General features: G+C 51.2%; 221 protein-coding genes, 1 tRNA gene and 2 pseudogenes (2 of these 224 cut by a window edge). 35 read left to right on the plus strand and 189 right to left on the minus strand.

The features are described from left to right. The 4 genes from MHH82_RS20190 to MHH82_RS20205 form a co-directional block, all read right to left on the minus strand. Window positions 1-665: the 5' portion of a DUF4166 domain-containing protein gene (locus MHH82_RS20190; protein ID WP_340967643.1), read on the minus strand. It extends 13 nt beyond the left edge of the window; the window shows 665 of its 678 coding nt (coding positions 1-665); the start codon lies at window positions 663-665; its stop codon lies beyond the left edge, outside the window. Next, entirely contained in the window at window positions 649-1608 is a 960-nt protein-coding gene (locus tag MHH82_RS20195; RefSeq protein WP_340967644.1) for a DoxX-like family protein, read from the minus strand. Before MHH82_RS20195 ends, MHH82_RS20190 begins: the two co-directional genes overlap by 17 nt. A gap of 184 nt (window positions 1609-1792) precedes the next feature. After that, window positions 1793-2431, minus strand: a complete 639-nt coding sequence (locus tag MHH82_RS20200) for a response regulator transcription factor (protein WP_340967645.1) — start codon at window positions 2429-2431, stop codon at window positions 1793-1795. Continuing rightward, window positions 2428-3789, minus strand: a complete 1362-nt coding sequence (locus MHH82_RS20205) for a sensor histidine kinase (protein ID WP_340967646.1) — start codon at window positions 3787-3789, stop codon at window positions 2428-2430. Before MHH82_RS20205 ends, MHH82_RS20200 begins: the two co-directional genes overlap by 4 nt. A 248-nt stretch (window positions 3790-4037) precedes the next feature. Between MHH82_RS20205 and MHH82_RS20210 the strand changes: the two genes are divergently transcribed. The 3 genes from MHH82_RS20210 to MHH82_RS20220 are packed head-to-tail and all read left to right on the plus strand — an operon-like array spanning window position 4038 to window position 7541. Next, window positions 4038-4751 (plus strand): polyphosphate polymerase domain-containing protein, encoded by a 714-nt coding sequence (locus tag MHH82_RS20210; protein WP_340967647.1) that lies wholly within the window; start codon window positions 4038-4040, stop codon window positions 4749-4751. A 3-nt stretch (window positions 4752-4754) separates the two neighbouring features. After that, window positions 4755-5465: a DUF4956 domain-containing protein gene (locus MHH82_RS20215; RefSeq protein WP_015736180.1), complete on the plus strand. Its 711-nt coding sequence runs from the start codon at window positions 4755-4757 to the stop codon at window positions 5463-5465. Window positions 5466-5483: 18 nt separating this feature from the next. Continuing rightward, window positions 5484-7541, plus strand: coding sequence for a CotH kinase family protein (locus MHH82_RS20220; protein WP_340967650.1), 2058 nt, complete (start codon window positions 5484-5486; stop codon window positions 7539-7541). Between the two features lie 103 nt (window positions 7542-7644). On the opposite strand, the gene MHH82_RS20225 is transcribed toward MHH82_RS20220, so the two are convergent. The 9 genes from MHH82_RS20225 to MHH82_RS20265 all read right to left on the minus strand — a co-directional run bounded on the left by MHH82_RS20225 (window position 7645) and on the right by MHH82_RS20265 (window position 12777). Further along, window positions 7645-7962: a hypothetical protein gene (locus tag MHH82_RS20225; RefSeq protein ID WP_015736182.1), complete on the minus strand. Its 318-nt coding sequence runs from the start codon at window positions 7960-7962 to the stop codon at window positions 7645-7647. 105 nt (window positions 7963-8067) lie between these two features. Beyond that, on the minus strand, window positions 8068-8712 hold the full coding sequence (locus tag MHH82_RS20230; protein WP_015736183.1) for a TVP38/TMEM64 family protein: 645 nt from the start codon (window positions 8710-8712) through the stop codon (window positions 8068-8070). A 25-nt stretch (window positions 8713-8737) separates the two neighbouring features. Beyond that, window positions 8738-9208, minus strand: a complete 471-nt coding sequence (locus tag MHH82_RS20235) for a DinB family protein (protein WP_340967652.1) — start codon at window positions 9206-9208, stop codon at window positions 8738-8740. Next, window positions 9201-9800, minus strand: coding sequence for a DUF4269 domain-containing protein (locus MHH82_RS20240; RefSeq protein ID WP_192571357.1), 600 nt, complete (start codon window positions 9798-9800; stop codon window positions 9201-9203). Before MHH82_RS20240 ends, MHH82_RS20235 begins: the two co-directional genes overlap by 8 nt. 15 nt (window positions 9801-9815) lie before the next feature. Further along, window positions 9816-10643 carry a GNAT family N-acetyltransferase gene (locus MHH82_RS20245; RefSeq protein WP_340967655.1) on the minus strand — a complete coding sequence of 276 codons (828 nt, stop codon included), beginning with the start codon at window positions 10641-10643 and terminating at the stop codon, window positions 9816-9818. 103 nt (window positions 10644-10746) lie between these two features. Then, complete coding sequence (locus MHH82_RS20250) at window positions 10747-11466, minus strand: DsbA family oxidoreductase (protein ID WP_340967656.1); 720 nt, start codon at window positions 11464-11466, stop codon at window positions 10747-10749. Between the two features lie 131 nt (window positions 11467-11597). Further along, complete coding sequence (locus MHH82_RS20255; RefSeq protein ID WP_009590685.1) at window positions 11598-12179, minus strand: AAA family ATPase; 582 nt, start codon at window positions 12177-12179, stop codon at window positions 11598-11600. Window positions 12180-12315: 136 nt separating this feature from the next. After that, entirely contained in the window at window positions 12316-12576 is a 261-nt protein-coding gene (locus tag MHH82_RS20260; RefSeq protein WP_015736189.1) for a YqkE family protein, read from the minus strand. A gap of 128 nt (window positions 12577-12704) precedes the next feature. Continuing rightward, a tRNA-His gene (locus MHH82_RS20265) sits at window positions 12705-12777 on the minus strand. A 193-nt stretch (window positions 12778-12970) separates the two neighbouring features. On the opposite strand from MHH82_RS20265, the gene MHH82_RS20270 reads away from it, so the two are divergent. Then, a complete protein-coding gene (locus tag MHH82_RS20270; protein ID WP_340967659.1) occupies window positions 12971-13822 on the plus strand; it encodes an alpha/beta hydrolase family protein in 852 nt (283 codons plus the stop codon). A gap of 43 nt (window positions 13823-13865) precedes the next feature. Here MHH82_RS20270 and MHH82_RS20275 read toward each other — a convergent pair whose 3' ends face one another. The 8 genes from MHH82_RS20275 to MHH82_RS20310 all read right to left on the minus strand — a co-directional run bounded on the left by MHH82_RS20275 (window position 13866) and on the right by MHH82_RS20310 (window position 22647). After that, a complete protein-coding gene (locus tag MHH82_RS20275) occupies window positions 13866-14381 on the minus strand; it encodes a GNAT family N-acetyltransferase (RefSeq protein WP_036661483.1) in 516 nt (171 codons plus the stop codon). Between the two features lie 2 nt (window positions 14382-14383). After that, window positions 14384-14839, minus strand: coding sequence for a RidA family protein (locus MHH82_RS20280; RefSeq protein WP_015736192.1), 456 nt, complete (start codon window positions 14837-14839; stop codon window positions 14384-14386). Window positions 14840-14967: 128 nt separating this feature from the next. Beyond that, a complete protein-coding gene (locus MHH82_RS20285) occupies window positions 14968-16572 on the minus strand; it encodes an S-layer homology domain-containing protein (RefSeq protein ID WP_036661484.1) in 1605 nt (534 codons plus the stop codon). A gap of 100 nt (window positions 16573-16672) precedes the next feature. Further along, window positions 16673-18625 (minus strand): type I pullulanase, encoded by a 1953-nt coding sequence (gene pulA / locus MHH82_RS20290; protein WP_015736194.1) that lies wholly within the window; start codon window positions 18623-18625, stop codon window positions 16673-16675. A gap of 12 nt (window positions 18626-18637) precedes the next feature. Continuing rightward, complete coding sequence (locus MHH82_RS20295; RefSeq protein WP_015736195.1) at window positions 18638-19942, minus strand: DUF4129 domain-containing protein; 1305 nt, start codon at window positions 19940-19942, stop codon at window positions 18638-18640. Beyond that, a complete protein-coding gene (locus tag MHH82_RS20300; protein WP_015736196.1) occupies window positions 19939-21045 on the minus strand; it encodes a DUF58 domain-containing protein in 1107 nt (368 codons plus the stop codon). Before MHH82_RS20300 ends, MHH82_RS20295 begins: the two co-directional genes overlap by 4 nt. Before the next feature lie 12 nt (window positions 21046-21057). Then, window positions 21058-22038: an AAA family ATPase gene (locus MHH82_RS20305; protein ID WP_036661486.1), complete on the minus strand. Its 981-nt coding sequence runs from the start codon at window positions 22036-22038 to the stop codon at window positions 21058-21060. Window positions 22039-22263: 225 nt separating this feature from the next. Further along, the gene (locus tag MHH82_RS20310; RefSeq protein ID WP_015736198.1) at window positions 22264-22647 is read right to left on the minus strand and encodes an antibiotic biosynthesis monooxygenase family protein; all 384 of its coding nucleotides are present in this window, start codon (window positions 22645-22647) and stop codon (window positions 22264-22266) included. A gap of 148 nt (window positions 22648-22795) precedes the next feature. Here MHH82_RS20310 and MHH82_RS20315 point away from each other — a divergent pair, with 148 nt between their 5' ends. Continuing rightward, the gene (locus MHH82_RS20315) at window positions 22796-23098 is read left to right on the plus strand and encodes a hypothetical protein (protein ID WP_145037720.1); all 303 of its coding nucleotides are present in this window, start codon (window positions 22796-22798) and stop codon (window positions 23096-23098) included. 165 nt (window positions 23099-23263) lie between these two features. Here MHH82_RS20315 and MHH82_RS20320 read toward each other — a convergent pair whose 3' ends face one another. The 9 genes from MHH82_RS20320 to MHH82_RS20360 all read right to left on the minus strand — a co-directional run bounded on the left by MHH82_RS20320 (window position 23264) and on the right by MHH82_RS20360 (window position 34372). Further along, window positions 23264-24196, minus strand: coding sequence for an NAD(P)/FAD-dependent oxidoreductase (locus MHH82_RS20320; protein WP_145037718.1), 933 nt, complete (start codon window positions 24194-24196; stop codon window positions 23264-23266). A 171-nt stretch (window positions 24197-24367) separates the two neighbouring features. Further along, on the minus strand, window positions 24368-25597 hold the full coding sequence (locus tag MHH82_RS20325) for a chromate transporter (RefSeq protein ID WP_251497132.1): 1230 nt from the start codon (window positions 25595-25597) through the stop codon (window positions 24368-24370). 283 nt (window positions 25598-25880) lie between these two features. Further along, window positions 25881-27110: a CynX/NimT family MFS transporter gene (locus MHH82_RS20330; RefSeq protein WP_340967669.1), complete on the minus strand. Its 1230-nt coding sequence runs from the start codon at window positions 27108-27110 to the stop codon at window positions 25881-25883. 143 nt (window positions 27111-27253) lie between these two features. Continuing rightward, entirely contained in the window at window positions 27254-28633 is a 1380-nt protein-coding gene (locus tag MHH82_RS20335) for a helix-turn-helix domain-containing protein (protein ID WP_015736203.1), read from the minus strand. Between the two features lie 302 nt (window positions 28634-28935). Then, entirely contained in the window at window positions 28936-30324 is a 1389-nt protein-coding gene (locus MHH82_RS20340) for a helix-turn-helix domain-containing protein (protein ID WP_015736204.1), read from the minus strand. Window positions 30325-30624: 300 nt separating this feature from the next. Further along, window positions 30625-31419: an ABC transporter ATP-binding protein gene (locus MHH82_RS20345; RefSeq protein WP_015736205.1), complete on the minus strand. Its 795-nt coding sequence runs from the start codon at window positions 31417-31419 to the stop codon at window positions 30625-30627. Continuing rightward, window positions 31419-32339, minus strand: coding sequence for an ABC transporter permease (locus MHH82_RS20350; protein WP_015736206.1), 921 nt, complete (start codon window positions 32337-32339; stop codon window positions 31419-31421). The genes MHH82_RS20345 and MHH82_RS20350 overlap by 1 nt, the downstream gene beginning before the upstream one ends. A gap of 58 nt (window positions 32340-32397) precedes the next feature. Beyond that, window positions 32398-33438: an ABC transporter substrate-binding protein gene (locus tag MHH82_RS20355; protein ID WP_041622025.1), complete on the minus strand. Its 1041-nt coding sequence runs from the start codon at window positions 33436-33438 to the stop codon at window positions 32398-32400. Window positions 33439-33733: 295 nt separating this feature from the next. Next, the gene (locus MHH82_RS20360) at window positions 33734-34372 is read right to left on the minus strand and encodes an SGNH/GDSL hydrolase family protein (protein ID WP_015736208.1); all 639 of its coding nucleotides are present in this window, start codon (window positions 34370-34372) and stop codon (window positions 33734-33736) included. A 200-nt stretch (window positions 34373-34572) separates the two neighbouring features. Here MHH82_RS20360 and trhO point away from each other — a divergent pair, with 200 nt between their 5' ends. Then, entirely contained in the window at window positions 34573-35478 is a 906-nt protein-coding gene (gene trhO, locus MHH82_RS20365; RefSeq protein ID WP_015736209.1) for an oxygen-dependent tRNA uridine(34) hydroxylase TrhO, read from the plus strand. A gap of 99 nt (window positions 35479-35577) precedes the next feature. Here the strand turns inward: trhO and MHH82_RS20370 are convergent, their stop codons facing one another. The 3 genes from MHH82_RS20370 to MHH82_RS20380 all read right to left on the minus strand — a co-directional run bounded on the left by MHH82_RS20370 (window position 35578) and on the right by MHH82_RS20380 (window position 38031). Continuing rightward, window positions 35578-35826, minus strand: coding sequence for a DUF1450 domain-containing protein (locus tag MHH82_RS20370; protein ID WP_015736210.1), 249 nt, complete (start codon window positions 35824-35826; stop codon window positions 35578-35580). Between the two features lie 90 nt (window positions 35827-35916). After that, a complete protein-coding gene (locus tag MHH82_RS20375; RefSeq protein ID WP_340967676.1) occupies window positions 35917-36708 on the minus strand; it encodes an SDR family oxidoreductase in 792 nt (263 codons plus the stop codon). Between the two features lie 240 nt (window positions 36709-36948). After that, a complete protein-coding gene (locus MHH82_RS20380; RefSeq protein ID WP_015736213.1) occupies window positions 36949-38031 on the minus strand; it encodes a lactonase family protein in 1083 nt (360 codons plus the stop codon). Window positions 38032-38205: 174 nt separating this feature from the next. Between MHH82_RS20380 and MHH82_RS20385 the strand changes: the two genes are divergently transcribed. Continuing rightward, on the plus strand, window positions 38206-38373 hold the full coding sequence (locus MHH82_RS20385) for a hypothetical protein (RefSeq protein ID WP_015736214.1): 168 nt from the start codon (window positions 38206-38208) through the stop codon (window positions 38371-38373). Window positions 38374-38450: 77 nt separating this feature from the next. On the opposite strand, the gene odhB is transcribed toward MHH82_RS20385, so the two are convergent. The 4 genes from odhB to MHH82_RS20405 form a co-directional block, all read right to left on the minus strand. Then, entirely contained in the window at window positions 38451-39725 is a 1275-nt protein-coding gene (gene odhB / locus MHH82_RS20390) for a 2-oxoglutarate dehydrogenase complex dihydrolipoyllysine-residue succinyltransferase (protein ID WP_015736215.1), read from the minus strand. 5 nt (window positions 39726-39730) lie between these two features. Then, entirely contained in the window at window positions 39731-42607 is a 2877-nt protein-coding gene (locus MHH82_RS20395; RefSeq protein ID WP_096774433.1) for a 2-oxoglutarate dehydrogenase E1 component, read from the minus strand. A gap of 247 nt (window positions 42608-42854) precedes the next feature. Beyond that, complete coding sequence (locus MHH82_RS20400; protein WP_340967681.1) at window positions 42855-43754, minus strand: DUF72 domain-containing protein; 900 nt, start codon at window positions 43752-43754, stop codon at window positions 42855-42857. Window positions 43755-43870: 116 nt separating this feature from the next. Continuing rightward, window positions 43871-44380 (minus strand): metallophosphoesterase family protein, encoded by a 510-nt coding sequence (locus tag MHH82_RS20405; RefSeq protein WP_036661540.1) that lies wholly within the window; start codon window positions 44378-44380, stop codon window positions 43871-43873. Between the two features lie 242 nt (window positions 44381-44622). On the opposite strand from MHH82_RS20405, the gene MHH82_RS20410 reads away from it, so the two are divergent. After that, on the plus strand, window positions 44623-45258 hold the full coding sequence (locus tag MHH82_RS20410) for a LysE family transporter (protein ID WP_009590653.1): 636 nt from the start codon (window positions 44623-44625) through the stop codon (window positions 45256-45258). Here the strand turns inward: MHH82_RS20410 and MHH82_RS20415 are convergent. Continuing rightward, complete coding sequence (locus MHH82_RS20415; protein ID WP_340967683.1) at window positions 45255-46643, minus strand: amino acid permease; 1389 nt, start codon at window positions 46641-46643, stop codon at window positions 45255-45257. The genes MHH82_RS20410 and MHH82_RS20415 overlap by 4 nt on opposite strands. A 226-nt stretch (window positions 46644-46869) precedes the next feature. On the opposite strand from MHH82_RS20415, the gene MHH82_RS20420 reads away from it, so the two are divergent. The 3 genes from MHH82_RS20420 to MHH82_RS20430 are packed head-to-tail and all read left to right on the plus strand — an operon-like array spanning window position 46870 to window position 50521. Continuing rightward, window positions 46870-47982: a GerAB/ArcD/ProY family transporter gene (locus MHH82_RS20420; RefSeq protein WP_340967685.1), complete on the plus strand. Its 1113-nt coding sequence runs from the start codon at window positions 46870-46872 to the stop codon at window positions 47980-47982. After that, window positions 47979-49385 carry a spore germination protein gene (locus tag MHH82_RS20425; RefSeq protein ID WP_015736222.1) on the plus strand — a complete coding sequence of 469 codons (1407 nt, stop codon included), beginning with the start codon at window positions 47979-47981 and terminating at the stop codon, window positions 49383-49385. Before MHH82_RS20420 ends, MHH82_RS20425 begins: the two co-directional genes overlap by 4 nt. Then, entirely contained in the window at window positions 49382-50521 is a 1140-nt protein-coding gene (locus MHH82_RS20430; RefSeq protein ID WP_340967688.1) for a Ger(x)C family spore germination protein, read from the plus strand. Before MHH82_RS20425 ends, MHH82_RS20430 begins: the two co-directional genes overlap by 4 nt. Window positions 50522-50600: 79 nt before the next feature. Here the strand turns inward: MHH82_RS20430 and nagE are convergent, their stop codons facing one another. The 4 genes from nagE to MHH82_RS20450 all read right to left on the minus strand — a co-directional run bounded on the left by nagE (window position 50601) and on the right by MHH82_RS20450 (window position 56772). Continuing rightward, window positions 50601-52070, minus strand: a complete 1470-nt coding sequence (gene nagE / locus MHH82_RS20435; protein WP_015736224.1) for an N-acetylglucosamine-specific PTS transporter subunit IIBC — start codon at window positions 52068-52070, stop codon at window positions 50601-50603. A gap of 354 nt (window positions 52071-52424) precedes the next feature. Beyond that, on the minus strand, window positions 52425-52922 hold the full coding sequence (locus tag MHH82_RS20440; RefSeq protein ID WP_015736225.1) for a PTS sugar transporter subunit IIA: 498 nt from the start codon (window positions 52920-52922) through the stop codon (window positions 52425-52427). Between the two features lies 1 nt (window position 52923). After that, complete coding sequence (locus tag MHH82_RS20445; protein WP_015736226.1) at window positions 52924-53811, minus strand: BglG family transcription antiterminator; 888 nt, start codon at window positions 53809-53811, stop codon at window positions 52924-52926. Window positions 53812-54090: 279 nt separating this feature from the next. Beyond that, a complete protein-coding gene (locus MHH82_RS20450; protein WP_340967691.1) occupies window positions 54091-56772 on the minus strand; it encodes a CHASE3 domain-containing protein in 2682 nt (893 codons plus the stop codon). 251 nt (window positions 56773-57023) lie between these two features. Here MHH82_RS20450 and MHH82_RS20455 point away from each other — a divergent pair, with 251 nt between their 5' ends. Continuing rightward, window positions 57024-57590 carry a cupin domain-containing protein gene (locus tag MHH82_RS20455; RefSeq protein ID WP_340967693.1) on the plus strand — a complete coding sequence of 189 codons (567 nt, stop codon included), beginning with the start codon at window positions 57024-57026 and terminating at the stop codon, window positions 57588-57590. A gap of 67 nt (window positions 57591-57657) precedes the next feature. Here MHH82_RS20455 and MHH82_RS20460 read toward each other — a convergent pair whose 3' ends face one another. After that, window positions 57658-58035 (minus strand): DivIVA domain-containing protein, encoded by a 378-nt coding sequence (locus tag MHH82_RS20460; protein WP_009590687.1) that lies wholly within the window; start codon window positions 58033-58035, stop codon window positions 57658-57660. Between the two features lie 234 nt (window positions 58036-58269). Here MHH82_RS20460 and MHH82_RS20465 point away from each other — a divergent pair, with 234 nt between their 5' ends. Further along, entirely contained in the window at window positions 58270-58833 is a 564-nt protein-coding gene (locus MHH82_RS20465; RefSeq protein WP_036661551.1) for a TraR/DksA C4-type zinc finger protein, read from the plus strand. A 66-nt stretch (window positions 58834-58899) separates the two neighbouring features. Here MHH82_RS20465 and MHH82_RS20470 read toward each other — a convergent pair whose 3' ends face one another. The 7 genes from MHH82_RS20470 to hrpB all read right to left on the minus strand — a co-directional run bounded on the left by MHH82_RS20470 (window position 58900) and on the right by hrpB (window position 67358). After that, a complete protein-coding gene (locus MHH82_RS20470) occupies window positions 58900-59460 on the minus strand; it encodes a winged helix-turn-helix domain-containing protein (protein ID WP_036661653.1) in 561 nt (186 codons plus the stop codon). A gap of 82 nt (window positions 59461-59542) precedes the next feature. Beyond that, window positions 59543-60820 (minus strand): MFS transporter, encoded by a 1278-nt coding sequence (locus MHH82_RS20475; RefSeq protein ID WP_036661553.1) that lies wholly within the window; start codon window positions 60818-60820, stop codon window positions 59543-59545. Between the two features lie 188 nt (window positions 60821-61008). Beyond that, window positions 61009-62013, minus strand: coding sequence for a Gfo/Idh/MocA family protein (locus MHH82_RS20480; RefSeq protein WP_015736232.1), 1005 nt, complete (start codon window positions 62011-62013; stop codon window positions 61009-61011). Between the two features lie 38 nt (window positions 62014-62051). Next, complete coding sequence (locus MHH82_RS20485) at window positions 62052-62411, minus strand: helix-turn-helix transcriptional regulator (protein WP_009590710.1); 360 nt, start codon at window positions 62409-62411, stop codon at window positions 62052-62054. A gap of 322 nt (window positions 62412-62733) precedes the next feature. Next, window positions 62734-63930 (minus strand): acyltransferase, encoded by a 1197-nt coding sequence (locus MHH82_RS20490; protein ID WP_015736233.1) that lies wholly within the window; start codon window positions 63928-63930, stop codon window positions 62734-62736. A gap of 287 nt (window positions 63931-64217) precedes the next feature. Further along, a complete protein-coding gene (locus MHH82_RS20495) occupies window positions 64218-64769 on the minus strand; it encodes a general stress protein (RefSeq protein WP_015736234.1) in 552 nt (183 codons plus the stop codon). 78 nt (window positions 64770-64847) lie between these two features. Further along, entirely contained in the window at window positions 64848-67358 is a 2511-nt protein-coding gene (gene hrpB, locus MHH82_RS20500) for an ATP-dependent helicase HrpB (RefSeq protein ID WP_340967698.1), read from the minus strand. Between the two features lie 170 nt (window positions 67359-67528). On the opposite strand from hrpB, the gene gluQRS reads away from it, so the two are divergent. Continuing rightward, window positions 67529-68506 (plus strand): tRNA glutamyl-Q(34) synthetase GluQRS, encoded by a 978-nt coding sequence (gene gluQRS, locus MHH82_RS20505; protein WP_340967700.1) that lies wholly within the window; start codon window positions 67529-67531, stop codon window positions 68504-68506. Between the two features lie 69 nt (window positions 68507-68575). Here the strand turns inward: gluQRS and MHH82_RS20510 are convergent, their stop codons facing one another. The 13 genes from MHH82_RS20510 to MHH82_RS20570 all read right to left on the minus strand — a co-directional run bounded on the left by MHH82_RS20510 (window position 68576) and on the right by MHH82_RS20570 (window position 82157). Next, window positions 68576-68956, minus strand: a complete 381-nt coding sequence (locus tag MHH82_RS20510; RefSeq protein ID WP_009590658.1) for a DnaJ family domain-containing protein — start codon at window positions 68954-68956, stop codon at window positions 68576-68578. 121 nt (window positions 68957-69077) lie between these two features. Further along, window positions 69078-69875: an SDR family oxidoreductase gene (locus tag MHH82_RS20515; RefSeq protein ID WP_009590728.1), complete on the minus strand. Its 798-nt coding sequence runs from the start codon at window positions 69873-69875 to the stop codon at window positions 69078-69080. Window positions 69876-69988: 113 nt separating this feature from the next. Beyond that, the gene (locus tag MHH82_RS20520; protein WP_145037678.1) at window positions 69989-70582 is read right to left on the minus strand and encodes an ABC-2 transporter permease; all 594 of its coding nucleotides are present in this window, start codon (window positions 70580-70582) and stop codon (window positions 69989-69991) included. Continuing rightward, window positions 70554-71474 carry an ABC transporter ATP-binding protein gene (locus MHH82_RS20525; protein ID WP_015736238.1) on the minus strand — a complete coding sequence of 307 codons (921 nt, stop codon included), beginning with the start codon at window positions 71472-71474 and terminating at the stop codon, window positions 70554-70556. Before MHH82_RS20525 ends, MHH82_RS20520 begins: the two co-directional genes overlap by 29 nt. Beyond that, window positions 71471-71866 (minus strand): GntR family transcriptional regulator, encoded by a 396-nt coding sequence (locus tag MHH82_RS20530; RefSeq protein WP_015736239.1) that lies wholly within the window; start codon window positions 71864-71866, stop codon window positions 71471-71473. Before MHH82_RS20530 ends, MHH82_RS20525 begins: the two co-directional genes overlap by 4 nt. A 184-nt stretch (window positions 71867-72050) precedes the next feature. Further along, complete coding sequence (locus MHH82_RS20535; RefSeq protein ID WP_015736240.1) at window positions 72051-72893, minus strand: hypothetical protein; 843 nt, start codon at window positions 72891-72893, stop codon at window positions 72051-72053. Between the two features lie 11 nt (window positions 72894-72904). Beyond that, window positions 72905-73657: a vWA domain-containing protein gene (locus MHH82_RS20540; RefSeq protein WP_036661656.1), complete on the minus strand. Its 753-nt coding sequence runs from the start codon at window positions 73655-73657 to the stop codon at window positions 72905-72907. 42 nt (window positions 73658-73699) lie between these two features. Next, a complete protein-coding gene (locus MHH82_RS20545) occupies window positions 73700-75787 on the minus strand; it encodes a hypothetical protein (RefSeq protein ID WP_340967704.1) in 2088 nt (695 codons plus the stop codon). 189 nt (window positions 75788-75976) lie between these two features. Then, complete coding sequence (locus MHH82_RS20550) at window positions 75977-76252, minus strand: WXG100 family type VII secretion target (protein ID WP_006211202.1); 276 nt, start codon at window positions 76250-76252, stop codon at window positions 75977-75979. Window positions 76253-76409: 157 nt separating this feature from the next. After that, entirely contained in the window at window positions 76410-76922 is a 513-nt protein-coding gene (locus MHH82_RS20555) for a WXG100 family type VII secretion target (RefSeq protein WP_015736242.1), read from the minus strand. 27 nt (window positions 76923-76949) lie between these two features. Beyond that, window positions 76950-77756, minus strand: a complete 807-nt coding sequence (locus tag MHH82_RS20560) for a hypothetical protein (RefSeq protein WP_015736243.1) — start codon at window positions 77754-77756, stop codon at window positions 76950-76952. Between the two features lie 16 nt (window positions 77757-77772). Then, entirely contained in the window at window positions 77773-81756 is a 3984-nt protein-coding gene (essC, locus tag MHH82_RS20565) for a type VII secretion protein EssC (protein ID WP_340967706.1), read from the minus strand. Between the two features lie 89 nt (window positions 81757-81845). Beyond that, window positions 81846-82157, minus strand: a complete 312-nt coding sequence (locus MHH82_RS20570) for a hypothetical protein (protein WP_009590697.1) — start codon at window positions 82155-82157, stop codon at window positions 81846-81848. 364 nt (window positions 82158-82521) lie between these two features. On the opposite strand from MHH82_RS20570, the gene MHH82_RS20575 reads away from it, so the two are divergent. After that, entirely contained in the window at window positions 82522-82761 is a 240-nt protein-coding gene (locus MHH82_RS20575) for a hypothetical protein (RefSeq protein WP_006211206.1), read from the plus strand. Between the two features lie 36 nt (window positions 82762-82797). On the opposite strand, the gene MHH82_RS20580 is transcribed toward MHH82_RS20575, so the two are convergent. Continuing rightward, window positions 82798-82932 (minus strand): hypothetical protein, encoded by a 135-nt coding sequence (locus MHH82_RS20580; protein ID WP_015736245.1) that lies wholly within the window; start codon window positions 82930-82932, stop codon window positions 82798-82800. Window positions 82933-83199: 267 nt separating this feature from the next. Here MHH82_RS20580 and MHH82_RS20585 point away from each other — a divergent pair, with 267 nt between their 5' ends. From MHH82_RS20585 to MHH82_RS20600, 4 genes are all read left to right on the plus strand, one after another. Next, window positions 83200-83529 carry a PadR family transcriptional regulator gene (locus MHH82_RS20585; protein ID WP_009590638.1) on the plus strand — a complete coding sequence of 110 codons (330 nt, stop codon included), beginning with the start codon at window positions 83200-83202 and terminating at the stop codon, window positions 83527-83529. Continuing rightward, window positions 83522-84082 (plus strand): DUF1700 domain-containing protein, encoded by a 561-nt coding sequence (locus tag MHH82_RS20590; RefSeq protein WP_340967709.1) that lies wholly within the window; start codon window positions 83522-83524, stop codon window positions 84080-84082. The genes MHH82_RS20585 and MHH82_RS20590 overlap by 8 nt, the downstream gene beginning before the upstream one ends. After that, complete coding sequence (locus tag MHH82_RS20595; RefSeq protein ID WP_340967711.1) at window positions 84079-84927, plus strand: DUF4097 family beta strand repeat-containing protein; 849 nt, start codon at window positions 84079-84081, stop codon at window positions 84925-84927. The genes MHH82_RS20590 and MHH82_RS20595 overlap by 4 nt, the downstream gene beginning before the upstream one ends. Before the next feature lie 78 nt (window positions 84928-85005). Beyond that, window positions 85006-85632, plus strand: coding sequence for an FMN-dependent NADH-azoreductase (locus MHH82_RS20600; protein ID WP_009590690.1), 627 nt, complete (start codon window positions 85006-85008; stop codon window positions 85630-85632). Window positions 85633-85724: 92 nt separating this feature from the next. On the opposite strand, the gene MHH82_RS20605 is transcribed toward MHH82_RS20600, so the two are convergent. Beyond that, window positions 85725-86030 carry a DUF2087 domain-containing protein gene (locus tag MHH82_RS20605; RefSeq protein WP_015736249.1) on the minus strand — a complete coding sequence of 102 codons (306 nt, stop codon included), beginning with the start codon at window positions 86028-86030 and terminating at the stop codon, window positions 85725-85727. A gap of 218 nt (window positions 86031-86248) precedes the next feature. On the opposite strand from MHH82_RS20605, the gene MHH82_RS20610 reads away from it, so the two are divergent. The 7 genes from MHH82_RS20610 to MHH82_RS20640 all read left to right on the plus strand — a co-directional run bounded on the left by MHH82_RS20610 (window position 86249) and on the right by MHH82_RS20640 (window position 91582). Continuing rightward, entirely contained in the window at window positions 86249-87226 is a 978-nt protein-coding gene (locus MHH82_RS20610; RefSeq protein WP_340967715.1) for a YpdA family putative bacillithiol disulfide reductase, read from the plus strand. A gap of 130 nt (window positions 87227-87356) precedes the next feature. Further along, window positions 87357-87800, plus strand: a complete 444-nt coding sequence (locus MHH82_RS20615; protein WP_015736251.1) for a DUF441 domain-containing protein — start codon at window positions 87357-87359, stop codon at window positions 87798-87800. Window positions 87801-88001: 201 nt separating this feature from the next. Then, entirely contained in the window at window positions 88002-88928 is a 927-nt protein-coding gene (locus MHH82_RS20620; RefSeq protein WP_176502425.1) for a decaprenyl-phosphate phosphoribosyltransferase, read from the plus strand. 29 nt (window positions 88929-88957) lie between these two features. Further along, the gene (locus MHH82_RS20625) at window positions 88958-89590 is read left to right on the plus strand and encodes an HAD family hydrolase (RefSeq protein ID WP_340967719.1); all 633 of its coding nucleotides are present in this window, start codon (window positions 88958-88960) and stop codon (window positions 89588-89590) included. Next, on the plus strand, window positions 89578-89919 hold the full coding sequence (locus MHH82_RS20630; protein ID WP_145037666.1) for an EamA family transporter: 342 nt from the start codon (window positions 89578-89580) through the stop codon (window positions 89917-89919). Before MHH82_RS20625 ends, MHH82_RS20630 begins: the two co-directional genes overlap by 13 nt. Beyond that, window positions 89909-90229, plus strand: a complete 321-nt coding sequence (locus tag MHH82_RS20635) for an EamA family transporter (protein ID WP_036661597.1) — start codon at window positions 89909-89911, stop codon at window positions 90227-90229. The genes MHH82_RS20630 and MHH82_RS20635 overlap by 11 nt, the downstream gene beginning before the upstream one ends. Before the next feature lie 60 nt (window positions 90230-90289). Continuing rightward, complete coding sequence (locus tag MHH82_RS20640; RefSeq protein ID WP_251497205.1) at window positions 90290-91582, plus strand: DUF6080 domain-containing protein; 1293 nt, start codon at window positions 90290-90292, stop codon at window positions 91580-91582. Between the two features lie 80 nt (window positions 91583-91662). Here the strand turns inward: MHH82_RS20640 and MHH82_RS20645 are convergent, their stop codons facing one another. After that, entirely contained in the window at window positions 91663-93408 is a 1746-nt protein-coding gene (locus tag MHH82_RS20645) for an ABC transporter ATP-binding protein (protein ID WP_285857329.1), read from the minus strand. A 250-nt stretch (window positions 93409-93658) separates the two neighbouring features. Between MHH82_RS20645 and MHH82_RS20650 the strand changes: the two genes are divergently transcribed. Beyond that, window positions 93659-94171, plus strand: coding sequence for a hypothetical protein (locus tag MHH82_RS20650; RefSeq protein ID WP_009590651.1), 513 nt, complete (start codon window positions 93659-93661; stop codon window positions 94169-94171). A gap of 139 nt (window positions 94172-94310) precedes the next feature. Here the strand turns inward: MHH82_RS20650 and MHH82_RS20655 are convergent, their stop codons facing one another. Together MHH82_RS20655 and MHH82_RS20660 are read right to left on the minus strand one after the other, a co-directional pair. Then, on the minus strand, window positions 94311-94760 hold the full coding sequence (locus tag MHH82_RS20655; RefSeq protein WP_009590665.1) for an NUDIX domain-containing protein: 450 nt from the start codon (window positions 94758-94760) through the stop codon (window positions 94311-94313). A gap of 46 nt (window positions 94761-94806) precedes the next feature. Next, window positions 94807-95112, minus strand: a complete 306-nt coding sequence (locus MHH82_RS20660) for a HesB/YadR/YfhF family protein (protein ID WP_009590696.1) — start codon at window positions 95110-95112, stop codon at window positions 94807-94809. Window positions 95113-95697: 585 nt separating this feature from the next. Here MHH82_RS20660 and MHH82_RS20665 point away from each other — a divergent pair. Both MHH82_RS20665 and MHH82_RS20670 read left to right on the plus strand, forming a co-directional pair. Next, entirely contained in the window at window positions 95698-97455 is a 1758-nt protein-coding gene (locus MHH82_RS20665; protein ID WP_015736258.1) for an ABC transporter ATP-binding protein, read from the plus strand. After that, window positions 97456-99561 (plus strand): ABC transporter ATP-binding protein, encoded by a 2106-nt coding sequence (locus MHH82_RS20670; RefSeq protein ID WP_340967726.1) that lies wholly within the window; start codon window positions 97456-97458, stop codon window positions 99559-99561. A 198-nt stretch (window positions 99562-99759) separates the two neighbouring features. On the opposite strand, the gene MHH82_RS20675 is transcribed toward MHH82_RS20670, so the two are convergent. The 7 genes from MHH82_RS20675 to MHH82_RS20705 form a co-directional block, all read right to left on the minus strand. Further along, complete coding sequence (locus MHH82_RS20675) at window positions 99760-100686, minus strand: S-layer homology domain-containing protein (protein WP_340967728.1); 927 nt, start codon at window positions 100684-100686, stop codon at window positions 99760-99762. 67 nt (window positions 100687-100753) lie between these two features. Beyond that, on the minus strand, window positions 100754-101218 hold the full coding sequence (locus tag MHH82_RS20680; RefSeq protein ID WP_015736261.1) for a hypothetical protein: 465 nt from the start codon (window positions 101216-101218) through the stop codon (window positions 100754-100756). 79 nt (window positions 101219-101297) lie between these two features. Beyond that, window positions 101298-102029 carry a hypothetical protein gene (locus MHH82_RS20685; protein ID WP_145037656.1) on the minus strand — a complete coding sequence of 244 codons (732 nt, stop codon included), beginning with the start codon at window positions 102027-102029 and terminating at the stop codon, window positions 101298-101300. After that, on the minus strand, window positions 102026-102916 hold the full coding sequence (locus MHH82_RS20690) for an ATP-binding cassette domain-containing protein (protein ID WP_340967734.1): 891 nt from the start codon (window positions 102914-102916) through the stop codon (window positions 102026-102028). Before MHH82_RS20690 ends, MHH82_RS20685 begins: the two co-directional genes overlap by 4 nt. A 5-nt stretch (window positions 102917-102921) precedes the next feature. Continuing rightward, window positions 102922-104163 carry an ROK family protein gene (locus MHH82_RS20695; RefSeq protein ID WP_340967736.1) on the minus strand — a complete coding sequence of 414 codons (1242 nt, stop codon included), beginning with the start codon at window positions 104161-104163 and terminating at the stop codon, window positions 102922-102924. A 168-nt stretch (window positions 104164-104331) separates the two neighbouring features. Further along, complete coding sequence (locus MHH82_RS20700; protein WP_009590455.1) at window positions 104332-104670, minus strand: four-helix bundle copper-binding protein; 339 nt, start codon at window positions 104668-104670, stop codon at window positions 104332-104334. Between the two features lie 128 nt (window positions 104671-104798). Then, window positions 104799-105863 (minus strand): CobW family GTP-binding protein, encoded by a 1065-nt coding sequence (locus MHH82_RS20705; protein ID WP_340967738.1) that lies wholly within the window; start codon window positions 105861-105863, stop codon window positions 104799-104801. Between the two features lie 108 nt (window positions 105864-105971). On the opposite strand from MHH82_RS20705, the gene MHH82_RS20710 reads away from it, so the two are divergent. Next, window positions 105972-106490 (plus strand): MogA/MoaB family molybdenum cofactor biosynthesis protein, encoded by a 519-nt coding sequence (locus MHH82_RS20710; protein ID WP_015736266.1) that lies wholly within the window; start codon window positions 105972-105974, stop codon window positions 106488-106490. 64 nt (window positions 106491-106554) lie between these two features. Here the strand turns inward: MHH82_RS20710 and MHH82_RS20715 are convergent, their stop codons facing one another. Beyond that, window positions 106555-107082, minus strand: coding sequence for a hypothetical protein (locus MHH82_RS20715; protein WP_340967741.1), 528 nt, complete (start codon window positions 107080-107082; stop codon window positions 106555-106557). Between the two features lie 89 nt (window positions 107083-107171). Further along, window positions 107172-108170 carry an NADPH:quinone oxidoreductase family protein gene (locus tag MHH82_RS20720; RefSeq protein ID WP_340967743.1) on the minus strand — a complete coding sequence of 333 codons (999 nt, stop codon included), beginning with the start codon at window positions 108168-108170 and terminating at the stop codon, window positions 107172-107174. 213 nt (window positions 108171-108383) lie between these two features. Here MHH82_RS20720 and MHH82_RS20725 point away from each other — a divergent pair, with 213 nt between their 5' ends. Further along, complete coding sequence (locus tag MHH82_RS20725; RefSeq protein ID WP_036661616.1) at window positions 108384-109184, plus strand: hypothetical protein; 801 nt, start codon at window positions 108384-108386, stop codon at window positions 109182-109184. 78 nt (window positions 109185-109262) lie between these two features. On the opposite strand, the gene MHH82_RS20730 is transcribed toward MHH82_RS20725, so the two are convergent. The 27 genes from MHH82_RS20730 to uxaC form a co-directional block, all read right to left on the minus strand. After that, complete coding sequence (locus MHH82_RS20730) at window positions 109263-110717, minus strand: nicotinate phosphoribosyltransferase (RefSeq protein WP_015736270.1); 1455 nt, start codon at window positions 110715-110717, stop codon at window positions 109263-109265. Between the two features lie 57 nt (window positions 110718-110774). Further along, window positions 110775-111332 carry a cysteine hydrolase family protein gene (locus tag MHH82_RS20735; RefSeq protein ID WP_036661618.1) on the minus strand — a complete coding sequence of 186 codons (558 nt, stop codon included), beginning with the start codon at window positions 111330-111332 and terminating at the stop codon, window positions 110775-110777. 67 nt (window positions 111333-111399) lie between these two features. Further along, on the minus strand, window positions 111400-112185 hold the full coding sequence (locus MHH82_RS20740; protein WP_015736272.1) for an NUDIX hydrolase: 786 nt from the start codon (window positions 112183-112185) through the stop codon (window positions 111400-111402). A gap of 160 nt (window positions 112186-112345) precedes the next feature. Further along, window positions 112346-112795 carry a RicAFT regulatory complex protein RicA family protein gene (locus tag MHH82_RS20745; protein ID WP_015736273.1) on the minus strand — a complete coding sequence of 150 codons (450 nt, stop codon included), beginning with the start codon at window positions 112793-112795 and terminating at the stop codon, window positions 112346-112348. 101 nt (window positions 112796-112896) lie between these two features. Next, window positions 112897-114456: a tRNA (N6-isopentenyl adenosine(37)-C2)-methylthiotransferase MiaB gene (gene miaB / locus MHH82_RS20750; RefSeq protein ID WP_015736274.1), complete on the minus strand. Its 1560-nt coding sequence runs from the start codon at window positions 114454-114456 to the stop codon at window positions 112897-112899. Window positions 114457-114757: 301 nt separating this feature from the next. Further along, window positions 114758-115330, minus strand: a complete 573-nt coding sequence (gene pduL, locus MHH82_RS20755; protein ID WP_009590461.1) for a phosphate propanoyltransferase — start codon at window positions 115328-115330, stop codon at window positions 114758-114760. 163 nt (window positions 115331-115493) lie between these two features. After that, window positions 115494-116465: a dipeptidase gene (locus tag MHH82_RS20760; RefSeq protein WP_036659266.1), complete on the minus strand. Its 972-nt coding sequence runs from the start codon at window positions 116463-116465 to the stop codon at window positions 115494-115496. An 89-nt stretch (window positions 116466-116554) separates the two neighbouring features. Then, window positions 116555-116815 (minus strand): stage V sporulation protein S, encoded by a 261-nt coding sequence (locus tag MHH82_RS20765; protein ID WP_006211249.1) that lies wholly within the window; start codon window positions 116813-116815, stop codon window positions 116555-116557. A gap of 129 nt (window positions 116816-116944) precedes the next feature. Continuing rightward, window positions 116945-117739 carry a TIGR00282 family metallophosphoesterase gene (locus MHH82_RS20770; RefSeq protein ID WP_176502442.1) on the minus strand — a complete coding sequence of 265 codons (795 nt, stop codon included), beginning with the start codon at window positions 117737-117739 and terminating at the stop codon, window positions 116945-116947. Window positions 117740-117887: 148 nt separating this feature from the next. Then, on the minus strand, window positions 117888-119429 hold the full coding sequence (gene rny, locus MHH82_RS20775; RefSeq protein WP_009589303.1) for a ribonuclease Y: 1542 nt from the start codon (window positions 119427-119429) through the stop codon (window positions 117888-117890). 365 nt (window positions 119430-119794) lie between these two features. Further along, the gene (locus MHH82_RS20780; RefSeq protein WP_340967753.1) at window positions 119795-120532 is read right to left on the minus strand and encodes a regulatory protein RecX; all 738 of its coding nucleotides are present in this window, start codon (window positions 120530-120532) and stop codon (window positions 119795-119797) included. Between the two features lie 139 nt (window positions 120533-120671). Continuing rightward, window positions 120672-121733: a recombinase RecA gene (gene recA, locus MHH82_RS20785; protein ID WP_015736279.1), complete on the minus strand. Its 1062-nt coding sequence runs from the start codon at window positions 121731-121733 to the stop codon at window positions 120672-120674. A gap of 288 nt (window positions 121734-122021) precedes the next feature. Beyond that, window positions 122022-123284, minus strand: coding sequence for a competence/damage-inducible protein A (locus tag MHH82_RS20790; RefSeq protein ID WP_015736280.1), 1263 nt, complete (start codon window positions 123282-123284; stop codon window positions 122022-122024). 102 nt (window positions 123285-123386) lie between these two features. Then, window positions 123387-123974 carry a CDP-diacylglycerol--glycerol-3-phosphate 3-phosphatidyltransferase gene (pgsA, locus tag MHH82_RS20795; RefSeq protein ID WP_009589313.1) on the minus strand — a complete coding sequence of 196 codons (588 nt, stop codon included), beginning with the start codon at window positions 123972-123974 and terminating at the stop codon, window positions 123387-123389. 264 nt (window positions 123975-124238) lie between these two features. Then, window positions 124239-124730, minus strand: a complete 492-nt coding sequence (locus tag MHH82_RS20800; RefSeq protein WP_009589306.1) for a YajQ family cyclic di-GMP-binding protein — start codon at window positions 124728-124730, stop codon at window positions 124239-124241. 151 nt (window positions 124731-124881) lie between these two features. After that, complete coding sequence (locus MHH82_RS20805) at window positions 124882-125055, minus strand: hypothetical protein (protein ID WP_009589315.1); 174 nt, start codon at window positions 125053-125055, stop codon at window positions 124882-124884. Between the two features lie 76 nt (window positions 125056-125131). After that, window positions 125132-126154: a helix-turn-helix domain-containing protein gene (locus MHH82_RS20810; protein ID WP_251497230.1), complete on the minus strand. Its 1023-nt coding sequence runs from the start codon at window positions 126152-126154 to the stop codon at window positions 125132-125134. A 49-nt stretch (window positions 126155-126203) separates the two neighbouring features. Then, window positions 126204-126971, minus strand: coding sequence for a DUF3388 domain-containing protein (locus MHH82_RS20815; RefSeq protein WP_009589314.1), 768 nt, complete (start codon window positions 126969-126971; stop codon window positions 126204-126206). 204 nt (window positions 126972-127175) lie between these two features. Further along, window positions 127176-127430 carry a DUF3243 domain-containing protein gene (locus MHH82_RS20820; RefSeq protein WP_009589302.1) on the minus strand — a complete coding sequence of 85 codons (255 nt, stop codon included), beginning with the start codon at window positions 127428-127430 and terminating at the stop codon, window positions 127176-127178. Between the two features lie 108 nt (window positions 127431-127538). Beyond that, on the minus strand, window positions 127539-128309 hold the full coding sequence (gene ymfI, locus MHH82_RS20825) for an elongation factor P 5-aminopentanone reductase (RefSeq protein ID WP_036659259.1): 771 nt from the start codon (window positions 128307-128309) through the stop codon (window positions 127539-127541). Further along, the gene (yfmH, locus tag MHH82_RS20830) at window positions 128309-129589 is read right to left on the minus strand and encodes an EF-P 5-aminopentanol modification-associated protein YfmH (RefSeq protein ID WP_251497232.1); all 1281 of its coding nucleotides are present in this window, start codon (window positions 129587-129589) and stop codon (window positions 128309-128311) included. Before yfmH ends, ymfI begins: the two co-directional genes overlap by 1 nt. Before the next feature lie 3 nt (window positions 129590-129592). Continuing rightward, window positions 129593-130873, minus strand: coding sequence for an EF-P 5-aminopentanol modification-associated protein YfmF (gene yfmF, locus MHH82_RS20835; protein ID WP_145037639.1), 1281 nt, complete (start codon window positions 130871-130873; stop codon window positions 129593-129595). A 123-nt stretch (window positions 130874-130996) separates the two neighbouring features. Beyond that, entirely contained in the window at window positions 130997-131809 is an 813-nt protein-coding gene (sleB, locus tag MHH82_RS20840; RefSeq protein WP_009589318.1) for a spore cortex-lytic enzyme, read from the minus strand. Between the two features lie 193 nt (window positions 131810-132002). Further along, window positions 132003-133115 carry a glycoside hydrolase family 88/105 protein gene (locus tag MHH82_RS20845; protein WP_340967763.1) on the minus strand — a complete coding sequence of 371 codons (1113 nt, stop codon included), beginning with the start codon at window positions 133113-133115 and terminating at the stop codon, window positions 132003-132005. A 45-nt stretch (window positions 133116-133160) separates the two neighbouring features. Next, window positions 133161-134675, minus strand: coding sequence for a UxaA family hydrolase (locus tag MHH82_RS20850; protein WP_340967765.1), 1515 nt, complete (start codon window positions 134673-134675; stop codon window positions 133161-133163). Then, complete coding sequence (locus MHH82_RS20855) at window positions 134672-136186, minus strand: tagaturonate reductase (protein WP_340967767.1); 1515 nt, start codon at window positions 136184-136186, stop codon at window positions 134672-134674. The genes MHH82_RS20850 and MHH82_RS20855 overlap by 4 nt, the downstream gene beginning before the upstream one ends. Before the next feature lie 3 nt (window positions 136187-136189). Further along, window positions 136190-137614: a glucuronate isomerase gene (gene uxaC / locus MHH82_RS20860; RefSeq protein ID WP_340967769.1), complete on the minus strand. Its 1425-nt coding sequence runs from the start codon at window positions 137612-137614 to the stop codon at window positions 136190-136192. A 190-nt stretch (window positions 137615-137804) separates the two neighbouring features. On the opposite strand from uxaC, the gene MHH82_RS20865 reads away from it, so the two are divergent. Continuing rightward, on the plus strand, window positions 137805-138668 hold the full coding sequence (locus tag MHH82_RS20865; RefSeq protein ID WP_015736289.1) for a helix-turn-helix transcriptional regulator: 864 nt from the start codon (window positions 137805-137807) through the stop codon (window positions 138666-138668). Between the two features lie 81 nt (window positions 138669-138749). On the opposite strand, the gene MHH82_RS20870 is transcribed toward MHH82_RS20865, so the two are convergent. The 77 genes and pseudogenes from MHH82_RS20870 to sucC form a co-directional block, all read right to left on the minus strand. Further along, on the minus strand, window positions 138750-141395 hold the full coding sequence (locus MHH82_RS20870; protein WP_340967771.1) for an FtsK/SpoIIIE family DNA translocase: 2646 nt from the start codon (window positions 141393-141395) through the stop codon (window positions 138750-138752). A gap of 61 nt (window positions 141396-141456) precedes the next feature. Next, a complete protein-coding gene (locus MHH82_RS20875) occupies window positions 141457-141699 on the minus strand; it encodes a YlzJ-like family protein (RefSeq protein ID WP_340967773.1) in 243 nt (80 codons plus the stop codon). Then, complete coding sequence (locus MHH82_RS20880) at window positions 141696-142472, minus strand: ClpP family protease (RefSeq protein ID WP_340967774.1); 777 nt, start codon at window positions 142470-142472, stop codon at window positions 141696-141698. The genes MHH82_RS20875 and MHH82_RS20880 overlap by 4 nt, the downstream gene beginning before the upstream one ends. 269 nt (window positions 142473-142741) lie before the next feature. Further along, the gene (locus tag MHH82_RS20885) at window positions 142742-144421 is read right to left on the minus strand and encodes a ribonuclease J (RefSeq protein WP_009594732.1); all 1680 of its coding nucleotides are present in this window, start codon (window positions 144419-144421) and stop codon (window positions 142742-142744) included. A gap of 225 nt (window positions 144422-144646) precedes the next feature. Then, window positions 144647-145528: a 4-hydroxy-tetrahydrodipicolinate synthase gene (gene dapA / locus MHH82_RS20890; RefSeq protein ID WP_096774494.1), complete on the minus strand. Its 882-nt coding sequence runs from the start codon at window positions 145526-145528 to the stop codon at window positions 144647-144649. 109 nt (window positions 145529-145637) lie between these two features. Continuing rightward, entirely contained in the window at window positions 145638-146852 is a 1215-nt protein-coding gene (dapG, locus tag MHH82_RS20895) for an aspartate kinase (RefSeq protein ID WP_015736294.1), read from the minus strand. A gap of 161 nt (window positions 146853-147013) precedes the next feature. Continuing rightward, window positions 147014-147190, minus strand: a pseudogene (locus MHH82_RS20900) (Asd/ArgC dimerization domain-containing protein); the annotation flags it as partial. After that, window positions 147183-147773, minus strand: coding sequence for a dipicolinate synthase subunit B (locus tag MHH82_RS20905; RefSeq protein WP_009594715.1), 591 nt, complete (start codon window positions 147771-147773; stop codon window positions 147183-147185). The gene MHH82_RS20905 and the pseudogene MHH82_RS20900, both read right to left, overlap by 8 nt. After that, window positions 147774-148670, minus strand: a complete 897-nt coding sequence (dpsA, locus tag MHH82_RS20910) for a dipicolinate synthase subunit DpsA (RefSeq protein ID WP_015736295.1) — start codon at window positions 148668-148670, stop codon at window positions 147774-147776. Between the two features lie 246 nt (window positions 148671-148916). After that, entirely contained in the window at window positions 148917-149363 is a 447-nt protein-coding gene (dut, locus tag MHH82_RS20915) for a dUTP diphosphatase (RefSeq protein ID WP_015736296.1), read from the minus strand. Continuing rightward, window positions 149338-150606 (minus strand): M16 family metallopeptidase, encoded by a 1269-nt coding sequence (locus MHH82_RS20920; protein WP_009594719.1) that lies wholly within the window; start codon window positions 150604-150606, stop codon window positions 149338-149340. The genes dut and MHH82_RS20920 overlap by 26 nt, the downstream gene beginning before the upstream one ends. Window positions 150607-150700: 94 nt before the next feature. After that, on the minus strand, window positions 150701-151693 hold the full coding sequence (locus tag MHH82_RS20925) for a polysaccharide deacetylase family protein (RefSeq protein WP_340967782.1): 993 nt from the start codon (window positions 151691-151693) through the stop codon (window positions 150701-150703). Between the two features lie 216 nt (window positions 151694-151909). Next, window positions 151910-154015 carry a polyribonucleotide nucleotidyltransferase gene (gene pnp, locus MHH82_RS20930; protein ID WP_015736299.1) on the minus strand — a complete coding sequence of 702 codons (2106 nt, stop codon included), beginning with the start codon at window positions 154013-154015 and terminating at the stop codon, window positions 151910-151912. Between the two features lie 405 nt (window positions 154016-154420). Beyond that, a complete protein-coding gene (gene rpsO, locus MHH82_RS20935; RefSeq protein WP_006211281.1) occupies window positions 154421-154690 on the minus strand; it encodes a 30S ribosomal protein S15 in 270 nt (89 codons plus the stop codon). A 166-nt stretch (window positions 154691-154856) separates the two neighbouring features. Continuing rightward, complete coding sequence (locus MHH82_RS20940; protein ID WP_015736300.1) at window positions 154857-155810, minus strand: bifunctional riboflavin kinase/FAD synthetase; 954 nt, start codon at window positions 155808-155810, stop codon at window positions 154857-154859. A gap of 35 nt (window positions 155811-155845) precedes the next feature. Beyond that, complete coding sequence (truB, locus tag MHH82_RS20945) at window positions 155846-156757, minus strand: tRNA pseudouridine(55) synthase TruB (protein WP_009594709.1); 912 nt, start codon at window positions 156755-156757, stop codon at window positions 155846-155848. Then, on the minus strand, window positions 156754-157731 hold the full coding sequence (locus tag MHH82_RS20950; RefSeq protein WP_009594706.1) for a DHH family phosphoesterase: 978 nt from the start codon (window positions 157729-157731) through the stop codon (window positions 156754-156756). Before MHH82_RS20950 ends, truB begins: the two co-directional genes overlap by 4 nt. Window positions 157732-157761: 30 nt before the next feature. Further along, entirely contained in the window at window positions 157762-158115 is a 354-nt protein-coding gene (rbfA, locus tag MHH82_RS20955) for a 30S ribosome-binding factor RbfA (protein ID WP_009594729.1), read from the minus strand. Window positions 158116-158134: 19 nt separating this feature from the next. Continuing rightward, a complete protein-coding gene (gene infB, locus MHH82_RS20960; protein WP_145037619.1) occupies window positions 158135-160816 on the minus strand; it encodes a translation initiation factor IF-2 in 2682 nt (893 codons plus the stop codon). Next, window positions 160809-161132, minus strand: coding sequence for a YlxQ family RNA-binding protein (locus MHH82_RS20965; protein ID WP_175320809.1), 324 nt, complete (start codon window positions 161130-161132; stop codon window positions 160809-160811). Before MHH82_RS20965 ends, infB begins: the two co-directional genes overlap by 8 nt. Then, window positions 161125-161436: an RNase P modulator RnpM gene (gene rnpM, locus MHH82_RS20970; protein ID WP_009594698.1), complete on the minus strand. Its 312-nt coding sequence runs from the start codon at window positions 161434-161436 to the stop codon at window positions 161125-161127. The genes MHH82_RS20965 and rnpM overlap by 8 nt, the downstream gene beginning before the upstream one ends. A gap of 25 nt (window positions 161437-161461) precedes the next feature. Continuing rightward, window positions 161462-162559, minus strand: a complete 1098-nt coding sequence (gene nusA, locus MHH82_RS20975; RefSeq protein ID WP_009594773.1) for a transcription termination factor NusA — start codon at window positions 162557-162559, stop codon at window positions 161462-161464. Between the two features lie 32 nt (window positions 162560-162591). After that, a complete protein-coding gene (rimP, locus tag MHH82_RS20980) occupies window positions 162592-163053 on the minus strand; it encodes a ribosome maturation factor RimP (RefSeq protein ID WP_009594781.1) in 462 nt (153 codons plus the stop codon). A 179-nt stretch (window positions 163054-163232) separates the two neighbouring features. Beyond that, window positions 163233-167549 carry a PolC-type DNA polymerase III gene (locus MHH82_RS20985; RefSeq protein WP_340967787.1) on the minus strand — a complete coding sequence of 1439 codons (4317 nt, stop codon included), beginning with the start codon at window positions 167547-167549 and terminating at the stop codon, window positions 163233-163235. Between the two features lie 249 nt (window positions 167550-167798). Then, window positions 167799-169256 (minus strand): proline--tRNA ligase, encoded by a 1458-nt coding sequence (gene proS / locus MHH82_RS20990; protein WP_340967789.1) that lies wholly within the window; start codon window positions 169254-169256, stop codon window positions 167799-167801. Window positions 169257-169477: 221 nt separating this feature from the next. Continuing rightward, the gene (gene rseP / locus MHH82_RS20995) at window positions 169478-170746 is read right to left on the minus strand and encodes an RIP metalloprotease RseP (RefSeq protein ID WP_397359625.1); all 1269 of its coding nucleotides are present in this window, start codon (window positions 170744-170746) and stop codon (window positions 169478-169480) included. A gap of 137 nt (window positions 170747-170883) precedes the next feature. Continuing rightward, window positions 170884-172023 (minus strand): 1-deoxy-D-xylulose-5-phosphate reductoisomerase, encoded by a 1140-nt coding sequence (locus tag MHH82_RS21000; RefSeq protein WP_340967791.1) that lies wholly within the window; start codon window positions 172021-172023, stop codon window positions 170884-170886. 17 nt (window positions 172024-172040) lie between these two features. Next, on the minus strand, window positions 172041-172841 hold the full coding sequence (locus tag MHH82_RS21005; RefSeq protein WP_340967792.1) for a phosphatidate cytidylyltransferase: 801 nt from the start codon (window positions 172839-172841) through the stop codon (window positions 172041-172043). 20 nt (window positions 172842-172861) lie between these two features. After that, window positions 172862-173629 carry an isoprenyl transferase gene (locus MHH82_RS21010; protein WP_009594721.1) on the minus strand — a complete coding sequence of 256 codons (768 nt, stop codon included), beginning with the start codon at window positions 173627-173629 and terminating at the stop codon, window positions 172862-172864. 73 nt (window positions 173630-173702) lie between these two features. Continuing rightward, window positions 173703-174257 (minus strand): ribosome recycling factor, encoded by a 555-nt coding sequence (gene frr / locus MHH82_RS21015; RefSeq protein ID WP_009594750.1) that lies wholly within the window; start codon window positions 174255-174257, stop codon window positions 173703-173705. Further along, window positions 174257-174985 (minus strand): UMP kinase, encoded by a 729-nt coding sequence (gene pyrH / locus MHH82_RS21020; protein ID WP_006211297.1) that lies wholly within the window; start codon window positions 174983-174985, stop codon window positions 174257-174259. The genes frr and pyrH overlap by 1 nt, the downstream gene beginning before the upstream one ends. A 297-nt stretch (window positions 174986-175282) precedes the next feature. After that, a complete protein-coding gene (gene tsf / locus MHH82_RS21025) occupies window positions 175283-175933 on the minus strand; it encodes a translation elongation factor Ts (protein WP_009594741.1) in 651 nt (216 codons plus the stop codon). Between the two features lie 235 nt (window positions 175934-176168). Then, window positions 176169-176867 carry a 30S ribosomal protein S2 gene (gene rpsB, locus MHH82_RS21030; RefSeq protein ID WP_009594753.1) on the minus strand — a complete coding sequence of 233 codons (699 nt, stop codon included), beginning with the start codon at window positions 176865-176867 and terminating at the stop codon, window positions 176169-176171. A 238-nt stretch (window positions 176868-177105) separates the two neighbouring features. Beyond that, a complete protein-coding gene (locus tag MHH82_RS21035) occupies window positions 177106-177720 on the minus strand; it encodes an endolytic transglycosylase MltG (protein ID WP_145037611.1) in 615 nt (204 codons plus the stop codon). Continuing rightward, on the minus strand, window positions 177717-178262 hold the full coding sequence (locus MHH82_RS21040) for a DUF6115 domain-containing protein (RefSeq protein WP_340967800.1): 546 nt from the start codon (window positions 178260-178262) through the stop codon (window positions 177717-177719). Before MHH82_RS21040 ends, MHH82_RS21035 begins: the two co-directional genes overlap by 4 nt. Window positions 178263-178287: 25 nt before the next feature. Further along, complete coding sequence (locus MHH82_RS21045) at window positions 178288-178599, minus strand: hypothetical protein (protein ID WP_015736311.1); 312 nt, start codon at window positions 178597-178599, stop codon at window positions 178288-178290. Window positions 178600-178657: 58 nt separating this feature from the next. Continuing rightward, on the minus strand, window positions 178658-180067 hold the full coding sequence (locus MHH82_RS21050; RefSeq protein ID WP_015736312.1) for a DUF342 domain-containing protein: 1410 nt from the start codon (window positions 180065-180067) through the stop codon (window positions 178658-178660). Between the two features lie 30 nt (window positions 180068-180097). Continuing rightward, complete coding sequence (locus MHH82_RS21055; protein ID WP_009594718.1) at window positions 180098-180886, minus strand: FliA/WhiG family RNA polymerase sigma factor; 789 nt, start codon at window positions 180884-180886, stop codon at window positions 180098-180100. Between the two features lie 15 nt (window positions 180887-180901). Continuing rightward, the gene (locus MHH82_RS21060) at window positions 180902-181306 is read right to left on the minus strand and encodes a hypothetical protein (RefSeq protein ID WP_009594747.1); all 405 of its coding nucleotides are present in this window, start codon (window positions 181304-181306) and stop codon (window positions 180902-180904) included. Between the two features lie 2 nt (window positions 181307-181308). Beyond that, on the minus strand, window positions 181309-181806 hold the full coding sequence (locus tag MHH82_RS21065) for a chemotaxis protein CheD (protein ID WP_015736313.1): 498 nt from the start codon (window positions 181804-181806) through the stop codon (window positions 181309-181311). Further along, on the minus strand, window positions 181799-182392 hold the full coding sequence (locus tag MHH82_RS21070; RefSeq protein WP_285857496.1) for a chemotaxis protein CheC: 594 nt from the start codon (window positions 182390-182392) through the stop codon (window positions 181799-181801). Before MHH82_RS21070 ends, MHH82_RS21065 begins: the two co-directional genes overlap by 8 nt. Before the next feature lie 36 nt (window positions 182393-182428). Next, window positions 182429-182890: a chemotaxis protein CheW gene (locus tag MHH82_RS21075; protein WP_009594767.1), complete on the minus strand. Its 462-nt coding sequence runs from the start codon at window positions 182888-182890 to the stop codon at window positions 182429-182431. A 51-nt stretch (window positions 182891-182941) separates the two neighbouring features. Further along, complete coding sequence (locus MHH82_RS21080; protein WP_145037609.1) at window positions 182942-185011, minus strand: chemotaxis protein CheA; 2070 nt, start codon at window positions 185009-185011, stop codon at window positions 182942-182944. 23 nt (window positions 185012-185034) lie between these two features. Further along, window positions 185035-186369 carry a protein-glutamate methylesterase/protein-glutamine glutaminase gene (gene cheB, locus MHH82_RS21085; protein ID WP_015736315.1) on the minus strand — a complete coding sequence of 445 codons (1335 nt, stop codon included), beginning with the start codon at window positions 186367-186369 and terminating at the stop codon, window positions 185035-185037. 38 nt (window positions 186370-186407) lie between these two features. Continuing rightward, window positions 186408-187298 carry a MinD/ParA family protein gene (locus tag MHH82_RS21090; RefSeq protein ID WP_015736316.1) on the minus strand — a complete coding sequence of 297 codons (891 nt, stop codon included), beginning with the start codon at window positions 187296-187298 and terminating at the stop codon, window positions 186408-186410. Next, window positions 187295-188734: a flagellar biosynthesis protein FlhF gene (gene flhF / locus MHH82_RS21095; protein WP_015736317.1), complete on the minus strand. Its 1440-nt coding sequence runs from the start codon at window positions 188732-188734 to the stop codon at window positions 187295-187297. Before flhF ends, MHH82_RS21090 begins: the two co-directional genes overlap by 4 nt. Further along, window positions 188731-190764: a flagellar biosynthesis protein FlhA gene (flhA, locus tag MHH82_RS21100; RefSeq protein WP_015736318.1), complete on the minus strand. Its 2034-nt coding sequence runs from the start codon at window positions 190762-190764 to the stop codon at window positions 188731-188733. Before flhA ends, flhF begins: the two co-directional genes overlap by 4 nt. A gap of 24 nt (window positions 190765-190788) precedes the next feature. Continuing rightward, on the minus strand, window positions 190789-191877 hold the full coding sequence (gene flhB, locus MHH82_RS21105; protein ID WP_015736319.1) for a flagellar biosynthesis protein FlhB: 1089 nt from the start codon (window positions 191875-191877) through the stop codon (window positions 190789-190791). 20 nt (window positions 191878-191897) lie between these two features. Next, window positions 191898-192686 carry a flagellar biosynthetic protein FliR gene (fliR, locus tag MHH82_RS21110; protein WP_145037606.1) on the minus strand — a complete coding sequence of 263 codons (789 nt, stop codon included), beginning with the start codon at window positions 192684-192686 and terminating at the stop codon, window positions 191898-191900. 11 nt (window positions 192687-192697) lie between these two features. Further along, on the minus strand, window positions 192698-192967 hold the full coding sequence (gene fliQ, locus MHH82_RS21115; RefSeq protein ID WP_009594725.1) for a flagellar biosynthesis protein FliQ: 270 nt from the start codon (window positions 192965-192967) through the stop codon (window positions 192698-192700). Between the two features lie 40 nt (window positions 192968-193007). Next, window positions 193008-193760 (minus strand): flagellar type III secretion system pore protein FliP, encoded by a 753-nt coding sequence (fliP, locus tag MHH82_RS21120; RefSeq protein ID WP_009594726.1) that lies wholly within the window; start codon window positions 193758-193760, stop codon window positions 193008-193010. Beyond that, window positions 193757-194281 (minus strand): flagellar biosynthetic protein FliO, encoded by a 525-nt coding sequence (locus MHH82_RS21125; protein WP_096774511.1) that lies wholly within the window; start codon window positions 194279-194281, stop codon window positions 193757-193759. The genes fliP and MHH82_RS21125 overlap by 4 nt, the downstream gene beginning before the upstream one ends. Window positions 194282-194292: 11 nt before the next feature. Continuing rightward, on the minus strand, window positions 194293-194658 hold the full coding sequence (locus MHH82_RS21130) for a response regulator (RefSeq protein ID WP_006211317.1): 366 nt from the start codon (window positions 194656-194658) through the stop codon (window positions 194293-194295). Window positions 194659-194687: 29 nt separating this feature from the next. Then, window positions 194688-195950 (minus strand): flagellar motor switch phosphatase FliY, encoded by a 1263-nt coding sequence (gene fliY / locus MHH82_RS21135; protein ID WP_340967805.1) that lies wholly within the window; start codon window positions 195948-195950, stop codon window positions 194688-194690. Beyond that, window positions 195940-196938, minus strand: coding sequence for a flagellar motor switch protein FliM (gene fliM, locus MHH82_RS21140; protein ID WP_009594751.1), 999 nt, complete (start codon window positions 196936-196938; stop codon window positions 195940-195942). The genes fliY and fliM overlap by 11 nt, the downstream gene beginning before the upstream one ends. A gap of 35 nt (window positions 196939-196973) precedes the next feature. Next, the gene (locus tag MHH82_RS21145; protein ID WP_340967806.1) at window positions 196974-197438 is read right to left on the minus strand and encodes a flagellar basal body-associated FliL family protein; all 465 of its coding nucleotides are present in this window, start codon (window positions 197436-197438) and stop codon (window positions 196974-196976) included. Beyond that, window positions 197435-197659 carry a flagellar FlbD family protein gene (locus tag MHH82_RS21150; protein ID WP_340967807.1) on the minus strand — a complete coding sequence of 75 codons (225 nt, stop codon included), beginning with the start codon at window positions 197657-197659 and terminating at the stop codon, window positions 197435-197437. Before MHH82_RS21150 ends, MHH82_RS21145 begins: the two co-directional genes overlap by 4 nt. 51 nt (window positions 197660-197710) lie before the next feature. Next, complete coding sequence (locus tag MHH82_RS21155) at window positions 197711-198535, minus strand: flagellar hook-basal body complex protein (protein ID WP_145037602.1); 825 nt, start codon at window positions 198533-198535, stop codon at window positions 197711-197713. 74 nt (window positions 198536-198609) lie between these two features. Then, a complete protein-coding gene (locus tag MHH82_RS21160; RefSeq protein WP_145037600.1) occupies window positions 198610-198999 on the minus strand; it encodes a TIGR02530 family flagellar biosynthesis protein in 390 nt (129 codons plus the stop codon). Continuing rightward, entirely contained in the window at window positions 198996-199556 is a 561-nt protein-coding gene (locus tag MHH82_RS21165; protein ID WP_145037598.1) for a flagellar hook capping FlgD N-terminal domain-containing protein, read from the minus strand. Before MHH82_RS21165 ends, MHH82_RS21160 begins: the two co-directional genes overlap by 4 nt. A gap of 20 nt (window positions 199557-199576) precedes the next feature. Beyond that, complete coding sequence (locus MHH82_RS21170) at window positions 199577-200923, minus strand: flagellar hook-length control protein FliK (RefSeq protein ID WP_015736326.1); 1347 nt, start codon at window positions 200921-200923, stop codon at window positions 199577-199579. 46 nt (window positions 200924-200969) lie between these two features. Further along, complete coding sequence (locus tag MHH82_RS21175; protein ID WP_145037594.1) at window positions 200970-201902, minus strand: MotE family protein; 933 nt, start codon at window positions 201900-201902, stop codon at window positions 200970-200972. A 38-nt stretch (window positions 201903-201940) separates the two neighbouring features. Next, window positions 201941-202384, minus strand: a complete 444-nt coding sequence (gene fliJ / locus MHH82_RS21180) for a flagellar export protein FliJ (RefSeq protein WP_009594763.1) — start codon at window positions 202382-202384, stop codon at window positions 201941-201943. A gap of 9 nt (window positions 202385-202393) precedes the next feature. Next, window positions 202394-203713, minus strand: coding sequence for a flagellar protein export ATPase FliI (gene fliI, locus MHH82_RS21185; RefSeq protein ID WP_009594717.1), 1320 nt, complete (start codon window positions 203711-203713; stop codon window positions 202394-202396). After that, entirely contained in the window at window positions 203697-204551 is an 855-nt protein-coding gene (locus MHH82_RS21190; RefSeq protein ID WP_015736329.1) for a FliH/SctL family protein, read from the minus strand. Before MHH82_RS21190 ends, fliI begins: the two co-directional genes overlap by 17 nt. Then, window positions 204544-205560, minus strand: coding sequence for a flagellar motor switch protein FliG (gene fliG / locus MHH82_RS21195; protein WP_015736330.1), 1017 nt, complete (start codon window positions 205558-205560; stop codon window positions 204544-204546). The genes MHH82_RS21190 and fliG overlap by 8 nt, the downstream gene beginning before the upstream one ends. Window positions 205561-205571: 11 nt before the next feature. Continuing rightward, window positions 205572-207152, minus strand: a complete 1581-nt coding sequence (gene fliF / locus MHH82_RS21200; protein ID WP_009594716.1) for a flagellar basal-body MS-ring/collar protein FliF — start codon at window positions 207150-207152, stop codon at window positions 205572-205574. 34 nt (window positions 207153-207186) lie between these two features. Further along, window positions 207187-207495, minus strand: coding sequence for a flagellar hook-basal body complex protein FliE (gene fliE, locus MHH82_RS21205; RefSeq protein WP_009594713.1), 309 nt, complete (start codon window positions 207493-207495; stop codon window positions 207187-207189). 44 nt (window positions 207496-207539) lie between these two features. Next, a complete protein-coding gene (gene flgC, locus MHH82_RS21210; RefSeq protein ID WP_009594707.1) occupies window positions 207540-207989 on the minus strand; it encodes a flagellar basal body rod protein FlgC in 450 nt (149 codons plus the stop codon). A gap of 6 nt (window positions 207990-207995) precedes the next feature. Beyond that, on the minus strand, window positions 207996-208403 hold the full coding sequence (flgB, locus tag MHH82_RS21215) for a flagellar basal body rod protein FlgB (protein WP_015736331.1): 408 nt from the start codon (window positions 208401-208403) through the stop codon (window positions 207996-207998). Window positions 208404-208860: 457 nt separating this feature from the next. Continuing rightward, window positions 208861-210267 (minus strand): ATP-dependent protease ATPase subunit HslU, encoded by a 1407-nt coding sequence (hslU, locus tag MHH82_RS21220; protein ID WP_015736332.1) that lies wholly within the window; start codon window positions 210265-210267, stop codon window positions 208861-208863. Window positions 210268-210316: 49 nt separating this feature from the next. Further along, window positions 210317-210859: an ATP-dependent protease subunit HslV gene (gene hslV / locus MHH82_RS21225; RefSeq protein ID WP_006211334.1), complete on the minus strand. Its 543-nt coding sequence runs from the start codon at window positions 210857-210859 to the stop codon at window positions 210317-210319. 29 nt (window positions 210860-210888) lie between these two features. Then, window positions 210889-212223 carry an FADH(2)-oxidizing methylenetetrahydrofolate--tRNA-(uracil(54)-C(5))-methyltransferase TrmFO gene (gene trmFO / locus MHH82_RS21230; RefSeq protein ID WP_445661977.1) on the minus strand — a complete coding sequence of 445 codons (1335 nt, stop codon included), beginning with the start codon at window positions 212221-212223 and terminating at the stop codon, window positions 210889-210891. Between the two features lie 15 nt (window positions 212224-212238). Then, entirely contained in the window at window positions 212239-214338 is a 2100-nt protein-coding gene (gene topA / locus MHH82_RS21235) for a type I DNA topoisomerase (RefSeq protein WP_015736334.1), read from the minus strand. A gap of 36 nt (window positions 214339-214374) precedes the next feature. Then, window positions 214375-215550, minus strand: coding sequence for a DNA-processing protein DprA (dprA, locus tag MHH82_RS21240; RefSeq protein ID WP_145037589.1), 1176 nt, complete (start codon window positions 215548-215550; stop codon window positions 214375-214377). A 128-nt stretch (window positions 215551-215678) separates the two neighbouring features. Continuing rightward, a complete protein-coding gene (gene sucD / locus MHH82_RS21245) occupies window positions 215679-216608 on the minus strand; it encodes a succinate--CoA ligase subunit alpha (RefSeq protein WP_009594770.1) in 930 nt (309 codons plus the stop codon). Window positions 216609-216704: 96 nt separating this feature from the next. After that, window positions 216705-217865, minus strand: coding sequence for an ADP-forming succinate--CoA ligase subunit beta (gene sucC / locus MHH82_RS21250; protein WP_009594712.1), 1161 nt, complete (start codon window positions 217863-217865; stop codon window positions 216705-216707). Between the two features lie 499 nt (window positions 217866-218364). Between sucC and MHH82_RS21255 the strand changes: the two genes are divergently transcribed. Next, a complete protein-coding gene (locus MHH82_RS21255; RefSeq protein ID WP_015736336.1) occupies window positions 218365-220605 on the plus strand; it encodes a helix-turn-helix domain-containing protein in 2241 nt (746 codons plus the stop codon). A 21-nt stretch (window positions 220606-220626) separates the two neighbouring features. On the opposite strand, the gene MHH82_RS21260 is transcribed toward MHH82_RS21255, so the two are convergent. The 3 genes from MHH82_RS21260 to MHH82_RS21270 form a co-directional block, all read right to left on the minus strand. After that, window positions 220627-221490 (minus strand): carbohydrate ABC transporter permease, encoded by an 864-nt coding sequence (locus MHH82_RS21260; RefSeq protein ID WP_015736337.1) that lies wholly within the window; start codon window positions 221488-221490, stop codon window positions 220627-220629. A gap of 12 nt (window positions 221491-221502) precedes the next feature. Then, window positions 221503-222396 (minus strand): ABC transporter permease, encoded by an 894-nt coding sequence (locus MHH82_RS21265; protein ID WP_235201591.1) that lies wholly within the window; start codon window positions 222394-222396, stop codon window positions 221503-221505. Window positions 222397-222570: 174 nt separating this feature from the next. Beyond that, on the minus strand, window positions 222571-224106 hold the full coding sequence (locus tag MHH82_RS21270; protein ID WP_340967811.1) for an ABC transporter substrate-binding protein: 1536 nt from the start codon (window positions 224104-224106) through the stop codon (window positions 222571-222573). 374 nt (window positions 224107-224480) lie between these two features. On the opposite strand from MHH82_RS21270, the gene MHH82_RS21275 reads away from it, so the two are divergent. Further along, the gene (locus MHH82_RS21275) at window positions 224481-226091 is read left to right on the plus strand and encodes a YifB family Mg chelatase-like AAA ATPase (protein ID WP_340967812.1); all 1611 of its coding nucleotides are present in this window, start codon (window positions 224481-224483) and stop codon (window positions 226089-226091) included. Between the two features lie 20 nt (window positions 226092-226111). Continuing rightward, window positions 226112-226918: an N-acetyltransferase gene (locus MHH82_RS21280; RefSeq protein WP_340967813.1), complete on the plus strand. Its 807-nt coding sequence runs from the start codon at window positions 226112-226114 to the stop codon at window positions 226916-226918. 91 nt (window positions 226919-227009) lie between these two features. Here MHH82_RS21280 and MHH82_RS21285 read toward each other — a convergent pair whose 3' ends face one another. The 5 genes and pseudogenes from MHH82_RS21285 to MHH82_RS21305 form a co-directional block, all read right to left on the minus strand. Further along, the gene (locus MHH82_RS21285) at window positions 227010-227393 is read right to left on the minus strand and encodes a YraN family protein (protein ID WP_036659194.1); all 384 of its coding nucleotides are present in this window, start codon (window positions 227391-227393) and stop codon (window positions 227010-227012) included. Next, entirely contained in the window at window positions 227390-227704 is a 315-nt protein-coding gene (locus MHH82_RS21290; RefSeq protein ID WP_015736344.1) for an EscU/YscU/HrcU family type III secretion system export apparatus switch protein, read from the minus strand. The genes MHH82_RS21285 and MHH82_RS21290 overlap by 4 nt, the downstream gene beginning before the upstream one ends. Further along, entirely contained in the window at window positions 227701-229731 is a 2031-nt protein-coding gene (locus MHH82_RS21295) for a hypothetical protein (RefSeq protein ID WP_015736345.1), read from the minus strand. The genes MHH82_RS21290 and MHH82_RS21295 overlap by 4 nt, the downstream gene beginning before the upstream one ends. An 80-nt stretch (window positions 229732-229811) precedes the next feature. Beyond that, window positions 229812-230429, minus strand: coding sequence for a ribonuclease HII (locus MHH82_RS21300; RefSeq protein ID WP_009590921.1), 618 nt, complete (start codon window positions 230427-230429; stop codon window positions 229812-229814). Window positions 230430-230678: 249 nt separating this feature from the next. Then, window positions 230679-230686, minus strand: a pseudogene (locus MHH82_RS21305) (GH32 C-terminal domain-containing protein) (it continues 3798 nt past the right edge of the window).

Consider the following 230686-nt stretch of genomic DNA (forward strand, 5'->3'; position numbering starts at 1 on the left):
TCGACCCGCAGCGGTTTGACATGGGGCGGGACATCCCGTTCGCCCGCAGGAACGGTCCGGGCCTGAAAGCTTCCCTTATACCGGAAGACAGGCCCCCATATCGGGTTGACCACCTCAACGGATATCCGATATAACTGATATTCGTCATCATACCATTCGCATACATCGGCCGTTCCGGTGAGCCACCGGGGAAATCGAAACTGCAGCCGCCCTTCATAAAACCTCTGCTCCCCCGATTGAATGCGAATTCCGCCATGCTCCGCGGCAGCGATCCGAAGATCGACTGCCAAGTGCTGTTTGTTTCCCAAATAATCCACGACCCGGCTGCGCTGTGCGCTATAAATCATCGTGGCGTCAAATCGTCTTCGAATGCCAGGAAAATCAAAACTTCGGCACCACGTCACCGTTTCCCTTCCCCAGTCATCCCGATAAGCGTAGTTCTCAATCCGAAACGGGATCCCTTTCCCCCGGTTAGGAAACATGATATGCCGCATCGTACCTATATACAGCGGCAGCGCAGCCCATCGAGCGTACCAGATTTCTTCCATGATGCCTTCGCCGATCGAAGCGACGTTATCCTTGCTGTCAAACCCGAACCGCTCCTGGATTTTAGGATGAAGCTTGTGAAACTGGCTTCCAAGCGCCTGCTCATAGATCGAGGTCATGTTCATTCACTCCTTTGCCGGATGTATGCCCACGGACAGTTCTTTGTCTTCGAACCGGACGGTAAGCGCTTGGCAAGTCCGATGCGGACAGCGAAGCCATGAAGCAGAATCCAATCATCGATCCGCTAAGCGTTAACGGATTGAACGGGGCTTTCATTAATTCGGCATCCGTCATCCATGCTCCAAGCATCAAGATCGCAAGCAAGATTATGATCAGCCTGTACCACAACCGGTTCTTGTGAAAGAGCAATGTCAATAAACCGACGCCGATCTCGGTGATGCCGAGCAAGGTCAGCACTACCCCTTCCCGACCGGCTGCCAAACCCGACTGCCTCAGCAGATCAAGCTCTCCCGCTTCCGGGAACAGAAGCTTCGGAACCAGTCCTTCATAGCACCATAGAACAACCAGCATAAACACACTTAAAGCGTGGATGATTGCCTTCCGGATCGTGACCGTAGGCGGAATATCCTTCTCGGCCCATAATCGGAGCACATCGAAGCTCCAAGCCGTCGCTGCGCCGAATAAAGGCCGAAACAGCAGGCGGTCAAACCAGGCCCCCGGCATGCCGAACCGCGTCCTGTAATCGTATTGGGTCGAGAAACGGATGACGCCGTTGCCGCTGTCGGCGTATTTCCAATAGCCGCTCCCCTCCTTAACCAGGGAAATGCGCTGATCCGAGCCGAATCGCAGCACCGAGATCCGGTTCCCGGTCCTCGGGTGCACGGCCGTTTTCGTAGCGCCCGTTCCCGTAACTTCCAGTCCGAATCCGATGCGGGTTTTGTATAAAAACCGCTGGACGTCCGAATCAGCCTGCGGCAAATCATGAATCTCGGAAAAACGCAAATCCCATTGTTGATGCAGCTCGGGTCTCTGTGTCAATGACCACAATGTTTCCATATCCGTGTTGATGTCGAGTTCAACATAGATCGGATTTCTCTTCATGCGCACTCAGCTCCTAATGGATAACCCTTCTCGCTGACAGCCGGGCCCCTCTATTTACAAGTCATTTTACCGCTGAGGGGGATTCCCTGTTAGACCTCACTTTTATAGAACAAACGAAGAAGAGGTACTACGTTTCGTAGTACCTCTTCCATTTCTTCCATATGATCCGTCTTCCGTCCCGAAGCTAGTTGTCGTTCTCTCTTACGATCCCTTTTCGGCGGACCTTCTCTACGGCCTCCCTGCTGCTCCTCACCCCGAGCTTTTTCAGAATTTTATTGATCTGATTCTTGAGCGTGCTCTCGGTTTTGAACAGCTTCTTCTCCATTTGGGAATGGGTGTAACCCTCATCCAACAGATCAAACACTTCACGTTCCGCCGGAGTCAAGCTCCGCAGCTGTTCTTCCCGCTTGAGGCGGGCAAATTCCTTGAGCAGCACCTCCATTGATCCCGGTTGACGTACGGCGCTTCGGATTGCGGTCGGCAATTCCTCGAAATTCGATTTCTCAATGTAATTGACGGCTCCGGCCGTATAGGATTGCGTGATCACCAACTCGTCATCCAGCGAGGTCAGCATGATAACCTTGGCCTCGGGCTTTCGTTCAAGGATTTCTGCAGCCGCGTAGATGCCGTCGAGTCGGCCCGCCGTCAGCTGAATATCCATAAGCACGATATCGAAGGACAGGACTTGCGCCATCGCAATCGCTTGTTCGGGGGACTCGGCCGCGCCGACCACGATCATATCCTCCTGCGCATTCAGAAAAACGGTCATTGATTTAATCCAATCCGGATCGTCCTCGACCAGAAAGACGTGTATTCGATTCAAGGCTCTTCCCTCCCGGATAAACGAATGATTTTGCTGCGGGGAAAATACAACGTGATCTCGGTACCGACCGATTCGCGGCTCTCCAATCCCACGGAGCCGCCGCTTTTCTTCATCACGTTGTACGCATAAGTAAGGCCAAGTCCGAAGTTTGACTTCCTGTGGCCCTTGGTGCTGTAGAACGGTTCAAACACAAGCGGCTGCTGCTCTTCCGGAATGCCCATGCCGTTATCCTTGACGGAAATCGCGGCACCCTTGCGGTCTGCCGTTACCGTCAACGCGATCACTCCTCCATCAGGCATCGCCTCGACGCTATTGCTTATGAGATTGCTGATCGCTTCCTTCAAGTGGACGGCATCCGCAAGCAGCCAGGGACGCTGTGTGCACAGCACCTTTAATTCGATGCCATGACTGCGCAGCCGTTCCTGTTCGCGAAGCTGCAGTTCAGCAAGCAGCTGATCCGCGCGGACAGGCTGTTCCACCAGCTTAAACGCCTTCATCTGCTGCTGCATGCGCCCTGTCATCGCTAACAAATGCTTGGAAGCGTTAGCGATGACATCAAGCTGCTCCAGTGCCGTTTCGTTATCCGGCGACAGCAGCCGTTTCACGTTATCGGTGCTCATGGCGATTTTCCCGACCTCGTTCTTGATGGTATGATTCAGCATCGTTGTACCCGAGCTGACCGCTTGCATCGTGCGATCCAGCGGATCGCGCTCGAATTTCAGGCGAACGCCCAGGACGCCGTACACAAAGGTACAGATGACGGCAACGCCCATCGAATACAGAATAAACAGGGACACGTACCGGAATGAATCGTAACCGGGCCAGATGACATTCCCTACATTTATCAACAGCATCACACCGAGCAAGGTTGGCACCATAATCCAGGTGGTAATCCACATGCTTTTGCGTTTCTGCGGGTTCTTCTCAGAGGATAAGGCTCCAATGAGCAGAGCGCATGCAGCAACATAATACGGGCCGGTCCATACGAACAGCCATCCGTAATGAATCCGGTAATCTTTCGTAAGGAGCACCTGGACCAGCATCGCGAACACAGGCAGCAGCAGGCCTATTTTGAGATCACGTTTTCTCCTATGGTGCCGGGGCCTGCCGGTATACACCATGCAAAATATCAACACGCCGTAAGGTGTCAGGGTATGGTTGAGGAATTGAATCCACGGCCCGTACGCGGCCGCAATAAAACCGGAAGGCGCAAGCCAGTCCGTCAACCCTCCGATCCCTGCACTCCACAGGAAAAAAGCCGCCCAGCGGTTCACCTCGCTTCGAGGCTGATTGAACAGCAGCAAGGCCGCTGCACTCCAAAGCGCGAACACATAATACATCAAGACGCATCGTTCCATTCTCTTCCCGAATATAGTTTCATCCTACCATAAATGCGCCAGCAGGGGGACCTCCCTCCTTACCTATGCCGAGGAAATAAAGACCACTGATATATGAAATTGTTTCTTTCTTCAATACCTTCATTTTACATTGCGAAAACATTCAGTTTACATTCAGCCGCGCTTAAGAAAGATATCAGGAACGATTGATAGGATAGATCTCGTAAGCAAACAAGCATACGAAAGACAGAGAGAAACGAGGTGGAAACATGACAACCCCATTAAAATACCGGAACGAGCTGAAGTTCTTCGTGAATCTTCACCAATATCGGATCATCAGCCAACGATTGAAAAATCTGGTGACCTACGATCAGCATGCCGGACCCGCCGGGGAATATCACATTCGAAGCTTGTACTTTGATGATATCAACAATAAAGCCCTATACGAGAAGCTGGCGGGCGTCCGGGATCGGGTGAAATACCGCATCCGTATTTATAACGTAGCCGACGACACGATCCATTTTGAGAAGAAAATCAAATTCCGGGATTACATCGCCAAGCTGAAGGAGCCGCTCACAAGGGAAATTACCGATCAGATCATGGCCGGACAATACGACTGTCTCTACCAGCCGGATAAGCCTTTGATGATGGAGCTGTACCACGAGATGAAGCATAAGCTGCTGCGGCCCAAGGTCATTGTCGATTATGTCCGCGAGCCTTACGTCTGCGCTAACGGAAATGTGCGGATTACGTTTGACAAGGAGCTGAGAACCGGCCTGCACTCCACGGAACTGTTCAATCGAAACCTGCTGCCGATCCGGGCGATCGATGAGAATCTGATCATACTCGAGGTCAAATACGACGAGTACATTCCGGATTACATCAAAATCGCGCTGCAGCTGGAAGGCCTCAACCGGCAATCGGCATCCAAATATGTAATGTGCCGTAAATTTCTGAAATATAACACATGGGAGGATCAATAGTTCATGAACACCACATCGACTTCAAGCAATACGAACACCACCAATTTTTCGGACATCGTCAAAAAATCCGTCATGGAAAATTTCGTATCCGACATCAGCATCGCCAAAATTTTGATCACGCTCGCCGTTGCCTTTGTGATCGGGCTGTTTATTTATCTGCTCTATAAAAGGGTCTTCAGCGGCGTTCTGTATTCCAAGAGCTTTAACGTGTCGCTGATTGGGATGACGATGATCACGGCCGTTGTCATCATTGCCATCAATTCGAATCTCGTGCTCTCGCTCGGTATGGTCGGCGCGCTCTCCATCGTCCGTTTCCGCACGCCCATTAAGGACCCAACCGATCTGATCTTCCTGTTCTGGGCCGCGGTTGCCGGGATCGTAACCGGAGCCGGATTCTACACGCTGGCTGCCATCGGCTCCGTCGTTGTCGGTCTTATCCTGTTCTTCTTCATTAAGAAAGCGACGGTCGATACCCCTTACCTGCTGGTCGTCCATTGCGATAACGAGCAGGCCGAGCAAGCCGTTCAAGGACAAGTCGGTCAGGCTGTGAAGCGTTACAACCTGAAGCAAAAAACCGTGACGCCAGGCAGCATCGAGCTGACGCTGGAAGTACGGCTGCGCGATGCCGAAGGCCAATTCGTGAACAAGCTGTCCCAGCTGCAGGGCGTTCAACATGCGGTTCTGATCAGTTACAGCGGCGATTATGTATCCTAAGTCAGGCGGTGGTCAGAAATGATGAAGAAAAGAACGACAGTCCTGCTGTCCCTTGCGCTGGCCATAATCCTTCTGCTAACAGCCTGCCAATGGACAACCCAGGTTGCCGGGACGGCTGGAAGCTCTGAGAATGATGGCCTGCAGGAGCAAATCGATTCCGCGGTTTTTCCGAAGGACAAGGTCATTGACGTTAAAATCACGATCGACGAAGCGGATTTCCAGGATATGCTGGACAACGCCAGCGCTGAAGAATACAAAGAAGCGTCCGTCAATTACAACGGCATGCAATTTGATCATGTCGGCATTCGCACCAAAGGCAATTTAAGCCTGCGCAGCGTGGTCAATTCCGATTCCGACCGCTACAGCTTCAAGATTTCCTTTGACGAATATCTCAATCAAACCTTGAACGGGATCAGCAAAATCAATCTGAACAACAACTACAGCGACGCCTCGTATATGCGGGAATTCCTGACCTACGAGTTGGCGGAATCCGTCGGTCTGCCGACACCCGGCTTCTCTTACGTCAATGTATACGTTAACGATGAATTATGGGGCTTCTACCTCGCAATCGAACAGATTGGCGATTCTTATCTGCAGCGTCATTTCGATCATTCGTACGGCGCATTATACAAAGCCCAGATGACAGGCTCGGGCAGCGATCTGTCTTGGCTCGGCAGCGACCCCGATTCGTACACCGGGCTTGTCATGAAATCCAAGTCCTCCAATGACGATGTGTTGATCGACATGCTCGACGAGCTGAATAACGGCACCGATTACGAGAAGGTGCTGAATGTCGATAACGTGCTCAAGTACGTTGCCTTGAACGTCGTTGCCTCCAATATGGACAGTTACTTGGGGATGAACAAACAGAACTACTACCTGTATGAGAACAACGGCATTTTCTCCGTCCTGCCCTGGGATTATAACATGGCGTTCGGAGGGTTTGGGGGCTTCGGCATCCTGATTGACGAGCCCACTCAGGGTGCTTTGGCGGAACGTCCCCTGATTGCCAAGCTGCTCGAGGTTGACGAATATAAGGAACGTTACCATGCCATCCTCTCGGAGATGCTGGAGGGATACATGCAGCAGGACCATTTCGAGGAACGGGTAGCGCAATTGCAGGAATTGATATCCGATCACGTCAAGCAAGACCCCAGACCGTTCTACTCCTATGAGGAGTACGAGCAATCGCTCCCGACATTGACCTCATTCGCGGAAGAGTCCATGGATAATATCCAGCAGCAGCTGGATGGGACGATCCCTTCGTCCGGCGACGGAAGCGGCAGCGGCGGCGGGATGGGGCCTGGTGGCGGAGGAGGTATGAGGCCTGACGGCGCCGGCGTGCGACCTGGGGGTGACGGGATGGTACCTGGCGGCAATACGAATTCCAATGATGCCGCCCAGGAGAGCTCTACCGGCACCGGGACAAGCACGGCACCGGATGGAACAGCCGGCAGCGGGACTAACGGGACTGACGGGACTGGGATCGTTGTCCCTAACGACGCCCCGGGCGGAGGCATCTCTGGCGAAAACACGCCCGCCAACAACGACGGTGCCGCTTTTGCTCCTTCCAGCAACGCGGATGTTACTTCCAGCGGCATTGGGGAAGGCTCTGGCGACGCTCCTGACGTGGATGAATCTGTCTCGTCGATTGTATCGGCGGTTGGACCAGGCACAAGCAGTTCCGACGAAAGAACAGCGATGGATGCTGCTTCTGCCGTTAATCCAACAAGTCATGCAGAGGAAAGTAACGCAGAGGAAAATTCTACAGATTCAACGCAAGCTCCGAACCAGCCCTCTACAGGCGGCAATCAACCGACCATGCCGCAAGCGCCGGCTCAGAATGGTCAAGGGCAGATGCCGGATTTCCCTCAAGGCCAGATGGGGAACGGGTTCGGCGGCGAGTTCGGCGGTCAAATGCAGGGAGGACGCGGAATGGGCCGGCCTGGCGATTGGTCGTACGAAGCAGCCCAGGAGCAAGGTAGCACCCAGGAAGCCTTGTACGCAGGAGTTTCCCTCGTACTGCTGCTGCTCTCATGTCTTTTTGTGACTCTATATAAACGAAAAAGATTGTAATCAGCAAGCAAGGGACAGTTCCGAAGGCATCGACCTTTGGAACTGTCCCTTTTATATGCGCTAATCGTTATTAGCCGATATCCGTTACATAATCATGCAACTATTAAGCGGTGATCCACGTTAAAATAACCGGTGCCGCGATGAGGAGCGCGCCGAGCGCTACGATGGTTCTCGTCGCATTTCCGGACAGTTTGCGCTGCGTCTCCGCCGAACGATACCAGCCGCTGAATTGCAGGCGATTGCGATAGAGGACCAGGAACCAACATACATTTCCCGCAAACAGAAACAGGAAATATAACCCTTCCCATGGAATCCAGGACTTCAGGATCTGATGCTCTATGCTGCCCAGAACCGCTGTCACGACCATCAGAATGATCATCATTCGAATGATTTCCAGAATGGATGAGGCCAATTTGGTCATAAATGCTTCCTCCTTTCATTCATGCCGATACTGGATATTTTACCATTATACAGCAAATACAAGGACTCCGCATCCATTCCCGTAGAACGATCAGGAACGGGGAGCTCAATTGGAGTTGAGCTCAGCTTCTTGATCGTGAAACGATTGTTTTCTTACAAAGTATGAATCCAGCTTCCGACTGCCCCATAGGGACAGCAAGATAAAAGCTAGGACACCGAGCAATTTGAAGGGCTCCGCCATAAAATCCGAGAGATTAGCCCCGATGTATGAAACGCAAAACACCATAATGCCCTTGCCCAAGGTTACGGCCATGAGATAGGACATGACGTTCATTCTCGCCAGACCGGCGGCCACGTTGACAGCGACAAACGGCCCGACGGGAAGTATGCCCAGCAGAAAAACATAACTGAAGCCGTTGCGTTGAATCCAGCGCATGCCGCGCTGAACCTTCGGTTTTTTCGCCCAGCGTTCGATCAGGGGAGTACCGGATATTTTCCGCACGAGGAGAAACGTCGTCAAGCATCCCGCCACCATTCCGATCCAGGAGTAAAGAAATCCCGCCCACAGCCCGTACACCGCTGCATTAACGCCAACGATCACGATCGTGGGCATCGGAGGAATAAAGGATTTCAAGAAAGTCAGCAGTATGCCCGGCAGAGGGCCTAAGGCTCGAAACTGGTCAAGAAACCATTCCAGATTGCTCTGTGTAAAATAAGACATGATGTCCAAGTAGCCATTCAATGACTTCACCCATTTCCGCTAAGTATTGCTTGTCCTAACCGACTTGCACCACCTGATTCAGCTGAGCCAGATGGTGATTATCGTGCCAGATGAAATCCCGCATAAATTGCGCCACTTCAAAGGGATGTCCGTCTCCGTCCGCGTACCGCTCCTCATACTTCGTTTCCGGCAACGCTTCAATGGTCCGAATCAGCTGTTCCCTTGCGGTTATCGTCCGGTCCACCAGCGCTTCCGTCGATAACGTTTTGGCATATTGCTTGGCCTCCTCATTGAAGGCGTCATAATCCAGATGCCGGACGGTCAATGCATCTCCCGTTGAGATTTTGGCGATAGCCTCATTAAAAAAATACTCATCCCATCGCATGATATGGCACACCACATCGCGCACGGTCCATTTCCCATCCGCAATCGGGGAATTCCAATAGTCCTCATCCAGGACACCGAACTCCTTCACCTTGCCGATCCATTCCGAATACTCGTTTAACAGCTGCTGTTTGTCATTCATATACATTCTCCTTGTCCATATATGATTTGATATAAGCGTCCAGTCGAGCCTCCGGCCAGCGATACATCTCCAGCAGCTCCTCATAAGGATCGCCCGGTAAATGCAGCAGCTTCGCAAAGGCAGGTTCCGTCTTATACCCCGCCTTCTTCAGCTCAATGATGGTTTCTCTTGCAGCTTCGCCGAGCCGCTTCAACAGCTTGTATTCCACTACCATATGGCGGTAGCCATTCTGCTTCACGGAAGGCACCGGCTGGGCAAAAATCTCGAATTCCCAGCCTTTGTACCGAAATCGCGCTACTGCTCGCTCTACGTTCCCCACACTTCGGAAAGAGTATGTGAAATCCGAAACAAGTCGGTCGTATGACGCTCTGAGTTCTCGCTCGAACCGGTCAAACTCCGTCACATGACATATGATATCGAGATCGCTTGAAGCGATGTCAATCCCTATAGGGATCGTGCCCACCAATATAGGACTGCAGGATTTCAAATGCTCCCATAGTTCCAGTTCATCTATGACCGAAGCTGCCTGCCTCTGCTTGGCCGTGCCTTCACGTAAATACTCCAGGTTTAAAAAATCCGACTCTGCTTGCATCGCTTCCCACCTGCCCTATTCCGCTGAACTTTCAGGTTGACGCTCGGTCCAGGTCGTCCGGACATAGCCCAGCTTCATGCCGACGGCTTCCATGTCGCGATGGCTCTGGGATAAGAAGGCGCATTGACCGACAACCAGATTGCACCCCTCCCGCTTCGCGTCCCGTATTCTTCTGCGAAGCAGCTCCTGATGCAGCCCCCGTCGACGGTATTCCGGCAGCGTAGCGGCAAATGTAAGCGAAGCCGTGGAATGGTTCATATGCATGACACCGGCCGCAGCCGGCTGCTCATCCACATAAGCCATATAGAACCTCCAGCCCGGCCTTGCATGCAATACGCGATTGTTCAATGCTACGGATGGGATCCCTTGCACCGGCAGTCCTGTTCCCAGGCAATGAACTTTAGCATAATCTTCAAACTCGTCTTTGTCTATTCTTTTGATCACAATTCCGTTATCCGGCATATCCACCAGTTCTTGCGGGTTCATATACATGGAATTATGAAAGGCGGATTGGAAGAATCCGCGATCGGCAAGCGCCGAGAGCAATGCCTGATTCAACATGGCGGGCACGATCTCGAACTGGAATTTGCGGTCCCGCGATTGATAGAAGTCGATGATTGCGTCCAGATCCTTCAGATTCTCCGAACGGAGTCCTTTGACCGTGTTAAAAGAAAGCCAAGGCATCGTTTTGCTGTACAAGCACAGCGCTTGGCCGAAACGAACCATCTCGATCCCTTCGGGATTTCCGGTCCGCCCTTCGATGGCTTGCATTCGATCATACATATACTCCGTTTCCGAACGCTGAATGCGATGGATTAGCTCCTCGGATGGAAGATGCGGCATGGTTACCTCCTATGCATTATGTATTCAATTTTAAAGATCCGTGATAAATAGAGCCCGAAGATCGTGTACGGATGCTTCGGGCTCTAGGCTTGCTGTGTATGGTTTATTTCGCGCTGCCCGGCAGATCGCAAGATCCGTTGGCACACATGCCGTCGTTGCTGTCGGACTCGTTCACCATGACCAGGGGATTCGCTTCACGATAGGCTTTGTCCAGTGCATCCGTGAAAACTTCCAGCGGTTGTGCGCCGGACACGGCATATTTGCCTCCGAGCACGAAGAACGGCACTCCCCGAATTCCAAGATTCGTCGCTGCGGCTTCATCTGCGCGTACCTCGGATTGGAAAGCATCGCTTTCAAGCACCGCCATAGCCTGCTCCCGCTCCAGTCCGACCTCCGCCGCCAGATCGGCGAGCAGGTTCTTATCTTCCAGATTCTCGGCATCCGTGAAATAGGCGCGGAACAGCCGCTCCGTCATGTCTTTCATTTTACCATGCTGCGCAGCAAAATGAACCAGTCGGTGAGCATCAAATGAATTGGCAGGGATCACGCGGTCCATGTGGTAGGTAAGTCCAACACTGGCCGCTTGTTGAGTCACGTTGGCATTAGCTGCCTTGGCCTGCTCTATGCTCATGCCGTATTTCGCCGCCAATAACTCGTCCATGGACACCCCGGGCTTATACGACGCATTCGGATCAAGCTCAAAGCTGCGATATACCACTTCAACCTGATCCTTATGAGGGAACTGCTCCAATGCCGATTCGAACCGGCGCTTTCCAATATAACAGAACGGACACATAAAATCCGACCAAATTTCAACTTTCATTTCATTCGCCTCCTAGCGAGCAGGAATACTAACTTACTAATTGTAACCCGCTTTCGCCCTGATATCAACACTCATATGAAAACGGCAATGCTGCACGGTAATCCATGATATGAGCACCCGGTAAACAGCCTTCAGCGATGCTTCCTGCTATCTTGTATCCTGGCCTGAATCCAGTCCATCACAACCGCACAGCCAAGCTTCCCCTCCAGGGAGCCGTTCATCACCAAATCCGCATGCCAACGGGTAGGCTCGACATATTGATCATGCCTGTATCGCACAAGCTGCAAATATTCCTGTATCACGCTTTCCTCGCGATGACCCTTCTCCATGAACCGTCGGTTTCTGCGAAGCATTCTTTCATCCGCGGGACAGTCGACGAACAGCTTCAGATCCAGGGAGTTTCGAAGATCCTCGAATTGATACAGAAGAAACCCTTCAATGACGATGACATCATGGTCACCGCAACGGGCGGCTTGTTCTATCTCATCGGTCAGACGCTGGATGTTGACGGCGTCCGGATGGTTAAAATCCTCAAAGATCGTATTCGTAAAGGGCGCTTTAGACATAGGTCTGACGGACTTATAATATTTGTCCATATGAAAGAGCGCCACCCGATACTCGACAAGCTTCTCCTTGAGTTGGAGGCTTAGCGTCGTTTTGCCGCTGCCCGTCCCCCCGCCAATCCCGATCCTTATAGCACGGCCATGATTCATGTTCTCGTTCTTCCTCCGCATTTGGTTCACTGTGTAGACTTCAGTCGTTTATATTGCATTACCAGATAGGCCTGGTTTATTAAACCTATCCTTATCTGATGTCTATATTAAAAAACAGACAGCGTGCCGCCGCCTGTCATTTGTACTTTTTCCAATCCATCTCGCTGTGTTCCAGCAGATATTCAAAATCGTTATCGCGACGCTTCTGTTCCGCCTTGCGTGCAGCTTCCCGTTCCTGCCGCTCCTTCTCCAGCCGCTCGGCTTCAGAGGCCTTTAAGGACTCGGTTGTCGCCTTCAGCTTTGCCAAAACTTGAGGGTCCAGCATATCTTTTAGCGTTGCGGGTTTATCGGCAGTTTCCGTCCGCGGCGCCGGGGACGTTCGTTTCTTTTTTGCCATAAATACTCACCTCGATTTCAATCCATTATACCATCTTAAATGTCGTCTGACATCCGTATCTATTGAAGAGGATTTACAAAAAAGGAGAGCCTCTCGGCTCTCCTTCTCGTTATGTATACTTACTTAAGGGCGATCGATGGGACTTGAACCCACGAATGCCGGAGCCACAATCCGGTGCGTTAACCCCTTCGCCACGACCGCCATGACAATGGACATATCATCATGCCCGAGATCATAATATATCAGATATTCAGCCGTTTGGCAAATTGTAATTTCTTACATCGTCCCTTGATTTCAACGACGAGTAAATACTATACTTACTTGAACTCCGTCGTCTGACCAAGAGTCCACATACGCTACAACATGATGATTCAGCATAGGGGGTAAGACATTCATGATCTATCATATCGATTACGTCTCAGAGGGATTGCATGTGAAAGGATATCTGGGTCTGCCGCCGCTATTGTCCCTTAATCGCAGCCAGGAGATGTCCGAAACGGTCGACGCCATACCCGGCGTTACGGTAACCGGCACGCTTGCATGCTCCTTGTATAAGGACCCTGTTCCGGAAGGAGCCTCCGGGTCGATCGAACCGAAGCTGCCGCTGGTCCTGTATTGCCGCGGAGGCATAGGCCGGATCGGCGCGGTCAGGTTGAAATGGGTCGAAGAATTCGCGGCGCAAGGCTATGCCGTGTTTGCTCCGGCCTATCGCGGAAACGAAGGCAGTGAGGGCAGGGATGAGTTTGGGGGCGCCGATACGATGGATGTGATCACCGCCTTGGAATGGTTATCCCGCATTCCATGGATAGACAACAGCCGTATGCATCTGCTGGGCTTCTCCCGCGGGGCGATCAATGCTGCCGTGGCAGCCGCCCGGTCATCTCATGTATCCAAAATGATTCTATGGAGCGGCGTCTCCGACCTGGCGCAGACCTACGAGGAACGGATCGATCTGCGCAGAATGATGAAACGCGTCATTGGCGGTACGCCGACCAAGTTTCCGGAACGATACCTTCTTCGGTCCCCGATTCACTATGCGGATCGAATCCGATGTCCTGTCCTGATTGTGCATGGTACGCGGGACGAGCAGGTCCTGGTTGAACACAGCTTCCGAATGCTGGACAAGCTTCAAGAGCTGGGACATCACCCCGAAGCTCACCTGTACGAAGGGCTGGGACATCATTTCCCGCCGCCGCAGCATGCAGCGGCGATCAACCGGATGTTCGACTGGTTGAAGCGAAGTTAAGGCGTAATTAATCTCAAGCTCATGAGGATCGGTATCTACACCCCTATTCCAGCCTAGCAGCCGTATCGATCCAGTATTTGCAATTCCCGTCCGCAATGGAACTGAGTTCCCCATGGTTCCATTCTATGATGCGACGGGAAGCCAGATTGGTTTCATCGCAGGTTAGAAGGACCCGGCTTATGTTCTTCTCACAGGCTTTCTTAACGAGCCCCGCCAGCATCTGTTTGCCATATCCTTTCCCCCGCTCCGACGGCCTGATGACATACCCGATATGCCCCCCTGACTCCAACAGCTTCTCATTCAAGCGGTGTCTGAGCTTGCCGTAACCTACAGGCTTGCCGTTATGATACAGCCAATAAATCGTCTGGGGAACATACTCATCCGGCAGATTGATGCTTCGTGCTATTTCGTAATTGCGACGAACCATGGAGGAGAATTCCTCCATGCTGCTGCTATTTAAGCCGTTAACAAAGCCGTTCTCGCCGGAGCCAATCTCCTGGACCATAAACAGCAGACTCTCATCCTCCTTCTCCAGCAGCTCCCTTAATGTTAACGTCAAGGCTATCCCTCCACTTGAAAAATCGAATCCACAATGACAGGCAGCTGATCCCGCAAGGATACCGCGCCGAATACGGATCTGGCATGGATCCCTTGATCCCCGAACACCTCAAGCATCAAATCTGAGAATCCATTCAAAACCATATGATGCTCTTCGTAATCGGTTGTTGCGTTAATGAAGCCCTGAACCTTAACCACCCGCTTCACTTTATCAAGCGATCCAAGGCCTTCCCTCAATACGGCCAAGACTTCGATTCCGGTCAGCCGAGCATATTCGTATCCCTGCTCCGTTGTGTAATGCTCGCCCAATTTACCCCTTGGCTGCCCGGATGGACCCTTGCCGGAAACATACATCAACCCGTTCACGATGACGTAGTTGGCATACTTGGCTGCCGGCGATCCGGCTTTTGGCAAGCTGATGCCCAGCTGCTGTAAACGTTCCTCCGCACAAACGGTCATTTGATCACTCCTATAGGAAAATCATTCAAATTAAATTTCAATTATTGTATCACGGAATAACCGTTTTACAAGCAAAAAAAGACCAACCCCATTCATCGGGATTGGTCTTGGATGTAACCTGTCTGCTCTTAGATCCGGAACGAATACGAAGCATAACGCTCCGCATTGTCAATCGCCTGCCACACGTCCGTCGTTTCTGCTCCCGGATACCAATAGGCATACCCGGCAATTCGGTATTTGGCGGCCATGAGATGTTTCCATGACAGGGAGCGGGAATCCTCGGTCCATATGCGATGCTGGATGCCTCTGCTGCTATAAGCTGCTTCATATTGCGCCACGCTGGCATTCCAAGTTAAGGAAGCCCGGGTCAGACGGATGCGATGTCCCTGTTCAATCAAACTGATATCCGACGAGGACACCGATGAAGCAATCTGCCAATCCCTCGTATAGAGCGGATACGCAATGATGCTCTTCTTAGCCGGCACTTGGGTCAGCAGCTTGCTCAGCGCGGATTCGCTCCATGGCAGCGAGGATACGGAGCCTGCTTTCGGCGAACCGCCCCAGTGCTGATCATAACTCATGAGCACCATATAGTCCACTTGACTCCCAAGCGCCGCATAATCGAAGGCAGCCGTCCAATCCGTATTCAGATCAGGTGAAACATCAATGGATAACTTGGCTCCAAGCCGTTTCATTTCCATGGATAACTGCGTGATGAAGGCCGTCAGATTCTGCCTGTCCTCAGGCATGACGTTTTCAAAATCGATATTGATCCCATCCAATCGGTAGCGGGATACGCTCGCAGCGATGCTGTCTACGACAGACTTCCGGGACTGCGGACTGCTTAGAACCTGGTGGGTTCCTTCCGCATTCGCGCGGTTGCCCACCATAGCCCACACCTGCCGGCCATTGTTATGTGCCCAATTCAGCAGCTCGATGTCGGTGCTGTCCGACAGCTTCCCGTTAGACTCCATGTAATACCACCGCGGCACCAGCACATTCAACCCGGCCCGTTTGGCATAGGAGATATATTGCTTGGTCGAGCCATTGTACAACCAGCCCATATGAATATTCGCAGCCGGCTGGCTGTCGATCATGGATTTCACGTTTCCCGATTGAAGGACCCTGTCCAGCAGCATCGCCGTTTCTTCCCTGGTGATCGGGTCCAGCGGTCTGAATTGGCCTTGGCTTCCTTGCAGCCAGCCTGTATTCGTCGCTTGGCCGACCGCACGCCAAGCCCATGCCGCGATCGATTCCGAATCCGTATAGTAGCCGGCGGTATATCCGTTATCGTATCCAATATCCTTCATGGCACGAATAACGATGACCGCGGCTTCCTGTCTTGTTATCGAAGCATTCGGAAAGAACTTGTAGCCGTTCCCCTCCACGATGGATAAATTAAGGCCTGCATGAACCCAGCCGTAGTACCAAGCTGAACGGGATACGTCCTGAAAGGCGGGCAGATCGTTCGGAACAGGCTCCATGTTCAGCATTCTGGCAACCATAGCGATAAATTCGGCCCGCGTAACCGGATTTCGCGGCAAAAAAGCTCCTGTGCCATCCCCGCTTACGATGCCTCGCTTGGCCAGACGGTAAATCGCGTCTTTTGCAAAGCTGGACGAAATATCGTGAAAAGCGGTCGGGCTAGGAGCTTGAGCTGCTGATGCCTGAAGGGGGCTTATAAACGCTGTAAAAGACAAAAGGAAACAAAGTGACAGGATATATTTCTTCAAAGGGGCGCCTCGATTCTATCATCTGATATTCTCAGCATATCAGATGATGATAGAATCAGGCATTATGCATTTCTTGGCAATGTGGGCAACGGTTAAGGATTTAACAAGTTAAAACGACCGCGCCTATACCTTCGACTACAAGGGAATCCCGGCTCAATCCCTTCACATGCTCTTCGCCAAACAGAACCTTCCAGTCGCCCAGCTTGGGTATCGTCAGGGAGGACGGTTTGCGTCCGGCATAATAGAGCACATAGATATTCTCTGCCGGGTCGCCGCCCGCATGATCGCGAAGCGTGAAAGCAACGGTATGCTCCGGGCACGGCTCGAAATGAAGATGCTTGCGGATCGACGCTGCATCCCTCATTCTGAACGCCGGATGATTCCTGCGCAGCTGAACGAGCCGCTGGATGTACTTCACCCCGTCCTGGTGTTCCGATGCCATTCCCCAATCAAGCCGGTTCACCTCATCGCTGGCATTGTAGCTGTTCTCCACACCGTTCTTGGAGCGATAATACTCTTGGCCGGCGTGCAGGAAAGGAATGCCTTGGCTGGTAAGAATCATGGCCGATGACAGCCGGTGCATATCGCGGCGAACGGCATCCGACTCCCCATCCGTAGACAGCATGATTTTATCCCAAAGGGTATGGTTATCATGACACTCCACATAATTCACGCACTGATCCGGCTCGGAAGCAAACGCCTTGATATCTTGGGAATACGGAATGCCGCCCACGATGCCTTGCTTCACCTTGTTTTGATATCCGACGCCGCCGCTCACAAAGCCTTTATAATCAAAATGAAAGATATCCCCTTTAACTGCATCACGGAAACCATCGTTAAAGTGCGCGATTCGCGGCATCAAGGCCGCTTGCTGCTGATTCGCCCGTTTCTTCTCGTCCAGCTCGGTATTCATGACCCAGCCTTCGCCGATCGTCATGATGGAAGGATCGATTTCGTCCAGGCGCGCACGGATTTCATTCATCGTCTGCACATCCAGCAATCCCATCAGGTCAAAGCGGAAACCGTCCACCCGATACTCCTTCACCCAATGCAGGACGGATTCCACAATGAACTTCCGCATCATCGGACGCTCGGATGCCGTGTCATTGCCGCATCCGGATCCGTTGGAGAATTTGCCGTCTTTCGTGTAGCGGAGATAATATCCCGGCACCAGTTTCGTGAAGTTGACCAAATACCCGTCATAAACGTGGTTATACACCACGTCCATGATGACCCGCAGGCCATGTTCATGGAAGGTCTGAATCAGCTCCTTCAATTCACGGATCCGAATCTCCGGCACATACGGATCGGTAGCATACGAGCCTTCAGGAGCATTATAGTTCTTCGGGTCGTACCCCCAGTTGTACTGAGGCTCATGCAGCCTGGTCTCATCCACGCTTTCCGTGGCAAAATCATAAATCGGCAGTAGTTCCACGTGCGTGGCCCCAAGCTCCACGATATGATCAAGTCCTGTACGAATCCCTCCCGGCCCCCGGGTACCCGTCTCCGTCAGGCCTTTAAACTTGCCCTTAAACTCCACTCCGCTGTCCGGATGAATGGTGTAATCACGAACATGCAGTTCATAGATAACGGCATCCAGCGGGCTTTGGAACGGAGGTTTCTCGTCTGTCCAACGCTCGGGATCGGTCCCTGCCATATCCACGATGTAAGCCCGATCGCCATTGACGCCTACGGCTGCCGCGTAGGGATCGACTGCTTCATTCCATTGATCCCCGATCAGCACCTGGTAGGTGTAAAACATCCCATGAAGATTCTCTTCTACTTTCAGCAGCCAGGTTCCCTTCACGTCGCGCGTCATCGGGAAACGCCGGGCTTCTGACGTCTGCCAATCCGCGTACAGCAGCACGTAGGCCTCGCTGGCCGTGGGTGCCCACAGGCGAAACTTGGACTCTTGGGTTTGGTAGGTTAACCCCAGGTCGGTTCCGTCATAATAAAACAGCTTGTCAAATTCCTTATCAAAAACGGAGACGCCCCCGGTTACCGCGGGATCCCCGTAGTGAATAACAGCGTTGCTTTCTTTTTGTACCGACAAGATGTTCACTCCTCATTTAGGCTTCCGGTCAAGTTGCAGTCCTTCCACTTCTTCTTTTGTAATGGTACGGTTTCCGTAGCGGGCTTCCTCATACAGCTCGATCAAGGACTGCGGAATGCGATCCTTCCGTCCGTCCCATTCCTTAAGATCGTTTTCGGTCTCCCGCGGTGTAAATGACGCTTTCCAATTATAGCCTTCCCTGATGCTTCGGGAAAGTATCAAACGATACATTTGGCGGATTTTCTCATTGAGAAACTCCGAGCCCTCTCCTTCCCGATGCCTTCCGCCGATACGCACGCCGGACAACAGCCGTCGCAGCCGCTTGGATGCCGGGTCATGCTCTATATTCTCCACTTCGTCCTCATAGCCCAGTTGGGGCTGGACGTTCTGCCTGTTCATCATCCTGTTCATCCACGCGGAGAATTTTCTGTAGAGGCTGGGCAGCACTTTGCCAAACCGGAACAGAACGTATAGCATACCGATCCCGATCACGGTGAATACGCCATAAATCAGCACTTGCTCCAGGACTTTCATCCATTGGCTAGGCGGCTTGGTTTCTTCATCGAGATACGGCATCTCGGGAGGAGGCTCCGACATTGAAGGAGGCTCCGGCGCTTGCTCTGCACCCGAACTGAACCACCCGGAGATCCAGGCAGCGATCCCCCTCGCCATATCGGAGACCCACTGCTGCAGCTGCGGAAGAAAAGCGACCAGCGCAATAAGGATCAGCAAAAGGATGATAAACCAGCGATTGTAGCGCAGCACGCGCCGTTCCAGCACGGGCTGGTCATTGCCCGGCAGCGTTTCGTCCAGCACGTATTGCCGGTTGACGATCAGCAGGGTCAATCCTAACGCAGCCGCTCCCATCCAGGTCAGAGACGATATTCCGCCGCGGAAGGAGTCCGTGAAACTGAGAAAAAAACTGCTGACCCCGTACAGAATCAACCCGATCAGAAAGTATGTTCCCGGGAACATCAAATTCCAGTTCACCTGCTCCATTCGGCTTCCGCGAATACTGGCAATAAACAACAGCGGGATCACGTAAGCAAGGATGATATCAACCCCTACAAAGGCAACGGATACAGCAACGGATACCAGGCAAGACCATACGAAAGCTTTGAACTGACGATCCATGTTGAACCAATGTGCACCTGCGTAGCCCAGGACGTACCCGCCTAAGACCAGGGCGGGCCATATCCATCGGTACGATTCAGGCAGCAGATAGAATGCCGGGATGAAGAGCACCGGGAAATACAATACGCACTCCACCAATCCCTGCAAAAAAGCCCTTATAAATCCGGGTCCTCGACTGGTCATGCGGACACCTCCTTCGCGGAAGACGGCACGTCGCGGAGAAGGAATACCTGGATCGTGTGCCCATTATCCCGGAATCGCTGAAACATCTCTTCCAGCCTGGGACTGACGTAAGTGCTCAGAATGAGGATATCTTTAGCTTCTTCATGCCGCGACAGCTCATGGGCCAAATAATCATGAAAAGAAAGCCGGCGGGTCAGCTCCAGTCTGGCCAGCATTTCGAATATCAGCTCCTGCTGCATCATGCCGCCTGCAACCGGAACGAATGCTTCATCGCTTGAATCCTCGCCAAGGGTTCCATTGGTCCCCATCCCGATCTCCATGCCCAGTGACAATAAATGCGCCGTAATGCCGGCAGCCAGGCGGATGCCATACTCAATCGCCTCCGGCCGCGTTGCCTTGCTCCACATCTGCTCATGATCTTCAATATTCAAATAGATGAAGAGCCGGCTGTCCGCGGTCGTATCCCGCCTGTGAACCTGCAGGCTTCCCGTCCGTGCAGTCGCTTTCCATTGGATATCCTTCAGCGGATCACCGTCCCGATATTCGCGAACGCCCGATATCAGGAATGGATCCTCCATGATCCATCTTCGGACCAGCATCTCCCCCATCCAGGTCTGAACCGGCAGCTCCATGTCCGACGCATCCATCGGCATCGGATACACGATAATTCCGCCGGACAGGGTCTTGCTCTGGACAACCGATTCCATGCCGACCAGATCCCCTGTCGTCATCGATACCGTTCCCAGCTTGTACAAACCTCTTCGTTTCGCGGTAATCCGATGCCTTCGAAGAATCTTGGTCCAAGGCAGCAGACTGAAGAAGCTCTTATGGTTCTGATTGTATTGCCCCTCGCTGATGTCCAGGTTCAATTGGTTATCGAACGCCAGGCCCGAGCGGAACTGAGATTCTACCCGAAGCCAGGGCACCGGCAGCGCTTTACGGTTCTCGATGATTTCGATCAATTCCACGGAATCTCCCTCATAGCAGGTCGATACCTTGAAGGAACGGCTGTAGTTCAGCTTTTGGAGTGCCGTCCGTTTGAAAATCTTGCCCTGCACGACCACAACCACCGCAGCGATCAACAATATCCAGTAGGCTCCCATCGCCATCGCCCCCTACGACGAAATGCCTTCTTCTGTCGGCACGGCAACCTGCTGCAGCAATCGTTCGATCACTTCTTCCGAGGCGGTCGCGCCGCCGCGGTTGTGGAGCGTCCCCCGCAGCTTCAAGCGGTGCGCCCACGTCGGCACGGCCAGCTCCTTCACGTCATCAGGCGTAACGAACTCTCTCCCGTTCAGGACGGCCTGTACCTGCACCGCCTTCAATAATGCCTGGCAGCCCCTCGGGCTTACGCCAGAGGCGACGGCTTCATCCCGTCTCGAATGCTCGGAAAGTTCGACTATATAAGCCAACATCTCATCGCTGACATGTACTTTGCTGACGATATGCCTGGCTTGTACGATGCGGTCGGACGCTGCGATGGCCGTCAGGGATTCCAGCGGCTGTTCGTCTTTGAAGCGCTTCAAAATATTCACGCTTTCCTCCGAGGTAGGATACCCCATGTTCAGTTTGAATAAAAAGCGGTCCAGCTGTGCCTCCGGCAGCGGAAACGTTCCTTGCTGCTCCAGCGGGTTCTGCGTGGCGATGACCAGAAACGGTTCTTTCAGTTGATGGGTTACTCCGTCGATGCTGATCTGGCGCTCCTCCATGCACTCGAGCAGACTGGACTGCGTACGAGGCGTCGCTCTGTTGATTTCATCGGCGAGCAGGATATTGGTGAACAGCGGACCGGGACGGAATTCAAACGTCGCGGACTGTTGATTATAGAAATAAATGCCGCTCAGATCGGACGGCAGCAAATCCGGCGTAAACTGTACTCGCTTAAACGTGCAATCAATCGACCTGGAGATGGATTTGGCCAACAGCGTCTTCCCGGTTCCCGGAACATCTTCCAGCAGTACATGTCCCGATGTGACCATGGCAATAAACAATCTGTCAATCAGCTGCTCCTTGCCTACCATAACTTTGGAAACGTTTGCCCGAATGTCGTCGGCAAGACGGCGGACGTCATGATAATCTGTAATGATTGTAACCACCCCTTATGTAGTTTAACTTAACAACAAAGTTCGTCACGCCATCCCATAATTCCTGTTATTCGGGACAAAATAAGACCGATTAGCCAAGTTTGGCCAAGCCTTCACTGACCAGGGCGCGCCTCTTCCAATAACGCCAAGAAGCCGTCCAAGGACGGCTCCCGGGGAATCACCCTCAGTAGGGGATACTCATCCCGTGTTGTATTAGCCGATAAAATGAAGCCCATATTATTCTGACGGCCTGTTTTCCTCGGCGGAATCCGAGCCGCTTTCCGGAATCAACAGTTTAGCCAGCTCCGATTCCGCCTGCTCTCGGCTGTCGATCCGGATGTCGATATAATGCTTGACCTCAGGCGCTTTTGCATAAAACGGTTCTAGAGAGGCAACCCATTTCTTATAGTCCGGGTGCCCGCGGAAGCCGATCAGGTGATCCTTAATGCCGCTCCAGCGGACAAGGAATATATATTCATCCCGGTTCTCCACGCACTTGTGAAGTTCATGGCCTACATACCCCTTTTTGGATAACAATACGCCGGAAGCCTCCCGAAAGGCACTTTCGAATTCGCTTGCCAGCCCAGGTTTAATATAAAGAATGGCTGATTCCAGTATCATAACGTTCCCCCTCTTTCGACATCGATCCGATCAACGGTAAGGCAGCGCTTCAGGCTTCGCAGCACCAGGCTATGAAAACAAGTAGGTGCAGTCAAGTATATGCTGGTATAATGAGAAGAATGAATATACGAATGAGGATGAGACTAACATGGCATTCGGCATCTCGAAGCAGGAATTACAGCAATGGAAACAGAAAGTCGCCAAAGGCGATATCGCGTTTTTAACCCATTATTGGTACGATAAGCGGTTTCCGGAGTTTCATACCGTAACCAAAGTAGGCTGCTCGGATATTCAGCGCCTGAAGGACTGGTGCATATCCAATGGATTAAATCCGCAGTATATCCATCACCGCCAGCCATACCCGCATTTTGACCTGATCGGTCCCAAGCAAACGGAATTGCTGCACAAATATAAACTCGAAGATCATATCACGAGATTCGGTCTGTCATAACGTCTAGTCTCTCGACTTGAATTCAAGGTGACAGTCCGCTGATAGCACAGAAAACCCGCCTTGATCCACGGTATCGCTCCTTACATTCCGTGCCCGATCAGGCGGGTTCTTTAGTTATCATGTCATGGCCTGGACCATGCGAATATTCCAGCCTGACTCATAACATTATGTTACGGCTTGGCTTGTCATCTTTTTCAGCGTTTTATGGATCCAGATCGCAGCCGTTGCGCCTTCCCCCATCGCTACAGTCGTTAATTCGGAATGGACGCCAAGGTCGCCTGCAGCCCACAGCAGTTCGACACTTGTCATTTTGGATCGGGGATCGGTCTTCACATGCCGGTTGTGCTCCAGTTCCGCCCCCAACTGCTCGGCCAATTCGGAATAGATCATGTTCCCGCCAAAGGATATGAAACCGCGCTCCGCGCGTATGATGCTGCCGTCTTCCAGCACGACAGCCGATAGGATGCCCCCTTCCTCCTGAATTTCGGTTACTCTTTTCTCTATATACGGAATCCCAAGATTCGCTAACTGCGTCATGTTCTCGGACGAAGCCGGCTGTCCCTCATGGTTGACATAGATGATTTCCTTCGCCCGCTCGGATAACAAAATGGCCATACTGGCACCGGGATCCCCCGATCCCAGCACAACGGTTTTTCGATCCTGAATTTCATATCCATCGCAATCGGGACATACAAAAACGGATGTGCCCAGCGTAGACATCAGGCCCGGCAGCTTGGGAAAGCGGTCCATCAAGCCTGTTGCAAGCAGCATGCTTTTTGCCCTGTACCTGGTTCCGTCTTTACCGGTTAACACAAAACACTTCGCTTCATCCCGTTCGGCCTTCCGTATATCATCGGCTGCAAACGCAACGCCCACGGCCTCCGCCTGCTTCCGCCCTCGCTGTCTGAGCTCTTCACCGGACACCCCTTCCGGCCATCCTAGTATGTTGCGGTAGCTCTTGCAGATGGTGGAACGCCCCGTTCCCCGGTCGATGACCAGTACATCGTAGGCCGAATACCGTCCCAGTTGTATAGCTGCCTGCAGACCTGCAATTCCGCCGCCAACAATAATGCAATCTTTCACGTCGCTGTCCATCATGTAGGTTTATCCACTCATTTCTGTATCGAATTAAGAGCTAAAAACTCTTGTGATCAACGCATGCTTCCCGAATAGAGATACACCCTAATATTTAACCAATCCGATGCGATTTACTCCTGATCAATCAAATAACCCCCGGCACATCATGCCGAGGGCTATTCAATAAGGCCTTTACAGGAGAAACTGTCCTGCTAATGCGCCAATGATGACAACAAGCCACGGGGGACTCTTCCAGAACATCAGCATCCCGAACAGTCCTGCGCCGATCACAAATTCAAGCGGACCGTGGATGGAGGAAGTCCATATGGGATGGTACAAAGCGGCCAGCAGAATTCCGACCACAGCCGCGTTCATGCCTGTCAGCATGCCCTGCAGCTTCGGGCTTCTTCTGATGCCGTTCCAGAATGGCATGGCTCCTACCATGAGCAGAAATCCGGGCAGAAAGATGGCAAGCGTAGCAACGATGCCACCGGGTATTCCCTGAATCAGGACCCCAAGATAAGCGGCAAATGTAAACAACGGGCCAGGAACCGCTTGTGTCGCCCCGTAACCGGTTAGAAAATCCTCTTTAGACATCCATCCGTTCAGTACCGTCTCGCTCTCCAGCAGCGGAAGAACAACATGCCCTCCGCCGAATACAAGCGATCCGGCACGGTAGAAGCTGTCCACAATGGCTACCCATCCATTATCGGTTATTCCTTTAAGGAGCGGGAGACCTACCAACAGAACGACAAACGCTCCCAGGCAAAAGAGTCCGGCTCTCCGTCCGATCGGCATTTTCATATCGGGTGTTGACTCTTCGTTTGCTTGACGCTTGAACAGCCACAATCCCGATAAGCCGGCTAGAGCGATCACCGTCACTTGAGACACGGGACTCTGCCACAGCAACACGACGGCCATGGCGATTAACGCTACAGCCGCCCGGACAGGGCCTGAGGCCAGCTTCCCTGCCATTCCGAGCACCGCTTGCGCTACGATGGCTACCGCGACGATTTTAAGTCCCTGAATCCAGCCTGCCGAGCCGGGATCGAAGGTCTGCATCAGATAGGCAAAAATCATAAGCATGAGCACGGACGGCAGCGTGAAGCCGAGCCAAGCGACAAGTCCGCCCCAGAGTCCGGCTCTCATAACCCCAACGCCAATGCCTACCTGGCTGCTGGCAGGTCCGGGAAGGAACTGGGCCAAGGCCACCAGATCCGCGTAGCTTTTCTCATCCAGCCATTGTTTCCGCCGTACATAGGTCTGGTGGAAGTATCCGAGATGGGCAATCGGCCCGCCAAATGAAGTAAGTCCCAGCTGCAGAGCAGTCCACCAGGTTTCGCCGAGCGCACGCCACCTTCCGGACGGTTGTCTGTTGCCAACTTGAGACTGTGTTTGCTCTTTATCTGTCTGTAGATTCAAGATACCATCGCTCCCCGTTTGCTTGGTGTAATGTGATAGAACTCTTAACCCGTTCAGTCTTAAGTATATAGATCATCTTTATCAAATTTCAGAGTATACCATATTCTCATGATCAATCTACCCATTTATGTAAACGCAATGTAAATTTTTCAGACTTGAATGCTTCGCGTGAATGTCCGCACATGCATTAAAAAAAGAGCGATCCAACTGGAGTATCTCCATGGATCGCTCTTCATATCGTTCTAATAGCATGATGCATCACCAGATGCTGACTTCTGCAGCTTTAAGCCTCCGTCTTCGTTTCGTCCGGAACGGACAGATAACCTGGCTTCGCTGCCCCAAAACCAAAGATGAACAACACCACGACAACGGCGGACAGCACCGTCAGAGGCACCTTCCACCCTCCCGTTGCGTCATGCAGGAACCCGATCAGCATCGGACCGACGGCAGCCAGCAAATAACCCAACGACTGGGCCATGCCCGATAACGCGGCGGCTTCGTGGGCTGTTTTGGTACGAAGGGTGAAGAACATCAGGGACAAACTGAAATTCGCCCCGCCCGAAATCCCTACCAGCATCACCCATAGGAGATTCAACGAAGACATGCCGGATAACAAACCGGCATAACCGATCAGCATGGACAATGCAGAGATCGTTACCAGTACGCGCTGGTTCGGATTCCGGCCGGCCAGGACTGGAATGATGAAGGAAAATGGCAGGCTGACAAATTGGAGAATCGAGAGCATCCATCCTGCGGCACCGTAATCCATGCCTTGGCTTCTCAGAATCTCGGGCAGCCATGAGATGTTCACGTAGAACGTAAATGATTGAAGCCCCATAAATAAAGTAATATACCAAGCAAGCGGCGACTTCAGCACGCTCTGCTGCTTTCCGGCTGCCGAACTGATCTCAGCGGTTTTTCCGGAACTGCGGCGCTGGATCAGCCATACGATCATCGCCAATATGGACAAGGATCCCCAAATTAACAGGGAGCCCTGCCAACCAAGCCCGGCTTGGGTAGCCAGCGGAATGCTCACCCCCGATGCAATCGCGGCGAGCAGGTTCATCGAGGCGGAGTAGGTGCCTGTCATCAAACCGATATGGCGCGGGAAGTCCCGCTTGACCAGACTCGGGAGCAGCACGTTCCCTACGGCTATGGCCATCCCTAGGAATGCGGTACCTATCAACAGCGTATAGGGAGACGATATCGAGCGTATGCCGATGCCGAAAGTCAGCACGACCATACTCAGCAGAAGGGTCGTCTCCAGTCCCCATTTTTTGGCCATGGCCGGCGCCATCGGCGACAGTAAAGCAAAGGCTAATAGCGGCAGCGTTGTCAGCATGCCTGCCAATGTGTTTGAAATTCCCGTATCCTCACGAATGATTCCGATCAGCGGACCTACCGAAGTAATCGCCGCCCTGAGGTTAATGGCAATAAGGATGATGCCTGCAAAGATCAACCATGTGCGCCCTGTGGAATTGGTGTTTGGATCTTTCGATGTTCTTGATGTCATGACATGGACTCCTTACTTTTCATGCGATATGTAAAAATAAACTTATCCGAGTTTATCACAAACCCGGACTTTAGGCCATAGCCCCGGGAGGTCAACATCCTGGCGGCATGTCATGTAATAACGCATGGACGCACCGAAGAGCCCTACACAACCGGGCTCCAGGCATACACGGATAATTTTTGGACATCGCGAATCAATTCATTATACCGGTTCAGGATATCCTCGGTTGAAGCATGGCGGAACTGCTCAAAGATCCCCATGCACCGCAACATCCCGTTATCGCTTTTGATTCTGATCGAATACTCGAGACTGTCCAGGATATAGGATAAACCGCGATTTTGCTGTTTGGCATTCAAATAGTATATCCCTAATTCGGCGAGAAGGCGGGTGTAACGGTTTATTGTGACCTGATCGCTTATCTTTCCAAGCTCATTTTGCTGCGATCTATAATGCAAATGCTCTTTAAAACGGTCCAAAATCGGATCAACATGAAGTTGATAACGATTGGCTGCGACCATGATATTGCATAGAGCAAGAAAGATCTCATGTTCTCTCGATTCAACGTAATCTACATACTGATGTAGGGCACCTGGTTGTCCGCTCATTAAACTAAACATATAGCGATTTGCTTCAGCCCATTCTTTGAATTGATTCATAATGAGGGATTCTTCATTACTGGCGTTAGTTATCCAGTCTGGTTTTTCATACAAGGATACGTAGTAGAATGCATTATCGTAATCCCCACGCTCTTGATATAAATATGCCTGAATTAAATATGAATACAAAATATAAAAAATAAGGGGCTTCCTTGGATTTCCACTTCCCTCGAACCAGCTCCTATTTTGCTGATAATGAATTCTGGCATGATGTTCCATTCTTTTGGCAAGAGCTTCGATTTTATCCATACGCTGCAAAGATATATTCAGATTAATAAGCTTAACATACGCATCCAACTGATACATTTCATCCAACCTATCAATATAAGGCTCGAAATATACGGCAGCTTGTAAATTTTCCTCTTGGTTCTCACCTAACCTGATTAAGAATAATCGATATTGGCAAAGTGCTAACCGTTCGGAATACTGCAATTTTTCGCATTCGGCTACGCATTCGTATAATAACGCAGCCGCTTTATACTTTTCCTCGATGAACAATTCTTCTGCCATTTCGAAAAGCATTGGTACGTAATTGATATTTTCCAACGTCATTCGTGCAGTTCTATGCAAACAGTCCAATTTATCCAGTTCAGCACATCGCTTAAGAAAAGGCCTCAGTCTCCGCCAATCCGGAGTGGTGTGGAAAATACTTTCCGTTATGTAAAGATTGTAGAAGTGCCCCTCTTCCAGACCCATTCCTTCGGTAATCCGGTCTAACTGGTGCATGGACATGGGACGATTACCATTCAAGATATTACTAAGTGTTCCGCTGTTGATGCCGGATATCCTCGCAAACTGGTTAATCGTCATACGATGATTCTGCAAATATCTTACTATTTCTCCGCGAATCGTGGCTGTCGTCTCCAAGTAACCACACCCCCAGATGGAAAACCAAATATTAGTTTTGTAATTAATTAATTTCATGCTATTATTTTACATTCTTTAGGTCAATAGTAGATGAACTGAACATACCTAAAATATTTCTATAAGATACAATAAAAGACGCCTCCGAGGAATCGGAAGCATCTTACTATGGCCCACCTATTCGAGTTTAAGATAATTATGAACCGCCAGATCCAAATCCATGAGTTAAAGTTGAAAATACCGCTATTTGTTCGTTATTGTCAGCATGAATCGTTAAAGCTGGAACTGCAAATGTCCAAACGATACTAAACATAACTAATAGAGAAACCAATTTTTTTCTCATTTAATTTTTGCACCTCGCTAACTAAATTAGTATACCTTTTTTGTGATTCTAATGATGAAAAATGACGATACTGTTCGAATAACCCCATGCATCTTAGCATGCCAGTGTTACTATTAATTGTAATGGAACTTCCCAAACTTTCCAATATAAATTCTATTCCTTTATCATATTGTTCCGAATTTATATAGTAGATCCCTAATTCGGCCAATAAACGCGTATGTCTCTCTAATGTTACTTGATTACTAACTTTGCCTATTCGATTTCGTTGTTGCTTATAGATTAAATAATCATTGTAATCTTCCAAAATATGATCTACCTGAAATTTATGTCGATTGGCCGCTATCATTATGTTACACAAAGCCACAAAAATCTCGTCTTCGCGAGTCGAGACGAATTCCATATACTCAGAAAGGACTTCAGCTTGCCCGACCATTAACTGGTACACATATTTGTTTGCAACTGCCCACTCTTTAAACTGGTTAATAATTTGTAGTTCTTCATTATTAGCGTTATTACCCCATGAAGGATCAGCATATTGTGATACATAATATAGTGCCTTTTCGTATTCTCCACGCTCACTGTAGCTATATTCTAATGATAAATGTCCGTATAGTATATAAAAAATAAGTGGATTCTTCCTCTTTACTTCAATATGATTTTTTGTCTCAATATACTTAAACTCAATCATTGCTTTATGCAGCATTAGCTCAGCGAATTCCTCAACTTTATCCCAACGATGAATAGATCCATTTACATTGATCAAATCAACTAGCGCATCCAATTGATAAACTTCATCTAAACGATCAATATAAGGTTCGAAGTATACTGCTGCCCGCGAATTCATTTCCTGATCATCCGTAAGCCCGAGCGTAAACAACCGGTACTGACAAAGGGCCAGCCGCTCCGAATGCTGGAATCTTTCGCTCTCAGCCACACTCCTGTAGAGCAGCACGGCCGCCTCATGCTTTCCCTCTTTGAAAAAAAGCTCGGCTGTTTCAAAGAGCAGCGGGGAGTAAGAAATATTATCCATCGTCATTCGGACAGCCTTGTCCAAACAATCCAGCTTCCCCAGTTCCGCGCACCTGTGAAGAAACGGTCCCAATCGACGCCAATCCGGCGTAGCATGAAAAATACACTCATCTATGTACAACTCGTAGAAATAACCCTCTTCCAGACCCATGCCTGACGTAATTCGGTCCAGTTGCTGCATGGAAATCGGGCGGTTCCCATTCAGAATGTTGCTGAGTGTGCCGCTGTTGACCTCCGATATTTCAGCAAACCGATTAATCGTCATTTCGTTCTTATGTAGAAACTCTTCCATTTGTTCGCGAATCGTGGCTGTCATTTCCAAGCTAACACCACCCTCCAGGATCAGAACCCAAATATTAGTATATTTCTCTATACAGTAATCATATTAATTAATATTCCAGCGGTCAATACTTATTTACGTCATTTTTTTACATAAAATACCCAATAAGATTTAAAAATCCCAATTTCCTTGTAAATCCTATTCTATTTATATATCGTCAAATGAAATGACACGATGAGAAAAAGCGCTCCGAAATTTTCGGAAGCGCTTTTTTTGATGAATTCTATGAAGAACTTTCTAATCAATCTTCAGTCCAAAAATTCCTTGTCTTGAAGTAAAATTTTACCCCAGCACCAAACGATCATCGGACAGCTTATGGCCGCTAATCTGCTCAAATTCCCCAAGCAGCTGCTCCACCGTCAGGGATTTCTTGCGCTCTTCGTCCACATCCAGAATGATGCGCCCCTTATCCATCATAATGAGACGATTGCCAAGACGGATGGCTTGCTCCATGTTATGCGTGACCATGAGCGTGGTCAACTTCATGTCGCGTACGATGTCATCGGTTATTCGGGTAATCAGCTCCGCACGAGCCGGATCGAGCGCTGCCGTATGTTCATCGAGCAGCAAGATTTGCGGCTGCGTGAAGGTTGCCATTAGCAAGCTTAGCGCTTGACGTTCTCCTCCCGACAGCATTCCTACTTTGGCTCGGAGCCGATCCTCAAGTCCAATGCCAAGCCGCTCTAGATGTTTGCGGAATCCGGCCCGCTTGGATGCTGTAACGCCTATGCTGAGCCCGCGGGACTGGCCGCGACGATATGCCATCGCCAGATTCTCTTCAATGGTCATATGCGGCGCCGTGCCCGCCATCGGATCCTGAAATACCCGGCCGATCCAACGGCTGCGACGGAATTCCGGCAGATGGCCGATCGAAGTGCCGTCAATGCGCACTTCACCCGCATCCGGCTTCATTACCCCGGAAATGATATTCATTAGCGTGGACTTGCCCGCACCATTACTCCCGATAACCGTCACGAAATCCCCCGACTTCAAGCGAAGATTGATATCCATCAAGGCGATTTTCTCATCCACCGTCCCCGGGTTAAACAGCTTGGACACATGGTTCATTTCCAGCATCAGAGGGCACCTCCTTTGGTCTTCCCTTGCGTAGCTAACAGTTCGGTTGAGCGCCTCCGTGCCTGTGAACGCTGCTTCATCGCCCGGTTGATGGTCGGAACCACGAGAGCGATAATGACGATGATCGCCGTGATCAATTTTAAATCCGAAGCTTCGAGCCATGGAATCTCATAAGCAGCGGCAACGACAATCCGATAGATAATCGAACCGCAGACGACAGCCAGCGTCGTCCGGAATACCGAGCCGGTTCCAAGAACGGCTTCGCCGATAATAACGGATGCCAAACCAATGACAATCATTCCAATACCGGAGCCGATGTCCGCAAAACTGGATTGCTGGGCAACCACTGCTCCGGATAAGGCCACCAGCCCGTTCGAGATGCTGAGTCCCAGAATGGTTGTTGTGTCCGTGTTGGCACCAAAGCTGCGGATCATCCGCTTGTTATCGCCTGTCGCGCGCAGCGCAAGACCAAGATCCGTCCGGAAGAATGCATCCAGCAGCAGCTTGCCGATGATCACAATCACTAACATAATATAAATCGGATCGATCGATCCGAAGATATTCGCTTCCTGGCTCAACGATATATTAGGCTTGCCCATGATCCTCATATTGATCGAATACAGCGCAATCATCATAATAATGCCCGACAGCAAACCGTTGATTTTACCCTTGGTGTGCAGCAGGCCTGTACAGATACCGGCTAACATACCTCCGGCAAATGCGGCAAGCGTGGCAAGCCATGGGTTCACACCGTTGGTAATCAGAATCGCTGCAATCGCTGCGCCTGTCGTAAAACTTCCATCCACCGTCAGATCCGGAAAATCCAGAATCCGGAACGTAATATACACGCCAAGTGCCATCAGCGCATACAGCAGCCCCAATTCAATCGGACCATCCAGCTTCATCACGAAATCCAGCATGTCTTTGACCTCCTTTAGGATTAAGCAAGGCGCGGGCTGTTACCTCCGCGCCTTACCGTTACTCGATGATGTTGTTGTCCGGGTCTTTGACTTCTTGTTTCATGGCGTCGGTCACTTCAATTCCATATTCAGCCGCAGCCTTCGTGTTCAGGATCAGATCCAGTTTATCCGGCTTCGTGATTTCCATGTCTGCCGGATTTTTGCCGTTTTTCAGGATCTCTACGGCCATCTGTCCAACTTGATATCCATGATCGTAGTACTTGAATCCAACCGTTGCAAAAGCTCCCTTCTCCACCGTATCGCGGTCACTGGAAAAGAACGGTATTTTGTTTTTTTGTGCTGTCTGAATAATTGTCTCGACTCCACTTACCACGGTATTATCCAGCGTGATATAAAAGGCATCGACTTTACCGACTAGCGATTCCGCTGCTTGCTTCACTTCCGAAGTATTGGTAACGGCAGCTTTCACAAGCTCGATTCCATGCTCCGAAAGCACCTCTTCTGCCGTGTTGGCCATAACAACCGCATTTGCTTCTCCTTCATCTAAGACCAAACCAATCCTCTTAACATTTGGAAAATGAGTATTTACAAAATTCATCAATTGTTTGGTTGCTTCCGGGTTCGTGTCAGATGCCCCGGTGATGTTGCCCCCTGGTTTCTTCAAATCGCTGACCAGCTTCGCATCGAGCGGATCTGTTACAGCTGCGAACAAGACCGGCTTCTCCTTCACGTTCTGCGCCACAGCCTGTGCCGAATCGGTTGCAATTGCGATCACCAGATCCGCTTTCGTATCCTTCAACTTCTGTCCAATCGAGAGGTTGTTCGCCGGGTCACCTTGTGCATTGTTGTAATCAATCTTCAGCGTTTTGTCATCCTCCGAGATTCCAGCGTCCTTCAATGCTGCCAGAATACCTTCCCGCGTTGCATCCAAGGATGGATGCTCAACGATCTGTGAAATCGCGATGCTGTAGGATTTCTTCTCGGCATCTCCGCCGCTGCCCGTTTGAGTCGTGCCGCCGCCTTCCGGCTTGTCCCCGCAGCCTACTGCCGTAACCAGCAGTGCGGAGAGTGTAAGTGATAACCACATTTTTCTCTTCATCATGAATCCCCTCTCAATTTGTTAACCGTTTTGCTTTCCAAACCATAATTTTCTACATAAAGCGACAACGCTTCCCCGCTTTCATAGACGAAAGCATTAAAGTCAAAAAACAGGTCGTTCCTATTGAACAACGGTCTATTATGAACATTTTATATGTACCCAATTGTATTCGTCAATCAAGATTTTCTATTGGAGGATGCTTTCCATAAAGAACATCCCCGGATCTCATACGTCTCCGGGGATGCCAGTATAACGAAACCATATTTATATAGTAGAAAAAATCTTATAATAACCTCTACAGAATGGAACGGCCCTGCATGGTCGCAAGCCACGCATCTGCCATAAGAGCATGCCCTGCCGGCGATGGATGCACGCCATCGGGCGCCCAATAACTCATCTCAATCTTGGCGCTGGCTGCAGCGAATATGCCGTCAAGCGGAACGTACAAGGTTTCAAATTCGCGCGACAATTCGCGAACGGCCTGAATTTTTGGGTCCAGATCTTCCCGCCACTCCTTCTTCGCTTCCGTAACGGGCAGCAGGAAGGGCTCCATGAGAATGAAACTGGCGCCGGTCAGCTCGCGGGTTTGGATTAGCAGCTCCCTGTAGCCTTCATAATAAGCTTCCACGGACGTGGTTTCGCCGCGATTAAACCTCCTGCCGGTTTCATTGATGCCGACCAGGATGGATACCCATGTCGGATCCAGATCGATGCAATCTTCCTCCCAGCGCCCCCGCAGATCGACGACCCGGTTGCCGCTGATTCCCCGGTTTACAAAACGCAGCCTTTTCAATGGCAGCTCCATACCAAGCCGGGCAGCAGCCATCAGCGCGTATCCATGCCCCAAACTGTCCGACTCCTCGTAATTTCGCCCGCAATCGGTGATGCTGTCGCCTTGAAACAATACGAGTGCATTTTGCTCGATATGTACCATGCTGTTCAACGCCTCCAATAATGAAAGTGTTCACCTGCTCACCCCTTCATCATAACCGCTTTCAAGCATTCGTGAAACCCCTTAAATTCACATATCATGGCAAACTTTCTATACATTTAAGTTGACTATGTGGAATGAATTCACTACAATTCTATAGGTATACGTATGGCTGAATCTTAAAAAGAACAGGTGATTAAATCATGTCAGAGCAACAGAACTATCAGATCCTTCTCTATTATAAATTTGTTCAAATCCCGGACCCTGAAGCGTTCAAAGACGAGCATCTGCAATACTGCAAAGATCTCGGGCTCAAAGGACGCATCCTGGTTGCCTCCGAAGGCATCAATGGTACGGTATCCGGTACGGTTGAACAGACTGAGCAATATATGCAGGATATGCACGCCAATCCGCTATTTGCGGATATGGTGTTTAAGATTGACCCATCCGAAGGGCATGCCTTCAAAAAAATGTTCGTGCGTCACCGCGAAGAACTCGTTACGTTCCGTGTCGAGGATGAACTCGACCCTAACGTGATCAGCGGAAAACGCCTATCGCCCCAGGAATTCTTTGAACACTTGCAGCGTGATGATGTCATCGTCATCGACGGACGGAATGATTATGAGTACGACATCGGTCATTTCCGCAATGCGATAAGACCAGAGGTGCAATCCTTCCGGGAGTTTCCGGAATGGATTCGCGAGAACCTGAGCGAGCACAAGGATAAAACCATCCTGACTTACTGCACAGGGGGCATCCGATGCGAGAAACTGACCGGCTTTATGCTCAAGGAAGGCTTCAAAGACGTTGCCCAGCTTGAGGGCGGCATTGTCACCTACGGGAAAGATCCTGAAGTACAGGGCCGTCTATTCGACGGAAAATGTTATGTGTTTGATGAGCGCATTTCCGTTCCGATCAATCAAACGGACGAGGATGTTATCGTGGGCAAATGCCACCATTGCGGAAAGCCCGAAGATCGGTATATCAACTGCGATAATGACGCTTGCCACCTGCAGCATGTGTGCTGCGAAGAGTGTGAGGAGCTTCATCATGGCTGCTGCTCAGCGGAGTGCGAAGAAATTGTTGCTGCAAGCCACAATGCTTCCTAATCCAATCAAGGCATATATTAATAACCAAACGAAAGGGCAAGACGCGAATCACTCGCGCCTTGCCCTTTTACTATACATTCTCGTCTGCATTCAGACGTATTAAATATCGTGGAAAACAGCCAATTCAGCTTCGATGGCAGCTTTGATCTTCTCGACGCATTCTTCCGTCGTTGCCGCGAATACACGTTTACCATTCACCAGTGCATATGGACGCAGCTTGCATAGACCGCAAAGATTCATGCAATCCGCCCGCAGGACAGCGATTTCGGGATACAATTCCTCAAGATGCTCAAGTTCCAAAGCACTCATCAAGTTGCTGTCGCAAATTTCCACAACAACAATCCCCATCCCCATCTTTATCACCACTATTCATTTGACGATTCGTTCATTCATTATGAGGAAAACGCATGAATTTGTCAAATCGATCGTAGGGGTTGATCAATGGATGAGGGATTCCGCACCATCGATATAAATTTCCGTACCGGTAATATGGGAAGCATCATCCGATGCTAGAAAGGCTACGAGCTGGGCAACCTGTGATGGCTGTCCCGGTCCGTCCGCCAACGGCTGGTCTCCCTCCGGATATTCAATCGGAATCGTCACCTCGTCCAGCTCCGGCTTCGCAATGGTGCTCTCATCAATATTCGTTGCAATCGCGCCTGGGCATATGGCGTTCACCCGGATTTTGTAGCGGGCGAGCTCCAGCGCCGCCATCTTCATGAAAGCCACCTGTCCCGCCTTCGTGGTGCTGTATGCGGAGAAACCAAACCCGGTAAATACCCGGTTTCCGTTTATGGAGCTCGTAATGATGATGCTGCCGCCATGATCCTTTAAATAAGGAATCGCGTATTTTACCGTAGCAAACGTTCCTCTCAAGTTCGTGTTAATGGTAGCATCCCATTCATCCAGCTCCATGATCTCGATCGGAGCCTTGGTCCCATTAATACCGGCATTCGCAAATACGATATCAATCTTTCCCCACTGCTCGGCGGCTTGACTGAAGCAATCCTTCAGCGATTCCGCTTTGGAAATATCGCAGTTGCCCGTGAGCACTTCGCCCCCGCCATTTTCTATGGTCTTCTTCACATTCTCTACGCGTTCACGATCGATGTCGATCAACAGGAGTTTAGCTCCTTGCTCTGCCATAAGAAGGGCTGCGGCCCGGCCGATTCCGGAACCAGCACCGGTAACGATGGCTACTTTACCATCCAAACGTTGATTTGTTGTCATTGCCACAACCTCCTCGTTTAAGTTTTCATGATTATAGATAACCCAACGAGTCCTTGTCTGAATCTTGGCAATCCCGGCCTGCCATGCAGCAAGCAGTAATCAACCATACCCCAGCGGTAATGCTAACCTGATACAAAAAAAAGAAATCGCCCCCCGCCTCATGGTAAACCAACTCACCATTCGAGCCGCAAGAACGATCTCTCTGCATTCATTTCCTATGGAGGATCGGGTCTTCCAGGCCTATCGTTGGAATACCGCAGGTTTAACGCATACCGGCTTGGATTGCGAAACCGTATATCCGGTGAAATCAAGCTTGCCGTCTTCCGGATTCACGTTAAACAATACCAGGTTATTCCCGTCCCGATTGGCAACGATGAGGTATTTCCCCCCCGGCATGAGCGTAAAATGACGCGGATGGCCGCCCTCCGTCGAAATATATTGAACCGGACTTAAACGACCGGTATCTTCATGCACGTTAAATACGACAATGCTGTCGTGTCCGCGATTCGATCCGTATACCGTTTTGCCATCTGCGGATACGGCGATTTCGGCACAATAGCTCTCACCGTCAAAATCCGCAGGCAGTGTCGATACCGTTTCCAGCACCTCTAAACGTCCCGCTTCTTGATCGTAGCGAAGCACCGTGACACTCGAATTCAGCTCGTTGATGACATAAGCATAGGCACCGCTTGGATGGAAAGCCAAATGACGGGGTCCTATGCCCGCGTCCAGCTGGGTTTCGCCGTGAAAGCTCAGCTCTTGCTTATTCTCATTTACCGTGTAGGCGAGAATTTTGTCCAATCCCAAGTCCTGTACGAACACATATCGACCATCCGGACTGTAAAACGCCGAGTGCGCTCTGGATTGCTGATCTTCGCGCACTGTCACTAGATCCGCATGTTTCTTCTCATCCAGCAGTTTGCCGGCTTGTCCATTCTCATCGATCGAATGAAGACCTACCAGGCCTCCATGATAACTCGAAACAATCAGATACTTGCTGGATTCATCACGCTGAATGTGGCAAGTGGAACTGCTGACACTGCGGGTACGATTCATTTCGGTCAGTTTGCCTGCCACAGGGTCAATTTCAAAGCTGATGACCTCGGCTGCTTTGCTGCCTTGATCTGCAATTTCGCCGATGGCATACAAACGTCCGTTATCCGGATCGACGTTCAAGAAAGTGGGATTCTTAATGCCGGATACTTCATCAAGCAGCTTCAGTTCGCCGCTGTCCTCGTTAAATTCATAAACACATACCCCGCTTTGATTATCTTCCGCATACGCACCTGTAAATAGCAGTGTACGCTGTGATGGATTCGCCATAAAATCCGATCTCTCCTCTCGTATATCTATCATTTCATGTCCTATGTAGTGATGCTTTCAGTTACCATGTTAACTTCAACCCTGATGAAAATCAAATGACTTGCCGTTTGCAGCCTGTTTGTCTTTTGCCATACCGGGTATGTATGTATTACATTGACTGAAGGAGGTATTCCCATGAAACAACCGAACAGCGAAGAAGTACGCAATCATCAGGACACGGAGAACGACTCCCAGGAACAACGCGACAAGGTGAAGAACCATCAGGATGTGGAGCCTCAGGCTGAGAATTGGAATCCCCGGGATCTTCCCGATCCAGACGATAAAAATCAATCTAAATCCTAATCGGGCAATAAAAGAAAGGCCGCATGGACACTGCCATGCGGCCTTCTTATATAGGTGAGTCTCTTTGCCTTGGATGATTATCCTTCCAGCAGCAGCGACTCCGGATCTTCGAGGAGCTCTTTCACGGTTACCAGGAAGCGAACCGCCTCGGAACCGTCAACGATCCGATGATCGTAAGACAATGCGATGTACATCATCGGACGATTTTCCATGCGTTCAGCATCAATCGCTACCGGGCGAAGCTGGATTTTGTGCATGCCGAGGATACCCACCTGAGGCGTATTCAGGATCGGCGTAGACAACAGCGAGCCGAAGACGCCGCCATTCGTAATCGTAAACGTACCGCCTTGCAGCTCAGACAAGGACAGCGCGTTATTGCGGGCTTTGGCAGCCAGATTGCCGATTTCCTTCTCAATCTCGGCAAAACCAAGACGATCGGCATCGCGAACGACCGGAACGACAAGCCCTTCTTTGGCGGATACCGCAATACCGATATCATAGAATTTCTTCACGACGATATCGTCGCCGTCGATCTCGGCGTTCAGATGCGGGAATCTCTTCAACGCACCCACGACCGCTTTGGTGAAGAAGGACATGAAACCGAGCCCTACGTCATGCTTCTCTTGGAATGCTTGCTTACGACGCTTGCGCACGTCCAGGATCGCGGTCATATCCACCTCATTGAAGGTCGTCAGCATGGCAGCCGTATGCTGCGCTTCGACCAAACGATTCGCAATCGTTTGACGACGGCGGGACATGCGGGTACGTTCAACCGGTTTGCCATACTCGGCAGCAGGTGCTTGTGCTGCCGGTGCAGGCGTTGAAGCTGCCGGCTTGCTAGGCGCCGCAGACGGTTTAGCTTCGTTATGATTCTTCACATCATCATGGTAAATCCGACCGATCGGGTCGCGGCCCTGTACCTGGTCCAGATCAATCCCGCGTTCACGAGCCAGTTTGCGTGCGGATGGCGATGCAGTCAGACCTGCTCCTTCCTCGTTCTGAGCCGGTACCGGAGCTTGTGGTTTCGGTGCTTCTGCGGCGGGTGCCGAAGCAGCTTCCGTTTGCACGGAGGCAGGAGCTTCAGCTGCCTTCGGCGCCGATGCGCTTGCAACGCCTTCCTGCGGAGAAATTTGACCGATCACTTCGCCGATCGTTACGTTCTCCCCTTCTTGACGAAGGATTTTTTCCACAACGCCTTCAGACTCTGCGCTAATTTCAAGATTAACCTTATCCGTTTCTAACTCGAGCAGCACATCACCGATGTTGATGCTATCCCCTTCTTTTACGTGCCATTTGAATATCGTTCCTTCGGTGATGGATTCGCCCATAGCTGGTACAGTAATTTCGCTCACAGCCGCTACCTCCCCAATGAGATCTCTTGATTTATAGTTTTACGATTAAGGGCAAAAGAAATGATGGTCTGTTGCTCATAAGCATGAACATCCTGATATCCGCTAGCAGGGCTCGAACGCTCAGGACGTCCGCTGTAACGGACCTCTGTGCCTTTAGGTGCAATTTCACGAATTCTCGGCTCCATGAAGCTCCAGCCGCCCATGTTCTGAGGCTCTTCCTGAACCCACAAAATCTCTTTCAGGTTCGGATACTTCTGCATCACACGGGAAATTTCTTCTTTAGGGAAAGGATACAGCTGTTCCACACGAAGAATGTGGATCCAGGATTGGTCCTCACCCTTCTGCTTATCCAGTGCGTCTTCCAAGTCGATCGCGATTTTCCCCGAGCACAATACAAGGCGTTCCACCTTCTTAGGTGTTTGACCTAGACCCGGCTGTTCCATTACCTTCTGGAAACCGCCCTCGCTGAACGCGTTCACAGGCGACGCGACACGCGGGTTACGGATCAAGCTCTTCGGAGCCATAACCACCAGCGGCTTGGCATCGTCCGTGTTGGTCAGGGAAGCCTGTTTGCGCAGCAGGTGGAAATATTGGGCGGCCGAAGTCAGATTCGCAACCGTCCAGTTATCCTCGCCGCTCAGCTGGAGGAACCGTTCCAATCTGGCGCTGGAGTGCTCTGGGCCGTTTCCTTCATAGCCGTGAGGAAGCAGCATCACCAAGCTGGACTTCTGTCTCCACTTCGAACGTCCGGCCGTAATGAACTGGTCGATGATCACCTGTGCACAGTTGACGAAATCGCCGTACTGCGCTTCCCAGATCACCAAAGTCTCGGGAGAGTACACATTGTAGCCATATTCAAATCCAACGACCGCAGCTTCGGTCAGCGGGCTGTTATGGATCGCGAACGATGCCTTGGCTTGCGGCAGCCGGTGCAGCGGGCAGAAGGTTTCTCCATTAACCGCATCGTGAAGCACCAGGTTTCGATGGGCAAACGTTGCACGTTCGGCATCCTGTCCCGTGATCCGGATCGGCTTGCCGTCAGCGAGAATCGTAGCGAAGGCCAGCGTTTCGGCATGCCCCCAGTCCACCTTCTCGCCCTCGTCAAGCGAGTTGCTGCGCCGCTCGAGGATGCGTTGAAGCTTTGGATACACCGTAAAGCCTTCAGGCCACTGCAGGAGCTCGCGGTTAATGCCGCGCAGCACCTCTGCAGATACATTCGTCGCGGCTTCCGTCTTGGATTTGCCGTCCGTAGGGTTCAGTCCGAGCAGAATCTGATCAACCGGATCCTTCGTCTTCACGTTCTCGTAAGAGTTCTTCAAGACCTCCACGACGCCGTTCTTCAAACCGTCCACTTGTTCTTGGGTCAGAATGTTTCCATCCACCAGTTTCTTCATATAAATCGTGCTGACGGTTGGATGGTTCTTCACCTTCTGGTAGATCAGCGGCTGGGTCGTTTCCGGATCGTCCGTCTCGTTGTGGCCATATTTCCGGTAGCCGACAAGATCGATCAGAATGCTCTTCTTGAACTTGTTGCGGTAATCGCTGGCAAGACGGGCCACTGCGATACACGCTTCCGGATCATCCGCGTTCACGTGGATAATCGGAATCTCATAGCCTTTTGCCAAATCGCTCGCATAATGGGTCGATCTGGAATCCTTGCCTTCCGTCGTGAATCCGATGCGGTTGTTCACGATGATGTGAATCGATCCGCCCGTACGGAACGCCGGCAATTTATTGAAGTTCAAGGTTTCCGGCACGATGCCTTCGCCAGGGAACGCGGAATCGCCATGAATCTGAATGCTCAGCGCTTTGTTCACATCCTGCTTCGGATAACCCGCTTCGCTGCGATCCTCCTGGGCGGCACGAGCAAAGCCCTCTACTACCGGATTGACGTATTCCAGGTGACTCGGATTGTTCGCAAGCGTGATCCGAACCTGTCGGGCCTCATCCTTCTTCAGGTAACGGTCCGCGCCCAAATGGTACTTTACGTCGCCCGTCCAGCCGTAGTTGATGCCCATGGAGCCTTCGGACGGCACCAAATGTTTATTCGGAGAGTGCATGAACTCCGAGAAAATCTTGCCGTAATCCTTGCCCAGCACATGAGCCAGAACGTTCAAACGTCCGCGGTGCGCCATACCCACGAGAATGGAGTTGACATCCGCTTCGGCCATTTGGCGAACGATCTCGTCGAGCAGCGGCACGAGTGCCTCGTTGCCCTCAACCGAGAAGCGCTTCGCGCCTACGAACGTGCGATGCAGGAATTCCTCGAACTGCTCGGCTTCGAGCAGCTTCTTCAACAATCCCCTGCGCTCTTCAACGCTCATGTCGGACAAGTAGCGGCCTGATTCGGCCTGCTGGTTGAGCCACTTGCGTTCTTCTTCATCGTGGACGTGGCTAAATTCATAGGCAATGGAGCCTGTATATAGTTGCAACAGCCGCTGGATTGCCTCTAAGCCGTTCTTGATATCGCCAGGAGCCTCCTCCCAGACGATCTCTGCAGGCAGGGCGGCCAAATCCGCTTGGCTGAGTTGGTAGCTTTCCGGTTGAAGCAGACGCGTGTCGGCTTCGTTTCCGATTCCAATCGGATCAATGTCTGCGGCCAGATGACCGTAGGTTCTAATGTTCCACACCAGTTTGCCGGCAGCTACCCCTTTTTTCATCAATTGCGGGTCGTAGCTTACACCTTGTCCCTGCGAATCCGCTTTCTTTTCATTGTTTTCCAAAGATGGAGGCGGTCCCCAGCTTGCGAACAGCTCGCGGTATCCTGGCTCCACAGATTGCGGGTCTTGCAAAAACTTCTCATACTGATCTTGAATGTACCCCAAGTTCGGACCGTGATATTTCTGCCATGGTCCCTCTGTCATTCTGTCAAGGGTCTTCATCGCTGACTCCCTCCGTCAGATTATTTTGATTGCTCAAGGACGGAATTTCTAATTTTACATTTTGCATACTACATTTTACATTAAATAAACGTTTTCTTACGATTACATTATAATACACTTGGCCTCAATACCGAAAATACCCTTTATATATAATAATGATCTCAGAAACAGATGAATTTGCGTCAATTTTTTGACGATTTGTCCGCTCGTTCACCAGTTCCCTGTATGGGGTTCCATTTAAACCCATTTATTCGGAAAAAATATCCTCTTCCAGCCAGTCCATCTGCCGCAGCGGCTCGGGGCCGGTGTCCATCCCCAGCAGTTGAAGAAGCTGTTTGGCGTTGTCGGAAGCATCGCCTCCCGAATTGTTGTTGAAGATAATCCAGCACTGCTTCGCTTTCTTTAGCAATTGCTCTATCCATCCTCTCAGCTGTTCCAATTCTTCCGGACTGTAACGGTACAAATACCGTACCTCTCGCCAGTTGGGCAGACCGCTGGATTGCCACCCATCGGCGTTTCGTCCGTGCATCCGGATCATCACGGCCTCCGTGCCCGATGTCTCGAGCACGACCGGCACCGATCCGATACCGGCTTGCGGCTCGTCGGCTATGCTGTGGATCCAACCCTCGCTTCGCATAAATTCGAGGGTCTTCTCGCGAAACTCCGGCGCATACCAGCTCTGATGGCGAAACTCCAATGCTACCGGAACGTCCTTCATCCATTCCCGCGTACGCTTCAGCGTGTCCACATGCTTGCGTTCGCAACCAAACCATGGCGGGTATTGGAAAAGCACGGTCCTTAATTTGTCAGCCGCTCGCAATTCTTCGACCGATGCAAGCAAATGATCGAACATCGCTTTTACGCTGGGGTATCTGTCCTTGCCCTGTCCGCGGGCATGTCCTGTCATGCCCTGATAGGCCTTTACAATAAAACCGAAATGCTCCGGGACGGCTGCCGCCCATTTTGTCATTTGTTCCGGCGAGGGTATGGCATAGAACGAATTGTCCATCTCCACGATGGGAAAATGCCTGCTGTACATTTCCAGTTTATCTGCAGGCCTTGCCCCTTCGTCATACAGCTTGTCATGATCTCCCCACCCGGACAAACCTACCTGAATCACATCTTTTTGTTTATCTTCCTTTGACATAACAATCCTCTCATCCACATGATTTACCATATCGGGGACTTCTATTAATTAACCTGATACGGGTGATTTCAAAAGCAGGCAGCCCCATACTGATTTTACCAATGCCTTGATTTCGTTCACTTCCGATCATAAAAAACATGATGGGCTTCCAGGTTTCCGTCCAGGATCTCGATCCTTCCATGCGAATAACGGGGCTGCCGCCTTTTATCCGTAGCGGAACCGGGATTGAACAGCAGGACCCCCTGTACATCTTCTTTAAAGGGAATATGGGAGTGGCCGAACAAGATGCAGTCCACCTCCGTATCTGCAAAAGCTTTTCTTGCTCGCGTTGGCGTCGTTCCGCCTTGACCGTGTCCGTGCACAATCCCGATGCGCTTGCCTTCGATTTCAACCAGTCTTTTATACCCAAAGCGTTCCACGATCCGCGCGTCATCCACATTCCCGGCCACGCCCTCCACGGGAGCATATTGACTTAACAGCTCGTAGAGCTCCCAATCGGACCAGTCTCCGGCATGAACAATAAGCTCCGATTGCCGTAAATCTTCAAGCAGCGGGTCTGGCAGTTCCTTCGCCTTTTTGGGCATATGGGTGTCTGACAATACCGTAATCCGATATGGGCGACTCATTGGGATGCACCTCTTCTTATGGTTATGTAATGCTGCAATACCAGCCATCTGACATTCATCTATATCCTACCAAATAAACGAAATCAAATAAAACCGCGCAGGGAGCTGCGCGGTTTTTCATGTCTTTTTTAAGGCAGAAAAAATTCCCAATCCAGTTTTAGTTTGTCCGCCTTCCGAATACAATGTACGAGCAAGCAGGTACAAGCTGTGTTATCCATGTTCCAGACGAGAGGTGGAAGTTGATGAGTATTCTAATTAGCTACATGATCCTTGGCCTTTCCCTATCAGCCCCCGTTGGTCCGATTAATGCGGCGCAGCTTGATAAAGGGATCAAGAAAGGGTTCTGGCATGCTTGGCTGTTCGGCATTGGTGCGGTCCTTGCGGATATCCTGTATATGGTCCTCGTCTATCTCGGCGTTGTTCATTTTCTGAATACGCCGTTCATGCAGACATTCCTCTGGCTGTTCGGCGCTTTTGTCCTTATCTATTCCGGGCTGGAAAGCATCCTGAACGCCAATAAAGTGACGATCAGTCAAGAAAAAAGCGATGATTCGTTATGGAAAAGCACGCTCTCCGGGTTTCTCATGTCCGTCTCGAATCCGATGACGATTCTGTTCTGGCTCGGCATCTACGGCTCCATCCTGGTCAAAACGGCTGCGGACGAAGGGTCCGGGAACCTGTTTCTCTACAGCGTTGCCGTCATCGCCGGGGTCGTGCTGTGGGACTTGTTCATGGCCGCGCTCGGCAGCGTATTCCGCCGATATTTAAACGAGCGGGCGCTTTCTCTCATTTCGGTGCTTTCCGGGATCTCGCTAATCGTGTTTGGCGTTTATTTCGGAATTCGAGCTCTGGCATTACTTTATCCGCTCGTATTCTAACGGGCCGGTTTGGGGCTAAGCTTGCGCTTTTCCCTCTCCATCGCGCGGCCCTGACCGGATTTCTTCCACACGGAGCGCATGCATAATACGACCAGTCCGATTAACAATATGAACCCGAGACTGATCCAGAGTCCCGGCCGACTCGTCGGGTGCAGGGCGGTTCCGCTGACGGCAGCCGCTATGAGTATCATTCCGATGTATCTTTTGACCTTGCCCCATCCTGTAAGCTCCATCAGCCGGCCTGCCGATATCAGGATAAAAAACCAGTTATACAGCAGCATAAGGCCTGCCGCAGTTGTCAGATACTCGTAAATCTTGCCGGGCATGAGCAGAGACAGCACGATGGATACAATCAACCCGGCGGCGGTAAGGGAAAGCGAGAAGATGGGCGTATCCCGCTTAAACATTTTTCTGGAAAACAGCTTGGGCGCATCCTTATCCTCGGACAACGTGACCAGCATCGTGGTTACGGCATACAGCGAGGCAACCATCGTCGAGAAGCCGGCAATGATTAAGACCGCATTGAATAGATGGGGGATAAAAGGCAGTTGATACGAGTTAAGCGCTACAACGAAGGGGCTTTTCGTCGTGGAGAAGCGATTCCAGGCTACCATCATGACGGCCATCCCAATAGACAGCACATATACGATGGACAGCAGGAGAATCATCACCTTGCCCGATTTCGGCGCTTCCTTCGGATTCTTCAAGCGGACGGCCATGACTCCCATGACTTCAATTCCGCCGAAAGCATAAAACGCAAAGATCAAGGACGACCACACGCCTTTTCCGCCCGTCGGAAATAAGGCGTTCATGCTGCCCGGAACATGGGGCTTAGTCCCGCCTTTCAACCATCCCATCCAAGCGGCGGCGGCAATGACAAGAAACATGACGATGGCAGCAACCTTAATAACAGCCAGCACATTCTCCAGGCGGTCGAAGCCCTTGGTGCCGATCCATATGACAAAAAGCCCCAGTACGGCATAACCTGATGCGAATATCCACATTGGAACGCCAGGAAACCAAAAACGGGAGAAAATCGCCAGCGCCGTCATCTGGCTTCCCATGATCAATACTTCGGAGCACCAGTACATCCACCCTGTTGAGAAGCCTGCCCACCGTCCGTAGGCTTTTTTGGCGTAGGTTCGGAACGAGCCTTTTTGCGGATCCTCCGCCGTCATTCGCGCCAGCACATCAAACACGAAGTAGGTGGCCGTCGCCGCCAATATAATAGAAAGAAGAAAAGCCGGTCCGCCAAGCCGGATACCCAGCGCGGATCCGAGAAAATACCCCGTGCCGATCGTTGATGCAACTCCCAGCAGCGATAGCTGCCACCACTTCAGATTCCCTTTTACTTTCCCTGCCTCGGTCTTCGCTCCTCTGTTCACGGTTATGTCCTCCGGATGTCGTGATGTATTCGTTCAAAACTTTCCTTATTATGAAGGGATTCTCCGTGATTTATGTACCGTGCCGCCCAGCCTAAAAATGCCTTTAAAGTTCCATGAAGAGAAGACAAGCAAGCGGATTATGCAGCCCGGGGGCTGGATGCTCTCGCATATTTTGGCTGTTCCCCGAGAAGTATAAACGGAAGAAAGCAGAATTGGGGGATCACACATGTCATTAGCTCGCGGTATTCCAACGAATCAGGCGTTTATGATTATGATGCTCACGGCAGGTTTGACCAATCATGTCATGATCATCCCTGTGCTTCTGGAGAAGTCCGGACGGGATGCCTGGATCACCATTCTAGTGTCAGCCGTGTTATTTATGCCCTGGGTTCTGCTGGTTTACGGAATCATCAAAAAAGTCGGCCCCCGTTCGATCAAGCAAGCGTTGGACGAGAGCAGCGGCAGAGCGGCTCGCATGCTTGCAATGGGCATGTCCGGCTTGTATTTTTTCGCTTTTGCCTTCTATACCTTGAAGGAAGTCATCGATTGGACGAAATCGACCTATATGGTCCAAACCCCTGTCATTGCAACGGCCTTCGTGCTCATGATGCTGTGCCTTATCAGCATTAACCATGGAATCAAAACCATCGGCGTTGCCGCCGGCATCTTGCTGCCTTGCGTTGTCTTGCTTGGCATATTCGTGTCCGTGTCCAACCTGAAAGTAAAAAACTACAGCTACTTGCTGCCTGTCCTTGAGGATGGCTTCATGCCGGTGCTTGGCGGAATCCCGATCATGTTCGGGGGATTGTCCCAATTTATCCTGATCTTATTTCTGCGGCCTCACCTGCAGAAAAAGCCCGGTTTCTTGACGTTCCTGCTCATCCATCTGGTTCTCATCTTCCTCACGTTTGGACCCACGATCGGCGGCATTGCCGAATTTGGTCCGGAAGAAATGAAGCTTCAGCGGTACCCCGCCTATGAGCAATGGCGTCTCGTGAAGCTGGGCAAATTCGTGGAACACGTCGATTTTTTATCCATCTTCCAGTGGCTTAGCGGAGCTTATGTCTCCATTTCCATTTCGATTTTTTTGCTCTGCGAAACCCTTCTTCCCAAGTCCAGACAGAGCGTTGGCGTATTAGCCGCCACCACGCTGCTCATCATACTGTGCGCCTCACCGATCAGCAATTTGAAAATGTATTATGCCATGGCCGACTATTTCTTGCCCGCATCCGCCGTTTATATCACCATCCTAAGCCTCCTGTTATTCTTCCTGATCCGCAAACCGAATCAGCAGGAGCCGCAGGATGCCAGTTCCACGAAAGGAGATACGCCGCAATGAACATGACCGAACAGCAGCTGCGCGATCGTTATGCCGATTCCGATGACGTCTATATAACGTCCTACCCGGGAATGGATGAAGAGCCTTGGGCGATTATGGTTTACAGCCCGATGATGTGCGATTCGAAAGTGTTGTCCGAGGTCTTTTTGCCTGTCATCAGCAAGGAATGGAATACTTCCGTTTCGCAAAAGCATCCGTTTGACCCGACCAGCCTTGAATATTATCTTACGCTGGATGTCGCCGATGCCGATTTGGAGTCCGTCGATGACATTGTTTATTCCGGCTACGTTGCCTTGTATTTTCCCAAGGACGATAAGCTGTATTCGTACAGCGCCGGCAAAACCATCGGCCGAACGCCGGAAGAAAGCGCCACGGAAACCTCGGTCAAAGGACCTCGCGACGGGTTTGTCGAGGAATTGGATATCAATGTAGCACTTATCCGCAAAAGGCTGAAATCACCGGGACTTGTCTATTCCTCCTTTAAGCTTGGAGACAAAAGCAAAACCACCGTCGGCATCATGTATTTAAAGGACAAGGTCATACCGGAGACCGTCACGGCCATCGTGGACAAGCTAAACCATTACGCCGGGGATCCTCCCGTAGGGATCGGCGAGCTTGCGGAGCATCTGACTCCGTACAGGTTCAGCGTGCTTCCCATGTTTGACTACACGGGGCGGACGGATCTGGCATACGACTCTCTGACTCGCGGCCGTTTGGTCATTATTATGCAGGGAAGTCCCGTCCTATTGATCGCGCCTGCGAGCTTCATGCAACTGTTGTTCGCTGCCGAAGACCCCCAAATGCCGTTCTATTTCGTGATGCCCTGGAGAATTCTGAGAATGTTCGGGTTCCTGATTTCCATTTTCCTTCCCGGCTTCTATATAACGCTATTAGCCTTTCACCAGGATCAAATCCCTTTTCCGCTGCTGGCAACGGTTGCGAATACCCGGCTCGGCCTTCCGATCCCGACCGGGTTTGAGATGCTGATCATTCTGTTTCTCCTCACTCTGCTGCGGGAAGCCGGCATGCAGATGCCTTCTCCGATCGCGTCAACCATTACGGTGGTTTCCGGTATCATTATCGGCGATGCGGCGATTCGGGGCGGTTTTTTCTCCCCGACGATGACCGTCATCGGCGCCCTATCCTTTGTGGCGGGGTCTACCCATTCCAATCAGGATTTTGTTGTCAGCCAAACGATCTTGCGTTTCTTTGTCCTTACCCTGTCCTCGATGTTCGGGTTATTCGGTTTCTTCATATCGGTCTTCATGATCGTTCAATATGCAGCAAACCATAATCCGTTCGGGCAGCCGTACCTTGCCCCCTTCTCGCCCTTCTCCATATCCAAAATCCTGGGCAATCTCTTGCGATTTCCGGGGAAACGGAAAAAGGGCGGCGCGTTATGAAGCGGGTATGGATACTTGTATGCCTAACGTCTCTGCTGCTCTCAGGCTGCTGGGACAACAATGAAGTCCAGGATATCAACTATATCACGGCGCTCGGCGTGGATTACAAAGACGAGAAATATATCATCTATGTGCAGATGCTTGACTTTGCCACGATTGCCAAACAAGAATCCAACAAACAGACGGAGAAAGCGCCTATCTGGGTTGGCCGAGGTACCGGGACCACGTTGACTGAAGCCCTCGTTGATCTGTACACGTCGAGTCAGCAGCGGGTCTCCTGGGGGCATGTGACGGCTTTGGTGCTTTCGGAGGCCGTGTTAAAACCTAAGCAGTTGTCCCAAGTGTTCGACCTGACCAACCGTTCGCAGGAAATCCGGTATACGAAATGGATATACGGGACCAAGGATAAGATGGAGGATCTCTTTACGGTGTCGCCGTTCTTTCAGCTCTCCCCCCTGCACTCGCTGCTTCATGAACCCAGGGAAAGCTATGTCCAATTCTCGTTTATACGTCCGATCCAATTCGTGAACTTTATTCGTCTCTATCGGGAAAAAGCCGCCACCGTTCTACTTCCCTCCCTTCATATTTCGACCCAGAACTGGTCGGAAAATTTGAAGCAGCATCCGATATTGGAAGTGAACGGTGGATTTCTGATCAAGAACAAGGAATTGATGGGCTGGCTCCCACGATCCGATCTGCTGGGGACCCGCTGGTTAGCATCGAATAATACTCACGCTGCCGTCGTCGTTCAGGCGGACGGTGAAGCCGTCGGGAGCATTCGGCTGGAGAAGCCCCAATCTACCATCGAAGTCATCCGGAAGCCAAACGATGCGTCGTATCGAATCAAGCTGAACGTCATAGGGACGGTACAGAATATATACAAGCAGGTGGGGATTAAGGAAATGAAGCGATTAACGGAAGATACCCTGCGTAAGGAATTGCAGAACACCTTTCATAAAGCAGCATTGATCCACGCGGATCCTTATGAGCTATGTCTCCAATTGTACCGAACCGATCCAAAACTATGGAAGAAACTAGTGGAACAGAAAAAGGAAATCTACGACGAAACGCCGCTTGAGCTTGATGTCAATGTCAACATCCGGTATTGGGGACAGCGTAAAAGCCTGAACCGATAATGAACCTATGCAAAAAAAGAGAAACCCTGTGCTTGGAATAGCACAGGGTTTCTCTCGTTAGTAGCAGCTGCCGCCACATTTACATCATTTTTTTGATTTCGTCTTTAATGGATTCGGCCTGCGGTCCGAATACGACCTGGACCGCACCTTGACCCAGACGCATGACGCCCGATGCGCCTAATTTTTTCAACTCCGAATCCTTAACGGCCTTCTCGTCTTTAACGACGAGGCGCAGACGCGTGATACAAGCATCGATGCTGGTAATATTATCCGCGCCGCCGATGTTTTGCAGAACCTTGGCCGCTTTGGATTCATTGGATGCCGCTCCGGATGGAGCCGGGGCAACTGTATCGCCATCGTCAGAAATCGGATCCATGTCGTCGTCATCCTCGCGTCCAGGCGTTTTCAAGTTCAGCTTCACAATGAGGATTCTGAACAGCAGATAGTAAACGACTCCGAAAGCCAAGCCGACCGGCAGGAGCAGCCAAGCATTGGTAGACAGCTTCAGATTCACCAGGTAGTCGATCAGGCCCGCCGAGAACGAGAAGCCCAAATGCACATCCAGGACATACATGATCAATCCGGAAAGACCTGTCAAAATCGCATGAACTACATACAGTACCGGAGCAATGAACATGAACGCGAATTCAAGCGGTTCGGTGATCCCCGTCAGGAACGACGCCACTGCCGAACCGATAAAGATGGAGCCGACGAGCTTGCGTTTGGACGGCTTGGCGGTATGCATAAAGGCCAGCGCCGCAGCCGGCATCGCAAACATCATGATCGGGAAGAAACCGGACATGAACATGCCTGCCGTCGGGTCTCCCGCAAAGAAACGCCACAGGTCGCCGTGAACGACTTCGCCCGCGGCATTCGTGTAATCGCCGATCTGGAACCAGGCGATGGAGTTTAATACGTGATGCAGACCCAGAGGGATCAGCAAGCGGTTAGCCGTACCGAAGATGAACGAACCGATGCCTCCCAGACCGACAACCCAGTTGCCGAAGGCGGAAATGCCATCCTGGATCGGGCTCCAAATCATGCCGATCAGCACTGCCAGCACCATCGTGGAGGCTGCCGTGATGATCGGTACGAAGCGTTTACCCGCAAAGAAGCCCAACCAATCCGGCATCTTAATGTTGTGGAATTTATTATACAGGTAGGCGGACCATAGACCGACAAAGAAACCGCCAAGAACGCCCATATTCAGCTTTACGTCATCCGGTATAAACGGCATTTGCAGCGGCACTTGCGCCAGCACTCTTGTAAGCACCATGTACCCGATAAGAGCGGAGAGACCCGCAACGGCATCCCCGGCGAATCCGATCGCAACGCCGATCGCAAAAATAATCGGCAGATTATCCAGAATGGCAAGGGCGCCGGAAGTCATGAACGGAGTTACATATTGATTCAGAAAAGCTCCGAGAGCTCCCAATGGTATGTCTTTTTGATAGTCGATCAATCCAAGCCCCTGCAAGATACCTGCCGCAGGCAATGTGGCCACCGGCAGCATAAGGGACTTACCCAGCTTTTGCAATTTAGCCAGCATGTCAATCATCCTTTCAACTTCAATAATTTAGCTTTTGCTGAAACCGTTTACATAATGCGTCGATATAATAACCATTTCTTCCCATTCACTCCGGAACAGAAATACCTCAGAAAATCCTCCTCCTTGCGGGCTCTTGTATTCATCATTTTAAGGCGGCATGGATACCATCATCATTCGAAGTCAACAAAAAAAGCCAAGAAGAACGGCGACTATGCATTAAATAGTCCGTTTCTTCTTGGCTCATGCCCATGTTTATGGTAACACGCCTTAAACGTATTCATTTGATGTTGTTATCTTAATTCACGTCTTCCCGTTTTGTCAATAACCAATATTTATTTCCTTATCGAATGAAAACTATTTCAAATCGATGGTCAAAACAGGATTTTGGCCGGACACGACGTCACCGGTCTGACCGTCCACCTTGGAAGCCACTTCATCCGCATTGGTTACGATAATCGGCGTAATCGTCGGATAACCGGCGGCCCGGATCGCAGCCATGTCGAATTCGATGAGCGTCTGACCCGACTTCACCTGGTCACCGGCTTGAACATGGCTTGTAAAGCCTTCACCCTTCAAACCGACCGTGTTAATCCCGATATGGAACAAATACTGCAGGCCGGTTGCGGGATCCTCGAGCATGACGGCATGCTTGGACTTGATGACATGCGCAACGGTCCCGTCAAAAGGCGCGATTAATTTGCCCTCGGAAGGCTCGATGGCGATGCCTTGGCCCATGTGCCCGGCAGCAAACGCCTCATCGGGCACTTGCGATAAAGGCACGGCTTTACCCGACAATGGGGCTGTTAGTTGAATGACAGTAGCTGTTTTTTTCTTTTTCCAACGATCGAACATGTTAAGATTCCTCCCTGGGTTGATTCTTTTGCTGTAGTCGGCCTGTGAAGAGCCGGTATAAATGCATAGCTAGAAAGCAGACCTCCGCTTCGGGCACTTTCTTGCCAAGTTCTTTCTCCATCATGCCTGAGAGACGTGTTGCCAATCCGTATTCCTGCGTGAACTTGGAGCGGATCTGTTCCGCGAACGGATTATCGACATGGATTTCCTGATTCAGAATGCGGTCTACCGAGAACCTTAAATGCATGAGCAGACGAACATAATCCATGCTTCCCCGGTCAAAGGCGACCTGCCGCTCCTCTTCAATATACTTCACCAGGCTTCCCACCACGTTGGATGCCTTGACCAGATGGCCAACGGGTACATGACTGACGGCCGAATACACATGGTAGGTCAAGAAGCCAATCTCATCCTCGGGAACCTCTATATCGAAGGTCTTGCCGATCAATTCCGCTGCCTTGGCTGCGATATCATATTCTTTTGGGAAGCTGATCCGGGTTTCTTCAAGGAAAGGATTGATAATATCCATGCCTTTGCGGATTCTGTAGATCGTAAACTGGATATGGCTTGGAAGCGCCAGGTATACCTTATCATTTAATGTGCCCGGAAATTCCTGTCCGATGAGATTCAGTATCTGATCCGTAATCTCCATCACCTGCGGATCAAATTCTTCCAGCAGATGGTGAGCTTGGCTCCACTGCTCCCGATCCTCCAGCCTGAACAGCTTTTCAATCCGCTTATCGTCCGAAGCGATCGTACCGCCTATTTTTGCGCCGAAGCCAATGCCTTTGCCTAAGATGACATATTCCGATTCTTTTTTGCCGCCAGTAACCATCACGACATTGTTACCAATAACACGAACGACTGTAAACAACTCAATCCCGCTCATTAACTTCCCCCTTTCCTTTAAGTTTAAACAGTGTTCCGCCATAGGATTCATTTGCGGAGAAATACTCCTACCGCATGAACATTGAAAAAGCCAAGAAAAGACCCCCTTTAAAAAGATGTCTCTTCTTGGCTCATGCCCTGCTTCAGGTAACACGCCGTTTTATGTTTCTACTATGATTCCATCATAAAACAACCCGCTTGCTTTCGTCAACTTACGACATGCCCTTGCAAGGAACAGCACATTAGCGCCGTCATATCCCGGACTTGACTTGATCGCTTATTACCCTATCCATTTCTGAAGGGTAAGGATGACTTCGCGGAGTTGGAGCGGCTTGTGAAGATAGCCGTTCGCACCTTCTCCAAGGAATTGATCCGAATCCCTCATCGCATTCGAGCTCATGACGATCAGTGGCAGATCGCTCCACTCCGGGTTCTCCCGAATCCGCTTCATCGTTTCGACGCCGTCCATTTCAGGCATGACCGTATCCAGCAATACCGCATCGATGGATGAATGTTTGCTTAACAGCTCCAAGCACTCGAAGCCGTTCTGGGCTGTGTGCACGGTCAACTGGAGTTTCTCCAGCGCATTGGTCAATGCGTAAACATTCCGTATATCATCATCGACAATCAATACGGTTTTGTTCTCCAACCGGCTAAGCTCCTCCTGTTCGTACTCTTCCATCCGGATATCGCTCAAGCTGTTGTCGCTTGCCGTGGCAGCCACTTCGGGCAGCATAAACAGGCTGTCGACTGCACCGCCCTCCGTAACGAGCGGCAAATATAATATAAAGGTGCTGCCGATTCCTTCTTCGCTCTCCACGGTTATATACCCGCCAAGCAGTTTGGCTAAATGCAGCGATATGGATAAGCCGAGACCCGTGCCTCCGAATTTTCTGGCGGTGGTTTCTTCGCCTTGCTGGAATGCTTCGAAGATCGGCTGTAGATGCTCTGCCGCAATCCCGATGCCGGTATCCTCAACGGAAAAAGCAATGACGTCGCCGCTGATAATGAAATCCGAAGTGACAATCGAAGTCATTTTCTTTACCTTCAGCTTCACGCTGCCGCTCTCCGTAAACTTAATCGCATTGGAGAGCAGGTTGCGCAGAATTTGATGAAGGCGCATCCCATCGCTGTACATCATGTCGGGCAGGTCATCCGCCATCTCGATATCAAATTCCAGATTTTTGGATTCCGCGCTTTTGGAGAAGTATCCTTCCATCAGCTCCGGCAGCTCCGTCAAGTTCACCAAGTCCATTTCGATCTGCATCTTACCTGCCTCGACCTTGGACAGATCCAGGATATCATTGATCAAATTCAACAATTCACTGCCTGAATTATGAATGACGGTAGCATAATGTTGTTCTTCCTCTGTCAAATTCCCCTGCTTATTCTCCGCCAAAATCTGGGAGAGAATGAGCATGCTGTTCAGCGGCGTCCGCAGCTCATGGGACATATTGGCCAGGAACTGCGATTTATATTTAGAGCTCTTCTCCAGCTCCTTCGCGTATTTTTCCAACTCGCTGGCTGCGATTAAAGCCGCTTCCTTCTGGGCTCCCAACCGTTCATTCAGCAGATGCATTTCCACGGAGTGCGTTTGAAGCTCCTCGGTCTGCGCTTGCAGCTCTTCGGTCTGGCTCTGCAGTTCCTCGTTCAGCGTTTGTGATTCATGATACAGCTGCTGGATTTCCATTTTGCTTTGAATCGAATTCATGGTCACTCCAAGCTGAAAATTCAACTGTTCGATCAGCTGAATCTCCAGCTCATCGAAGGGTTGGAATTTGGCCAACTCGATCACGCCGAGAACTTGTCCCTCGAACATCACGGGTGCCAGCAGCAGCGTCGAAGGCTCGGCATCGCCGAGTCCCGATTCAATCCGAACATAGTTGGGCGGTATATCGTCCAGTATGATCATACGCTGCTCCAGCATGCACTGCCCCACCAAACCTTCGCCCGGCAGGAAACGATCCCGAACCTTGTTCCAAGGCTCGCCGTCCGGGTCGGCAAAAGCAGCAGCCTTAACCAGTTCCGATCCTGACCGGGTAATAAACACCGCCCCGTACGGAAGCTTCATGATCAAAGCGAGCTTATGGATGAAAAATTGCACGGCCGTCTCCACGCGATCGGACGATTGAAGAATCGTCGACATGACCGAAACATGGTCCTTGGCCCAGTTCTGCCTGCCAACCTGTGCGAGCAGTTCGTTGGTTGTATCCGCCAACTGGCGGACCTCGTCATTGGAATGTACATGGATGCGTTGGGAGATGTTCCCTCCATTTACAATATCGGAGATGACGTTGGTCACTTGGTTGATCGGCTTTACGATGCTTTTCGAAATGACCCAAGCCGCACATATGGTGATCAGTGCCGCACCGGCCCATAACAGGTACATCGTGTACAATAAACGGGCATTGCTTTCTTTCATTTCTTCGATTCTGCTGGTTGTCAGTTCACGTTCCTTGCTTCGAAAGGAGAGGAACAGCTCATGAATCGAATTCATCGCTTGCTTTCCGGGATCGTTAATAAAGAAATGAAGGGCCTCTTCATCCTGTCCCAGCTGCATGAGTTGAACCGCAGGCTGTCCGGCGTTGGTAATCCACTCTTTGATATTCTCCTTAATATTTTCCAGATGATTGGCTTGCTCCGAGTTATCGCTCACAAGCTTGTACAGCTTGTTATAATTGATCTGCCAGGACGACAGCGCTTGGTTGAACGGCTCCAGGTAGGTTTCATCGCCCGTAATGACGTACCCTCTCTGGCCGGTTTCCATCTCCAGCATATTCTTCTCGATTTCATGCGTGAGATTATGTACTTCGATATCATGTTTCTCTATAAAATCCGCTTCTTGCTGCAGGGAAGAGATACGGTCGGAGACAATCCAGAGAAAAGCTCCAAGACACATTAATATCAATAAATAGCCGATGACAATCTTGCTGCGGATGTTGAATTTCAGGTTGTTAGACATACGGCTAACCTCCCTTGTTATCGATCAGTATAAGTCTGCTCATATTCTCATAGTAATTGTTATGAAAATGGTTTACAAGCAAAACCAGTTTTCATGACATTCAATGATTCTTTAGTCGTAGGCAGTCAGATTTATAAACGTTTGGGCATATATTGTTAGGGGACGTGCTTGTCACATTTTTAATATATTCCAGCTTAAAAAAGGAGGACCGCTCATATGAGGAACGTCACAGCGTTTGCGGAGACACTGCGTTGACAAGGCATGTATATCATTCCAGGAAACAGGCTGTACGTACTGCCGGTCGAGGAGCAGCGAACGTGTCGTCCCTGGAGCTGCCCCTTCTGCAGGGCATGTTCATGTCGGAAATCCATCTCGGCCGCGGTGAGGGCCTCCCGCCTCACGGCCATCCGGATACCGATGAATTGTGTTACATCATTCAAGGAGACATCAGTTATTCCCTGGTGGATCCGGAAAGTCACCGGAATCTCGTGTTTCAAGCCGTACCCGGTCAGGTGGTACATGCCCCGATCGGTTGGTGTCACTGGATTACATCGCTATCCCCCGGGACAATCCTGCTCTTGATCTATCGGACCGGGCATCCGCACCAAATCGATTTTGCACCGTTATGGCCATATTCGATTTACGAAGAAGATACCTATGAAGGTAACGACCTGAACAAGCAGCTTTACTCGAAGACACTCCTTACGCCCGTCCCGCTGCAAAACAGGATCGAGAGCGAGACTCCGGAGAAGCCCGTGCCGGGGCCGCCATGGCTCAAAGCCGGGCACCTAAACAACAAAACCACACGCAGCCGGTGATCGGCCACGTGTGGTTCTTGTTGCTGGGACACTTCTTATGTAATGATTTCGCTCGCATCGTATGGCATTAATCAATATAGAATCTTTGTTCAGGGCGTATCTGTTTCTTCAGAAGCCGCAAGTCGGCTTCCAGTTTCGCCACCGTCTCTTCGATCTCTTCGGGATTCAGTGCCGGACGCTCAGCTTCTGGCTTAACGCCAGCCCTCAGATCGCGAATGGTGATCTGCTGCTCCTGCCATTTATCCATCAGATCGGAGATGGTGGCATAGAACCGCTCATAATCTTGAATCACTTCGTCCAGAAAGGAATCCACTTCCTCCTGATCGTAACCCCTCAGTTTATTCGAAAAATTCTTTTCATGGATAGACAAAGCGTCCAGTTGAATGCCTAGCTGACGAAAAAGCTTTTTCTGTTTATCCAATCGGCGTTTCATGTGTTCATCCATAATGATTTACCTCCAGATATTGGTGCAGCCCTTCTTCTTAGCCTTCTCTCTATCATTGTTTATATCATATTAAGCACCGTGATTAAAACACTCCGGGGCTTTTTTGGAGAATGTTCCAAAAACGGCAGGCCATCATTCCCATGCTTCATGTGATTGTTACCAATCCATTTCGGGTATTGAATTTACATAAGAAGTTCTATTGTGCACATAACCCAGAGAGGAGCGACTATTCCTATGACCAGCATGACAAAACAACAATACAGTGAACTAAGACAACGGTTGCTCAGTGATAAAGAACGGTTGGAAAATCAATTGGAGTCCCGGGAAGACACCAACAAGGATCTTTCCCTGAGAGACTCCACGGGAGAGCTGAGCGCTGCCGACAACCATCCCGCTGACGTGGGCACCGAAGTTTTCGAACGCGGTCGGGATTCGGCCATTCAGGAGACGCTCGAGCGTGAATTGGAGCAGATTGATGCTGCCCTGCAGCGTATGGACCAAGGCGAATACGGAACCTGCGCCGAATGCGGACGGGAAATTCCGTATGAACGGCTGGAAGCTTTGCCTTATACGGCCTATTGCCTCGAGCATACTCCGCGAAAAGACATCAACGACAACCGTCCGGTTGAAGAGGATGTCATGACCCCGCCCCCATCAGGCGCCGGCGTCAACCGCCAAGCAGCCGACGGTAAATTTGATGACGCCGGCGCCTGGGATGCCGTGGAAGATTACGGAACCTCCACATCGCCCGGCATGTCCATTAAACCAGGACAAGACGATTATAAGAAGAATGTATGAATTGATTTGGCAAATTAGAAGGGAAAGCTGGTACCTGACGTTCGGGTACCAGCTTTTTTTGCGTAATCAAGATTCTTTATGGTTCCGAACATTGGAAGCAAAAAACTCGTATTCGTCAAACTCTTCCCCGCGCTTCTTTTTATAAGGGGTCAGCATTTTATCCAGCTCAACAAATAACTCGCGCGCTTCATCTTTGCTCATATACAAGGTGGTATTGGTCAACATGGACGTCGCTTCGCCATCCTGGCTCATATTTTTAAAGAAACGGTCTCGATTCTGGTCGAACAGCTCGGATAATAATTTGTTCGTTTCGGTCCGAATCAATTCCTTGATGACCGGCTCGTCGGAATCCGCCCCACGCTTGATCTTTACCGTACCGACAAAAGGCTCGTAATATTTAGCGATAATTCCGTTGATCTCTTTCGTCGATACGATCTTGACCAGGCCGATCCGCTCCAGCTTCTTCATATGATAATGAACCTTCGCAGGCACATCCCCGATCTTGTCCGCGACCTCCTTTACGGTTGCCGGACGATCCATCTTGTTTAATTCATTCAAAATCTGGAGCCGATATGGATCTGAATATATTTTGATCTCTTCCAGTGTAGTCAATTCCTTCGTTTCCACACCGTACACCTCAGCTTCACGTTTAATTTTCACCTTTTCATTATAGGCCGAGAATGTCGAAATTACAAAAACAGCGATGGGTTCAGATGGCACGGAAACTCTTCTTTCGAATCAGGAACAGCACGGGCACCAGCATGACAAATCCCATCAACGAGAAGAGCACGGGAGGGGATTGATATTCTGCCACGACTCCCGTTATCAGGCTTCCGACAGGAATTGCAGCCGTGCACAATACCGTCATCAGTGCGCCAATTCTGCCCAGCATATGCCGCGGCGTTACTTCCATCAGATACGTCGAGATCGGGGCATTCAGCATGGAGACGGCAAAACCGGCAACGAACATGCAGACCGCCGCGGACTCCACGCGCCACGCCGGGAGATGTCCTGGAATCCCTAATGCAAAATATCCGATCCCGAGCATGATCGATCCTGACATGATCAAGGTACTCTTTTTGAAACTCTTGCCGTAGCGACCAATCCATAGCCCGCTGCAAATCATACCGATCAGAAGAGCCGTTCCCATTACGCTCAGACCTCCCGCTCCGGCACCCAATGTCTCCTTGACGTAGACCGGCTGCAGCACGTTCAACGGTGCCAAGCAGAAATTATTGATCATCGCCAGAACCGTCGTGATGAGAAGCAGCGAATGCTGCTTCACAAACAGAAGCGCCTCTTTGATGTCGCCGAGCACCGTTCTGTTCTTCTCAGGCACCGGACCAGGGAAATCGGACTTGTCTTCGGCCTGTTCGGCCGCTTCCGGATTCGGCATGAATGCAATAATAACCGCGGCAATTAGAAACGTCACGGCATCGATCAGGATCGTTCCCGAGATTCCGATCAAGGCGATCAGGGCTCCGGCAATGGACAGACCGATTAATTCGGCGCTGCGGCTAACGGATGTGGAGAAAGAATTGCCCGCGAGCAGCTGTTCCTTGGGGAGCAGCCGGGGAACGATGGAGGTTTCGGCGGGTCTGGAGAAACATTCGAGCGTTGAATTCAGGAACGTGAAAACAAACAGATGCCAGACTTGAAGAGAACCGATCGCATACAGAAAGGCCGTCAGAGACACCACGATGCCGCGGCTGAGGTAGGTTAAGGCGAGGACTCTTTTCTTAGGCCAGCGGTCTACAAAGGTTCCCGTAAACAAACTGAAAAGCAATCCCGGCAGAAAGTTAAAAGCGAACAAGGTCCCCATTAACAGCTCTGAGCCTGTGAGCATATAAACCATCCAGCTGTAAGCGATGGAGTCCAAGGAATCCCCTAATCGGGTAATGGCTTGAGCAGATAAATAAATCAGGTACGGGCGGATTTTCAACAGTTGGCCAAAGCCTTGTTTTTCCAAAACGGCGGCATTTTGCATGTTACTTTCTCCTCTTCGTTATGAAATGGTTTCATTAAACTTTTTTATTCGTTAAAATTATGATTACGTTAAATATTTTTTAACGTTAAGTTTATTTTAATGATTTTGAAGAGGAATGCAATAGGCAAAAAAAATAAATCGCCATGTTGGCGATTTAAGGTATAGGGTTAATATTTGATAGCGCAGCTTTATTTAATTTCCACCCGCGACGAAGATCTCGCAGCTTGAAGGCATGCTTCGATGGCTCTGATATTGCTGATGGCATCTTCCGGACCGTATGGCAATGGTGCGCCATCCATCACGGCAGCAGCCATGGCGTCCGCTTGCAGGGCAAAATGGTTGTAAATCCCCACTTTCTCCTCGCGGGTTCCCTTGGCCGTATGAACGAATATCTGGGCCATATCCTCCATTCTCTCCCAGCCGAAGGCGGAGGGCAGCTCGATCCTGCCGTCGGTTCCCGCAATCTCTAACGAGCATCTGGAGTAGGTCCACATGCCGCAGTCAAATGTCAGGCCCAGTCCATTGTCAAATTCCATCATTCCATGGACCATCATGTCCACGCCGTCATGCTCCTCGGAGAAAAAAGCGTGGGCCGTCACGGCTTTAGGCTCCTGTCCGTATATCATTCTCGCCGCCGAGATGGGATAACATCCCACGTCGTAGATCGAACCTCCGCCCATGTCCTTGCTGTAGCGGACATTGCTTTTATCCTCCGCATTGTTGAAGGTGAACGACCCGTGTATTCCGCGAAGATGGCCGATTTCGCCGCTTTCGATGATTTCGCGGACGCGCGCGTGCTTCGGATGGTAGCGGTACATGAAGGCTTCGGCGAACAGCACGTTGTGTGCTTTGGCTGCCTCTGCCATCTCACGGACATCCGTTTCCGTCAGGGCCGCCGGTTTCTCGCACAGGACATGCTTTCCGGCCTCAGCGGCTTTGATGGTCCAAGGTTTATGCAGGTGATTCGGCAACGGAATATACACCGCATCAATGTCGGGATCCGCCAGAAGCTCATCGTAAGAACCATAGTATGTTTTAATATGGTATCGTTCCGCGAGCTCCCTGGCTTTATCGGCATTGCGGCTTGCGACGGCCCCAACCTCACAGCGTTCCGATTTCAATATGCCGGGTATCATTGAATTTCTTGCAATTCGAGCGGTACTCATAATCCCAAAGCGCAGTTTCTTGCTCACGAGGTCATTCCTCCTTTGGCTGCATTCCGGATCGATTTTTAATAATTGTCGTTTACGGCTTTATGAAGGATCCCCAAGCATCGATCCAAATCGGTCTTAACCTGTTTTTTATAGAGTTTGGCCTTCTCGGCACCTTCGTCAGTAAAATGATAAAGTACGATTTCCTGGAAATCGACCCGCGGATCGTTTCCTTTCAGCTGTTTGGTACGGTATAGAACCCCCTCCTGCACCAATTCATGCAGCGCACGATAGATTTCGCTTTGCGGCGGCGAATATCCATGGCTCTTGAATTCCTGCCGAAGTTCTTCGAGCATCTGATATCCATATCCGCGCTGCTGCTCCACCATGGTAATAAGATATACTTTGATAAAAGCGCGCTGCGCGATCATAAATGCCATTCGGACGCCTCCTCCTTCACGAGCTACTTGTCCCATAATATACCTTATTATAACCCACAGTTTCCCAGTTTGCACAATAGGAAGCATCCTTCTCTTTTTAAACCAAGAAGGCGTGGATTGAAACGTTGGCAGGTGATGGTCGCATGGGAATGAGGCAGGGATGCGCATGTTTTTTCTATTATGAATTTTTCATATGTTGCAATTGTATAATGTTTAGTTTTTCAACTGTTGTTGGTTCGGTCGTTTGGTTCGTTTGGGTCTTAGGAACGATGGCGCGAGCCCACGAAAAAGCCCACCCTAAAGGGTGGGCTTCATTTTATTTTCACATGCCGGTGGTTGTCCCGGCGGATGGATGCGATTTGCCGTATGGCCGAATAGAGCGAGGGTTCCGTGCACCCGCGATGCCGACGAGCCATTTTCCGAACGGCAGCTTTGCAAGCAGGCGCGTTGCGGCGTACGCTATCGCCACGCTGATGATCCATGAAGAAAGGATCCTCACCAGAGATGGCATGCCGATCAGCAGATACTCATCGACTGCGTAGCTTATCCGGAGCGTTAATAAATGCATCAAGTAAGCACCGTACGAATAGACTCCAATGGAGGTTAGGAGCGCATTCGTCCGCGCTCCGGCATGGCGGGTAATCCAGCCGGCCGTATCGTACATGACCATGATGGAGCTAATCAGGAAAAGCGCCATCATCGGCCGCAGCAGCGACAAGGAATAGAACGTGATCGCTCCATTCTCCGCTGAACGGATTTCATTCACGGCCTGCATGAGCATCCAGCCGAACGTAAATGCAAAGACCAGCCATATGGCCGGCCGGGCCTTCTCCAGCCATTTTATCCAAGAGGCATGATATAAGCCGGCTGCTGCCCCAAGCGCAAAATAGAAGAAATAATAAAGTGCATTCCGATCCGCATAGGTTGTGAACAGCTCGCTCCACACCGGTATGCTCAAACTTCCCATCCAGTGTCCGATATCGTTGATCACTCCCGTTAATCCCACGTACAGAAGCCCGGAAAGAACCAGTATCGTAAGCTGCGTCCGTATGCCGCATCGTTCCTTGATTCCCAGTATGGCGGATCTGAAGAGTGGATACAGCAAATAAAATTGGAACAGCATAATAATATACCAAAAATGCGAGCTGGCTTTTCCGGTTAACCATACTTCCCCAAGAAATTTCCAGTCCCCGATCAATGCGGGATTAAACTTATGATTGATTAATAACGTGATCAGGGTCCATAAGGCAAAAGGAACATAAATGTCGCCGAATCGTCTTTTGATGAACCTGCCGTATTGTAAACGGCCTTTATCATTATAAAACAGCACCATGCCGGTAATAAAAATAAAGACGGGCACAGCGAATTTCGTCGCCATCAGGAGGAAGCCCATCATCAGGCCATCGTTTGCCGTCATCCCCGGCGCTACCGAATAATGCGCGATGGAGTGCTGCAAAACCACAGCCAGGAAGGCCATTCCTCGGAGGCGCTCGATTTCCGGAATTCTTTGTTTGGACATACTGCTCCCCCTTCATGCTGGCTTCGTATAATCAACCTCATTGTAAGGGACTTCTCCCTTGACGGGCTAATCCAATTATTTACTGGGCATGACGGCTGACTCCATAACCTAGCATTCATCCGTATGATTATGTATATATTGAAAACTTCTATCGGCGTGCGTTCACGGAAGACTTACCGCGGGTAGCGACCTCGTTTCTAAACGAATATCTACAAGGCACAAATGAGGAAGTGTTACTTACTGACCACAAAAAAACCGGTTCCGAATCGGAACCGGTTCACGCGCCTTTACAGCAGCGTAGTTCCTCGAGGCGGCAATGTGTCGTCCCGGTCTGGATCAGCCGCACCGTATCGCCCCTCGTTTCTGTAATCGTAATCGCGGAATATATCGTAAATGCCGGTATTCTCTTGATCGGCGTCAACCATGACGAGAATCCGTCCCTGCTCGACATAGGACTCATATTCCTTCGCCTCATCTTCCGGGATGCCAAGGCCGATAAAACCTCCGACCAGCCCGCCGGCTCCCGCACCGACTGCTGCGCCCGTAAGCGTCGCTGCTATCGGTCCGGCCGCAAGAATCGGGCCGATGCCGGGAATGGCGAGGGCTCCCAGTCCAGCCAGCAATCCTGCCGTGCCTCCAAGTATGCCGCCTGTTGCTGCACCCGCAGCTACTCCTTCGGGAGCCATCGTTCCCGTCTGCTCGGCTATCATGTCCGCCTCGCGTTTGTCCTTCGCTATAATGGAAATGGCATCGTTCGGAATTCCGTGCCGCTGCAGCTGCTCTATAGCTTGAGCGGCCTCCTGTTCCGAACGAAATACCCCAACAACTTTCTTCTCCATGATAAACCCTCCTCATCGGTGGTCGTTCATATTTAACATTACCCGACGGGAGGGGAAATTAAACGTGGCGCTGCCTTGTTATGCCTTGGGTCTGGTCCGATTTGTTGCGACCGCCTCCAGCGGATCATCAGGCCAATAATGCTTAGGATATCTACCCTTTAGATCCTTTTTCACCTCGTAATACCCGTTTGCCCAAAAGCTCGACAGATCGGAGGTAACCTGGACCGGTCTCTGCGCAGGCGACAACAAATGTAAGGTCAGCGCAACGCGCCCGCCGGCAATCCGCGGCGTGTCCCGCATCCCGAACATCTCCTGCAGACGAACGGCCAGAAACGGCTGTTCAGGGTTGCTGTAGTTGATCGGGATCTGCGACCCGCTCGGCACCTTGATATGCGTCGGCGCTTCATTCTGAAGCTGCTGCTTCTGCTCCCAGCTGAGCATATGCTCCAAGAGCGTTCCGGGTGCCAGTCGCCTGATATCATTACGATTCCGCAGCCCGTCCAAATAAGGAAGCAGCCACGCTTCCGCACGATCCAGCAATCCTTCGTCCGATACATCCGGCCAGTCCCCTTCGGCTTCGTGCCGGAACATAAAGGCCATCCGTTCTCTCAGCTGCATGGCCGCCTTGCTCCACTGAAATAAGCCAAGGCCCTCCTGCCTGATCCCTTGCAGCAAGGCGCGCGCTATTTCCTCCCCTGTCGGATTGGGATAGGCTTGTTCCTTGACAACGATGGCTCCCAGCATCAGCTTCTGCCTGGCCCTGATGCTGCCGGAAGCTGTATCCCATGCGACTTCTTTCTGCTGTTCCATCTCGTCAAGATAATACTGCTCAAGCCAGACTTCATCCATTTCGGAAGCTAGCTGGATATTCCCGTCTGCACCTTGATCATCTACGGCTGCGGCCACAATGTACCGGGCACGGCTCATAGGCTGAACCGCAGCCAACTTCACGCCCCTGCCGCTGCGCATGAGAAACCCGCTACCTCCCCTGTTCTTCGCGATCCGATCCGGATAGGCAAACGACAGCAGCAGGCCGCAGAGGTTCAAGTCACCGTCAGCTGCATATTCGATATTCAGCTGGGCATGGAGCTTCCGAATCTCTTGTTTCATCCGCTGCAGCACGGCTTCGTTCGCCGTGTCCTGCTGGGCGGATCGCTGTCCATGCTGTTCAAACAAGAGAAGCCATTCCACGCGCGAACGCAAATCCTGGTCCCGAAGCGCTTCGCTTCGGCTCAGTATATCGCGCTCCTGAAGCAGAACGGCGATTCGGATGGCTAGCGGGGCCTCGCCGATTTCCTGTGCCTTCAGCAGCATGTGAGCCAGCCTCGGATGAACTCCAAGCAGCGCCATCTCACGGCCGTGCCGGGTGATGCTGCCCGTATCATCCAGAGCCGATAGCTGCTTCAATAACGCTTGACCTTGCGTATAGGCCAGCCGAGGCGGCGCGTCAAGCCAAGCGAGCTGCTCCGGATCACGCGCACCCCATACGGCCAATTCCAAGGCCAGCGGCGCGAGATCGGATTCGCGGATCGCCGGAATGGTACTCTCCGGCAGATGGCGGTGCTCTTCCTCACTCCACAAGCGATAACACACGCCGGCCGAGACGCGGCCTGCCCTGCCCCTTCTCTGATCGGCGGACGCCCTGGACAGCCGCCTCGTGATCAATTGCGGCAGTCCCGTTCTCGGGGAGAATACCTCTGTTCGCATATAACCGCTGTCCACGACGGTTTTGATCCCCTGAATGGTAATGCTGCTCTCCGCGATGCTTGTGGACAGAACAATTTTACGCCTTCCGTTCACATCGCGTTTTATGGCTTCATCCTGCTTCTCCGCTGAAAGCGAGCTGTATAATTCACGAATGACGACTTCTGCGCTTAAGCTCGTTCTTAATAATTCATTCGCGGTCCGCCTGATTTCACGAGCACCTGGCAAAAATACGAGTATGTCGCCTTCCTGTTCGGAGAGCGCGCGCGTAATGGCGTTTGCCGCACCTTTATGTATCTCATCCAGTGGGAACGAGCGCAGATAGCGAGTCGTTACCGGAAAAGCACGCCCTTCGCTGACGATGACCGGTGCGTCTCCAAGGAGCTTTGCAACCGGCTCGGCCTCAAGGGTAGCGGACATGACCAGCAGCCTTAAATCCTCCCGCAGCACCGCTTGGGATTCCATCGCAAAAGCCAGTCCGGCATCGGCCTGCAAATTCCGCTCATGAAATTCGTCGAATATAATCATGCCGATGCCGGTCAATTCCGGATCATCCTGCAGCATCCGCGTCAAAACGCCTTCCGTGACGACCTCGATCCGGGTGTCCCGTCCGATCTTGCTGTCCATCCGGACCCGGTACCCGATCGTTTCTCCTATCGCTTCTCCCAATGAGGACGCCATATATCCCGCCGCTGAGCGGGCCGCGATCCTTCTGGGCTCCAGCATGATGATCCGTTTGCCGGCAAGCCAAGGTTCATTCAGAAAAGCAAGCGGCACTTGCGTCGTCTTCCCTGCACCCGGTTCAGCGATCAACACGGCATGAGTTCCTGTTGATAAAGCCTTTTTCAATTGCGGTAATACTCGGTGAATCGGTAGTTCAGTCATGGATATCTCTCCGTCATCCTATCGAATATCAATATAATCCCTTAATTATATTAAACAGCCGATTTACGTCAAGTAGGCCATTGGCTGGCGAGAATCGATGCATATGCGCTACAATATGAGTATCATTCCCATGGAAACATCAAGATTCAATTAGTCGGAAGGTGAAATGTATGGAGCAGCAAGCCACATTTCGCGGCCGCTTTGCCCCTACGCCATCAGGTAAGATGCATATCGGCAATGCCTTGACCGCTTTGCTTGGATGGCTGCAAATGAGGAGTATGAACGGTCAATATATACTCCGAATCGAAGATATCGATGTGCAGCGTTCCCGCCAAGAGCTCGCAGACGAGATCATGAGAGATCTGGAATGGCTCGGATTGGATTGGGATGAAGGCCCCGGCGTTGGCGGAGCCTGCGGGCCGTATCATCAGGCTGCTCGCCACGCGTTGTACGAACGGGAAATCGCCAAACTGAAGGAATTGAATATGTTGTACCCCTGCTATTGCAGCCGGGCGGATATAACGGCAGCAGCCAGCGCACCGCATGGCATTGCATTGGAGGGCTTTCGCTATCCGGGAACCTGCCGAGAGCTGACCCGGGAGGAAGCTGCCCTGAAAGAGCTTCATAAGAAACCTTCGCTGCGCATGAAGGTGCCGCACAGAATCGTTTCCTTTGTTGACGGCATTGCCGGGGTGCAGCGCTACCGGCTATCCGACGGCGGAGATTTTGTCGTGAGGAGAGCCGACGATATCATTTCGTATCAGCTCGCGGTGGTGGCGGATGACGCGCTAATGGGCATAACCCATGTGCTCCGTGGAGCTGATCTTCTGGACTCCACCCCTCGTCAGCTGCTATTGTATGAAGCGCTGTCCTATCAGCCGCCGCAGTTTGCGCACACACCGCTCATGGTGGATGCGGAGGGCAAACGGCTGGCCAAGAGAACCCGCGGGCTTAGCCTCTCCTTTCTGCGCGGCCAGGGCATCGGGCCGGAACGCTTAACTGGCTGGCTGGCATGGACAGCCGGGCTCCTGGATCACCCGGAAGCAGTAACTCCTGCGGAATTGATCCCTGTTTTTGATTTATCGAAAGTTTCTTCATTCCCCATAAAAATTACGGATCCTGTCAAAAACCGGCTGTTCGAGCTTTAACTTTAGCGAAAAACAATCAGCGCCAGCCCTTTCATTCTCGAGGCGAGAAGAAAGACTGGCGCTGTTATGTTATTCCTTACCGGTCAATCGTTCCCTGACCTTGGACTCATACTGCGTAAACGCGCTGTTACCGCTTAGCCCCCGCTGTTCCAGCAGCAACTGCAGCCTAAGGTGCTTTTCGTTCAGCTTGCGTTTGAGCTGCTCTTGCTCGCCCTCGTTTCGGGTAGCGCCGAGCAAATCATAGAGCTGGACGCATTCCTTCCGAAGCGTGACTTCTTCAGGAACGTAACCCGCGTTTTTCATGATGCGGTAGGACATCCTCAAATCTTCCGGGATGTGCGAAAGATCGTCGATCGGGAGTTTTTTGCCGGCAAGAGGCAGGTTATCGAATTCTCCGTTTCGGATCGCTTCCTCGATCTTCTGCTCAGCCAATCTGGAAAAGATGCTCATGTAAGTCCAGCCTCCTCCTGTTCCTTCGTCCTCTCATCATAAATCAGCCCGCGGGATATTCCAAGTTCTAAATGTAGGGGATCACACGCAGGTACATCCGATCCCTTACAACATTTCAACATTACAACAGCGATTCCGCTCCATCTATGAAGATCTGCGCCCCTGTAATATGTCTCGACTGGTCGGAAGCGAGGAACGCCACCAAATCGGCGACCTCTTCCGGCGTCCCCGGTCCGTCTGCCAGCGGCTGACTTCCTTCCGGATATTCAACCGGTATCACGATTTCCTCCAAATCCCCTTGCTTCTTCGTGCTTTGGTCGATGTTGGTGGATATCGCGCCGGGACAAATCACGTTGACTCTGATCTTGAATTGAGCCAGCTCCAGCGCAGCCATCTTCGCAAAAGCGACCTGTCCCGCTTTGGTTGTGCTGTAGGCGCTCATGCCAAAGTTGGAGAAGGTTCGAGTGCCATTGACGGAGCTCGTAATGATGATGCTGCCCTGCCCCCTCTTCTTGAGATGCGGAATTGCATATTTGACCGTCAGGAACGTCCCGTTCAAATTTACGTTCAGCGTCTTGGCCCATTCCTCCAGCTTCATTTCATCGATCGGCGTCATGACGCCGTTGATCCCTGCATTGGCAAATACAATATCGACGCCGCCAAATATCTCAACCGTTTCAAGGACTGCCTTTTCCACCCGGTCGGGATCGGTTGTATCCACGTCGAATGCTCTGGCCGCCCCTTCGCGAATGGAGTTGATCTCCGATTCCGCTTGATGGGTCCGGTCATCCAACAGATCGAATAAGGCCACATTCGCGCCTTCCTTTGCCAGCTGAATGGCAGCCGCCTTCCCGATGCCTGATCCGGCACCGGTAATGATCGCCGTTCTCCCATGAAAACGTCCGTGTCCTTCATTCATGTCCAACACGCTCCTTTTGTCGTTATCCGTTATGCGTTCATCTGTCACAAGATTACCCAAAAGGAGTTGTTTTATAATCATGATTTCTAATTTTTTGCAAGATCCGGTTGGACTTACAGGTCCGTTCGCGAAAAGATATAGGCTGAGAGCTGATATGAAGCGAAAACCACCAGGCAGGATATGCCGAGTCCATACCAAAGATAATCCGTTTGCAGGCCATCCGACCACAGCGTATTGATAGCCATCGTAATCGCGAACAACACCGCTACCAGCACTAGCTTCAGCGTTTGTCCGCCCTTGGGCCCCAGCCAATAATAGAGAGGATAGTACACGGCTATAAACAGGATCAAGGAAATGCCGGACACTATATTTTGATAAAGAACAGCGCTTTCTCCATCCCCGCCTAACCAGATATAAGCGACTTGGATCAGGAAACCCGCTAATAACCCGATCAACATAAACAAGAGGGAAGAGACATACTTGCTCAACACAATGTCCCGGCGACGTATCGGCAAGCTCATGGAATATTTATGGAAAGGATGCAAATCGGTATTCGATATGACGATGATCATCATCCCGGCCACCATATAACCTAAGATGCCGACGGCATTGCCAAACGAAAACAACGCCAGCCAGATCGCAAAGAGCCAAGCATACTTACGGATGACCATCCAATCCTTATGAATGAGGGGAACGATATGACTCATGAACAGCGTCTCCTTTCGAAGTGTAATACATAATATCCTCCAGGGCAGGCCGCTCGTATAACACGCTGTCTCCGAACAGCTTGTGCGCGGATTCCCGGTTTGCCGAGAGAGCCTCGAACCCGTATGGCGTTTCCTTGAGGCCGGTAAACTGCTTGCGGACATCCGGGTCCAATAGGTCGCTGCTGCCTTTGACAATGACATATTTGTCGATAATTTCATCCTTGCCTTCACTGAACACGATGCGACCCCGGTGAATAAAGGTGATGTAATCCGCGATTCGATCCAGATCATCCGTATTATGCGTCGAGAACAGGATGGTACGGGTCTCATCCTGTATAAAATCGCTCAGCAATTGCAGCAGCTCTCTGCGAAATACCGGATCAAGACCCGCTGTCGGCTCATCCAAAATCAATATTCGCGGTTCATGGGCCATGGCCATCGCAATGGAAAACTTCATTTTCATGCCTTTCGAGCAATCCTTTAGTTTCTTTCTGCCGGGAAGCTCGAACATCCGCATCAGCTGATCCATTCTGGTGCTGTTCCAACGCTTATAAAAAGGGGACGTCATGCGGATAATTTGATTCAGCGTTAAATACTCATAAAAAATATTCTCGTCCGAAACAAAACCGATCTCTTCCTTATAACTTGCATCGTCCGAGCGAAGCCGCCGGCCATTCACGACGATTTGGCCTGAATCCGGAACAACCATCCCCATGATGGAACGGATGAGCGTGCTCTTGCCGGCTCCGTTGGGGCCGATCAATCCGGTAATGTATCCCTTAGGGATAAGAAGCGAAATGTCATTCAGCGCAAACGATGGATATTTCTTGCTCAGATGGTTGATTTGCATTGCAGGTTGATCCTGATCCTCTATTCCGTCCACATGCTTCATTCGGATTCCTCCTTGTTTATTGTATGGATCATCTCAATCAATTCCTCGGTCTCTATAGGAATGCTCCGGCATTCCTCGAGAATGTCCCTGATTTTATCCTCGATCAGGCGCAGGCGCTGCTCCCGAATCATATCCTGATTGCCTCCCGATACGAAGGAGCCTCTGCCCACCATCGACTCGATCAAGCCCACGGCTTCCAGCTCGCTGTATGCCCTCTTCGTCGTAATAACGCTGATTCCCAAATCCTTGGCTAGCTGCCGGATGGAAGGAAGCGGCTCTCCCGGCTTCATCTCTCCGCGCATGATGCTCTGCCGGATCTGTCTTTCAATTTGCAAGTAAATCGGCTCGCCGCCGGAATGGGATAGAATAATCTGAATCATCGCAATAATCATTCACCGCCTTTTCTGTGCCTGATATTAGGGTTTTGTATGTTAATGATGTGTATATAAAGTATTTATTGTATATATACAATATACACATTAAATAATGCCGCGTCAATTCCGTTTATCTTCGAATCCAAGTAAAAAAAGCCGGACCTCATGGGTCCGGCTCGCGAAATAATCGGTCATTTCTGTATTACCATACGATCTCCAGAAAGGAAGCATCATCTTCCAGGCCGCCTGTATGGCGGGCATTCATTAATACTTGCACTTGCTCATCGGGAATCGGCTCCTTCATCGGGTCCAGATCCGTAAGCCCGTCGCTGTATAATTGAAGGCGATAACCGGTCTCCGGTTCCAGCTTGCACGTAAACACGTGAGGACTGCCTCCGATCGGTCCGGTGCGGGAAGACCAGCGTTCGGCCGTTCGGAAGCGGTCTCCGAATATTGAAGTAATCTCGTCCTGCTGACGCCATAATCGTACCCTGGAGTCTCCCTGCCAGGCAAGCCACAGCCTTCCTTTTCGACGAAAACCCGATGACCGCTCGATGCGTCCGCATATGTACATGGCTTCGCTTCCCTTGCGCTGCTTCTCCTCCAGCACTTCACGCAGAAGCTTGGGGGTTTCGGAGCTCAGCGAGTGCGTGCGCATTTCCCGATCTGCTTCATGCGTTAGTTCCTTCAGCTTGCGCTCCAGCGATGAGGACGTGGGATCTTCAACCGTATCCAGCCAGTTCATCAAGCCCTGACCGAGCAGGCGCGAAGCCACATCGCCTCGATAACTCAAGCCGACGCCGTCACACAATACAAAATGGCAGACCTCTTCATCCATTTTCAATGCAATGAAATCCTGGCCCGTCTCGGAGAGCATGACGGATTCCGCCGCTCTGCCATACGCATAACGACATGTGAACAAATCCCTAATCTTCGTAAGCGGCTCTTCCCCGGTCTGCTTGCTCTCGTAATAAAACGACGCTGCTTGAGCCTTCCGCTTGCGAATCCCCAACGTTTCCATGCTTCTAGCGTATGATCGCTTCATGCTGTGACCTCTTACCTTACCGGCGTGGCGGCTGACATCTGGAACCCGATGGACACCAGCTCGGAGCATGTGCCAGGGAGCATCATCAAGGCCCCCGGACTCAGCTGATAATCCGCCTCAACCAGCATTTCTCGATAGCTTTCGGGAAGAACGGAAGACATCATCTTGAGTTTGCGCGCGTGTTCATCCTCAAGCTGCGTATCAGCCAATATCCCCTTCCAGCGGCGTGGTTCGGAGATCGGCTGGTTCATCAGATGGTCGGAGATGAAAATATTCTCCACCAGTACGTTTCCGTCCGGAACGCTCATATTCATGATACGGCGGGCAATCGGTTCCGGGTCCTCTCCCGTGGCCACGCCATCCGTCATATGGCATACGAGCGGCGCAGGGCAATCCTGCATGTTGGGAATCTCCGATTGCAGAATTTTCTCGGCCTGAAGAAACGCTTTGGCCGAATCGGAGAAACGCTTCGGCGTCAAATCCGGAAGCGAGCCGATCGCCGCAATTTCGTCAATGCCCTTGATCCCGTTTAACAAATCATATACGTCGTCGCTGTATGCAAGGATGGCGATCCGGTACCTCGGCGTCAGCCGGTTCCCCTTGGTGGAACGAAACACCATTTGCCGAATGGCTAAGGATAATGCTTCGTAAACAACATCAATCCTTCTGCGATCCTCCATCAGCATATTCATGGACGCGCTGATATCAATCAGATATATAATGAGCGCTGGCGTGCGCTGTGATGCTTGAATGGTATAGTTCATCGTGAATAACATTCACCCCTGCAATTTGTCATGTTTACTTCTTTACAGTTTAGGTATCCAGTGGCTGTCGTCACTGATGAATTGCTGCAGATTGTTAAGGCGGCTGCTCATTTTGCCAACCGTCTTGTAATAGGATTTGTCCTTGTTATATAGCGCTATGAATTCACGCGCGGCATTCTTCGCGCGGTCCTTGTTCCCGGCCACCTGCGCATTATACGCCTTGTTATACAAGGCAACCAGTTCGACAACGTTTTGGGACCGCTGCTTCTGAAGCTGTGCGGCTTGCGCTTGCTGAGCGGCCCGCGCTCGAGCCTGTCGTTCCGCCTCCGCCTTGGCCGCTGCCTTAGCCGCTGCCTCTTCCTGAGCCTGCCTTTTCTTCTTCTCTTCCAGCTGGGCTAAATACGCCTCGTATTTTGCCTGATTATCATATTTCTCCTGCAGCGCCTGCTTTTTCTTTTTCTCCTCAAGCGATGCCAGATAAGCTTCATACTTCGCCTGCTTCTCATACTTTGCCTGAAGCTCGGATTTCTCCTGCTCCTTGCGCGCCAACTCGGCTTCCTCGGCCTTCTTCGCCTCTTCCGCCTTCAGGCGTTCCTCTTCGGCTTTTTTGGCCTCAGCTTCCTTCTTTGCAGCCTCTTCCTGCTGCTTCCGCGCTTCTTCCTCCTGCTTGCGCGCAGCCTCTTCTTTCTCCTGGGCCTGCTGCTCCGCTAAACGCTGGGCATCCATCTGGCGGCTTTCGGCCTTCTCAGCCAATATCTGATTCACCGTAATCGCGGAGCCCGCTAAGATCACGATGGCCGCAGCGGTAGAAAGCATGAATTTGCGGGATGACAACAAAGCTTTAATCCCTTTGTTGGATGATTCTTCAGCGGGACGCAGTTGTTCCTCCAGCCCCTGTATGGCGGCGGCAAGCTCCACTTCAAGCGGACTGTCCTTCTTTACGAAGTGATACGCCGAACGGAATATCTCCAATGCTCCGGAAAGATTGCCTGCCTTCTCCAAATCGCGTGCCTGATGAAACAAGCGTCCTACTACATTGTCGTTAACCTCTCGCGTGCCCGGCTCGATTCCAAGCGATGCCATGATGTCAGCAGGCACCTCCCGGGAACGTTCAGATCCGGATTCATCCGAATCGTCATCCTGGGCAGCCGCAGCGGCAGTGGCGGCGGCAGCCGGAGCTTCTTCCACCACTTCTTCCTCACTTACCGAGGATAAAGCGATAAGCCACTCGCCAAAGGTAGGGCAGCTGCTCAAATCCTGACTGTCCCAAGCTCTGCCGAACAGATCCGAAATCCGTGTGCCCCAACGCTGACCCAGCGATTTTTTAAGCAAAAAATAACGTTCGCATGGAGTCTGCATTTCATGCTGATCAAAATAGCTTTCGCCCCATGCCCGATTCACGATAGCCGGATCGCTCCACCCCAGCATCTCGGCAATGATGACGGCCCCTGCAAAACGATCGGCATACGCACTCCATAAACCGCTGTGCACCGTTCGATGCGCCGCATATCCCGGCGAGCCGGCGAGCAAAACGTCGGGACGGTCCATTTTTGGACTGTACATCTGCTCCACATCGACAAGCTCCACGGCGGCAGCGCCTTCCGGCAGCTTCACTTCCGAAAAAAACGGAAGCATGACATTAGGCGCAGACAGATCGCAATGCGCCAATCCGCGCTGCTCCATGCTTGAGCCGATGGCTGCCAAAGCCTTGGCCAGCATCAGGCTTTCGGAACGTCCCAGATTACGCTGATCGCTTATAACGTCAAACCAAGTACATCCATGAATCCATGGCATGATGACCGCGTAGAGCAAATCCGGATATTCCGCTATCAAATCTCCGTTTCTTTCGGGAGTGAGCACCTCTCGACTGCTTACCTGCAAACCCGGTATCTCGCGATAATTCCCCATATGCTCGGATTGATAAACCATAGCCGGAATTCTGAACTTAGGAAAAAACACTTTAAGTGCTTTGGCTTCATGCAGCTCCCCATTCACGGGGATCAGCTGGTAGACGATCCCTTGCCTCCCAGCCTGGGCATAAGCTACGCCCGGTGCCGCCGGATGCTGTCCTACCGTATAAGCCGTTCCATTAACAACGATCCCATCGCCCGGGTTTGGCTGAAATGTCATGAACTTCACCCTCTCTTAACTCCATTACCTTGCTATATAACTCTATTAACCGATTGAACCGCGATTGATTCACGATTAACTACATTCTAAATATCCAAAATTGCAAGAAAACCGGGTTACCTACCACCCGGTTTATTTTGCCTATTAAACTATTATAATGCATCAGAAAGCAAAAGTCTCCGAATGATATTAACGGGATTCGTCAGCCATACGGAATTTCTGAGCGATCGCCTTCAGCTCATTGCTGATGCTGTCAAGCGTTTGTACGAAGGAGTTCATCAAGCGGCTTGCTTCCTGGAATTCCTGGAAGAAGCGCTGCTTCGTCATACCATCCCATTGACCTTCCATTCCGTTGATCGATTGCGTCAGGCTGTTAACGATTTGCTGACTTTGATCACCGCTCTGTTTAAATTGGTTCGCTACTTGCTCCACTTGTTCTGGCGTAATTAAAATACGTCCTGCCATTTATGTAACCTCCTTGAAATTCGTTTTCTGGTGACACTTGACATCTTAGCCCAGAAGACTCGGTTTATCAAAATGTCCTCAGACCTAATTTCGAGTTACCCTATACGTCCCAATTTGAAACATTTTCCATCCCGAATTTCCCAAATGGAATAGGGATTTAGTTGGCAATCCCAAACGAAGACGGATCGGTAAAGGTCCAGCTCTGCCCGGCTAATGCGGCCTGTTTAGCCGCTCCCCCGTTGTCTCCGCTGGTCATGCCCACGGCTGCGGCTGCCGAACTCGGGTTCGATATAACCGTGCCGGAGTTACCATATTCCGGAAGTATGGACGAGCGCCCATCCATCCCGGAAGCGGCGAACAGAGCCGTCGGTGATACGGTGCTTACGATAGCATGCTCCAAAATCGTATGGTATTGATGATCCGTTTCTTGAAATTGATCGGCTTTGCTTTGAAGATGCTTGCCCAGCTGAGCAAGAAGAGCTCCCAGATGCTCTCCAAGACTCCGGGCAGACTGCCATTCATCAATAACCGCCGCTTTGAGAGACGTCTCCCAAACAAGGGATTCCATGGCTTGGTTGAGCGTTCTCGTTATCGCTAAATATTCATCGCCACTATGCTGCAGCTGACGGCTTAACGTCCGGAGAGACTCCGGCTCGACAGAAATACGCATTGGTCCTCACCTTTCATACAGGCTCTGTTACTGTTTCAGCCACATGAGTAACATATGACGAAACTGCTCTTTGGTCGCTGGCGCTGCGGTTAGCCAGTCCTGGTCTCCCTCCAGGCTCATACGCAGCAGCCAATTCATGGACTCGTTCACTATAAATGCTGCATTTTGACTTTCCCAGCTGATTCCGTTCCAAATCGACAGCTGGAGTTCCCCCGAAGATACCTTGTTCTTCATGCATTTCGCCAAAGCGATTGAACCCTCCGCATCGTCCGTCAATCTGGCCAAACGATCGCCGATATCGTCGCAATTATGCTCGGTAACCGAGGTATAGATATCGCCGAATTCCTTCCGGCTAAGCAACAGTGCCGGAATATCTCCCCAGTTTTGGTCGCTGAGGGCCAGATCCTGCACCAGTTGATCGCAGGTTTGTTCGATGGTACCGAGTTCGCTAAGCATGTAACACCGGTTGTCTTCATCGCTTCTGCATACTTGTATTACCCGTTCGTCAGTAACATGCAAATATCCTTCAAACGCCGAATCCTGATTTTCATATTTCAACCAGCACGCACGTTCCGCAAGACCGGCAATAGCCACTCGTGAGAAGACTTCGGGTGGAATCGACAATTCCCCGCCTTCCTCTTGAATCAAATATTGCTTGCTTAGGAGCGATTGTTTGGTTTTCTCCCACTCAACCGCGATTTCTTCCGTTAAATATCCTACAAAAGGATCTTCAACACCAAGTAATCGGTCCGATCCGATAATTCCAGCCAAGAAGAAAAATTCCTTGTCATTCAGCGTGATCGTTTCTTGTTTGGAAGCATGAATTGTCAACATTATGAGCCACCTCCCCTCAAACTACAACATGCCATCGGTCGCGAATTTCTGTGACCCATCTTTGGGCGTTCCATTCCTCATCGAACGGAACTGCGCCTTTTATTCTGGAAAATTTACGTTTTACGTAGTACCCTTGTCCCGGCGGAAGTATTTTTAGTCCTCCAGGACTATTAGAAGATTCGGAAAAAGGAATCCGGAAGAACGATAAATCGTTGGAATCCAAGGTCCCGAATAAAAATCCGTTTTGAGCAGCTTTGATATCGGTAAACCAGTCGACGCCATACGTCGGGAAATCCGCCGGCACGCCGGCAATGACGACATGAACCCTGCGGTCCCTTCCCTGTCTGACGATGGCCGACAGCTGGTCCTTCAAGGTGAAATCCGAAAGCTGCTTGCTGAGAACGTCGGCGTCATCAATCATAAGCAGGATGGCCGGGTCCTCGCTCTCCTTCGACCGGGTCTGTACCCGTTCATAAAGGCTCGTAATAAGCGGCCCCAGATCCTCCTCATTCTCCGCGTGGCCGCGGACATGCGGGAGATGGTTCATCCGGCTCAGGCCGCTGCTTCCATAGCGCGTATCCACCGTATAGATCTCCAGCTCATCCGGAGAAGTATGATATGCGAGCGAAAGCATCCAGCTAAGAAGGAATGACGTCTTACCGCCTTCCATCGGACTGGCCACGATAAAATGCGGCCCATCTTCGAGATTGATCGCAAAAGGAGTCAGATCATCCGTAGCCACCCCGACGGGCACCTGATACTTCACCGTTGCGGCCGCTTCATAAGGCTTTTGCACCTTAAGCAGCTGATGGAGCGGAATCTTGTCCGGCAGCGATTCGATCCGCGGGGCTTCCTCGCCATGCCATGATTCATGGTGTACCCGAATCTTGTCGCGAAGGGCTGCCGAACGGTCCCCCTCCTCCTGGCCGGGAGCCGGAAGTGCCGTCTGGAATTCAAGCGGAGGCACCTGGCCTTTGACCAGCCCTCTTCCTGGCGGAAGCTGGCTCGGGGCTCTCGTGGGACGACCCACCGCGTAATAATAGTCGGCGGGATCGGCAAGCTCGTACGATACCGCTTGCGAGATATTGCTCCGGACCTTCTCGAACATATCCGAAATCCGGTTCGCCGTGATGATAAACGTGATGCCCAGACTGCCGCCTTCCCGCAGCAGGTATTCCAGCATATCATTCTCGTCCGGATAGGAATTCCTAAAGTTCAGATAACCGTCAATAACCACGACCAGCTGCGGAACCGTCACCGTACTGCCACGGCGGTAGGAAGCAACGGTCTTCACGCCAGCCTCGGCGACCATGTCTTTGCGTATAGCGGCCGTTTTCGCAAGAAAACGGAACAGGCGCTTGATCCGATCATCTTCCTCTGCTGTCATGACTCCTCCGATATGGGGCAGTCCTGCAAAGTCCCGCATCATTCGGCCCATATCCACGATATATCCATGCCAAAAGTCCGGGGTATATCGACTCGCCAACGACATGAGCATCGTTTGAATAAAGGTCGTCTTTCCGAGCCCTGGCATCCCATATACGGCCCAGTGGCCCTGCTCCAGGTTGAGCACGAGCGGCTTCTGGCATTGGTTAGGCAAATCGTCAACCATTCCGACATAGGATACGAGAGCCGAATCGCCGAACGTAACCGGCTGCTCGATGCCGGATTGTACTGTCTCTAAATCCAGACTCTCCGGAAGCGGCGGAAGCCAAGGGCCCTGCAGCCGTTCGATTCCTTGCGCCTTAGCCACTTCCGCTACATGGTCGATAAACACCTGCAGCTGTTTGGGCACTTCCAGATGCGCACCCAGGGATGGAGTCGACGCAAGCAGCGGTTCCGTCTTCCCGTTGATCCGGACCTCGCGGATGGAAACAGCGCCAGGCGTATCCTTCTCTTCAATGTAAGGAGCGCCGCTCCAAGCAAATTGCATTTCTTCAAATACTTCATCGCTGCCCACCTGGAAGTAGCCTCGTCCGGGCTTGTTGATCCAGGCTGCATTCGGAATCTTCAGCATGTCGCGGCTGTCGCCTTCGCTTTGTACCCGAAGACAGATGCGGAAGCGCGAGTTACTCCAAATTTTATCGTCCACGACGCCTGCCGGCTTCTGGGTCGCCAAGATCAAATGGACACCCAGCGTTCGCCCGATTGCGGCGATGCTGATCAATTCATCCATAAATTCCGGCTGATCTTTCTTCAGCTGTGCAAATTCATCAATGATAATGACGAGATGCGGGAGCGGCTCGCCATGGCGATTGCGCAGCAGCTTGTAATACTCGTCAATGTGCTGCAGGTTTCCCGCATCGTTCAATATTTTCTGGCGGCGGACCAATTCGGCTTTGAGCGACACCTTCGCCCGCTCGATCAGATTATTGTCCAAATTCGTTATGGTGCCCACGACGTGCGGAAGGTTCACAAACGTATTGGACATGCCGCCGCCCTTATAGTCGATTAGCATGAATGCCAGATCATGAGGGTGAAACTCCGATGCCAGGGAAGCCACGATGGATTGGATAACCTCGCTTTTCCCGGAACCGGTCGTTCCCGCGATCAGGCCATGCGGACCATGACCTTGACGCTCTATTTTATCATGAAGATTCAAATTAATCTTCTTTCCGCCCGCTCGCACACCCATGGGAACGGGCAATGAATCCGGATATCGGTTCTGCTGCCAGCGTTTATATACATCCAAATCGTTGATTTTCTGAATATCCATCATCTCGAATAGTGCCAAAACGCTAGGAATATCGGATGCAGAAGACCGTTTCAGCCGAATCGGCGCCATATACCGGGCCAATGCTTCGACCTGTTCCCTGCTGATATGATGGGATTGGAAGGATTGCCTGGAGACGGTGCCGTCCGGTTTCTTAATCGTGTACGCCGCCTGCTCCCGATCGACTTCGACGATAAGCTGGCAGTGCATCGGCAAGCTTTCTTTCCGGTCGGACAAGATGATGGTGACGGCGTCAGCCGCATCGGCATCTTCCATCAACAGAGGCAGCAGAGGTTCTTCCTCAATCAATTGGGCTGCGGATAGGATCACGACGTAAGCCGGCGTCTCAATCGATTTTTTTCCATGTTCGGAGCGATTGTTTTTACGCCGGTATAAATGGGTAAATATTTCATCAGCAAGCTGATGCGCATTGCTCCGTCGGTCCGCAAGATAGCGGCTGGAACGGTCATCATCCCAGGTATGGGGCAGCCAGCGCAGCCACTGCCATTCGCTCGCTTCCCTCTCCTCGTAGAAGGCGGCGATTTTCACTTCGTCAGGCGAGTGCCTGACGGCGGTTTGGGCCATCATGACGCGAAGCATGTTTAATACGCGTTCTCTTCCGCCGACGATCCCGATGACCTTGGATTCGAATAACGGCAGTGCAATCGAGGCATCGTCGACCGTCTGGAACTCGGATGACAGCAATTCGGCCGCTTCGATTAACGGGTCCTTATCATACCCGTCCGCACGGGGAGGCTTCACGTTAATGTGAAACGGAACTTCCCCCTTGCCCACGCAAATCTCCAAAAAATCCTTATCTTCCGGGGAACGTTCCCATAAGCTGCTGCTCCGGTTCTTCACAACGTTGTAACAGACGTCCGGATCCCCATGGATGTCAAACAGAATATGGACCTGATCCTCCTGCCGCTCCTTCAGTTCTTCCCGATGCACATCAAGCTGAGCCCGGTACTTCTGATTGCGTTCGGCCAGGTTCTTCTGATAGGTCTTCTTGTTGCTTAAATACATGAAGAACGGCAGCGTGTAGGATGTCAGCATCATAAAGATGGAAATCATCTGAAACATCATGAAATTGGAATTCCCCATCTTACCGCTCACGTTCATATAGACATAGAAACCGATCGTCACCGCCGTCATAATAATCGGAATGATGATGGCAATCATGGAAAACGACGGCTTGCTTGGCTCGGACGGGGGTCTCAGAATTTCCAAGTCTTCATTCGGTAAAGCCGGTCTAATGCGCGGCGAACGTTGGTACAACACGTTCATATGTCACTTCCTCCTAATCCAAAGCATCTGAAATGTACAATTATGTATTTTGCTGTTTCAGTTAAAACCAATGGGTTACTTACCCAATTTCAACTCTCTTGAAACAACGATCTTCTGCCATAGACAGGAGCTTCATCGGTGGTTGTCGAGAATGCGCGCTGCAACCGAACGTAGGAGCCTTCCCTCAATCCCGCTTCAACCAGGTTAGAGTGGCCGCCTACCGTAAACCACAAGCCTTCCGGGAATTTCGCTTCTAATATATATTGAATCCCTTCACTCGAGGGTTCGCGAAAAAGACGTAATCCCAGCAGCTCGTTCAACCGTTCAATAGAGCATTCATCGGGTACGTCGATATCAAACCAATCATCTTCGTTTCGACCGCTGATCACGGTGAGTATCATCTGGTCAACCTGCCTTCCTCAAAATGGTAATCCTATGTTTATTCCATATTGAAAGCCCAATCACCTATTTCAATAGTTGCAAAAAATAGTTACATTATTGTAACTATATCATTCCAGGGTCTGTTCTGTCAATTTGTGTCATATTTCCTATTTCCTATTTCCGATGCGGATTTGTTGGTTCCGAGGAACTATTTATGTATTGATTATAGGGGAAATCCGGGTTTTTCGACGGTAAAATCCCGTCGTTCACAAAAATGTCACGCTCATAAAAATGATGCTGATTAATTCTATGAATTTAAGGTTATTTTAAGATTGGCAATTTATAATGCAAATATCATGAAAAAACTTTCGTGAGGTGATTGATATGAAAACACTGATCATGTTCCAAAACAAGCCGGTTCCCGTTTATTTTACTACGGATAGCAAGCAGCCGGTTCAAAAGGTATTGAAACTGCTAACCAGCGCGCTTGACCATAAAATCCAAACCGGCAAAAAGGCGCTGCAAAAATGCCTCAACTCCCTCATCAGCATTGAAATCGAGGGATCCGAGGCAATTCTACACAGCAAAAGCGAAAACGACTCTCTTGCGCTATCTCTCTTTTAATAAAAGAGGGGTAGCCCTTTTTTTTGTTTGTCTCCATTATAACCCGTAATAACGATCCTCGGCTATCTGCGCCCGCTGAATTCGGATCTGGAACAATTTCACGAGATTTCTCCGCGTTGTGATCTCCTGGCAATTATTCAGCTTTTTTAATATAAACCGATCGATGGACATACTGTTCATCCCTCCATTCTTGTCTTGGAAAAACGACCCTATGTTCTGATAACTTCTATTAACCGTGCCTTTTCAAGATTAAACGAGACTTCCGCCCTTATACAAAGCTTCTCACGGTTCGACGTTTTTTGATGCTTACCCATTTTATGATCAGTACCTTGCATTATTCAGTACTAAGTGATATCTTATTGTAGATCACTACTGAATATTAATTACTACCTCGTGATAACAGCATGAACATGGACTTACGAAAGGAGGTCTCGCCGTATGAATGTCAGTATTCAATTCAAAAAAGGCGTTCTTGAACTCTGCGTGCTTGTGCTGATCCATCGCAAGGACCAATATGGCTACGAGCTGGCTCAAGCCGTCTCCCGGCATATCGAAGTAGCCGAAGGCGCCCTGTACCCTCTCCTTCGCAGGCTTGTTAATGAAGGCTACTGCACCACCTACCTCCAGGAATCGAGCGAGGGTCCCCCCCGTAAATATTATAAGCTGACGGACAGCGGAGTGATTTATATGCGATCTATGGTGAAGGAATGGCAAGCATTTGTAAGCAACGTGACCAATTTGATAGAGGAAGGAAATTTGTATGACTAAAAAACAGTTTATTTCGATTTTGGAATCTCGCCTTGCCGCGCTTCCTCCGGGTGAACGCCGGGAATTCATTCAGGATGTAGAGTCCCATTTTGTCATCGGCATGCAGAATGGGCGTTCCGAAGAGGAGATTGCCCGGGAGTTGGGAGATCCTTTTGAAATGGCGAAGGAAGCGTTAGGCGACCGGTACGTGGATATGGAATCGCCTGCTCCCGCGGCGGTCAGAAGGCCGTCTGCCATAGGCAAATATGCGGTGGGAACCGGTTTGTTCTTCTGTGCATTAGTGACCGTCCCGTTCCTTGCGGCATTATGGTCCGGTGGCGTCGCCATCGCTCTGGGAGCCCTGGCAACCTTGCTGAGCCCGGTGCTCGTTCTGCTCGATTACATCCTGAATGGAACGTTTTATCCGGCTAAATTATTCTTATCGATCTCCTTGATCGGAATCGGCATCTTCCTTGGATATGCCACACGCTTGGCCATGGTTGGATTGTTATCGTTAACCTTGAGGTACTCCAGATGGAATACACGTTTGTTGAAGGGTCGTGACGCACAGTGAACAGAAAATGGTTGTTCAGCTTAGCAATCGCACTTATATTGGTAGGAATCATCGGCATGGCTGCGAACAAGTTTAAATTCGGGGAAGAACTGGTCAGCTACCAGAACCGATGGGATCTGCAGGATGCCGTAAATTTGAAGAAATTAACAATCACCAGCAATATGAATGTCAGTTTCGCTTTTGAGGACAGCGGCGATGATAACGGGTATATCGCTTTTGACGGCAAATTAAAGCCGGAGCATGTCGATATCCTTGAAGCTTTTAAGCCTGCAGGTCAAGAAATCGATTTGGATCTGACTACGTCTGATTCGTTTCAGTTTATGAGCGTGGACTTTCATTCGCCGAAAGGGAAAATAACCATTGTCCTTCCTTCAAGCACATTACTCGAGGAGCTCGATTTATCAACGTTATCCAATAACATCCAGGTAAGCGGAGCTTCGTCCAAGTCGATTGCCATTTCCGTAAAGTCAGGCAACATCAACATGAACGGAATCGTAGCTGACCAGTTGAACGTAGAGAACATTTCGGGCAGTATTCGCGGCTCCGACATTCAGGCCTCCACTCAACTCGTCAATCATTCAGGAAACGTCGAATTGAAAGATATGGAAGGCCCCGTGGACATCGAGGTCACTTCCGGCAATGTAAACGTAGGATTGCTCGGCGTTTCGTCGGTGAATATCCTGTGCAGATCAGGCAACGTGAAAGTGCAGCCTGACCCTTCATTCCGCGGTTTCTATGACCTTAAGTCGCTCACCGGATCGATATCGGCGCCGGAGTCATTTAAGGAAACAACCGATACCATCCAAGTGGAAACCTACTCCGGTAATATCGATATCGTACACTAAGGCATTGTTGACAAACCATAGAAATGAAATATACTATAATTTATAAAGTAAACTATACAACAAGGAGAGTCTTCATACATGTCGAATGTACTATTCATCAAAGCAAACAACAGAGCGATCGAGCAATCGGTCAGCGTAAAAATGTACCATGAGTTTCTGGAATCCTTCAAAGCAAGCCATCCGGAAGATCAAATCACGGAGCTTGACCTGTTCGCAGAGAATCTTCCATATTACGACGGAACAGCCATCAACGGTATGTTCAAAGCCGCCAAGGGTTTGGAAGCTACTCCTGAAGAGCAAGCGGCTGCTGCCAATGTCAGCAAATATCTTGACCAGTTCCTTGCCGCAGACAAAATCGTGCTGGCTTTCCCACTGTGGAACATGACCGTCCCTGCCGTTCTTCATACCTACATCGATTACCTGAACCAAGCAGGCAAAACGTTTAAATATACACCGCAAGGCGTGGTAGGTCTCGTGACCGGCAAAAAAGTCGTCATCCTGAATGCACGCGGCGGCAACTATTCCGAAGGTCCTATGGCTGCAGCAGAGATGGCTGTCAACTTCGTTATGGGCAATCTTCGTCAATGGGGCGTGCAGGATATCGAAACCCTCATCATCGAAGGCCACAACCAGTTCCCTGACGAAGCGGAAATGATCGTTCAGAACGGTCTTGAGCTTGTTAAAAAGGCCGCTGCCGGATTTTAATTGAACTTATACGTATTCATTCATATAGCACTTCGCAAAAGCTGCCTTCACTGACCAAATCAGTGAAGGCAGCTTTTTTGTTTTGCTTTCGTTTAAAGCGCATCCCACTGCGTCCATTCCTCGCGCGGGTTAAGAATATAGATTTCCTGATCCCGGCTCATATATCGATGATTGATAAATTCTCGCCGAATCGTCGCATAATCCTCGTGATAGCGCTTGATAAACGCATTGATGTCCTTTTCCGGATATTCCCTCCCCGTCTCCAACTGCTCCACCAAAAATTCCATAATGACAAGCTTCTTTTTATACTGTGCCGGGATGGACCGCAAGGATCCGTCCTTAGCAATAAAACTGCGAAGAACGGATGCTTTGTAAGCTTCTCGGGCAGTCTGTTCCATGCTGGACTCCTCCTTTTCGACAAACAATTTAACGAATTTCTAATTTAACGCTTATCTAATTAGATATTAATTAAATTACAATTGTTTGTCAATCTCTTTCTGCATCAGGCCCGCTCGGGCGGGAGTGCGATAGCCTGCATTCTGGATTTATCGCGATAATTGCTGTAGGATTATAATGCTGATAGATAGCGTAAGGTTAATACATAAGGAGGTTCATCATGCTCGACGTCTTAATTATCGGCGCAGGCCCATGCGGTCTAGCAGCTGCCATTGAGTGCGGCCGCCAGGGCCTCAGCTGCGAGATCATTGATAAACACAACGTAGTCCATTCCATTTATCTCTATCCGACCCATATGCAGTTTTTCAGTACGGCTGAAATGCTTGAAATCGGAGAAGTTCCGTTCGCCATATCGAACGATAAACCGTACCGGCACGAGGCCCTGGCCTATTATCGCCGGGTCGCCAAACATTTTAACCTGAATATTTCCCCATACGAAGAAGCTCTCACCATTGCCAAGCAGCCTGACGGCAGCTTTCAAGTAAAGACGCGGCGACGCGGCGGTGAAGAGACCCTTCGACAAGCCAAACACGTAGTCATTGCTACGGGTTATTTTGATCATCCGAATTATATTGGCATTCCTGGTGAAGACTTGGAGAAAGTAACCCATTATTTCCGGGAAGCCCATCCTTATGCCGGCATGAAAACGGCGATCATCGGCGGCAGCAATTCCGCGGTGGACGCGGCCATGGAGCTGATCCGTGTCGGGGCCGAGGTTACGATGGTCTATCGGGGCGAGGAAGTCTCGCAGAACATCAAACCTTGGGTTCGGCCCCTGTTCGACAGCATGGTTCAAAAAGGGCATATCCAGCTTCATCTGAACTCCCGCGTCGTTCAAATCGCGGAGTCCTCCATTACCGTGCTTTCGAATCAGGGACAGGAATCGATCATCGAAAACGACTTTGTATTGGCATTGACCGGGTTCCGTCCTGATCGCAAACTGCTCGCCTCTTCCGGCGTTCAGCTCGACGAAGATATGGAGAAACCAATCTATAATCCGGATACGATGGAGACCAATGTTCCGGGACTGTACGTCGCCGGCGTAATTGCGTCCGGCCGCAATGCCAATGAGGTGTTCATTGAAACCGGCAGGCTGCACGGCCGATTGATCGCGGAGCATCTGGGCACAAAGGTGTAACCAACGTCTTCCAAAGCTTACATTCCGGGAAGACAACCCGCGTGTAATTGATGTTTATTGCGATATCAGGAAGGCTTGCTCATCGGTAATTCATACTTTCTGATATCTAAATCATAAGGAGTGATCTCCATTGGACGTAACCTCGCTCATTCTGCTGGCAATGGCGGGCCTGGGCATTATCAGCAGCAATTCCGCCGTGACCATAGCCATGCTGGCATTGCTGCTCATCCGCGTCACCGGCTTCCAGCAAGCCTTCCCATGGCTTGAGAAATACGGGCTGACCCTCGGCATCATAATTCTCACCATTGGCGTGATGTCTCCGCTGGCGAGCGGCAAAATGAGTCTCCAAACGATCGGTGAATCCTTCCTGAATTGGAAGTCGCTTCTGGCCATCGCCGTCGGCATGCTTGTCGCATATCTGGGCGGACGCGGAGCCACGCTGATGGGCAGCAACCCTACGGTAGTCGCCGGCCTGCTCGTCGGCACCGTGCTCGGGGTAGCCCTATTCCGCGGCGTGCCCGTTGGCCCGCTTATTGCCGCCGGCCTGCTGTCCTTACTTATCGGCAAATCGTGAATTCTCACGGAACAACTGTTATTTATATAGGTAAATAGGATAAAGGCCAAAAACCTCCCTGCCGGTTTCATGAACCTTAAGGGAGGTTTATTTGTTCTATTAAGTACCATGCCGGACGGGCCGTTACCATATATAGTCTATTTTATGGTATGATAGCTATCGTATTTTAACGGCTTTTCCCGTATTCCCCTAAGAATTAGGATGTATCAGGAGGTAACACAATTGTCTTCAACGAATACCGAATCGGCCGCTGCCCCGTTAAAGCAGCTTCCCATGCTGCTCTTCAGGCAGCTAAGGCCGAAGCAATGGACCAAAAATTTGTTAATATTTGCAGCCCCCCTCTTCTCGTTTGAAACGGTAAATCCGGGGTCGCTTGTTGAAACCTTGATCGGTTTCTTCCTGCTGTCCTTCGTTTCGGGCTGCGTCTACATTGTGAACGATTATGCCGATCGCGAAGCGGATCGCAACCATCCGGTGAAGAAATACCGGCCCATGGCCTCGGGAGCACTCCCGCCTAAGCTGGCCGTCGTGTTCGGCATACTGCTGCTGATCGCTTCGCTGGCCGTCTCTTATCTGCTCAATCCGCTGTTTACCGCATTACTGCTGCTCTATTTTGCCATGAACGTGGCTTATTCCTTCAGGCTGAAACATGTTGTCATCATCGACATCATGATTATCGCGGCCGGGTTTGTGCTGCGCGCGATCGCAGGCGGGCTCGTCATTCACGTCCCGTTCACGCCCTGGTTCCTTTTATGTACCATGCTGCTATCGCTCTTCCTGGCGATCGGCAAGAGACGGCATGAGCTTCATCTGCTGCAGCATGACAAGGGCTCTCACCGCAAGGTGCTTGATCAATACTCGTTTGATCTGCTCGACCAGATGAGCAGCATCGTCACAACGGCAACCATCATCAGTTATTCGCTCTTTACCTTTACGTCCGGCAGGACCGTTCATCTTATGTGGACCATTCCGCTCGTCATCTACGGGATGTTTCGGTATCTTTATCTGATTCATATCGAGAAAAAGGGCGGAGCCCCGGACCGGGTGCTCCTGGAGGACTCGCACATCCTGGTCACCGTGATCCTCTATGTCATCAGCGTTATCGGTATATTGATCTATTTTGAGTAATTAAAAAAACGGCAATTGAGGGAAATTTCATGAATCAGAAATTCGCTATTTTTGACATCGACAAAACGGTCATCCATACGGACTCCATGTTTCGATTTTTGAAGTACGGCATACGAAAACACCCGGCCACGACACCGGTCATCCTGAAAGTCGTGCTGCATACCGTGCTCTACAAGCTCCGTCTCCTGGAAGCCGAAAAGGCAAAAAGCGCTTATTTTCATGCGATGCGCCATATGGATGACGCCGACCTGAAGCATTTTTACGAAACGGAATTGAAGCCTGCCATCTTCCCGGATGCGCTGAAGGAAATGCAGCTGAAGAAAAGCGAGGGCTATCATGTCCTGCTCGTAACCGCGTCCCCCGACGCTTACATGAGATATTTTGCGGAGCTGCCCTGCGTCGACGCGGTCATTGCCACGAAATTATCCGTTCGGGATGGGCGTTTCACGTCGATGATTGAAGGAAACAACTGCAAGGGGGAGGAGAAAGTGAACCGGATTCAGGAATACTTAAGCGAGCAGCGGCTGGCCATTGATTACGACTCTTCCTGCGCGTACTCCGATTCCTTATCCGACCTGCCGATGTTTCGGCTTGTTAAGCACAAATATTTGATCAATCAAAAGTCCGCCCATGGATGCGAGGGATTAACATGGAACAAGTAAAAGCGCAGAGCGCCCCGCGCCACCTAGGCAAGCTGTTTATGGTCTTATCGGCTTTTTTGACGGCGACCGGCCAGCTGTTCTGGAAATGGGGACACGCCAATTTGGTGTATATGGGAATCGGATTTGTGTGTTACGGCCTGGGAGCCATCCTCATGATCAAATCGTTTTCCCTGGAGAAGCTGTCCGTTGCTTATCCCCTGATGTGCATCAGCTATATCGTGGCTTTGTTTTATGGGGATTTCTTTCTGGATGAGCCGTTAACCTTGAAAAAGCTGGCCGCCGTGGCCCTGCTTGGAATCGGGGTGACATTAACCTCCTATGAAAAGTGACGTGCCGCTGTACTTGCTTCTGCTCCTAATGACCTTGCTGGGCTCGCTGGGCAGCGTATTCTTCAAAGGATATACTGCGGGTAAACAAATCAAGCTGCTGCTGATCGGTTTTCTTAGCTACGGTTTGGGAGCCTTGTTAAACATTTATTTGCTTGGAAAACTACCATATACGCTGGTGATGCCGGCCAATGCCCTTACGTTCCTGTGGGCGCTGCTGTTTGCCAAACTGGTGTTCAAGGAAACCATCGGCATTCGAAAAATCGCCGGCGTTGCCTTTATCATATCCGGATTGCTGCTGCTGATCTGGTAAACGAATGCCGCCAGGCCGAATCTCAATACATATCACGGATAGATTGGTGGAACGAAAAACATGACTTTTTTCAGTTATTTATTTGGAAATAGAAAAGATAATTACACGGCGGTCGGGCTAAGCGTCTGCCTTGCCTTATGGTATGTGTTCATGAACCTTCCTTTCGTGACATATATCAAGGATCACGCAGCCGAATTGATTCCTCACAGCCCCTTCTACGGTGCGCCCTTTACGCTGAATCTATTTAACTTCGACCCTTCGATGGAGTATGGACCGGAAAATATTTCGATCATCCATCCGTTCATTAATTTCCTGACGAGTCCGCTAACAACGATGATCGGGAGCTCCAACCTCCCTTATCTTCTGATTCAATCCGTCTTGAACGCCTTTAGTGCAGCCTTGGTTTATTACATCGTTCGACGAAGCGGAGCCGGCTGGCTGCTGTCCTTCGTAACGGCGGCTTTCTTCGGTATCAGCTCATATTCGCTGTTCACGGCATTCATTCCGGATTCATACGCGTATGCCCAATTCATGATCATTTTGTCGGCCGCTTATTTGCACTACAGCCGGTTGGAGGACCGGTATGCCGTCATGCCTAATGCCTCCCTGGCCCTGATTAATTTCGGGATCACGTCCACGAATGTGGCAACGTTCGCTGGAGCGCTGCTGATCAGCCTGTTCGATCGACGCCGAATGGATACTTTCAAAAGGTTTATCATCATTATGCTGATTTTTCTGGGAATGGTGGTGATCGTCACCCTGCTTCAGCACTTGCTGTTCTCCGGTAAGTCATGGATCGCGAACGTGTTTTCAAGCGTGCAGAATGGTGCGCTCAGCTATGTTTCTCCCTTCTCATGGGAGCATCATTCCCGGGTCTTCTACATGCTGTTTGTAAGCCCGATCCTGTCGCCTGAGCTTGCCATGATCGATCCGGGAATCGCAGCGTTCGTGACAGATCTGGCCAAACCGTATCCGATCCATGTCCATATCGTCGGGATCGGGGTACTGCTCCTGGCTGTTCTGTCCTTCATCAAGGGCATCCGTTCCCGGGATACCTGGGCATTTTCCATCTATATTCTGTTTGCCATTCTGCTGCACATCATCGTAGGGTTCGGATTGGCCACATATGCTTACGATCTCTACCTCTACGCAGGACATTATCTGTTTGCGCTGTTCGTGCTTGCTGCGCTGTTCATTGCCAAGACGAAGAGCCTTCGGCTTCAACAAGTCCTCACCGGCATCATGGCGCTATTCCTGCTCATCACGCTCGTCAACAATATCGTGCTGCACGGTCAGTCGCTGGACTATATTCAGACGACCTATGACACGGTGTTCAAACATATCGAGAAATAAGACTGTAAAAAAAATCAAAAGACCCGTCCCCTGAAGCATGGCCGAATACCATGCCTAAGAAGGACGGGTCTTTCGTGTAATTAAGTCTCCAAATGCTGCACGTTGTACAGTCTGGCATAGCTTCCATCCAGAGTCATCAGCTCGCCGTGCGTGCCCTGCTCCGTAATTCTTCCATTCTCCAGCACAACGATTTGATCGGCGTGCGTTATGGTCGAAAGACGATGGGCGACGATCAATGTGGTGCGGTTGCTCGCTAGGGATTGCAGCGCCTGCTGGATCAAATGCTCGGACTCCAAATCCAGCGCCGAAGTCGCCTCATCCAGCACCAGAATGTCCGGATCCTTGAGAAAGACGCGGGCGATCGCCAGTCTTTGCTTCTGACCTCCCGACAGCTTGACGCCGCGTTCGCCTACTTCCGTGTCATAGCCTTGCGGCAGCTGGGTAATGAAGTCATGGGCATTGGCGGCTTGGGCAGCGGCGACGATCGCGGCTTCATCCGCCTCCGGATTGCCGAACAGAATATTTTCTCGGACGGTGCCGCTAAACAGGAAGTTGTCCTGCAGGACCATGCCCACCGATCCGCGCAGGCTGTCCAGCGTCAAATCCCTGACATCGTGGCCGTTAATTTTCACCGCGCCCTGCTGCACATCGTAGAATCTCGGAATCAGTCCGATCAGGGACGATTTGCCGCCGCCGCTCATGCCGACGAACGCAATCGTCTGTCCCTGCCGAATGGTCAGGTTAATATCTTGAAGCACCCATCCCGCATCGTCATTGTATTTGAAGGAGACACGGTCGAATTCGATCTGTCCCGCGGTCTTAAGCGTTTTGGCATTCGGACGGTCCACGATGTCATACGGCTCGTCCATGAGCTCCTTGACCCGCTCCAGGGACGCTGAGGCCTGCGTCAGCACCGTTGAAGAGTTAATCAGGCGGCGAAGGGGCGCATACAATCTGTCGAGATAACCGAAGAAGGCAACAAACGTACCTAATGTCAGATCTCCCTGGATCACCCGGTAGCCCCCGTACCCGATAACCAAAATAGGCGCAATATCGGTCAGCGTGTTAATCACCGAGAAAGTCAGCGCATTCCAGCGCGTCTGGGCCATCGCTTTATTCAGGAAATTTCCGTTGATGCCTTCGAATTTCTTCTGATCATAACGCTCCAGGGTAAAGCTTCGGATGACCGAGATCCCTTGAATCCGCTCATGCAGGTATGCCTGAATGCCCGCGAGAGCCTGCGACCGGTCTTTGGTCAAACGCTTAAGCCGTTTATAGAGTAAGTTCACCGCTAGTCCGTAGAGAGGCAGAATCGAGATGGCAACCAGCGTCAAAACGGGATTCATGAAGAGCATGACCACTAATACGAACAGCAATGTGAACATATCCAGCCAGATGTTCATCATGCCGACTTCCACCAGGTTTTTCGATTGCTCCACATCATTGATAAAACGCGATATCGCCTCGCCTACCTTGGTATTCTGGTAGTAACGGAGGGACAACCGCTGCAGATGCGCATACAGCCGGTTACGCATGTCAAACAAAATACGGCTCGTAATGAACTGCGCAAAATACTGCCGCAAGTATTCCACCGGACCGCGAACGATGACAAACAGCACCAGCGTCCCCCCGAGAATCCACATCAGATCCTGGATTTTCTGCTCGATGCTCATCTGCTGATTGATCAGCAGATCATCCACGACATATTTCATGATCATGGGCAGCAATAACGGGATCGCGAATTTGATCATGCCGATGATGAGGGTGAGAATGATCCACTTCATATACGGCTTAACGAACGGATAATAGATTTTCCATGACTTCAAAGGTGAATCACAGCCCCTTTCTTCAGATTATAGAATGCACAAAGTTTTCTGCGAAGGTGAACTCCTTCGATAATCGCAAGAAAAACGCCCTTCTAAACACTGTCTGCCTTCAGTAAAGGTACATCGATGGAGGTTTTTCTCAAGGGACATCCATCTTGTGACAGACGAAGAGCAGTTGACATTTGAGAGCTTCAATGCTTTATTAGTTCTAAACTCATGAAATGTATCATGTCTGCAGGAGGATTTAGTCATGACCAGAATTTTCGTGACGGAAGCGGTCATGCTGGCCATTTACGGTCAGCTGTTAGTACCACCCAAACCCGTCGAATACATCATTCCATACACCACGATTTTGGAATTATATGAGCTTCATACCACGGAGGAACATCTCATGAATAGCAGTGCTGATGACCAGCACGTCAAAATAAAGATCGGCGAATTGATATCATATTTCGAAGAGCCGCTGAACAAAAAGAAAATCGAGCGGGCCCTCCAGGTTCCCTGGTCCAAAAGCCCGACCATTCCCGTTAGCGAAACCACTCGGGTCTCGGTCATGAACACCATGGACACCGCACCGTACGGAGAGTCCTTCGATCCTATTGAGACCGAACTGCTGCTGGCTTCCCAAAAAGCGGAGGCTCCCATATTGACGGATCAATACGAGTTGATTCAGCGCATCGTTGAAAGCGCTCTTCCCGTACAGGTCTATGATATCGACGATTTTGACTTTGCACTGGAGGTCCCGTTATCCGGGCAGCCGTAAGGCTCCTGTGTACATGCATACACAAGGCAAAAGGAGTCCCTTCCCCGGTTTGAATGGGGCAGGGACTCCTCATGTTGACCGAAAAAAATTCCCCGTGCGGGGAATTTAAAGCATGCACATCTGCCTCCACGAACGAGCCTCAGCTCTTCTTTTTTATCTTATCGAGCAAGCGGATCGTGATCGCATCCATAGCGGGCAATGCCTGGAAATCAAAATATTTAAGAGATACTTCCGTATTCGGGGACAAATGAATGGCGCTGTGCAGACCGGTTGCCGCGTAAACGCCGATTACATAATATACCTCATCTCCACCAAGCTGCTTCTTCATATACTCCGGACCTGATACAAGGTCCAAGAGTCGCATATCGTCCGCGGTCAGGCCGCTCTCTTCCCACAGCTCTCTGGAGGCTGTGTCTTCAAGAGCTTCGCCGGGCTTCAGGTTTCCGATCGGGAGTCCCCACTCGTCCCTGTTCTGACGTTTCAGGAGAAGTATCTCTCCGTTATCGTTCAGCACAAGCACCGCCGCTTTCACACGGACCACCGAACGTTTGCCGATATACTGGCGAATATCACGGTGATATACGCTCATCTTGGGAACCTCCTTTCCCTAGATGGCGCTGCAGTCTCTCATCAGGTTAATTTACTGCGCCCTCTTCTTCATAAATATACGAAATGTCATCCAAGGATTCCTCATATTTCACGCGTAGCGTATACCCTTTCAAATACCACAGATCCTGCTCTTCCATATAGAAAGTTACCTCTTCCGAACGCTCCGTCAGTCCTGCTTCCCTTGGCTCTTCTACCGAAATACCGAGCGAAAAGCCGGGATGGAGCCCGCCGCCTGAGCTATAGCGTGGAAAGAAGCGAACGAACGTGCCGGCTTGAAGGTCGAGTTCCTTCTTGTACCAACGTGCTGCCTGATCGCTGACTTGAATTTGCATGTGTCGTGCACCCTCCTTAGACGTTATTTTATGTTGATCCCTATCTTTTTGGCAGACCGGAGATCATAGGGACGGTATCCATATTTAGCTGCAATATTATCATAACGCATACGCACGTTAGGATACAAATCATTTTGATAATTAAATAGTGACATAAGGTTCCGGCCTTCCTTCACTATAAGAATAACTCGAGGTGATCTAAAAAAATAAGTTTGACACATTCCAGTTCATGGTGATAAAATTCAGTCCATACGAGATCGATTTGAATAAAATGTAAAATGACGAAGAAAGGGTGAGTGACATGCTGAAATTGTTTGCGATGGATAAAGATCATCTGGATCATCATTCCCTACAATTCAATATGGATCGACTCCCCGCTGGTGCTGTCTCATCATCATCAAGCCTCGTTCGTTCGTTGTCGGAATGAATTAGAACGAAGCTGCTGACCTTTGCGCGGAAGTCATGATCACCGTGCGTATGATAAGTTCAAAATTAATGAAGCATATCGTCCGTCGTCGGATGATGTGCTTTTTTTGGTTTTTGCGGATGATATGATGCCAGAACGATACGAAAGGAAGGGTTAATGTGTTTGCCGTACTTAAAAATTTAGGCTGGTTTTTCAAGCGTGAGAAAAAACGTTATTTGATCGGCCTGGCGTTGCTCATCTTTTGCGGATTGGTTGAGCTTCTGCCGCCGCTCCTGCTCGGAAACGCCATTGACGATATCGTCAGCAGTTCCATAACCTGGGCGTCCCTCGTCCAATACCTGCTCATGATTCTCGGCATCGTTGCTGTCGTTTATTGTGCCACGTACATATGGATGCACCGTTTATTCGGAGGCGCAAACCTCGTGGAACGCCTGCTCCGTACCCGGTACATGAACCATTTGCTGCGGATGCTTCCTCCGTTTTTCGAGCGCAACCGTACCGGGGACTTGATGGCCAAGGCGACGAACGACCTTCGCTCCGTGGCTGCAACCGCCGGCTTCGGCATGCTCGTCATGACGGACTCCACCATCTACTTGATCGTCGTCCTGTTCGCCATGGGTTTCATCGTCAGCTGGAAGCTGACGCTGGCGGCGATTCTGCCGATGCCGATCATTGCCATCGGCATGGTGATCTACGGAAGAGCCATTCATAAACGCTACACGCTGGCTCAAGATGCCTTTGGAGACATGAACGACCAGGTGCTGGAGTCCGTAGCCGGCGTACGCGTCATCCGGGCTTATGTGCAGGAACGCGCCGATCAACAGCGCTTCCAGGATATTACGGATGACGTATATCGCAAAAATCTGGCGGTTGCCAAAGTGGATGCCTTATTCGAGCCGACCATCAATTTTTCCATCGGTCTCAGCTACGTCATCGGTTTGGCCTACGGGGTGTACCTCGTGTTCCAAAATCAAATCACGCTCGGAGATCTCGTATCGTTCAATATGTACCTCGGGATGATGATTTGGCCGATGTTTGCGATCGGGGAATTGATCAATATCATGCAGCGGGGTAACGCCTCGCTGGATCGGGTCAACGAAACCTTGAAGACGCCGCCGGATGTTGCCGACGTCGCGGATCCCGTAGACGTGAAGGTTCCGGACACGATTCAATTTAAGGATGTCACCTTCCGTTACCCGACTTCAACGATCGAAAATTTGCAAAATATCAGCTTTACGCTGCAAAAAGGGCAGACGCTAGGCGTTGTAGGACGCACGGGCAGCGGCAAATCGACGCTGCTGAAGCAGCTTCTGCATGAGTATCCGACCGGAACCGGGGATATCCTCATATCCGGCGTGCCGATGGAGAGGCTCGCGACCGATCAGCTCCACAGCTGGATCGGGTATGTGCCGCAGGAGCAGATCCTGTTCTCCAAGACGGTGCGCCAGAACATCCAATTCGGCAAGAAGGATGCCAGCGACGAATTGATCATGGAGGCGATTACGACCGCTGCGTTTGACCGCGATCTGGTCACCCTGTCCGATGGTCTTGATACCATTGTCGGCGAAAAAGGCGTGGCGCTGTCCGGCGGGCAAAAACAGCGGGTATCCCTGGCTCGGGCTTTCATCGGCGACCCTGAAATCCTGATTCTGGACGATTCCTTGTCCGCGGTAGATGCCCGGACGGAAGCCAGAATCATCGATAATATCCGGAGCAAGCGCGCCGGTAAAACGACCCTGATTTCCACCCATCGCCTCTCGGCGGTCCAGCATGCCGATCTAATCGTCGTCTTGGAGGACGGCCGAATCACGGAGCAGGGAACCCATGACGAACTGCTGGAACTCGGCGGCTGGTACCGCGAGCAATTCGAACGCCAGCAGGTGGAAAACAATCTGACCTCGGAGGAGGTGTCTTAATTGACTCCAAGCGATACAACCATCTCGAATGAATCCGGAATTGCCAAACGGCTCTTCCGTTATGCCTTAACGGCTAAGGGCACCTTCATCACCGCCCTGATTCTGCTGGCCATCGGCGTTGCCGCCGAGCTGGCAGGACCCTTCATCGCGAAAACGATGATCGACGAGCATATCCTGGGCATCGAGCGTCCCTATTATGAGACGACGCAGGCTCAGGGTGCCGCATCCTATAATGGAACTTATTATAAACGTGAGGATCGCTTTCAGGAAAGCGAGACGCGAGGTCAGGAAGTGCGCCTCGTTCAGGCAGGCCGCAGCTTCTATTTCATTGATGAGCCGGTAACCCGAACCGAGGGAAACCGTTCCTTCCAGAATGGCGTATTGACGATTTCCTACGCCTCGGAAGAGCTGCAATACCCGGCCGTCAAATTAACCAAGGAACAGCTGTTTGAATTTTACAAACCCGAGCTGCCCAGCATTTATAAACTCGTCGGCCTGTTCCTGATCTGTCTTCTGATCTCCATGATAACGGTATTCGGCAGAACGTACTGGCTCCAATCGGCAGCCAATCGGGTCATCCAGAAGCTGCGTACCGATGTATATGCCCATATACAGCGCTTGCCCGTCAACTTCTTCGATAATCTGCCGGCTGGCAAAGTCGTTTCCCGGGTAACGAATGACACCGAAGCAGTTAAGGACCTGTTCGTTGCGGTATTATCCAACTTCAGCTCCGGCGCCGTCTATATCACGGGTGTTTATGTCGCCCTGTTCCTTCTGGACGTCAGACTGGGCTTGATCAGTTTGTTTGTCATCCCGATGCTGATTGTATGGACCATCCTGTACCGTAAATTCGCAACCAAATACAATACGGTTATCCGCTCCCGTCTGAGCGAGATCAACGCCATTATCAATGAATCCATCCAGGGTATGGCCATCATCCGTGTATTCCGCCGCCAAAAAGCGACCCAGGACGAGTTCGAGGCACTAAACGCGGATTACATGGCCCATCAGAACAAAATGCTGAATCTGAACTCTTTCACCACCCACAACCTGGTCAACGTGCTGCGTAACGTTTCCTTTGTGGTCGTGCTCTGGTATTTCGGTTCGGCATCGCTGAACGGTGCCGGGATCGTTTCGATCGGCGTGCTGTACGCCTTCGTCGATCTGCTCGGCCGCATGTTCCAGCCGATTACGGGCATGGTCAACCAGCTGGCCGCGCTCGATACTTCCATCGTCTCCGCCAAGCGGGTATTCGAGCTGATGGATGAAACGGGCGAAAAAGTAACGGACGGCTCCATGCCGCGATATTTGGGGAATGTGGAATTTCAGGACGTATCGTTCGCTTACAAGAAGGACTACGTGCTGAAGAACATTTCGTTTGAAGCGAAGCAAGGACAGACGGTGGCGCTTGTCGGGCATACGGGCTCGGGCAAAAGCTCCATCATCAATCTGCTGTTCCGTTTCTACGACCCGCAAAAAGGCACCATCACGATTGACGGCCAGCCTGTCACCGATATTCCGAAGCAGTGGCTCCGCAAGCATATGGGAATCGTGCTGCAGGATCCGTACCTGTTCACCGGCACCATTGCATCCAATGTCAGCCTGGGCGATCCGGACATTACCCGGGAACAGGTAGAGCAGGCCCTTCGCGACGTAGGTGCCGATCGGCTCCTGGCCCATCTGCCGCAAGGCTTTGATGAGCCGGTGCTGGAGAAAGGCAGCACGCTTTCCGCCGGTCAGCGCCAGTTGATCTCGTTTGCCCGTGCATTGGCGTTCAACCCGGCCATACTGATCCTTGATGAGGCCACCGCTAACATCGATACCGAGACGGAAGCCTTGATTCAAGACGCGCTGGAGGTTCTGAAGCGCGGTCGTACAACGTTTATCATCGCTCACCGCTTATCCACGATCCGCAGCGCCGATCAGATTCTGGTCCTTCACCGCGGAGAAATCGTGGAACAGGGTTCCCATGACGAATTGATGGCCTTGGGCGGAAGGTACTTTAAAATGTACCAGCTCCAGCAAGGAAGCTCGCCTTCGGTTCCCGAGAATAAGGAAACGGTGCTGGCCGCTTCCAACAGCAACTTGGCCGGAGGGCATTTATAGATCAAGTTAGGCAAAGCTAACGCAGTCATATGAAGACAGACCTAGGTTAATCGTAGTTTTTCTTGCGATATCCGGAAGTTCCAAGCTTCGAAGTTTATACTTTCTGACACTATAAAAAGGCTGTCCCCTGTCGAATGTAACATTCGCTTGGGGACAGCCTTCTTTTTTACATCGGATTCTGGCGGCACATGACAAGAATTACTTTGCCGAATCAAGAGTACCGGCTGCTTTGACCGTGATTTTGGTGTATTTGGACGGCACGACCACGTCATCGGACGATTTTGAGATGACCTGCGGGTACATTTTGTCCGGATCGGGTTGCACCACCTTGAAGTAGATTACGGCTTCGGTGTCGCTAACATAGTCGACCGAAGTAATTTTAATGCCATACCCCGGATTCGGCAGGTCTTCCTTGGTTACCGTGACTTTGTTCTGCGATTCGTCCACCTTGACGACGCTTGTGCTTACATCCGGTTCGGATTGCCCCGGCTCTTCAGGTGTCATGTTCTTCTGATGCTCCTCAATGAATCGAATGGAATTGTATACGAGCTCTGCGGCTTCGATTCGCGATAAACTCTTCGTTGGATGGAACTTGTCGTTCGCGTCCAGCTTCGCGATTTTGGTTAACAGCAGGAATTGCACGGCCCCCCGGCTCTCCTCTTTCATCAGATCCTCGTCGGCCACATGCAAATACATCATGATCACGGGATAATTCCCGGTCTTCTGAATCGCTTCCGAGAGCAAGGTCGCGAACCCTTCGCGCGTGATCGGCTCATTCCATTTCATGTCCGCGGATACAGACAATCCATTCTGAGCCGCAATGTTCACGGCTTCGGCAAACCAAGCATCCTTCGGAACACTGTCGAACGAGCGGCCCGTAAAGTTCGGCTGCACCTCCAGGCCGGCCGCATTCACGATCATCTGCACCGCCTGAGCGGTCGTTATCGTCTTGGACGGAGCGAATTTGTCGGCGCTGATGCCCTGGATAATCCCTTTCGATTGCAGTTCCTTCACCATTTGCAATGGCTTCTCCTCTTGTATATCCGTAAAAGCAGAGGCGGCGCCGGCACCGAGCAATGACGAAGTGACAAGCATAGCGGTTAATAATTTGGTTGTTTTTTTCATAGTTACACCTCCTATTATTCCTGACGCAGAGGTGCTGGAATATGTTTCATCTGAAGCGCATTTTCTTCTACACGCTTTTTTCGCTATCCAGCCCCAGCTTTATATACATCTCGCGGGAGTAACCTTGAAGCTTCTGCTCCAGCGCTTGGGCTTGGTCCTTAAATGCCGTCAGCTCCCGAATCATTCGGGAACGGCCGGCCGGGCTAAACGTCTCATGGATCCGTTCTTTGAAATAATCATGAACGATATAGTTTCGCTGCTTCCATACTTCTTTTAATTGAAGCGTCTCTTCCTCGGAGAACGGAAAGTAATGCTGGATCTCATGGACCAGCTGGCCCAAGGAGCTGCTTAGTTTCCGCTGATATAATTGGGTGAAATCTTCCTCTGAAGGCACATTCCCTTGAGAAAGCTTGATCAGCATCAACAAATTCGCGAGCTGCTGCTCAAGGGCCTGTGAATAATACACCGCTAATCCGAAATAGGCAAACAGCTCTTTGGAGTGGTCACTGTCCAGCAGTCGAGTTTGTTTCATGGTATCCTCCTCTAGTATTGGCTGTCTTTACCGTTTCTATTTGTGTATATTCCTATGGTAAAGGAAGACTCCTCCTACTTCAACCTACTTTTCGGATCATGGACGCTGCATCCTTGCGGGAAGCCGTCCATAGATAAACAGCCAGTAATATAAATCCGTAGATGAAGGAATAGGCGATCGTCAGGAGTTTGACGGCCACTGACCGCTCGTCGGCATGCATGAACAGGTCCATCATGACGGAGACAGGCGGCAGCAAGTAAGGGATGATTCCCCAATAAGCATGATCGAACTGGACAATGGATTGACCGGCCAAGGAAACAATGATCACGATGAATAGTAACCCTGCCGCTCTTCCCTGGTTCTCCATGAAGCCGAACTGAAAGAAAACGGACAGCGAAATGCCCAGCAAGGACATTGCGACATGTCCCACATAACCAAGAGCAAGCTCGTAGAATGTAATCGGCTTATCGAACATCCCGAACATGACGGGATAAAGGACAGCGAATGCACTGAATAGGATGGACAGAAGACTTACCGTGATATATTGGGCGGCATAAAACCGTAGGGCCTTGCCGCTGTGTACAATCAGGAGCATCGTTTGACGCCCTTGATCGTGATTGTGGAAATTCAACCCCAGCCAAGCTGAGCCGACAAACAGAAAGGCTGCCGTCACGGCATAACTGTCCATGATCGGGTTAGGCCGGTAGGAGTAGAGGAACACCACCGAGATCAGCATGAATGCAATCGGAGCGAAGTATCGATAAGATCTTGTGTAACTGGCAAGCAAGTAACGAATCAGGGATCCCATCATGCTCCCTCCCCCTCCATAGGCTGGCCCGAACCCGGGCGCTCGGGCTCTTTCATCTCCCCGCGCCAAGGCTCAAGCCGTATCAGCGAACCGCCAGACTGCAAAATATCCAGCAGCATGTCGTCCGTTGCCTGCCGCGTAACCATCATCGATGCCGGGTTGCCTCTGGATATCCAATAGAGAAACCCGGGGCGGCGTTCAAGCTCCAGCATGTTGTCTGGCGAAACGTGCGTGAATTCCAGCTTCATCCGCTCTAAATGCGGACTCCTTTCAAGCAATCCGTCCCGCTCGATCCGCCCCTGCCGCAGCCGCGTCTCCCGATCAGCCAGCGATGCAATAAGCAGCGGCTCGTGAACGGACATCACGATAGCCGTTCCTTGTCTTTTGATCTCGCTCAGAATGCCGATCATCTCCATCTGGGAGGACTCGTCCAATCCCGAAAGCGGCTCATCCAGAAGCAGCAGATCGGGCTGGCTAAGCAAGGCCTGCATGATATTGACCTTTTGCAGCATTCCCTTGGAGCATAGCGTCATCTTCATGTCCTGCAATTGAAACACATTCAGCATGGCATCGATCCGCTTCGCGGCTTCTTGTTTGTCCATGCCCTGAATGCCGGCCATATGGCGCAAATATTCGGAAGGGCGAAACCGCAGCGCAGGAAAACGTTCCGGTACATAGCCGACGAGCAGCGATGTTCCATATTCGATCCTGGACCCTTCCGACGGGTTAGCAAGCCCCGCTATCACATGCAGCATGGTGCTCTTGCCTGCGCCATTGCTTCCCGTTATCGCAACGCACTCAGCGCGGGAGATGCTCCAGGTGATGTTATGCAGGACGGCATACTTGCCGAAACGCTTATGTACTCCGTTCAATTCCAGCAGCTCCTGCAAACACTTCAACTCCTGTTCACATATTCTGGTGTTTGTATTTCGTTCAGGTATTTTTCGAACACGATCGTGCCGGCGCCTATGACGCCCGCATACTCTCCCAACTCGGATGGCTGAAGCACGATTTTATCGTGAAAGCTGGACAAGCTTCTGTTATATGATGTTTCTCTTACATATGTGAAGTAATCCGGGTACCGGTTCGCAAGGACTCCACCGATGATAATCGTTTCCGGGGTTAGCAGGTTAATGACATTAGCCAGGGATATACCGACATAACGAGCCGATTCGTTCAGCATATTGGCAGCCAATGGATCTCCGTCCACACCGGCTGTGATCACATCGGTGATGTCCAATCCGTGATCATTGCCATCGAACGAGGATTGAAGAGAACTGCCAGCTCCGCGCCGCAGCTCTTCTCCGACCCTGCGGACGATGGCCATACCGGATGCGATCGCTTCCAGGCAGCCGGTATTGCCGCAATTGCAGCGCGGACCGTCAATATCGATCGTGCAGTGTCCGATCTCACCGGCTCCAAAAGGGCAACCCTGATATATTTTCTGGTTGAAGATCAATCCGCTCCCGATCCCGATATCCGCATCCACGTATACCAAATGGTTGAAATGCCTGCCGTTTCCATACCATAACTCACCGAGTGCCATCACGTTAGCGTCCTTCTCGATTTGGGTCGGAAGCTCCGTATTCTCCTCGATCAGTCCCTTTAACCGTACCTGATGCAGCCCGGGAAGGTTCGGCGGAGACAGGATCTTGCCTTGGACCGGATCTAGCGGTCCCGGAGCTCCCACCCCTATGCCGATGATTCGGGACTTCAGGCCCGACTCGTCCAATACGGCTTGGATCGTGGAGATTATGACATTCACCACGCTGCCGCGATTGGCGTTATCTTCAAAGGGGGAATATTTATCCATCATCGCTTTCCCCTGCAAATTAATGACTGCCGCTCTTACGGAGGAGGCGCTGATATGAACGCCAACCGTGTAAATATCACCGGAATTCAAGGAGAGGAGTTTGGGCTTCCTGCCCCTGCTGGACTCGTCATAAAACCCGGCTTCAGCAATCAATCGATCCTTCATCAGCTCATCCGTCAAATTGTTCACGGCGGTAAACGTCAAATTCATCTTGGCTGCGATTTCCGCCTTCGTCAAACTGCCGTAGTCACGGAGCAGCGCGATAATGCCGATACGATTCAGGTTTTTGACATGCCGATTGTTCTTGCCAACGGAACTGTTCATCTTACAACCTCATTCTTTTTACCCATATTGTTCTTCCCTCTCACACATCTATCATAGGGGAAAATTCGGAGTTAGTAAAATCCATTACTCAACGAACTGCAAATGAAAAGCCTGACCTCCTATTCGGAAATCAGGCCTGGTTATATCACACAATAGAAACTTGTTAGATTAAACGTGGCTCAGCATCTCGCGGCATGCTTCGGCACATTTCCGGCATGCTTCCGCACATTGTTTGCAATGCTCATGATCATGCTTCTCGCACTCTTCCGCGCAAGCCAGGCATGCCTTGATGCACAGCTCGCAAATCTCCTTAACGTAAGGGCTTTTGCGGGACATGGCTTGAGCCGCAAAAGCGCAAATATCCGCACACTCTCTATCGAGTGTAATACAATCGCGAAGCATGGCCAGTTCATATTCTTTCAGGCAGGATACATAGCATACATTGCAAGCGTTCATACATTGGAGACATGCTTCGATGCATTCTTTATATTTGAGTTCATTTAACATTGGATAGATCCTCCTTGTAGTTATTACGCTATGCCTTTGTATTAAACGTTCGACTGCCCTCTGAATCAAACCCGGCCAGAAAGTCCCAAGGTACAATTGCCCAGATTGATCAGGCAAAAATGGCTGAGTTATGCCCGGCTTGTCTTCCCCTCCAGCTGTTCAAGCTGCTCCCTTAGCAGCGATTTCTGAAAATGCTCCCCGATAAACACCACCACATCCGGCACTTGGCCCTGGGGCGTTATCTTCATAAAATCGGATTCGCGAAACGCGTACTGGAACAAAAAACGGCTGTTCGTATCGCTGAAAGTGAGAATGCCCTTCGCCCGGTATACATCCCTTGGCAGCCCGGCTATCAATCGTTCGAACTCCACGCTGTTTACCGGATGGCTGAAGTAGTATGTGTACGACATTACATGATCATGGGAGCCATGATCATGTGTTTGGTCGTGGTTGTGGTTGTGGTCATGCTCGTGGCTGTGGCTGTGGTCATGCTCATGGCTGTTGGCTTGCTTGTTTTTGTCTCTGTGCTCATGGGCATCCCCGGCCTCTCGATGATGTACAATCGAATGCTCATTCCGATCCCCGGGATCGCTCTGCAGCAAATCTTCAACATTCAAGTCGCATCGCACCGAAGGAACAATCGAGGCATGCGGATTCCACCGCTTCACCAACTCTCGAATCGTCTCTCTGTCCCGGTCCTCGACCAGGTCCATTTTATTAAGGACGAGCGCGGAGGCTGCGCGAATCTGCTCCTGCATCAACCGGTAGGTCTTTCCCTTCTGCTCTATGTTCAAATGCAGCAGATGCGCGGCATCCACGACAGTGATCAGTTTTTTCACGTCAATTCTCATATATAATGAGGCTTCCGCTGTCGCGTCCAGAATTTCCATCGGATTGGCGATTCCCGTCGCTTCGATAACGATGACATCCGGCCGCTCCCGCTGGATCAGCAGCGCGATTTCGGATGATAAATCGGAACGAATGGTGCAACAGATGCAGCCGCTCAGCATCTCTGCCGTCGGCACCGCTTCATCGGCTGCCAGCCCTTCAATGTTAACCTCGCCGATCTCGTTCATGACAATGGCTGGCCGCAATCCCTGCTGCTTGGAGGAGGCAATGAGGCGGCTAAGCAATGTCGTTTTTCCACTGCCGAGAAAACCTGATAAAATATAAATGGGTGTTACGTGCTCCACGTTCCATACTCCTTTGCGCACATTGTTTATTATGCTAGCGAGTGTACTACATTTCATCCGTCTACCGCAAGCGTCCCGCCATTAACTGAACAGGAGTTGTCATAACGCATGAATTCGACGCAAGAACATAAACAGCAATCCCCCGCTTCCGTGAACTGTATGGTGATTACGGTTTCGGACACGCGGACGAAGGACACGGACAAGAGCGGCAAACTGATGATCGGCTTGCTTGAAGAAGCCGGACATGCCGTCGTGGCATACAGCATTGTTCCAGACGACTACGAAACGATCCGTGAAACGATTTATTCCGCGGCCAGCGCTCCGGAGATCGATATCGTGTTACTAACCGGCGGAACAGGCATCTCGAGCCGGGATACCACCTATGAAGCGGTCTCTTCGCTGCTGGATAAAGAACTCCCGGGATTCGGAGAAATCTTCCGCTTCCTTAGCTTCACCGAAGATATCGGGTCTGCGGCTATTTTAAGCCGCGCGATCGGCGGCACGATAAGCCACACGGCCGTTTTCTCGATGCCGGGTTCCAGCGGTGCCGTAAAACTTGCCATGAACCGTATCCTCCTGCCTGAGCTGCGGCACGTCAAATATGAGCTGGATAAACACCGATCATAACCAACTAACGCCGGGCACCATGCAAAAGGCCGGATGCATATGGGCATCCGGCCTTAGCTGTATCCTAACTGCTGGCGCGTCGTTGATGTTTGGCAAGCAGGGAGGGCGCTATTTTTTTGACCTGGTCATAATAGTTATCCGTTTTGTCGCCTGTCGACGTATAGACGATGGACGTTTCCTTGTCACTTATGATCAGATTATGCCCGCCGGCCGCATTGGCATCCCCTTCTGTTACGCCATAGATTTCCTTAAGCCCTTTTTCCCGTGCCGCTTGATTCTGATAGACGTACACGGTAATAAACTGGCTTGCATCATAATTGATCCGGTATTGATACGTGATATTGCCGACGTTGTCCTCTACATAGGTTTCGTTGGTCAACGGCATATTGGCCTGGTTGAACGAGGCTTGGAGATCCTCAAGGAATTTTCCGTTCATGCCCCGGCCTGATATCCGGGCCTCTCTGGAGCCTTCCTCGTAAGCCCTCATGTTATATAGGCGCATCTCGTCCCTGGCCACCTGCCTGGAGCAACCGACCGATATGGCAAAAATGGAACAGAGCAATAACACGGTAACGATTTTGCGGTATTTCATATTCACTCCCCCTTCCTTAGGTGTCAAAGGCTAGCTTCCCTTAGAATGCCTGTGGGAGAGGAACATTATTCGATAAAAACGGCCAAATATTATAAGGCGATGACGCTTCGTCCTACCGCCCCGCCCTGCAGGATGGTATTCAGCACTTCGGGCAAATCGGTCAATCCGTATTCGGCAATTCCTTCTTGAAGCACGGTTGTCGGCTTCCACTCATTCGCCAGCTTGGTCCATAACGCTCGACGGTAGGCCATGGGGCAGTACACCGAGTCGATGCCAAGGAGATTGATTCCCCTCAGTATGAACGGAAACACCGTCGTTTCAAACGCACCGCCGCCCGTCATGCCGGAAACGGCGACGCTTCCGCCGTATTGTACGCTTTTCAGGATGGCGCCCAAGTGATTACCACCGACGGGATCTACCACGGCTGCCCATTTCTCAGCGGAGATGGCCCCCTTGGAGGCTGCTGCAGCTTCTTCTCTGGAGATCACCTCATGGGCTCCCAGCTTCAAGAGCCAGTCGGTCTGGCTGGATTTGCCTGTCGATGCCGTTACCCGATAACCTAACTGGTTAAGAATGGATACCGCGAAGCTGCCCACTCCCCCGGTCGCGCCCGTAACCAGGACGGAACCCTGCTCCTGCCGCAACCCATTCCGCAATAAAGCCTCGATCGATAATGCTGCCGTGAACCCTGCGGTACCGATGGCCATCGCATCGCGCGGAGACAAACCCTGAGGCAAGGGAACGAGCCATTTTCCCTTAACCCGTGCATATTGGCTGAACCCGCCTTCATGGGATACCCCTAACTCATAACCGGTACAGAGGACGGAATCCCCTTCCTTGTAATCCGCATGAGCGGAATGCACGACCGTCCCTGCCAGGTCAATGCCTGGTATGAACGGATACCTGCGAACGATTTTTCCACCCGGTATGCTGGCCAGCCCGTCTTTATAGTTAACCCCGCTGTATAACACCCGCACGATAACGTCGCCTTCGGGCAGCTGATCCAACCTCATGTTCTCCACGCTGCCGCGAACCCCTTGCTCATCTTGGCGAAGCACATAGGCTTGAAAATCGGTTTCGTTGTCCACACATATCACTCCTTGGGTTAGTTTAGGTGCTGCAAAGCAATCTGGATTTGCACGAAGAATATGTCGAAGCTTTATGCATGCTCTCGGAATATGGCGACTTATGCGCTTTCCTGAGAAATGATCCTCCACTCGGCTTAATTAGTCAAAATTATGTTATCATGGAAAAGGAATACTTTTATACAAAAATCACCAGCAGGAGTTGAAATCTAAGTTATGACTCATTCTGAATATAGATCTGAACGTTCATCCTTCCGCTTCTCGTACTTGCTCACTTTGGTGACCTTAGTTCTGTTACCGGTCGTCTATAAACCGATCAGCCAGTTTTTTGGAGCCCTTGGTATTCATACACAATCAGGGGGCGTTGCCGGCTCGTTTCTCGTGTTCTTTCTAAGCTTGGGTCTCATTCTTACACTGTATCGGCTAATCTTCAGAGTATTCCCCATCATTACCCGGCCTGGTCTCAAAGTATACGTATTAATCGGTCTACTCTTCCTATTGATTACCGGGATCTATGAATACATGAGCACACACCGCTCGGTTGAAGCAGCCGTATTCAATGGGAAACATGCTTTTCTTGAGGCACCTTTCAGCGTTGAACATGCTGAAATCATACAATCAGAATTATCGCCGAAGAAGGCTTATGCTTTCTTGGTTACACCTGGAACGGGATTGCATTTATCAACCTATACCAAGGGATGGTTCGGATGGAACACTTCATTTGCAACAATATTGTACCCTCCTGCTGAAGATTCCTCTTCTCACTCCGTATTCTCGGAGACAGGCAAGTATTCATCACTTGTCATTGGCGTATATAGAAGCCAGGAACCCTTTCAGGTCCGAGTAAATGGTCAGCCGGTCCATACCATACCTTATCAGCAACTCAAGCCATATGTCAGTGAAGATTTGTACATTTGGTACTACGAACGCCAGCCCGACATGCTAGAGAACAAGGACAAGGTTCATCTCACCGCGCGTGACGTCAACGGAAGTATAGTGGATCGACTTGACCTATAGGCCAAGTACAAAAAGACGCTCCCTTCTCCTGCCAAGCGGCAAGATTGGGGAAGCGTCTTTTTCATTGGTGTGTATATTCTAATCTTCATGCTGTTCCATGAACTCGGCCATCATCCGCTGTTTCACTTCCCAGACCTCTTCGCTCAGGTTCACGCGGTATATCTCCGGATTCAGCTTACGCAAATACTCGGGCCAGAACTGTCCCAGCTGTGCGTCATGATAGCTGCGGATTTCCTCCAGCTCCGGCAGTTCATACACCAATTCGCCATGCTGGAATATCGGTTCCAGCATGGACACCGCTTCAAAGTTCTTCACGTTTTTGCGCATGTAAGGATGCAGCGGATTAAACAGCTTCAGCTTACCGCTTTCCGGCGGCATCTCCTCTTCCGGGAAACAGATGTAATCGGCGATTGCTTTGCCGCTGCCCTTGGATATGATGCGGTACACGTCCTTTTTGCCGGGGGTGGACACTTTTTCAGGGTTGCCCGAGATTTTGATGGTCGGTACCATTTTCCCGTCAACCTCCCGCTCCACCAGCTTGTAGACCCCTCCGAGCGCAGGCTGGTCGGCCGCCGTGATCAGCTGGGTACCGACGCCCCAAGTATCGACCTTGGCACCCTGTGCCTTGAGATCCAGAATCGTACCCTCATCCAGATCGTTGGAAGCTACGATGCCTACATAGTGAAGACCGGCCTCATCCAGCATCTTCCTTGCCTGAATCGACAGGTAAGCCAAATCCCCGCTGTCCAGACGAATGGCATTCATCCGCTTTCCTTGGGCCTCCAGCTTCTTCGCCGTTGCGATGGCGTGGGGAATCCCGCTCTTTAACGTATCGAAGGTATCCACCAGCAGCGTCACTTGATCCGGCATGACCTCGGCAAAAATATCAAATGCCTCCTGCTCGCTCCGGAAGGTCTGCACCCAGGAATGCGCATGCGTGCCTTTGGTCGGAATACCGAATTTCTCGCCGGCCAGCATGTTCGAGGTAGCATGGAAGCCGGCCAGATACGCTGCACGGGCTCCCCACACGGCCGCATCCGCTTCCTGCGCGCGTCTTGTGCCAAACTCCAGCAAGGTATCGCCGCCGGCCACCTGACGGATGCGGGAGGCCTTGGTCGCGATCAAGGTCTGAAAGTTCATGAAGTTCAGGAGCGCGGTTTCGACCAGCTGCGTCTCGAAAATGGTGCCTTCCACCCGAATGAGCGGTTCGTTCGGGAATACCAGCGCCCCCTCCTTCATGGAATGAATATTCCCTTGAAACCGGAAGCGGCGAAGCTCCTCCAGAAATTCAGGCTTATACTTCTCTTCCTGTTTGGCCAGATACGCGATATCCTCATCCGAGAAACGCAAGGACTCGATATAATGCACGATCCTTTCCAGTCCGGCAAAAACGGCGTACCCGTTACCGAACGGCAGCTTGCGGAAATATCCCTCAAACACCGCACGCGTACGATGAGAGCCGTTAATCCAATGCGCATACATCATGTTGATCTGGTATTTGTCCGTATGTAGTGCTAATCCTGCTGTCAGCATCACGATCATCCTCCAGTATGACCCGGTTCATCCATGCTTCCGGGTAGTTCGAGCTGTCTATCGATTAAGAAATTCTTCGCTTCGCACAACGGCTGCCCCGAGACTGCCCTGAAAGTGGCTTAACGCCCACTTATGCCCCTCCGGATTGAAGCTGGCAACGCCATCTTCATACACCGTTATTTTGTACCCGTAATTATACGCATCCACGGCAGTATGCAGCACGCAGATGTCGGTGCATACCCCGACAAGATCGACTTCGGTAATCCCGCGTTCCCGCAGCTTCTGGTTCAGATCCGTGCCGCAAAATGCGCTGTATCTCGTTTTATCCATCCAATAGATCGTATCCTTGCGATCCTCATAGACCTGTTGTAACTCGCCGTATAATTCCCGCCCCTGGGTTCCCCGGATGTTATGCGGAGGAAACAGCTTGGTTTCGGGGTGAAAAGCGTCGTCCTGCTCATGCAGGTCCACGGCCATGACGACAAAATCTCCGCGATCGCTGTATAATCGGGTCAACTCCGCAATGGTCTTCTGAATGTCGATGGCGGGTTTCCCTACCGGCAGGTTACCATCCACGAAATCATTCGTGAAATCTATCACGATTAAGGCTTTCATCTGACACACTCCTCTACGATATGATTAATGTGATCGATAAAATAACAGCGGTTGAATCATAGACCTGCTATGTATAAATCGATAGCAGCGGCGCATGATCCGTAAATCGGTACAATTGGGCCGGACGCTGCGAATATTGGTTGGAGCTTAGCGGCTTGCCGTTCTCATCCCGCGCTTCTTCCAGTATCCCTTGTCTGCTCCGGGTCGATGTGATTTTACGGATAAAGTTGGGTTCGTTGAACTCGGGCACAACCGTCTGGATGACCTGGTATAACTCGCTCAGCGTAAAATGCTCCGGCAAAAACTGCCTGGCAATCGTCGTTTGCAGCATTTGCAGCTGAATCTTGCGGTAAGCATCCATAATAATATCCCTGTGGTCAAAAGCAAGCTCCAGCTCCTCCAAAGCTTCCGCGACCGTAAACAGGCCAACCTCTTCCGCGTCATCGGCAGCCTGGCGGTGCTCCAGCATCCACTCCTCTACGAGCGCATAGAAGGCATGGCTGATAATCCAGCCTCTTGGATCACGTCCCGGCGCGCTATACACGCCCAAGTACTCCAAGTGTCCGCCGTCCACCCCGGTCTCTTCCTTCAGCTCCCGTTTGGCGGCATCGTAAATCGACTCGCTTTCACGGCAAAAACCGCCGGGAAGCGCCCACATGCCGGCACAAGGCCATGACCTGCGCCGGATCAGCATCACCTTAAGCTCCCGAATGGGCAGTGTCTTGGTAAAGGTCTTCCGTTCCCGCTTCGTCAAGGTAAACATCACGATATCGGCGGGCACACCGTCCGGTGTTCTGTATTTCTTGGCACTGCTCTTTGGCGCCTGTTCGCGATCCGTCATTTCCATCACCATAACTATTAATTTGATAATTTCATTATGACATATTTAAAAATGATGTCAAGGATTTCCTAGCCCAATCTCTATATAGTTTACTATGCCCTATACATTCTCATTCTGTGCATGCCTTAACAAGAACAGAAAAGGTGCGGAACCATTCCGCACCTCGTTTCCTCTATCCGCAGCTGCTTGGCGGCGTATCTTTACCTGTTTCCACGTTCACTTTTTCCGAAACGGTATCGTGAATCACGGATACGACCAGCTGAAGAAGATAATTAATGTCGCTTTGACTTTGCTGGAACTCCATCACGAGCGGGATGCTGTCAATCTCCTCCTGCAGCTCTTCGATCTCGCGTTCGATTTTTGCTACCATGTCCTTGTTCTGGAACGTTTCAAAAGCTACGATTTCTTTTTGCTTTTTCTTAATGGTTTTGATCAGGTTTTGGACCCGTTCGTGATTCTGGATCTTCTCTTCCGCTTGCTTAAACATCTGAACTTCTTCGCTTGTGGATATTAAATTCGCCAGCTCGCCGGCTTTCGCCAGAATATCGTCGCGTATAATCAATTCACGCGTATTGTAAGTGGACATACCGTAGGTGTTGGTACGAACATGATCATGTGCCAAGGTTCATCGCTCCAATTCTTCATCATCTATATGGGTATATGCAGGCATGGATCCATTGCGGTAACGGTCTATGCTGCATTGGCATGCTTCTTGCCCCTCCATTATACCGCATCTGAGGCAGGAATCGCGTCCGGGATCATATCCCCTTTGATATACCAGGTCTTCGTATCCGTGATCCTTACATTCACAAAGCTGCCTACGAGTTCCGTTGAACCTTCAAAATGCACCAGCTTGTTCGTGCGCGTGCGTCCGGACAGCATGGAATCATTGTTCTTGCTGACTCCTTCTACCAGGACCTCCACCGTAGATCCAAGCAGCCTGTCGTTGCTCTTGCGGCTGTATTCATTAATGGCGGCGTTCAAGCGCTGCAGACGCTCGCTCTTAACCTCCATCGGCACATTATCCTCCATCACCGCTGCCGGCGTTCCTTCGCGCGGAGAATAAATAAAGGTATACGCAGAGTCATAACCTACTTCCCGTACCAGGGACAGCGTCTCCTCAAACTGCTCATCGGTTTCGCCGGGGAAACCGACAATGATGTCGGTGGTGAACGCTACATTGGGAATCGCCTTCTTAATCTTATGGGCCAGTTCCAAATACGTCTCGCGGGTATATTTCCGGCTCATTTTCTTGAGCACTTGCGAGCTTCCCGACTGCACCGGCAGATGAATATGCTCCACCAGGTTGCCGCCCTTCGCCAGCACCTCGATCAGATGATCGTCGAAGTCCCTTGGATGGGATGTCGTGAAGCGAACGCGCGGGATATCGATTTTGTGAATATCATCCATCAGATCGCCGAAGCGATACTGTATATCTTCAAAATCTTTGCCGTACGCATTCACGTTTTGACCGAGGAGCGTAATTTCCTTATACCCTTGACGGGCCAATTCGCGAACCTCGGCAATGACGTCCTCCGGACGCCGGCTGCGTTCCTTGCCGCGAGTGTAAGGGACGATGCAGTATGTACAGAATTTATCACAGCCGTACATAATGTTGACCCAGCCGCGGAGACCTTCCCTTTTCTTCGGAAGATTCTCGACAATGTCGCCTTCCTTGGACCACACTTCAACCACCATTTCCTTGCTGAAGAGCGCTTCCTGAATCAAGTGAGGCAGACGATGTACGTTATGCGTGCCGAAGATCAGATCCACGAAGCCGTGCTTTTGGAGAATTCGATTCACGACCGATTCTTCCTGCGACATGCAGCCGCAAACCCCAAGCAGCATATCCGGTTTTTCCGTCTTCAGATGCTTCAGGTGGCCGAGTTCGCCAAACACCTTGTCCTCCGCATTCTCACGAATGGCACATGTGTTGAGCAAAATGATGTCCGCCTGCTTGCGATCCTCGGTTGCCCGGTAGCCCATCTGCTCCAGCAATCCCTTAATCGTCTCGGAATCATGCTCATTCATCTGGCATCCGTACGTATACACGATGTAATGCTTGCCAGCCCCGATGCTTCGGAACTCCTCAGGCAGCTCGGTATCGTACAGGACTTCGACACTCTGTTTGCCGCGTTGTTTTTCCTGTCTATGATTAGGCTCCGAAAGAATGTTGATTTCCCGGCCATTGATGCGAATTCTCTTCCCGTGTTCGTCTTCCGAGAGAACTTTGGCTCCTGAAAAATCAAAATACTTGGAGTAGTCCTTACTTTCTTTCGACATGCTAGGTCACTCCTTAGATCCGCAAAATCTCTGGTTTACATGACAATATTGCTTAATAGGCACTGTTTTAAATTATATCATGATCTTTATGCCTAAGCTACCACCCTGGTGCTATTAGAGCGTTCCTTGGCCGTTGATTTCTTCTTCCACATGTTCTGCAGCACGCCGACCCTAAACTTGAATTCCCAAAAAAGAGCCTGGCATCGATGAATCGATCCAGGCTCTTCTTGACTGCGAACTTGTAAAAGTTGCGCATGCGTGACACATACAGTATGTTCTTATGGCTTTCTAAAGCCGCGGATTAATCAATAATTTCAGCAGTGTCTCCGTTTTTGGCGCCGGCCGCGTTGGCCTCATCGGTGTCGATGTGCATGTCGAGCGCAAAATTGTCGGATACGCGGGCAATGACGTTCTCCAGCACGAGGCCGCGTTCGCCGCCTAGGCGCACTTTGAGCAGGTCCTTGTCCTTGATGCCCCACTGCTCCGCATCGGATGTATGGAAGTGAATATGACGAGCGGCCACGATGACGCCTTCGTCCACCGTTACTTCACCTGCCGGGCCTTTAATCGTGATTCCCGGGGTTCCGGCAATGTTTCCGGATTCGCGCACGGGTGCTTTCACGCCGATGGCAAAGGAATCCGTACGGGAAATTTCCAGTTGGGTTGCAGGACGCGCAGGTCCCAAAATTCTTACTTTATCGAATTGTCCCTTCGTTCCAATGACCGCTACCGTTTCGTTGGCCGCGAATTGTCCTGGCTGGGACAAAGGTTTGAACTCTGTAAGTTGATATCCAGGGCCGAACAATGCCTCAATATGCTCTTGGGTTAAATGAATATGGCGGGCGGATACACCCACAGGTACAGTTTTACTCATCTGTCTCACTCCTTGTTTTTCTCTATATGCTGTACATGCCATCACCTATTATACTCTCTATTACCCAAAAATAAAAAGGCAACCCGCGTGTTTCAGGTCGCCTTCTTTCGTTTCTTGCGCGATCTGCAACAGGATTGTCATAGTTATCCTCGAATCCAGGATGTTATGCGTCATGTTCATATTCTTGAACCGGCGATGCAGGCAAATGCTGTTCAAGAAAACGCAGCGGATTATCCGACATCCAGCCTTTGACCGTCGATTCGGGATAAAACTTGAGCAGCAGCTCCTGAAAATCCGGATACCGGCCCGGATGCTCCAGCCCTTCGATCCACTGATCGATTCCGTCGAAATCCGACCCGAACATGATGTGCTTCTCTCCGCCCAGCTCACAAATCTTCTCGATGTGCGGCAGGACGTCCTCCGGCGTCACGCGCTGGACACCGCTGCGGATAAACCAGGGCACAAACGTGATGCCGATCATGCCGTTTAACGCTATCAGTGCCCGTATCTGTTCATCGCTCAAATTCCGGGGATGCGGGCAAATGGAGTAGGCATTGGAATGCGAAGCAATGACGGGCCGCTGAGTCAGCTCCGCCAGTTCCCAGAAACCGGCCTGGGACAGATGGGACACATCCAGAATGATGCCTGTTCTATGACATTGCTCGATCAGCTGACGTCCCCGTTCCGTAAACCCGCCGTTTCGCTGCTCCAGCACGCCATCCGCTGCCCAGTTGGCATAATTCCAGGTAACTCCCATCAATCGTACGCCCATATCAAATAAAAGCTGAACGTAATACAGATTGCCCTCCAGCCCGTCAACGCCTTCCAGCGACAGCACGCCGTACCGCTCCGTCTTGCGTTGTCTCATCTCTCGGACTTGTTCCCGCCAAAGCAAGGGCTTGAGATGACCCGCGTTCACGATGCGGCTTCGGTATACATCCAGTTGGGCCAATACGCGTTCAAAGGAGGGCCTCCCGAATTTCTCCGACAAGAACACAGCGAACACCTCAAGCGCCAGATCCCCCTGCTCCAAACGCTGCAACGTTACGTCCAAATGCGGGCCGTCCACAAAAGAGGCTTTGGGATCTTCCCACATTTTGCTCAAAGCATCGCAGTGAAAATCAACCGTCCGCATCGCGGCGCTCATCTCCCTTCTGACCTGTCACAGCAAAAAGCCTGTTTACGCTTAGCAGAGTAAACAGGCTCATCCTCAACATTCGAAATTTATCTAGGTTCCACGATCAATTTAATTGCCGTCCGGTCTTCGCCATCAATCACAATATCCGTAAAAGCAGGGATGCATATCAAATCCACCCCGCTCGGTGCTACAAATCCCCGGGCAATCGCTACCGCTTTAATGGCCTGGTTCAGTGCTCCCGCCCCAATCGCTTGCAGTTCCGCTCCGCCCCGCTCCCGAAGAACTCCAGCGAGCGCCCCTGCAACCGAATTAGGATTGGATTTTGCTGAAACTTTTAATACTTCCATGGTAAGTACCTCCCCTGGGAATGTTGAGTGATGGTTTGCTTCCGCTTACTAGATGTTATTCGTGAGAGGGGAAAAAATTCCTGCTTTTTACCATCCGTACCTAATTTAATTAAACGGATTTTGACGCTTTTAATCCATCCGCCATTCATCTTCGTACATGCGGATTTTTTGGATCTTCCGGGCTTTTCCCGTCTCCTCATCCATGTCCACGCATACGGCGTGGAACTGCCATTTGCCTTCGTCGACCTGGAAACGGGCAGGAAGCTGGGTCTTGAATTTATACATGACCGCATCGCGCTGCATGCCGAGGATGCCTTCCTTGGAGCCCACCATGCCGGTATCCGTAATGTATGCCGTTCCTCCCGGGAGTATGGTATCGTCATTGCTCTGCACGTGGGTGTGCGTGCCGACCACCATCGAGGCACGGCCTTCCAGATGCCATCCCATGGCAATTTTCTCCGAGGTCGCTTCAGCATGAAAATCCACAAGGATGCATTTGTGCTTCTGGCGCAGTGTATCCACGATGTCATCGGCGGCCCGGAACGGGCAATCGATGGCTGGCAGGAATGTCCGTCCCTGCAGATTCACGATCGCCAGCTGTTTGCCGTTCGCTTTAATGACGGTGTATCCGCGGCCGGGCGTGCCGGGCGGAAAGTTCGCCGGGCGAACCATGCGGGGTTCGTCGTCGATAAATTCAAATATATCCTTGTTATCCCACGTGTGGTTTCCCAAGGTGATGCCATGAATGCCCCAATTGAAAAATTCATTGGCGATGGCCGAGGTGATGCCGCGTCCTGAAGCCGCGTTCTCCCCATTGGCAATAATGATGTGCGGATTATATTTGGACTTCAGCTCCGGAAGGGAAGCTTTCAGCGCCTTGCGTCCTGTGCTGCCGACAATGTCTCCGATGAATAATACTTTGATGTCAATCACTCCTTCAGGGGGAGCCTGTCCTGTCCTGACTTGATCCCAGGCAGGTCGGTTCCCGATTCATGGATAGTCCGATATGTATTTTCGGATATCTTAAAGATAAAAAGTGGCCGGAATGCGGCCACTTTTTAAGGTCCAAACTCTATTTCGCGTAATCGACCGCACGGGTTTCCCGGATAACGGTGACTTTAATATGACCCGGATAGTCCAGTTCATTTTCAATCGTTTTGGTAATGTCGCGTGCCAAGCGGAATGCTTCGGCATCGTCGATTTTTTCCGGCTGTACCATGACGCGAACTTCACGTCCTGCTTGAATGGCGTAGGATTTCTCAACGCCTTCAAAGGATTCGGAAATTTCCTCGAGCTTCTCAAGACGACGGATGTACGTCTCAAGCGTCTCTCTGCGTGCTCCCGGTCTGGCAGCGGACAATGCGTCGGCTGCGCCCACCAGCATGGCGATAACCGAAGTTGCTTCGCAGTCACCGTGATGAGAGGCAATGCTGTTGATAACCACCGGATGTTCCTTATACTTCTTCGCCAGCTCCACGCCGATTTCAACGTGCGATCCTTCCACTTCATGATCCAGCGCTTTACCGATGTCATGCAACAGTCCTGCCCGTTTCGCAAGCACGATGTCTTCGCCCAGTTCGCCGGCCATCAGGCCAGTCAAATAGGCCACTTCCATGGAGTGTTTCAACACATTTTGTCCATAGCTCGTACGGAATTTCAGTCGACCCAAAATTTTGATCAAATCCGGATGCAAACCGTGTACGCCAACCTCGAAAGTGGCTTGTTCTCCATACTCGCGAATGCGTTCGTCCACTTCCTTGCGGGATTTCTCCACCATTTCTTCGATACGAGCCGGATGAATCCGTCCGTCCGCCACGAGCTTTTCCAAAGCCGTACGGGCAATTTCACGGCGAATCGGATCAAATCCGGACAGAATGACAGCTTCCGGAGTATCATCGATAATAAGGTCAATCCCTGTAAGGGTCTCAAGCGCACGAATGTTTCGGCCTTCACGTCCGATAATCCGGCCTTTCATTTCTTCGTTCGGCAAGGTGACAACAGAAACCGTGGTCTCAGCTACGTGATCAGCCGCACAGCGTTGAATAGCCAGCGTGATGATCTCGCGTGATTTCTTATCTGCTTCTTCCTTCGCCTGCTGCTCGATTTCTTTGATCATCTGAGCGGTTTCATGACGAACTTCTTGCTCAACATTGCTGAGAATGATGCTGCGGGCATCCTCCATCGTCAGGTTGGAGATGCGCTCCAGTTCTGTCGTTTGCTTCTTGTAAATGGCATCGATTTGCTGCTGGGTTTCCTCTATTCGTTTCTCTTTGTTCGCCACTTGTTCTTCTTTACGTTCCAAAGATTCTATTTTTTTATCCAGCGACTCTTCCTTTTGCAACAATCTGCGCTCCTGCCGTTGAATTTCATTCCGGCGCTCGCGAGTGTCTTTTTCAGCTTCGGCTCTGATTTTATGAACTTCGTCTTTAGCTTCGAGAACCGTTTCTTTCTTCAATGCTTCTGCTTCCTTCTTCGCACTTTCGACGATCTGCAAAGCGGCATGCTCGGCACTGGAAATTTTAGCTTCTGCAAGGGATTTGCGAATAAAATAACCGAACCCAAAGAATATAGCGGCTACAGCGAGAACGATTATGATCCAGATCCAAGTTTCCATCTGTTCACCTCCTCGTTGTTTCCTCCAAGGCATTCCTTGGGAAAATGTGCAATTGTCAGGTTACTCATTCATACATAAAATTTTCCGGCAGTGGAAGCTGCCGTCCATACTGCGCACGCCATAATGACCGTACGCAAATCCCGCCTTAGCCAGCGGAATACATTTCACTATGAATTGGCGATTTAAGAATCTTTCACAAAGTAGTCACTTTTTTGGAAGGAAAAAGGATTCTAATTTATGATAAAAAGATTCATATTTATTTTAGTATTTATAAAAAGATATTGTCAAGGGAAAGCAATGGGTAAACGTCAGTTTCATCCAGTGAAACGATTTCTTTAGCGAAAAAATGCACAACTGCTTGTGCTTTATTCAAAATCATACGGCTCTTCGTCCCATTCGCCTTTCTCCTGCTCCTCTTCGATCAGAATTTTGAGTGCCTGGCGCACAGGCTCTCCCCCAAACCCTCTACGCATTAAATATGCTCCGGTTTTACGTTTGCGATCCAGCAGCTCCCCCTGGGTTTGCTGCCATTTTTTTCGTCCCACGGCCAAGCAGCTCTCCAATTCCGATTCTGCGCTGATCTCGCCCAAAGCCTCCGAAATCAGCTCGGTGCCGATCCCCTTCTGCCTCAGCTCCTGCTTAACCCACAGCCGTCCCTTTTTATGGCTGGTCATGCGCTGCTCTGCCCACATCTTAGCGTACAGCGCGTCATCCAACAGCTTGTCCTTCTCGAGGCGTTCTAGCGTCGTCTCCACGCTGCTGGGCTCGAACCCCTTTTGCTGCAAACGCTGCGTGATCTCCTGAGTCGTCCTAGGTTTCCGAGCCAAATGATTCAGCGCTTCCACGTAAGCCCGCTGCCGCTCATCTGCCACGACAATCTCCTGCAGCTCTTCCTTGCGAAAAACATTTCCCTTTAACATGCGATATTTAAGCATCACGTCTTCATGAACGGTCATAAGGTACGGACCGAACGCGATTTGATACCGGTGTTTGGGCTTTTTCAGCATTTCGACAGAAGTTATGACCAGATCCTCGTCTTCCGGAAAATGTCCAATTCCCGAGGAATCCGCCTGCCCCGACATTTCTTTATTCTCTATATCCATACGACGCTCCCTTCACTGCTGCACGCTTCTCGACACATCGTCAAGACCAATGATTCGGCAGAAATAAATGCAAAGAAGACCGTCTGGCGTTACCCACACCGGACGGTCCCAAACACTGTCATCGTTAACCAGCGATTTATTACTCTACCTTAAACAACTCTTGCTCTTCCAATTGCTCTTGTTCCTTCTCCTTGTCGGAAGGCTCAGGAACAGCCGTCGTCAGATTACTCGCTTCACGGATCTTGTTCTCGATCACGCTTGCGATCTCCGGATTCTCCTTCAAGAACTGCTTCGCATTCTCGCGGCCTTGACCAAGACGGTCACCGGCATAAGAATACCATGCTCCGCTTTTATCCACGATATCCAGCTCCGTACCGATATCGATCAGGCTTCCCTCTCTAGAGATGCCTTCGCCGTACATAATATCAAGCTCGGCCTGTTTGAAAGGTGGAGCTACCTTGTTCTTAACAACCTTAATCCGTGTGCGGTTACCCACCACATCATTGCCCATTTTGATGCTCTCAATTCGACGCACGTCCAAACGAACCGTGGAATAGAACTTCAGAGCACGTCCGCCTGGGGTTGTTTCAGGGTTACCGAACATAACGCCAACCTTCTCGCGAAGCTGGTTGATAAAGATGGCAATCGTTTTCGACTTATTGATGGCACCCGACAATTTACGAAGAGCCTGGGACATCAGACGGGCTTGCAGACCTACGTGGGAATCACCCATGTCGCCTTCGATCTCGGCTTTCGGTACAAGCGCGGCAACCGAGTCAATAACGATGACATCGACGGCTCCACTCCGTACCAGAGCTTCCGCAATTTCCAGCGCCTGCTCGCCCGTATCCGGTTGGGAGAGCAGCAATTCATCAATATTAACGCCCAGTTTGTTTGCATACGATGGATCCAGAGCATGCTCGGCATCGATAAATGCAGCTTGTCCGCCAGCCTTCTGAACCTCTGCGATGGCATGCAGGGCTACTGTTGTTTTACCGGAGGATTCCGGGCCGTACACTTCGATAATCCGGCCTCTAGGCAAGCCGCCGGTTCCTAAAGCTATATCCAATGCCAACGATCCGCTTGGCACAATCTCAACTTGCATATGGGTGGATTCACCCAGTTTCATGATGGAACCTTTTCCGAACTGTTTCTCTATCTGACGAAGCGCCATTTCCAGCGCAGCACGACGATCTGACAATTGTTCCACAACCCTTCACTGTTGATAGTCTTATCATACCTTGTTTTGACACGTTTGCCAAGCTTTTTTTCGAACATACATTCGTTTTTTTTATTCAACTCCCCTTCCCGTTCATGCTCCGAACCCTATGTATAAAGAACAAGAACCGTGGCAACATCAATCGATATGCCACGGTTCTTCCGTATTTCCCATTATACTTGGAACGGTTCCTAAATTCAAGAACAGCTATTTAGCAAGGTGTAAATTTTTTACTTTTCCAAATGCTCGGTCCCTTTTTCTCCACGAAGCCTAAGCCTGCTCAGACGCTACGAGACGCTGCCAAAGCCGGTATAGCAGCGCTTTGGTTGCGCGGAGCCGGATCGTTTCGCGGTTGCCTTGGAGGTTCAGCTCATGCACTTCCGTTTCTTTGCCCCTTTGGGACAATCCGATGTAGACCAGCCCTATAGGCTTGCGTTCCGCGTAACCCGGACCTGCCACGCCTGTCACCGATAAACCGAAGTCGCTGTCGGTTACCATCCGGACATGATCCGCAAGCGCTTCTGCAACCTCCGCACTGACGGCCCCCGGCGCATCGTCGCCCTCCAGCAGCGCATGCGGGATATGCACAAGCTTCTCCTTGATCTGGTTGGTGTAACAGATGATCCCCCCAAGAAACATCGATGCGCTTCCGGGAATGGAGGTCAGGGTCTCCGCTACAAGTCCTCCCGTGCAGCTCTCCGCCGCGCTCAGGGTCCAGCTTCGATCTGCCATCATGTCCACGATGACCTTTTCGATAGGCACATCCTCGTTGGCATACATAAATTCAGGCCCTCTCTCCTGGATCCTGGCTTCCAGTTCATTCAGTCGGACCATCGCCTCAGACTCGCTGGAGGCCTTCGTGGAGATGCGGACGGTGACCTCCCCGTCCTTGGCATACAAAGCAATCGTCGGATCGGTCTGGGCCGTAATCAGGTCCTCCAGACGCTGATCCAGCGCGGACTCCCCAATGCCCGCGAATTTAAGCATCTTCGAATAGATGGGAAGCTCATCCGTGAGCACATGCTGCAGAAGCCAAGGCTTGGCCTCCTGCTCAAACATCGGCATCAATTCTTTGGGCGGCCCCGGCAAAACGATATAATGAGTGCCTTCATAGGATACCGCGTTCCCAACGGCGAGGCCTGTCTCGTTCGGAAGCGGGGTGCCTCCCTCGATGGCGAGAGCCTGGCGCCGATTGTTCTCGGTCATGACGGATCCCCGCTCATGAAAGAAGCGTTCAATCCGGTCCATGGCCATCCGGTCGATATGCAAGGAACGATTTAGAAAGGAAGCCAGCGCATCCTTCGTCAGATCGTCCTGCGTGGGACCGAGACCGCCGGACAGGAGTACAATATCGGCTCTGCTGCTGGACAGGCGCAAGGCCTCCTTGAGCCTCTCCAGGTTGTCCCCGACAACGGTTTGATAGTACACGTCGATCCCCATTGAAGCGAGCTGTCTGGACAAATACTGTGCGTTGGTATTCACGATCTGTCCGAGGAGAAGTTCTGTTCCAACTGCAATGATTTCTGCTTTCATGATTCATCGATCCTCCCGTATCTTCTATCTCTTCGTTAGTAGCTGCCTTCGTTATTCCTTACCCGGCGGAAGAAAAAAGCAATAGGATGGCTCCTATTGCCGTTATGCCCCGGTACCTTTGAGAAGGTGCCTGTTCTGGACAAAATATTCGATTCCCGAATAGATCGTAATCAGCGCGGCAGCCCAGATCGCAATGACATCAAACGGAATCCCCAAAAATACAAACGGGAAATTGTTGATCAGAAGCGCGACAATCGCCACGATCTGAATCACCGTCTTGATTTTTCCGGATTGACCTGCTGCGACTACCGAACCTTCCAGAAGCGCAATTTGTCTCAAGCCAGTCACCGCAAATTCCCTGCTGATGATGACAACAGCAATCCAGGATTCGCATTTTCCCATCTCTACAAGCGATATGAGTATGGCCGCAACCAGCAGTTTGTCCGCCAGCGGATCCAGAAGTTTACCCAGATTCGTCACCATATTGTTTTTCCGGGCCAGATACCCGTCAATGCCGTCCGTGCTTGCAGCAAGTATGAATATCAGTGCCGCAATCAATTGGTTATAGGGCAGGACAAAATCATTCCACACAATGGGATCCGGATAAAAATCAAAATCCACCAGCAGGAAAATCATCATGACAGGGATCAAGCAAATGCGGGCCAACGTGATACGATTGGGTAAATTCATGGGGCAACCTCCCTTGCAACGGGTTGTCTTGTTAACTCGGCAGACCCTGCAGCGGTTATCCTTCTGCGTGTCATCAGGGTCGCTCTTCCCAAGAGCCTAAAGGGTTTGAAGCGTGCATCGCTGTCTGTCATTTTCATCCCCCAGTAATCTATGTATACGTTAATCCTTATATATCGTTTTTTAGTATAATATTTCCGTTGACGCCCTGTCAAAAGAAACAAACCAGCCGAGCCCACCCCTTATTGCTTGGAGGGAGAGGAGCGTTTATTTAAAATTGGTGAATTGCAGATCCAAGGAAAGGTCCGCTTTGCGAAGCAGCTGCATGATCTGCTGAAGATCATCCTTGCTTTTTCCGGTTACCCGAATCTGGTCGCCTTGAATCTGGCTCTTGACCTTCAGCTTGGAATCACGGATCAAAATATTGATCTTTTTGGAATTCTCCTGGTCGATTCCTTGCTTCAAGGTCAGACGCTGACGGACGGTACCCATGGAAGCCGGCTCGATCTTACCGTACTCCACATTTTTAAGCGACAAGCCCCGCTTCACCATCTTGGTCTGCAAAATATCGATAACGGCGTTGAGTTTGTACTCGTCATCGGAGGCAATGACCAGCGCGTCCTTGTCCAGCTTCAAGCTGCTCTTGCTGCCCTTGAAGTCAAAACGGTTTTCGATCTCGCGCTCCGCTTGATTAACCGCATTGGTAAGTTCCTGCATATCCATTTTGGATACGATATCAAATGAGCTTTCTGAAGCCATGGTGAATCCTTCCTTTCATTTGGCGATAATGCTTCTATTATAGGTAAAACCGAGAGACAAGTCTAATCCTGTAAGGAATCCGCGATGGATCAGGAACGAAAAAGACTCCGCTTATCGCCAACATCATCCGGCGAAAACGAAGCCCGCTCCCTCAACTGCTAGCTTTCTCATCATGCACCGGACGGCGGAACATACTCAGTATGCCGAGTAAAATATGTGCCAGCCCAAAGCCTAATATGCCATACCCCCAGCTGCTCGGAATCAAATAATAGCCCAAGAGGCTGACGATAACGCCTAATCCGAATATAATCCAATTGACCGTCACAGAGCATCACCTCTTTCGGGAAGTGAAATAACAGCATGCAGCTGCATGCTGTTATGATGACCTGGAGGACAGGCAATTATTCGAAGTCGGTGGTATCCGATGTATCTGATGTATCCCCGGTACCCGCGTTATCCATGGTGCTTGCGGAACCATCGGCCGGCTCCAGCACGATTCGCGACGTGGACTTGCCATCCGTTACGGGCTGGCCGCCAACCGTAATGGTCGTTGCAGCGGAATTCCCCGATTTCACGAAGAGTCCCTGGCTGTCCATGTCAAAGCTCAGCGAAGCACCGTTCTCGAGCATTTGGAATGCCAGCTTCTCCCCGGAAGAATTGTTGCCGCGGTATACCTCTACCCAGCTCTTGCCTTCGCTCGTGGCCACGATCTCAACCTTAACGGACGAGCCCGTTACCTTAAAAACGGTGTTTTTGCCTTCCGTCCGGTCCTGCGTCACCGTAGCCGCTCCAGGCGTTGAATCACCCGGTTCATCGATGTCCGTTCCATCCGTTCCGTCTGTGCCATCTGTTCCGTCCGGGGCGTCTGTTCCTTCTCCGTCGGTGCCTTCGTTAACCGTACCGTCCGGGGTGTTTTCGCCGCCCTGCGCTCCGTCGCCTGGCGTCACGGGATCCGTGTTATCCGGAGTTTGCGGGTTCTGCGCCTGATCGGTCTGCGTCTGATCATTGTTGCTGACCGGCGGTTCGTCCTTAGGCTCATTCGAATTGATGGCCACCAAATATATGACAACAACGATCAGGATCGGGAACGTCCACATCAGCAGCGTAGGCAGCCATTTCATGTTCCGTTCGGCTGTCGGTCTGCTGGCGCGCTTTTGAATAACCGGCTCCATGGTCGCTTCCGGTTCGGATTTAGGCACATCCTGTTTGTGCCCTTCAAGCAGTTCGTCCGGGTCAATCCCCACCGCTTCCGCATAGGTTTTGATGAATGCCCGCACGTAAAAACTGCCGGGAAGTACTTTGTAATCCCCTGCCTCGATGGCTTCCAAGTATCGCTTGCGTATTTTAGTCATTTCCTGCACATCATCAAGGCTCATCCCTTTTTGCAGACGCGCCTCCCTTAATTGCTGTCCCAGTTCGGACATGCCATCACCTCCTACTTTAGAATTTCGTGGTCAAAGTCAAACAAAAATATTACAAATCGTCACTATAAGAGCCCGTGAACGTATCATAAACGATTTCCTCTTCCGGATTGTTTCGCAATTCGATGATAATGTCGAAATCATCGTAGGAATATTCGGATTCGCGAACAAAGATATCGGGATGCTCGATCACCTTCGTGCTCTCCATTCCCATGATATCCTGCAGGAGCTGATAGTGGCGTTCATTGGATCGGATCGTGCTCACAATGCCGTCAATGATAAAAATGTTGTTCGTATTCATCTCGTCCTCGGAGAGTTGACTGCGAATGGTTTGACGGAGCAGCGTAGAGGAAACGAAGGTCCAGCGCTTCATCGCGCAGACGCTGCCGGCGATAATGGATTCGGTTTTGCCCACGCGGGGCATTCCACGGAGGCCGATGACCTGATTACCTTCCCTTTTGAACAATTCACCCAAAAAATCAACAAGTAAACCGAGCTCATCACGCGTAAAACGAAACGTTTTACGATCATCCGAGTCCCGGTCGATATATCGTCCATGACGGACAGCCAGAATATCCACCAGTTTCGGGGGCCTCAAGGCTGATACCGTAATATTTTTCATTTTGTTTAACATTTTACCCATCAGAACAATTTTTTCTTCGTCATCCGTCTCGAGCAGCATTCCGCGGGTTTGGCCTTCCACGCCGTTAATGGTTAGTATATTCACTTCGAGCATACCCAGCACGGATGCAATGTCACCGAGCAAACCTGGCCGGTTCTTATGTATCTTATATTCCATGTACCATTGATTCGATTCCACAAAGACACCTCTTTGCACTTCTTTTCCATCAATATTCGACAAATTCCAGCGAAAATTGCACGCAAAAACAGGTCAAATGAAAAATGGGTCACGTTAATGATATATAAAATAAAAATGAAAGGCAAGTATTAACGGTGACATGAAAATTACATTCTTTTTTCTTGACAAAAAGCCCCCATTGTCGGGGGGCTTTTTGTTAATGGATTATGCGTTGTTCTTGGCCAATTTCACCATCAGACGCGCGATAACGTGGCGTTCTTCCTCGTTACCTACATCCCACAATTCTTTCAGTGCCCGGTTGGATGAGTTTTGCGGATCAACCTTCTCATCGAGGAAATCACCGATCTCATAAGCCAGCTGGGAAATGGTGTCTTCACTCATACCCGCTTTCTCGGCTTGAACGACGCGCTCGCCCAGGAATTTCTTCCAGGAATCAAAGTTTTTGATTACGGATGACATGAATTAAATCCTCCTTTTGCGTGGTGGCAATTCAGATTTAAAGTAACAATAGTAATATGTCCCCGTAACCAATACCTTATGAGTGGTGAATTGCACCACGAACGAGATCTAGGTCACCCATCCTCCGTTCGGGCTGATCACTTGCCCGGTAATGTAGCCCGACTCGGGCAGCGCCAAAAAATACACCAGCGACGAAATCTCATCCGGCTGCGCCAATCGGCCGACCGGAATTTCATCCTCCAGCATGCGAATTTCATCCGACTCCAGATGCCCCAGCATGGACGTATCGACCGCACCGGGCGCCACGGCGTTCACCGTTACGCCTGACGGGGCAAGCTCCTTCGCGAGAGCCTTCGTAAAGGCGTTAACGCCGCCTTTGCTTGTTGAATACAATACCTCGCAGGAGGCTCCGGATAACCCCCAGATCGAGGATACATTGATGATCCTGCCAAAGCGCTGGGAAACCATGCGCCCCATAAAAGCCTGGGAACACAGAAACATCCCACGCAGGTTAATGGACATCAAAGTATCCCACTGCTCTTCCGTCACGTCGGACAAAAGCCCGTAATGGGACACGCCCGCGTTGTTAACCAGAATATCCGGCTCCATACCATGACTCTGCAGTTTCTCTTTCATCCGTAATATCTGCTCTTTGTCGCGCAGGTCGGCGGATACGGTTAATACCTTGGCTCCATAAGCCATGCAGCGGCGGGCTACTTCGTTGGCCGCTTCGTGCGAATTCATGTAGTGGATGACCACATTCATGCGGACCGAGGCAAAGCGTTCGGCGACAGCCGCCCCTATGCCTCTGCTCGCACCCGTAATCAATACCGTCATTTCCCCGATCGGCTTCAATTCTCTTCCCATGCCTTGCTTCATTACGGACTCACAACGATCGATACAGCCAGCTGGTTCCAATCGACATGCTCCTGCAGGCGGCGGTTGACATCCTCCAGGGTGATGGATTCATAAACCGGCAAAACGTTGAAGAAATCGGCGCCGCGGAACTGATAGCGAGTAAATTCATGGGCAATGTTTTCCGGGGAATTGAGCATACGCAAGTATCCGCCCATTTTCTTCTTGCGGGCCCGTTCAAAGTCCGAGGCTTGGAATCCGGCTGCCTTTAGCTTATCCACCTCGGTACGGATGCGCTCCAGCAGTTGATCCGGATCCTTCGTGTCCCCGCCAACCGCGGAGAACGCATACTGGGGCGAGCTGTTATATTCATGACCGAAGCTGTCGGAGATCAAATCCTCATCGTACAGCTTCTGATACAACTCCGTACTGGAGCCAAACAGGAGATCCATCATCAGCTTGGTCGTCAGGTCGCGGCGCAGCTGCTCATCGGCCGATAAACCCACCTGCTTCTCCTTGAAGCCGAACAGGCATTTCGGCAGCGATACGGCCAGGCGGCTCTCCCTCCGCTTCTCTTCGACTCCCTGCGGCTCCGGATCGAATAAACGCTCAATGGAGCCTTGTTTGTCGTACGATTTTCGGGCTTGGTTCGATCGGATCAGGTTCATCGTTTCCTCGGGATCGACGCCGCCCACCACGAACAGCAGCATGTTGCTCGGGTGATAGAACGCATTGTAGCACGTATACAGATCTTCCTTCGTAATCGTCCCGATGGATTCCACCGTGCCGGCGATGTCGATATGCACCGGATGCACCTTATACATCGCTTCGATCAGTCCGAAGTACACGCGCCAATCCGGGTTGTCTTGATACATGTTGATTTCCTGGCCGATGATCCCTTTTTCCTTCTCCACGTTCTGGTCGGTAAAATAAGGATTCTGCACGAAATCGATCAGCGTCTCCAAATTTTCATGAATGTTCTCCGTGGCCGAGAAGAGGTACACGGTCTGGTCAAAACTGGTAAAGGCGTTCGCCGAGGCGCCATTGGAAGCAAACTTGGCAAAAATGTCGCCTTCCGGCTCCTCAAACATTTTGTGCTCGAGAAAATGCGCAATTCCGTCCGGAACCCGGGTCTCGGACTCGCCTTGGACCTTGAAATGGTTATCGACCGAACCGTACTTGGTTGCGAAGGTCGCATAGGTTTTCTGGAAGCCGGGTTTAGGCAGCACATACACGTGCAAACCGTTATCCATCACTTCGTAATACAGCTTTTCCTGCAGGTTGTCATAATGAATGCTCTCCACCGGCTATTCCTCCTTTTGACCTTTCAGGAAATAGATCGTATCCAGGGAAAATGCCGAAGCCGCCTGCTTCACATCGTCCACTGCAATGCCCTCGACCTGCTTCAGCAGCTCATCCGGCGTACGTTCCCGTCCCGACAGCGTGCGGTTAAAATCATACGCAATCATCTCGAAGGCCGAATCCTGCATTTCTTTGATCACATTGCGGATCATGGCTTTCGTCTGGGTCATTTCGATGTCCGAGATGGCACCCTTGGCCATGTCATCGAGCTGTTGGCGAATGATGTCGACCGCCTTCTCGAAATTTTGAACCTCGATCCCGGACTGGATGGTAGCAATCCCTTTATGACCGTCATATCGGGAGGAAGCGTAATACGCCAGACTTTCCTTCTCCCTCACGTTAACAAACAGCTTCGAATGCGGATACCCTCCCAAAATCCCGTTATACAGGAGCGCAGCGGCATATTCATCATCTCCGTACGTAATCGTGCTTCGAAGGCCCATGTTGAGTTTGCCTTGATTGATGTCCAGCTTCTCCACGACTGTCTGCGTCTCGTTAGCGGCCGTCCGCGTGATCGAAGGAACATAATCCCGGCTTTCCTTCCGATTCAGTTTAAAATGCTCCTCGACGAGCGTCTTCACCTCATCCAGACTCGTATCGCCAACCACGTACAAATCCAAAACGGACTCTTGGAGCCATTTCTGATAAGACTCATACAAGCCCTCCGGCGTGATGCCGTCAAGGTCCTTCCGCTCTCCGAGCGGATGCAATCGGTACGGCTCGTTCTTGCACATAACCTCAATGCAGCGCTCGGCGGCATAACGGATCTTATCGTTTACGATAGACTCCAGCTTCTTGCGGACCGTGTCGCGCTCGGTCTGCACGTAAGATTTGCGGAATGCGCCATTCTCCAGCACAGGCTGGGTGAATGCCTCGCCCAGAAAAGCAAATGAGGAGCGCAGCAGGCTCTCAGGGCTCTTAACAAAAGAGTCATTGATCGTGTCCATGCGGAAGTGCACGATCTGATAATCGCCGCGCTTATACACGTCAAAGCCAAACCCGGCGCCGTACAGCTGCTCCAGCTGCTCGCGGAATGCTCTGGTTTCCGGGTAAGAAACCGTCCCTCTGCGCAGTACAAAAGGCGTAAGCGCGGTCGAGGTCACGGTTTCCTCCGCTAACGGGCTTCCGGCGTAAAGCGATATCGCAAATGTCTTGAATCGGTTTGTCGGCAACACGTGAATCCGTATCCCTCCGGCAGTACCGTGTTCAAATTCCGTTTTCGTCAAGGTCCATATCCCCTTACATCATGGATTGTCGTTGCCATAATTTACTTCATAGATAACTTACATTCTAACCCATCGCAAAGTGAAGAAGCAACCGAAGACAGGCCCCGGTTGCCGTTGGTTGAGCTACATACAGAAGATATGTTGACCGATGGTTTTGACTTGAGGACGCGTCCAAATCCATGGCGAGGTGGCTGTTTTCGGATTGAAGTAGTACAAGCATCCTCCTGTAGGATCCCAGCCGTTCAGCGCCTGCTCCACCGCTTTTCGAGCCTGGGCGTTCGGCTCCAGCCATATTTGGCCGTCAGCGACCGCGGTAAATGCTCTCGGCTCGAATATAACTCCATGCGGCGTGTTCGGGAAGCTTGGCGATTTCACCCGGTTGAGAATAACGGCCGCTACGGCGACCTGTCCTTCAAACGGCTCTCCGCGCGCTTCACCGTAAACGGCATTCGCCATGATTCTCAAATCATTGTCGGACAGGCCCATAGTATTCGATGAGGCTAAGTTGTTATTCCCTTGATTAGTACCGCCGCCGTTTCCGCCAGCACCGGCCGCAGCACCTCCGCCTTCATGAAGCTTCGGAGCGGTCGGACGGAAATCCTTGGTGGCGTTATACAGTTTCAGTTTGACCTTCGGCCCCACGATGCCGTCCACCTTCATGCCGAACTCGGATTGGAACCACTTGACGGCGCCTTGGGTCTTGGAACCGAACACGCTGTCGATTTTGCCGTGATAAAAGCCTAGGTACTTCAGTCGCCCTTGCAGCTCATACACGTCTTCTCCGGTGGAACCGAATTTGATGGTCTGCTGGCTAAAGGTCGGCAAAGCTTCCTGTAGACTCGAACTGTGATCCGCTTTCAGCCTTCCCTGGGCGAAGACGACGGCAGATAACAGTATCGCAATGCTGATCAGAATCCAGATTCTTGAGTTTTTCATGCTGCGCTCTACCTTTCTCTTGTGGTTTAACAAGCCTCGCTACCGTTATTATGACAAGCCTGCCAATATCCTATGCACCTATTCCCTGAGGACGGCATAAGCGCAGAAGATCCTATAAGCGCAAAGAGAGCTGCTCCTATGAGGGAACAGCTCCTTAGATGTTCTGTATCAGTTGCAGCGTTCAAACTCGCTTTCATCCGTCGCTTCTGCCTAGCTCTACGCACGCCATGACCAACGCTCCGACGCCATGAAGGTCATTTTCGCATTGCTGCCTTTCCACATAATGCTTGTAATCGCCTACCCCCGTGCCGATGCAGATTTGGGGCATGACCAAATGTCCCTTGTCATTGCGATATACGGATTGGACCAGGGCTTGATATCCCTGTCTTGCATACGTCATAAAAGCAGGATCCAGATAACCCAGACGGACTCCTTTTGCCAAGGTATAGGTGAAAAGACTGGAGCAGGAGGTTTCGAGCCAATTGTCCTCCCGCCCCCCTTTGTCCACAACCTGATGCCACAGACCGGTAGCCGGATCCTGATAACGCACCAGCGCTTCGCTTAGTTCACGTAGCGCGGCAGCCAGCTCTTCCCTCGCCGAATGATGCTCAGGCAGTAAATCGAGGAACTCGACAAGCGACAGCGCATACCAGCCTATGGCGCGTCCCCAAAATTCCGGAGATTGCCCGCTGACCGGATCCGCCCAGGGCATCGTTCGGCTCTCGTCCCAAGCATGATAATACAAACCGGTAGCCTCATCCTTGGTATGGGAGCGCATCAGCTTCTCCTGGAACAATACCTCGTCAAATAAATGCGGCTCGTTATACTGCCTCGCATAGTTCATCGTAAATACGCCGCCCATATACAGTCCGTCCAGCCACATCTGGTATGGATACCGGTCCTTATGCCAATATCCGCCTTCGGTGGTCCGGTTCAGCGTGGACAGCAAGCGGAGCAGTTTATCCGCTGCGGCCCTGTAGCGGTATTCGGGAAACACAGCATCCAATTCCATCAGGAGCAGGCCCGCTTGAACGGAATCCAGCTCCCCCCGCTCCAGCAGCAGGTTGCCGTTAGCGTCCACCAGATGATCAACATAGCCTTTGATATAATTCAAAAACTTGGCGTCCCCGTTAAATTTCCACAATTGAGACAACCCAACCAAAAATACGCCCTGATGGTAATGCCACCTGCCTGCAGGCGGAAGCTGCTCGGGCGAATACGTTTCCATGATCGATTGGCACGCCTTCGCGGCGAGTTCTATTGGTGACAAAGCGGACTGTGCCTGCTGCTGTACGGGATTGGACATACGTGCTCCTCCTCTTTCTAATCAATTACTAAAAAGCGATTGAATTTATAAAATAACGCCATCCTTGAAAATGGATATTTCCCGGAAGCCGTTCCGTTCATTTTGCGTCTTCTCAACGCCTGAGGCCAAATGAACGATGACCTCCAAAAGTTCCGCATGAAGCTCATCCATGCTTTTGCCCTCCAGCAGAGCTCCCGCATTATAATCGATCCAATGCTTTTTGCGTTTGGCCAGCTCGGAATTGGTCGCGATTTTGACGGTTGGTACAGGCCCCCCAAACGGCGTCCCCCTTCCGGTCGTGAACAGCACGAGGTGGGCGCCGGCTGCAGCGAGTGCCGTAACCGATACGAGGTCATTGCCCGGCCCCTCGATCAGGTTCAGTCCCGGCTTCGAAGTTCTTACGCCGTAACGGAGCACATCGGATACGGTTGCAGTCCCCCCTTTTTGGGTGCATCCCAGCGATTTCTCCTCTAAGGTCGTGATGCCGCCGTCTTTATTCCCGGGAGACGGATTTTCATAGATTTCCTGTCCATGCGAGACGAAATATTGTTTAAAGTTGTTGATGAGCAAGGTGATATCCTGGAACACCTGCTCGTCGGCAGCCCGATCCATCAGGATCGTTTCGGCTCCGAACATCTCCGGCACCTCCGTTAGAAGAGCGGTGCCTCCATAGGCGGTAATCGTATCCGCGATGCGGCCCGCCAGCGGATTGGCTGTAATGCCCGAGAGTCCGTCCGACCCGCCGCATTTCAGCCCGATCTTCAGTTTGGAGAGAGGAACCTCCGTTCGTTTGAAAGTCTCCGCATATTCCACGAGCTCGGATATAAGGGACAACCCTTCCTCCAATTCGTCCTCCATGTCCTGGGCACGCATATATTTGATCCTATTCCCGTCCTGCTCCCCGATCATGGCCTGCATTTGATCGATCTGATTGTTCTCGCAACCGAGCCCGATAATGAGCACGCCTGCGGCATTGCCATGCTGAGCCAGGGAGGATAATAGGCGCTGGGTATGGCTCAGATCATCTCCGAGCTGTGAGCAGCCGTAAGGATGCGGAAAATGATAAATCCCATCAATCCCTCTCCCTTGAAACTGCTGACCTGCCATTCGTGCCAGCAGCTCGCAGGTTTTATTAATGCAGCCGACGGTGTTGATGATCCAGATTTCGTTGCGGATTCCAACCTCGCCGTTCGGTCTGACATATCCTTGGAAAGTTGACGAGCCGTGGCTGGCAGCTGAAGGCTCAAGCCCTTGATTCGCGTTTGGCTTATACTGATACTCCACTTCACCGGAGAGACCTGTTTTCAAATTGTGGGTATGAATCCAGGTCCCCGGCAAAATGGCTTCCTTCGCCAGACCGATCGAATAACCGAATTTGAAAACATGGCTACCCGCCTCAATCCACCGCAGAGCCAACTTATGACCCTTCGGGACGTCCTCCGTTAATTCGATGGCATGCTCCTTCCCGTTCAAGATCCCGATGGCATGTTCACCTGCCGACAAAGGACGAAGCGCAATGCCGACATCATCCTTGCTGTGAAGTATGACGATGTCACTCATGTGTTGTTCAGCTCCATTTCTTCGATATAGCTGCTTACCGTTTCATGAAGAGCGGGAATTCGGTTCAGATCCTCGCCCCATATCCTCTGGTTACCAAGAATGGAGGCCACAAGCTGACGTATAGTCCACTCCCCGCCGTCTACCTTTTGCCAAGCTTGCTGCAGTGTCATCAGGTTATCCGGATCATCTCTTAACGGCAGCTCTTCACCATCAAGTCGCGTGCCGTACCATTGCCCCTCTTTAGTGCCGATATGATACAGACGGATCAAGGAAGCCAATCCAAGAGTAATGGTGCTTGGCAGCTCATTATGCATTCTGATATATTCCTTTAAGCTCGGCAGAACCCGAACCCTAAATTTGGACATGCTGTTCATGGCGATGTCCTGCAGCCTGTGCCGAATGAAGGGGTTGCCGAACCGCTCCCACACGGTTTCGGCATATGCTGCAACCTCTTCCGGCGGGAGGGGCACCCCCGGGACGATTTCCTCGAGCATCGCGTTTCGGATGCGGCCACCCCATTCAGGACTTTCCGTCATCTCCTTCACTTCGTTCAAGCCATGGAGCAGGCCTATCGAAGCCATAAGGGTATGCGTTCCATTCAAGATCCTTACTTTTCTAACCTGATACGGAGTCAGATCGGATACCCAGCTTACCTGAAGGCCCGCCGACCGTAGAGGCAATCTGGACTCCAGTGACGGATCGCCCTCAATCGCCCAGAAATAATAGGGCTCGGCCGTGTTGAGCAATCGGTCTTGATGACCCCATTTGTCAAAATAACGCTCCGCTTCTTCCGGATAACCGGTTACGATCCGGTCTACAAGAGAGTTCAGAAACAGATTATGCTCCGCCACCCAGCTCTGAAAGGCGGGCGAAAGCCCCCAATCCTGGGCATGCCGCAAAACAATGGATCGCAAGATGTCCCCGTTTCGCTCCAGAAGCTCGCAGGGCAATATCATCAAGCCCTTGTCCGGCGAGCCCTCATAATGCTTATAACGCCGGTACAGCAGCATGGTCAGCTTGCCGGGATACGACAACACCGGTTCGTCCGGATTCCATTCACTGCGCTGATAATCGAGGCCCGCCTCGGTGGTATTGGAAACGATGATGTCCAGGGAATCCAACTCGGCGATCCTTAAGAAGTTCTCCCATTCCGCATAGGGATCCACGATCTTCGAGAACACCGGAATCCACTGCTCCTCCTCAACTTTTCGTCCATCCTGCAGACCTCGGGTCAGCAGGCCGTATATCCCTTCCTGGTCCCGCAGCTGCTCCAGCTTGGGCCTTCCGCCGGGTCTTGGCTGACTGACCGCGACGCTCCCTTGAAACAGCCCCTGCCGGTTGCATTCATAGATCATCCAATCGAAAAAGCCCCTGAGAAAATTACCTTCGCCGATTTGCAGCACCTTCACGGGGAAGTCCAACATCTCCGAGTCCTGGCGTATATCCTGCCGCTGGAGAAACTCCCGTCCGACCAACTTCAACGACCCGCTTCGGTCCGTGCTCGTACCCATGGTTTATCTCCCTTCCGTCTGGCCAAACCGGAAATAACGCTCGGCGTTGTTGTAACAAATATCCTGCACGATGCCTCCGAGCCACGGAAGATCATCCGGCGCTTCGCCCCGCGTAACCCACTCGCCGAGAAGATTGCAAAGAATACGGCGGAAATACTCATGCCGGGTGTAAGACAAAAAACTTCTGGAATCGGTCAGCATCCCGACGAATTGGCTCAACAGGCCCATATTGCCGAGTTTGCTCATCTGCTCGACCATGCCGTCTTTGGTGTCGTTGAACCACCACGCCGAGCCGAACTGGATTTTGCCCGGAATGCCGTCCCCTTGAAAACTCCCGATTAGTGCAGCAAGGATATCGTTATCGCTGGGGTTGAGCGAATAGAGTATCGTTCTCGGAAGCGCTGACTCTTGATCGAGCCGATCCATCAGCTTAACGAGCGGTACGGCGATCGGACTATCGTGAATCGAATCATAACCGGTATCCGGACCCAATTGTCGGAACATCCTTGTGTTGTTGTTGCGTTGGGCATTGATATGGAACTGCATGACCCAGCCGAGCCTGGCGTAGACACGGCCGAGATGAAGCAGCGTATGCGTCTTGAACTGTTCCTCTTCTTCCCGGGAAACCCTCTCCCCTTGAAGCGCTTTCATGAAAATGTCGCCCGCCTCCGCCTCGCTGACCTCTCGATAAGGCACGTAATCCAGCGCATGATCGGATACCCTGCCGCCAACCGAATGGAAAAATTCCGCCCGCTGCTCCAGCGCTGCCAGAAATGCCGGATAATCCGCTATCTCGATCCGGCTTCGCTCGGCGAGCAACTTCACCCAAGGAACGAACGTCTCCCGGTTAATCTCCAGCCCCTTGTCCGGACGGAACGACGGGAGCATCTGAAATCCGGCATCGCCTTCCTCTGCCAGCTTGATATGATATTCCAGGCTATCCGCCGGGTCATCCGTCGTACACACGACCTTCACGTTGCTTGACGTAATCAACCCCCTGGTCGTAAAATCATGTTCCTGGAGACGCTTGTTTGCCGCCTCCCAAATTCGCGGAGCATTCTTTTCCTGAATGATATCCGATATGCCGAACAGCCTTTGCAGCTCCAAATGCGACCAATGGAATAAGGGGTTGCCAATCGTCATGGGCACGGTGCGGGTCCATGCCAAGAAGCGGTCATAATCGTTCACGCCCGGCTCTCCCGTGATGTAGGCCTCTTCCACGCCTGCAGCACGCATCGCCCGCCATTTATAGTGGTCACCGTTAATCCAGGCTTCCGTTAAGTTCTCGAACCGGTGATTGTCAACGATCATTTGCGGACTCAAATGACAGTGGTAGTCGATGATTGGCATGGCTTTAGCATAATCGTGGTATAAGATGCGAGCAGTCTCGTTATGAAGCAAAAAATGTTCATCCATAAAAGGTCTCATGATTTCACCGTCCGTTTCTGTAGATTATCTACTATGTTACGGCATCATCAGTTGGATTTCTTCACGTTTATTGCGAATATCGAGGATTATTCAACATATCTTGCTTTGTTTAGCAAGAAGAAGTTGATACAATATAGCTGTATATATTGGAATAGCTCCAAAATGTTATGATCTGAACGAAGCGGGGGCGATTGTCATATCCAGCGAAACCCACACCGTATCCTACGGAGAAGAAGAAGGAGAATTTTACTATCATCGCATTCACCGCACGAAGCCCTTTGAACGGAATAACCATTATCACGGAACTTACGAAATCTACTATTTGGTTTCGGGAGAACGCCATTATTTTATCAAAGAGAAGCTGTACTCCATACGGGCGGGGGATCTGATTCTCATCAATAAATTCGATGTCCATAAAACCTCGGGCCATGGAGACCCGGAGCATGAGCGTATCGTCATTAATTTCAGCGATTCCTTTCTCGGCAAAGGCCATCCCTTGCTGGCATCGGGATTGCTCGGCATGTTTAACCAGGATCGGCCGCTGCTGCGTTTAACCGTGCCGGAGCAGGCCATCATCATGCAAATTCTGAATAAAATGGCCGATGAGATCCGGGAACGCTCCGCTTCGTATGAGCATATGCTCCAGGTGCTGCTTACGGAGTTATTAATCAAAACCTATCGATTAACCCATTCCGCCTCGCTGCCTGCCAACGTCTCCATGAATCCGCTCCATCAGAAAATCACGGACGTGGTGAAGTTTATTCACGTCCACTACGCAGACAAAATCACGCTGCAGGGATTATCCGAAACCTTCTACATCAGTCCGTTCTACCTGTCCCGGATCTTCAAAGAGATTACGGGATTTACCATCATTAATTACCTCAACCTCACCCGGATTCGCGAGGCGCAGCGCCTTCTGACGGATACGGATCTGAAAATCGTGGACATCGCCGAATCGATCGGCTTCGAAAGCCTCACCCATTTTGACCGGACCTTCAAAAAAATCATGAACATGACGGCAAGCCAATATCGCAAAATCAACAGCGTCCCCTGAACATGCAAAAAAGGAAGCGAGCCACCAGGAGTCCAGGGTTGTTCGCTTCCTTTTTTAGTTGGTGATCATACAATGAGCCGCTTAGCTGATTCGATTCTGCTGCTGCTGATATTGCTCAATGGACATCAGCACTTCCCGCGGCTTGCTGCCCTCATAAGGACCGATCACCCCGCGCGCTTCCATGGAATCGATGAGGCGGGCGGCGCGGGTGTAGCCTACACGCATTCTCCGCTGCAGCAGCGATACGGATGCCTGCTTAGCTTCCAATACGATGGTCACCGCCTGTTCATACAACTCATCCAATTCTTCTTCGTCCGCGCCTGCAGATTCCTCTATTTCAGGCACCAACGACTCGTCATACTCCGCCTGTCCTTGATCCCGGACGAAATCCACGATGTTCTCAACCTCATGATCACTCATAAAGGCTCCCTGAACGCGGATCGGCTTGGAGGAGCCCATCGGCATAAACAGCATGTCCCCGCGGCCTAGCAGCTTCTCGGCGCCCGCCATATCCAGAATGGTTCGGGAATCGACCTGGGAAGACACGCCAAAGGCAATACGCGACGGGATGTTCGCTTTAATGACCCCGGTGATAACGTCGACCGACGGACGCTGCGTCGCGATAATCAGATGGATACCGGCTGCACGCGCCATCTGGGCCAATCGCGTAATCGCATCCTCCACGTCGTTGGCTGCAACCATCATCAAATCGGCCAACTCGTCCACGATGACAACGATATACGGCAATACCGCAGGCAGATTATCCTTCATCAGATTGTTGTAGCCCTCAATATTCCGCGTTCCCGACTTGGAGAACAGCTCATACCGCTTCTCCATCTCCACGACGATTTTCTTAAGCGCTAAGGAGGCCCGCTTCGGGTCGGTTACCACCGGCGCCATCAAATGCGGAATCCCGTTATAGACATTGAGTTCGACCATCTTCGGATCAACCATCAGGAACTTAACCTCATCCGGCTTCGCTTTATACAGGATGCTGGTAATAATGCCGTTGATGCATACGGATTTACCGGAACCCGTGGCGCCTGCAACCAGGAGATGGGGCATCCGTGCCAAATTACCGACAATCGTCTGGCCCGAAATATCGCGGCCGAACGCAATCGACAGCTTCGATTCCGCGTCCTGGAACGTCGGCGTTTCCATAACCTCTCGCATGGTGACGAGCGAAACTTCATTGTTCGGCACTTCGATCCCGATGGCGGACTTGCCTGGAATCGGCGCCTCCATCCGAATATCCTTGGCCGCAAGCGCGAGTGCGATATCATCGGTCAGATTCACGATCCGGCTGACCTTGACGCCGATGTCCGGCTGAATTTCATAGCGGGTTACCGACGGACCCCGGACAACCTCCAGAACCTTGGCCCGAACGCCAAAGCTTTCCAGCGTGGCCTCCAGCTTTCGCGCTGTCTGCATGTAATCGTTCTGGTCTCCACCCTTGCCGCCGTTGTTCGGTTTGGACAGCAGCCGGAACGGAGGCAGCTTGTACGGCTTGGGCGGCTGAGCCGGAGGCGCTGCCGGTGCCGATCCTTCTTGCCCCCCAGTATCCGCCATAACAGCTGAATTCGTCCCGCCGTTCAGCGTCTCTGGGTCAACCATGGCATCCGAACTTGATGCCGCGTTCCCCGAAGGGTCCTCATGTGCCGGAGGCATCACCGCTTCGTGATCGTCTTGATCGTCATCCAATCGACCTTCTTGCTTCACCTGCTCAAAGAAATCGCGAATAATCGGCGAAGAAGGCACAGGATCCGGTGCAGAAAATGCAGCATCCGTCCCCTCCTCCGATTGATCCGCTCGGCTGAACAGGACGACCTCGCCCTCATCATGCTCACCATGTCCGTTGCCAACCGTAAATAGCGGAGCCGACTCATCCATAACATCCTCTGCCTCTTCTGCGGCTTCGTTCCGCTTGTTGCCCTTGGAACCAAACAGTTGGAAGAATTGCGGCGCTTTACGCTTCGGCAGCCGCATGCCTTCCATATCGTCGAGGTCATCGTCTTCATCCAGATCCTCCGGCAGCTGTATGCGTTGCTCCTTGGCGCTTGCCTTCGCCGCCGCCTTTGATTTCGTCTGCTGGCTGTTCATTTTCTTTTGGATTCGTTCCCCGGCTTTCACAACCCTGACGCGGAACATCCGCATTAAATCAACATAGGACAGATTCGTAATCAGCATGAAGCTGATAAACAGCATGACAATCACAATCAACTTTGCCCCGATGCTGCCGAACAGCATCAACAAGAGGGCAAACTGCAAGGCTCCAACATAACCCCCGCTGATATCCCGGCCCATGACGGGATGACGTCCGTCATCCGCCCCGGCATGAAGGAGCTCGCCCTGCAAATCACTATGTATCTGGCTCATCGCACTCGATGCATTCAATTGACCGATCGGAGCCAATTTGGACTCCAGACCTGCAATACTGCTCATTAAGGTGAGCGATAATACCAGGAGAAGGACACCGGTACGCCTGCTGTTCCACCGTTTGGGCCATTTCCGGTGAATCATCACCATTAACCCGTAATAAATGCCGATTAGGGGGATGATAAAATAATACTTACCCAGCAGATATCCCGACATCTTGGACAGGGAACGCCCCACCGGTGCTTCTCCGGATAACGCGATGACCGAGAGTGTCATCAATACAATTCCATAAATTTCATATTTCAATACGGCTGCAAAGGCTGCCTTCTTCTTTCTTTTCCGCTTTGCCAAATGTGTCACCCCCGAATCCATATTATAGCATAATATTCGGTGGCGTACCTATGTTCTGTTTTCAGCCTTTAGCCTCATTTTCGACGGTCGGAATATAGCGAATCATCGTCCCTGGCGCGTAGCGCGGGTTCAAGTAATCATGAAGCCCGCAGTCCAATAAACGAACGATTTTCGCCTGATCTTCCGTTACTGGCTTCACTTCCATCAAAATGCCATCGACTCGAACTTCCCTGGACATGACCTCCGGCTCCACTTGAAGGATCCCGATGGTCGGATCCAAGGGCATGACGCTGTACCAAGTCATTGCGTAATCCCCCCGGGCTGAATCGTTTTACGCTCGGCGATCATGCTGTTCAATCGGCTTAATGCCTGTCCGATTCCACCCACTTCGTTCATAAGGCCATACTTTACGGCGTCTGCACCCGAAACCGCAGTACCGATATCCCTGTTCAATTCGCCGGTCTTGAACATCAGATCCTTGAACTGTTCCTCCGTGATCCCCGAGTGGCTCGTCACAAAGCGCACGACGCGTTCCTGCATTTTCTCCATGTATTCGAAGGTTTGCGGCACGCCAATGACTAACCCGCTCATGCGAATCGGGTGAATCGTCATCGTTGCGCTCTCTGCGATAATCGAATGGTCTGCGGCAACAGCGATAGGCACGCCGATGCTATGACCCCCTCCTATGACCACCGTTACCGTCGGTTTGCTGAGCGATGCAATCATTTCGGCAATGGCAAGCCCTGCTTCCACATCGCCGCCAACGGTATTCAGAATGATCAAGAGTCCTTCGATTCGCGGATTTTGCTCGGCTGCCACTAGCTGTGGAATCATATGCTCGTATTTGGTCGTTTTATTTTGCGGCGGCAGCACGAGATGACCCTCGATTTGCCCAATAATCGTCATGCAAAAGACGTTGGATTCTCCGCCGGTCGGAAGCCCCGTCTGTCCCAGCTGCTGAATGGTTTCCGTCACAGCCGCTTTCTTGCCTTCCTCGGTCGGAACGACCGGAGGCGCCTCCGTCTCGCCGGTCCACCCCGCTTTTCTGTTGCCCGTCATCCGTTGTTCGTTGTCCATCGCGCATCCCTGCCTTTATATTCTTAATGTCTAGCTGCTGCAACAAACACATAGCTAACCCTTAGTATGGCAAATGACGCGGCTTTTTTATGCTTGTGCAGAGCATTCGGCATTAGGCCTTGCCCATAACAAACAAAAAAACTCCTGCCGAACCAATCGGGAGAAGTTTCATGATTTCCATATAAAAAGCCCCTCTTTCGCGGAAACCGTCCAATTATTACCTGCGAAAAAGGGGCGACTGTGTGCCTGATTTATTGTATTGTCTCGTATCAGACTTCCATGATGATCGGCAAGATCATCGGTCTGCGACGTGTTTGTTCATACAAGAAGCGTCCCAAAGCGTCTTTCACGCTGGTCTTCAGTGACGCCCATTCATTCACGTTTTCGCTCATCAGCTTCTGAAGCGTGCTGGAAACGATACGGTTGGCTTCATCCAGAAGCCCTTCGGATTCTCGTACGTATACGAATCCACGGGAAATAATATCGGGACCGGAAACGATGGAGCCGTTTTGTTTGCTCAACGTAACGACAACGACCAGAATTCCGTCCTGGGACAGAAGCTTACGGTCGCGCAGTACGATGTTCCCTACGTCCCCAACGCCAAGTCCGTCAATCAGCACATTGCCGGCAGTCACTTTGCCGGCTTTGCGGGCCGAGCCGCCTTGAATCTCAACAATTTCTCCGATATCGGTAATAAAGATGTTGTCCGGATCCACGCCAACGGATTCCGCAAGCAGGGCATGACGGCGCTGCATCCGGTACTCGCCATGGACAGGGATGAAAAATTGCGGTTTCATCAGATTCAGCATCAGCTTAAGCTCTTCCTGGCTACCGTGACCCGACACGTGGACGCCCGAATTGGATCCGCTGTAAATGACGTCTGCTCCAAGACGGAACAACTCATCGATCGTACGACCCACGTACTTCTCATTTCCAGGTACTGGAGTCGCTGCGATGATGACCGTATCTCCCGGCAGAATGTCCACCTTGCGGTGGGTGGAACGTGCCATGCGCGTGAGCGCTGACATCGGTTCTCCCTGACTGCCTGTACACAATACGACAACGCGGTCCGCTGCCATTTTATTTACCTCTTCGGGTTCGATCAGCATGCCGTCCGGAATGTGCAGGTATCCAAGCTCTGCGGCAATGGACACAACGTTAACCATGCTTCTGCCGATTACCGTTATTTTGCGGCCGGTGGACTCGGCTGCGTTGACAACCTGTTGAATACGGTGTACGTTCGATGCAAACGTTGCAACTACAACCCGCTGTTCGGCTTTGCGGAAGATGTCTTCCAGCACGATGCCTACGTTTTTCTCGGAAGGCGTAAAGCCGGGGCGCTCTGCGTTTGTACTGTCCGACAGAAGTGCCAATACTCCCTTGCTTCCGATCTCAGCCATACGCTGCAGATCCGCATACTGGTCATTGACCGGAGTATGGTCAAACTTAAAGTCACCCGTGTGCACCACATTGCCTTCCGGCGTTTCGATACAGATCCCCACGGAATCCGGAATGCTGTGATTGGTTTTGAAGAAGGTCGCTTTCAATGTGTTTCCGAGTTGAACTTCCGAATCCGCATGGATCAGAATCCGTTTCGTCTCACCAAGCAAATTCGCTTCTCTGAGCTTGTTTTCCACCAATCCGAGCGTCAATTTCGTTCCGTATACAGGAACGTTCAGGTGTTTCAATACGTAAGGGAGGCCGCCGATATGGTCCTCGTGACCGTGAGTCAGCAAAATCCCTCTCACTTTGTCGCGATTTTCCGTTAAATAGCTAATATCAGGAATAACAATATCAATCCCAAGCATATCTTCTTCTGGGAACTTCAATCCCGCATCCACGACAACGATGTCGCCTGCATACTGGATGACATACATGTTCTTCCCGATTTCACCGACGCCGCCCAAGGCAAAAATCGATAGTTTATCGCTGCTTATTTTCTTAGACAAATGTATCTAACCCTCCTATAGTTTTGGACGTCGTACCATTGTTATATTAAATTTCAAAAAAATACCGCACCCAGTCACTTGAATTCATTATACATGATGAAAAAGTGAAAACACAAGTCAGCCACCTTCGTGAGCCATAGGATGCCCAGAATCAGAAGGGTTTAAAACGAAGAAAGCCACCGCCTTCGATGAAGGCAGTGGCCCTGAAAATAGGTAAGCGGCAGCTTACAAGGAAGACAGCATATTACGGATAAAAGCAGCCTCGTTCTCGCTTGGAGCAACGAGCGGCAGGCGAACCCCGCCGACTTGATAGCCGCGTTCGTTCAAAGCGAATTTTACCGCCGCAGGATTCGGAAGCGGGTCAGGACATTCAAAGAGGCCTTTGAACAGCGGGAATAAGGATTGATGAAGCTTGGCAGCTTCCTTCACGTTCCCCTCCACGTAGGCTTCGATCATGTCCTTCATGCGGGCACCTGCAATATGGCTGGCCACGCTTACGATCCCATAAGCACCTACCGACAATGCAGGCAATGCCGCGGAATCGTCGCCGGAATATACAATGAATCCTTCGGGAGCACCTGCGGCAATGCCGGTAACCTGGTCAATCGAAGCGCATTCCTTGGTCGCAACGATGTTCGGAATTTGTGCCAGCCTTAAAGTGGTGGACGTGCTTAGGCTTATGCCCGTTCTTCCAGGCACATTATACAGCATGACGGGCAAGGAGGTTGCCTCGGCAATCGCCTTAAAATGCTGGTAGAGTCCTTCCTGGTTCGGCTTGTTGTAGTAGGGTGCAACAAGCAAAATGCCGTCAACGCCGCAGCTTTCGGCTTTTTTCGTCAATTCTGCAGAATGTGACGTATTGTTGCTGCCGGTGCCTGCGATGATCTTGCTCCGTCCGCCCGCCTGTTTCACAGCGAACTTAAACAATTCAAGCTTTTCGTCTTCGCTAAGCGTTGGCGATTCGCCGGTCGTTCCAGCAATGACCAGGGAATCCGACTTCTGTTCCACAATCAGGTGCTCAATCAATCTCGCAGTCTCGTCCCAATTGATCTGGCCGTTCTGATCAAAAGGGGTTACCATAGCCGTAATCAGTCTTCCGAAATCCACAATGATTCCTCCTTAAAGCATTCCCGCGCGGGAATGCTTCCTTCGTAAGTAATCTTATCTATATTATTTCCTATCAAACGTTTTAAGGGAATATCCGTCTTTAGTAACTTTATCGGTGAAGCTCAAATTTATGATGAAGTGCGCGCAGCGCTTGAGCCATATCCTCTTTTTTAACCAGTACCCATATCGTCGTATTCGAATCCGCGGATTGCAGAATCGGAATGTCGTGCTCGCTCAAGGATTCCACGATTTTGGCCATGATGCCCGGAACGCCGTTGATGCCGCCGCCAATGACGGACACTTTGGCACAGCCGGATAAGCTTTTCGGTTTCAGGTCCAGGCTCTGCAGAACTTCGATCGCCTTCTCCGAATCGCTGTCAAACACCGTATAAAGCACTCCGGTAGGGGTAACATTAATAAAGTCCACGCTGATGGAATGCTCGGCCATCGATTTAAATACCTTCAGTTGAAGACCTTCCGTGCGATCGCATTCCACCGAGATTTGCGTTATGTTGCTTACATAGGCAACTCCCGTCACAAAGCGGTCCACGATTCCGGATTGAATATCTCTGAAGCCTTCAGGCTGGGTTACCAGCGTGCCCTCATTATCCGAGAAGGTCGACCGCACTCTGACCGGAATTTGGGATTGCATGGCAATCTCAACCGCTCTAGGATGAATGACCTTTGCCCCTTGATGAGCCATGTTGCAAATCTCCGTGTAACTCACGTAACTAAGCGGCTTCGCATCCTCGACGATGCGGGGATCCGCCGTTAGAATGCCGTTGACATCCGTGTAGATATCTACCATTTCCGCGCGAAGCGCGGCACCGAGCGCTGTAGCCGAAGTATCGCTTCCGCCTCTGCCCAGCGTGGTAAAGTCGCCGGAATCGGTCTGCCCCTGAAAGCCGGTTACGATGACAACCTGATGACTCTCCAACTCTTTCAAAACCCGTTCAGGTTTTACGTCCTTGATACGTGCATTTCCGAAGTGATCGTCTGTGAGAAATCCGGCTTGTGCACCCGTCAGCACCGTTGCTGTTATCCCCTCATGCTGAAGGAGACTGCACAGCGTTGAAGCCGAGATAATTTCACCGCAGCAGAGCAGCAGATCCCGTTCTCTGTCTGGAAGCGCGTTTCCGTTATGCCCGATCCAGTCCAGGAGCGTGTCTGTCGCATAAGGCTCCCCTCTGCGTCCCATAGCCGATACGACCACGACCAATTGGTAGTGATTGGCCAGTTCACGCTGGATGTGCCCAATAACATGGGTTCTTGCTTGCGGTGTAGACAATGAGGTGCCGCCGAATTTTTGAACTAAGATGCGCATAAAATATTCCTCCGTTTATATATGCCCAGGAGACGTAAATTGCGGGCCGACCGACTGAAACGGCCGGCTATTAAGCCTGGCCGTTCCGTTGTTGATGATGATTTCTGCGATTAGCACAGCATTTCCATGCTGCACCCTTCAGAAGATGATCTAGCGATGAAATCCAGATCATAGTCCTTCTTGAATTCAACGTACATGGATTTCGAATGCCCGTTAACGACCGGGATGCGTACACTAGCAGCCGTCACTTCAATGGATTCGTCGCCCATCATTTTTTTGGTCTCGCGGACCATCTTCATTTCTTCCAGGGTATAACCGTTCTCTGTAAATTTATCGAGAATATTCAACGATCATCGGCTGGAGCTGTTTCCCTTCCAATGCCGCATAACAAGCTTCCGGAATCAGATTCATTTTGGCGACAAGCGAGTTCGGTTTCTGCTGCGGATTATCCTGTCCGTAAGGGACGAAATATATGTTTTTGGTAACCAGCAGCTTCGCGATATTGGCCGCATTCAGTCCAAGGCCGTCATTCGTTGAGATCGCCAGCACCAGCGGTCTGCAATTTCTCATCTGCGCCTTGGCTGCCATTAAGACAGGACTGTCAGTCATCGCGTTGGCCAGCTTACTGGTCGTGTTTCCCGTGCAAGGGGCGATAACCAGGACGTCAAGCAGCTTGGATGGGCCCAGCGGTTCCGCCTCCACAATTGTAGAAATAATATCATTCCCGGTTATATCTTTCAACTGTTTCTGCCAATTTTCCGATGTGCCGAATCGGGTATCGGTCGTCATGATGGTGCTCGATACAATCGGCACCACATTCGCTCCCCCGTCTTTGAATCGCTGGATCTGCGGCATCACTTCTTCGAGTGTGCAGTGCGATCCTGTCAGGGCATAACCCACTGTAATTCCATTCCAATTCATTTACGCATCCCCCCGAATCTTGATTTCTTCAGAAATCAGCTCCACCAGCGTGTTGGCCATGATGATGCCGGCTGTTTTTGGAGCCACGATTCCGGGTAGTCCGGGTGCGAGCATGGCTTTGATACCCCGTTTCTCGGCATAGCGAAAATCGCATCCGCCGGGTGCGGAGGCAAGGTCAATAATGACAGCCTCCCGAGGCATTTTCGAGATGATTTGTGCTGTGACTATCATAGTTGGAATCGTGTTAAAAAGCAAGTCAATATCCGACACATAAGAACCCAGATCCCTTACCAGGAAGGGCTTCCAGCCCATTTCCTCAGCTCTTGCATAGTGCTCCGATTTACGTACCCCCATCCGAATTTTGGCACCCAGTCCCTGCAGGCTGCGAGCCATTGTAAATCCGGTCCGTCCCATGCCGAGCACCATGCTTGTAGATCCGTGGATCGTAAAATCCGTGTTTTGGATCGCCATCATGAGTGCGCCTTCGGCGGTCGGAATGGAATTATAAATAGCCACATCGTCCCTCTCCAATATCTCTACCAGCTTGATCTTATATTTGTCACATAGCGAGCGCAAATAGGGTTTCGCCATGCCTGTATAGATCACTCCATGTCCGGGCATCGCCGCGATATGTTCTTCCTGCAGTCGCAGCGGCCCTTCCGAGAATAGCGCGCTGACACGTCCCTCATCATCACATCCCACTACAGGCAGGATCAGAGCATCGGCGTCCGATAACAGCTCTGGCGTAAGCGGCTCGCGAGTCACTCCCTGAAAAGAATCCTGCAGTTTCTCAAACCCGGCGATCATGACGGAGGCATCCATCTCAGCGCATTTGCGAATCACTTCAATTTGCCTTGCGTCTCCTCCAACAAAGACGGTCCGGACTCCAGTCAGCATGGAAGGCCTCGCTCCTTTCTTCAAACCAACGTATAAAGCATCTTATGCTGCCGCCTATGGGGAGGTGAGCGCATTTCCCTTAAACTACCGCCTTAACGCAGTAAATAACGTTAGGAGAGATAAGTCCGGCTCCATGTCCATCCTGCTTGAAGACCAACGAAAAAAAACACCGCTCCGTTTCAACCGGAGCGGTGTTCATGCTGATATCATGATCCTGATGATACCCTTAAGCTTCCATGGTATGGTTTATTTGCCGGTATGACCGAATCCGCCCGCCCCGCGTACCGTATCGGACAGTTCGTCAACTTCCGTGAATTCTACGGCGGGCACGGATTTGAACACCATTTGGGCAATCCGCTCATTACGCTCAATCGCAAAAGGCTCCTGTCCCAAATTGACAAGCAGCACCTTGACTTCCCCGCGATAATCGGCGTCAATCGTACCCGGAGCATTCAGGCAAGTAATGCCATGTTTGTAGGCAAGACCGCTGCGCGGACGGATTTGCGCCTCAAGCTCGGCCGGCATGGCAATCGCAAAACCGGTCGGGATTAATTTGCGTTCACCCGGGTTTAGCACCACCGGCTCTTGAACGGCAGCGTGCAGGTCGAAACCCGCGGCCAGCTCGGACATTTTCACCGGAAGTTTCACATCTTCATTTCCTGGCAATCTATTGATTTGAACGTAGTGCAACAAATTCATTCCTCCTAAGTACATTCAGTGCTTTATCTGAAGTTCCTACCATCGCTAGTGCATATGGAGTCCCAAACATACGGTCAAGAACGGCGTTGACATCCTTCATGTCGACCTGTTCGATCCGTTTAATGATCTCGTCCAGACTGAAATGGCGGCCCAGCATCAATTCGTTCTTGCCCAAGCGATTCATGCGGCTGCTTGTGCTCTCCAGACTTAGGATGAGACTGCCCTTCAATTGTTCCTTTCCTTTGCGCAGCTCTTCCTCCGTCATCCCGTTCTGTGCCAAATCATGAAGCATTTCCGTGGTCAGCTGAAGCACTTCTTTTGTCTGTTTGGGCGCTGTTCCTGCATAGATGGTAAACATGCCGTTATCCGCGTGGGAACTGTGGTATGAATATACCGAGTACGCCAGCCCGCGCTTCTCCCGAATTTCCTGAAACAAGCGTGAGCTCATGCCGCCGCCAATGGCGTTATTCAGCAAAACCATCGCATACTGAAGCTCGTCGCCGATCGAGCAGCCGGGAAACGACATGCAGATATGATTCTGCTCCGTTTTCTTCTTGCGGAACTGCACGCCGTCCAAAAAGGCCGGTACCGCCAGCGGCTCCGACGTTCCATGGTTCGCAAAGCCGCCAAAATGGCGCTCCAATAACGCAATCACTTCATCATTGATGTTGCCGGCCAGGGCAATCACCGTATTCTCAATGGTATAGTGCCGGTCCATGTAGGATCTCAGCGCTTGCGAATCCATCGATTCCAGCCGCTCCTTCGTGCCGAGAATCGGATAAGCAAGCGGGTGGTCACCGTACACTGACAACGACATTAGATCATGAACCAGATCATCCGGCGTATCTTCATACATCGCAATCTCTTCAAGAATGACATTCTTCTCCTTGGCTAACTCGCCCGCATCCAGCTTCGAATTGAAAAACATGTCGGACAGCACGTCAACGGCAATCGGAAAATGCTCATCCAGCACCTTGGCATAATAACACGTATATTCCTTGGACGTAAAAGCGTTGACGTTACCGCCGATGGCATCAAATTCTTCAGCAATGGCACGGGCGTCAAAGCGCTCCGTCCCTTTGAACATCATATGCTCTATAAAATGCGTAATCCCGTTGATGTCTTCCGATTCATTGCGGGATCCGGTTTTCACCCAAATGCCGAATGAAACCGAACGACTTGTCGGGATTTGCTCCATAACCACTCTTAGGCCGTTAGACAATTGTATTTTTTTCACGAATAGGCCCCCCTAACTGTTCCATCAAAGGCTCACTTCGGCTGACAATCAGCCTCATGCCATCCATTCATTCTATCAAACTTTACCATGCGGCTCAACTTCCCTTTGGCATGATTCGCTCCGGTGAAAGCGTCTGGCTGACGGTCCCGATCTCCAGTCCCTTGGCCCGTATTCCGTCAATCATTCCTTTTAATGCTTGGGAAGAGGAGTCCGTTGGATGCATCAATATCAAAAATCCCGGCTCCACCTTCGACGTAATCTTCTGAACGACGGCATCCGGCGCCGGATGCTTCCAGTCGACCGTGTCAAGCGTCCACAGCACCGTCTTCAATCCTCTTGCATGCGCAATGGATACGGTCTGCTGATTGAAATCGCCGGAAGGCGGTGCAAACCACTTATTTACTACGCCAAGGCTTTCTTTAAGCAGATCCTGCGTCTTTGCGATTTCCATCTCCGCCCGTTCCTTGCTGAGACGGCTCATGTTCGGATGCGTAAAGGCATGATTCTCCACCTCATGGCCTCGTTTCACGATCTCGGCGGCCAGCTCCGGGTTTTTCTTCAGCCAGCTGCCATCCAGGAAAAACGTAGTTTTCACCTTCTCCGCATCGAGCGTATTCAGCATCGGCACCAGAAATTCATTCCCCCACGCCACGTTAATCATCATCGATACCATCGGCTTGTTGGGATTCCCTCGATAGATCGGTTGTTCCCCCAGATCATCGAGCGTGACTTTAGCCGGTATCTGCCGGTAAACATAGGGAATGGCATCGCCGGCTTTACGTTTCTTCGACGATGCTGCTTGATATGTAGCTTCGATATCGACTTCGAGTCCATTGTATCCGGGAATCGCTTTCCACACCGAGTCCACCCTGGCATCCACCGGCTCGATACGCGATTTAGCCGCAGCGGCTTCAATTTGACCCAATAAATCCAGATCCACTGCCGTCTCTGAACCACTGACGAGATGCGCCTCCGGTTTGTTCTCCAGCCCCGATACGTATTTCCAAGCCCCGCTGAACACAGCAACAGCCGACACCATTGCGGCACCGGTCAGCAGCACGGCCATCTTTTTTCCATTCATGGGCATATCCATCCTCCCTAGAGAAGCTTTGTCCCATTTTATGTGCGATCTGACGGAAATATGTACCGAAACATGAGGCCTTAAGCCGTGAAAGCCTGACCCGATGCTTATTCCGAAGCAAGAACATAGGAAGTCCGGCGTCTGATGAGCAAAAAAGAGCCAGAATGATAGGTTCTGCCTCTTTTCCTTCTATCGATATGCGGTTAAACCTGCAAGCGCGAATTAAGATCCGCTCTTGCTGGCTTCGGTTGTCAACACGGCTTTGCGAGACAGGTTAATCCGTCCCTGCTGGTCGATTTCGGTAACCTTCACGGTAATGACGTCACCGATTGCAACCACGTCCTCTACCTTCGCTACGCGCTCAGTCGAGAGTTGGGAGATATGCACAAGCCCGTCTTTGTTAGGCAGTATTTCAACAAATGCACCGAATTTCTCAATCCGTTTTACAGTACCTGTATAGATTTCGCCAACAGCCACCTCACGCACGATGCCTTCGATAATCGAAAGAGCCTTTTTGTTCATCTCATCGTTGGACGATGCGATAAATACGCGGCCGTCTTGTTCGATATCGATCTTCACGCCGGTCTCTTCGATGATTTTGTTGATGATTTTGCCGCCGGCCCCGATAACATCGCGGATTTTATCCGGATTGATCTGCATCGTAATGATCTTAGGCGCATATTGGGACAGCGTTTCTCTTGGTTTTTGAATGGCTTCCGCCATTTTTCCAAGGATGTGCATGCGTCCTTCTTTTGCCTGCTGCAGCGCTTCCTGCAAAATCGCGCGGTCGATGCCGTCGATCTTGATATCCATCTGAATGGCGGTAACCCCGTCAGGCGTACCTGCCACTTTGAAGTCCATGTCGCCGAGATGGTCTTCCATCCCTTGAATGTCCGTCAAGATGGAAACGTGGTCTCCGTCTTTAATCAAGCCCATCGCTACGCCGGCTACAGGCGCTTTGATCGGCACCCCTGCGTCCATCATGGCAAGCGTGCTTGCGCAAATGCTAGCTTGGGATGTCGAACCGTTCGATTCAATCACCTCGGACACGAGGCGAATCGTGTACGGGAAATCCACTTCATTCGGAATGACCTTCGACAATGCACGTTCACCCAGTGCACCGTGACCGATTTCACGACGGCCCGGAGCGCGAAGCGGACGCGCTTCCCCAACGCTGAACGGCGGGAAGTTATAATGGTGCATGAAGCGCTTGGTCTCTTCCAGATCGATTCCATCGAGAATCTGTACATCGCCTAGAGCACCTAGTGTACATACGCTAAGAGCCTGGGTTTGTCCACGCGTAAACAGACCGGAGCCATGCGTTCTAGGCAGCAGGCTGGTATCGCAATCGATAGGACGGATCTCAGACAGACCGCGGCCGTCCGGACGAACTTTATCGTGCGTGATCAAACGGCGAACTTCTTCTTTCACGATATCGTGAAGGACCTCTTTAACATCCTTCAACAACTCGGGTGTCTCGATGTATTTCTCTTCGAACACGGTGTATGCTTCGTCGTTGATAGCGTCAATCGCATCTTGGCGAGCGTGTTTCTCCTCAATGCGAACGGCTTCAACAAGACGGGCTTCCGCAAATTCGCGCACTTCGCGATTCACGGTTTCATTGACCGCATGAAGCTTAACCGCCATTTTCTCTTTGCCGCAAGCTGCCACCAGCTCTTCGATCTTGGCTACGATTTTCTTGATTTCCTCATGCCCGAACATGATCGCTTCCAGCATGACTTCCTCAGGAACTTCGTTCGCTTCGGCCTCGACCATCATGATCGCATCTTTGGTGCCGGCGACGACCAGATAAATATCGCTTGCTTCCTGTTCCGCAATGTTCGGGTTCACGACAAAGTTGCCGTCAACGCGACCCACCGCGACGCCGCCGATCGGACCGTTAAAAGGCACGTCCGAGATGCTCAAGGCAGCGGAGGTACCGATCATGGCCGCAATTTCCGGCTCGCAATCCTGATCAACGCTCATCACCAGATTCAGAACTTGAACGTCATTCCGGAATCCTTCCGGAAACAGCGGACGAATCGGACGGTCTGTCAGACGGCTGGCAAGAATCGCCTTCTCGCTTGGTCTGCCTTCGCGTTTGATGAATCCACCCGGAATTTTACCGACTGCGTACAAGCGCTCCTCATAGTTGACCGTCAATGGAAAGAAATCCAGATCCTTCGGTTCACTGGAAGCCGTCACCGTACACAGGACTGCCGTTTCGCCGTAACGAACCATAACAGCCGCATTAGCCTGCTTCGCAAGGCGCCCTGTTTCGAACACGAGGGGTCTTCCGCCAAGCTGCATTTCAACACGTGTTTCCATGTAATCCCTCCTCATGGGGATAAATTTTTTTGAAATCCTAATCATCAGCATGTTTTTGCCAAACGCTGTCCACATTTCCTAACCAGAGTCATCGAAGCGGTCGAATATCACGAACCTATGTACAGGAACAACCCGAACCGTATAGAAAACATTCTCCGTATAGATTGCCCCGGTTATACCATGAAGTGAAAATTAGCGAACAGACCACGCCTACCATCTATCAAGAATCTATATTAAGATAACCCCACAAAGTGGAGTTTAGGCTATGAAGCGTACGCAGTACTTTGTGGGGAAGCTTTCGTAACGGTAAATTGTACAATACTTAGAAAAGAGCCCGGCTGTGCCGCTGTCGTTCCAAGAAGGACAGTGGACAACCAGGCTGTTTTCGGCACATCTTATGGATGATTAGCGACGCAATCCAAGCTTCTCGATCAAAGCACTGTAACGTTTAACATCCTTGTTTTTCAAGTATGCAAGCAACTTACGGCGTTGGCCGACCATTTTCAACAATCCGCGACGGGAATGATGATCCTTCTTGTGCGTACGCAAGTGGTCAGTCAAGTTCGTAATGTTTTCCGTTAGGATAGCGATTTGCACCTCTGGGGATCCTGTATCGGACTCATGAGTTTTGTGCTCGTCAATCAGTTGTTGTTTACGTTCTTGAGTCAATGCCATCCTGTTCACCTCCCTCATTATAATCGCCGTTGGCCCAGGTACCGACGGTGAGATCGAACATCCAAGCCAAGGTTAGAATTGCCCGATCCTCGGGCAACCTCTAAGAGTATAGCATACTTTACCTGAAAAAGAAAATCCGTTTGCGAACAATTTGTCCCAAAACGTTTTATTCGCTGACATTCAATATTTTGCGGGCCTCGACGGCATCCCGCTGAATCCATTCCACAAGCTCCTGAACCGATTCGAATTTATGCTCCTTGCGGATATATTGAACGATATCCACCGTCATGATCTGGTCGTACAGATCCCCTTCGAAATCAAACAGATGGACCTCGAAGATCGGTTCAGTAATCCCTTCGTGGAACGTCGGCTTCACGCCGACGTTCATGACGCCCGGTATCCAGTCGTAATGCTTATCCGTGCGGGCACGGACGGCATAGACGCCCAATGCAGGCGCCACGAACGGGTCCGTCAATTCCAGGTTCGCGGTAGGGAAACCGATCTTTCTTCCCCGCTTCTCCCCGTGAACGACCGTACCCCGGATGTGGTAATTCCGTCCGAGCCAGCGGTTTGCGTCCGACAGCTGTCCAGTTTTTAAGGCAATCCGTATGGATGAACTTCCTACCTTCTCGCCATCGACCAGGAATGGCGGTACCGTAACGACCGACATTTTGCCTTCGCCGAGTTCCTGAAGTTTAACTGCGTCTCCTGCGCCTTTATGGCCGAACCGGAAATCAAATCCGACTACCGCCGTTTGAAGATTTAAGGGAAAGAGCATTTCTTCAACAAACGCTTCCGGACTTACTTGGGAAAATTCTTTATTGAACTCGACGACGTACAGAATATCGATGCCCATCTGCTCGAGCAGCTGCTGCTTGTCAGGCTGGGGTGTCAGATAGCCTTCATAGCTCCCCTTACCGATCACGTCCTTCGGATGCGGATAGAAGGTAATGAGCGCGGCCGGCACTCCATTCTCCCGAGCAATGTTGACAGCGGTCGAAAGCACGCTGGCATGTCCCAGGTGAAGACCGTCGAACTGGCCGATTGCCGCTACCTTGGGCTCGGCAGCTTCTCGTACGATGTCGGAAGATACAGGATAAGATAATGAAACAATCCTCATGATTTCTCACCTCCACTCACTAAATCCAGTCATGCTTAGGAAAATACTTTCACGGGAACGATAGCGCCCGTCTCTTCCTGACGCTTATAGATGCCCAGAAAGTTTTCCTTTATATCGTACAAACGGATAGGCTCCGAACTGTCGACGGCCGGTTCTACCGCCCTGGAGGACAAACGTTGCCCCTTCAGCGCGGCCTCCGCCTTCTCTTCGGAAACCGTATGCTTTGCTAGATGATGAATCGCCTGATCCACCGGAATAAGCCGGGATTGCAGCGTTTCATCCTTCATGAACTGCTCAATTTGCTCCAGGGTCAAGCACTGCGCCTCGGTGATTCCCGCCGATATCGTACGTACCAGCTTAACCATGACGGATGGCAGGCCGAGCTTCCTCCCGATATCCACACAAAGCGTGCGGATGTATGTACCTTTGGAGCACAGTACACGGAAAGAAATTTCCGTATACTCCCCTTCCGGATCAAAGTCCGTCATCTCGATTTCATGAATCGTTACGGTACGGCTTTTGCGCTCCACCGTCTTGCCTTCTCTGGCAAGCTCGTACAATCGTTTGCCGTTGATTTTGACGGCGGAGTACATAGGAGGAACCTGAGAGATCTGGCCTGTAAAAGATTGCAGCGCTTCAAGCGCCTCGTCTCTGGTCACGCGGACTTCATCCGCAGTCTCCACCACATTCCCGGTAATATCCTCGGTATCGGTCGAGTATCCAAGGCGGAGGACCGCATGATACTCTTTAGGTAGCTCCTGCAGATATTCGACGACCCGCGTGGCTCTCCCCAAGCATAACGGAAGCACGCCCGTCACTTCAGGGTCCAGCGTCCCGGTATGTCCGATCCGCTTCAAACGAACCATTCCCCGAACTTTGGCTACCACATCGTGGGAGGTCCATCCGGCCGGTTTGTGAACGGCCAAGATGCCTTCTAATTGCGTCATAGCTTTAATCTCACCTGCTCTACTACTTTAGGGATGATGTCTTGAAGGGAGCCTTCCATGCTGCACCCTGCCGCCCGGACATGGCCGCCGCCGCCAAAAATTTGGGCCAATGCGGCAACATCCACTTTGCCGGCTGAACGCAAACTCGCCTTGACCATTCCGGATTTCAGCGATTTGAACAGAATCCCGACTTCGACTCCCTGAATGTTTCGGGGATAATTGACGATCCCTTCAAGATCCTCGCTAACGGCACCGCATAGTTCCATATGCTCGGGGGTTACGTACACCCAGGCTATTTTACCGTCATCCGACAGACTCAACGTGTTTAACGCCTGAACCAGCACCTTCATCTGCGGCAGCGTCATTTCCTCCAGCAGCGTTTCCGCAATTTCAGGGCCGTTCACGCCATAGGATAACAGATCGGAAGCCATGCTCATGACCTTGGGCGACGTATTGGAATAACGAAAACCGCCAGTATCCGTTAACAATCCGGTATAAATCGCAGTAGCGATTTCGGCATCCCAATCGATTTCAAACAAATTCAGCAAATCATAAAGGATTTCTGCGGTTGCAGCCGCCTCGGGCACAACCAGGTTAACGGCTCCGTAACGATCATTCGTTGGATGATGGTCAATATTAACGATGCTCGCATGATCGGCAAACACCTGCTGCGTATAACCTACTCTCGCGAAATCCGCGCAATCCACGCAAATGACGTTTGAAAACGTCCTTCCCGGCTGCTGTTCGGACAGATTGAGAATGTCTTCTGCATGCCACAGCTTTTTCATGCGCTTCGGGATGGGCCCTTCGTTGATCATCGTGAATTTCTTGCCCAGACATGAGAGAAGCCAGCCCACCGCAAGGGTGGAACTGACTGCATCTCCATCGGGCTGAACATGCGACACAACCAAATAATCATCGTGCTCCAGCAGAAACGACTTCACCTGCTGCAGCTCTTGTTCATAGGTCTGCATTCGCCCTCTCCTTTATAAACAAAAACTACTCTATTTCTCTTCGCGATCCACGATTTCGGTCAGCAGCTTCTCAATATGGCTGCCATAAGCAATGGAATCGTCGAATTTGAAGATCAGCTCCGGAACATGCCGGAGACGAATTCGCTTGCCCAGCTCGGAGCGGAGAAAGCCGCTTGCCTTCTCCAGCCCTTTCAAGGAAGCCGCCTTCTGCTCGTCGTCGCCGAGCACGCTCAGGTATACCTTCGCTTGGGAAAGGTCGTTAGTTACATCCACGCCGGTCACGGTAATAAAACCGATTCTCGGGTCTTTCAATTCCGTTTGGATCAGTTGGCTGAGCTCTTTTTTAATCTGCTCGCCTACGCGCCCAGTTCTGATTTTTGCCATGGTCTGATCACCTCATTCGTTAGCGCTCTACCGTCTCCATGATGAAGGCTTCGATTACGTCCCCTTCTTTGACGTCGCTATAGCCTACCAAGGTAATACCGCACTCGTAACCCTGTGCCACTTCTTTAGCGTCATCTTTAAAGCGCTTGAGGGAATCGATCTTGCCTTCATGAACGACAATGCCGTCACGGATCAAGCGAGCTTCTGCGTTACGCGTAATTTTACCGGATGTCACCATACATCCTGCAATCGTACCCACTTTGCTCACTTTAAAGGTGTTGCGGACTTCCGCATGACCGATCACGGATTCTTTATACTCCGGATCGAGCATCCCCTTCATAGCTTGCTCAATTTCCTCGATTACATTATATATTACACGGTGCAGACGGATATCAACCTTCTCCTGCTCGGCGGTTTGCTTCGCTTGAACGTCAGGACGAACGTTAAACCCGATTACGATCGCGTTGGAGGCAGCTGCCAAAATAATATCGGATTCGGTGATGGCACCGGCACCGCTATGGATAATCTTGACACGAACGCCTTCCACTTCGATTTTGTTCAAGGAGCCTTTCAGCGCCTCGACGGAACCTTGCACGTCACCTTTGATAATAACGTTAAGATCCTTGATCTCGCCGTCTTTAATGTGCTGGAAGAGATCATCCAGCGTCACCCGCGTATTCGTGTTCAATTCGGATTGACGATGGGTAATCGCACGCTTATCCGCGATATTACGCGCTTTACGCTCATCCTCAAACACCATGAACGGATCGCCGGCGCCCGGAACTTCAGTCAAACCGGTAATTTCGACCGGCGTTGATGGTCCGGCTTCTTTTAAACGACGGCCTTTATCGTTCACCATGGCGCGAATACGTCCAAAGCAGTTGCCGGCTACGAAGGCGTCGCCCACTTTCAACGTACCATGCTGAACGAGGATGCGTGCTACCGGTCCTCTGCCTTTATCAAGCTCAGCTTCAATCACGGTACCGCGCGCGCGTTTATCAGGGTTTGCTTTATATTCATTCACTTCTGCTACCAGAAGGATCATTTCAAGCAAGTCTTCCAGACCCATCCGCTGTTTCGCCGAAACGTTAACAAAGATGGTATCTCCGCCCCATTCTTCAGGCACTAACTCGTATTCCGTCAATTCTTGTTTCACTTTATCCGGGTTAGCGTCCGGCTTATCGATTTTGTTCACGGCAACGATGATCGGCAAACCTGCCGCTTTAGCATGGTTAATCGCTTCGACCGTCTGTGGCATCACGCCGTCGTCAGCCGCAACCACGATGATCGTCATATCCGTTACTTGTGCACCACGGGCACGCATGGCCGTAAACGCTTCGTGGCCCGGTGTATCCAGGAACGTAATCTTCTTGTTGTTGATCTCGACTTGGTAAGCACCGATATGCTGCGTAATCCCGCCAGCTTCGCCACTAGATACGTTCGTGGAACGGATCGCATCCAGCAGCGTCGTTTTACCGTGGTCAACGTGACCCATAATCGTAACAACCGGTGGACGCTCTTTCAGTTCTTCCGGAGCATCGTTTTCTTCAACGGTCTCAAAACGATCTTCCTCTACCGGAATTTTCACTTCGACTTCTACACCGAATTCGCCAGCGAGCAATAGAATCGTATCGATATCCAGCTCCTGGTTGATGGTGGCCATCACGCCGAGGAAAATCAGCTTCTTGATGACTTCGGAAGCGTCCTTATGAAGCAGCTTCGCCGTTTCACCGACGGTCATGTTGCCACGGACGATAATTTTCTTCGGCGTGTTGTCGATTTTCTCACGAGGCGGCTGCTGATTATGTTGATTCCGGCCGCGGTTATTCTTGCCACCGCGATTGTTGCCACGGAATCCTCCCTGACGGTTGTCATCAAAACGCTTGGAGTCTGAACGATTGTTATTGTTGTTTCTGGAACCGCGGTTCTGGCCGTTACTGTTATTGGATCCTGAGAATCCGCCTCCGGTTCCACCCGGCTTGCTCTGAGGACGCGCTCCGCCTGGGTTGTTGCCGCCCTGCGGACGCGTTCCTCCTTGATTATTGCCTTGCGGACGCGATCCGCCCTGATTATTGCCTTGCGGACGCCCGCCGCCTTGACCTCCGCCTTGTGGACGGGATCCGGTCTGCGTGCTGCCGCCCGGTCTGGAGCCTTGGCTGCGATTATTCTGCTGGCTTCCTTGTGCGGAGCCAGATTGGTTTCTTCGGGTATCCTGCCCTCCTTGGGGACGCTGGGAACCTGAAGCTTGTTGTGTGTTTGAATTCGTTCTACTATTCATACCTACCTGCTTTTCCTGTTGTTTTTTGGGCTGGCTTTGACCTTGTTGTCCTGATACTCGTTGTCCTGAATGACGCATACCGTCCTGCCCATTACGGTTGCCGTCTGCATTCACGTTAGTGGAAGTGCCTTCTGTTTTAGCATGGGATACGGATGCGGCTGCATTCGCTCCGGAACCCGAAGGTTTGCGGTTCTCGGTTCGGGGAGCGTCGCCACTGTCCCGCTTAGCTGCCGCATTCGATTTGATATCTTTGAAGAACTGCTCTACCTTGGACACCGTATCGTTTTCCATTACGCTCATGTGGTTATTGACCGGAACGTTCAAACGCTTAAGTATCGTGATAATTTCTTTACTGCTCATGTTCAACGATTTAGCATATTCGTACACTCGAAGTTTATTGTCTTTGTTTTCCTGTTTACTCAATATACTCCACCTCCGACATTGTCTCCATTTTCTTGGAGATCATTTCTGCGAATCCTTGATCCGTAACTGCCAGCACAACCCGCTCGGGTTTACCTACACTTGTGCCCAGACTTTCCCGGTCAAATCCGATTACCAGAGGGATATTGTAAGAACCGCATTTGTCGCGGAACTTCTTTGTTGTATTATCTGAGGCGTCACCCGCCAGAATAACCAATTTTGCTTCAGAAGACCGGATGGCTTTGAGCACGATCTCATCTCCGGTAACCACCTTGCCTGCCCTCATGGCCAGGCCGAGCTGAGAAAGCGCCCTATTCATCATCGGCAGCACTCTCTTTTGCAGCCAGGAATTCATCCTCAACCTTGATGAAATCCTGTGCCAACTGTTCATAGATCTCAGGCTTCACATGTTGTTTCAACGCTCGATCCAGTGCTTTATTTTTGTGTGCCAGCTTGAAGCAGGAAACCTTGCCGCATAGATACGCTCCCCGTCCCGACTTTTTGCCGGTGAGATCGATCAGGACAGCGTCATCGGGAGTCCTGACAATCCGGATGAGCTCTTTCTTCGGCATCATTTCCTGACACGCCACACATTTACGCAGCGGTATCTTTCTCTGTTTCAAGACGACAACCCCCCGTCATTTGGAATTAATCGACAGAGACGGAATCCTGGTGCATTTCACCTGATTGGGACTTCGGTCTGCCAAATTCCTGCTCCGCCTGACTTTCGCTCTTAATATCAATCTTCCAGCCGGTCAGCTTCGCCGCGAGACGAGCATTCTGGCCTTTGATCCCTATCGCCAGCGAGAGTTGGTAATCCGGAACGATTACGCGCGCCATCTTCTCATCTTCAAATACTTGGACTTCAAGCACTTTGGATGGGCTCAGCGCATTGGCCACGTATTCTTCGACCTGGTCGGAATAACGCACGATGTCGATTTTTTCGCCGCGAAGCTCATTGACAATCGTTTGTACGCGCAATCCCTTAGGCCCTACGCAAGAGCCGACAGGATCGACTTCATCGTTGCGGGAATACACCGCAATTTTGGAGCGGAATCCCGCTTCGCGCGCAACCGAGCGAATTTCCACGACGCCGTCGAAAATTTCCGGCACTTCCAGCTCGAACAGGCGCTTCAAAAGGCCCGGATGCGTACGGGAGAGCATAATCTGCGGCCCTTTGGTTGTGTTCTCAACCTTCGTAATGTACGCTTTGATCCGGTCGCCATGCTTGAACTTCTCGTTAGGCATAAGCTCGGTAAGCGGCAGCGCCGCTTCGATCTTGCCAAGGTCGATATAGATGTTGCGCAAATCCTGACGCTGCAGCGTACCCGTAACGATATCGTCTTCCTTGTCAATAAAAGCGCTGTAGATCAGGCCGCGTTCGGCTTCTCTAATGCGCTGGGTAACAACCTGCTTTGCCGTTTGAGCTGCGATCCGTCCGAAATCACGCGGCGTAACCTCGATTTCCGCTATATCTTCGATCTGAAAATGCGGATTGATCTCGCGTGCGGCATGCAACGAAATTTCAGTGCGCGGATCCAGAACCTCGTCCACGATCAGCTTCCGTGCGAACACCTTGATAACACCCGTGTTGCGATTCATGTCTACCCGTACATTTTGCGCCGTGTTGAAATTGCGCTTGTAACTTGAGATCAGTGCCGCTTCAATGGCTTCAAACAGCACATCCTTGCTGATGCCCTTCTCTCTTTCCAACTCATTCATCGCTTCAATAAAATCCATACTCATTGAAAATCGGTTCCCCCTTTCAAAACTTCCGTTTAAAAAATGATGGCCAATCTGGCACTGGCTACTTTTGCATATGGAATCACGTGCTGCTTCTTCGCGGTTTGAATGACCAGCTCCTCGTTATCAAAGGATTCCAGCTTGCCTTCAAACTCCTTCAACCCGTTAATCGGCTCGTATACCGTAACAAACACGTTCTTGCCGACTGACTTCGCAACATCCTCTTTTTTCTTCAGGGGACGTTCCGCGCCAGGAGAAGAGACTTCAAGAAAATAAGCCGTCGGAATCGGATCGTTCTCGTCCAGCTTCTGGCTCAGGTGTTCACTGATTAAACCGCAATCGTCAATGTCAATGCCGCCGTCCTTATCAACAAACACGCGCAAGAACCAGTTGCTTCCTTCCTTAACGTATTCCACATCTACCAGTTCAAAGCCGTGTTCGTCCAAATACGGCTGCACCATTTCTTCCACAGTCGTTTTAATCTTTGATGTGCTCAAAGAACATAACCTCCAAGTTGATTTCCTATATACCAAAGAGTAAAGAGTGGGTTGCCCCACTCTTTACACAACGGTTTTATCTCCATGATTACCAAAAAAATTATAACATAGTCTGGTAATAGTGACAAGTATGACTCCTTGACTGTCAAGGCGTCACGGCCATGAAAGAATGACAAGAATCAGAACAATGACAACTGGTTGCTCTCCGGCAGACCGCGGAAGCATCCCATTTGGGTCAACAGCTCCACGGCGGTTTTGCTTGCCTTCGATTTTTGCTGGAAATCCTCGATGGAGAGGAATTCTCCGAATTCACGCGCGGCGGCTATGTTGCGGGCGGCGTTATCGCCGATTCCCGCAAGCGCAGAGAACGGCGGAATGAGCGAGTCGCCATCCACCTTGAATCTCAAGGCGTCGGATTGATACAAATCGATGTTCTTGAATGAGAAGCCCCTTGCCGTCATTTCCAGCGCCATCTCCAGAATCGGCAGCATGCCTTTTTCCTTCGGACTCGCTCCGAATCCGAGCTGCTCGATCTCTTCAATCCGGCGATAGATCGCCTCATAACCCTGACAGCATAATTCGATATCAAAATCCTCGGCGCGGACCGAGAAGTAGGTTGCGTAGTATTCAATCGGATAATACAGCTTGAAGTAAGCCGTTCGCACCGCTGAAATAACATATGCGGCGGCGTGGGCTTTCGGGAACATGTACTGGATTTTGAGACAGGAATCAATGTACCACTGCGGCACTTTGCATTTCTTCATCTCGTCGATCCATTCCTGGGACAACCCCCGGCCTTTACGCACGCTTTCCGTAATCTTAAACGCGAGGCTGGCGTCCATGCCGGCCTTGTAAATCAGGAACAGCATGATGTCATCGCGGCAACCGATAACGGTTTTGATGTTGCAGGTTCCATTCTTGATGAGCTCTTGTGCGTTGCCGAGCCATACGCCGGTTCCATGTGAAAGTCCCGAGATTTGCAAAAGGTCAGCAAAACTCGACGGCTGCGACTCCACCAGCATCTGACGCACGAACTTGGTCCCCATCTCCGGCACGCCGAAGGTGGCCACCGGCGAGCGTATTTGCTCCGGCTTCACGCCCAGCGCTTCCGTTGAGTTGAACATGCTCATTACTTTCGGATCGTTCATCGGGATGGTCGTTGGGTCCACCCCGGTCAAATCCTGGAGCATTCTCATCATCGTCGGATCATCGTGTCCGAGAATATCCAGCTTGAGCAAATTCGCTTCAAAGGCATGATAATCGAAATGCGTCGTTTTCCACTCCGCGTTGACATCATCGGCAGGGTACTGCACAGGCGTTATCTCTTCAACCTCGATGTAGTCCGGCACAACGACAATACCGCCGGGATGCTGGCCCGTGCTGCGCTTGACGCCGGTACAGCCTGACGCCAGCCGGTTTAATTCCGCGCCACGCCAGCGCTTGTTGTTGTGCTCCTCGTATTTCTTGGCAAAGCCGAACGCCGTCTTCTCCGCCACGGTGCCGATGGTACCGGCACGGAATACGTTCTTCTCGCCGAACATCTCCTTGGTGAAATTATGGGCATGCGGTTGATATTCGCCGGAGAAGTTCAAATCGATATCGGGAACCTTATCCCCTTTGAAGCCCAGGAAGGTTTCGAACGGGATATCCTGTCCTTCGCCCTTCATCATGTTTCCGCATTCCGGACAAGCCTTGTCCGGCAAGTCGAATCCGCTCGGCACGCTGCCGTCCAGGAACCATTCGCTGTGCTTGCAGTCGCTGTTCAAGCAAATGTAATGCGCTGGCAGCGGGTTAACCTCGGATATGCCGAGGAACGTCGCAACGACGGAGGAGCCAACGGAACCCCGGGAACCAACCAAATAGCCGTCCCGATTCGATTTTTTCACCAGCTTCTCGGAAATCAGATAGTTCGCGGAGAAGCCGTATCTAATAATCGGCTCCAGCTCTTTCTCCAACCGGGCCACAACGACCTCGGGCAGGTTCTCCCCATAGATCGACTTGGCCGTGTCGTAGCAGGTGTTGCGGATTTCTTCGTCGGCCCCCTCCAGGATCGGCGTAAACAGCTTATCCGGGAACAGCTCCAAATCTTCAAAACGGTCGGCCAATTCGCTTGTGTTCGTTACCACGACTTCATAGCATTTGTCCTGACCCAAAAACTCGAACTCTTGCAGCATCTCTTCCGTAGTCCGAAAATGCGCGTCTGGCTTGCGCATATCCTTGAGCGGGCTGAAGCCGGTAATGCCATGGATGGTGATGTCCCGGAACAGCTTGTCCCGCGGTTCCAGATAGTGCACATTCCCTGTAGCGATGACCGGCTTGTTCAGCTTTTCCCCGATGCGCACGACTTTGGAAATCGCGGTTTTGATCTCTTCGGGACTGCCTACCAGGCCTTTGTCCACCAAATGCATATACATCGTCAACGGCTGGATTTCCAGAACGTCGTAAAAGCCTGCAATCTCTTCGGCTTCCTCCTCCGTCTTGTTCAGCACCGTTTCGAAGAATTCCCCTTTTTCGCAGCCGGACAGCACCAGCAGCCCGTCCCGCATCTCTTGGAGCTTGGATTTCGGGATGCAGGGCACCCGCTTGAAATATTCGGTATGCGACATGGAGACCAGTTTGTACAGATTCTTCTTGCCCGTCATGTTCAAAGCGTAAATCCCGCAATGGAACGGACGGGTATTGGACAGGTCCATGCCCACGTAATCATTAAGACGGTCCAGCATCTTCACGCCTTTGGTTTTGTCTACGTCGCTGAGGAGCCCGTTCAGGATTCCCGCCAGCGCAATTGTATCGTCGATCGCGCGGTGATGGCTTTCCAGCAGCACCTTGTACTTATCCGCCAATGTGTTAAGGCGGTGATTCTTAAGTCCCGGATGCACCAGTCGGGCCAGCTCCAGCGTATCCAAATACGGATTCTCCAGCGTGTCCATGCCTGCATTCTTGAGTGCTGCCTGAATGAACCCCATGTCAAACCGCGCGTTGTGAGCCACGAGCACGCCATCGCCGACGAATTCAACAAATTCCTTCAGTACCGGCTCCAGTTCAGGAGCATCCTTGACCATATCGTCATTGATGTTCGTCAATTGCTGGATATGGTACGGAATTCGCTCGTGCGGATTAACAAACGTGGCGTACCGGCCAATCTCCTTGCCTTCGTGCATCTTCACGGCTGCAAGCTCGATGATCTTGTTCGCGGTGATGGACAACCCCGTGGTTTCAATATCGAATACCACGTAAGTCGCGCTGCTCAGCTCAATCGGCTGTGCCTGTTCCACGATGTTGACGGCATCATTCACGACATTGGCCTCGATGCCGTACATCATTTTGATTCCGTGTTTCTTGGCGTTCTTGGCTGCGTCAGGATAACACTGCACGCCGCCGTGATCACTTACGGCAATCGCTTTATGTCCCCAGGCGGCCGCGGTTTTGATGTACCGGTCGATCGGCGTGACCGCATCCATCGTGCTCATAGTGGTATGGAGATGGAATTCCACCCGCTTCTCGGCAGCGTTATCCTTGCGGGAAGGGGGCGCCTTGACTTCATTGAGGTCGGACGGAATCATGACCAGCTCCGGCACCTGCATAAACCGGTCATATTCCACGCGTCCGCGTGCCTTCACCCATTTGCCATTCTCAAGAAGGCTCAGGACCTTCAAGTCATCCTTCGTTTTGCCAAACATCTTCATCTGCAAGGAATCGCTGAAATCGGTTAAGTTGAAGGTAAACAGCGTGCTGCCGTTTCGGAGCTCCTTGCGGTCCAACCCGAAAATGGTACCCTGGATCGTAATTTTCTTCTCTTCGTCCTGGATCTCCTGGATCGAAACCGGCTGATCCTTGATATCATATCCGACCTGCAGCCGAACGTCGCCTTCTTCCTCGTCCTCGGCATCCAGCTCCGCTTCCATGCTGTTCATGATCTGTTCGATAACCTCGCGCTCTTCCTCGCGCTTCCTCTGCTCGAACTCCTCGTAAGCGGCCTGGCCGTTATCGCCGACCTGCATCTTCACGCGCAGTGTCAGATCGAAGTACTGCCCGAAGAATCGGGTTATGGCGGCATCGATCTGTTTCTTGCGGGCAAGTTCAAGCGACATGCCATCCGACATGGAGAGAAGGACCTGCCCGTCTTCCACCTCGTGTTTCGCCCTTGTCATCCAGCCATTGACCGATGGAATCTCCCGGTGTGCCCACTCCAGAAACAAGCCCCAATACTCCTGCACGATATCGGCCTCCGGAACGCCGCTTCCATACCGGAACACAAATTTGATCTTTGCGATATGTCCCATCTTCTCCTGAATTCTCAGGCAAAATGTACGATAAACTTCGGCCGGGACCAAGGTCTCCTTCTGAACGGTTATCCTCCAGTCCTTGCTGTTCCTGCTGGTCTCTACTTGTTCAATCACACCGTCTAAAAAATAGGGTTCCACCAGATTGGCCGGAACTTCTCCCTGCTTGATCAGCAGTTCAAATCGCTTCCTTTTATCTTCAGTCGTGCCCATGGTTCCCTCCCCCTGCATAACATAAAGCTGTAAGAAAAACTTCTATCGACCTACATCCACAAAAGACAGACCGCGTTTAGCGGATAAAAAACAGAATAAAGCTTCCGCCGGCAGCACTCCATCGTCCTGCCCCGAGAAAGAGAGCGTCCGTCATACTGCCATCCGGAAGCTTACTCCAGATGATGAATCCCCGGTACGGACGAAAAATTGCCTTCGTCATGCAATCCGGAAAATCATAATATCGAATTCCTAGTACGCTCTCGCGAACAGCACCGTATGCTTCGCATCCTCGCCGCATACGAGACACTTGGTTTTGTTCTCAGCCGGTTCAAACGGAATGTTTCTGCTCGTCGCGCCGGTTTCCTGCTTCACGGTGTCTTCGCAAGCTTCCGAACCGCACCATCCTGCCAAGGTAAACCCGCGCTTGTCCTCCATGCTGTCCTTCATTTCGTCCAGCGTCTCCACCGAATAGAAATGATCCTCGCGGAACTGCTTCGCACGCTCGTACATTTCCTGATGCACCTGTTCCAGCATGCTCTGCACTTCCTGGATCAGGTTGGACTGCTCCACAACCTTCTTCTCGCCCGTAATGCGGGAAACGAGCACGCAGACGCCATTCTCCATATCACGAGGCCCGATCTCCAGACGAACCGGAACACCGCGCATTTCGTACTCATTGAATTTCCAGCCTGGACGCACATCCGGATTGTCGTCCACCCGTACGCGGATCCCGGCGGATTTCAGTTCACGGAACAGCTCGTCCGTACGGCCCACGACGGCGTCTCTCGTCTTCGGAGGCCCGATCGGAATCATGATTACTTGAGTCGGCGCAACTTTTGGAGGAAGCACCAAGCCCCGGTCGTCCCCATGGACCATGATCAAGGAGCCGATAAGACGCGTGCTGACTCCCCAGGAAGTCGTATGTGCGTATTCCAGCGTATTTTCACGGTTCAAATATTGAATATCGAAAGCTTGCGAGAAATTGGTACCCATGTAGTGTGATGTGCCTGCTTGTACAGCCCGACCGTCTTTCATCATCGCTTCGATGGAGAACGTGTCCACGGCACCCGCGAATTTCTCCGAAGGCGTCTTCTGCCCCTTGATCACCGGAATCGCGAGATAGTCCTCTACGAATTGCTGATAGATATCGAGCATTTGCATGGTTTCCCCTCTTGCTTCCGCTTCCGTTTCATGAGCGGTATGCCCCTCTTGCCATAAAAACTCGCTGGTGCGGAGGAACGGCAGCGTGCGTTTCTCCCAGCGCACCACGTTGGCCCACTGATTGATCAGCACAGGAAGATCACGATAGGATTGAATCCATTTGGAATACATGTGCCCGAACATCGTTTCGGAAGTCGGACGAATAGCCAGACGCTCTTCAAGCTTCTCGCCCGCCGCTTCGGTCACCCAAGGCAGCTCTGGATTGAAACCTTCCACATGCTCCTTCTCTTTCTGGAAAAAGCTCTCCGGAATGAACAACGGGAAATAAGCGTTCCGATGTCCTGTTGCCTTAAAGCGCCGATCCAGCTCCGCCTGGATATGCTCCCAAATTTCATAACCGTCCGGTTTAAAGACGATGCAGCCCCGGACTGGGGAATAATCCATCAAGTCCGCTTTTTTGATGACATCGATGTACCAGCGCGAGAAATCTTCTCCTTGCGGTGTGATCTCCGTCACGAATTGTTTATCCTTCGATTCCTTAGACATATAAATCGTGTTCCTCCCATTAATAAAACGCGTGGTCTAAGCCGTTCATTCAGGCGGCTTGACTGGACGTTATTGGCGATATGTGTGAACGGGCCGCGGCTATAAAACCCGCCCTGTATTATAGAACTCCATGCTGGATATCGTTATGCGTGAAACTCTGCTAACAATAGAAAAAGGTACGGCTTTCGTCGCGGCTGGCGCACCGAGCCGTACCTTAAGGTCTATCCGTTGATCAAACGCAAAATATCGTTATAGGTGACGGCAATCATTAACAGGAACAGCATCGCAAACCCGATAAAGTGAACCATGCCTTCCCTGTTCGGGTCAACCGGCTTGCCCCGTAATGCCTCGATCCCCAAGAATACGAGCCGGCTTCCATCCAGCGCCGGAATCGGCAGCAGGTTGAATATGCCCAGGTACAAGCTTAGAATGGCCGCCCAATAGGTCAACTGTTCGATACCCTGTTTGGCGATTTGACCCGTGACCTCAAAGGTCCGCACAGGACCGCCTAAATCATCCATGGAAAACTTCTGAATCAACTGTCTGAAGCCCTGGAAAATAATATTGGTGGTGTCAACCATCGCCGTCCCGGAGCCGGTAATCGTCTCACCAAGCCCTGCGGATCGGGTAGGGAGCTCAGGAACGATCCCGACCTTGCCGCCTTCCTGGCCCTCCATGGTCCGAGGCGTCAACGTCAAATCGAAAGATTCCTCTCCCCGGCGTACGGTCCATTCCATCGGCTTGTCCTTGGAGGCCGCAATCAATTCGATCATCTTCTGATAATCGGCCCCAATCGCCGTTCCGTTGATGCTCTCGATGATGTCGCCCTCTTTCAGATCCGCTTCATCTGCAGGCATGCCTTTGGTAATCTCGCCAATCTGCACATAGGTCGGGTTCTCGACCGGTATACCGGCCATCTGAATGTGAAGGGCAAACAGCACGAAGGCCAAAATAAAGTTCATGACAGGGCCGGCAAATATCGCAAGCGCTCTTTGGCCGACGGTCTTGCTGCCGAACTGGCGGTCTCTCGGTGCGATCTGCGTCTCGACACCTTTAGCTACCGTTAATGCTTGCGGATGGATCTCGTACTGCTGAAATTCACCATCCACATCAAGCCTCACCGACAAACGGTCCACCATGTCGATAAACTGGACTTCGCCGCGAATGACATTTTTACGGTTGTCGAGTTGATCCAGATAAATCTTTTTCACTTGATTCTCTGCGTTCACTCGAACCGCAATCGTCTGACCGGGCTGAATCTCGACAAGTTCCGGATCTTCTCCGGCCATGCGGGCATATCCGCCGAACGGGAGAAGACGAAGCGTGAACTGCGTTTCATGGCGTTTATATGAGAACAGCTTAGGACCAAATCCAATCGCGAACTCGCGTACCAAGATTCCGGCACGCCGGGCAAAATAATAGTGACCCCATTCGTGCACGGTAACGATCACAAAAAACATGAGCACCGTTAAAAAAACGACCCGAACCATTTCCAATTCTTTACATCCCCCTTTTCCTCTGAGAACGCAGTATGTCCCTATAGATTATCATTATTCTCCTGTCGTCCACAAGAGAATCACAAGCTATCCGCTTTTTTTCAAGGGAGATTTCAAAAACACTTCAAAACTTATAGTCGGGAAGCTATTTCACGTGCAATCCGATCATTCTCTTCAATCGTCTCTAGCGCCGGTTCCGGCACGTTATGGTGACTATGCAGCACTTCCTCGATTATCTCTTCGATTCGCAGAAAAGAGATTTCGCCGCGGAGAAAGCGGGCGACCGCGATTTCATTGGCCGCATTGAATACCGTTGGCGCTGTACCACCCATTTTACCACATTCATAAGCGAGCCTTAAACAAGGAAAACGCTCAAGGTCCATTTCCCGGAAGTGCAGCTTTCCTGCTTCTGCCAAGGAGAGCCTTGGTGCAGGCGAAGACCACCGTTCGGGATAAGTCAGCGCATATTGAATCGGGACCCGCATGTCCGGGTTGCCGAGCTGCGCGATAATGCTGGAATCGCGGAACTCCACAAAAGAATGGATGATGCTTTCCGGGTGGAGAAGCACGGAAATATTGTCGTACGGTATGCCGTACAACCAATGCGCTTCAATGACCTCAAGCCCTTTATTGACCATGGTCGCGGAATCGATCGTGATTTTGGCGCCCATGGACCAGTTTGGATGCTTAAGCGCATCCTCCACCGTAACGTTGACCAGCTGATCGCGGGTGTAATCCCGGAACGACCCGCCGGAAGCGGTCAGCGTAATCCGTTCGATATCTTCATGCCGTTCTCCGTTCAAGCATTGGAATATGGCGGAATGCTCGCTGTCGATCGGCAAAAGCCTTACCCCTTTTGCAGCGGCTTGAGCGGTAACCAGGTGACCTGCGGTAACCAATGTTTCCTTGTTGGCAAGCCCGATCGTCTTCCCCTCGTTAATGGCCGCAAGCGTAGAAGAAAGGCCCAAACTTCCAACGACCGCAGTAACGACCAGCTCGGCGTCTGTCGCTGCCGCAATCTCGATCAGGCCTTCATCGCCATGAAACACTTCGGTTCCGGCAGGAAGATCATGCCTTAAACTGTCAGCAAGCTCTTTCGTCGCAACGGACACTTTTCGCGGAGAAAACTCCTGAACCTGCTGAAGCAGCAATTCCTTATTGCTCCCCGCAGCCAAGCCTTCAATCTGAAATTGTTCCCGGTGCATCCTCACCACATCCAAGGTTTGGGTGCCAATGGAGCCCGTGGAGCCGAGTACGCTGATCTTCTTCATGCTCATCTTTCCTTTCATCAGTAAGGCAGGAGACTCAATATATGTACAAACGGAAATACGACGATCCAACTGTCGCATCGATCCAGTATTCCTCCATGTCCCGGCAGCAGCTTGCCCGAATCCTTGATGTCATACACCCGTTTATAGGCGGATTGCACCAAGTCGCCGAGCTGGCCGATAACGGCGCAGGAAAGCCCAATCAGAACCGCATGTCCTGCCGTCAGGATTCCATCTGAGAAGAATGAAAAGAGCAGCGACGTGAACACGGCGATGATCACACCGCCGAGCGCACCCTCCACCGTTTTGTTCGGGCTTATGGAAGGCCATAATTTATGACGCCCCATGGCGCGACCGACAAAATACGCTCCCGCATCACTTGCCCAGATCGAGGCCAGCAGCAAAAAAGTCCAAAATACGCCATGCCCGTCCGGAGCATGCCGGGATTCGGCTATGAAGGAAAATCCGATGCCGATATAGACCGATGCCAAAAACAATAAAGAGATCCGCTTGATATCTATCGTATTTTTCGTGGTCACCGTCGCCAGCAAAAATAAGAGCAGCAGGAGCCAAAGCTCATGTTCCCATGGGATCGGAAGTTTCAGATCAAGCGGACCCCATGGAAACACAAGCAGCAGCACTCCCGCATACCCGATCCATGCCGTTCCCCCGAACGGTGCCGTATGGGTCATGCGCACAAACTCATAGTAACCGACAAGCGCCATCGCCAGAATAAGAAGATGGTACCACAGACCGCCTATGAAACATAATCCTAAAAAGACCGCTCCCGCTATAATTCCGGTAATCAATCGCTGTTTCAAAACGTTCCATCCTCCATCGGCTACGACAGTCCACCGTAGCGCCTTGTTCTTTGTTGATAATCGGCTACGGCCTCCACCAAATGGTCTTTGGTGAACTCCGGCCAATAGGCATCCGTAAACCATAACTCGCTGTACGCGAGCTGCCACAACATAAAATTGCTCAGCCGCAGCTCGCCGCTTGTGCGGATCAGTAAATCCGGATCCGGCAATTCGCCTGTGAGGAGCCGCTGGCCAATCAGTTCCTCTGTAATGTCCTCAGGACGGAGAATTCCGTCTCGCACTTCCCGTCCGAGCGCCTTGACACTTTCGGTGATCTCTTTCCGGCTGCCGTAATTGAGCGCAAAGTTAAGCACAAGCCCGTCATTGCCGGCAGTTTTCGCAACAGCTTCTTCCATCGCAGACACGGTATGGGACGGAAGGTCTTCCGGATGCCCCATCATGCGGACCTGGACATTTTTCTCGATCAGCTCTTCCAGCTCAATAGCCAGAAACTCCTGCGGAAGCTTCATAAGAAAATCGACCTCATCCTTCGGACGCGTCCAGTTTTCCGTAGAGAAAGCATACATCGTCAATATTTTGATTCCCAACTCATCGGCGGCTATGGCAGCTCGTTTGACAGCCTTCATGCCATTCTGATGGCCAACGATCCGCGGCATGCCGCGCCGTTTCGCCCAACGCCCATTGCCATCCATGATGATGGCAACATGATGCGGGATGTTGTCCGGAGAGAGCTGATGCGTCTGCTGACTGTCCTCCTGATTCAACCACGATCGAACCCGTTTGATCATTCCATTTCCTCCAGGCATCTTTCTGCAAAAAAAGAGACAAACCCCACCATTGACAGGAGGGGCCACAAGTCTCTTATACTTCCATAATCTCTTTTTCTTTAGCAACGAGGACTTTGTCGACTTCTGCGATAAATTTATCCGTCGCTTTTTGGATATCTTCCTGATGTCTCCGGGACTCGTCCTCGGAAATATCCGTTTTCTCCAATTTTTTGATGTCGTCGTTGGCATCACGGCGAATGTTGCGGATGGCCACTTTCGCTTCCTCGCCGAATTTCTTCGTCATTTTCACCAGTTCGGTTCTGCGTTCTTCCGTCAATGCAGGTACGACGAGACGAATTTGATTACCATCGTTCGCCGGTGTCAATCCGATATCCGATTTCATGATCGCTTTCTCGATATCCGCCAAGGACGACTTGTCCCAAGGCTGAATCATGAGCGTTCTGGAATCCGGCGTGCTGATGTTAGCCAGCTGATTCAGCGGAGTTTGCGCTCCGTAGTATTCCACCGTGATCCGGTCGAGGAGCGCCGGCGCTGCCCGCCCTGCGCGCAGAGTTGCCAAGTCACGTTTCAAAGACAGGATCGCTTTTTCCATGCGTTCTTCTGCATTCTTTTTCACCGATTGCGGCATTAGTCTACACTCCCTTTAACGATCGTTCCGATTTTCTCGCCCAGAACGACGCGCTTGATATTACCTTGCTCCGTAATAGCGAAGACGATGAGCGGGATGTTGTTGTCCATACATAACGATGAAGCTGTAGAGTCCATTACCCCAAGGTTTTTGTTCAATACGTCTAGATACGTCAGCTGCTCGTACTTCTCGGCAGTTTCATCCTTAAATGGATCAGCGGAGTACACTCCGTCCACCTTGTTCTTCGCCATAAGAATCACTTCTGCTTCGATTTCCGCGGCGCGAAGCGCTGCAGTCGTATCGGTGGAGAAGTATGGGTTCCCTGTTCCTGCCGCAAAAATAACGACACGGCCCTTTTCCAAATGCCGAATGGCTCTGCGGCGAATATACGGCTCGGCAATTTGCTGCATGGAGATCGAGGTTTGCACCCGGGTCGGCACATCGATCTGCTCCAAAGCATCCTGAAGGGCCAAAGAGTTCATCACCGTTGCGAGCATTCCCATATAGTCCGCTGTCGCACGGTCAATTCCGTTCGCGCTGCCGGCAATGCCGCGCCAAATGTTGCCGCCGCCGCATACGATCGCGACCTCCACACCAAGCTCGACAACCTCGCGAACCTGCTCAGCGATCGATGAGATCGTCTCAGCATCAATACCATATCCATTCTGCCCTGAAAGGGATTCCCCACTGACTTTCAATATCACTCGTTTATATACAGGCTGTTCCAAATGATAACCCTCCACTTTAAGACGGCGCCTTAAGTATACGACGCCCGTTTGAAAAACGACAGACAGACACACCGGCACTGCTTGACGGTTTATAAAAATCGGGTAAAAACATCCGTCTCAAGTAGAAACTTCTGGTCGTCTAATCAAGACCTAAGTCCATTCTTTCTTGTGAGATAAGGGTAGCCTTTACTCCGAATTTATAACAATCTTATCTCTCTTATGCCTTTATATCTCTTAAAAAAGAAGGAACACAGGTGTGTTCCACTCTTTTCTATAACTTATATTAGCCTATCCGGCTTATTTATTCACCTGGGCCATAACTTCTTCTACGAAGTTGTCTTGTTTTTTCTCCAAGCCTTCGCCCAATTCGAAACGGGCAAAACGACGAATGGAGATGTTCTCGCCGATTGTGCTGATTTTTTCGTTAAGCAGCGTGCTGATCGTTTTGTCCGGATCCTTGATGAAAGGCTGCTCAAGCAAGCAATACTCTTCATAGTATTTGTTGATGCGGCCTTCAACCATTTTCTCAACGATTTTTTCAGGCTTGCCTTCGTTCAGGGCTTGGTTTTTCAAAATTTCTTTTTCTTTCTCAAGCTCGTCGCTAGGTACTTCTTCACGACGAACGTATTTAGGGTTTGCAGCAGCAATATGCATTGCGATATCGCGAGCAAACTCTTTAAATTGATCCGTTTTGCCTACGAAGTCTGTTTCACAGTTGATTTCCACGAGAACGCCGATGCGTCCGCCACCGTGAATGTAAGACTCGACAACGCCTTCCGTTGCAACGCGTCCAGCTTTGTTAGCCGCTGCGGACAAGCCTTTCTCGCGAAGCACCGCGATCGCTTTTTCGATATCACCGTTTGTTTCGTCGAGCGCTTTTTTGCAATCAAGCATGCCCGCGCCTGTTCTTTCGCGAAGTTCTTTTACCGCACTAGCTGTTACTGCCATTAGAATTCCCTCCATATTGGTATGATCAAGTTTGGCGGTCGGATCTGAAGCAGCCGTCCTTCGACGTGCCCTCCAAGAAATCCGGACCGCTTAAGTATTTGTTTCCCTTGCCCTGCCAGAAGCCTGATGTTCGTAGCGCAATCCGGCCTGACATCTTAAAAAAAGGGCAGTGAGAGGTTATACACCTACCAACCACCCTTTTCATTTAATTCATGGTTTATACGTTTAATCCCGATTAAGCTGTTGTTTCTTCGCCTTGGTGAGCTTCAACAACGGCATCGGCCATTTTACCAGTCAACAATTTGACAGCGCGGATCGCGTCATCGTTACCTGGAATTACATAGTCGATTTCATCCGGATCGCAGTTCGTATCAACGATACCAACGATTGGGATACCCAATTTGCGAGCTTCCGCAACAGCGATGCGCTCTTTGCGAGGATCGATAACGAACAATGCGCTTGGAAGGCCCTTCATGTTCTTGATACCGCCCAGGAATTTCTCAAGACGATCTTTCTCTTTGCGGAGAAGGATGACTTCTTTCTTAGGCAATACTTGGAACGTGCCGTCTTCTTCCCAAGTTTCAAGCTGCTTCAAGCGGTTGATACGCTTTTGGATCGTTTCGAAGTTAGTCAGAGTTCCGCCGAGCCAACGTTGGTTGATGTAGAACATGCCGCAACGCTCTGCTTCTTCCTTCACGGAATCTTGAGCTTGTTTTTTCGTGCCGACGAACAGGATTGTACCGTTCTCACCAGCTACGCTTTTTACGAAGTTGAATGCTTCTTCAACTTTCTTGACCGTTTTTTGCAGGTCGATAATGTAGATACCGTTTCTTTCAGTGAAGATAAATTTATCCATTTTCGGGTTCCAGCGACGAGTCTGGTGACCGAAGTGAACGCCAGCTTCCAAAAGCTGTTTCATGGAAATTACTGCCATCTTCACGCACCTCCTAAGTTTGGTTTTTGTGTGTCCCTCCGCCAAGATCATTTTCCATTAAGACTCCCTTTCCAGGAAGCACCCTCAACGGAATCACTCTGGCGTGTGTTTTAACACCGTCAATTACTATAACATAACCATGGGCAGGTTGCAATGTCTTTTGTGTGCATGACCAGCTCAGGCCAATCAGGGGCTTGAAGAGTTACAATAAAGAAAAAAACCACTCTCAACCGGAGTGCTAGTTGGAGGGTTTTGTCGTGATCTTCGTGATAATCGAATTGTAGCTCTCGCCGATCGTAAACGAGTAAGTACCACTCAGGATTCTGGTGTTGATTTTATTCTCGGTAGCTTTTTTGATGAATGCCTGTTTGTTGTCAATGACGCCGGCATTCAGAAGGCTGTTTGCTACATCGCTGAGATTGTTTCCGGATGGAATCTTTACTTGAATAGAAGCTTCGGCTTTAGCCGGTGTTTTCGGCTTGGCCGGATTCGTTACCTGGGAGGAAGCTTCCTGTTTCTTCTGCGCGTCCGTTTCTGGTTTCTCCGGGCTCTCCGGTTTCTCCGGCGCCTCAGGCTTCGTCGCTTCAGGCTTATCGACCGGTTCGGCACCTTCGGACTCGCCTTCTCCCTCGCCCAGCTTCTTCTCTTCCCACTGCTCCGCCGTCATCAGCTCGTCCGTACCTTCGACGACCTGCATATCCAAAGCCTCCGCTGCAGCCACCAGCTGCTCCTTCGTTAACTCCTTTGTCTCCGAAGCGGTTGCACCTTGGCCGATCCACATCAGCTGCAGCAGCACAGCGGCGATCACAAGGCCGCTCCCGAGGCCCATCATAAACATTCGGTTCTTGATCACACGGATTCCTCCTGTTTGGCCAACTGGATAATGAGTTGAACTTCGCCTCGCTGAAGTCCCGTGGACTTGGCTATCATATCGATAGATTTGCCTTGTTCATATAAATCAAACAGTTCCGCGTATCTGGATTTGATGGAATGGACCGGAGGTGCATGATCCGCCTCCGATGACGCTGCAGCCGCTTCTGCAGACAAAGAAGCCGCCGCAGCTGCCTGCGCCAGCTTCTCTTCAGCCGTTCGAAGACGCGTTTGCGATTCGGTCATTTTCTGCTCCATGGCCAGCATGCGCTGCCGCAAATCGCTGACCTGCTCCTGATGCGCTTCCTGTTTGGCATCAAGTTCTTTCTTCATTTGACTAACCAGCTCGACCAGCTGCTCGTTCTCGTTCTGGATTTCCGCCATGTATCCTTCAAGCGTGTTCTCGACTTCCTTTACAACCCGCTCGCTGGACACGGTCTCTTCCCGGCGTTTCGGCAGCATGAAAGCATACAGCACGGCCGCAATGCCTAGCAGCACGATATATATCCACGGTTTCAAATCCATTAACTCCTTTGTGCCTATAAATTATCTAGAGCGAAACATCGAAATTTTTGCCTTTATAGGGGTGCTCCGCCGGCTGTTCCAAAGTCTCGCCCGCTTCTGCAGACCCCCGCCCTTGCTGCTGGCCTGAGGACTGGCGGCTCCCGTCATCCCGCACGGCTGTTTCGGCCGTCTCGCTCACTTCCGTGCTTCGCTGGGCTTCGGCCCGGCTGTTCTTGGTTTGTTCACCTGCTAACAGCATCTGCTCGTTCTGCGGCCGCTGCTGGAATTCGTTATGAACCTTGCCCGCTTCATTGGTTCTCGGGACCGCAATTTGCATCTCAACCGATTTTAAACTCAATGGAATCACCTCATGGTATAGGGATCATGTCCACAAGCATTGTGAATGTCTTTCATTCCTACAACAACGGAACCATGGTGATATCTCCTTCATGATAGTAAAAAGAAACCCGCTGCGTGGGATCCTTAACAAATCGGGTGTACCGCCCGATGACGATTTTGGCACCGCCGTAGATCGTCTTTACCACATTCACTCTGGCTTTGCCGGTATCCTCCAGCATCTTCTCGATTTCCAGCATGCGTTCCTTGATGTCGGCTTGCTCTGCCATGTTGGATTTTTTGGTCGCATTCAGCTTGATTCGCAGCGCCAGCTTGTCCGGCGACAATTGTCCGGAGGAAGCCAACTGGTTCAAGAGATAAAGCGCTTTATCGGTTTTGTCCATGCTCTCTAACGAAAGCTTCAATTGGGCTCTTAGATCCGCCAGTTCATTCCGCAGCTCGGGAAGAACGCCCACTTCAATGACGGTAGCCGTCGACATGCTGTTTCCGATCGTGCGCGCAACGACCTTTTCCCCGGCTTGCAGAATGCCGCCCACTACGAGCCCTTTCATCCCGTTGCATTCGATATTCTGTACAGCTCGTATATTGGAATGCATGATGCTCTGCGACACGAATACGCTGGCGCCCGCAACGACGTTGCCATCCTGAATGAACGAGCTTTTGACGTCCTGGCCCGCCTTTACGTAACCCTTGTTATAACCGATGATCCCGCCTGATATATCAATGGATCCTTCAGCCTCCAGCTCGGCACCTTCCACAAAGCCCGTGACTCGAATGTCCCCTGCCGCCTTGATTTTGAACCCGGTCAGCACATTCCCGCGAATGACCACCGTACCGACAAAATCGATATTGCCAATGCTGTAATCCACGTCCCCGTTAATCTCATATACCGGGAACACATTGATTTTGCCTTTTTCGGTTTTGGTGAGCAGTCCGTCAAGCGCGGCGTACATGGCGCTTTTCTCGGCGTTGACCACCACGTTCTTTCCCACCTTGAAATGTGCTTCCTTTCCCGGCTTGCTCGGTATCTCTTCGCCGGTGACCGCAGTTCCAGGCACACCCTTCGTAGGCGGGATTCGGGTAGCCAACAGTTGGCCCTTCTTTACATTATTTAAACGAATCACTTCTTTGAAGTCCACTTTGCCGTCCTCGTCCTCCAGCGGCTTCAGATTCGTCTCATTCCCGAAATCGACGGTAAATTGAATTTTACCGTTCTGTCCGTGCGTCGGTTCCGTTCCCATGGCAATCGGCGTTCTGCTATATTGATATTCCTCCCCATGGTCCGCGATTCGCCGCAAGGTATCATATTGAATGCCATACCGAATCTGATGGCTTCTGAGAAACTGTTCAAGAGCCTCGACGGAGCAAGAAAAATCCTTCTCCCACTTGGTGAACTGTATATAGGCGACGACCTTGTCATCCGATAGCGAAACGCTAAAGTACTGATCCAATGCATAATCTACAGACAATCCAGGAACCCCCTTCATAAATGGCAAGCGTCAATCGTTTTGCATCAGCAAATCCCGATCTTTATCGAGCGCGCCCCGAAGTCTCAAAATCGCCTTGGAATGAAGCTGAGATATTCGTGAAGGTGATAGCGACATCACTTCAGCTATTTCGCTGAGTGATAAATCCTCATAATATAATAAGGAAACTACGGTCCGCTCTTTCGGGGTTAATTTACCGATACCCTTCATCAGGGCTTCTCGCAGATAAAATTCATGGACCTTGTGATCCGGATTCTTCGCTTTCTCATCAACCAGGAGCGACATTCGGGTCTCAGACTCCTCCTCGCGGATCGGATCTTCCAAAGATGTCAATGTCATGACCGCCACTTCCTGCAGCATGTGCCGGAACTCCTTCTCGGTCACGTCAAGGTAATCGCTCATCTCGGAATCACTGACGCTGCGTAAATACTTCTGTTCCAACTGCTGATATGCAGTTTCAATCTTCTTCGCCTTCTCACGGACAGAACGCGGTACCCAATCCCCTTGGCGCAGCGAATCCAGAATAGCACCCCGCACCCGCCAAGAGGCATAGGTTTCGAATTGCAGCCCTCGTTTGTAATCGAACTTCTCGATGGCGTCAATCAGACCCATTACCCCATTGCTGGCCAAATCTCCCTTAGAAACGTTCTTTGGAAGACCGATGGCCAATCGGCTTGAAACATAGTCAACGATGTGCAAATGATATTCGATAAGTTTCTTCTTCGCTTCATGGTCTCCATCTTCCTTCCATGCGCTCCATAAATCCGCATGGTTAAGGACGGAAGTTTTACGTTCGTCCAATTGCCTTCACCCTCCTTATTTTTCCGTAAGGTGACGAACGGCCTTGGCCAGTTCTTCAGGATCTTTCGTTGAAACCAGCTTAGGAGGATTCAGCGGTACAAAGTCCCCATTCTCTTTGCTGCTGGATTCGGCATGGATCAAATCCATCAATTCCCGATCCTCATCAGGCGTGGATAAGTCAAGAACGGTTCCTCGGTCCTGCTCCCGCTGCGAGCCTGCGTCCCCTTTTTCGGCTGCTCGCGGCCCCGTAATGGCAGCAAACATCCAATTCAGCAGGAACGCCAGAAGAAACCAGATCGCGCATGCAATCAGCGCCCGATACATGCTAGTCATCCACAAATTGTTACGTATGGAGAAAATAAATGTGAACACAAACCCGGCAATTCCGGTAATCAGATAAAAACGGAGTTTTCCCATCATCGCTACAATTCCTTTATGCCCTTTTGTACGCTTCGTATTGTAAACTTACCCGTTGCGCAGTCCAACTCAACGGTTCTTCCGTAATTTCCTCCGGTGTCCTCGGCTATCAGCGTGATTCCCATCTGCTCGAGTCCCGCTTTGCATGACTCCACATTCCGGGGACCGATGCGCATCGTATCGCCCGAACCCGCAAAAGCAAACATCTGAGCCCCTCCGGCCATTTTGGCTACCATCCGCGCCGGAGACGCCCCCAAATTCCTCATCTTGTTCAGCAGGATCGGAAGAGCGGTATCGGCGTATTTGGCCAGATTCAGCTGCCCCTCCCTGGCAATCGCCGAGGATGGCAGCATGACATGCGCCATGCCGCCAATCTTCGTGACCGGATCATATAACGTCAGTCCAACGCATGAGCCGAGTCCCGTTGTACGCAATATACCGTTTGGACCTGCGACGTTCAGATCCGCCATGGCTACTTTCACTATTGCTTGTTCTTCAATCATGCTCTAAAGGCACTCCCAAAGCTTCGAATATTTGAGCAAATGATTGTGGATCAGGTATGAGGAAGAATTGGCCTTCCACCTCGTTTTGCCCTTCCAGGAACGTCGTGTTGATTAAGAGGGCATCGTCTCCCATTTCTCCGAATTGCAGCAATCCATAACTTAGGATGGCACCTGCCATATCCATTGCCAATGCCGGCACCGTGGGTGTCATGGACAGATTGGTGAAGTCAGCGAGCGACGATAAGTACGAGCCTGACAAAATATTTCCGATCTCGCATAAGGCGGACTGCTCCATCTCGGAGAATGGCTCCTCCTCCGATACTTCAATGCCCGCCAGATTCAGCAGAAGGTTCTTCCCCGCTTCCGGACTCATAATAAAGAAGAGATTCCCCGGAGCGCTTCCTTCAACCCGTAAAAATACGGCAAGTACGAGCTGTTCGCTCCCCCCGACGCTTTCGGCAATCTGTTCGAACGGCAGGAGTTGAACCTTAGGAACCGCCATATCAATAGGCTTGTTAAGCAAACGGGAGAGGGCGGTTGCCGCATTGCCCGCTCCGATGTTTCCCACTTCCTTCAAAACATCCATTTTGATTTCTTTGCCATGCTTAAACAGCTCCACTGTCTACTCCTCAAGGCCTTCCAGCTGAATGATCTCACTCTTGTTCAACACTTCGGACAAATTCAGCATGACGAGAAGGCGCTCCTCTCCTACCTTCGCGACACCGCGAAGGTATTTCGCTTTGATTCCGCCGACAACCTCAGGTGGAGAGTCAATGCTGTCCGTATTCAGATCGATGACATCACTTGCCGAATCCACGATAAAGCCAACCTGCATATCATTGACCGCTACGATAATAACCCGTGTTTGATCGGTTGCTTCAACCTCTTCCAGACCGAATCGGCCGCGCAGATTGATCACTGGGATGACAACGCCTCGTAGGTTGATAACCCCTTTTACGAAAGCAAAGGTTTTGGGAACGCGTGTAATGGGCATCATTCTTTCGATGGTTTGAACCTTGTCCACCTCGATGCCGTATTCTTCCTCGCCAAGTCTAAAGACGATAACCTTGATTTCTTCTCCCATGAATAAGTCCTCCTTCAGAATGTGTGGCCTGCCGTGCTTGATAGCAACCCATTATTTGATAAATGCATTTGCGTCGATAATAAGAGCCACTTGTCCATCTCCAAGAATGGTTGCGCCGGATACCCCTTGTATGGCAGGCAAATATTTGCCCAGGTTTTTAATGACGATTTCACTCTGTCCGATAAAATCATCGATGGTGAGCGCAGCCAAACGATCCCCTTTGCGGATTACAACAATCTCCGTTTCCTCTTCCCGCTCCTCATCAAAATCCGGAACTTCAAACAAACGGCTAAGCGAGATCAACGGTATCATCGACTCCCGGAACTGAATCATGCGGCTTCCGTGCACATGTTTGATTTGCCCCCGCTTGATGATGCCCGTTTCAACGATGGAGGACAACGGAATCGCATATTTCTCCGATCCCATCCGGATCAGCATGGCTGCAATGATGGACAGCGTTAATGGAAGCTGAACCGAAAAATTGGTGCCTTTTCCCGGAGTGGAGTAGATCGTGACGTTACCGCCCAAGGCAACAATCTTCGATTTAACGACGTCGAGTCCTACGCCGCGGCCGGATACATCCGAGATTTTCTCGGCCGTGCTGAATCCGGGAGCGAACAGCAGCTGATTCACCTCGTCATCGGTCATGGACGCTGCCTCGGTCTCCGTGACGACGCCTTTGGCCAGCGCATTCTTCAAAATTTTATCGCGGTAGATGCCGCGCCCGTCGTCTTCAATCTCGATGAACACATTGTTGCCGCTATGGAACGCGCGCAGGTGCACGGTACCGGTCTCCGGTTTACCGGCTGCTATGCGGTCGGCAACAGGTTCGACGCCATGGTCAGCCGAGTTCCGCAGCAAGTGGACCAGAGGGTCGCCGATCTCGTCGATCACCGTGCGATCCAGTTCCGTGTCGGCCCCGGTAATAATCAAGTCGATCTTCTTGTCCAATGTTTTGGCAAGGTCCCGCACCATCCTTGGAAAACGGTTGAACACCGTATCCACAGGCACCATGCGCAGCTTCAGGACGATATTCTGCAAGTCGCTGCTTACGCGGCTCATATGCTCAACCGTGTCCGTCAGCTCCTGGTTCCTAGACTCGCTGGCCAGCTGCTCCAGGCGTACCCGGTCAATCAGAAGCTCGCTAAACAGATTCATCAATACATCCAGCCGTTCAATATCAACCCGGATCGTTCTGGAAGGATTGCCTCCCCCCGCATTACGCGCAGGTGCCTTGGATTCTTTGGCAGGCGCCGGAGCGCTTTTGGCTTCCGGTGAAACCCCGGCCACCGGAACTGCCGAAGGAGCTTCGGGCTTCACCGCTTCGGCTGTAGCCGCGCTCTCCTGAACCATTTGCTGCAAGGATTCATGATCGAGCGCCACCACTGTCGCAGCTTCAATCTCTGAAACGCCCAGAATCTGGCTTTCAATATCTTGCGTTTCTCTTTGCGTTATGTAATACAACGAAAATACGCGATCGAATTCACCTTGTTCAATCTCTTGAACGTCCGGATAGGTCTTGACGATTTCACCGGATCTCTCCAGCGTTTCGAATACCATGTAGGCCCGAACCGCCTTGAGTTGGCAATCCTCTCGCAATGTCACTTGGATATATAGAACCTTATGACCTTCTGAAATCGATTGATCCAGCACGGAAAATTGAAACTCATCCAATTCGATTCCCTGAACGGCCACAGCGGCGTTATTCCCTTCGACAGATCCCCCGTTAGCCGAGGCGCCTTCTCCGCGCACAATGGACTGCAAGGAGGCTACAATGGCAGACACGTCCGCCTTCCCGTCGCCGCCTTCGGTAATATCCTGCACCATCGATTCAAGAGCGTCCAAGCTTTTGAAGAGCGTGTCAAAGATAAAATCCTGCATCTTAAGCTTTTCGTTCCGGACAAGATCCAGCACGTTTTCCATCTGGTGGGTAAGAGAAGCCAGATCCTCAAATCCCATCGTTGCCGCCATGCCTTTCAACGTATGAGCCGATCGGAAAATAATCTGTACGATCCCGATATCGTCCGGGTTGCTTTCTAATTGAAGCATGTTTTCATTTAATGATTGCAGATGATCATTTGACTCATCAATAAACATTGTCAAATATTGATTCATGTCCATTGAGAGACACCTCCTCTTCAAGTTCACTTTCCGTTATTTACAGCTTGAACCATCCTCGGTGCAATTTCATGAAGCGGCAAAACGTGGCTTACGCATCCCAGCTCGACGGCAGATCTCGGCATCCCGTATACGACGCAGGTTTGCTCGCTCTCGGCAAAGGTGGATGTCACGCCGGCATCGTAAAGCTCCTTCATCATTCTCGCTCCATCGCTCCCCATGCCGGTCATCAAAACGGCATGCCGCTTGACCGAGGTCAACGGCAGCAGAGATTCGAACAGCACATCCACCGACGGGCGATGGCCGTTGCGGGTTTCATCCTGACTTATCCTGATTTGGTATGCACCGCCTTCCGGGCGATGAACCCTCATGTGGCTGCCGCCCGGGGCAATGTATGCCTTGCCCGGCTCCAATACCATGCCGTGTTCTGCTTCCATGACCTCCAGCTGACTGAATGAATTCAGGCGCTGGGCAAGCGATTTGGTGAAATTGGGCGGCATATGCTGAACGATGACGATCGGGGCATGGAAGTCGCCGGGAATTTGCTCGAGAAAAGCTTTTAATGCTCTTGGGCCACCCGTTGAGCAGCCGACCGCCACCAAATCTTTCAGGTCGGTTGACGGCTGGGCATTTGCCTCTCTCGGCGGGCGGCTCTCGTTCTTGGGAAGCACGGCTGGCGCCGACTCCGCTTCAGGTTTGCGTTCAACCCGTTTTCGCTTGAAACCGGAAAGCTCCGGTACATCCGGGAAAGCCGCCTTCTCCCCGGCCGAGCGGGATACCGGCATGCGAAGCGGCTCAGCCGGCTTGCCGCGCTGATCCGTTCCTTTGGCCGCCGGTCTCGTTTCTTTCACCTGCGGCTTCTTTTTCGGCGTCGTCTCAGAAGGCTTTGGCGAAAGAGGAAGCGTGATGTCCGCACTCCGCCGTTTCTGCTCTTCTTCTTCCCACAAGGCCCTCCGCTGTTTAGCCTGCATCGCCGCATTCAGCTGCTTCATCAATTCGGAACGCACCTGCTCAATATCAAGCGCATTCGATATGGAAGGCTTTCGTATAAAATCAAACGCTCCTGCCTCGAGGGCAAGAATGGTCTCCCTCATGCCTTGTTCATTAAGGCCGGATAACATGATAACCGGCCGGGATCCCGCATCCATAATGAGTTTCAAAGCATCCAGCCCGTTCATTTCCGGCATTTCTACATCCAGCGTAATGACGTCAGGATTCAGTTCCTTTACTTTCTCAACAGCGTCAAGCCCGTTCTCGGCTGTCCCGACAACCTGGAATGACTTGTCGCGCTCGATGAAATCGGAAAAGATTTTCCTCATAAATGCGGAATCGTCCACGACGAGCACACGAAAAGGCTTCATAGATGTCCACTCCTATTTCCATTAATCCAACCGAAGAATCATTTCGTACGTTTAAGCCAGCGATGCATAAATCCTTTGATTCCCTTTGGAGTTTCCGGCTCCGGGGCAGCAGGAACGGCCATGTAACGAAGCGCGATCCGTCTGATATCGCTGGAAGCGTTGCACCGTGGATAAGCTGCCGTAAACGGAACCTGCCGCTTGACGGACTGGACTACATGCGTATCATCGGCAATCGAGCCGAGCAGCTTAATGTCGATGTCCAGAAAACGCTGGGCCGTCAAAATAATTTTGCCCGCCGCCTCACGAGCCTCTTCCTCGTCCCCTGCACGGTTGACGATCAGGCTGAACGGAACCTTGCTTTCCGTGCCATGGACCACCTTGATTAACGCATAGGCATCCGTGATGGACGTCGGCTCCGGCGTCGTAACGACAAGGCATTGATCAGCGGACGTAATAAACTTCATGTTTTCCTTGGATAAGCCGGCCCCTGTATCGAAGATGATGTAATCCATCCCGGAAGCAATGCGCTCGATCTGGGAAATGAAATAATCCATCTCTTCCTCGGACAGGGACATCATGTCCGCCAAGCCCGAACCTCCGGCAATGTAAGGCAGCTTGTCCGGCCCATACTGAATCACTTCTTCTATGCTCTTCTCCCGGCGAATGAGATGATACAGACTGTACCGAGAGCTTACACCCATCAGAACGTCAATGTTTGCCATGCCAATATCGGCATCAAAGACCAGAACCCTTTTTCCCATCGATTGCAAAGTCAATGCAAAATTCAACGTGAAATTGGATTTCCCAACCCCGCCCTTGCCGCTGCTGACCGTTATGATCTTGGCGGTTCTTGCGGAGGTCGCCTTGGCGCTCTCCCCGGGCTGCTGGGCCGAAACCAACTGGCGAAGCGAGTGAGCTTGATCCGTCATGTACGACTCTCTCCCAGCAGCAGATGGCATAACCGTTCAGGGTCGGCCATCAACAGGTCATCGGGTACATTTTGACCATTGGTCATATAAGACAAGCGAAGGTTGTGGGCATCGATCAGATTAAACAGGGCGCCGTAGCTTCCGGTTTCATCCATCTTCGTGAAAATAACCTTATCCAGCTCGTATTTGCTGAAATGATCCGCGATTTCGATCATATCGCTGCTCTTGGATGTGAGGCTGAGAACAAGATAAGTTTCGCTTTGATCGGAATGGGAGAACAGGCTTTGAAGCTCGGAAACGAGCAGCTCATTCCGATAGTTCCGGCCGGCCGTATCCATTAATACCAAATCGCAGTCCTGGAGCTTCTGAAGGGCTCGCTGCATGTCACCGGGCGACTGCACGACCTCCATCGGCACATTGAGAATGGAAGCATAAGTGCGAAGCTGTTCAACGGCGGATATCCGATACGTATCGGACGTAATGAAGCCTACCTTGCGTTGATTACGGAACAGCTGCTCTGCAGCGATCTTCGCAATCGTGGTTGTTTTGCCGACCCCCGTTGGGCCAGCGACATATACGATCCGGGTCCCGGGCTGAACGCCGTCGCCGATACGCCCCTCAAGGAACGCCTCGGCCTGCTTGTAAATCACGTTCAGAAGCTCGGTCTCGCTCATCTGCATTTGGCTGGCTTTCCAGGCATCTTCCGCGGCCGCGAGCCACTCTTCCGCCAGCTTGGCCGATAGATCCTGCTTCAGCAATTGGTCCCGGATAACATGCAGCGGCTCGGGAAGATGCTGCGCCTCCAGATTCTGCCTGGATAATCGCGCGATCCATTCCTTCATTTCCTTAAGCTCTTCAAGGACTCTCTGTTCGGATTCGCTGATTCCCAGTCGTGAACTTAACGACTCCTCCTGTCCCCCGCGGGATGGTTTCTTTGCTTCAACAGAAGCAGCGGCTTCCGTTGAATCGCTGCGTTCCGCTGCCGGATCAACCTCTGCAGGCTGCTGCGTCTGGCTGACCCCGTCCTTTTGCCTGTCCACAACCTCCTCGGAAGCTGCCACCTGGCTAAGTAACTCGGCAAAGCGGCTATAGTCGGCCTCTTGCCGCGCATCCGCTGCGGCATCCGCGTTATTCACTGGAAGCGGGGAGGTTTTAGGGCCTTGCTTCGAAATTTCAGCCGTTCGCTGGTAGGCTTTGGGTACCGCCCCTGATGGAACAGAAGGCGTAACTTTGGGCTTGACCGGCGAAGAGCCCTTGGGCTTTTCCGCCTGCTCTACCGCCGCGATCACCTCTATTTTCTTGCGGGTGAACATCCCGAGGAACCCGCCTACTTTGGTTTCCTTCGTGCTCAGTATGACGGCATCCGCACCCAAATCCGTACGAATATGCTGCATCGCCTCAGGCATCGTGTCGACGATATACCTTTTCACTCTCATAAGTTCACCACTCCGACACTTTGAATTTCGACGTTAGGCTCCAGCTCGCTATAGGACAACACCGGGATATCCTGCATGCTTCGTTCAATGACCTGCCGCAGATACATTCTTATGGCCGGCGAGGTCAGCAGCACGGGCTGCTGTCCCATCTGAATAATCCGATTGACCTGCTCACTGAGCTTTTGAAACACGCTCTGCGTGGATGCCGGATCCATCGCGAGATAGCTTCCTTGGTCGCTCTGCTGAACGCTCTCGGCGATCTTCTTCTCCAGCTGCGGTCCGACCGTGATGACCCGCATCGCCTCTCCTTCTTGAGCGTATTGCTGTGTAATCTGCCGTGAGAGGGCTTGCCTTACATATTCGGTAAGGACATCAGGGTCCTTCGAATAATGCCCGTAGTCGGCAAGGGTCTCGAGAATCGTAACCATATCCCGGATGGAGATCTTCTCGCGGAGGAGCTTGGCCAATACCTTTTGCACTTCCCCGATGGTCAGCACGGAAGGAATGAGCTCGTCCACAAGGACCGGATAGCTTTCTCGAATATTGTCGACCAATGCCTTGGTTTCCTGGCGTCCGATCAACTCATGGGCATGTCTCTTAATGAGTTCCGTCAGATGGGTAGCAACGACGGACGGTGGATCCACAACGGTATAACCGGCCAGATCCGCCCGTTCCTTCATGGCTTCGTCAATCCACAACGCAGGAAGCCCGAACGCCGGTTCCATCGTTTCGATCCCTGTTACGGAATCGTCCTCGTATCCCGGGCTCATGGCGAGATAGTGATTTAATAATAATTCACCGCCGCCGACAGCATTCCCTTTTATTTTTATGACATATTCGTTCGGTTTTAGTTGAATATTGTCGCGAATCCGGATGACCGGCACGACGAGTCCCAGTTCAAGCGCGCATTGTCTCCGAATCATAATGATACGGTCCAATAAGTCCCCGCCCTGCTGAGCGTCTGCCAGCGGTATCAACCCATATCCGAATTCGAATTCGATAGGATCGACCTGCAAGAGGTTGATCACGCTTTCCGGGCTTCGCACCTCTTCGATCTGCTGTTCCTCTTCCAGCTGCTCCACTTCCACCTGCTTGCGATCCAAATTGTTCTGCATCGTCCGTGCCGCGATAAATAGTACGAGTGCAATCGGTGCGGTCGTGATCAGATGAATCGGTGTGAAGATCCCCAGCAGCAGAACGGTTCCTGCAACAATGTACAGCAGATGAGGATATGAGAAGAGCTGACCGGTCAGATCCTCCGCCAGATTTCCTTCGGATGAAGCACGCGTAACAATCAAGCCCGCTGCCGTGGAAATCAAGAGCGCCGGAATCTGGCTGACCAATCCGTCTCCGATCGTCAGGATCGAGTAGGTGCTCATCGCATCTCCGAACGACATGCCGTGAATCGAGATCCCGATAATAAATCCGCCGATCAGGTTGATCAGCATGATGACGATCGTGGCGATGGCATCACCCTTGACGAACTTACTCGCACCATCCATGGCGCCGTAAAAGTCGGCTTCCCGCTCGATCTTGCTGCGGCGCTCCCTGGCTTGCTGCTCATTGATCAGACCTGCGTTCAGATCCGCATCGATGCTCATCTGCTTACCCGGCATCGCGTCGAGGGTAAATCTTGCCGCAACCTCGGCTACCCGTTCCGAGCCTTTGGTAATGACGATGAACTGTACGACGACGAGGATCAAGAAGACGATGAAGCCAACCGCAATTTCGCCGTTGGCAATCCATTTGCCGAACGTGGCAACAACTTCGCCCGCGTTAGCTTCCGACAGGATCAGCTTCGTTGTCGATATGTTAAGCGCTACTCGAAAGAGTGTCGTGATGAGCAATAAGGAAGGAAAAATGGAGAAATCGAGCGCTTCCTTCGTATTCATGGCCACCAGCAAAATGATGAGCGCCAGCGAGATGTTGATAATCAGAAGTACATCGAGCAGCCATATCGGGATCGGAAGAATCATCATGAGTACGATGCCAATGACACCCGCAAGGACAGATAGATCTTTTATTTTCACTGCACAGACGCCTCCGGTCCCTAGTTATTTCGCTTTACCTTTTAGTTTATATACATAGGCCAGCACTTCCGCTACGGCCTGGAACAGGTCTCCCGGAATCGAATCCCCGATTTCCGACCGTTGGTACAAAGCGCGTGCCAGCGGCTTGTTTTCCATCGTTATAATTCCGTGTTCCTTCGCGATTTCCTTAATCCGCAAGGCCATGAAATCTTGACCTTTTGCAATGATTTGCGGAGCTTCCATCGTGGACCCGTCATATTTGATCGCCACTGCAAAGTGGGTCGGGTTCGTGATGATGACGTCGGCATTCGGAACTTCCTGCATCATCCGCTGAAGTGCCATCCGACGCTGGCGCTCCCTGATCTTTCCTTTGATCAGCGGATCGCCTTCCATTTTTTTGTACTCGTCTTTGATGTCCTGCTTGGACATCCGAATGTTTTTCTCGTAATCGTATTTCTGATACATGTAATCCAGTACGGCCAGAATGATCAGCCCGATGGCAATCTTAAAACCTAGCGACATGGTGATATCGGCAACGAAATGAAAGATGGTATCGGGTCCCATCGTCGATAAGGAGGACAAATCTTCCCTGGCAGCCCACAAGGTGCTGTACACGAGGTAACCGATAATGGTCAACTTGATGACCGATTTCAAAAACTCGACCAACGAACGCATCGAGAATATATTCTTGAACCCCTTGATGGGGTCGATTTTGCTGAACTTCATTTTCAGCGTCTCGCCGGTTAACATAAACCCGACCTGCAAATAATTAGCGACCAGCGCTATAACGAAAATCGAAATGAACAAAGGCGCGAGCAGAAGCAAGATTTGAACGCCATATTCCCCGAACAGCTCCATCACATTATCTTTCGTTACATTCATGGAGAGCCGATTAATGTATATATCGGTGAATAGTCGAACGGTGCGGTCCCTCATATAACCGCCAAAGATTAACAGGCAGAAGAAAGCCGCCAGCAAAACCGATGCACCCGATACCTCCATGCTCTTGGCAACTTGGCCCTTCTTACGCGTATCCTGGCGCTTCTTCGGTGTGGCTTTCTCCGTCTTTTCGCCAGCGAACAGCTGTAAGTCGACCGGATACCGGTATGACATCCGCTTCACCTCCATCCTCCTTAAGTCGGCTCGTCGCCAAGAACGCCGAGCAGCTCACGGAGCGCTTCAAACATTTTGGCAAACAGATGATCAAACAGGGACACCAGCATCGGCATGAGCAGCATCAGCAGCACGAGCCCAACGATGATTTTGATGATAATCCCGATGACAAACACGTTGAACTGCGGAGCCGTCCTTGCCAGAAAGCCAAGCCCGACATCGGTCAGGAACAGGGCTGCCACCAGCGGAGCCGCCATTTGAATCGCCAATACAAACGAGTGCGAGAATGTCCGAACGAGAAAATCCGTTACGTTGCCCTCATGGATCTTCCCAAACACGTCTCCCGTGATCGGGATCCAATCATAACTGTACATAATGGCATCAAACAAATAATGGTGACCATTCATGCTCAGGAACACCAGCAGAGCGAGATAATACTTGAAGTTCCCGATTAATGGGGTGGACGTCCCCGTAAACGGGTCGATGACATTCGCCATGCTGAAACCGATCTGAATATCAATTAATGCCCCGGCGGTTTGGACGACAGCCATGATGAGATAAGCAGTGAAACCTAGAAGCAGTCCCACCAGCACTTCCTGGACGATTAAGATGGCGTAAGACAGATCTTGCGGAACCATTTCCCCGAGCCCGAACGATAGATAGACGATCAGGGCGATAATGGCCGACAGGGCTATTTTGTAAGAAGAAGGTATACCGCGCGAAGCAAACACTGGCGATATTACAAAAAAAGATGTTATTCGACAAAAAATAAGCATGAAAACTGGTAAACTTTGCTGCAACCATTCCATGGACACTCAGCCTATCCGATATATTTGTAGAGATTGTCCAAAATACCGTGCGTAAAATCCACTAACGTCGTTAATATCCAAGGACCAAACAGCAGTAACGCTACAAGAACGATAATGATTTTTGGTACGAAAGCCAGCGTCTGTTCCTGGATTTGTGTTGTCGCTTGAAAAATACTGATGATTAGTCCCACAACCAGTGCGAGAACCAGCATCGGCGCGCTCACCTGGAGCACAATATAGACCGCTTGTCCTGCCAGACCGATAATAAATTCAGCGCTCACGGCTTAGTCCCCCTGTATTCGAATTGCTTGCCGCTTATTGCTACGGGTTAAAGCTCATCAGCATGGATTTCACTACCAGATACCAGCCGTCCACCAAAACAAAGAGCAGAATCTTGAATGGCAGCGAGATCATGACCGGCGGCAGCATCATCATCCCCATTGCCATCAGCACGCTGGCAACCACGATATCGATGACCAGAAACGGGATGAAGATCATAAAACCCATTTGGAAACCCGTCTTCAGCTCGCTAATGGCAAATGCCGGAACTAAAACCGTTAATGGAATGTCCTCGTAGGATTCGGGTTTCTCCGCGCCTGTGTAATTCATGAACAGCAGCAGGTCCTTTTCCCTTGTGTGCGCGAACATGAACTTCTTCATCGGGTCTTGAGCCTTATCCAGTGCTTCCGCTTGAGTGATCTCCCCTTTGAGGTAGGGCTGCAGCGCGACCTCGTTCATCGAGGACAACGTGGGAGCCATAACGAACAAGGTAAGGAACAGCGCCAGGCCGATCAACACTTGGTTTGGCGGTGTTTGCTGTGTTCCGAGCGAAGTACGGACAAAGCCGAGCACGATAACAATCCTTGTAAAACTTGTCATCAGCACCAGAATCGCCGGTGCAATACTAAGAATGGTGATCAGGAGTATCAAGGACAAAGAGCTTGTCCCCGGTGCATCTCCCTCATTACCGATTTGAATATCAATGTTCGGAATCGGATCCGCGAATGCCGTATGGGAAAACAATAATCCAAACATGATGAAAATCGTGATAGCGTACGAGATCTTTTTATTCATGAATCCTTATGATCCTCCCGCAGCAATTCTTCGACCTTTTCTTTCCGGTTCGGTACGCTGCGCAGCTTGGATTCGAACACTTCATGGAAAGAAGATGTATCGTCCAACTCCATTTCTTCCGGTGGTTTGTCTTTACGGAGTTTTGCCGCCATTTTCGTTATAAAAGGCGGCAGTGCCCCATTATGTATTCCAGAATCCTGTTCAAATGCAGCTTGGATAAGCGCAACTTCAGCGGGATCAGAAATTTTGTCCACCAACCGGACGTCTTCGCCAACTCCGATCACATAGATGCTGCCCCCAATTTCGACGAGCTGAAGGGATTTGTTAGGGCCCATACCAACCGCACCCAAAGTACGAATGGAGCGGCCCTGCATCCAGCTCTGATTCTTTCTGCCTAGAAAGCGAATCAGGAACACGATCAACGCAATGATGATGGCAAGTACGATAAAGACATAAAACAACTGTAAATAATACCCGGTAGTACTACTTGAGCCCAATCTGTCAGAAGCTGCCATCATCATAAGAAGAATCCTTATACGCCAAGCGTCTTGTTGATGGCTTCAATAACTCTGTCCGATTGGAACGGTTTAACGATGAAGTCTTTCGCTCCGGCTTGGATTGCGTCAATAACCATCGCTTGCTGACCCATGGCAGAGCACATAATTACTTTGGCATTGGCATCTACTTTTTTAATCTCTTTAAGCGCTGCGATACCATCCATTTCCGGCATCGTAATATCCATCGTAATCAGATCTGGACGAAGTTCCTTAAATTTCTCGATTGCTTGTGCACCGTCCTGTGCTTCCCCCACAACCTCGAATCCGTTCTTGACCAATATGTCACGGATCATCATTCTCATAAATGCAGCATCGTCCACGATCAGAATTCGGTTAGCCATTGATAAAAATCCTCCCTAAAATGTTTGTGCTATTGTAATTTTTGAATCCGGTCCCATTGGCTTACGATATCCGTCACACGCACACCAAAGTTCTCATCGATGACAACGACCTCGCCTTTGGCAATCAGTTTATGATTGACGAGGATGTCAACAGGCTCACCGGCCAGCTTGTCCAGCTCGATAATCGAACCTTGCGACATTTCCAGGATATCCTTAATTTGCTTTTGGGTCCTCCCTAATTCTACGGTGACTTTAAGGGGAATGTCCATCAGTAAGTTCAGATTGTTTTCATCCACCTGGGTGTACGGTGCAGATTGCAGATTAGCGAACTGCACGGGCTGTACATTCACATTGCGATTCGGCATGCCGCCATACTGTTGCGGCTGTGCTTGGTAAGGCATCTGCGGCTGACCGTATGGCATGGATTGCTGCGGGATGGGCCCGCCATTTCCTGGCATAGGCTGACCGTAGCCTTGTCCATAATCGTAGCCTTGACCCATGTCTTGGGTTTGTGCCGGATTAACCGGTGCTTGTACCGACTCCTGGGCACTGGCCGGCGCTTCCACCGCTGGAGCAGCTTCCTGCTTCGCAGGCTGCGGTTCTTCTGTCCCGTTGATGAGCATGTGAACCATATCCTTGGAGAAATGAACAGGCAGCAGCTGCATAATGGTTGAATCAATAAGTTCACCGATAATTAATCGGAAAGAAATCTTAATCAGTGTTTCATCCGGCGGCAGGTTGTTGACCCCTTCCCCGTTCGCCATGTTGAGAATGTCAATGCCCGGCGGCGATATATTGACAAACCGGTTGAAAATCGTCGACATGCTCGTTGCGGAAGACCCCATCATCTGGTTCATCGCTTCCTGAACGGCACTGATATGAATCTCATTGAGTTCCTCTTCCACCGGGTTGCCTTCCCCGCCTAACATGAGATCGGCAATGACCTGCGCATCGCGTGTCTTAATGACCAGCGAATTAATTCCTTCAAATCCGTCCACGTACTTAACATGTACCGCAACATGCGGCTTCGGAAATTCTTCCTCGAACTCGCTTCGCTTAATGATCGAAACTCTGGGGGTCGTGATATCCACTTTTTTGCCCAGCAAGGTGGACAGGGCGGTTGCAGCGCTGCCGAAGGTTATGTTACCGATCTCACCCAGCGCATCCTGCTCCAGAGGTGTTAATACGTCATCGACAGTCGCCGCCGAAGGAATTGATGCTGGTGATGCCATTTCCGACTGTTTTAACAAAGCGTCGATTTCTTCCTGGGATAAATAATCTTTACTCGTCAAATTCTTCAGCTCCTTCGATGACAATTTCATCGATTTGTACAGCAACCCGGTCTTTTATCGTTCCGGGACTGCCAATAAACTTTAATTTGTCGCCGACCTTGATGGATAGTCCGTCATGCATCGGCTTGTTTAACGAAATAACGTCGCCGACGCTCAGTCCTAAGAACTCGGACACGGTAAGCTGCGAAACGCCCAGCTCGGCAACGATCGGAAGCTTGGCTTTGCTTACGCGCTGTTTAAGAGCATCCACTTCCTCCGGAACGCTCGCTTTTTTCTCCGAGATGAACCATTGATGTGCGGACAACTTGGACATGATCGGCTCCAGCACCACATGCGGTATGCACAGGTTAATCATGCCCGTGGTATCGCCGATTTTTGTGCTAAGGGATATCAGCGCAATGGTTTCGTTCGGAGACACGATCTGCATGAATTGCGGATTCGTTTCCAATGCTTCGAGGCGCGGGGATATATCCAGCACCGTTTTCCATGCCTCCTGAAGGCTATCGAACGCCCGGCTGAATATGCGCTCCATGATAATCGTTTCGATTTCGGTCATCGAGCTGATGGAAGACGGAGCAATGCCCGTGCCTCCAAGCAATCGGTCCAGCATCGCGTAGGCAATGTTGGGATGGACCTCAAGCACCATCCGACCTACGAGCGGTTCGGCTTCAAATATATTAAGAACTGTCATTTTTGGTATGGAGCGAATAAATTCATCATACGGAAGCTGTTCAACCTGCACCACGTTGATTTGCACAAAAGTACGTAACTGCGCCGAGAAGTAGGTCGTCAAATAGCGTGCAAAGTTCTCATGGATCCGGGTCAAGCTTCGAATATGATCCTTCGAAAAACGGAGGGCCCTCTTAAAATCGTAAGATCGGATCTTCTTTTGCGTTTCCTCTTTTTTCAGTTCTTCAGCATCCATTTCCCCTGAAGAGAGAGCGGCCAACAAGGCATCGATCTCATTCTGCGATAAAACATCAACCATCTACTCACCCCCTTACAGGTCGTCCGACGAACAGTCTAGATACCTACGATCATTACTTCTGTCATTTCGATTTGAATCAAGTGACCGGACGTTAACGACTTATTGATCAGGTTTTGCAGCTTGGCAATAAACTGTTCGCGCCCTTTGGAGTCATTTAGTAATTCGGGTTTCGTGTCGGCCAGCGTTTTGATAATAATTGGTTTGATCTTGATTTCCTTGATTTTATCGAATTCTTCCTTTGCTTTTTTATCGTTAAGCTGAAAAGCAAAGGCCATCTGGGCAACAAATTCAGGATCTGCCAGATTCGTCTTGATACCGGTTATTTCCGATGTCATCTTTACGATCTCGTCGGCCGATAACTTGGATAAAGCCGCGGCATTGGCCGAAGCCTGACTTTTTTCGTTATCGCCAAGCAGCTTGTCCGACAACAGGAAGATGGCCAGGACAATCAGCGTAATCGATAACAGGATCGTAATTAACCAGGGGAGCATCTTTTTCATGAAGGTTCCTCCAATTGCTGCACTTTAATGGTGGCTTGATGAATGCCTACCTCGTGGTGATACGCCTTAACGCAAGCGATGATTTCATTTGCACTTTCAAGCACAATCATTCGTTTTCCATTAATCAAAGTAATGTAGGTGTCAGGAGTCTCCTCAACCATTTCTATCAACAGCGCGTTAAGCCACAACTGCGAACCATTTAACCTCGTTACCGATATCATGGGTAGCCTCCTTGTTTAATTAGGGAGGGGAAGGCCCCTCCCTATCCATCCTTATCGTTTCAGATTGACAACTTCTTGAAGCACTTCATCCGAAGTCGTGATAATCCGGGAGTTAGCTTGGAAGCCGCGCTGAGCGACGATCATTTCAGAAAATTCGCCTGTCAAGTCAACGTTGGACATTTCAAGCTGACCGGCAATAATCGCACCGGTTCCTTCTTCCGCGTTGTTCCCTTCAAACATGACGGCAGCCAGATCGCCATCCGGAACTGCATTCAGGGTCACGCGATACATATTGCCTCCGATTTTTTCCAGGCCTTCCGGATTCGGAATTTTCGCGACGCCGATAATGGCTCCTTCTTCCGTCGTTCCGTCACTCATCTTCTGAATGATGGCGCCATTCTGAGCAATTGTGAATGCCGTAACCTCTTCGTCCAACTGGATCGGATCACCCGCAGAATCGAGAACGAGCATACCATCTGAAGTGACCAGGTTACGCGCTACGTCGACATGGAAGTCGCCAGCACGAGTCAAGAAAGGCACTTCTTGATCCTCGCTGAGCTTCACCATGAAGAATCCGTCTCCGTCAATTCTCAGGTCCGTCGGATTATTGGTCATCATGGCGCTGCCTGGTGTATGCAAGGTATCAATCGAGCCGATGGATACACCTAGTCCGACCTGCTTCGCGTTTACGCCACCGGATGGATCGTCGGTTCCCGGCGTAACACCGGACATCGTTTGGCTGAGGATATCTTTAAACATAACACGTCCCGCTTTAAACCCAACCGTATTTACGTTGGCAATGTTATTACCAATGACGTCAAGCTTGGTCTGGAAACCTCTCATTCCGGAAATGCCGGAATACATGGATCTTAACATCGATTTTCCTCCTTCTGTTATGGACCGCTTCTGTCGATCAGCGGCCGCCTGGCTTCCTCACGGGCCAGCCAGATTTATGAAATAATAACTGCACTATCGATTTGCGTGAACACGTTGTCTTTCATCGCCTTGCCATCCATCGCCGTGACTACGGTCCGATTTGGAATATTCACGATTAGGGCCATGTCCTTCATGAGAATGAGCGATTCCTTGCTCCCCTTCGCTGCGGCTTTGTTCACCGCACTCTGGATCTGTTCCAGCTGATCCCCTTTCAACTCAATGCCGCGCTGCTGTAGTCGCTTTGCCGCATGATTGCTAATTTTAAGGAGATTCTCATTTAAGAGCTCCTGGAACGTTCCGGGTGGAGGATGATGTTGAGCTTGCGCTGTTTTTCGCTCATTGTGAAGCGCTGCGGGATGTATTTTCCCGGGAAATAAATTCCCGATCATCATACGGTCACTCATGGCGAGGTTCCCCCAGGCTCTTCACCTTGTCCCCGGTCTCCGGTTTCAGGCTCTCCCGGATCCGGATTGCTTGCTTCAGGTTCGGAAGAAACGGGATCCGTTGCTCCTGGATCCTTCTCGGCCATAGCGTTCTCGATTTTCACGATCTGGTCAAGCGATACTTCACTTTCACCGACTTTTGCGTAATGGACGCCGTCACGGACGATGATGGAATCAACAAGACCGCTTTTCATGACGGAATCCGAGCCATCCTCCGGCTTGAACATCCAGCTGATCTGTTTACCGATCAAACTTGAAGCAGCACCCAAAGACTGGCTCATTGCCGTCAATTGCGTATTGATATTCATCAATTGCTCCAGGGAAGTAAACTGGGCCATTTGGGCAATAAATTCCCGGTCCTGCATCGGCTGAAGCGGATCCTGATGCCGCAATTGCGTAATCAGAATGCTTAAGAACTGGTCCTTCCCAAGCTCTTGGCCGTTTCCGTTTTTAGTGCTGACGTTCCCTTTGGCATAATTGGGCCACATATTTTTCGTAGATACCGGATCTGTTGCCATCCAAGCTCACCTCCTCACTGTTAGGCTTTCGCGGTAAATGTTCCTGCTTGCAAGTTCTCATCGTCGGCTTGATGCTCGGCAATCCAATCGTTCAATTCTTCCGTCAAATTCGCGGCAAGAACGGCATCGTCGGAAGGCCTATCCTTCTCCTTCGAACGGTGCTGCGGCTGCTGCTGTCCTGATCCAGGCTGACGTCCATCCTGATAAAGATTGGCATTGGATGGCTGGCTGCTCTGCGTAACCTCAATTTTCTCGACTTGAAGTCCTTGGGCCAGCAATGCGCTTCGAAGCTGTGCCATTTGCTGGTCAATCAGCTCTTTAGCATCCGTCGACCGCGTCATGAACTGTGCGATCAACTGGCCGTTCTGCATCGTTAGCTTGATGTCTACTTGGCCCAGATGCTCCGGATTCAAGGAGATTCTCGCTTCGGTAAAACCGGTTTGCTTCACGATTTCGAGCTTATTAATAATGAAGGAAGTCATTTCGTTAGAGAAATTCTCGACAGGCACCGGCGGAGCTGCAGGTTTTACCGCTACTTGGGTTCCGGAACGCAGGGCCAGCTGACCGGCCGTAACCGTTCCTTGCTCCAATAGGGAATCCCCTTCATTTAAAGCGAATTCAGCTGCTGTGCCGTCAACCGGGGTACTTGTGGCCAGAGTAGACCATTTAGCGTTCGCTTGCCCCGTTGTCTCAGATGAAGCCGACTGTCCTGCAGTATTTGCTGCAATGTTAGGTTGTACCGCATCCGGCTGCTTTTGGCTTAGGATGTTGGCAAAACTGCCGCTTGCTTTATTTTCTCCAGTCCCCGTTCCTTGACCAAGCAAACTTTGGAAGGATTGGACAAGCTGTTTGACGGCTGCCTCCGTCTGGAGGTCCACCTGACCCGATTTGGACAGCATCGAAGCCAGCTGGCTGATCGTGTCCTGTACCGCAAACCGGATCGTATCCGGATGGGAAGCCAATGGGGACATGTCATTGCCGTTCGCGTTTCCTTGGGCGTGAGGAGCTGTTCCGCTTAACAGAAGGTTCGCTTGCGTCAGCCAGTTTTGCAGCTCTTGCAATAACGATGGATCCTCCTCTAAGGCCTGGTCCATGGTATCTAGCTCCTGCAGCAATCCTTGAAGCAGCTCCATTAAGCCTTCAAGCGATTCGTCGGTTTCCGCTGAATACTGCGCAAGCAGGGATTCCAGCTTGGCCGCGACTTCTGTTGAAGTTGTTGCAGCGCCGCTGCCGCTGCCGTTCATCTGGTAAGCCAGCGTCGCATCAAAGGAAACACCCGCTGTCGCTTGACCGGCTGCGCTGGTCTTTCCGCTTCCCGCGGTACTGCTGACGGAAGAAGACATACTGCTTTGTACCGTTATTGTCATCGTCTATTTCACCTCCTTTCCTGAGGATGGAGATTCATTTCAGAGCTTATTTAGAGCCCATCAGGCGATTCAATATTTTAGCTGCCAGCTCCGCGTCTTTCGAGGACATCGCATTTAAAATTCGCGAGCGCGTAGCATCGTCCACCGTATTTAGAATGGTCATCGTTTTCGCGGGGCTGATCTTGTACGTTTGCATCAGCAGGTCCGCGGCGTTGGCAGGCGTCATTCCGGCAAAAGTCTGATTCAGCTGGCTTTTATCCAGGTTCTCGGAGGTTTTCTTCTGCGCAGCCTCCGCGTCGTTCTTCTTCAGCCTGGATTGCAAAGCGGCAATGGCCAGATCTTCAGAGGTCTCCGCGTCTTTCAGCATCATGGTTGCATCCGCCGCCGTTTTCGGATCCATCTTCTGAAGGATGGCAACCCGGTTGCTGCTCTTCATTTGGCTCAGCATTAGCACCATTTCTTCCAGCGTCAGGTTCTGCATGATCGGTGCGGCTTTGCTGGGACTCATGTCCGCATAAAGCTTGGACAGCTCACGAATCTGCTTGGTGTACGCGTCTTCCTCTTCCGCCTCGCCGTCCGTCGATGCGCTTTGCATCGATTCTATTTGGGTTTCCAGCTCTTTCACCTTGTTTTCCTGCGTTGCTTTTTGCTCCGTTACTTCGTTTAACGTTTCTTCTTTCTCGGCAAGCTGCTTCTTAAGTTCCACAATCGTCGCTTCTGCGCTTTCTTCCTGCTGCTTCGCCTCTTTGAGCTTCTGCTCTTCCGGGGTCAACACCGGGTCAGGGACCCAGTTCTTTACGACCGGAATTTTATTGGCTACTTCGAGCAGCCCATCCCGGACATCGGCTCTGAAAAATACGGCGAGCGCTCCGAGCAGAACGATCGTGAATATAGCAGGTACCAAAATCAACAATATCCGTTCAAATCCTCCGCCTGATTCTTCCTTATCAAGCGGCATGTCTTTTCGTGCCACACTCATACCTCCCTCGCGGTCATACCCACCGGTGTTTGCAAACCTTAACGGGCTCTGATCGCAAAACGTACCGTCGCCATTTCGTCCAGCTCGTTTTGTTCCCGAAGGAGACTTTCATGCCGGAACTTTTCTTGGGATTTGTCTCTTGCCTTCAGCCACACTTTTTCGTCAAGCATTTTGTCGGACAATACCTTTTGTTTCTTCGTTACATTGACATGGGCGATCCGTATGTCATCCCGTTTCCGTTCAATGCATTCTTCCAGGTGCTCTGCATAGACCTGAATGTTTCGGATTTCTGCGACTGGCACGCACCGCGATGCCGCTTCCTGCTGAGCGCGGTACATTTGATCCCGCATCTCATACAGCTCATTCAGGCTTTTCTCTTCCGCCTGCAGCTTCCCGATGGCGCTTGACAGCATCCATTCCGCTTGCGTTTTCTCGTTGCTTTTCAGGTCTACGATTTTCTGGAATGCATAATGAAATTTCATTCTTCAAAGTCATCTCCTTGAAAACTCGGAAATCAAACGTTCCTGAACCTCATCCAATGTGGTCTTCTCATTCACTTTTTGTTTCGTAAAATCCCAAATTCGGCCGATGTATTCGATCGATTCATCGATGTCGGCATTCGAGCCCTGTTGGTAAGCTCCGATATTGATCAAATCCTCCGAGTCCTTGTAGATCGCCATCAAACGCTTTACGTTCTCGGAAGCATCGATTTGTTCCTCAGGCGAGATGTCTTTCATGACCCGGCTAATGCTGGCCAACACGTCGATCGCCGGAAAATGGCCTTTGTTCGCGATATTCCGGTTCAGGACGATGTGACCATCCAGTATCCCCCTGACCGCGTCCGCGATCGGTTCGTTCATGTCGTCGCCGTCTACCAGCACCGTGTAAAAAGCGGTGATCGAACCCGTCGGACCCGTGCCTGCGCGTTCCAGAAGCTTCGGCAGACTGGCAAATACCGACGGAGTGTAACCGCGCATCGCCGGCGGTTCCCCTACGGCAAGCCCGACTTCGCGCTGTGCCATCGCATAACGGGTAACCGAATCCATCATCAGCATCACGTTCAGGCCGCGATCCCTGAAATATTCGGCGATCGTGGTGGCGATCAAGGCTCCCTTAATGCGGATGAGCGCCGGTTGATCCGAGGTGGCCACGATCACAACGGACCGTTTCAACCCTTCGGGACCCAGGTCCCGCTCGATGAAATCAAGCACCTCTCGTCCCCGTTCACCAATCAAGGCAATGACATTGACATCGGCTGAGGTATTGCGCGCGATCATCCCCATCAGGGTACTCTTCCCGACGCCGGAGCCGGCGAATATGCCGACCCGCTGGCCTTTGCCGATGGAGAGCAATCCGTCAATCGCCCTGACGCCGATGCTGATCGGCTCCTGAACCCTGGGCCGATTAAGCGGGTTCTGCGGAACGTTATGGGTGGAATAATGCGGCATGCGTGCCGGAATAATGGATCCGTCGAGCGGTTGTCCCAATCCGTCCAGTACTTTGCCAAGCAGCTCCGAACCGACCTGCACGCTCAACGGTTTGCCTGTGCCCACTACATCGCAGCCCGGGCCAATGGAGTGAAGCTCGCCGAGAGGCATCAGCAGCACTTTATTATCTCTGAAACCCACGACCTCCGCCTTGAGCGGCTTGGATTGCTTCGTGGGATAGATGTAGCATACGTCGCCGATACTGGCATCCGGCCCTTCGGACTCCACCATCAATCCGATGACCTGCGTAACCTTGCCGTTGATGCGGACGGGATCCAGATGTTTCAGATGGTCCATGTACCGGGCGCTATTCAGCTTCTTCATCTTGATTTCTCCGTTCCTCGACATCAAGGGCGATCCGTACGAGTTCTTTTTTGATCTCGGCCAGCTGTGTATCGATGCGTGCGTCCACGCTTCCGAAGGAAGACCGGATGACGCAGCCGCGATCCTTAACCGTGGAGTCCGGCAAAATTTGAAGCTCCGCCTGGGAGTCGATCGATAATCCGAGTTCTTCCCGCGCGGCGTATACGAATTCGAACTGATCGGGAGCTACGCAGAGGGAAATGATTCCTTTTTCCCGCTTGCGCGCCAGGTTCTTTCGAATCAGCTCCAGCGTGAATTCCGGTTCAATCGTAAGCTGACGATCCAGCACTTTCTCCGCAATGCTGCAGCTGAGCTCCACCAAAAACGGCTCCGCTTCCTGGATCAGATCTTCCTTGGCTTGGTGCGCGAGCTGAAGCAGCTCGCTCGCTTGCACCGTCGCCTGCTCCATCAGTTCCTTCATCTCAAGCTCCGCCTTGGCAGAGCCCTCCGCATATCCTTGATTAAAACCTTCCATTTTCAGCGTTTCGGACAAGTCCTCATCCTGAAGCCTTCTTTCGGTCCACCAAGCCTCAATCTGCTCCTGCGCTTCGGTCAGCAGACGCTGCGCCTCTTCCGAGGCCTCCCGGATTTGCCTTTCGGCAAACTCCTGAGCGTCTTCCAGCATTTCATGCTTCAAACGTTCGGCTTCAGCAAGCGTTTGTACAGCGGCCGGCTCGGCCGTCGGCGGTGCAGGCTCCTCCACCGTTTCCTCGGTTGGCGAAGCGTAACGACGAGCAAGATCCAACTCTTTCAACACATCCATCGGTTTATAGTGGGACGATTTGATCAAGTTAGACAATGATGTCATCTCCTCCGCCGCGGGCAATAATAACCTCGCCCGCTTCTTCGAGTCTCCGGATCGTGCTTACGATCCGAGTCTGGGCTTCCTCCACGTCACGCAGCCGCACCGGTCCCATATATTCCATTTCTTCGCGGAAGGTTTCGGCCATCCGCTTGGACATATTGCGGAAAATAACGTCCCGCACCTCTTCGCTTGCCACCTTGAGCGCAAGCTGCAGGTCCGCATTCTCGACATCGCGGATGATGCGCTGTATCGAACGGTTGTCCACGTTGACGATGTCTTCGAATACAAACATCCGCTTCTTGATTTCTTCAGCAAGCTCGGGATCCTGGATCTCCAGGGAGTCGAGGATCGTCCGTTCCGTTCCGCGGTCCACGCCGTTCAGTATTTGAACGATCGACTCGATGCCGCCCGCACTGGTGTAATCCTGCGTCACCGTAGCCGACAGCTTCTGTTCCAGCACGCGCTCCACCTGAGCGATGACTTCCGGCGAAGTGCTGTCCATGACTGCAACCCTGCGCGCAACTTCCGCCTGCTTCTCCTGCGGGAGCGAAGAGAGGATCGCAGATGCCTGCTCGTATTGAAGATAAGACAAGACGAGGGCGATGGTTTGCGCATTCTCATTCTGGATAAAGTTCAGGATTTGGCTCGGGTCCGCTTTACGGGCGAAGTCAAACGGCCTTACTTGAAGCGTTGCCGTCAGCCTGTTGATCACTTCCATCGCTTTTTGCTGTCCAAGCGCCTTCTCCAAAATTTCCTTCGCGTAATTGATACCGCCCTGCGAGATGTATTCCTGGGCCAGGCAAATTTGATGGAACTCCTGAATAATGCTATCTTTCTCGACGCTGTCGACTTTGCGAACGTTCGCAATCTCGAGCGTTAATTGTTCAATTTCTTCATCTCGAAGATGCTTAAATATTTGAGCAGACACTTCCGGGCCAAGTGTAATGAGCAGTATAGCCGCTTTTTGACGTCCGCTTAACATTTGGTTATTTCCCTTAGCCAATGCTTCCACCTCTATTCCTCAGCTAGCCATGTGCGAAGTAAATTCACGAATTCATCTGGCTTCTTCTTCGCCAAGGTTTCGAGCTGCTTACGAACCTGGCTTTCATTGGTTATACTTTCGAGATTAATCGACGGGAATTCCGTAACAGGCGGAAGCTGGATATCCTCTTCAAGCTCCTCCTGCTGCTGTCTGCGTCTGCGGATGAAGAAATAGGTTCCTCCCGCAATCAATGCCAACGCAGCGATACCGATTCCCCATAATACAGGCTGTGAAAATACGGATTTCGGATTTTCATCCGCATTTACATTAAATACCTGCGAAATAACCGAAACTTTTTTGGACAAATCAGCGTCTGTATAAGTAGAGTCTGAATCCGAAAGCGATGCTCTTACAATATTGACCAGGATGTTCTGAATAGCCGTTCTTGTGGCATCATCCAAAGTTTGTTGCCCGGCAGGTGGTTCAACCGAGACATTAATGGTTAAATCTTTAACAGTATATGGACTTGCAATGATATCCTTCGTAATCCGGTTAACCTCATAGTTAACGGTTTTGGAGAGCTCTTCCGAATTCGTTTCTCCGCTTCCAGAATCGCTTGGATATCCCGGAACGGCCTCTTCGCCTACGCCGGCCACGCCGCCTGTAGGACTGCCGGTTCCCGAATAGTTCTTCTGGATCTCCTGAACGCTGAGCTCAATCCCCTTCATTTCTTCTTCATCCACAGGGGTTACGATGTTTTCCTTGCTTTGCACCTGATCAAAGTTCAGTTTGGAAGCTACAAGAACATTGACTTTATTCGAACCCATGTACTGCGAGAGGAATTGCTGGACATTTTGTCTTACGTCGTTTTCGAATTTTTTCTGGAGCGCGAAATTTTCTTCCACCTTGCCGATCAATCCGCCTTGACCGCCTTTAGCTGTTGCGAGCAGCTCGACTTCGTCATTGGTGATCGTAATGTTCTCGATCGGCAAATTGGGAATGGCCGTTTTCACGAGGTTGTAGTACCCGTCTATGACTTCCTGATTAGGACGATAGCCCGGTTTAAACTGTACAACCACGGAAGCGCTGGCCTGATCCTCGTTTCCGTTTTTCGCGAACACACTTTCTTTAGGCAGGTTCAACAATACCGTTGCGTCCTGAACGCCCTGCATCTTCTCCAGCAGCCGTTCGACTTCGCCATTCAGTGCATTTACATATTTCACTTCGAATTCGTTATCCGTCATCCCGATGGCTGACGCATTCTTCTCGAAGGTTTCGAATCCGATCGTGCCATTCTGCACCAGTCCCTGTGATCCTACATCGATCTGGACTTTAGCCGCGCTTGTGCTCGGAACCAGAATGCTTCTGCCGTCCTCGCTCAGCTTGTAGGAAATCCCCTGGGTCTCCAGGTGGCTGATGATGCCTGCGGCGTCGCTGGAATTCAGATCCCGGAATGCTACCTCATACTTCGTCTTAGAGAACTGCATCGTTAGTACGACTAGAGCAATTAGAACAAATGCTACGGTAGCGATTAACATTATTTTTTGTTTGTTACTGAATTGGTTCCAATACTGGGTCATTCTCTCCCGATATTGGGTAATTCTCTCGTTCACATTGTCACCCCATCCGAAACTTTGCTAGAAACATTTAGATTTGCGTGCGCATGATCTCTTGATAGGCTTCTACCACTTTGTTTCGGACCTGTGTCGTGAGCTGAATGCTCAACAGAGCCTGTTGGGCGGATATCATCGCCTGATCTACGTTTACTTGTCCAATCATTAATTTATCGCTCATCACGTGTGCGTTCTGTTCCTGCGCGGCCACGGAGTTCAGTGCTTCATTCAGGTAAGAGCCAAAATCTCGAATCGATTCGGAAGGAGTCGCACCATTTTTCACTTGCTCCTGCATTTGCAGCGGCTGTACACCCTGAACACTGAACATTGCATTCTGAATCATCTCTCTCTCCTCCTACTATGCTGGTCTATGTATATATCCTCGTATTATCTTCCGATCTCCAAAGCCTTCATGATCATCGCTTTCGAAGCGTTTATCGCCGTAACGTTAGCCTCGTATGAACGGGTAGCTGCAAGCATATCCACCATTTCCTTCGTGATATCGACGTTAGGCATAAAGACATAGCCTTCCGCATTTGCATCCGGATGTGTGGGGTTATATACCTGCTTCAACGGGGATTGATCTTCCCGCACCTGCGCAACCTTGACCCCTTGCCCTGCATTTTGACCGTTCATCTGGGCTCTGAGAAGCCCTTCGAAGGATTCCTGCTGCGGCTGAAACACAACCGTTTTTCGACGATACGGAACGGCTTGTCCATTCTCGATTCGCGCGCGCGTGGTTTCCGCATTGGCTATGTTGGAGGAGATAACATCCATTCGAAGCCGTTGTGCCGTTAGAGCTGATGCATTAATTCCGAAGCTATTGCTAATATTCATGAATCCCTATCTCCCTTCAATAGCTGTACGCATCATTCGAATCTGCTCATTTACAGCTTGTATGTACGAATTATAACGAAGCTGATTCTCTGCAAGCAGCGACATTTCTCTGTCTGCATCGACATTATTCTGGTTGTTATTCATGGAACTGCTGCCGTCCTTTATGACCGAAGCATCCGGGATTGACCCGGTTGGACCAATGACAAAATGCCTGGGATCCGTTCTTCTGCCCTGAAGCGACAACTGGGCTCCATCCATTTCTTTCTTCAGAAGACTCTCAAAGGATACTTCGGATCTCTTAAAATGAGGTGTATCCACGTTCGCGATGTTGTTTGCAATCACGTTGTTCCTGAGATTCGCTGCATCCAAACCGCTTTGAAGCCGTTGAAAAGAACTATTATTCAACAGATTCACTAGCTCATTCCTCCTGACTGGATTTGCCGAAAGGTATTCCACTCTTCCTAGCTAAACCCTCTTTTTTCGACAAATAATATAATCCGTACGAACTAACCTAGGTCTTAAGTAGAAAAAGACAACATGATGTCACATAAACTAAGTTTCTTAAAGATTGGGACTTTTTACAATAAGAAAAAAGCCCTATCTTTTACCAAAAAGAAGGGCTTTGTGTTCATTTTTATCCGATTTTTTTCTATATTATTGCAAATCGTACCACTAAATCTGTAAATTTTAAGTGAATTTACCCGCTAGGTAGGTCCTGTTCCCATCCTGAATATTCACAAAAAATTACGAAATCCGTCCCGATCCCTTCCAACATGCGAAAGCACTTCGACATCCTGCAAGAAAGACCGGGATGAATATCGACAATTATCTCCTTTTTGCATACCCGGCAGATAGACCTATACGAATGCAACTACAGAATATACTGGCTCAGGTCCCGATCCTGGGCGATGCCGGCAAGTTTCTCCCGGACATACTGCGGGGTGATCACCATCCGGTCCAGCGTCAATTCAGGCGCTTCAAACGACAGATCCTCCAACAGCTTCTCCAATATCGTATGGAGCCTCCGTGCGCCGATATTCTCCGTGTTCTGGTTTACCGAGGCCGCGATTTGGGCAATCTCCCGGATCGCTTCCGGCGAAAACTCGATTTCCAGGTCTTCGGTACGCAGCAGATTGACGTATTGTTTGGTCAATGCGTTTTTCGGCTCGGTCAAAATGGACACAAAATCGTCGAGCGACAAACTGTTCAGCTCTACCCGAATCGGAAAACGACCCTGAAGCTCGGGAATCAAATCCGACGGCTTCGCGATATGGAATGCGCCAGCAGCAATAAACAGGACAAAGTCCGTTTTTACCGGCCCGTATTTCGTCATGATCGTGGAGCCTTCCACGATAGGCAGAATGTCGCGCTGCACGCCTTCCCTGGACACATCAGGACCCGATTGACGGCCCTGGCTGGCAACCTTGTCGATTTCGTCGATGAAAATAATCCCGGATTGCTCGGCCCGGCGTATGGATTCCTGGATGACATCATCCATATCAATGAGCTTGCCTGCTTCTTCCTGCGTTAGCACTTTTCTGGCTTCCTTGACGGACAGCTTGCGGCGCTTCGTACGCTTCGGCATCAGGTTGCCGAACATTTCCTGCATATTCATGCCCATCTGATCGTTGCCCTGTCCGGCAAACATGTCGAACATATTCGGTGCGGCATCCTCCACATCGATCTCAATCGTTTCGTCTTCAAGCTTGCCGGACAGCAGGTTAAAGCGCACCTGTCTCCGCTTCTCTTTAAGACTAACGTCCTTATCGTCCGCATCTTCCTCATCAGCCTGGGTTTCGTTGTTTCCACCGCCAAATAGCATCTCAAAGGGGTTACGCTGGCTCTTCTGGCCTTTGGTTGAAGGCGCCAACAGCTGAACGATCCGCTCGTTCGCCATTTCCTCGGCTTTGTCCTTAACCTTCTCCGTACGTTCCAGCTTCACCATCCGGATCGCGGTTTCCACCAGATCCCGTACCATGGACTCCACATCACGGCCGACATAACCAACCTCGGTAAACTTCGTCGCCTCAACCTTGACGAACGGTGCATGGACCAGCTTGGCAAGCCTTCTCGCAATTTCCGTTTTGCCGACGCCGGTAGGACCGATCATCAGAATGTTCTTCGGTACGATTTCGTCCCGCTCGTCATCGGTCAGCAGACTCCGGCGATAACGGTTCCGAAGTGCGACAGCGACCGATTTTTTAGCGTCCTTCTGGCCTACGATGTATTTATCCAGCTCGGATACAATCTGTCTAGGCGTCATCGATTCTTTACTCATCGCGAATACCTCCACCCCTGATATGGCTATATGTTGCTGCATGGCCCTCTTACAGCTCTTCAACAATAATGTTGCTGTTCGTGTAGACACACACCTCAGAAGCGATCTGAAGGGCTTCTCTGGCGATGTCTTTTGCTTCCATATGTCCTGCATGGCGCTTAAGCGCACGTCCGGCAGACAAGGCAAAATTGCCGCCTGACCCAATGGCCAGCACATCATCATCAGGCTCGATGATTTCGCCGCCGCCGGAAATCAGCAGCATCCCCGTTTTGTCCATAACAATCATCAAGGCTTCAAGTTTGCGGAGCACCCGGTCTTGACGCCAGTCCTTCGCAAGCTCGACAGCGGCCCGCTGCAGGTTTCCATGGTGCTCCTCCAGCTTGCCTTCGAATTTCTCAAACAACGTGATCGCATCCGCCACAGAACCGGCAAAACCGGCGACAACTTGTCCCCGGTAAAGACGGCGCACTTTCTTGGCGGTCTGCTTCATGACTACACTTTCACCGAATGTGACTTGGCCATCGCCGGCTATAGCTGCCGTGCCATTGTGCCGCACTGCGCAAATCGTCGTGGCGTGAAAAGTCATTTCCATGATGGCAAGACCTCCCTAAGAAAATAAGATTAGATTGTATTTAGTTCATGCTCGCTAATAAATACGCGGACCCCGTCAAGAGCTCGGTTCGCAAGCGCTTCGTTCTTTTCCTTTTTGTTGCGAATCCGCTTCTCTAGGCCCGGAAGAAGACCGAAGTTCGCGTTCATCGGCTGGAAATTATCCGGATCGGCATGGGTGATGTAATAAGCCATGCTCCCGATGGTCGATTCCTGAGGGAATACGATCCTCTCACGCCCCTGAGCCGCCCTTGCCGCATTAATGCCTGCAATCAATCCGGACGCCGCCGATTCAACATACCCTTCGACGCCGGTCATTTGTCCCGCCAGGTACAAATTCGGCCGTGTTTTCACCTGATAGGTTTGCTCCAGCAATTTTGGCGAATTGACAAACGTATTGCGGTGCATGACGCCGTAACGCACAATTTCGGCGTTCTCGAGTCCCGGTATCATGGAAATGATCCGCTTCTGTTCGCCCCACTTCAAATGGGTCTGGAAACCGACAAGATTATAGAGGGTTCCTGCCGCATTATCCTGACGGAGCTGCACCACAGCATGCGGCAGCTTGCCTGTATGCGGGTTCACCAATCCAACAGGCTTCATCGGGCCGAACAAGGCGGTTTGTTTGCCACGCTTCATCATGACCTCGATCGGCATGCAGCCCTCAAAATAAATCTCCTTCTCAAACTCTTTCAACTGTGCGACTTCCGCATTGATTAGAGCGTCATAGAAAGCGTCAAACTCTTCTTCCGTCATGGGACAATTCAGATAAGCCGCTTCGCCTTTATCATAACGGGATGCCAGATAGACCTTGCTCATATCGATGGAATCCTTCTCCACGATCGGAGCAGCCGCATCGTAAAAATAGAAATAGTCTTCGCCCATCAGCTCGCGGATTTGCGACGACAATGCCGGCGAAGTCAGCGGTCCCGTAGCAATAACAACGATGCCTTCTTCAGGTATATGCTGAATTTCTTCATTTACGACCTCGATTAATGGATGCTGATGCAAGGTTTCCGTAATTTCTCCGGAGAAGCCGTCGCGGTCGACGGCCAATGCGCCGCCAGCCGGGACGGAATTGCGGTCAGCCGATCCGATGACGAGGGAATTCAGCATCCGCATCTCTTCCTTCAATACGCCGACCGCATTGGTTAATCCGTTCGCCCGAAGCGAATTACTGCATACAAGCTCGGCGAACTTGTCCGTATGATGAGCCGGCGTCTTTACGACCGGCCGCATCTCGTATAGTGTAACGGGTACGCCTCGGCTGGCGATCTGCCAGGCAGCTTCACTGCCAGCAAGTCCTGCCCCGATAACCGTAACCCTCTGTGAATCTGTCAACGTCATTACCCCCTGTATGCCTTACAAATCTGCTGCTTCGTCCTGTTCCTCGACCATTTCGGAATAATCGCAAGAGGTACACTGAAGCTTGATGCCTTGCTTGCTTTTCTTCTCTACCATTAAACTGCTGCAATTCGGACACGGCTTCGTTGACGGTTTATCCCATGATACAAAGTCGCATTCGGGATACCGGTCACAGCCAAAGAAGACGCGCCCCTTCTTGCTCCGTCGTTCCACGACATGGCCTTCCTTGCATTTCGGGCAAGATACGCCGATGTCCTTCACGATCGGCTTGGTATTCCGGCATTCCGGGAAGCCAGAGCAGGCAAGAAACTTACCGAAACGGCCAAGCTTATAAACCAGGGGCTTGCCGCATTTTTCGCAGATCTCATCGGAAACCTCATCTTCGATTTCGATTTCCTTCATTTCTTCCTCTGCTACTTCAAGCCGCTTCTCAAAGGACTCATAGAACTCTGCCAATACCTTGACCCAGTCCTCGGAGCCTTCCTCCACATGGTCGAGATCCTCTTCCATGTTCGCCGTAAACTCCACATTGAGGATTTCGGGGAAGAACTGCTCCATCTGCTCGATGACAAGCTCGCCGAGCTCGGTCGGCATGAATTTTTTTTCTTCGATGGCAACGTAGCCTCTCTTCTGGATCGTCTCCAGCGTCGGCGCATACGTACTTGGACGCCCTATGCCTAGCTCCTCCAGCGTTCGGACAAGACGCGCTTCCGTATAACGCGGAGGCGGCTGCGTGAAGTGCTGCTTCGGCTCAATGTCCTGCTTCTCCAGAATGTCTCCTGAATGAAGCTCCGGCAGGTATTTGTCTTCCTCTGTCGTTCCGTCGTCATTGCCTTCAACGTAGACCTTCATGAATCCAGGGAAACGGACCTTCGAACCGGTCGCCCGGAAGACCGTATTCCCGGCAGTGATGTCAACGGAAAGCGTATCCAGTACTGCAGAAGACATCTGGCTTGCGACAAAGCGTTCCCAGACCAGTTTGTACAACCGAAGCTGGTCGCGGCTCATATACGGTTTCATGGATTCCGGATCGCGCAGCACGGACGTTGGACGAATCGCTTCGTGCGCATCCTGGGCGTTGGCTGCTTTTTTCGAATATTGTCTCGGGCTCTCCGGCACGAACGGATCACCGTACTTCTCGGTGATGTATTCTTTCGCTTCTTCTTGAGCCGTGCCTGAGATCCGCGTGGAATCGGTACGCATGTAAGTAATTAAACCGACGGTGCCTTCCTTGCCTAACTCAACACCCTCGTACAGCTGCTGGGCTACCGACATGGTCTTAGCGGCACGGAAACCGAGTTTACGCGCAGCCTCCTGCTGCAAGGAACTCGTCGTAAACGGCGGCGACGGGTGGCGCTGACGCTCACGCTCTTTCACTTCGCCGACCTTAAAGGAAGCATCCCGAATCGCCTCGAGGATTTCATTCACTTCCTGCTCATTGGTCAGTTCCTTCTTCGCGCCGTTTAGCTGCGTGAATTTGGCTTCGAATGCGGAGCCTTTAATCGCCAGCTTAGCCGTTATAGTCCAATATTCTTCCGGAACGAAAGCGCTTATCTCATTCTCGCGGTCGAGAATGATTTTGACGGCTACCGATTGAACCCGGCCGGCCGAAAGACCCTTCTTCACTTTCTTCCATAGAATAGGACTGATCTTGTAACCAACCAATCGGTCCAAAATACGTCTGGCCTGCTGCGCATTAACCAGATCCATGTTAATTTTGCGCGGCGTTTTGAAGGCATCCTTCACGGCCGTTTTCGTTATTTCATTAAATACAACCCGCAGGCTTTGAGTATCATCCAGCTCCAACGCATGCGCAAGATGCCATGCAATGGCTTCCCCTTCGCGATCGGGGTCAGCTGCGAGGTACACTTTTTTCACCTTTTTGCTAGCATCCTTAAGTTCCTTTAAGACAGAACCTTTTCCGCGGATCGTAATGTATTTCGGATTGAAGTCGTTTTCCACCTCAACCCCGATCTGGCTCTTCGGCAAATCGCGAACATGACCCATCGAAGCCTTCACGATATACTTGCTGCCGAGATATTTGCCAATCGTTTTCGCCTTGGCAGGCGACTCTACGATGACGAGTGAATCCGCCACAGGTTCATCCTCCTCTCCAACATTCAAACTTTCCCATTATATGATTTTATATATAGCACCGGGTAATTGGGTAATCTGCTTTTTTATGATTAAAGATAACAGAACTGAATGCAAATGTCCAAAATCCCACCGGGTACGCTCGATCATCTCATCCAGCGACCCGGGACCCTGTTCGAGCATATGGTATATTTGTCGTTCGTCATTTGTCAACCCGGCTAGTTCATCCGGACGCTCCTGACGAGGGGCCCGCCGCTCCTTATTGTATGTATCCGAGACCCCTTTTGGCAACCAGGAATCATATTCTTCTATTATATCCCCGGCTTCCGTGACCATCTTGGCCCCTTGCTTGATCAAATCCAAGGTCCCTCTGCTCTTGGGTGAAGTGAGCGGTCCCGGAACGGAAAACACGTCCCTTCCCGCCTCCAGGGCCAAATCCGCCGTAATCAGCGATCCGCTGCGGGCATCCGCCTCCACCACCACGGTTCCCAGCGTCAGCCCGGCGATGATCCGGTTTCGCTGCGGGAAGAATCCCGGCAGCGCCTTGGTACCCGGCGGGTATTCGGAAATAATAAGCCCTTTAGCTGCGATCTCTTCATAAAGTGAGCGGTTCTCCGGCGGATAAATGACATCGATGCCGGCTCCGAGAACGGCTACCGTCGGCCCGCCGCTTCGCAAAGCGGTTTCGTGCACGACGCTGTCAATGCCTCTGGCCATGCCGCTGACAACCATAAGCCCCGCTCGTGTCAGCGCCTCCGACAGCATCGATGCAACCTTGCGCCCGTAGCCGGTAGGCATTCTTGTGCCGACCATCGCGATCCCCGGCGTGGACAGCAAATGAGGATCCCCTATGCAATACAGAACCCAGGGCGCTTGCGGCGACGATTTCAACATGTCCGGGTAGACAGCATCAAGGGCTGTTATAATACGTATTTTTGTGCGGTTTGTCAAATTCCATACCTTGTCTTCCACTTGTCGAAGCTCGACCTCCTCGTCATTCGACAGTTCGACACGCTTTCTTTCGACGGCGATAGGGAATTCTTTAGCCAGCTTGTTTGCTTTTTCGACAGGCAGACCGCACGCTCTCCAATCCTGCGCATCATAGGACAGCAAGCCTTCATGCAGCTCGCCGTTCAATACCATTCGGTTTATGGTCTTCCATCCGATGCCTTCGCTTTCATGCAATGCAATCAGAAGTAATCTGTCCAGCCTCATCACGCGACCTCCTTAAAATATAAAATCATAAACAAAAAAGCAACCCTTCATTTCCTAATCAGGAAATAAAAGGTTGCTTACCTTAAGTTATAACGTAAATCTGGCCTATTAATGGATAGGTTTAAGCCTTAGTGCGTTGTGCAGGACTCCAAAAGCCCCTTCTCTTCCAGCACGCTAACCAAGGTCGAGCCCATTTCGGCAGGCGTAGGAGCCACTTTGATACCGCATGCTTCAAGCACAGCGATTTTTTCCTTGGCTGTTCCTTTACCGCCGGAAATGATCGCGCCCGCGTGGCCCATGCGTTTCCCTGGAGGCGCTGTTGCGCCGCCAATGAAGCCTACCACCGGCTTGGTCATGTTCGCTTTGATCCACTCAGCCGCTTCTTCCTCAGCGGTTCCGCCGATCTCGCCGATCATGATCACCGCTTTGGTATTCGGATCTTCGTTGAACAGTCTCAGCACATCGATAAACTCCGTCCCTTTGACAGGGTCGCCGCCGATTCCTACGGCGGAGGATTGTCCGATCCCGCGAGCCGTTAGCTGATGAACGGCTTCATAGGTCAAGGTACCGCTCCGCGATACAACCCCGACATGTCCCGGTGTGTGGATATAACCCGGCATGATGCCGATTTTACATTCACCCGGCGTGATGACACCCGGACAGTTAGGTCCGATCAAGCGAGTCTTCTTGCCTTCCATATAACGGGATACCTTTACCATGTCGAGCACCGGAATGCCTTCCGTAATGCAGATCACCAGATCCATCTCGGCATCAACGGCTTCCAGAATGGAGTCGGCCGCAAAAGCAGGCGGTACATAAATGACGCTTGCGGTTGCGCCTGTTTTGGCTTTGGCTTCCTCAACGGTGTTGTAAACCGGCAGTTTGACGGTTTCGCCGTTCTCCAGCGTGATTTCAACTTCGGTTCCGCCTTTGCCGGGCGAAGTTCCGCCGACCATCTGCGTACCGTAATCCAAGGCGCCTTTTGCATGGAACAGGGCTGTTTTACCTGTAATCCCTTGCGTGATAACTTTTGTATTTTTATCGATCAAAATACTCACGATTGATTCACATCCCCTATTGTTATTTGAAAATGAAAGCAACCGCACGGCAGGGCTAAGAAGCCCATCGTGCCATGCCCCTTCAGGAATGAAATATTACTGAACGAGGGAGACGATCTTCTGTGCTCCGTCGGCCATGGAATCAGCAGGCACGATATTCAGACCGGACTCAGCCAAAATCTGCTTGCCGAGGTCTACGTTCGTTCCTTCCAAGCGTACAACAAGCGGACGAGTCAGTCCCAGCTGTTTCGCTGCTTCGACAACACCAGTAGCAATAACGTCGCAACGCATAATGCCGCCGAAAATGTTGACAAAGATTCCTTTTACTTGAGGATCGGACAAAATAATCTTGAAGGCTTCCGTTACCTTCTCCGTTGTTGCGCCGCCCCCAACATCAAGGAAGTTGGCAGGGTCGCCGCCATAATACTTGATGATGTCCATCGTAGCCATGGCAAGACCTGCGCCGTTAACCATACAGCCGATGTTGCCGTCGAGAGCTATGTAACTCAAGTCGTATTTGGACGCTTCGATTTCCTTCTCGTCTTCCTCATCCAGATCGCGCAGTTCCAAGATGTCCTTATGACGGAACAACGCATTGGAATCGAAATTAAGTTTGGCATCGAGAGCCATGACGTTTCCGTCACCGGTTACGACAAGCGGATTGATTTCAGCGATAGAGCAATCCTTCTCTACAAATGCCTTATACAAGGCCAGCATGAACTGAACGGCTTTACCTACCAGTTCATTCGGAATATTAATGGAATACGCTAATTTCCGCGCTTGGAATGTTTGAAGTCCGATCGCCGGATCCACGACTTCTTTGAAAATTTTCTCAGGAGTTGCTGCTGCAACCTCTTCGATTTCGGTACCGCCTTCCTCGGACGCCATCATGACGACACGGCCGGTAGCGCGGTCAACGACCACCCCGATATAGTACTCTTTGCGAATATCGCAGCCCTCTTCAATAAGGAGACGCTTGACTTCCTTGCCTTCCGGACCCGTTTGGTGAGTCACCAACACCTTGCCCAGAATTTCTTCGGCATAAGCACGAACCTCGTCCAGGTTCTTCGCCACTTTAACGCCGCCGGCTTTACCGCGGCCGCCTGCGTGGATCTGCGCTTTGACAACGGTTACGGGACTGCCCAAAGATTGCGCAGCTTCAACTGCTTCTTCCACCGTAAACGCTACCTTGCCGTTCGGAACAGCTACTCCATATTGCTTCAGTACTTGTTTTCCTTGATATTCATGGATATTCATTCTCGAATCCTCCTATCAACATGACTGGAACAAGGCTGGCTGACACGGAACCAATCTATGAAAGTTGGCACTGTCAACCTTTATATATTAAACCCAAGCTATTGTAACATGTTTTTAAAACGCTTACCTTAAAAAGTTCACCGTTTATCCACTCGATTTGGCATGGGTATGATTCCTTCCAGATATAAATTGGAAATATATGTATGCTTAATTGTTTTTTCGCGCGTAATGTATCAAACCTATAATGCCTAACACCACAATGGCAATGCCAAGCAATCCTGCTGCAAGCATAATTAAGATATTTTCCCATAATATCGTCATTTCGATTCTCTCTCCATTCCTCATAGAATTAGTGCATTTGTTACTATTATACCATTAAATCCCTTTTTAGTAAGATCAAACTGTGACGCAGTATAAAACTCTTTATCCTTTCTGTGCGATCCGGTAGAATGATTTGGAAAGAGAAAGACAAGTAGGCGTGTTCATAAGGAGATTCAGCATGAAATGGTTGAAATCGTTTTTTCCGCTTCATTCATTATTCGTCAAAATGTTGGTCTATTTTCTCGTCGTGATTATCCTGCTCTCCTCCTACAACCTATGGTCGATGACCTTCTATTCCCGCAATGTGAACAATGAGATCGTCAAATATAATCTGACCCTGATTCGAAACACCGTCGACAATTTCGAGAAGCAATATTCCACCTGGAAAAGCCTCCTCCTCAACCTTCAGCATAACGAATTCGTCGGCAATATCAGCAGGCAGGCCGATGCCGGCGGAAAGAAAGGAATCGATTATCTGCAGGTTGAAATGGTGACGGATCAGATTCGGACCCTGGTCAGCCAGCCATACTATCACTTGAATAATGTCATGATCTACTACCGGAATCATGCCTTCCTGCTTGAAAGGGACGGCATCGTTAACGATGACCGCATGTTCAAGCATTATTACATCAGCAATTCCTATCCTTACGAGTTCTGGAAAAAGACAGTGCCCGCCAATGGGTTTATGCAAATGCTTCCCAGCAGCACCTTCTCCATCGGGACCGAGAAGAGCGAGGTGCAGCTGCTGCCGTTAGTCGCTGATGTGCAAGGAAGCCCCTGGCGAATCATAGCTTTCGTAAATATGAAAAGCTGGTATGAATCCTATAAAGGAATGGATAGTTCCCGTTTCGTACTGTTGGACCCGAAGGGAACGAAACTGTATGAATCCTCGCCGGACGCGGCTTCCCAGCCGCTTCCGGAATGGGACGGCCAGTCGGATTGGATCATGGAGAAGGGATCGTACTATTTTTTCGAAAAAGGGGCACGCTCCGGTCTTACCTATATCTCCATCATTCCGCACAACGAACTTAATCAAAGCATCAGCCGCATGAACTGGACTGCCGTGCTGTTATTTGCCGCCACCCTGCTAATAGGCACGTTGGCATCGTGGGTCTTCTCTCGCAATATCAACCAACCGCTGAAGAGATTGGTGACGGGGCTGGGCCAAACGGAGATGGAGCTGTATCAAGGAAGCATCGCCGAATTCAGCGCCATTTCCAACCATCTGAAGGGATTGCAGCACGAGCGCAAGATGATCAAGGAATGGATGGACCAAACCAAACCGCTCTTAACCAGCTATCATTATTTGGCACAGTTCAAAAACATTGCCATCGATACCGCCGCTTCCAAAGAACTTTGGGTCGGCGAAGGAGCATTCATGGTCATCGTCTATCAATTGAGGTACCGTCATAACCCGACTCTAAAGCTTGATGCCTTGATGTCACGGGCAACCGGCAAAATCAAGGACATCATCACGCTGCAGATCCAAGAGGCGTTTCCCTTGTCGCACACCCTTCAGATGGAGGGCAAACAAATCTTATCCATCGTGTACACGCAGGAAAAATCAGACACGCTGCAGCAGAGCCTCAGCCAGCTCAAACGGATATTTGATCACGATCAAAGCGCCTATCTCGTGAATATCGCGGTTTCATCCGTCTTCCAGCAAACCTCGGAGTTCGATCAAGCCTATGCGGAAGCCATGTCGCTCCTGCTTCAAGCCCGGCCGCTTGAGGAAACCCAGATTATCTGGGAGAAGGAACTCCGCGGCGATGTAACGGGCTTCACCGCCGAGCAGGAACACGAGTTTTACGTGAATTTGCAGGCGGGCAACGAGAGCAGCTGCCAAATGCTGATCGATCGGGCATTGGAACGGTTGCAGCGACAGGAGGCTACGGCGGATCAGCTGAGCCATTTTGCCAAATCGGTCTCGGTCCGCATGAGAAGAACCGTCGAACTGCTGAAGATCAATACCGACGCGCTTCCGGATTATGCCGATATGCTTGCATACAGCGTAACTCCCGCCCAATACCGGGAAGTCCTTCTGGGCGAGCTTTCCCATGCAACCCAAGCGATCCGCCGGAAACGGGAGGAGCATTACGATATTATCCAATATGTCATTCAGTACCTGGAGTCCCATTACAACGAAGAAATATCGCTCGAGCAGCTCGCTTATAAACTCAACATGTCACCCACCTATCTGTCCGGGTATATTAAAGAGAAGACGGGGAGCAACTTCAGCGACCAATTGAATGCCATCCGGATAACAAAAGCAAAAGAGCTTCTGGAGACGACGAACATGCCGATTCAGGAAGTAGGCAACCGGATCGGCTACCGCAACGTCACTTCCTTTATCCGCATGTTCAAAAAAATAACCGGCCAAACACCAGGCGATTACCGGAAAACCAACTGGATCCGGTAAGGCAGGTGAGCGGCCGGCCGCTTAACCTTTGACGGAGCCGATCAAAGCTCCTTTTACGAAATATTTCTGGATAAACGGGTAAACCAGCAGGATCGGCAGGGTGGACACCATGATGGTAGCGAACTTCAGACCATCCTCCACCACCACGATATCGCCTACAACAGGCCCATCCGTTCCTGTCAATTGGCCCGACAGCACGATGTTTCTTAATATCACCTGCAGCGGCTGCATATCGGCATCCCGCAAATACAGCAGCGGACCCATGAAGTTATTCCACATCCCCACCGCATAATACAATCCGATGGTGGCAAGCACCGGCTTGGAGAGCGGAAGCACAATCCGAAAGAAAATTCCGATCTCGGACAGACCGTCGATTTTGCCGGATTCCTCAAGCTCTTGGGGCATCCCCATGAAGAAAGTCCGCATGATCAGCAGATTCCAGGTGGCTACTGCTCCTGGGAGTACCATGCCCCATATGGTGTTGACAAAGCCCAACTCCTTCACGACCAGAAACGTCGGAATCATGCCGCCGTTGAAAAACATCGTAAACACGATCAGCATCAATATCGGTTTACCCATGACCAGCTTGGCCTTGGACAGCGAATAGGCCCCCAGCGCCGTCACCAACAAGGAAATCGTCGTTCCGAGAACGACATAAATCAGCGTATTCTTGTATCCTTTCAGCACCCGCCCGTCCTCGAACACATACTGATACATGTCCAGGTTGAAGCCCTTCGGCCACAGCCAGACCTCCCCCGAGGCAATGGAGGCGGAATCGCTGAGGGACACGGCCAGCATGTAGACAAACGGGTATAAACACGCCCCTACGACCCCAGTCAATATCAAGGCATTCAGGGCGTCAAACCAATTCCATTTGGGTTTCATCACGTTCCTCCTCTACCAGATGCTGCTTCCGCTGACTCGCCGGCTGAACGCATTTGCCGCGATAATGAAAATAAAGCTGATGATGCCGGTAAACAGATCGATCGCCGTTGCATAGCTGTAGTTGCCTTGCGTTAAGCCTACTCTGTATACGTAAGTAGATATGATATCGGCCGTCTCGTAAGTAGCGGGAGTCGCAAGCAGGTATACCTTCTCAAAGCCGATCTCCAATATTTTTCCGATGTCGAGTATCAGGATGATCACAATCGCCGGGGCGATGCCGGGCAGCGTAATGTTCAGCGTCTGTCTCCACCGGTTCGCTCCGTCCATGCGCGCCGCTTCATAGAGCTGCGGATCGATGGCCGTCAAAGCGGCCAAATAGATAATGGTCCCCCATCCAATATGCTGCCATACGTCCGTCGTCACATAAATCGACCTGAACCAGGAGGCTTCCACCAGAAAGTTGATCCGCTCAAGCCCAATGGCATTCAGCAGCTGGTTGACCACCCCGCCTGTAGGCGACAGAAACATGACCGCGATCCCCGCGACAACCACGTTGGATATGAAATGCGGAAGATAACTGACCGTCTGGACAAATCGCTTCAAGAAAGATTTGCTCACTTCATTAATGAGTAACGCAAGTATGATGGGTGCGGGAAAGCCGAAAATCAGCTTATACAACCCCAGCAGAAATGTATTCCGGAGAACAGGCCAGAAGTCGGGCGTATTAAAAAACATGCTGAAATATTTGAACCCCACCCAATCGCTCTCCGCGATTCCCTTAAACAAGTTGTAGTCCATGAAGGCGATCGAAACGCCGAATATGGGAACATATTTAAAAATGATGTAATACAGAGCACAGGGAAGAAGCAGCAACAGCAGGTATTTATCCCGCTTCACTTTGGTCAAGAAACTCGAATGCCGTGCTTGCAAAAAACGTATCCTCCTTTAGCAGCGAAATCCATGCGGTATCCATAAGCGGCACCCCCTGCGGACCGGAACCAGGCATAACGAGCATCCGAAGAGCCGATCCGAAAAAGAGAGCCGCCGCGGTTCCTCTGGCTGCATGGCGTTCAGGTTAAATTACTTGGCTTCGTTCAGGAATTTCTGCGTCCGTTCATAAGCGCTTTGATGAACATCCAGCACCTGCTGCACGCCAAGTTTGTTCACTTCTTGCACGTAAGTGTCCCATTCATCCATCGGTTTCTGTCCCAAAATGAATTTCGCAATCTGCTCCTCATGGAATTTCTTCACGGTTTCTCCGACCATGCTCAGCACTTCATTCTCTTCATTCGTATACGCAAGCCTTGGCTGCGGCTTCGTTTCATGGTCTGGTGCGATTTTCATTGCTTCCCGCATTTTTGGTGAATACATGGACTCGTATGCGGTCATGTCCAATACTATGTGAGCACCGATCGTCGCGATTCCCGTTTTGGTTCTTAAGTCGCCAAACTCTTTGTAATCATCGTTGAACGTGCGAACCCCGTTCTCCGTCGTGAAGGTCTCGCCTTCCCTGCCCCAGGTTGCCAGCTCAATCCCTTCGGGGGAGAACAGGAAATCAAGGTACTGCAGCAGTCGATCCCGCTCTTTGGAATTTGCCGCTACGGCAAAGCCGTCACTCTGCAATCCGGCAAACACGTTATGGGACTTGCCATCCGGCGTGCCGATAGGCGGAACCATGTAATCAAGACTGAACTCAGACGATGCATCCCCCAGCATCAACGGCAGTTCATCCATGATGCCGATGTAGTCGCTGGCGATAAACGATTTGTTCTGAAGCAGCAGATCGTTAAATTGCTTGCGTTTATGTGCCATGAAGTCAGGCGCAACCAAGCCCTCCGCGTAAAATTTATTCATATATTCGACCATTTTCTTGTAGTTGTCTTCTGTCGGTCCGTAGCGCCATTCGTTCTTCTCGAAATCGTAATAATAGCTGCTGTTGGTATTAAACGCAGGTGCCATATTAACCAGCGGGCTCAATCCGTTGAACACGGCAATCGGGAAGCTGTCCGGGTACAGTTCCTTCAACTTTTTCGCAACGGTATACAGCTCGTCGTAAGTAGTGGGCGGCGTCAGATTGTGTTTCTTGAATATATCGTCCCGGTAAAGCCAGGAACGCCTGGATTGCTGCTCAAATCCGTACAACGGCATAAAATAATTTTTTCCCTCGGGAGACAGAATAGCGGCCTTTACCTCCGGATGATCATCAAGAAACTTCTTGTAATTCGGCATCTGATCCAGATGCTCGAAATAGTCGACGAACGCGCCGCTGGCCCCGTGCGTGTTGGCGGCATTCAGGCTGTTGACCATCATGAGATCCGGGATCTCGCCCGAGGATATCGCCAGGTTCATCGTGGTGGTGTAATCGCTCATGACGGGTTGCACCTTGAAGGAGATGCCGGTTTCCTCTTTTAAGTACTTATAAATCGGCCAATTCTCCTTGTACGGCCAATTCGTATGGGAAAAGGTCATCATCTCTAACGTGATTTCCTTCCCAGTATCAGCGCTTTCATGATTCCCCTCGTTCGCCGCGTTATCTTTCGAGCAGCCGCTCAACAATGCGCCGGTCAAGACGGCAGCCAATGCCGCCAGCCCTAGCTTTCGATTCCAAATTTTCACGCAACCCTCTCCCTTATGTATGATAATGTAACGCTCGACGCTCAACCCGTCTTGACGTTTACGGATTTGATTGTACCTGCCGGAGCCGCTCATTGACCATTCACAATCCTTCCCGTTATTGGCCAGACCTCAGAATCTGAAAAAGTGGCAATGATCTGAAACACGGTACATTCATGGCCGAAACTCCGCATCCTGTCCGGGTTCCTGCCTGTACGACGGGGCTTTTAGTATATACTCGCGAATTGACAGACAGGAGGGAAACTTTTACAATACGGACTAGAATCACCCAGCGAAAATGAGGAAGCACCCTTTTCGAATCTTGGATGTTCGTTCTTGTTACAATCCACTGATATCTGAAAAGAGGTGCTTTACTTATGTACGGAAAACTTCATAGCGCCTGCTTGCACGGCATTGACGGCGTCATCATTCAAGTGGAGGTGGACCTCGCTAACGGGCTGCCGCAAACCGCCATCATCGGTCTGCCCGATTCCTCCATCCGCGAATCCGTCGAGCGAGTACGGGCAGCGATTAAAAACTGTGGTTTTACTTATCCACTGAAACGGGTGACCGTCAATCTTGCCCCTGCTGACCTGCGCAAGGAAGGTTCCTCCTTCGATCTGGCGATCGCCGTAGGCATTTTGCTGACAAGCGAGCAGTGGGCCTTCTCGAATGCCGATCGAATATTGATCATCGGCGAGCTTGCACTCGATGGTACGCTCAGGCCCGTGACGGGAGTTCTTCCGATGGTGGAGCAAGCCCAAAAAGAAGGGTATGCCGGCGTTCTTCTTCCGCGGGAAAATGCGGCGGAAGCTGCTTTAATCGGAGGAATCGAGGTCTATGGGCTCGGTCATTTGAATGAGCTCGTCCCGAATCCACCAGCAGAAACCACTCGCCGTAGTGATGCTGCAGGAGATGGCACTGTTACCGTTTCGCTCTCACAGCTCCGGTATGACCGATCGATGAATGCAAGCAGATCGCAAGAAGGTAGCCATCAGAGCAGGCAGCTCGAAGACTATAGGGACGTGATCGGGCAGCAGCATATCAAACGCGCCCTGACCATCGCCGCGGCCGGCATGCACAATATCCTTCTCATCGGGCCCCCCGGTACCGGTAAAACGATGCTGATGAAGCGCCTTCCCACCATACTTCCGCCGCTGGCCGACCAAGAAGCGTTGACGACAACGAAAATATTCAGCGCTGCCGGGAAGCTAAAGCCTTCCGATGGGCTGATGAAGAGACGTCCCTTCCGGTCTCCCCATCACACCATCTCAGCCGGCGGCCTCATCGGAGGAGGAACCATACCGAAGCCGGGAGAGGTCAGTCTGGCCCATAAAGGCATTCTGTTCCTGGATGAGCTTCCCGAGTTCTCAAGGCATGTGCTGGAGGTGCTGCGTCAGCCTCTGGAGGATCGAGAAGTGACCATTAGCAGAGCGCGGGCGGTTTTTACCTTCCCGGCGCATTTCATGCTGGCTTGTTCGATGAATCCCTGTCCGTGCGGTTACTACGGCAGCGACCATCCTCATCAGCGATGCACCTGCAGCGTTTCGCGGATCGCCCAATACCGGGCGAAAATCTCGGGCCCCTTGATGGACCGAATCGACCTTCAAGTGGACGTGCCTCGGCCCAAGGAATGGCCGGGAAGCACGCCGCCCTTATCCTCCGAGCACATGCGGGATCAGGTCTATGCGGCACAAGCGATTCAATTGAAACGCTATGACGGGCTGCCATTCGGCTGGAACAGCGAACTGTTCGGCAGTTTTCTGAGAAAACATGCGAGGCTGGACAAGGAGTCGGCAGATCTCCTGCAAGCAACCATCGATACGCTGGGCCTGAGCATGCGCGCATATGACCGAATCCTGAAGCTGGCTCGAACCATCGCCGATCTCGAGGCATCCGACGGCATCCAAAGCCGGCATGTCGCCGAAGCGATTCAATACCGACAACTGGATCGCCAATATATAGCAACCGAAGAAATACACCGTTAATGAAATGGAGTCGATATTTTATGATGATCAGACAGATGACCAATGAAGATCTAAATGACCTTATCGAAATATGGCTAGCCGCTTCCAAAGAGGCCCACCATTTTATACCCGCCGAGTATTGGGAATCCAAGCAGGGGGACATGCGGGAGGTATACCTCCCGATGGCCGAAACTTATCTATTGGAGGAAACAGGTCAAGTCCGGGGCTTTGTTTCCCTTGTAGGCGAGGATTTAGCGGCATTGTTCATCGATCCAAGCCGCCAAAATCAAGGATGCGGAAAAGCCCTCCTTCGCTATGCCATGGACCTTCGAGATACGTTGAAGCTTCGGGTATATGCGGATAACCAAAGGGCACTCCGCTTCTACGCGAAGAACGGTTTTGAACACCTTGAAGAAACCGTGGATCCCGATACAGGACAACAAGAGCATATTATGATCTGGCGCAAGAATAAGGCCGAAAGGAAGGATAGCATGAGCGTTTCTATATTTCAGCATATTGACACCGTCTTTGTCCCCACGAGAAATATAAAAGCCGCTAAAGAATGGTACACAGGCGTTCTTGGGGGCAGAATCGGCTGGGAGAGCGAGCAAGGGGAGTATCAATGCATTCTGTTCGGACAAACCTCCCTTACCCTTTTCTCAACAGAAGAAGAGAGATATTTTGAGCGCCGGCATGCCATGTTTAATTTTTTCGTTCCGAACGTGGAGGACGCATATCGGCATCTGAGGATGCAAAACGTACGGGTCGATTCCATCCTGGAATACGGCGCAACCTATTTTACATTCTATGACCTGGACGACAATTGTTTGGAAGTATGCTCGTATTAAAGAGAACGGCCATTATGCAGAAACAGGTGAGGGATCAAGGAGCCCTCACCTGTTTCTATGGTTATTCTTATTGATTCGGATCAGACCCAACTTAAAATGCATTCTCGATATGATCCATCGAATCTGCCGTCATGTCTTCCCGGAGCATAACCGAAATGACGTCGAAACGTATCGTCCGTTCGTAATAACGCTTCTGGTGAACATACTGCTGGGCCGTGTTACGAACCTGCATCACTTTGCGGGCGTTCACGGATTCCGAAGGCGTGCCGAAGCTTGTCGTACCGCTTCGGCTTCTAACCTCGATCACTACAAGAGTCTCCCCTGTTTCCGCCACGATGTCCAATTCTCCAAAACGGCAGCGCCAGTTCCGGTCCAGAATCCGGTACCCTTTTTGAATCAGGGCGGCGGCCGCCAGTTCTTCGGCAGCCGCTCCTTTTTGCTTGCGGTTGTCCTTTTTTCCGGATGGCGAGGTCATGACGGCATCATCCCTCCGTCCTTCGCTTGACGATCCGCACGATAAACATACGTCAGCACTTCCGCGACCAGCTGGTACAGCTCTTCCGGAATCTGTTGATCCAGATCCAGCTTGGAGAGAATCTCCACCAAGGCAGCATCTTCCTGCACGGGAACGCCATGCTCTTTGGCTTTATCCAATATAGACTCCGCCAGTTTGCCTTGTCCCTTGGCAACCACAACCGGCGCTTCGCTTTCGCCGGGCGTATATTTAAGCGCAACCGCCTTTTTCATGGCGGTGATTGACCCTTCCTCTTTCTCTAGCTTGCTCATATCCGCATGTCCACCCCTTTATAAACCTGAGGGGTGTATTCGGCTGCCGTTCCCTGCACGGAATCTTCTGCTGCCGGCGGCGAATCCAGGGGCAGCGGTTCTGTTTTGACGCTGAGCAATTGGTAGCCGATCGACGAAACGGCTTGTGCCAACTCCTGCTTGGTCCCTTCGAACAGCTCCGCGGCAAATGTCTGATCATTCCGAAAGTTAAGGCTGACGATCCGGTCAACAACCTGCACATCGATCAGGGTCTGCCCCAGAAACTTCATATCCAGGTCGAACAACAGCCTGCAGTTGGTTGCATCCAGCTCGCCTTTACGGCCTCTGCGGGATTGAATATGTACGGACGCGGTCTGTTCCCCGTCGGCGCCATGCAAAGGGATGAACAGCGTGATCTGTGCGAACGGCGCCGTTCGATCGGTATTCAGCAAGAGCTGCTGGCCCGTTAAATGCTGAATGACCTGTTGGGCCGCTTCCTTCAGCGCCGGAGGCGCATCCTGGCTGGACAGCACCTGAAGCAGCACCCCTTTCAGCGTATCCTGCAGGGCAAGCGACGAATCCCCCGATGGCCCTGAAGCCATAGTGGCCGGATGCACGCCTTGGGTTATTTGCTGCTGTACGGTTGGCGTTACCGGGTGCGTCAAGCCCGGCTGATTCACGGCGCCAGCCTGAGCATTCGGAACACCCGGTGCCTGCTGGTTCGCGTTTGCCGCATTCCCTGGCGTGGCGGAGGCTCCTGGCATATTCGCTGCTGCGCCCCCGCTGCCAGAGGCAGGAGTGGCGGGCAGGGAAGCTTGGGCTGCCGCAGCAGCGGTTGGCTGCGCTGCGGCCGGAGCCGGTGCAGCCGCGCCTGCTGCCGTTGGAGCAGCTACCGATGCGGGCACGGCCGCATTCGCTCCGGGCGCGGCGGCGCCGTGAGCCGCGCCCGCGGCCGTGCCGCTTCCGGGCGGCGCCGCAGGCTGCCCGGCTGGCGCTGCCGGCGCGGTGCTGCCCGCGCGCGCCGCTTCGCCCGCGGGGCCCGTCCCGGCCCCGCGCAGGGCCTGCTGCTCGTGCTCCGCACCGAGCAGCTTCAAGAGCCGCCCCACCCACGGCTCCGCGCCGGGGGTGGGCGGCTTTGGCGAAGGGCCTGCAGCCCCTTCGCCAAGAGCTGCCGCCAGCCCTGTGGGCACGGCGGCGGGTTGTCCGGCGGCAGGCGCTGCCGTGCCGCCGCTGGCCCATGGCTGCGCGAGCTCGCCGCGCAGCTGCTGCAGCAGGCCCTGCAGCTTGGTCAGCAGCGCCTGCTGACCTGAGCCGGCCTGCGCGGTACCTCCAGCGACATTGTTCGCCGCTGCTGCTTGCTGCTGCGCGGCAGCGGTACCCTCTGCGCCAGCTGCCGTCGAAGGCGCAGCGGACGCTGCATTTTTCCCGGCAGCCGCTGCGCCTCCGTTACCGTTGCTTAGAGCAGTCGTCAGCTGCTGCTCGAGCGACTGCAGCAGCTGATGCAGCTGGGGGCCGAATACGGCCTGATGCAGTCCCTTCACGCTTTCAGGGGTAATCGGCAGTCCGCGGTGAAATGCGATCGCTGCCGACTCTGCCCATTCGGCGGCCGGGATCTGAGGAGGCTTTACGGCCAAAGCCTCTCGGAACATGGCAATATTGTCCTTCGTCAGGGGAACTCCCGCGTTCTGCATGCCCCGGATCATTTCGCGGTTTTCCTTCGTATCCGGAAGACCCGCAAAATCCAGCACCTCAGCCATGGATGAAGGGGTCAACGGCTGTCCCGGCGTTTGGCTGAGAGGCTTAAGCACCGCTGTCCCTCCCTCTCCCGGCGGCTGAACCTGCAGCAGAGCCGTTTCCCCGGCTCGGAGCGGCGTTTCCAGCTTCGCTTTCACTTGAACGCCCTGGATCTGCACCACCGCTTCCTGCCCGTCCTCCGATACGTTCATAACGACACCGCGAACGACTTGACCCGGCTTAAGTTCCAACGTCTTGGCGTCTCCCGGCTTCTGCTCGCCCAGGAGTCCGCGAATCAACGATCCGATGTTCACGACAGTTCCTCCCACACCTTCTGTTTATCTTATATATCGGCAGCAGCCCGCCTTTTGACGAGGGCGGGCTGCATCGAAATCTAGAACAAGGACAATTGCTCAATCTCCATATTTTTCAAAAAGCTTCTTCTATGCATGGCGGTAGGTCCGTGCAGCTGCAGCTGTTCCCGGTGAAACTTGGTAGCATAGCCTTTATGTACGGCGATTCCGTATTCCGGATAACGCGCCTCCCATTCCCCCTCGCACAGCCTATCGCGGGTGACCTTGGCTATAATGGAAGCTGCCCCTATGGACTGGCTGTTGGCGTCCCCTTTAATGATGGCACGCTGGGGAATATCGCAATCCACCTTCTCGGCATCAACAAGCAGAAACTGCGGGGGAACCGCCAACTGCTCGATCGCCTTCTTCATCGCAAGTCTTGCCGCTTGTTTGATGTTAATGCGGTCAATCGTTTCCGCATCCACCAAACCGACGCCGACCGCCAGCGCCTGCTCCATGATCAGGTCGTATAGGGTTTCCCGCTTCTTGGCACTGAGTTTCTTCGAATCGTTAATTCCTTCAATGACCAGCCCCTCCGGCATAATGACCGCCGCAGCGACCACATCGCCGAACAAACAACCGCGGCCGACCTCGTCGATGCCTGCAATATGTATATAACGGCTCCAATACTCTCGCTCGTACATCAATAAATCTGTCATAGGTTTAACCCCTTTGGTTCCGAATTACCGTTTGTTGCCTATTCGTTCACACGGTGTATCGCATCTATTCTATCAATCTAGTAACTCTTCTAGAGTATCATACTCGCCAGGGAGCGTCACCCTTTTATCCCGTTAAGAATCCCGGCAGGAATGGGTTCGTCCATCGGCGAACCATCGGTTATACTCCCCGAAAAAAAGAGCCGCCGGCAGCGGCAGCTCTTCCCTTTATTCGATTATCGATCCTTGGCTTCAGAGCC

Source organism: Bacillus sp. FSL K6-6540 (assembly GCF_038007545.1).

Excerpts from the sequence above, each read along its gene's own strand:
- MHH82_RS20195 (WP_340967644.1), bottom strand. The coding sequence starts at position 1,608 with ATGAAGAGAAATCCGATCTATGTTGAACTCGACATCAACACGGATATG.
- MHH82_RS20205 (WP_340967646.1), bottom strand. The coding sequence starts at position 3,789 with ATGGAACGATGCGTCTTGATGTATTATGTGTTCGCGCTTTGGAGTGCA.
- MHH82_RS20210 (WP_340967647.1), top strand. The coding sequence starts at position 4,038 with ATGACAACCCCATTAAAATACCGGAACGAGCTGAAGTTCTTCGTGAAT.
- MHH82_RS20215 (WP_015736180.1), top strand. The coding sequence starts at position 4,755 with ATGAACACCACATCGACTTCAAGCAATACGAACACCACCAATTTTTCG.
- MHH82_RS20220 (WP_340967650.1), top strand. The coding sequence starts at position 5,484 with ATGATGAAGAAAAGAACGACAGTCCTGCTGTCCCTTGCGCTGGCCATA.
- MHH82_RS20225 (WP_015736182.1), bottom strand. The coding sequence starts at position 7,962 with ATGACCAAATTGGCCTCATCCATTCTGGAAATCATTCGAATGATGATC.
- MHH82_RS20235 (WP_340967652.1), bottom strand. The coding sequence starts at position 9,208 with ATGAATGACAAACAGCAGCTGTTAAACGAGTATTCGGAATGGATCGGC.
- MHH82_RS20240 (WP_192571357.1), bottom strand. The coding sequence starts at position 9,800 with ATGCAAGCAGAGTCGGATTTTTTAAACCTGGAGTATTTACGTGAAGGC.
- MHH82_RS20245 (WP_340967655.1), bottom strand. The coding sequence starts at position 10,643 with ATGCCGCATCTTCCATCCGAGGAGCTAATCCATCGCATTCAGCGTTCG.
- MHH82_RS20250 (WP_340967656.1), bottom strand. The coding sequence starts at position 11,466 with ATGAAAGTTGAAATTTGGTCGGATTTTATGTGTCCGTTCTGTTATATT.
- MHH82_RS20255 (WP_009590685.1), bottom strand. The coding sequence starts at position 12,179 with ATGAATCATGGCCGTGCTATAAGGATCGGGATTGGCGGGGGGACGGGC.
- MHH82_RS20260 (WP_015736189.1), bottom strand. The coding sequence starts at position 12,576 with ATGGCAAAAAAGAAACGAACGTCCCCGGCGCCGCGGACGGAAACTGCC.
- MHH82_RS20270 (WP_340967659.1), top strand. The coding sequence starts at position 12,971 with ATGATCTATCATATCGATTACGTCTCAGAGGGATTGCATGTGAAAGGA.
- MHH82_RS20280 (WP_015736192.1), bottom strand. The coding sequence starts at position 14,839 with ATGACCGTTTGTGCGGAGGAACGTTTACAGCAGCTGGGCATCAGCTTG.
- MHH82_RS20295 (WP_015736195.1), bottom strand. The coding sequence starts at position 19,942 with ATGACCAGTCGAGGACCCGGATTTATAAGGGCTTTTTTGCAGGGATTG.
- MHH82_RS20300 (WP_015736196.1), bottom strand. The coding sequence starts at position 21,045 with ATGGGAGCCTACTGGATATTGTTGATCGCTGCGGTGGTTGTGGTCGTG.
- MHH82_RS20310 (WP_015736198.1), bottom strand. The coding sequence starts at position 22,647 with ATGATACTGGAATCAGCCATTCTTTATATTAAACCTGGGCTGGCAAGC.
- MHH82_RS20315 (WP_145037720.1), top strand. The coding sequence starts at position 22,796 with ATGGCATTCGGCATCTCGAAGCAGGAATTACAGCAATGGAAACAGAAA.
- MHH82_RS20320 (WP_145037718.1), bottom strand. The coding sequence starts at position 24,196 with ATGATGGACAGCGACGTGAAAGATTGCATTATTGTTGGCGGCGGAATT.
- MHH82_RS20330 (WP_340967669.1), bottom strand. The coding sequence starts at position 27,110 with ATGACATCAAGAACATCGAAAGATCCAAACACCAATTCCACAGGGCGC.
- MHH82_RS20345 (WP_015736205.1), bottom strand. The coding sequence starts at position 31,419 with ATGCTGGAAATGAACCATGTGTCCAAGCTGTTTAACCCGGGGACGGTG.
- MHH82_RS20350 (WP_015736206.1), bottom strand. The coding sequence starts at position 32,339 with ATGCTGGATTTCGTGATGAAGCTGGATGGTCCGATTGAATTGGGGCTG.
- MHH82_RS20355 (WP_041622025.1), bottom strand. The coding sequence starts at position 33,438 with ATGAAGAGAAAAATGTGGTTATCACTTACACTCTCCGCACTGCTGGTT.
- MHH82_RS20360 (WP_015736208.1), bottom strand. The coding sequence starts at position 34,372 with ATGGTACATATCGAGCAAAATGCACTCGTATTGTTTCAAGGCGACAGC.
- trhO (WP_015736209.1), top strand. The coding sequence starts at position 34,573 with ATGTCAGAGCAACAGAACTATCAGATCCTTCTCTATTATAAATTTGTT.
- MHH82_RS20370 (WP_015736210.1), bottom strand. The coding sequence starts at position 35,826 with ATGGGGATTGTTGTTGTGGAAATTTGCGACAGCAACTTGATGAGTGCT.
- MHH82_RS20375 (WP_340967676.1), bottom strand. The coding sequence starts at position 36,708 with ATGACAACAAATCAACGTTTGGATGGTAAAGTAGCCATCGTTACCGGT.
- MHH82_RS20380 (WP_015736213.1), bottom strand. The coding sequence starts at position 38,031 with ATGGCGAATCCATCACAGCGTACACTGCTATTTACAGGTGCGTATGCG.
- MHH82_RS20385 (WP_015736214.1), top strand. The coding sequence starts at position 38,206 with ATGAAACAACCGAACAGCGAAGAAGTACGCAATCATCAGGACACGGAG.
- MHH82_RS20395 (WP_096774433.1), bottom strand. The coding sequence starts at position 42,607 with ATGAAGACCCTTGACAGAATGACAGAGGGACCATGGCAGAAATATCAC.
- MHH82_RS20400 (WP_340967681.1), bottom strand. The coding sequence starts at position 43,754 with ATGTCAAAGGAAGATAAACAAAAAGATGTGATTCAGGTAGGTTTGTCC.
- MHH82_RS20405 (WP_036661540.1), bottom strand. The coding sequence starts at position 44,380 with ATGAGTCGCCCATATCGGATTACGGTATTGTCAGACACCCATATGCCC.
- MHH82_RS20410 (WP_009590653.1), top strand. The coding sequence starts at position 44,623 with ATGAGTATTCTAATTAGCTACATGATCCTTGGCCTTTCCCTATCAGCC.
- MHH82_RS20420 (WP_340967685.1), top strand. The coding sequence starts at position 46,870 with ATGTCATTAGCTCGCGGTATTCCAACGAATCAGGCGTTTATGATTATG.
- MHH82_RS20425 (WP_015736222.1), top strand. The coding sequence starts at position 47,979 with ATGAACATGACCGAACAGCAGCTGCGCGATCGTTATGCCGATTCCGAT.
- MHH82_RS20430 (WP_340967688.1), top strand. The coding sequence starts at position 49,382 with ATGAAGCGGGTATGGATACTTGTATGCCTAACGTCTCTGCTGCTCTCA.
- nagE (WP_015736224.1), bottom strand. The coding sequence starts at position 52,070 with ATGCTGGCTAAATTGCAAAAGCTGGGTAAGTCCCTTATGCTGCCGGTG.
- MHH82_RS20440 (WP_015736225.1), bottom strand. The coding sequence starts at position 52,922 with ATGTTCGATCGTTGGAAAAAGAAAAAAACAGCTACTGTCATTCAACTA.
- MHH82_RS20445 (WP_015736226.1), bottom strand. The coding sequence starts at position 53,811 with ATGAGCGGGATTGAGTTGTTTACAGTCGTTCGTGTTATTGGTAACAAT.
- MHH82_RS20450 (WP_340967691.1), bottom strand. The coding sequence starts at position 56,772 with ATGTCTAACAACCTGAAATTCAACATCCGCAGCAAGATTGTCATCGGC.
- MHH82_RS20460 (WP_009590687.1), bottom strand. The coding sequence starts at position 58,035 with ATGGATGAACACATGAAACGCCGATTGGATAAACAGAAAAAGCTTTTT.
- MHH82_RS20465 (WP_036661551.1), top strand. The coding sequence starts at position 58,270 with ATGACCAGCATGACAAAACAACAATACAGTGAACTAAGACAACGGTTG.
- MHH82_RS20475 (WP_036661553.1), bottom strand. The coding sequence starts at position 60,820 with ATGCAAAATGCCGCCGTTTTGGAAAAACAAGGCTTTGGCCAACTGTTG.
- MHH82_RS20485 (WP_009590710.1), bottom strand. The coding sequence starts at position 62,411 with ATGGCATTTATGATCGCGCAGCGCGCTTTTATCAAAGTATATCTTATT.
- MHH82_RS20490 (WP_015736233.1), bottom strand. The coding sequence starts at position 63,930 with ATGTCCAAACAAAGAATTCCGGAAATCGAGCGCCTCCGAGGAATGGCC.
- MHH82_RS20495 (WP_015736234.1), bottom strand. The coding sequence starts at position 64,769 with ATGGAGAAGAAAGTTGTTGGGGTATTTCGTTCGGAACAGGAGGCCGCT.
- hrpB (WP_340967698.1), bottom strand. The coding sequence starts at position 67,358 with ATGACTGAACTACCGATTCACCGAGTATTACCGCAATTGAAAAAGGCT.
- gluQRS (WP_340967700.1), top strand. The coding sequence starts at position 67,529 with ATGGAGCAGCAAGCCACATTTCGCGGCCGCTTTGCCCCTACGCCATCA.
- MHH82_RS20510 (WP_009590658.1), bottom strand. The coding sequence starts at position 68,956 with ATGAGCATCTTTTCCAGATTGGCTGAGCAGAAGATCGAGGAAGCGATC.
- MHH82_RS20515 (WP_009590728.1), bottom strand. The coding sequence starts at position 69,875 with ATGAATGAAGGACACGGACGTTTTCATGGGAGAACGGCGATCATTACC.
- MHH82_RS20520 (WP_145037678.1), bottom strand. The coding sequence starts at position 70,582 with ATGAGTCATATCGTTCCCCTCATTCATAAGGATTGGATGGTCATCCGT.
- MHH82_RS20525 (WP_015736238.1), bottom strand. The coding sequence starts at position 71,474 with ATGAAGCATGTGGACGGAATAGAGGATCAGGATCAACCTGCAATGCAA.
- MHH82_RS20530 (WP_015736239.1), bottom strand. The coding sequence starts at position 71,866 with ATGATTATTGCGATGATTCAGATTATTCTATCCCATTCCGGCGGCGAG.
- MHH82_RS20535 (WP_015736240.1), bottom strand. The coding sequence starts at position 72,893 with ATGAAGCGATCATACGCTAGAAGCATGGAAACGTTGGGGATTCGCAAG.
- MHH82_RS20540 (WP_036661656.1), bottom strand. The coding sequence starts at position 73,657 with ATGAACTATACCATTCAAGCATCACAGCGCACGCCAGCGCTCATTATA.
- MHH82_RS20545 (WP_340967704.1), bottom strand. The coding sequence starts at position 75,787 with ATGACATTTCAGCCAAACCCGGGCGATGGGATCGTTGTTAATGGAACG.
- MHH82_RS20550 (WP_006211202.1), bottom strand. The coding sequence starts at position 76,252 with ATGGCAGGACGTATTTTAATTACGCCAGAACAAGTGGAGCAAGTAGCG.
- MHH82_RS20555 (WP_015736242.1), bottom strand. The coding sequence starts at position 76,922 with ATGCGTATTTCTGTCGAGCCGGAGTCTCTCCGGACGTTAAGCCGTCAG.
- MHH82_RS20560 (WP_015736243.1), bottom strand. The coding sequence starts at position 77,756 with ATGTTGACAATTCATGCTTCCAAACAAGAAACGATCACGCTGAATGAC.
- essC (WP_340967706.1), bottom strand. The coding sequence starts at position 81,756 with ATGAACGTGTTGTACCAACGTTCGCCGCGCATTAGACCGGCTTTACCG.
- MHH82_RS20570 (WP_009590697.1), bottom strand. The coding sequence starts at position 82,157 with ATGATACTCACCGTGATCAGCGGTCGAAACGAAGATGATTGGTTTGAT.
- MHH82_RS20575 (WP_006211206.1), top strand. The coding sequence starts at position 82,522 with ATGAAAACACTGATCATGTTCCAAAACAAGCCGGTTCCCGTTTATTTT.
- MHH82_RS20580 (WP_015736245.1), bottom strand. The coding sequence starts at position 82,932 with ATGTCCATCGATCGGTTTATATTAAAAAAGCTGAATAATTGCCAGGAG.
- MHH82_RS20585 (WP_009590638.1), top strand. The coding sequence starts at position 83,200 with ATGAATGTCAGTATTCAATTCAAAAAAGGCGTTCTTGAACTCTGCGTG.
- MHH82_RS20590 (WP_340967709.1), top strand. The coding sequence starts at position 83,522 with ATGACTAAAAAACAGTTTATTTCGATTTTGGAATCTCGCCTTGCCGCG.
- MHH82_RS20600 (WP_009590690.1), top strand. The coding sequence starts at position 85,006 with ATGTCGAATGTACTATTCATCAAAGCAAACAACAGAGCGATCGAGCAA.
- MHH82_RS20605 (WP_015736249.1), bottom strand. The coding sequence starts at position 86,030 with ATGGAACAGACTGCCCGAGAAGCTTACAAAGCATCCGTTCTTCGCAGT.
- MHH82_RS20610 (WP_340967715.1), top strand. The coding sequence starts at position 86,249 with ATGCTCGACGTCTTAATTATCGGCGCAGGCCCATGCGGTCTAGCAGCT.
- MHH82_RS20620 (WP_176502425.1), top strand. The coding sequence starts at position 88,002 with ATGTATCAGGAGGTAACACAATTGTCTTCAACGAATACCGAATCGGCC.
- MHH82_RS20625 (WP_340967719.1), top strand. The coding sequence starts at position 88,958 with ATGAATCAGAAATTCGCTATTTTTGACATCGACAAAACGGTCATCCAT.
- MHH82_RS20630 (WP_145037666.1), top strand. The coding sequence starts at position 89,578 with ATGGAACAAGTAAAAGCGCAGAGCGCCCCGCGCCACCTAGGCAAGCTG.
- MHH82_RS20635 (WP_036661597.1), top strand. The coding sequence starts at position 89,909 with ATGAAAAGTGACGTGCCGCTGTACTTGCTTCTGCTCCTAATGACCTTG.
- MHH82_RS20640 (WP_251497205.1), top strand. The coding sequence starts at position 90,290 with ATGACTTTTTTCAGTTATTTATTTGGAAATAGAAAAGATAATTACACG.
- MHH82_RS20650 (WP_009590651.1), top strand. The coding sequence starts at position 93,659 with ATGACCAGAATTTTCGTGACGGAAGCGGTCATGCTGGCCATTTACGGT.
- MHH82_RS20655 (WP_009590665.1), bottom strand. The coding sequence starts at position 94,760 with ATGAGCGTATATCACCGTGATATTCGCCAGTATATCGGCAAACGTTCG.
- MHH82_RS20660 (WP_009590696.1), bottom strand. The coding sequence starts at position 95,112 with ATGCAAATTCAAGTCAGCGATCAGGCAGCACGTTGGTACAAGAAGGAA.
- MHH82_RS20675 (WP_340967728.1), bottom strand. The coding sequence starts at position 100,686 with ATGAAAAAAACAACCAAATTATTAACCGCTATGCTTGTCACTTCGTCA.
- MHH82_RS20680 (WP_015736261.1), bottom strand. The coding sequence starts at position 101,218 with ATGAAACAAACTCGACTGCTGGACAGTGACCACTCCAAAGAGCTGTTT.
- MHH82_RS20685 (WP_145037656.1), bottom strand. The coding sequence starts at position 102,029 with ATGATGGGATCCCTGATTCGTTACTTGCTTGCCAGTTACACAAGATCT.
- MHH82_RS20695 (WP_340967736.1), bottom strand. The coding sequence starts at position 104,163 with ATGAACAGTTCCGTTGGCAAGAACAATCGGCATGTCAAAAACCTGAAT.
- MHH82_RS20700 (WP_009590455.1), bottom strand. The coding sequence starts at position 104,670 with ATGTTAAATGAACTCAAATATAAAGAATGCATCGAAGCATGTCTCCAA.
- MHH82_RS20710 (WP_015736266.1), top strand. The coding sequence starts at position 105,972 with ATGAATTCGACGCAAGAACATAAACAGCAATCCCCCGCTTCCGTGAAC.
- MHH82_RS20715 (WP_340967741.1), bottom strand. The coding sequence starts at position 107,082 with ATGAAATACCGCAAAATCGTTACCGTGTTATTGCTCTGTTCCATTTTT.
- MHH82_RS20725 (WP_036661616.1), top strand. The coding sequence starts at position 108,384 with ATGACTCATTCTGAATATAGATCTGAACGTTCATCCTTCCGCTTCTCG.
- MHH82_RS20730 (WP_015736270.1), bottom strand. The coding sequence starts at position 110,717 with ATGCTGACAGCAGGATTAGCACTACATACGGACAAATACCAGATCAAC.
- MHH82_RS20735 (WP_036661618.1), bottom strand. The coding sequence starts at position 111,332 with ATGAAAGCCTTAATCGTGATAGATTTCACGAATGATTTCGTGGATGGT.
- MHH82_RS20740 (WP_015736272.1), bottom strand. The coding sequence starts at position 112,185 with ATGGTGATGGAAATGACGGATCGCGAACAGGCGCCAAAGAGCAGTGCC.
- miaB (WP_015736274.1), bottom strand. The coding sequence starts at position 114,456 with ATGTCGAAAGAAAGTAAGGACTACTCCAAGTATTTTGATTTTTCAGGA.
- pduL (WP_009590461.1), bottom strand. The coding sequence starts at position 115,330 with ATGAGTAAAACTGTACCTGTGGGTGTATCCGCCCGCCATATTCATTTA.
- MHH82_RS20760 (WP_036659266.1), bottom strand. The coding sequence starts at position 116,465 with ATGCGGACGGTTGATTTTCACTGCGATGCTTTGAGCAAAATGTGGGAA.
- MHH82_RS20765 (WP_006211249.1), bottom strand. The coding sequence starts at position 116,815 with ATGGAAGTATTAAAAGTTTCAGCAAAATCCAATCCTAATTCGGTTGCA.
- rny (WP_009589303.1), bottom strand. The coding sequence starts at position 119,429 with ATGGAAACTTGGATCTGGATCATAATCGTTCTCGCTGTAGCCGCTATA.
- MHH82_RS20780 (WP_340967753.1), bottom strand. The coding sequence starts at position 120,532 with ATGGATATAGAGAATAAAGAAATGTCGGGGCAGGCGGATTCCTCGGGA.
- MHH82_RS20790 (WP_015736280.1), bottom strand. The coding sequence starts at position 123,284 with ATGAAAGCAGAAATCATTGCAGTTGGAACAGAACTTCTCCTCGGACAG.
- pgsA (WP_009589313.1), bottom strand. The coding sequence starts at position 123,974 with ATGAATTTACCCAATCGTATCACGTTGGCCCGCATTTGCTTGATCCCT.
- MHH82_RS20800 (WP_009589306.1), bottom strand. The coding sequence starts at position 124,730 with ATGGCTTCAGAAAGCTCATTTGATATCGTATCCAAAATGGATATGCAG.
- MHH82_RS20810 (WP_251497230.1), bottom strand. The coding sequence starts at position 126,154 with ATGTCCGAACTGGGACAGCAATTAAGGGAGGCGCGTCTGCAAAAAGGG.
- MHH82_RS20820 (WP_009589302.1), bottom strand. The coding sequence starts at position 127,430 with ATGTCATCCGTAATCAAAAACTTTGATTCCTGGAAGAAATTCCTGGGC.
- ymfI (WP_036659259.1), bottom strand. The coding sequence starts at position 128,309 with ATGAAGCAAGGCATGGGAAGAGAATTGAAGCCGATCGGGGAAATGACG.
- sleB (WP_009589318.1), bottom strand. The coding sequence starts at position 131,809 with ATGAAAAACTCAAGAATCTGGATTCTGATCAGCATTGCGATACTGTTA.
- MHH82_RS20845 (WP_340967763.1), bottom strand. The coding sequence starts at position 133,115 with ATGTCCAATCCCGTACAGCAGCAGGCACAGTCCGCTTTGTCACCAATA.
- MHH82_RS20850 (WP_340967765.1), bottom strand. The coding sequence starts at position 134,675 with ATGAGTGACATCGTCATACTTCACAGCAAGGATGATGTCGGCATTGCG.
- MHH82_RS20855 (WP_340967767.1), bottom strand. The coding sequence starts at position 136,186 with ATGGGTACGAGCACGGACCGAAGCGGGTCGTTGAAGTTGGTCGGACGG.
- uxaC (WP_340967769.1), bottom strand. The coding sequence starts at position 137,614 with ATGAGACCTTTTATGGATGAACATTTTTTGCTTCATAACGAGACTGCT.
- MHH82_RS20875 (WP_340967773.1), bottom strand. The coding sequence starts at position 141,699 with ATGACTTGGTACAGCGTCATGCCCTTGGATCCGACCATCGGGATCCTT.
- MHH82_RS20880 (WP_340967774.1), bottom strand. The coding sequence starts at position 142,472 with ATGGACAACGAACAACGGATGACGGGCAACAGAAAAGCGGGGTGGACC.
- dapG (WP_015736294.1), bottom strand. The coding sequence starts at position 146,852 with ATGCGCATCTTAGTTCAAAAATTCGGCGGCACCTCATTGTCTACACCG.
- MHH82_RS20905 (WP_009594715.1), bottom strand. The coding sequence starts at position 147,773 with ATGAATTGGAATGGAATTACAGTGGGTTATGCCCTGACAGGATCGCAC.
- dpsA (WP_015736295.1), bottom strand. The coding sequence starts at position 148,670 with ATGCTGACTGGAGTCCGGACCGTCTTTGTTGGAGGAGACGCAAGGCAA.
- MHH82_RS20925 (WP_340967782.1), bottom strand. The coding sequence starts at position 151,693 with ATGCCCATGAATGGAAAAAAGATGGCCGTGCTGCTGACCGGTGCCGCA.
- pnp (WP_015736299.1), bottom strand. The coding sequence starts at position 154,015 with ATGGAAACACGTGTTGAAATGCAGCTTGGCGGAAGACCCCTCGTGTTC.
- rpsO (WP_006211281.1), bottom strand. The coding sequence starts at position 154,690 with ATGGCATTGACTCAAGAACGTAAACAACAACTGATTGACGAGCACAAA.
- MHH82_RS20940 (WP_015736300.1), bottom strand. The coding sequence starts at position 155,810 with ATGAGGATTGTTTCATTATCTTATCCTGTATCTTCCGACATCGTACGA.
- truB (WP_009594709.1), bottom strand. The coding sequence starts at position 156,757 with ATGACGCAATTAGAAGGCATCTTGGCCGTTCACAAACCGGCCGGATGG.
- MHH82_RS20950 (WP_009594706.1), bottom strand. The coding sequence starts at position 157,731 with ATGCAGACCTATGAACAAGAGCTGCAGCAGGTGAAGTCGTTTCTGCTG.
- rbfA (WP_009594729.1), bottom strand. The coding sequence starts at position 158,115 with ATGGCAAAAATCAGAACTGGGCGCGTAGGCGAGCAGATTAAAAAAGAG.
- MHH82_RS20965 (WP_175320809.1), bottom strand. The coding sequence starts at position 161,132 with ATGAATAGGGCGCTTTCTCAGCTCGGCCTGGCCATGAGGGCAGGCAAG.
- nusA (WP_009594773.1), bottom strand. The coding sequence starts at position 162,559 with ATGAGTATGGATTTTATTGAAGCGATGAATGAGTTGGAAAGAGAGAAG.
- MHH82_RS20985 (WP_340967787.1), bottom strand. The coding sequence starts at position 167,549 with ATGGGCACGACTGAAGATAAAAGGAAGCGATTTGAACTGCTGATCAAG.
- proS (WP_340967789.1), bottom strand. The coding sequence starts at position 169,256 with ATGTCTAAGGAATCGAAGGATAAACAATTCGTGACGGAGATCACACCG.
- rseP (WP_397359625.1), bottom strand. The coding sequence starts at position 170,746 with ATGGTTCGGGTCGTTTTTTTAACGGTGCTCATGTTTTTTGTGATCGTT.
- MHH82_RS21000 (WP_340967791.1), bottom strand. The coding sequence starts at position 172,023 with ATGAAGAAGATCAGCGTACTCGGCTCCACGGGCTCCATTGGCACCCAA.
- MHH82_RS21010 (WP_009594721.1), bottom strand. The coding sequence starts at position 173,629 with ATGATCAAACGGGTTCGATCGTGGTTGAATCAGGAGGACAGTCAGCAG.
- frr (WP_009594750.1), bottom strand. The coding sequence starts at position 174,257 with ATGCCGCAATCGGTGAAAAAGAATGCAGAAGAACGCATGGAAAAAGCG.
- tsf (WP_009594741.1), bottom strand. The coding sequence starts at position 175,933 with ATGGCAGTAACAGCTAGTGCGGTAAAAGAACTTCGCGAAAGAACAGGC.
- rpsB (WP_009594753.1), bottom strand. The coding sequence starts at position 176,867 with ATGGCAGTAATTTCCATGAAACAGCTTTTGGAAGCTGGCGTTCACTTC.
- MHH82_RS21040 (WP_340967800.1), bottom strand. The coding sequence starts at position 178,262 with ATGGATTTGAAACCGTGGATATATATCGTGCTGCTAGGCATTGCGGCC.
- MHH82_RS21060 (WP_009594747.1), bottom strand. The coding sequence starts at position 181,306 with ATGATGGGAAAACTCCGTTTTTATCTGATTACCGGAATTGCCGGGTTT.
- MHH82_RS21065 (WP_015736313.1), bottom strand. The coding sequence starts at position 181,806 with ATGATTGAAGAACAAGCAATAGTGAAAGTAGCCATGGCGGATCTGAAC.
- MHH82_RS21070 (WP_285857496.1), bottom strand. The coding sequence starts at position 182,392 with ATGGATGTTTTGAAGGAAGTGGGAAACATCGGAGCGGGCAATGCGGCA.
- MHH82_RS21075 (WP_009594767.1), bottom strand. The coding sequence starts at position 182,890 with ATGGGAGAAGAAATCAAGGTTATCGTCTTTAGACTTGGCGAGGAAGAA.
- MHH82_RS21080 (WP_145037609.1), bottom strand. The coding sequence starts at position 185,011 with ATGGACATGAATCAATATTTGACAATGTTTATTGATGAGTCAAATGAT.
- cheB (WP_015736315.1), bottom strand. The coding sequence starts at position 186,369 with ATGAAGCCTTTTCGTGTGCTCGTCGTGGACGATTCCGCATTTATGAGG.
- MHH82_RS21090 (WP_015736316.1), bottom strand. The coding sequence starts at position 187,298 with ATGACGGATCAAGCTCACTCGCTTCGCCAGTTGGTTTCGGCCCAGCAG.
- flhF (WP_015736317.1), bottom strand. The coding sequence starts at position 188,734 with ATGAGAGTGAAAAGGTATATCGTCGACACGATGCCTGAGGCGATGCAG.
- flhB (WP_015736319.1), bottom strand. The coding sequence starts at position 191,877 with ATGTCATACCGGTATCCGGTCGACTTACAGCTGTTCGCTGGCGAAAAG.
- fliR (WP_145037606.1), bottom strand. The coding sequence starts at position 192,686 with ATGGAATGGTTGCAGCAAAGTTTACCAGTTTTCATGCTTATTTTTTGT.
- fliP (WP_009594726.1), bottom strand. The coding sequence starts at position 193,760 with ATGAATAAAAAGATCTCGTACGCTATCACGATTTTCATCATGTTTGGA.
- MHH82_RS21125 (WP_096774511.1), bottom strand. The coding sequence starts at position 194,281 with ATGATGATGGCAGCTTCTGACAGATTGGGCTCAAGTAGTACTACCGGG.
- MHH82_RS21130 (WP_006211317.1), bottom strand. The coding sequence starts at position 194,658 with ATGGCTAACCGAATTCTGATCGTGGACGATGCTGCATTTATGAGAATG.
- fliM (WP_009594751.1), bottom strand. The coding sequence starts at position 196,938 with ATGGTTGATGTTTTATCGCAGAATGAGATCGATGCCTTGTTGGCCGCT.
- MHH82_RS21145 (WP_340967806.1), bottom strand. The coding sequence starts at position 197,438 with ATGAAAAAGATGCTCCCCTGGTTAATTACGATCCTGTTATCGATTACG.
- MHH82_RS21150 (WP_340967807.1), bottom strand. The coding sequence starts at position 197,659 with ATGATATCGGTAACGAGGTTAAATGGTTCGCAGTTGTGGCTTAACGCG.
- MHH82_RS21155 (WP_145037602.1), bottom strand. The coding sequence starts at position 198,535 with ATGTTAAGATCCATGTATTCCGGCATTTCCGGAATGAGAGGTTTCCAG.
- MHH82_RS21160 (WP_145037600.1), bottom strand. The coding sequence starts at position 198,999 with ATGAGTGACCGTATGATGATCGGGAATTTATTTCCCGGGAAAATACAT.
- MHH82_RS21165 (WP_145037598.1), bottom strand. The coding sequence starts at position 199,556 with ATGGCAACAGATCCGGTATCTACGAAAAATATGTGGCCCAATTATGCC.
- MHH82_RS21170 (WP_015736326.1), bottom strand. The coding sequence starts at position 200,923 with ATGACAATAACGGTACAAAGCAGTATGTCTTCTTCCGTCAGCAGTACC.
- MHH82_RS21175 (WP_145037594.1), bottom strand. The coding sequence starts at position 201,902 with ATGAGTGTGGCACGAAAAGACATGCCGCTTGATAAGGAAGAATCAGGC.
- fliJ (WP_009594763.1), bottom strand. The coding sequence starts at position 202,384 with ATGAAATTTCATTATGCATTCCAGAAAATCGTAGACCTGAAAAGCAAC.
- fliI (WP_009594717.1), bottom strand. The coding sequence starts at position 203,713 with ATGAAGAAGCTGAATAGCGCCCGGTACATGGACCATCTGAAACATCTG.
- fliE (WP_009594713.1), bottom strand. The coding sequence starts at position 207,495 with ATGATTCAGAATGCAATGTTCAGTGTTCAGGGTGTACAGCCGCTGCAA.
- flgC (WP_009594707.1), bottom strand. The coding sequence starts at position 207,989 with ATGAATATTAGCAATAGCTTCGGAATTAATGCATCAGCTCTAACGGCA.
- hslU (WP_015736332.1), bottom strand. The coding sequence starts at position 210,267 with ATGAGTAAAGAATCGATGACGCCTAGACAGATTGTATCCGAGCTGGAT.
- hslV (WP_006211334.1), bottom strand. The coding sequence starts at position 210,859 with ATGGAAATGACTTTTCACGCCACGACGATTTGCGCAGTGCGGCACAAT.
- trmFO (WP_445661977.1), bottom strand. The coding sequence starts at position 212,223 with ATGACGTTGACAGATTCACAGAGGGTTACGGTTATCGGGGCAGGACTT.
- dprA (WP_145037589.1), bottom strand. The coding sequence starts at position 215,550 with ATGAGGCTGGACAGATTACTTCTGATTGCATTGCATGAAAGCGAAGGC.
- sucC (WP_009594712.1), bottom strand. The coding sequence starts at position 217,865 with ATGAATATCCATGAATATCAAGGAAAACAAGTACTGAAGCAATATGGA.
- MHH82_RS21255 (WP_015736336.1), top strand. The coding sequence starts at position 218,365 with ATGAAATGGTTGAAATCGTTTTTTCCGCTTCATTCATTATTCGTCAAA.
- MHH82_RS21260 (WP_015736337.1), bottom strand. The coding sequence starts at position 221,490 with ATGAAACCCAAATGGAATTGGTTTGACGCCCTGAATGCCTTGATATTG.
- MHH82_RS21275 (WP_340967812.1), top strand. The coding sequence starts at position 224,481 with ATGTACGGAAAACTTCATAGCGCCTGCTTGCACGGCATTGACGGCGTC.
- MHH82_RS21280 (WP_340967813.1), top strand. The coding sequence starts at position 226,112 with ATGATGATCAGACAGATGACCAATGAAGATCTAAATGACCTTATCGAA.
- MHH82_RS21285 (WP_036659194.1), bottom strand. The coding sequence starts at position 227,393 with ATGACCTCGCCATCCGGAAAAAAGGACAACCGCAAGCAAAAAGGAGCG.
- MHH82_RS21290 (WP_015736344.1), bottom strand. The coding sequence starts at position 227,704 with ATGAGCAAGCTAGAGAAAGAGGAAGGGTCAATCACCGCCATGAAAAAG.
- MHH82_RS21300 (WP_009590921.1), bottom strand. The coding sequence starts at position 230,429 with ATGACAGATTTATTGATGTACGAGCGAGAGTATTGGAGCCGTTATATA.